Genomic DNA, 224,065 nt, shown 5'->3' with positions numbered 1-224,065 from the left:
TGGATGCCCGCAACCCGACGGCCGATCCAAGGCTGCTTGATGAGTTGGAAACCGTGGTGAGGAACGCCGACGGGCAGGTTCTGGGTGGTGAAGCCATGCTTCGGGCTGTCGATGCCCGCCGCTTGAAGCAGCGGCAGTCCGTCCTCCGTGCCCAGGGCCTGCACCATGTGGCCGACAACCTGCGCAGTGGTCAGGCCTGACAGCGTCCCTTCCGGTCCAATCGCATCCGATCAGGCCACCGGCTCCGGTTCGCGGCGATAGTGCTGTAATCGGGTGACACGGAGTCCGCTGACACCGTGACGTTCGATCAGGCGTTCCCAGGAGTGGAATTCTTCGGCGGACAGATTATAGCGGCGGCAGGCTTCATCCAGGCTGAGAAGGCCGGTCCAGACACCGGCAACGACCTCCGCCTTGCGTCGGGTGACCCAGCGGGCCGTATCGGGGGGAGGCAGATCCTGCAGGGACACCGGTGCGACCAGTTCACCGTTCTCGACAGCGGGTCTGTTCCGGTGACCCGTCTTGCTCTGGGACATGGGGTAAGGTCCTGTGCGACCAACAAAAGGATTACCCCATCGGATAAAGCGCCCGGACTTAAAAATCGGTGAACGGGTGTCAGCGGACGGCGATCACCTGATCCATCTGCGCCGGCAGGCTGCCGATCATCAGATAGGGGGTGCTGTCCGTCAGATCGACCCCGGTGACCTTTCCGGTGGACTTCATGCTCCAGCTTACGGCCTTGCCATCCTTGTCCTTGGCGATGACCTCCGCCTTGTAGGTGCCGTCGGCCAGCTGTTCCCCCTTGTCGTTCTTGCCGTCCCAGGGCACGTCCTGGATGCCGGATTTTGTCTTCAGCGGAATGGTCCGAACCACCTTGCCGGTTGCCGGATTGGTAATGGTCATCGTCGCCGACTCCGCATCCGTTGCCAGATTGACGGACATATCCGCCCGCCCCTCCTGCAGGGCGACGCCTTGTGTCACCACTTCGACGGTCCGGCCGATATAGCTGATGGCCTGACCGGGGCGGCCGTTGTTGATGGCCGAGTTGATGTCGTCCAGTTTCTTGTTACTGGAGATCTGCTGTTCAACCTGGCTGAACTGGACCAGCTGGTTGGTGAACTCCGAGGTTTCCTGGGGCTGAAGGGGATCTTGATTCTTCAACTGAGCCGTCAGCAGCGTCAAGAACATGTCGTAGTTCTTGGTCAGGTCCGCCATCGGGCTGCCGGTGGAATTGACACCGGTCTTCGTCGTGCCGGAGGTCGTACCGGTGCTGGTGCCGGCAGGAGGGGTGGTGTTCGCGGCTGTCACGGTCATGGTCGTGGCTTTCAGCTGGCGGTCAGATGCGGACGTCGACGCGGCCGGGGCCGAGTACGGGGAACGACGAAGCCGAAATGGTCATCTCATCGGGGCGGACATCGGCGGCAACCTTGAGCGCGAAATCCTTGCCACCGGACTCCTGGCGGTTCTGTTGGGCCGGTTGTCCATCATCACGCAGGGAAAAGCTGAGGCTGCTGCTGTCTGTGGTCAGGCCGACATCCTGCAATGCGCGCTCCAGCGCCTTGGCATCTTTCTGCAGCAGGTCGAGCGTATAGGGGTTGTCGGCCATGACCTGGGCCCGCAATTGGCCTTCCTTGCCGAATTCGAGGCGGACATCGACGCGACCGAGATCGGCGGGGCGGAGTTGGATCGACAGACGATCCGTCCCATCCTGCACCGCCCGCTGCACATGCACCGCCATCTGGGTCAAGGGCGGAGGTGTAGCTCCAGGCCGGGAAGCCTGGCGGGTCGCCGTGAGATGCTGCGCGAAGTCCGACGTGGTCTGCTTGGCCGGGTCATGGGCCGCAGCAGCCAGTGAAGCGGTGTTCTCGGTCGGCGCTGCCGCGGTCTGGCCATGATCCCCGGCCGTCGTATCCGCATTGCCGCCGCCAGCGCTGGCCGATGCGGCAACGGCGGACGACAGCATCGTGTTGACGCCGGCGGCGGGAGGCACGGCGACGGGGTCCTTTGCCGCTCCCGGCGCGGTTGTGAGGGTCGGACCAGACATGGTCTGTTCGGCCCCGGCGATGGGGAGGGGGCCGCGACTGTCGCTGCGCCGTCGCTGCGGCCCGGTGGGGCCGTCACGATCAGCGTCGGTGAGCGCTTGCGCAGTCGCAGCAGTCTCGGGTTCGGCGGTTTCCGCCGGCGCACCCGTGTCCGCCGTTTCCGGCGCAGGCTTCATTTTGGGATCAGCCGGCAATCCGGCCCCCTTGGTCGACGCCAACATGGCACGCAATGCGCTCCCGTCGGGAGGAACCGTCGTCGTCTGGGCGACTGGAGCGGCCATGGCGGCCTCCGCTGTCGTGCCGCCGTCAGCGGGAAGGGGGGCCTGGGACAAGACGGGATCGGCGTTGTCACCATTGTTCGCCATGACCCTGTCGCCGCCGACGGCCGGTGGTGCGGGAACAGCCCCGTCAACAGCGCCAGCGTCGCCCACGCCATCGGCGCCATCCGTCGGCGAGGACGCCGTGGTTGCCGGTATGGCGATGGTCGAGGCCGGCGGGGCCGGCGGCGGCTGGGGGATGGCACCCGGGAAGGGGAGGATGTCGGTCTCTGGGGCACGTTCCTTATCGGTCTTCGCCACCGAGGTCTCTTCCCCGGTAGGTCCGGCCTGCGGCGCCATGGTCGTCGACGGCTCCACCACCGTGACAGGGGACGGCGGCTCCGTCCCATCCTGGACGGCCGGTTGGGTACTGGCCGCGGGCGCAACCATGGGGGCCGTGGCCGGAACCGGGGACGCCGTCATCTTCGGCGGGCGCGGCACCGACCCCGGCAGTGCCGGCGGCTGGGCGACCGGAACCATCCCATCGGCCTGACCGCCGGAGATCGGAAAACCGGCAGGAGCAGACGCACGGCTCGAATCGGAAACGGCAGTGCCCTGAGGCTGGGCTGCCTGCATCTCGATCCCGGGCTTCGCCACGCCGGATGTACCGGCGTCGGCACCAGCCGGTTCAGCCCCCTGGATCTGCGTCAGCAACTTGGCCAGATCTTCGCTGGACAACCCCTCAGGCATCGACGGCAGGGAATCGCCACCCGGCATCGCCGTGGTCGCACCTGCCGTCCCCGGAGCCGCAGCCGGTGTTCCACCGGCACTGGTCAGCAGGCCGGAAAGCAGCGAGGTGAACAGGGCGTTCATGCCGTTGCCGGTCGCCGCCGTGATCTGCGGGGCGGCAGGGCCCTGTCCGGGCACGGACGGCGTGATGCCGATGCTCGCAAGCGTGTCCATGGCGATGGTCCTGCACTGGTTGAACGGCGGGCTACCGGCTGGCGGCGTTCCCATCCAAGTATAAAGCAAATGCCGTGCCAGACGCCGGATGGCTGTGCGCCGGGCCTTTCCCCGTCCAGGCGGTAAGCTCTGCCTGGTCATCCGGGAAGAAACTGCCGGGCACCGGGAATCAGAGTGTCTGGTTCAGGGTGGCGGAGGGGACGCTGGAGCGGCCATAGGACGACGGCATCACCAGGCCGCGGCGGTGGGTATAGGTGGCATCTTCCGCCTTGCTGCGGTTGATGGCGCCGACCAGGGCCTCGACCTTGGTCTGAGCCACCTGCGCCACCGCCTTGATCAGCAGGGCGTTCTCCCGGGCTGCCGTCGAGAATTCCTTCTCCTCATCCGTCAGCGCCTGCCGCACGGCGGGATCGATGGTCGGCAGATTCCGCAGGTCGACCTTCACGGCACGGGCCGCTTCGTCATAGCTCCTGACCAGGACGGCCTTGTGCTCCACCAGGGCCGGCAGGCTGGCGCGATCCTGGATGCGGAGCAACGCATTCTCCTGGCGGAACACGTCACGCAGGCGGGCCATGGCGGCGATCAGTGCTTCGACACGGGCCTGGGTCTGGCTCATCACTGCACCTCCTGCAAGGCGAGAAGCTGGCTTTTCATCTGGTCGGCGATGCCGACGCCGCCATTCCTGGCGATCATTTTTCCGTATTCCTCGACCATCATGCCCCGCCAGACCTCCTCGGCATGGCCGCCGCCGAAGGTCTCGTCGACTTCCACCCCGGACCACATCTGGCTCATCATCTGCGACAGGAAGACGGATTCGAATTCCTTGGCGCTGCGGTCGAGGGCGGCCGGATCGGTGTGGCCGGACTTGAAGGAGGGAAGCGGCTGACGGGTGGCGGCAAGGGCCTGGCTGTCGAAGCCGGGAACGGAGAGGTCGGCCATCACATCACCTCGATTTCAGCCTGGAGCGCGCCAGCGGCCTTGATCGACTGCAGGATCGAGATCATGTCGCGCGGGCCGACACCCAGGGCATTGAGGTTCCGCACCAGTTCCTGCAACGAGACACCGGACTGCATGACGGCGAGCTTGTTGCCGGCCTGCGTATCCACCTGGATGTCGGTACGCGGGACGACAGCGGTCTGGCCACCCTGGCTCAGCGCGTTGGGCTGGCTCACCTGCGGTGTCTCGGTGATACGGATGGTCAGGTTGCCCTGGGCGATGGCGACCGTGCTGATCCGCACATTCTCGCCCATGACGATGACACCCGACGCCTCGTCGATGACCACACGGGCCGGCTGGTCCGGGGTGACGCGCAGCTGCTCTACGTCCCGGATGAAGGAGATCAGTTCGGCGCGACGGGCCGGAGGCACATCGATGACGATGGAGGCCGGATCGGTCGCCTTCGAGGCGCGCGGGCCGAACACCTTGTTGATGGCTTCGGACACGCGCACGGCCGTGGTGAAATCGGGATTGCGCAGGGCCAGACGGACGGTGGGCATATCTGCCAGGCTGAAGGTCACTTCGCGTTCGATGATGGCACCACCGGCAATCCGGCCGGCGGTGGGAACGCCGCGGGTCACGCTGGCCGCTTGCCCCTGGGCCGAGAAGCCGGAAACGGCAACGGGCCCCTGGGCCACGGCATAGACTTCACCATCCGCGCCCATCAGCGGGGTCACCAGCAGGATGCCACCCTGCAGGTTCTTGGCATCGCCCAGCGTGGCGACACTGACATCGACCCGGGTGCCCTGGGTGCCGAAGGGGGGCAGGGTGGCGGTAACCATGACGGCGGCGACATTGCGGGTGCGCAGGGTCTCGCCACGGATATTGACCCCCAACCGTTCGAGCATGCCGGTCAGGCTCTGCTCGGTGAAAGGCGAGTTGTTGATCGTGTCGCCTGTTCCGTTCAGCCCCACCACCAGCCCATAGCCGATCAGCATGTTGTCACGGACGCCCTCCACATCGGCCAGATCCTTGATTCGGGACTGGGCGAGGGCGGTGCCGGGCAACAGCAATCCGACAGCCAGGATGCCGGTTGCCAGGAGATGCAGCATCCGGCAGCGGCGGGGATGGATGGCGGACGGGGACACGGGCTTGTTCATCGTCGGCTACTCTCGGTTCCGCCCGACCTGTCCTTTTGGATGGCCGGGGCAAGATCTCGTCGCCATCGTCCATGCGAGAAGCATGCCAGCCGCCGTCTGGTCGGAAATTTCCAGGATTTCCAGGGTCCTCAGCGGGATAGGGTGCGGACCGACAGGGTTTCATCCCGGGGGCAGCGGAGGCCAGCGGTAAAATTTGCCCCTAGGCTTATCGTCCAGCCGGGTGATAACAGTAGAGCAGACGCTCCCGGATGGGTCGGGAGCGGCGGACCGCCGATCCCCCGGGGCAGGACTCCAGGGGGAACATGCGGCCCGATGCACCTTCAGGGATGTTGTCGCCAAGGCCATGAAGATCGAGGGTCCCGGTTCACTCCGCCCCGGCCAGGTCCGCAAGGCCCAGCGCAGCGGCGGCGGCAGCGATTTCGCCCGTCACCTGGAAGGGGACGAGGACGGGACGGCAAAGCTTGCCGGTCCGCAGACCACGGTCGGCATCAATCCGCTGTTCGCCTTGCAGGAAGTCGACGACGCGTTGAGCGGACGCCGGAAGGCTCGGCAGCGGGCCGAGGATATTCTGGACCGGCTGGATGAACTGCGTCTTGGCCTGCTGACAGGGAGCTTCCCGCGGGAAAAGCTGCACGATCTCGTCCGCTTGGTCCAGGCACGCCGGGCCGAGGTGGATGACCCGCGCCTGCAGGAAATCCTGGATGAGATCGACCTGCGGGCCCAGGTGGAAATCGCCAAGTTGGCGCCGGGTCTCTGAAAACAGCGCCAAAACCCTTTTCCATCAGCCGGTTACAAGACGTTTCGCAGGCAACGGGTCTTTGTTGCGGGGCGGCGGTCGTCTCCATATACTCGCGCGCGTTCAGCGCTTGAGGATCGGACCGCCAGAATGTCGTCGTCATCCCTCCCGCTTCTTCCCCCGGACTATCGTCCCTCCGAGGACGAAGAGTTCATGAATCCCATCATGAAGGAGTATTTCCGCCAGAAGCTGCTGCGCTGGCGCGCGGAGCTGCTGCGTGATTCGACCGAAACCCTGCAAAGCCTGCACGATGATGGCGGGTTGCAGGAACCGGACATCTCCGATCGCGCCACGCTGGAAACGGATCGCGCCCTGGAACTCCGCACCCGCGACCGAGAGCGCAAGCTGATCGCCAAGATCGATGCGGCGCTGCAGCGGATCGAGGATGACGAGTACGGATTCTGTGAAGAAACCGGCGATCCCATCGGGGTCCGTCGGCTGGAAGCCCGGCCAATCGCCACGCTGAGCCTGGAAGCCCAGGAACGGCATGAGCGCATGGAGCGAACCCACCGTGACGAATAGGCACTGATTACCAGCGTCCTACCCGGTGGACGGCGTGGCTGGAGCGGGGTGCTCCTGTCCACGCCGTCTTCGTATCGGCCATCAGAACGGGGCGATGATATCCAGCACCTGCTGGCCCCAGCGTGGCTGCTGCACTTCGCTGATGTTGCCGCGGCCACCGTAAGAGATCCGGGCTTCGGCGATCTTCTCGTAGCTGATGGTGTTGGCGCTGGTGATGTCCTCCGGCCGGATGATGCCGGCCAGTTGCAGCTCGCGCACCTCGCCGTTGACCCGCACCTCCTGCTTGCCCTGCACCACGAGATTTCCGTTGGGCATGATCTGGGTGACGATGGCCGCCACCTGCAGATTGATCTGCTCCTGACGCTGGATGGCACCGTTGCCGTCGGTGGTGCTGGTGCCGCTGGCACTGACCAGGCTCGATGGATCGACCGAGTTCGGCAGCACCCTGTTCACGCTCGACTCCAGACCGAACAGATTGGGAATGCCCATGCTGTCGCTGCCATTGCGGCTGCGCTTGGTCTGGTTCTGCATCTGCGCCTTGTCGTTGATCTGGATGGTGACAGTCAGGATGTCGCCAACCCGACCAGCCCGCTGGTCCTTGAAGAAACTGCGCGCCCCGGCCCGCCACAGGGAGTTTCCTTGACGCTCGCCCAGGTCCACGGCCGGCATCGGCATGTTGACCGGCTGATAGCCCGGCGCCAGGGCGGGATTCTGGATCGCCGACAGTTCGGGGATCCGGCCGACATTGGCTAAGCGGTCGGCGGTCCCGCAGGCGGACAACAGGGCGGCTGCGGCGGACAGAGCCAGGACCGGAGCCAGACGGCGGGAGGTGGGACGACAGGTCATGGCGGAACTCCTCAACGCAGCGCCGTGGTGACGGCAGCCGACTTCAGCGGGGCAGCCGGAGCGGGAACGCCGGCAGTGTGGACAGCGACGAGGTTGGGGCCGGCAACGACCGCATCGATGGTACGGTTGCTGGCGGTGTTGATCACCCGGACCACCTCACCGGACGAGCCATCTGTCAGGGCTCGCCCCTGGGCAGTCAGCGTCATCGTCGAGGTCTGAAGCAAGATCGATACCAACTGCCCCTTCTGCACGACGACAGGCTCCCGGATGTCGCGCAGATGCACGGGCTGGTTGGGGGCAACACCCCGGCGCGCCGTCTTTCCGACCAGGGCTTCCGCCGTCTGGGCTACATCCGAGCCGACCCGGTCCCGGGCCAGCTTCGTCCATTGCAGATCGGAATCGGTGATCACATCGCCCGGCATCAGGCGCCGGGCCAGGACCGGGACCTCCACCATGATCGCGGCGCGGGCGCCGACCGTCTGGCGGATCAGCTCGGGACCGGATGCAGGCGCCACCAGATCGGCGTTGACACGGTTACGAACCGCGTCATAGGCAAGATTTTCCACACGCACGGAGCCATCATTGCCGGCCGGCAGAGACAGGCTCAGACTGCGATTGTCCAACGCCACGTCTATCCCGTCCGGCGCACCTGTATCCCGCAGAGCCTGCACCAGTGCTTCCTGGATCAGGTCGACCCCGATGGTGACGCTCGCCCGCTCGATCTTCACCCGGTCGCCGCCACCGGTCGGACGCCAGTCAACCCCGAAGGCTGCGGCGATGCGGGCCAGCGCCACGGCATCCAGCGTCTGGCTGCGGCCGGGTGCCGGTGCTTGGCCGACAATCCGATCCGCCTGGTCCGCCGGCAGTCCGGTGAACAGATCTCCCAGGCGCAGCTGGTCCTCATTGACGGCATTGTCGGGCTTCAGCGCCGCGGCATGGGCGGCCCCGGCAAGCAGCAGGGAAGCGAGGATCAGGGAGGCGAAGCGCTTCATGGCACAGGCTCCTTTCCGCTTAGCGGAGCTGCGTGACCGACTGCATCATCTGGTCGGTCGTGCTGATGACGCGGGAGTTCATCTCATAGGCGCGCTGGGCCGTGATCAGGTTGGTGATCTCCGAGACGATATTGACGTTCGAGGTTTCCAGCGCTTCCTGGATCACGCGGCCGAAGCCTGGCTGGCCGGGATTGCCGGTGACGGCAGCGCCGGAAGCCGGCGTTTCCAGCAGCAGGTTGTCACCAATGGCTTCCAGGCCTGCGGCGTTGGGGAAGACGGCCAGTTGCAGCTGGCCGATATTCTGTGGTTCGGTCTGACCGTCCAGCTTCACCAGCACTTCGCCATTGGGGTTGATGGTGATGTCCACGGCGTTCTGCGGGATGGTCAGGCCCGGCTGTACCTGATAGCCGTCGGCGGTGACGATGGTGCCCTCGGCATTGGGCTCGAAGGACCCGGCGCGGGTATAGGCTGTTTCGCCGTTGGGCAGCAGGACCTGGAAGAAGCCCTCGCCATTGATGGCCACATCGAGCGAATTGCCCGTGGGGTTGATGTTGCCCTGCTCGTTGATGCGATAGACGGCGGCCGTCTTGACACCGGCGCCGATCTGCACGCCCGAGGGAACCACGGTGCCGGCATCGGAGGAGGTGGAGCCGACCCGGCGCTGGTTCTGGTACAGCAGGTCCTGGAACTCCGCCCGCTGCCGCTTGAAGCCGGTCGTGGTCATGTTGGCGATGTTGTTCGAGATGGTCTCGACGTTCAGCTGCTGGGCCAGCATGCCCGTGGCGCCGATGGAGAGGCTACGCATGTTCAGATCCTTCCTTGTTGGGCCTTGCTGGACTTACTGGGCGCGAGCCAACTTGCTGATCGCCGTCCGGATACGTTCATGCTCGGAGTCCATCATCTTCTGGACACTCTGGTAGGCGCGGGCGACGTCGATCATCTGGGTCATCTCCACCACCGACTGCACGTTGGAGCCTTCCAAGGCGCCCTGCGTGATCTGGGGCTGCTCCACGGCGACTTCCTCCTGGGTGGTGCTGTAAAGCCCGCCGCCAAGCTCGGTCATGCGCTGCTCGTCGGCGAAGGTCACGACCTTCAGCTTTCCGGCCTGTCCCTGATCGGTCTCGACAGTGCCGTCGCCCTTGATATCGATGCGGACGGCCTGGGCCGGAATGACGATGCGCTGATTGCCATCGCCAAGGACAGGCAGACCGTTGCGGTCCACCAATTCCCGGTCCGGATTCAGCTGGAAGCTGCCGCCGCGGGTATAGCGGGGTCCCGACAGCGTCTCGACGGCGAAGTAGCCATCGCCTTTCAGGGCGACATCCAGCTGGTTATTGGTCACCTGGATGGGGCCGACCTGGGTGTTGCGCATCAACCCGTAATCCTGGACGAAGCTCATGCGGTCGCCCTGGCTGTCCGGCCGCTCCAGAAACTCCTGGAACAGCATGCGCTGCCCCTTGAAGCCGGTCGTGTTCATGTTGGCGATGTTGTTCGCCACAACCTCCATCTGCCGGCGCAGGGCTTCCTGGCGGGAGAGGGTGATGTAGAGGGAATTTTCCATCGCTTGCCTCGAACGCTGTCGGCGGAACGGCCGTTTGCTCGCCGACAAGGAAAGCAATGGCTGTGCCAATACAGGAAAACCAAGGCTTTCAGCGTCCCCCGACCACCGGAGCACGGCAAGATGGGACCAGAAAAGGCGATGGCGGCCGGATCGTTCGGCCAGACCCGGCAAAAGCTGCCCGGACAAAGAAAAACCGCCGCACTCCGAGGGAATGCGGCGGCGGAACGGAACCGGCAGGTCCGTGGCGGTCAGGCCGCCTGGGCGTCGGCAGCAACCCGCAGCGTCACGATCTTGTCGGGATCACGGACCTCGCCATTGCGACCCTGGCCGCGTTTGATGGCATCCACATGCTCCATGCCGTCCACGACCTTGCCCCAGACCGTATACTGGCGGTCGAGGAAGCGGGCGTCGGCGAAGCAGATGAAGAACTGGCTGTCGGCGCTGTTGGGGTCCATGGCCCGGGCCATGGAGCAGGTGCCGCGGACATGCGGCTCGGCGGAGAACTCGGCCGGCAGCTTCTTGCCGGAGCCGCCGGTGCCGTCGCCGCGCGGATCGCCGCCCTGGGCCATGAAGCCCTCGATCACCCGATGGAAGGCAAGCCCATCATAGAACCCCTCCCGGGCCAGTTCCTTGATCCGGGCCACGTGCTTGGGCGCCAGATCGGGACGCAGCTCGATGACGACGCGCCCGGCGGGCAGGTCAAGGTAGAGGGTATTCTCCAGGTCCATCGGTAGGCTCCTCAGCCAGTCGGGTTGGGCCGCAACGGCGGCAAAGAGGCCGACCTTAGCCCTCCTCGTTACCGTTGAACAGCCGGACATCCTGATCAGATCATCATCCCTGTCCGCCGACATCCCCGGTCAGGGCCCGGTCATAGATCCCAGCGATATCCTCACGCTCAAGCGGCCTGGGATTGGTGCCGCGGAAGGGATCGGCCAGGGCCATATCGACCATGGCCCTCAACCGGTCGCCATCGAAGCCGAGGGCACGCAGCGAATGGGGAATGCCGAGTTCCAGGCGCAAACTCAAGAGGCAGTGCAGAAAGGAATCGAAATCCGGATGGTCCAGACCGAGATAGGCGGCCAGACGGCCGATCCTGTCGGCGATGACCGGGCGGTTATGGATCAGCACATAGGGGGTCAGCACGGCTGTCGCCAAACCATGGTGGATGCGGGTCGTGGCTGCAATGGGATCGGTCAGGGCCTGAATGGCGCCGAGCCCGCGACGGAAGGCGGTTCCCCCCAGCATTGCCGCTGCCAGCATATGCGCGCGCGCCGACAGATTGTGCCCCTCCCGCACGGCCGTGGGCAGGTTGGCCCGCACCAGCCGGATTCCCTCGGCCGCGTTGCTCTCGGCCATGGGATCGAAGCCCGGCGCACAGAAGGCCTCAAGGTTATGGGCAAGGGCATTCATGCCCGTCGCGGCGGTGAGGGCCGGAGGAAGGTTGATGGTGAGCACCGGGTCGAGGATGGCCGCGCCGGGAAGCATGGCCGGATGGTCGAGGACGCGGCGGCGCCGTTCGGCCGGGTCCGTGATCATGGCGATGGAGCGGACTTCGGCACCGCTGCCCGCCGTCGTGGGTACGGCGATGATCGGCGGGGCACCGCTGGTGCTGTCGGGGGACTGCTGCTCCCGCCCGAATTCGCTGGACCAGGGATCGGCGATCCCCGTGGCCAGCAGGCCGATCACTTTGGCCGTCTCGATGGCAGTTCCGCCACCGAAGGCGATCAGCCCGTCATGACCACCGGCCATGAAGGCGGCGAAGCCGGCCTCGGCATGGGCAAGGGTGGGGTTTGACCGGGTATCGGAGAAGACGGCGACCGGAATACCCTGCCCGGCACAGCTGGCCACCGCCTCCCGCAGAATACTGAGGCCGGCCACCCCGGGATCGGTCACCAGCAGTGGGCGTCGCATCGCCTGTGCCCGGCACAGCGCCGGCAGTTCAGCGGTGCGCCCCGCGCCAAAGCGGATATGGATCGGCTGCTCCCACTCAGCCCGCAATGCATTCACGTCCTGGTCCATGCTCCACCCCCACGCCATGTGGAAGCAGAACACCCGAACCGGCCGTCGGGTTACGCCGTCCACCCTTTGTGGGCATGCCGCGGGGCATGCGGAGGATCAGGGAAAGGAGCAGGTCGTCGCCGTCACCTCGACGAAGGAGCGGGCGCCCGGAGATACCGTGAAACGGTACTCCTTGTTCCCGAGAACGATAGACCGCTGCAACGGCAGCAGGCCCGTCGCCGTGACCGGCTGCCCTTCGGCCTCGGAGAAGGTGACGGTCACTGGCTTGCCGGGATCGTACCAGGCCTCCGGCGCACCGGCGCCGTTTCGGGCCGGAACACCTTCGCCGGAGACGGTGATCCGGCCATCGGCAAAAGCCACACTGGTGTTCGAGCCACGGTAGATCGGGGTCGGCAGAACGAATCGCTTCACCTCGGCCGGGCTGCAACTGCGGACGGCACTGGTCTGCTCGATGACGAAGGCGAGACGCGCCGGGTCAACCCCTTCGGCCATGCGTTTGGCGATCAGGTCCTTCAGCCGGGCCAGTTCGCCGGTCGGCAATTCCCGTTGCAGCCGGATCTCCGCCTCGTTGGCCCGGATTTCCTGGGCCTGGGCGATCTGCTGAAGCTGCGCCACCCGGCGCTCGGCCTTTTCCTTGGCGGCAGTCAGATCGGCAAGATCCGTCTCCAGGCTGCCCTGGCGCGATTTCAGCTGTTCGACCCCGACCATGTACGAAAACCCGGCGACACCGCCGAGCAGCAGCACCCAGAGGAGCAGTTTGAACAACCGGGTCCAGACGCGCCGCCGATAGCGGCGGTTGTAATCGTAAAGGCCGTAGCTCATGGCAGATGGCAGGATCGGGCTGCGGGACGGATGGCGCGCCCGGCATCATCCGAACGGCTTAAGACCGTACCGGGCCGGCCCTGGAAACACAAGCCGCCCCGATGAAATTCAGCCTTTATCGACGGTTGGCGGCTGCCTGCCCGGCAGCTGCCGGGTCGAGACTGCGCTCGATGGCGGCGCGCAACGCCCCGTCCTCCGGTGTCACGGCACTGTCGAAGCCGGCGATCAGGTGGCCATCGCCATCCAGCAGATATTTGTGGAAATTCCAGCGCGGTGGCCCCGCTTGTCCGGATGCCCAGCGATAGAATGGATGCGCCGCCGGTCCGGTCACCGCGACCTTGGCCGTCATCGGGAAATCGATGGCGAAGTTCACGGCGCAGAACTGCTGGATCTCCTTGTCGCTGCCGGGTTCCTGACCGCCGAAATCATTGGCGGGGACGCCCAGCACGACCAGGCCGCGGTCACGGTACCGCTCAGACAGGGCCTGCAGACCGCGATATTGCGGGGTATAGCCGCACAGCGACGCGGTGTTGACGACCAGAACGGTCTTGCCCTTGAAGGCGACGAGAGGGAGGTCGCCGCCTTCGATGGCATCGAAGCGGAAATCATGGGCCGTTTCCGCCGCCCGGGCCGTCACCGGCAGAAGCAACAGAAGCAGCAGCAGCAGCGCTCGCATGGACCATCCCCGTCAGCCTGGCGTTGAACAGTCACATAGGGCACCGGCCCCGGCCGGCTAGCGCTGTTGCTGCCCGAAGACATCGCCCGAGATGGCCGGGCTGAGGAACTCGCCCAGATTCTTCAGCACCAGACGGAAGAAGACACGGTCGCCGCTGGCCAGACCGGTGCGCTCGGTATAGTCGCGCTCGCCCACCAGCTGGAAGGTCATGCACTCATCCTGATAGGTGAGCACAAGACCGGTGGCCACCGGGCCGCCGCCTTCGGCCAGATCGCGCCGATGGCTGGCCCCGACCGACCAGTACTGGGTGAAGGCCGAACTGACATTGACCGTCAGTTCTTCCCGGTTGCGGGCCGCGGTTCCGCCCTCCAGCGTCATGCGGTCAAGATAGACATAGCTGGCGCCGACGCGGAATTCCGGCGGGCCGGCGATGCCGACCACATCATGCCGGCGCTGGGCCAGCGTATCGCTGTCCAGGCGGAAGCTGTAGGACAGGTCGAACCAGGGGCTGGGCGTCAGTTCCAGCCGGCCGACCACATCGGACATCCGGCTTTCCAGGCCGGACCCGGACGGGAACTCCGTCTGCTTCTGCAGCCGGTAGCTCTGCCCCAGGAACAGCGAGCTGCCACCGCCGCCGAAGCCATAGAAGCCGGTCTTGACGCCGTAGGTGAGGCGCTGGCCGCCTTCCAGCCGGTCGACACCGGGATAGCGGGAGGCGAGGAACAGGTTGGTCTCGTCGAACTCGATATCCTGGCTGTCCTCGTTGGGGATCGAGTCATTGTCCTTGGGGTTCGGCGCCGCCGACAGCGAGATGATGGGTTCCACCAGCTGCTGCACCGTGCCCACCTGCCGCGACAGGGGCAGGCTGGTGGTCCACTGGGCATAGGGGAAGAAGCGCATCCGGGTGACATTGTCCCGGTTGTTGGTGCCGAGATTGCTGCTGAGGCCGCCATCGACCGCATAGTCGCTGACCCAGTAGGCATCGGTGCGGGCCGCCGCCGTCAGGGTGGAGACCAGCCCGATGGGGGCGATGAAGTCCCGGCGCCAGCCGACCTCGCCGGAGACACGGCGGGTATCGCGCCCCTCGTCACGGGTCAGGGCCAGCATGCTGGCATCGACCGACCAGCGGCCGCCCAGGGTCTCCCCCGGCTCGCCCAGGGCGCTGTAGGCCAGCATCGGCAGAACCAGCGGCTCGATCTCGGTGTTGCCGGGGCGCAGATCCTGGAAGGAATAGGCGTTCAGTGCCAGGTAATCGCGGGCGACAAAGCGCTCGACGAAGGCGCGGGAGGTCAGGATGTCCTTGTCGCTGTAGTCATAGCGGCGCAGATGGCTGTCGTCGCTGACGCGCTGGAGGTCGAATCCCCAGCGCCATTGCTGGTCGATGTCGAACCGCCCGGTGCCGAACAGGTGGCCGCGGAACTCCTTGTCGGTCAGGACCTGACCGCCGCTGTTCTTCGGGCGGTCGGTGTAGACGGCGCTGCCCGACAGGGTGAGATTGCCCTTGGCGAAGCGCTGCCGGTACTCGCCGCCGAGCAACAGACCGTCCTTGGTGCTGGGCGTGGCTTCCAGCGTGAAGTCCTTGGACGGGTCGATATCGAAGAAGTAATAGAGCCGGGCGAAGGTGCCGAGGTCCGAGCTGACACCGCCGCCGGGAAAGAGGAAACCGCTGCGGCGCTGCACCGACGGATCGGGGTGCGAGAAGAACGGGGTATAGGCGACGGGGATGCCGCCGATCTCCAGCACGGCGTCGCGGTAATAGACGTCGTGATCCTGGGTGTCGTGGGTCATGCGCGCCGCCCGGATCTGCCAGATCGGCGGCCGCGACGGGTCCTCCTTGCAGAGGTCGCAAGGCGAATAGACCACCTTTTCGACACGGGTGTAACGCCCGTCGATCCGCTCGCCCTCCTGGCCGGCGATGCGGGAATTGTCCGACATCAGCACCCGCACCTGATCGATGAAACCCTGGCGCAGATCGTTGGTCAGTTCGACATAGCTGGCGAAGATCACCTCGCCCGACGGCTCCATCATGGAGACGTTGCCGCTGGCCGTGACCACATTGGTCTTTTCCGAGAAGCTGACCGTGTCCGCCAGCAGCAGCCGCGGCCCCTGGGCCAGTTCCACATGGCCGGAGGCGGTGACGATGCCGAGGTCATCATCATAGCGGATGCTGTCCGCGCTCAACAGGACCGGCTCGCCATTGCCGGCGCGCTCGGCGGCCATGGTCTGCAGGGGAAGCAGCTGCACGGCGGCCAGCGCCGTGCCGAGCAGCAGGCCACGGAAGGATCGGATCATCATCATCAGGGATTTGGGCTGCGAAGCATGGGACCACCTTTCCCCCATGGCCCGGTCCAAGTCAACCGCCGCCGGTTCAGCGGACCGCGTCCGTCCATCGCGGACCGCGGCTGCATGCCCGTGCCGATGCGACAAACACGACGTTAACGTGACGCCAAGGCGACAAAGGCAACCTTAACGTGACCTTAAGGCGACATCCGGGCGCGGACTGCAGCCCCATAAAATCCCGAAATCACAGGATATTTTTCCTTAAGGTGACATAAGGTGACATGATCTCGGGATGTCTGGTCTCTGTCGCCTTTACGACCCCAGGATGCAGAAGAATCAGCCCCGGATCGGGACGACGGGGCAGGGGATTTCACAATGTCCAAGACCCGCCAGCCCCAAGGCCGGCAGGTCAGAACAGCATGAAAATAGGACTATTGTCAAACAGGAGCCGCTACAGCGCCCTCAGGCGAAGGCCTTGTAGGCGATGATGGTGAAGGTGTCCTTGACCCCGGGCAGGGTCTGCAACCGACCGGTGACGAAATGGCCGATATCGGCCCCATCGGCCAGATAGCACTTCATCATCAGGTCATACTGGCCGGAGATGGAATGCACCTCCGACACTTCCTCCACGCTCTGCACCGCCAGATCCGCCACCTCGTAGGCGCGGCCCAGTTCGCACTTCACCTGGACGAAGATGGTCTGCATCAGACCTCCGGTTCGGCGGGATCCGGCTCGGCCGGCTTCGGCGGCCGGGCGGCGCGCAGGATGAAGGCGGGGACATCGTCACCGAAGCCGATGACCGGTGTCCGGTCATCGTCCTGGTCCTCGCGGCGGCGGCGGCGATCATCGCGACGGTCATCGCGACGCTCGTCACCACGCCGGTCCTCGCGATAGTCACGCCGATCACGCGACTCCGAGCGGGGCGGACGCGCCTCGGCAGACGCGCGCGGCGCGGCGTCCATCTCCGGCGAATCGGCGACGACATCCTCGCCCTGGTCGCGGGGCCGGCGGTCCTGGTGCCTGCGCGGCTCGGGGCGATGGACCTCGGCCTTGTCCTTCTTGGGTGCAGCAGCGCCACGGCCACGGCGCCGGCGGCCTCCCTCCTCGAACTCCAGCTCCGGGCTTTCCAGCCCATCCACCAGCACGCGGGGAATCTCCTTGCCGATCAGCTTCTCGATGGCCAGGACCAGCTTGCCGTCGTCGGGGGAGGCGATTGAGAAGGCGCGGCCCGACTTGCCGGCACGGCCGGTGCGGCCGATGCGGTGGACATAATCCTCCGCATGGAAGGGGACGTCGAAATTGAAGACGTGGCTGACGCCGGAAATGTCGATGCCGCGGGCCGCCACGTCGGAGCAGACCAGCAGATCGAGTTTGCCGGTCTTGAACGCCTCCAGCGTTTCGGTGCGCTTCGACTGGACCATGTCGCCATGCAGGGCGCCGGCATTGAAGCCATGCTTCACCAGCGACTGGTGCAGGGTGGCCACGTCCTTCTTGCGGTTGCAGAAGATGAAGGCGTTCTTGACGTCGTCGGTCTTCAGGAAATGGCGCAGCGCCTGGCGCTTGTCCATCTCGTCCACCACCACCAGGGCCTGGGTGACGGTGGCCGCCGGGGAGGCGGGCGGGGCGACGGTGACTTCGCGCGGATTCAGCAGGAACTGGTCGGCCAGCCGCTTGATCTCCGGCGGCATGGTGGCGCTGAAGAACAGGGTCTGACGGATCTTCGGCAGCAATCCGACAATACGCTCGATATCGGGGATGAATCCCATGTCGAGCATGCGGTCCGCTTCGTCGATCACCAGGATCTTGATGTCGGTCAGCAGGATGTTGCCGCGGTCGAACAGGTCCATCATGCGGCCGGGCGTGGCGATCAGCACATCGACGCCGCGTTCCAGCTTCTTGATCTGGTCTCCGAAGCTCTCCCCGCCGATCAGCAGGGCCATGTTGAGCTTGTTGTATTTGCCGTAGAGCTCGAAATTCTCGGCCACCTGGGCGGCCAGCTCACGCGTCGGCTCCAGGATCAGCGAGCGCGGCATCCGCGCCTTGGCCCGACCCTGGGCCAGGATTTCGATCATCGGCAACGTGAACGAAGCCGTCTTTCCCGTGCCGGTCTGGGCACAGCCCAACACGTCCCGCCCTTGGAGCACCCAAGGGATCGCTTTTTCCTGGATCGGGGTCGGGCTGGTGTAGCCGACCTCTTCCACTGCGCGCAGGACTTCGGGCCCCAGCCCAAGTTCCGAAAAATGCATTCGGCCTTCGTCTGCTGTAGAACGTCGAGGTTCGCCGTGACGTCAGCGGCATAGATGGGTGAAACCGGCACCCGGTCAAAGGCCGGATACGCAGATAGCCGGACAGTCCCAGGGTTGGAAGCCCCAGGCTCTTGGGCTACGGTTGTGGTCTCGATACCAAGTCCAGCCCCGGAGAGCAAGGATTTCGGGTGATGAACGGCGTTTTCCAGCCGGCAGGGCTGCTGTTGCTGCCGGGGCTTCTGTGTGATGGCGACCTGTGGGCGCATCAGGTCCGGCATCTGGCCGATGTGGCAGCGGTGCAGGTGGCCGATCTGACCGGGCAGGACAGCATCGGGGCCATGGCCCAGGCCGTTCTGGCCACGGCGCCGCCGCGCTTCGCCCTGGCCGGGCTGTCCATGGGTGGCTACGTGGCCTTCGAGATCCTGCGTCAGGCCCCGGAGCGGGTGACGCGCCTGTGCCTGCTGGACACCACCGCCCGTCCCGACACGCCCGAGCAGAGCGAGCGCCGCCGCGCCCTGGTGCTGGCGGCCCGGACCGGCCGTTTCGCCACGGTGCTGCCGCACATGCTTCCCAACCTGGTGCATCCCGAGCGGTTGCGGGATGCCTCCTTGATGCAGACCATCACCGACATGGCCAAGCGCGTGGGAGCAGAGGCTTTCTGCCGGCAGCAGACCGCCATCATCGGCCGGACGGACAGCCGCCCCGGCCTTTCCGCCATCAGCGTTCCCACCCTGTGCATCGTCGGCCGCGACGATGCCCTGACCCCGCCCGACCGGGCCGAGGAAATGGCGTCGGCCATCCCCGGTGCGAAGCTGGCCCCGGTCGAGCGCTGCGGCCATTGCGCCCCACTGGAACAGCCGGAAGCGGTGACGGCGCTGATGCGCCTGTGGCTGACGCAGCTGTAAGGGACGCGCGCAGACGCCGGCGGCCGCAGGCGGCAGGGATGATCCGGGGGGAGGACCGTCCGGCCGCGGTGCGGGGATTGCGCGCGTGCGGGAAGGCGGCTAACGTCCGGACGCCATTTCCTTGACGGGTACCACCATGTCCATCACCGCCATCGCCGTGTTCATCGCCGCCAGCGTCGTCTGTGGTCTGTGTGTCGCCGCCATCCAGGCCAAGACCGACGGGGACAGCCACGGTCACCACGGCCATCACTGAGACCGGGACCCGACCGGCGCGCCGGCAACGGCGTCGCCCGGTCTTCCGGATGACGGCCGGACCTGCGGCCGTCCGGTTCTGTTCGCCCCCTATTTGATCAGGGGCAGGAGTTCACGGAACTCCGGGCGGTCATACCGCTCCAGCCATTCGAACAGCGTCATTTCCAGCGTGACGATCTCGACATCGTGCCGGCGCAGCCGCTCCAGCGCGGCCAGGCGGCTGTCGGGATGGCGCGAGCCGACGGCATCGGCCACCACGGCCACCGCCAGGCCATGGGCCCTCAGCCCCAAAGCCGTCTGCAGCACGCAGACATGCGATTCCACGCCGCAGAGCACGACGGTGCCACCGGCCCGCGCCCAGTCCAGGAAGGCGGGTTCGTTGCTGGCGTCGAAATGGGCCTTGGGAAAGCGCAGCGGCAGACGCTCGGCCAGCGGCGCCACGGTGGGGCCGATGCCGGCCGGGTTCTGTTCCGTGGCGGCCGCGGGGATGCCCAGGCGCTCGGCCGCGGTCAGCAGCTTGCGGCAGGCATCGGTGACGTGATCGCCGCGGTGGATGGCCTTGAGCAGACGCGCCTGCATGTCGATGACAGCCAGACGGCTACGGGCGGCATTCATCAGGGGCATGGGTCGGCTCCGGCTCTGGACGGGGCCAGTCTAGACCGGGATCGCCAGGGCGCCTAGGGTCCGGGGCCGGCCGCGGGGAGGGGCGCAGCGGATCAGACGTCGAGGTCCTGCGCGAACTTGGCGTTCTCGGTGATGAATCTGAAGCGCAGTTCGGGACGGCGGCCCATCAGGCTGTCGACCAGGGCACGGGTGGATTCCACATCGTCCTGCTGCTCGGGGTCCTTGCTGTCCGGCACCACCACCCGCAGCAGGGTGCGCTTGGACGGGTCCATGGTGGTTTCCTTCAGCTGGCTGGGCGGCATTTCGCCCAGGCCCTTGAAGCGGCTGATCTCCACCTTGCCGCGGACCGACTTGAACACGGTACGCATCAACTCGTCCTTGTGCGCGTCGTCGCGGGCGTAGCGCACCTGGTTGCCGCCGGACAGGCGGTAAAGCGGCGGCAGGGCCAGGTAAAGGTGCCCGGCCTGCACCAGGGCCGGCATTTCCCGGTAGAAGAAGGTCATCAGCAGCGAGGCGATGTGCGCGCCGTCCACATCGGCGTCGGTCATGATGATGACACGCTCGTAGCGCAGCTTCTCCTGGGAGAACTCCTTGCCGGTGCCGCAGCCCAGGGCCTGGACCAGGTCGCTGAGTTCCTGGTTGCCGCGCAGCTTCTCGATCGAGGCCGAGGCCACGTTGAGGATCTTGCCGCGCAGCGGCAGGATGGCCTGGGTCTCGCGGTGGCGGGCCTGCTTGGCGGAGCCGCCGGCGGAATCGCCCTCGACGATGAAGATCTCGGTGTTTTCCGCGCTCTGGCGGGCGCAGTCGGCCAGCTTGCCGGGCAGGCGCAGGCGCCGCGTCGGCGATTTGCGCGCCATCTCCTTCTGGGCGCGCTTGCGGGCCCGCTCCTCGGCCTTGTCGATCAGCCGGTCGAGCAGGGCGTTGGCGATATCGGGCGCGGCCGACAGCCAATGGTCGAAATGGTCCTTGATGGCCGTTTCGGTCAGGCGGTGGGCCTCGGGGCTGACCAGCCGCTCCTTGGTCTGGCCCTGGAACTGCGGATCGCGGATGAACACAGACAGCAGCACGGTGGCGCCGTCCATGATGTCGTCCGCCGTGATCTGGGCCGCCCGCTTGTTGCCCACCATCTCGCCATAGCCCTTCAGCGCCCGGTTCAGCGCCGCGCGCAGACCCTGCTCATGGGTGCCGCCCAAGGGGGTGGGGATGGTGTTGCAGTAGGTGTGGCCGAAGCCCTCGTCATCCTCGGGCCAGGCGATGGCCCATTCGATGCGGCCGGCATCCTGCGGGAACTCGGACTGGCCGGCGAACGGGGTGGGCGTGACCGTGCGCCTGTCCTTCAGCGCCGTGGTCAGATAGTCCAGCAGGCCGTTGGGAAAATTGAGGATCTCGGTCGCCGGGATCTCGCTGCCCTCCGGCAGCAGTGCCGGATCGCAGCTCCAGCGGATCTCCACCCCGCGGTAGAGATAGGCCTTGGAGCGGCAGAGCCGGTAGAGACGCTCGGGCTTCAGCCGGGCATCCTCGCCGAAGATCAGCGGGTCGGGATGGAAGCTGACCACGGTGCCGCGCCGGTTATGCACCGGCCCGACATTGACCAGCGGCCCCAAAGGCAGGCCGCGGCTGTAGGTCTGGGCGAAGAGCTGGCGGTCGCGCGCCACCTCCACATGCATGCGGTCCGACAGGGCGTTGACCACGGCCGAGCCGACGCCGTGCAGGCCGCCGGAGGTGGCGTAGACCTTGCCGGAGAACTTGCCACCGGAATGCAGGGTGGTGAAGATCACCTCCAGCGCCGACTTGCCTGGATATTTCGGGTGCTCGTCCACGGGAATGCCGCGGCCATTGTCGCGCACCGTCACCGTGCCATCGGCCGCCAGATCCAGGTCGATATGGCTGGCATGTCCGGCCACCGCCTCGTCCATGGCGTTGTCGAGGATCTCGGCGGCGAGGTGGTGCAGCGCACGCTCGTCGGTGCCGCCGATATACATGCCGGGGCGGCGGCGCACCGGCTCCAGCCCTTCGAGCACCTCAATGTCGGAGGCGGAATAGCTGTCCTGCTTACGGGCGGTGTTCTGGAAAAGATCGGTCATGGCGCATGATTATAGGGGTGACGGCGGCGCCTGTTCAAGGTATGTGCGCCGCCCCGCCTTCCGCCTACAAGATTTTGTAACTTCAGGAACCGACAATGGCCGAGTCCGACCACAGCCTTCCCGATTTCGACCGCGACGTGCCGGCACTGCGGACCTTCGCCATGCCCAAGGATCTCAACGGCAATGGCGATGTCTTCGGCGGCTGGGTGATGTCGCAGATGGATCTGGCCGGCGCCGCCGTGGCCGCCCGCCGCGCCCAGGGCCGCCTCGCCACCGTGGGCGTGGAGGCCATGAAGTTCCTCCGCCCCATCAGCGTCGGCGACGAGGTGAATTTCTACGCCGCCATCGAGCGCGTGGGCCGCACCTCCATCCGCGTGCGCATCGATGTCTGGGCCCGCCATTACAGCGGCAAGGCCCACAAGGTCACCGAAGGGGTCTTCACCTATGTGGCCATCGGCGAGGGCGGGCGCCCGCGCCCGGTGCCGACAGAGGCGTAAGGCGCCGGCATCGCCAAAAGGGCCGCTCCGGAGGGAGCGGCCCTTTTCACAAGACGGTCCGGCACTGGGAGCCGGAGCGGGCTTACTGGCCGGAACCGCTGCCGCCGGCCGTGCCCTGGGTTCCGGTTGCGGTCCCCTGGGGGCTGGTCGTGGTGCCATCGGACCCGGTGGTGGTGCCGGTATCGCCGGTGGCCGAGCCGGTGGTGTCACCGGTGGTGGTGCCACCGGTGGTCCCGGTGGTGGTGTCGGGAGCCGTCATGGTGCCGGTGGTGCCCGGCGTGGCCGTGGTGCTGCCGGTGGTGGTGTCAGTCCCCGTGGCGCCCGTGGTCTCCGGCGGGTTCGAGGTGGCCGGCGGCGGCGAGCCCGTGCTGGAGGTATTGTTGGCAGCTTCGTCGCCACAGGCGGCGAGGCCAAGAACCAACGCGGTCGAGAGCAGCCAAATCCTGGCGCGCATATGTCCTTCTCCTTGTCTCGATCGATCGGAGCGGCACCGGTGCAACCGGCGCCCGCCAATCCATAAACAGGACAAGAACAGGTTCTATTCCCCAGTTCCGGCAAAAACGTGGCAGCACCCCGACCGGGGAAGGGCATCACCGCGGCCCGGCTTCGCCCGGCTGATGCAGGCGGCGCATGGCCAGTTCGAGCGCGGCGCGCAGCTGCGGCGCCGAATAGGGTTTCTGCACGAAGCCCAGCGGATAGGTCTGGGCCACGCGCGACAGGGTCTGCTCGTCGGCATAGGCCGAGAGATAGATGGAGCGGATGTTGAATTCGCTGCGCAGACGCCGCGCCGTATCGATGCCGTCGATGGGGCCGCGCAGACGGATATCCATCAGCGCCAGATCGGGCCGCTGGGCATCGGCCAGCCCGACGGCCTCCGGCTCGGAGGCGGCGATTCCCACCACCTCGAACCCCAGCTCCTGCACGGTGAGCTTGATGCCGAGGGCCACGAGGGCATCGTCCTCCACGATGAGGACACGACGGCGGGTGGGGGACGATATGGACACTCCGGCTGGCCCCTGTTTTATGACACCTGACTGTGAAGGGATCGGCGGCCGACCCGGAGGATGAGGATAAAGAGGGCAGGTTAAAGCGGGCTGCCCATCGCGACACCGGCCCCCAGCGCCGCCCCGCTCAGTCCTTTCTTTTTCGTTAAGAGATCGGACGCCCGGGGGCAAGCCAGCCGCTTGGTTAGACCGGTAGACCGAATGGCCGAGCGGAGGGTCGAACTCCGTCATCGGCCCCGCTTCAGCCCGCATCCTGCAGGATGCTGCCGACGAAGGTGCGGCTGCTGCGGCCCACCTGATCGACGCGGTCGCGCACCTGCCCCACCTCGCCGGCCAGGGAGCCCGAGGTGGTGCCGGTGCGGTCCGTCTCGGCGGCGATGGCGGCGATCTCGCTGTTGAGACCGTCGATATCGCGCGACGCCTCGGCCACGGCGCGCCCGATCTCGCGCGTGGCCGCACTCTGCTGCTCCACGGCGCCGGCCACCGCGGCGGCCACGGCTTTGAGCTTGGCCACCACATCCGACACGGCGGCCATGCCGCCGGCCACGTCGCTGGTCACGGTCTGGATCTCGGCCACCTGCTGCCCGATCTCCTCGGTGGCCTTCGCCGTCTGCCCGGCCAGATGCTTGACCTCGGTGGCGACGACGGCGAAGCCCTTGCCGGCCTCGCCGGCACGCGCCGCCTCGATGGTGGCGTTCAGGGCCAGCAGATTGGTCTGGGCCGCGATCTCGCTGATCAGCCCGACCACGGCACCGATGCGGTTGGCGCTGTCCACCAGGGCGCCGACCCGTTCGGCGCTGGCGGCCACGGTGGCCGAGGCCTCGTCGGCCATGCGCAGCGACCCGCTCATCTGGCCGGTGATGGCGCCGATGGAGGCGACCAGCTGGTCGGCCGCCGCCGCCACGGTCTGCACCGCCGCCGCGACCTTGTGCGCCATCTCCACGGTCTCGCCGGTGCGGATATGGGCGGTCTCGGCGCTGTCGGCCATCTGCCGGCAGGACTGGTCCATGCGCCCGGCCGCCTGTTCCAGCTCGGCCAGGGCGGCACTGACCGTGCGGTCGAAGCTTTCGGCCACCCCCTGCAGGGCGGCCTGCCGGTCGGCCGCGGCGCGCCGATCCTTTTCCTGGGCTTCGGCCTCCAGCCGCAGCTGGGCGGCACGGCGGTCGCGGAAGGTCAGCAGGGCGCGGCCGATGGTGCCGATCTCGTCGCCGCGCACCGCCTCGGGCACGCCGGTATCCAGCCGGTCGGCGGCGATGGCCTCCAGCCCGCGGCAAAGTGTCCGGATCGGCTTCACGATGGAGCGCCCCACCAGCAGCAGCCCGACCAGCAGCGCTGCCAGCAGGCCGGCACCACCGCCCAGCACGATGGTCCGCAACTGGGCCAGCGCTCCGCTCTGGGCGGCGGTGGCGGCGGTGAAGGCCTTGCCATACCCCTCGGCCAGATCGGCCAGGGTCGCATCGATCTTGGTGCCCAGCTCGTCGATCTCATCGTCGAGGCGGGCAAAGGTGTCCTCGTCGGCGCGGCTGCGGATGGCCGCGACCAGGGATTTGCTGACGGCAGGGTCGATCTCGTCCACCAGAGCGCGCAGCCGGGCCGCGGCCTTCTGCTCCTGCGCCGTGTCGGCGATGGCGGCGAAATGCCCGGCCCCGGCGCGCAGCAGATCGGTGGTGGTCTTCATCACCTCGCGCCGGTCGGCGGCCACCCGCCCCTCGTCACGGTCGACGATGCTGTCCATGGCCACCAGCACCAGTTCGAGATTGGCCCGGCGCAGGGCCTCGACCTGCTGCAGGTCGGCCAGACGGCTGTCGGCCAGACCGACACTGCCCTGGACCCGCTGGGTGGTCATCAGGTTGACCGTCCCCTGAACCAGAACGCCGGCCGCCACGATGACCCCGATGAGCACCAGCCGTGCCGAGATCGTCCACCGCATGCCACTTCCCCCCTCGGCCATGCACCCCGTCGGCACCGGCAGCACGCCAGCACTGAAGGACACCTCTTCCTTCTGCCATGCCAGGGTGAGTGGATATAGCTATCCGATAGCGTATGGGTGGTGATGACCGCCGGGCGGTCTGCCGGCCATGTGCGGCGCGGTAACGTCGGCTCCGCTGCGACGCCTGTCAGGGCGAGGGCAGGAGGATCGCGGCAGCCGGCCTCCGGCACGGGCCGCCGCTTGACGCTGTTGTCGCTCTGCCCGACAGGTCAGTCTGACGCAACCGGCCAGACTCGCCGGAGACCTCGACGCGCAGCGCCAGCCACTCCGCGGGGCGGGACACGATCCTTGTGAGCGTGCGTCGGGGTCAATTGGATCGTTTTGCGGGCTGCGAGACGCTGCGCGCAGCCTGATCGATCACATCGGCGATTTCGTGCGGGCGCGTGACGAACGGGACATGGCTTGCCTCCACTTCAACAATCTGGGCGTGGATGCGCTCGGCCTGCTGACGCAGGAGACGCGGATCGATGGCGCGGTCTTGCGTGGCGACCACGGCCCAGCTCGGGCGCGTGCGCCAGGCCGCTTGCGTCAGCGGCGTCGCAAAGATCGACATGTTGATCGGCACCTGGCTGTCACGCAGGAAAGCCGCGTCGGTCTCGCTCACATCCCCGGCGAAGCCCGCGCGGAACTTTTCCGGATTGACGAAGCCGAACCCGTCGGGACCCGGCTCGATGACAAACTCGGGCGGCGCTGGAATCTTCGCAAACTGCTGGCCAGTGCTCTCGCCGATATCGGGCGCAAGCGCAGAGACATAGACAAGCCCCGCAACCTTGGCATCAACGCCGGCTTCTGTGATCACCGAGCCGCCATAGGAATGGCCGACGAGAATGCTCGGCCCCGGCTGCCGCGCCAGCACGCGGCGCGTCGCCTTGACGTCGTCGTCAAACGAGGTGAGCGGATTCTGCACGATGGTGACGCGATAGCCGCGGGCGGTGAGATCATCATAAACGCCGCGCCAGCCTGACCCGTCGGCAAAGGCTCCATGCACAAGCACGACGTGCCGGACCGTTTGGTCGTCCGGGATGGCAGGCCGTGAGCCGGCTGTGGCGCATGCCGAGAGGGCCGTGGCGGCCGCCAGGATAAGGGCGTGTCGAATTTTCGAGGCCATGACATTCCTCCTTGATTTCACGATACCGCTCACACGGTCGGGATCGTGCCGCCGTCGATGACGTATTCGGCGCCGGTGATGCTCGCGGCGCGCGACGAGGCGAGGAAGGCAACGAGGCCTGCCACCTCCTCCGGTTTGGCCGGCCTGCCGATCGGAATGCCGCCCAGGGCCTTCATCACGATCTGTCTGCCGCCCTCGCGATCGACGCCGGCGTCCCGCGCGACCCGATCCGTCATGTCGACGGCGGCCTCGGTCTCGATCCAGCCGGGCGCCACGCGGACAACGCGCACGCCCTTGGGCGAGACTTCCTTTGCAAGGCTCTTGCTGTAGGTGGAGAGGGCCGCCTTCGCGGCGGCATACGCGGTTGTCGCCTCCGGGAGCGGCAGAACGCTCTGGATCGATGTCACATGAATGACGACGCCGTGCCGCTGCGCGACCAGTGACGGGACCAGCGCCCGGTCAAGCCGCACCGCGGGCATCAGATTGAGGTCAAGCTCCCGGCGCCATTGTTCGTCGGTCAGGGCGGCGAACCCGCCCGCGGGCGCGGAAGACCCGCCAAGCATATGCACCACGATGTCGATTTCGCCCAGACGTTCACGCGCGATCCGCGCCAGGTCCGCGCACCCCTCCGCCGTGGTGAGGTCGGCCGGGACGAACATCGCCGCGGGGAGATCAGCCGGTTTCTGACGCGCGGTCGTGAGCACGCGGGCGCCGAGCGCACGAAAGAGTGCGACTGTCGCCGCGCCCGCGCCGCGTGTGCCCGATGTGATCAGCGCGCTCTTGTCGTGAAGGTCGATGAACGGGCTCATGCGCCGATCTCCAAGATGGAAATCGCGTCGTCCTTCAGCGTGAACGTGAAGTTCAGCATGGCCGGGCTGCCCGGAAACTGGCCGCTCACCTCGGCGAGGACGGTGAAGCGTCCGTCCGCCTCTGAGATCTCGCGCGGGTCGGTGGTGTGCTGGAATTGCGCCTTGGCCGCGCGCCACCATGCGCCGATGGCCTTAGGCCCGACATGCGTCCTGCCTTCATCTTTCACGACTGCGTCGGTCGTGAAGGCGGCAATCGGCGCGGGACCGGCAACATCCTGGTCGGCCTCGAAATAGATCTGGATTGGGGATGGAAGTTTCATCTGCCGTCTCCGGTTCTGTGAGAACGGCACTTTACGGCTGGACGTCTGTCGCGATAATTGGGACAAAACGGAACCTGAAATTTCGAAAAGCGGGATAATGTATCGACCAGGCCTTGGCGACCTCGAATCGGTGATCGCGATTGCCCGCGAGGGGTCGTTTCGCCGGGCCGCGCTCGCGCTCGGCATGTCGACGACTGCGCTCAGCAACGCCGTGGCGAAGCTTGAAACCAGTCTCGGCGCCCGGCTCTTCAATCGAACGACGCGCAGCGTCTCGCTGAGCGATGCGGGGCGAGCCTTTGTCGAGCAGGTGTCGCCCGCTCTGCGCGATATCCAGGACGCCATGGCCGGCGTGCGCTCGCAGCAGCAAACGCCGTCAGGAATGTTGCGCATCAATGCCTTCGCAGCGGGCGCACGGGAGATCATGTCTCCGCTCGTGCTTGAGTTCGTGCGCCGTTATCCGGATGTGCATGTCGATCTCGTCACCGAGGGGCGCTTGGTGGACATCGTCGCCGATGGGTTTGACTTGGGTGTGCGCCGGGCCGATCTGGTTCCTGCTGACATGATTGCGCTCCCCTTGGGACGCCCCCAGCGCCATGCCGTCGTGGCGTCGCCGGGCTATCTCAGGGCGCACGGAATGCCGCAATCGCCATCGGATCTTCACGCGCACCAATGCCTTCGCGTCCGCTTGCCGAACGGGGCGTTGTTTCGCTGGCAGTTCGAGAAATGCGGGCAGGTGGTGCAGATCGATGTGAAAGGGCCGCTGACCCTGGACGAGGCAAGCCTTGCGCGGGCCGCCGTGCTCGACGGGGTGGGGCTTGGCTTCTTCCTGGAACAGGATGTGCGCCTGGACGTCGACGCCGGGCGCCTCATGCGCCTGCTCGAGGATTGGACGCCGCTGCTTGGCGATCTGTGCCTCTATTATCCAAGCCGGCGCAATCCCCCCGCCGCTCTCAAGGCGTTTGTCGGGCTGGCGCGCCAGGTTGGCAGGGGGTCAACGTCCTGACGGTCGAGAGCCTGGTCGCGGCGGGGCCGCTGCCGCCCTTCAAGGGCGGTGCCGCATCAGTCACTGAGTTTCGGGCGGCTTGGCCAGACCTCTCTGAACTCGGGATAAGGGAGGCGATCATGCGCGCCGCTCAGAGACGGCGATTTGAACTGGCGGGCCGCGAGCATACACATTGTTAGCATGATATATATCGTATGGTGTTTGCCATGGGGCCGATGCCGACTTGACGGCATGGACATCCGCCAGCAATTCGGCTGCATTATTCGCGACATCCGCACAGGCAAGGGCCTGGCGCGGGAGGAGCTTGCCTTTCGTGCAGGAATGAGCGTGCCGTATCTGAGCAATATCGAGCGGGGGCGCTCCAGCCCATCTCTGTCGCTGATGGCGGATCTTGCTCGCGCACTCGAAGTTCCTCTGGTCGAATTGGTTAAGGACATCCTTCTCGATGACGCCGTTACCAAGGCGACGGATCGAAAACGCCCCAAGGATGAGTAATCCAGAAAGTTATAGCCTGCAGACTATCTTTGGTTGATGCCATGCCCATGCTGACGGATAATAACGGGTGGCCCAACAAACACCCGAACGGACGCATCATGGATTTTCCCGCTTGGCTACCGATCGCCGCCTTTGGCCTTCTTCTCGTTGTCTAATCGTTGTCCAAGTACTGAACATGGTCGCGGTTTACGCAGACCACCGCAGTACGACCAAAATGTTGGAGCGCGCGATGGCTGCCGCCCACGCCCGAGGTGATGACCGCGCAGTGCTGGCTTTGGCCAACGCCCTGGCGAAAAATCACGAACTGGCTGCCAAACTGATGGAGGCTGCGGCAGGGCGCAAGAAGGAAGATTGAGACTTGTCCGCGCCTACCCTACAATTGGCCAATCGATTTGGCATCCGGTTGGCGGCCGGTCGTACATGCAGAGACTGAGGGCCTACAGTGAACAGCCTTTTCGATAACGCGATACAGTCTATCCAGCTTGGCGTTGACGACTACCAATCCCACGACCCAAGGCGCCCAATTTCGGCTGTTAGAAATTTTTATGCGGGAGTTCTTCTTCTCGCTAAGGAGGTGCTCGTCCGGGCCGCGCCAAATGCAGACCCAAAGGACGTTCTTAGTGCCCGTTACAAACCTGTGCCGGACGGCGCGGGCGGGGTTGAACTGCGCCCCACGAACAACACAGTCGATTTCACGAATCTACCGGAGCGCTTTAAAGATTTTGGGCTGACGATCGCGCAGGGACCGCTGACAGAACTGAACCGCATTCGCACAGATATCGAGCACTACTATACTGACAAGTCGCGTGAGCACGTTCGGGAAGCTATTGCCAAGGCGTTTCCCGTCGTCTCTGAGCTGTTCCGCCAACTCCATGAATCGCCATCCAAACTGCTTGGAAAAACCTGGGCAACGATGCTGGATGTCCGATCCGTTTACGAGGAAGAACTTGCGGCCTGCAAAGGGACCTTCCAAAAAATAAATTGGAAATCAGAATTACTAGGAAAGGTTACTCTCCTATGCCCAGAGTGTGGCTCCCATTTAGTGGAGCAAACACATCCGGACAATACTGACCACCAGTGCATTGATGTGAAATGTAGACTCTGCGGGGCGGAAACTGACGCTGAGAGGATAGTTGAAGTCGCGCTTGAAAAATATTTTGAACACGAGACATATTTCGCCACGAGAGATGGCGACACGAGTCCGCTCCATGACTGCCCTGAGTGTAGTGTCACGGCCTATATCACCAGCAGCGAACATTCCGGATGCCTGTGGTGCGGTGAAACGCTGGGAGAATGTGCCAGATGTAGTGATGAGTTAACCCCAGACAACGTTTCTTGGGACAACTCCCAGCTTTGCTCCTATTGCGACCACATGACGTCGAAGGACGATTGACCTACGCGGCCAACCTATTCTCGCCCTTGATGCCACACAACTCCTTGAGCCTTTTCTCATCCTCTACCTTTGGCGCATGCTCAAGCTATTCTCGCCCTTGATGCCACACAACTCCTTGAGCCTGTCCGCGACTGAACCGCGCCGGGTTTGCCGGAGGCTCCAACTCTTGAGTAGGATGGAGCATCATGGCCTGCTCGAGCCAATCGGAAACATCCCACCCGCAGAAGCCGAGGCCAACTTCTACGCATCTCTGGAAACTAAAGCCGTGGCCGCGTAACTATTGAACTCATGCCTCCGGCAAACCCGGCGCGGTTCAAAAGCCATTGCGCCGCTTTTGCCAACTCCCGCAACCTTATTTGTAACAACGTAAAGCTTGGCTAACTCACGCGGGATCAGGAGAGGACGGATGGAGAGCAGGTCGGATGCATGGCGTGACAACCATTTCGGGTGCGCGGGACCTGCGCGGGATGCACCGCCCTTATCAGGCGCAAGGCCTGTTCCCGACGGCCTGATCTGGCTCGTCTCCTACCCGAAATCCGGCAACACCTGGGTCCGCCTGTTTCTCGGCAGTCTGGAGCTGGGGCGGGATGTGGACCTGCAGCGGCTGGATGAACCCTCGCGGGGTGGCGTTTCGCGCCCGCTTTTGCAGCGTATGCTTGGAATCCGGATGGCGGATCTCTCAGCGGACGAGGTGATGAACCTGCGTCCGCTGGCCTATCGCCGCCTGGCCGAGGTTTCGGGCGGACGGCCGCTTGTTCTCAAGATCCATGATCGCTGGTGCGCCACCCCATCAGGCCTGCCCCTGTTCCCGCCGGAGATCACGTCCGGTTGCGTGCATGTGGTGCGCGATCCGCGCGACGTCTGCCTTTCCCTGGCCGCGCACAATGGCACGGACATCGACGACGCCATTGCCCAGATGGCCGACACGGACTTTCATGTTGGCGTCGGCAGGCGTTCGGGAACGGACCAGGTGGGGGAGTTCCGGGGCTCGTGGTCGAGCCATTGTGAGAGCTGGCTCGGCACGCGGCTGCGCCGGCTCACCATCCGCTACGAGGACCTCGTCGCGGCGCCTCTGGAAGGGCTGGGCCGGGTTGCGGCCTTCTGCGGGCGGGCGGCGTCTCCCGAAGCGGTGGCGGCCGCTGTGGAGCGCACCCGTTTCGAGCGGCTGGCGGAACGGGAAGCCGCCTCGGGCTTTCTGGAGCGCCCGCAGGGGATGGAGCGCTTCTTTCGTGCCGGGCGCGCCGGCCAATGGCGTGAGGTCCTGAGCCCGGCCCAGATCGCCCGCATCGAGCGCGATCACGGCCCGATGATGGAGCGCCTCGGATATCTGCCGCTCAGTGGTTCCGGCCCGCGTGCCAGCGGATGAAATCGTTGACGTGCAGTGCCAGCGGGACCGCCGCGGCGGCCTCATAATAAACCTCGCGCCGGGCCGAAATATCCGGCGGCGGGCCATCAAGGAGGGCCTGCAGGCGCGGCAGATCGATGGCCGCACCTGCCATGTCCACGGGGTGCTGGTCCGCAAGGCGGCGTCCGGCCTCGCTCCACCACCGGGCCAGCCATTCCCCGGTATCGGCAAAGGGAGCGAAATAGCCTTTTTCTGCCAGGGCCTCCGCCGGCATCCGGTCCGCCAGAACGCGGCGGGCGAGGTAGCGGGGAACACCGTTGCGGCGAAACTGCTCGGGCGGCACGGACAGGATGAAATCCACCAGCCGCCGGTCCCTGAGGGGCGCGCTCCACCCGAGGCCCATGCGGTTCATCATCAGCGTCACCGTTTCCGAATGGGCGGGCTGGGCGCCGAGATAGACTGGCACGATCTCGTCCGCATGCAGCCGCGCAACCCTCTCCGGCGCGTTGGGGGCGCTCGCCCAGCGGGCCAGAAGTCCGCTGCTGCGGGCGAATTCCGGGCGCAGGAAGCTGCCATGATAGACCGGAGACGGCGCCCGCACCTTGCCCCATATCTCCAGCATGCTGCGCGGCACGATGTCATGCAGCGCATTTGACCACAGCACCCGCGCGAGGCTGCGGTTCTTGTACCGCGCGGTCCCCGCGATCTCCCGCGCCAGCGCGATCCAACGGCCGGAGCGGAACAGGGCGCGAAAGATACCGTCCCCTTCCGCCGTCAGCGTCCAGTTGCCGCCATCCCCCCGCAGGAGCGTGCCGACCCCCTCCTGCCGGGCCGCCTCGGCCAGGGCGAGGCGCCGCGTCATCAGGACGAGGGTGCACATGGGCATCCCGATATCCGCAAATACGGACCGCATATCATCGAGCGGCGTCGCCGTCTTTTCCGCCACAGGGCGGATGCGCAGGTTCGGGTGCATGCGGGCAAGCCGTTGCACATGCTCCCATTCCCGGCCCGCGCCGTCCCGCAGGGCCTGTGCGCCCGCCACGGGAACCGTGGTGAAGCCGAAAATCTCGCGCTGGGGGGCCAGCATGGCGAGCGTCGAGGCGATGGCGCCGGAATCGAGCCCGCCCGAGAGCATGACGCCGATGGGCGCCGACCGCTCGAGGTGGCCCTCCAGAACCTGTGCGAGAACCGCCCGGGTGGCCTCCACATAGGCGTCATCATCCTTCAGCCGCAGCATCGGTGCGGCACCAGGCGTCCAGTAGACGTTGGTACGGGTCTCGCCGGGCAGGAGGGTGGTGACCGCAGCGCGCCGCACCCGTCGCAGCGCGGCATAGATGGTCACCTCCGGGTCTGCCGAGCGGCCAATGAGATGTTCGCCGAGGCCTTCCCGGTCAAGATCGCGCGGCAGGCCGCCCATGGCCAGCAGGGCAGCCGGATTGGTGCCGAACCAGACACACCCCTTGCCGCGATGATAAAACAGGGGAACGGTTCCGAACGTGTCGCGCGCGAGCACGAGCCGCCGCGCGGCGCGGTCCCAGACGGCGAAGGAAAAATCGCCGCGCAGCCTGTCGGCAGCGTCCGGTCCCCACCGCTCGAACGCGGCGAGCATCAGACGGGCGTCACTCCAGTGCAGAAGGGGATCAAGGTTCAGGGCGTCCAGCAGGGCGCGGCGTTCATCGATGCGGCCGGAACCGATCAGGACCAGATGGCCATTCCGGCCGATGACCGGGCCTTCGGGTGCCTCAGCCCCGCCCTGCGCCGCCTGGGCGCGGCAGCAGGCGATCCAGTCCTCGCCGCGATGGGTCGTAACAGGGCCGAACCCGCTGCCGCCGAGGCATGCGGCCCCGGCAGGTCCGGGCGGCAGGGGGGGCGGATGGCCGTGAAATCCCACTGCTCCTGCAAAATGCAACATCCCCGCGCTCGACCCCTGCCTGAAACTGCACCTGAAACTGCATCTGTATCCGGACGCGCGGCAGAACTGACGCATCTGGATTCGCGATGCCGGCATCCGGTACGTGCGCACCTCCGGCAGGCCGCGGCATCGGCGGACCCCGTGAAGCCAAACCCGGCGGACACACCAGCCCGAAGCAGCCTCACCCGCTCAACGGCGTGGACCCGGCTTGCCTCAGCTCATATTTTTCGTGGTGCCGCCTTCGGTGACCTGGCTGCCCTTCGCGCCGGTGACGGACCAGATGTCGATCTCCACCAGTTCGGGCCTGGCCCAGGCCGGGCGCACGGCGACGCTTTCGGCCTCGCCCGCGCTGGAGAGGGTTTTGTTATCGTTCAGAACGGGCCGCATGATAGACACTCCCACCTTCATTGGACTTCAATTCCCTTTGTTCCGGTCTTAGCATGAAGCGTTCTGAAAAGTAATACGGGAATATCGGGCGGTCCGGGATGTCAGAAAATCTGACCGCCGGCCAGAACCGGCTGGTCGTTCACAGGGGGGCAGACGCGGCAGGGCCTTTGCCTCCTCACGGTTAGCCTGCCTGACATGAGTAGCCTGCCTGACATGAAGAGACGGTGACGTGGAAAAATCATCATTGCTGGCCTCACCTGAGGCGCTGATTGCGCGGGCGCCGCATCTGCTGCTGGCGGAAATCGGCGGCGAAACGGTTCTGATGAACCCGGATGGCAGCGCCTATTTCGGGCTTGCGGCCACGGCGCATGCGGTCTGGCGGCATCTGGAGACACCCCTGCGGCTGGAGAGCCTGTGCCAGAAGCTTCAGACCGAGTTTGAGGGGCCGGCCGATGAGATCCGGGCGGATACCGTTGCGTTTGTCGCCCGCCTGCTCGAAAAAGGCTTGATCGAGGTGGCCTGACGTTTCCGGGGCCACGGGCAGGTCCTCCGCCGGTGGCGCTCTATTGATGGGGTATGACGAGCGTGTTCCATTCCTACCGCGCGATGGGGCTCGGCATCACCGCGCCTTTTCCCTGCCCCGGCTTTTTTCCCGGCGCGGCGCCCGTTGCGGGGAGGGTGGTGACACTCGCGCTCGGTCCCGTGCCGACCGCGCTCCAGGCGCCGGTGGCGGTATTCCCCCTGGTGCAGTTCGACGCGGCAGGGCGCTGTCTGCATGAGGTGCCCGGCATCGGCCGCTATCTCATCCATGACCGCCATCACGTGACCATCGAGGTTCTCGCGCCGGACGGCCTTGCCCGCGCCCTGCGCTTCTTCCGGGGGATCCCGCTCGCCATCCTGTGCCTGCGCTGGGGGCTTGTGCCCCTGGAGGCCACCTGCATCGGGCTCAAGGATGGCGCGTTGCTGCTGGGGGGCGGAACATGCGGCAAGAGCAGCCTTGCCCTGGCCCTTGCGCGGCAGGGCTATCCCCTGCTCGCGGATGAAGGCTGCGCACTGGAAATGCAGGAGACGGGGGAGATGCTCGTCTGGCCCTCTTTTCCCGATGTCTCGCTCTGGCCCGATTCCCTGGAGGCCGCCGGCCTCGTGCCACCGGCGGGGGCGGCGGGGGCGGGCGGACGCTTCGTCATCGACGCCACGGGCTGGTTCTCCCCGGAGCCGCGACCGCCCGTGGCCTTGTGCCGGATGCATCGGGTGCGGGGCGGGGTGGTGGCGCCACTCATCATCCATGAGGGCATCCGTGCGTTCCAGCTGGCCATGAACATGGTCTCGGCCGGGGAGATGTGCCCCCATCCAGGCGCGGCAAGGGGGGCTTTCGGCGTCGTAACGCGCCTGGTCGCGGGCATCCCCGTCTATGAGTGCGCGTCCCCGGATGGTGCGGACGGGGTCCTGAAAACCTTGCATGCCGTGCTTGCGGACCGGATGCCGCCATCACCCTGCACTCGCGCGGATCATCCACCCGCGCCACACCGCGTGCCTGGTTCGGCAGTCGGGGCGCAATTGAGTCTCAGCCGGAGCTGACCTGTTTCGCTGATTGATCCCGGCTAGAGGTTAAGTCTCGCCTCCCTTTGACCCCGAGGGGGCACCGACGACGAGCATGGAATGCGTGCGTCACCGTCCATCGCAAGTCGGCTTCAAATGTGGGGCGGGATGTGGGACGCACGGAGCGATCGCCACGCTGAATCGGGAAGAAACAGATAGTTAGACTGTCCTGAGACAGTAATCGCCTGACAGTAGGCCTCCCTTGTGGGTGTGGCCATGCCGCGTCGAAGCGGATTTGATGGTGTCGCCAAACATCTCAAATCCGAGGACATTGCACATGGCCACGAAGGACAAGATAGCACGTCGCAAGCTGTCTCTGCTCGACCTTGCGAGCGAACTTTCCAATGTCAGCCGCGCCTGCAAGGTGATGGGCTACTTCCGCCAGCAGTTCTACGAGATCCGGCGCAACTTCCAGACCTATAGCGCCGAAGGCCTGATCGACCGGCTTCCCGGCGCCAAGGGACCGCATCCCAACCGGGTTCCCGCCAAGATCGAACAGGCCATGCTCGCCCATGCGCTCGATCATCCCTGCGTATGAACGGCCGCACACCCATCAAGGCCTTCAAGGGCGGCTTGAAACAGGACCGGTCAACCGCGCCATACAAACCGAAAGGAGAGACGCTGACAAACAAGCCAGGACAGGATTCAATGCAAACACAAACCAGCGCCGCCTGACACCGCTTCAAAATGCGGCACTGTCAGGTGAATACCGTCTCTGTACATCGTCGAATGTAAGCGTTTAGGCCAAACAATTAGTGCTTGGGCCTTCAATGAAAACTATGTGACGCAGGGCGTCGGCCGATACATTGCCTAATCCCATCTCTATGGCAAAGACGCCGCCGGGGGTGGCAAGATCGGCTATATTCAATCGATGGACATAGATGCGATCTGGGCCGAAATCGGTCATAATCTTGGCAATGCAGGAATCCCGCCACTTCCCGAGCTAATACCTATTTCAGGATCATCCGCCCTTTATGCCACATCTCACGATGTTAATTCGCTCGGATGCGTCTTCACCATTCCGCCTGCAACATATCTGGGTCGATCTCCGTGCGTCGGGCGCGCAATTGGCGTCTGATCGACGTAATGCTGAGAGAGGGGAATAGAGGCGTATGATGGAAAATTTCAATTACATCTCCTTCGGTAACTGGGAAAATGTCGAAGGGAACGCCAATGTCGTCACCATGGGGCGGGGACGTATGTTCGAATACACGCCGTCCGACACCGAAAAGAGACTCGAAAGCCTAGACGGAACCGCGATCGCCTTCCTGGAAAAACTGCCAACATTCTTGTGCAGCGAGATCAAGCAGGGTGGAGACACTGTCTCCATGCTCATCAAATACGGCCGAATTTCCGCCATCGAGCCCGGACACAAGGAGGTGTCTGCCGCCTTCGAGACCGTGACCGACTTCGGAGAGGTCGATTTCGAGGATGTCGAGGCTGCGCGTAGGGTGTTTGGCGCGGATAAGTTCCAGCTCTATCGGACACATTGGGCCGTCCGCGAAGGCAATGCTCGTGACATCCTTGACCGGCTGACTGAGGCCAAGCCAGATCTTGGCGAGGCCATCGCAGCAGAGGCCGTTCCTGCCGACGACAGCGCCGCCGTCCAACCGCCGCCGCGCGACAAAAAGATTATCGGCGACGCCGACAGCGTGGAGCGGTTTCTTGAGCTGCTTTATAGTTCGCCGGCGAAGGTGGGGACTGAGACCTTCTTTCGAGGGCACAGTGACGCGCGCTATGAGTTGACGCCGTCCCTGCTGCGCAAATGGGACAATGGCGACTGGCAGTTCATGCCCAGCGAGGACCTGCTCTGCAAGGAGTTGCTGATCGCTCATCATGACGAGTTCCAAGCCGATAACTATTGCTTCGACCGTCTCGTGCGGATGCAACATTATGGTCTGCCAACGCGGCTGCTCGACATCTCCGGTAATCCGCTGGTGGCGCTGTTCTTCGCTTGCTCGTGTAAGCCAGATCAACTCGGAGTCGACGGCGAGGTCATCGTCTTCCAAATCGCGTCGGACGGTGTGAAATACTACGATTCCGACACCGTCAGTTGCCTGTCCAACCTTTCCAACCTGACCTACGCGCAGAAGAACGATATAGACCTCAGCCTCGATCAGGGCGCTTTCAACGCGACAGATGTCGCCCGCAAACTGCTCCACCATATCAAGTCGGAGAAGGGCTTTTTCGAGGGGAGGATCGTTCCCGACGACCTCCGTTCGATTATTTGCGTGAAGGCGAAGCGCACGAACACGCGCATTAAGTCGCAATCCGGTGCCTTCTTGCTGTTCGGGCATGAGGCCGCGTTGCCTGATGCGGGACAGGACGGCATTGAGATCAGTCGGGTGACGATCAAGAATAAGGCGCACATTCTCAACCAACTCGACCGGATCAACATCAACGCCACTACCGTCTACCCGAGCATCGACCAGACCGCAGCACATTTGCGAGATCAGCATCAGTCGCCGAAGCCTCTCAGAGCCGCGCCAAGCGCTGCGCCTGACAATCTTACAGCCGTTTGAGGGGATGGTTTCGTACGGATTCAGGCATTAGCTAACGACGAAATATCGGGCTGTAGCGTGGAATCGGCGGTCCTGCATACCGCATGGTGGTATGCGGTGATCGGCGGCGATATCGGGTCATAGAGGGAAATCGGCAGGGTTGGCGGAAGAGGTGGGATTCGAACCCACGGTGGGTTGCCCCACGGCGGTTTTCAAGACCGCTGCCTTAAACCACTCGGCCACTCTTCCGCAGCGCCGGCGCGGGTGTACCAGCCGGGGAGAGTTTCCTAGCGGGTTGTGCCGGGTGGGGCAAGGGGGAAGCGGAGCTTCGTTTCGGCAGGGCGCTCCCCATGACCCGGCGGCAGCGCCGCATCCCTCGCTGGCTGCGCTCCGCCACGCTGGGTGGGGGGCCCCATGCGGAAGCCCCGGCAGAATCCGCGCTGCCGGCGCGTCTGCGCGCTGGCGCGGGGGCGGTTTCAGCGGCTATGCTTGAAAATGACCCGTTTTGCCGCACAGGCGCGGGCGCCGGACGGCCGCAGGGCCGGACCAAGCAGAAGAACAGACCAGGGATGGAACGCCATGGATTTCGCCTATTCCGACAAGGTCGTGCAGTTGCAGGACCGGCTGAGCCGGTTCATGGAAGAGCATATCTATCCCAACGAGGCCGCGCTCTATGCCCAGGTGGCGGCCGGCGACACGCGCTGGAAGCCGCTGCCGCTGCTGGAGGAGCTCAAGGCCAAGGCCCGGGCCGAGGGGCTGTGGAACCTGTTCCTGCCGGAAAGTGATCTCGGCGCCGGGCTGACCAACCTGGACTATGCGCCGCTGTGCGAGATCATGGGCCGCAGCCACTGGGCGCCGGAGGTCTTCAACTGCTCCGCGCCCGACACCGGCAACATGGAGGTGCTGGTGCGCTACGGCACCCCGGCCCAGAAGCGGCAATGGCTTGAGCCGCTGCTGGCCGGCGAGATCCGCAGCGGCTTCGCCATGACCGAACCGGAGGTGGCCAGCTCCGACGCCACCAACATCGAGACGCGGATCGAGCGCCAGGGCGACCATTATCTCATCAATGGCCGCAAATGGTGGACCAGCGGCGCCAACGACACGCGCTGCAAGATCCTGATCCTGATGGGCAAGACCGATCCGGACAATCCCGACCGCCACCGCCAGCAATCCATGGTGCTGGTGCCCACCGACACGCCCGGCGTCACCATCAAGCGGCCGGTGCCGGTGTTCGGCTATGACGACGCCCCCCACGGCCATGCCGAGGTGCTGTTCGACAATGTGCGCGTGCCGCTGGAGAACATGCTGCTGGGCGAGGGGCGGGGCTTCGAGATCGCCCAGGGCCGGCTGGGGCCGGGCCGCATCCACCATTGCATGCGCCTGATCGGCGCGGCCGAGCGGGCGCTGGAGCTGATGTGCCGCCGCCTGTCCAGCCGCATCGCCTTTGGCAAGCCGGTGGCGGCGCAGTCGGTCTGGCATGAGCGCATCGCCGAGAGCCGCTGCCTGATCGAGCAGGCCCGGCTGCTGACGCTGAAGGCCGCCTTCATGATGGACACGGTCGGCAACAAGGTGGCCAAGGCCGAGATCGCCATGATCAAGGTCGTGGCGCCGAACATGGCCTGCAAGGTCATCGACTGGGCCATCCAGGCCTTCGGCGGCGCCGGCGTCAGCGATGATTTCCCCATCGCCTGGATGTACGCCAACGCCCGCACGCTGCGCCTGGCCGACGGCCCGGACGAGGTGCATCGCGGCCAGCTGGCCAAGCTGGAACTGGCCAAGCACGATCCGCGCAGCAACAGCCGCAGCGGCGGCCACGCGGCGGTGAAGCCGCGCTGACCCGGATGCGGGCCTGAAAGCCGGCCCCGATACGGCCAGGGGGGCATTCCCCCTGGCCGGCCTGCCGTCCGTCGAAGCGGCCGGCCGTCAGGCGTCGAGCGTCAGCACGACCGGCGTATGGTCGGACGCCTTTTCCCGCCCGCGCGGGCCGCGGTCGATCTCGCAGGACACCAGACGGTCGGCCGCGCGCGGCGACAGCAGGAAATGGTCGATGCGCAGACCCATGTCACGCGGCCAGGCGCCGGCCTGATAGTCCCAGAAGCTGTAGGCATGGGCCAGGCCGGGATGCAGGGCGCGGAAGGCCTCGGTATAGCCCAGCGCCAGGATCTCCTGGAATTTCAGCCGCGTCTCGCGCCGGAACAGGGCATCCTCGCGCCAGCCGGCCGGGTCGTACACATCCCCGTCCGCGGGAATGACATTGTAGTCGCCCCCCAGCACGACCGGCCGGTCGCCGGCCAGCAGGTCCCCGGCGTGATCGCGCAGCCGGTCCATCCAGCGCAGCTTGTACGGGTATTTCTCCGTGCCCACCGGGTTGCCGTTGGGCAGGTAGAGGCTGGCGATGCGCACCCCCGCCACCGTGCCCTCGACATAGCGGGCCTGCTCATCCTCCGGCGCGCCGGGCAGGCGGGTGAGCAGATCCTCCACCGGCTGCTTCGACAGCAGCGCCACGCCGTTGTAACTCTTCTGGCCCACGGCATGGACCTGATAGCCCAGCGACTGGAACTCCAGCGCGGGGAAGGCGGCCGTCTCGCACTTGATCTCCTGCAGCAGCACCACATCGGGATCGGCGCTGCCCAGCCACTCCAGCACATTGGGCAGGCGGGCCTTGACGGAATTGACGTTCCAGGTGGCGATCTTCACGGTCGGTTCTGCTTTCCGGGACGGGCAGGCGGCTCACATGGCGCCGGTTCAGATGGCAAAGGAAGAGCCGCAGCCGCAGGAGGACGAGGCATTGGGGTTGTTGATCTTGAAATAGCTGCCCATCAGGTCCTCGACGAAATCCACCTCGGCCCCGGCCAGCAGGTCCAGCGAGGTGTCGTCCACCACCAGCCGGGCGCCGTCGCGCTCGAACACATGGTCGTCGGCCTGGCGCGCCGCATCGAAATCATAATGGTACTGGAAGCCGGAACAGCCGCCGCCGCTGACCGACAGGCGCAGCATCAGGCCGGGATTGCCCTCCTGCGCCGCCAGGGTGCGCACGCGCGCTGCGGCGCTGGCGCTGAGGCCGACAATACGGCCGCCGCCGGAAACGGCATCGGCGGACGGGGCGGGCTGGGGGGCCGGGTCGATGGCAGGAATTGCCATGGCAGATCCTCTGGCATGCGGGCTGGACAAAGTGTCACGCACTATGTAAGCGGCGACGACCCGTCCGTCAAAGCGGGGCTGTACTGCGATGGAGCCGTGCCATGATGCGCTGGAAGACCCTGTTGTCCCGGCAGAGGCTGGCCAAGCCCGGCCGTGACGAGGAATTGCCCTGGCGCAGCGCCTTCGAGATCGATATCGACCGCATCACCTTCTCCACCAGCTTCCGCCGCCTGTCGGACAAGCAGCAGGTGCATGGCATCGGCGGGTCGGACTATGTGCGCTCGCGCCTGACCCACAGCATGGAGGCGTCGCGCGTCGGCCGCTCGCTGGGCAACTGGGTGGGGCGGGAGATCGTCGCCCGCTATGGCGAGGCGGAGGTGAGCGCCACCCCCTTCGATATCGGCCATATCGTGGCCGCCGGTGCCCTGGCCCACGATGTGGGCACGCCCTGCTTCGCCCATACCGGCGAGGACATCATTAGCGACTGGTTCCGCACCAGCCCCCTGGGCCGCGAGGTGCTGTCCGGCCTGCCGCCGCAGCAGGGCTTCGAGCTGTGCCGGTTCGAGGGCAATGCCCAGGGGTTCCGCGTGCTGACGCGGCTGCAGGGCTGGCGGCCCACCGGCGGGCTGCAGCTGACGGCGGCCACGCTGGGCGCCTACAGCAAATATCCCTGGAGCGCGCCGGCCGAACCGGGCGAGGTGCGGCCGCACACGCGCAAATACGGCTTCCTGGGCAGCGAGACGGAGCTGTTCCGCTGGGTCGCCGACGAGATCGGGCTGGTGCCCACCGGCCGCGACAGCTGGTGCCGGCATCCGCTGGCCTATCTGGTCGAGGCGGCGGACGACGCCTGCTACAGCATCGTCGACATCGAGGATGCCGTGAAGATGCGCATGCTGAACTTCGACGATGCCGAGGACCTGCTGAAGCCGGTCATCGACGAGTTCGACCGTCACGAATACCTGTCCATCGGGGACGAGGACCGGCGGCTGATCTGGCTGCGCGCCCGCGCCATCGACCGGCTGGTGACCGATGCCGCCGCCATGTTCCTGGAGCGGCTGCCGGAGCTGATGGAGGGCAAGGCCTGCCCGCCGCTGCTGGAGATGACCGACCGCGTGGATGCGCTGCGCGAGATCGAGGAGGTCAGCTACACCCGCATCTATCGCGGCCAGCAGCGCTGCGAGACCGACATCGTCGCCGCCCGCACCGTCACCACCCTGCTGGATGCCTATTGCGAGGCCTTCCTGGCGCGGGAGCAGGCGGGACCGGACGGTGAGCTGCCGCGCCGCTTCGCCAGCCTGCTGGAGACCGTGGCCGGCATCCACGGCATGCCCTATGACCGGCCGGGCTGGGTGCGGGCCTTGCTGGACTATGTCGCGGGGATGACGGACCGCTTCGCCATCCGCCAGGCCCAGCTGATTGCGGGGTAACGACGCGGTTAACGCCTCATTCTCGCCACTGTGCGGCGCAACAGGAATGCGCTACGGTGCCGGCTTCAATGAGAAAGCCGGCGCGCCGGCGCTCCGGTTTTGGGACCATCAAGAAAACATGAACGTCTTCAAGGATTTCGAAGCAAAGATCGCCGCGGCGCTGACCGAGATGACCGCCGCCGGTGACCTGCCGGCCGGTCTGGACCTGTCGCGCGTGACCGTGGAGCCGCCGCGCGACGCCAGCCATGGCGACGTCTCCACCAATGCCGCCATGGTGCTGGCCAAGCCGGCGGGCAAGCCGCCGCGCGTCCTGGCCGAGGCGCTGGTGGCCCGCCTGCGCACGCTGCCGGAGGTGACCGCGGCCGATATCGCCGGGCCGGGCTTCGTCAATCTCAAGGTGGCCGCCGACTGGTGGCTGAAGCGCCTGTCCGACGTGCTGGTGGCCGGCACCACCTATGGCGCCAGCCAGATCGGCGCCGGCCGCAAGGTCAATGTGGAATATGTCTCGGCCAATCCCACCGGCCCCATGCATATCGGCCACACCCGCGGCGCCGTGGTCGGCGACGCGCTGGCGGCCCTGCTGGAAAAGGCGGGCTATGCCGTCACCCGCGAATATTACATCAACGATGCCGGCGCCCAGGTGGACGTGCTGGCCCGCAGCGCCTTCCTGCGCTACCGCGAGGCGCTGGGCGAGGAGATCGGCGCCATCCCCGAGGGGCTGTATCCCGGCGACTATCTCAAGGCCGTGGGCCAGGCCCTGGCCGAGCGGGACGGTGCCGCCTGGCGCGACAAGCCGGAGGCCGCGTGGCTGCCGGTGATCCGCGACTTCACCGTGGCCCGCATGATCGAGGGCATCAAGTCCGATCTGGCCCTGCTGGGCGTGCGCCACGACCTGTTCAGCAGCGAGCGCGCCCTGGTGCAGGCCGGCGCGGTGGAGACGGCGCTGAAGGCGCTGGAGGACCAGGGCCTGATCTATGTCGGCGTGCTGGAGCCGCCCAAGGGCAAGAAGCCCGACGATTGGGAGCCGCGGCCGCAGACCCTGTTCCGCGCCAGCCAGTTCGGCGACGATGTGGACCGGCCGCTGAAGAAGTCCGACGGCAGCTGGACCTATTTCGCCAACGACATCGCCTATCACTATGACAAGTTCCGCCGCGGCTCGCCCACGCTGATCGACGTGCTGGGCGCCGACCATGGCGGCTATGTCAAGCGCATGCAGGCGGCGGTGAAGGCCATCACCGGCGGCCAGGGCGCGCTGGATGTGAAGATCTGCCAGTTGGTCAACCTGCTGGACAACGGTCAGCCCGTGAAGATGTCCAAGCGCGCCGGCCGCTTCGTCACCCTGCGCGACATCGTGGAGGAGGTGGGCGCCGGCGTGGTCCGCTTCATCATGCTGACCCGGCGCAACGACCAGAGCCTGGATTTCGACGTCACCAAGGTGACGGAGCAGTCCAAGGAAAACCCGGTGTTCTATGTGCAGTACGCCCATGCGCGCTGCCGGTCGGTGCTGCGCCATGCCGAGACGGCCTGCCCGGACTGGGACCTGACGGGGCCGGGGCTGGCCACGGCCGCGCTGGACCGCCTGTCCACGCCGGAGGAGGTGGATCTGGTCAAGCTGATGCTGGCCTGGCCGCGGCTGGTGGAATCCGCCGCCGACACCCACGAGCCGCACCGCATCGCCTTCTACCTGTACGACCTTGCCAGCGGCTTCCACGGGCTGTGGAACAAGGGCAAGGATGACGCCACCCTGCGCTTCCTGATCGAGGGGCAGCCGGAATTGACGCGGGCCCGTCTGGCCCTGGTCAAGGCCGTGTCCCTGGTGATCGCGGCCGGCCTGCAGATCCTGGGGGTCGAGCCGGCCGAGGAAATGCGCTGAGGCGGAGGACCGGACGGTGAGCATGGACGAGCACGACGATCTGCCGGAACAGCCGCGCACCGATCTGCGGGCCGGCGGCTTGCGGGCCGGTGACCTGCGGGGGGGCGACCTGCGGGCGGGCGATTTCCGTCCCGGCGCGGCCCGCCCGCAACCGCGGATCGAGCTGCGGAGCGAACCCCGGCTGGAGGCGAGGCCGGAGCCGCCGCCCGAGCTTCGGCCTGACAGTCGGCCCGAGCTGCGGATGTCCGCGGAACCGCCCCACGACGAGATCCAGGCCGAGCCCGCCTACAATCCGCGGGCCGGTTATGCCCAGCAGGCCCAGGGCGGTTACCATCCGCCGCAACCCGCCTATGCGGAGGAGGGCTATGACGAGGTCCCGCCGCCGCGCAAGCGCGCGGTGACCAGTCTGGCCGTGCTGGCCCTGGCGCTGGGGGCCTTCGGCGGCATCATCTACTACGCCTACACCCAGGGCATGCGCGCCGGGACCGAGAGCGTGGCCCCGGTGCTGCGCGCCGACACCAGCCCCACCCGCATGCGGCCGGAGAATCCCGGCGGCATGGATGTGCCGCACCAGGACAAGCTGGTCTATGACCGGCTGAACCCGTCCACCGCCAGTCAGCAGCCCGAGGTGGAGCGGCTGCTGCCGCCGCCGGAGGCGCCGCTGGAGCGGCCGCAGGCCGAGGAACCGTTGGCGGAGGAGGGACCGCCGGTGGTGCTGGGCCAGGAGGAAGGCCCGATGCCGGGCGCCGCCGTCCCGCCGCCGACCCGTGCGCCGGCGGGATCGGGGGCCGAGGGAGCGATGGCCACCGGGCGTCCCACGGTTCTGGCGCCCCCTGCCGCCACGGCACCGGGTCCCGCGGCACAGATGCCCCCGGCACAGCAGCCGGCGGCCGTTCCGCCTGCCGCCGTGAAGCCGGCGCCGGCCACACCCGCCCCGGCGGCCCCGGCGACCGCGCTGAAAACGCCTCCGGGGGCGCCGCCACAGACCCTGGCCCTGCCCAAGACAGAGCCGGCCAAGGTCCCGGCTGCGGGGGGCGTCCGCATCCAGGTGGGCGCTGTCGACGCGGAGTCGAAAGTGTCGCCGGAATGGAGCCGTCTGCAGAAGAAGTTCCCGGCCGATCTGGGGGGCCTGTCCATGCGGTCCGAACGCGTCGATCTCGGGGCAAAGGGCGTGCGCTACCGCATTCAGGCCGGCCCCCTGGACGAAGCCAGGGCCAGGCAGATCTGTGCCAGCCTGTCGGCGCAGAGCGTGGGGTGTCTCATTGTCCGCTGACCCGGCGTCCGCTGCCGCTGCGTCCGCTGGTGTTGCCGGGACGGGCGGCAGGCCGGCCGCCGCCGTCTATGGCTGCGGCGGTCCGGCCCTGGGCGCCGACGAACGGGCCTTCTTCCGCGAGGCCGACCCGTTCGGCTTCATCCTGTTCCGGCGCAATGTGGAGACGCCGGAGCAGGTGCGGGCGCTGGTGGCGGAGCTGCGCGCCTGCGTCGGCCGCGATGCCCCGGTGTTGATCGACCAGGAAGGGGGCCGGGTGGCCCGCCTGCGGCCACCGCATTGGCCGGCCCTGCCCTCGGCACGGACGATCGGGGCCGTGGCAGGCGGGATTGCGGCAGGCGGGGCTGCGGCGGGCGAGGCACAGGCGGTGCGGGCGGCCTGGCTGCATGGCCGGCTGCTGGCCGCCATGCTGGCCGATCTGGGCATCGATGTGGACTGCGCTCCGGTGGCCGACGTGCCGGTGCCCGGCGCCCATGATGTCATCGGCGACCGGGCCTTCGCCCTGGAGCCGGGGCGGGTGGCCGCACTGGCGCGGGCCCAGGCCGAAGGGCTGCTGGCCGGCGGGGTTCTGCCCGTGCTGAAGCATCTTCCGGGCCATGGCCGCGCCCATGCCGACAGCCATCTGGAATTGCCGGTGGTCGATGCCGGGCGGGAGGCGCTGGAGGCGCTGGACTTCGCGCCCTTCAAGGCGCTGGCCGACCTGCCGCTGGGCATGGTGGCGCATATCGTCTTCACGGCCATCGATCCGCACCGACCGTCCAGCATATCGGTTCCGGTCATCGACGGGATCATCCGCGGCCATATCGGCTTCCAGGGGCTGCTGTTCAGCGACGATATCGGCATGCAGGCCCTGGCCGGCGGTGCCGGTGACCGGGCCGCGGCCGTGCTGGCCGGGGGATGCGACGTGGCCCTGCATTGCAGCGGCGTGCTGGCCGAGATGCAGGACGTGGCCCGTGCCGTCCGGCCGCTGACGGCGGCGGCGGAGCGGCGCTGGCGGAGTGCCGCAGCCCTTAAAATTCCGGCCGCCCCTGCCGATATTCCGGGTCTGCGCGCAGAATTTGATGCGCTGCTGGCCGGAACAGGAGTGTGAGATGGACGATCTGGCGCCGATGATCCTGAAGATCTCGGTCATGGCCATCCCGGCCCTGGTCGCCATCACCTTCCACGAGGCGGCGCACGGCTATGTGGCCAAGCGGCTGGGCGATCCCACCGCCTATATGCTGGGGCGCGTGACCTTCAATCCGTTCCGGCACATCGACCCGATCGGAACCGTGGTCCTGCCGCTGATCCTGTTCCTGACCTCGGGCCTGCTGTTCGGCTGGGCCAAGCCGGTGCCGGTGGATTTGCGCAATCTCCACAATCCGCGCCGCGACATGGTGTGGGTGGCCCTGGCCGGGCCGGGCGTGAACATCGCCCTGGCGCTGGTGTCGGCCCTGCTGATGCATGTGGCGCCTTACCTGCCGGATTTCGCCGCCACCTGGTTCTTCGAGAATCTGCAGATCTCCATCTATTTCAATCTCGTCCTGGCCGTGTTCAACATGCTGCCGCTGCCGCCGCTCGATGGCGGGCGTGTGGCCGTGGGCCTGCTGCCCGACGCCCTGGCCCGACCGCTGGCCGGGCTGGAACGCTATGGCATGGTGATCCTGCTCGGCCTGATCTTCCTGATCCCGCTGGTGGCGGGACAGTTGGGCTATGCCTTCAATCCGGTGTTCATGGTCATCAGCCCCATCACCGAAGCCCTGTTCGACATCGTCGTCCGTGTCACCGGGCTGGCCTGACGGAGACTGCGGCAACCCCCGATGACCGACAGCCCTTCCACCGATCCCTTTGATCAAGGCCCCGAGCGCGCCACCGCGGGGGATGGGCTGCCGGACGCGGCGGACGGGCCGGCGCTGGTCCTGGATATCGACGGGTTCGAAGGTCCCATCGACCTGCTGCTGCTGCTGGCGCGCGACCAGAAGGTGGATCTGACCCGCATCTCCATCCTGCAACTGGCCGACCAGTATCTGGCCTTCGTCGAGACGGCGCGCCGGCTGCGGCTGGAACTGGCGGCGGATTACCTGGTGATGGCGGCCTGGCTGGCCTATCTGAAATCGCGCCTGCTGCTGCCCGATCCGCAGGAGGAGGAACCCTCCGGCGAGGAGCTGGCGGCGGCGCTGACCTTCCAGCTGCAACGGCTGGAGGCCATGCAGGGGGCTGCCGCCCGCCTGCTGAAGCGGCCGCAGCTGGGCCGCGACGTCTTCGCCCGCGGTGCGCCCGAGGACATGCCGGTACTGGAGACGCGCGTGCATGACCTGACGCTCTATGACCTGCTGAAGGCCTATGGCGACCACAAGCGCCGGCAGATGCAGTCCGGGCCGCTGCGGATCGCGGCCACCGAGCTGTACTCCATCGAGGATGCCATCCGCCGCATGGAGGATATCCTGGGGCGGTTGCCAAACTGGACCAGCCTTGCCGCCTTCCTGCCGCCGGGCTGGAAAGCCGGCGGTGTCCGCACCCGCTCCGCCCTGGCCAGCACCTTCGTCGCCACCCTGGAACTGGCCAAGTCCGGCCGGCTGGAGTTGCGGCAGGACGGCCCGTTTTCGCCCCTCTATCTGCGCACCCCGCAGCCCTGAACCCACGAGCGCGCCCATGTCCGCCGTTCCCGAAGACCATAACCAGCAGCTCCGCCTGCTCGAAGCCATCCTGTTCGCATCCGCCGATCCGGTGGGGGAGGAGATTCTTCAGGAGCGCTTCGGTGCGGCAGTGAAGGTGCGGGACCTGCTGCTGGAACTGCAGCTGCTGTACGAGAACCGCGGCGTCAATCTGGTGGCCATGGGCGGGCGCTGGGCCTTCCGCACGGCACCGGACCTGGGCGAGTACCTGCGCAGCGAAACGGAGGTGGCGGCCAAGCTGTCCCGCGCCGCGGTGGAGACCCTGGCCATCATCGCCTATCACCAGCCGGTGACGCGGGCCGAGATCGAGAGCATCCGCGGTGTCGCCACCAGCAAGGGCACGCTCGACATCCTGATGGAGACAGGTTGGATCAAGCCGGGCCGCCGGCGCGAAACACCGGGCCGGCCGCTGACCTGGGTCACCACACCCCATTTTCTCGACCATTTCGGCCTGGAGACCCTGCGTGACCTTCCGGGGGTGGAGGATCTGCGCGCCGCGGGTCTGCTGGACAGCCGGCCGGCCGTCTCCAACCTGCCGGGGTTGGCGGAAAAGGCCACGGCGGAAGCGGACGGCTGACATCGCGCCGACGGCCGGGTCGGCGGTGTGGAACGGCCGCCCCATGCCCGGTCACACGGAGGGAACGGGGTGGTGGGGTTTACAGCGTCGCCCCGGCCGGCTGCCGCTGCAACAGCTGGGCGAAATCCTCGGCCGGCACCGGGCGGGAGAACAGGAAGCCCTGGCCCTCCTCGACGCCCAGGCGGGTCAGAAGCGAGAACTGGGTGGCCGTTTCGATGCCTTCCGCCACCACCTTGAGATCCATGGCCTGGGCCATGGCCACGATGGCCTCGACGATATGGCGCGTCCGCTGGTCCGTCTCCATGCCGCTGACGAACTGGCGGTCGACCTTGAGGCAGTCCAGCGGCAGTTCCCGCAGATAGGAGAGCGAGGAGTAGCCGGTGCCGAAATCGTCCAGGGCCAGGGCCACGCCGCGGTCGGCGATCCAGCGCATCTGCCGCAGGGCGCTGTCGAGATCGTCGGGCAGGATGGTCTCGGTGATCTCCAGCTGCAGCAGATGGGGCGGAATCCCGCTTTCGGCCAGCAGAACATCGATCAGGGCCGGCAGGTGCCCCCAGCGCAGCTGGCGTTCCGAGACATTGACGGCGATCTGTGTCGGCGGCAGACCGGCATCGAGCCAGCGCCGGATCTGGGCCACGGCCTCACGCAGGACCCATTCGCCGATGGGCACGATCAGACCGGTTTCCTCGGCCGTGGGAATGAAGGTGCCGGGTGCCACCAGGCCCCGGGTCGGGTGCTGCCAGCGCAGCAGGGCCTCACCGCCGATCGGCTGGCCACCGGGAATGGCGACCTTGGGCTGATAATACAGAACGAACTGGCCGTGCCGGACGGCGGCCCGCAGCTCATCCTCCAGCGTCATCCGGTTCTTCAGCTCTTCCCGCATCTCGCGGGTATAATGCAGATAACTGGCTGTGCCGCTGCGGATGGCCCGATCCAGGGCGGTGGCGGCATTACGGATCAGCGCCGGACCATCGCTGGCGTCGTCGGGCGAGACGGCGACACCGATCTTGGCGGAGACGAACAGGGTCCGGCCCTGGACCTCGATCGGCTCCTGCATGCGGGTGGCGATGGCGGAGGCGACGAACAGTGCCTTGCCCCCATGTTCCAGCCCCGGCAGGAACACGCCGAACTGCGACTGGCCGAAGCGGCAGATGAGATCCGCCCCCGTGCAGGCCGCGGCCACCCGCTCCAGCAGGATGTCCATGGCGTAATCCAGCACCTGCTGCCCATGCAGCCGGAACAGCTGCGGCATCTGATCGACCTCGATCAGCAGCAGACCGGCGACGAGATGCCCGTCATGGGCGTCCATGATCCGGCCGACCTGTTCGGCAAACGGACGCATCTCCAGCGCGGTGCTGTCCTTCCCCGGCACAGGCGGATCAGGTTGGGCGCTTGCAAGGGGCGAGGGGATCAATGTCGTGCCTTTGCTGACCGCTGACCGTCGGGATGGGAACCCGCCGCGGGTGGTGTTTGCCGGACTTTTGCCAGACTAACGCCAGACCCGGACGGCAATCCAGCTACAAGGGTAGCTTTGGCATAGATACGTTAATATTTTTCCATTAAGAACAAGAAATAAAATTTCCATTCATTGGCGTGACCGCCGAGCCGCCGCTCCGTTCCCTGCCTGCCGGCACATGTTTCTTTCCGGCGCGGCCAGTTCGGTTGTCGTGGCGGCGGTCCGCGGCAGCGACCGCTTGACGCCGCGGCGGACTGGTGGCAAGGGCAGACGGCGATCTGGCCGGGGCAGGTGCCCCCTCTACGGGAGAAATCCGGGATGTCCTTCATCCTGTCGAAGCTGGCCTGGGGCCTGTTGCAGCCGGCCAATTTCCTCATGCTGCTGCTGATCCTGGCCGTGCTGCTGCTGCTCCTGGGACGGCGGCGGGCCGGAACCATCCTGGCGGGCGGTGTGGCGGCCATCCTGCTGGTTCTGGCGCTGACGCCGGTATCCGACCTGCTGCTGGGCGTGCTGGAGGAGCGGTTTCCGCTGCCACGGCCGATGCCCGAGCGGGTGGACGGCATCATCGTGCTGGGCGGCGCCGTTGATGCGGCTGGAACCCGCTATTATGGCATCCCCCAGCTCAATTCCTATGCCGAGCGGATGACGGTGCTGCCCGGTCTGATGGCACGCTATCCGCAGGCGCGGATCGTGTTCACCGGCGGGTCCGGCCGCCTGCTGAACCAGACCGACCGGGAGGTGGATGTGGCCCGCCAACTCTGGGGGGACATGGGTCTGGACCTGTCCCGCATCACCTTCGAAGGCAACTCGCGCAATACCTGGGAGAATGCGCTCTACAGCAAGGACCTCATGCAGCCGGCCCCCGGCGAGGTCTGGCTGCTGGTGACCTCGGCCTTCCACATGCCCCGCAGTGTCGGCATTTTCCGCAAGGCCGGCTGGCCGGTGATCGCCTATCCCGCCGACTTCATGCACGCCCCGCCCGACGACCGCTGGCGCGGCCTGAACCTGCTGGTCGGGCTGGGCAAGCTGACGCTGACCCTGCGCGAGACGGTCGGGCTGATCAGCTACCGGGCCATGGACCGAACCGACGCCTTGTTCCCGGCGCCGGATGCGGTGCCCGAGGCGGGCAGCGCCAGGTGACAAAAATCGCCGCAGCGCGTCCGGCCCCGGCCGGGCATTGCCGCCGCCGGGGCCGCGTGGCAGACAGGGAGCCGCGGCTGCATCCTGCATGGCCGACGGAGACGGGGTCTGCCGTCTTGGCGACGCGGTCACGGCTGGTGTAGGGTGCCGACCACAATAAATTGGGGTAGTTCCAGAATGGGCCGGATACATCTGGTGCGGTCGGTCATGATGGCGGCGAGTGTCGCCCTGCTGTCCGCGTGCGCGTCGAAACCGCCGGCCCCCACGGCCTCCGCGCCGAGCACCAGCCTGCCCGGCGGCGGCGTCTACAAGGTGGGCGAGCCCTATCAGATCGCCGGAGTCTGGTACTATCCCCAGGTCGACTACACTTACGACCAGACCGGCATCGCCAGCTGGTACGGCCCCGGTTTCCACACCAAGGCCACGGCCAACGGCGAGACCTACAACGAGAACGAACTGACGGCGGCGCACCAGACGCTGCCGATGCCGAGTCTGGTGCGTGTGACCAATCTGGAGAATGGCCGCTCCATCGTTGTCCGCATCAACGACCGCGGCCCCTTCGTGCCCGGCCGTATCCTGGACATGTCGCGCCGCGGCGCGCAGCTGCTGGGCTATGACCAGAAGGGCACGGCCAAGGTGCGGGTGCAGATCCTGGCCGAGGAGAGCAGGGCCATCGCCGCCGCCGCCCAGGCCGGCGGCAATGTGCAGATGGCCGGTTCGCCCGACGGCAGCCCGCCGCCCAAGGCCGCCCCGCGGCCGACGGTGGAGGTGGAAGGTGCGGCCCCGCCCAAGACGGCGCCGGCCCCGGCCCGCACCGTGCAGGCACCGACCACGGTGCCGGGCCGCACCGCCGACGACGGCCGCTTCCTGCCGGCCCCCGTGGTGGTGCAGGAGACCGTGCCCGCCGGGCCGCAGCGCATCTGGGTGCAGGCCGGTGCCTTCAGTATCTATGATAATGCCAACAAGCTGCGGGCCCGGCTGAACGCCATCTCGCCGACCAACATCTCTTCGGCCATGGTCGGGGATACCCAGTTCTTCCGCGTCCGCGTCGGCCCCTTCGACTCCGTCGACCGGGCCGATGCCGTGCTGTCCCAGGTGCTGGCCACCGGGCAGAACAGCGCCCGCATCATCGTCGATTAAGATCCGTTTGCACCGTCAGGGTGCTTGGCGCGCGGGGCTGACGGTCCTAGTCTGGAAGCGCTGGCGCGGACGAACCGCACCAGCGCCTGTTTTTCGTGGTACGGGATAACGATAGAGCCATGGATCGAGGGTTCCTGAAGGCCATCACGCGCACGCTCCGCCAGGTTGCGGTCGGCGCGCTGCTGGTTGCATCCGCGACGGCCCCGGCGGCGGCGGCCAGCATCGAGACCATCGCCCGCGAGGCGATCCTGATCGATGTGGGCACCGGCACGGTGCTGTTCGAGAAGAACGCCGACGAGCGGATGCCCACATCCTCCATGAGCAAGCTCATGACCGCCTACATGGTGTTCGAGCGGCTGAAGCAGGGGCGCATGTCGCTGGACGACACGCTGCCGGTCAGCCAGGAGGCCTGGAAGCAGCAGGGTTCCAAGATGTTCGTGGAGCTGGGCAACACCATCAAGGTGGAAGACCTGATCCGCGGCATGATCATCCAGTCCGGCAACGATGCCTGCGTGGTGCTGGCCGAAGCCATTTCGGGCACCGAGCCGGCCTTCGCCGCCGCCGCCACCAAGCGGGCGAAGGAACTGGGGATGAGCAATTCCAACTTCATGAACGCCTCGGGCTGGCCGGTTCCCGACCATTATTCCACCGCCCGCGACCTTTCCACGCTGTCCATCCGGCTGATGCAGGATTTCCCGGAATACTTCCACTATTACAGTGAGAAGGAATTCACCTATCACGGGATCAAGCAGGGCAACCGCAACCCGCTGCTCTATCGCAACATGGGTGTCGACGGGCTGAAGACCGGCCATACCGACATTGCCGGCTACGGCCTGATCGCCACCGGCGAGCGCAGTGGCCGGCGGCTGGTGCTGGTGGTCAACGGGCTGCCCAACATGCAGGCCCGCGCCGACGAGTCCGCCCGCCTGCTGGAATGGGGCTGGCGCGAGTTCGACAACTACACCCTGTTCAAGGGGGGAGAGACGGTCGACCAGCTGCCGGTCTGGCTGGGTCAGGCGGAGCAGGTGCCGCTGCAGGCGGAAAAGGCGGTGAAGCTCACCATGACGCATGAGCAGCGCGCCAAGATGAAGGTCAGCGTGGTGGCCAACGCCCCGGTGGCGGCCCCCATCGCCAAGGGCGCGCGGCTGGCCACGCTGACGGTCGAGGCACCGGACTTCCCGACGCAGGAGATCCCGCTGCTTGCCGCGGCCGATGTGCAGAAGCTGGGGTTCTTCGGCCGCATCGCCGCCGCCGCCGGCCATATGCTGTTCGGCCCTTCGACACCGGCCGTGGTGCCGGCGGCCCCGGCGGCCCCGGCGGCGAAGTAACCCGGCGATGACGGGCCGGTTCATCACGCTGGAAGGCGGGGAAGGGGCGGGGAAATCCACCCAGATCCGCCTGCTGGCCGACTGGCTGCGGGCGCAGGGCATCGCCGTGGAGACCACGCGTGAGCCCGGCGGCTCCCCCGGCGCGGAGGAGATCCGCGCCCTGCTGGTCACCGGCACGCCGGGACGCTGGCAGCCGATGACCGAGGCCCTGCTGCTGAATGCCGCCCGGCACCAGCATCTGGCGGAGACGGTGCGTCCGGCCCTGGCCGCCGGGCGCTGGGTGCTGTGCGACCGCTACGCCGACAGCACCTTTGCCTATCAGGGGGCGGGGCACGGGCTTGACCCGGACCTGCTGCGCGATCTGCACCGGGCCGCCACCGGCGGTCTGGTGCCCGACCTGACCCTGCTGCTGGACATCGATCCCGAGATCGGGCTGGCAAGGGCCGGCGCGCGGGCCGGCAATGAGACCCGTTACGAGCAGATGGCCCTGGCCTTCCACCGGCGTCTGCGCGACGGCTACCGCCGCATCGCCGAGGCCGAGCCGCAGCGCGTGGCCGTGATCGATGCCGCCCGCGGCGTCGATGCCATCCAGGCCGATCTCCGCGCGGTCCTCAGCGACCGGTTGAGGCCGGGCCGATGAGCACGCCGCTGGACAGCGACGATCCGTTCCTGCCGCGGCGCAATCCGCATCTGGAGGGGCATGCCGCCGCCGAGGCGCGGCTGCTGGACAGCTGGAATTCCGGGCGCATGCACCATGCCTGGCTGATCGGCGGCCCGCCGGGCATCGGCAAGGCCACGCTGGCCTTCCGCATGGCCCGGTTCGTCCTGGCCAAGGGCGGCGAGGCGGGGGGCGATGCGCTGTTCGCCCCGCCGCCCAGCCCCACCAGCCTGGTCGTCGACCCCGCCAACCCGGTGTTCAAGCGGGTGGCCGCCGCCGGCCATGCCGACCTGCTGACCATCCAGCGCACCTGGGACGAGAAGAGAAAGCGCTTCAAGCGCGACCTGCCGGTGGAGGAGGTGCGCCGCATCGCCCCGTTCCTGCGCCTGACCTCGGCCGAGGGCGGCTGGCGGGTGGTGGTGGTGGACGGCGCCGACCAGCTGAATGTCAGCGGCCAGAACGCCATCCTGAAGATCCTGGAGGAGCCGCCGCCGCGCACCCTGATCCTGCTGGTGGCCGACAATGTCGGGGCGCTGCTGCCCACCATCCGCAGCCGCTCGCGCCGGCTGATGCTGGAGCCGCTGCCGGAGGCCACAGTGCGGACGCTGCTGTTCCGCTACCGGCCGGACCTGGAAGAGGCGGAGCGCACGGCCCTGGCGCGCCTGGCCGAAGGGTCGGTCGGGCGGGCGCTGGAGTTGCAGTCGGCGGGCGGGCTCGATCTCTACAAGGCCATGCTGGGCCTGTTCGAGACGCTGCCGCGGCTGGACCTGCTGACGGCCTACCAGTTCGTGGACGGGGTGCTGCGCGGCCAGGACGACGCCGCCTGGACGGCCGTGACCGAGCTGGTGGGCTGGTGGCTGGGCCGCATGGCCCGCGCCCGTGCCCGCGGCGCGCTGCCGCCGGAGGTGGTCCCGGGCGAGGCCGCCCTGATGCAGCGTCTGTTGCAGGGGAGCCAACGGGCCGGTGGCCTTGATCGCTGGGTGGAGGTGTGGGAGAACACCAACCATCTGTTCACCAAGGCGGATTCAGCCAATCTCGACCGCCGGCAGATCCTGATGAACGCGCTGCTCCGGATCGAGGACGCCGCGGCCTGAGCCGGGTTCCCGCCGTTCCGCGGCAGCGCCAAGAACCGACCCGTCATCCGCGGAGAAGACCCATGGCCGGGCGCACGCCCTTCTACGTCACCACGCCGATCTATTACGTGAACGATGCGCCCCATGTGGGCCACGCCTACACGACGATCGCCTGCGATGTGATGGCCCGCTTCAAGCGCCTGGACGGGTATGACGTCAAGTTCCTGACCGGCACCGACGAGCACGGGCAGAAGGTGCAGAAGTCGGCGGAGGCCGCCGGCATCGCCCCCATCGCCCTGGCCGACAGGAATTCCCAGAATTTCCGCGATCTGGCCGCCCTGCTGAACGTCTCCAACGACGATTTCATCCGCACCACCGAGCCGCGCCACATCACGGCCGTGCAGGCGCTGTGGCAGAAGCTGGTGGAGAGCGGCGACGTCTATCTCGGCAGCTACAGCGGCTGGTACTCGGTCCGCGACGAGGCTTATTACGGCGCCGACGAGCTGGTGGAGCGCGACGGCAAGCGCTTCGCCCCCACCGGCGCCCCGGTCGAGTGGGTGGAGGAGCCCAGCTATTTCTTCAAGCTGTCCGCCTGGCAGGACCGGCTGCTGGAATTCTATGAGCAGCGGCCGGACTTCATCGCCCCCGCCGGCAAGCGCAGCGAGGTGGTCAGCTTCGTCAAGGGCGGGCTGAAGGACCTGTCCATCAGCCGCACGACCTTCGACTGGGGCATCAAGGTCCCGGGCGACGACACGCATGTGATGTATGTCTGGCTGGACGCGCTGACCAACTACATCACCGCCATCGGCTATCCCGACACCAGCGGCGACTATGCCCGCTACTGGCCGGCCGACCTGCATATGGTCGGCAAGGACATCCTGCGCTTCCACACCGTCTACTGGCCGGCCTTCCTGATGGCCGCCGGGCTGGAGCCGCCCAAGCGCGTCTTCGCCCATGGCTGGTGGACCGTGGAAGGCGAGAAGATGTCGAAATCCCTGGGCAATGTGGTGAAGCCGGCCGAGCTGGTGGAGACCTACGGCCTGGACCAGACCCGCTATTTCCTGCTGCGCGAGATCCCGTTCGGCAATGATGGCGACTTCTCCAAGCGCGCCATGATGCAGCGGATCAATGGCGAGCTGGCCAACGATTACGGCAATCTGTGCCAGCGCGTGCTGTCGATGATCCAGAAATATTGCGGCGGCGCCCTGCCGCAGCCGGGGGAGCGCACCGAGGCCGACACCAAGCTGCTGGACGCCGCCGCCGCCCTGCTGCCGGCCGTGCGCGCCGAGATCGATGTCCAGGCCTTCCACAAGGCCCTGGACGTCCTCTGGTCCGTGATCGGTGCCGCCAACCGCTATGTGGACGAGATGGCGCCCTGGTCGCTGCGCAAGACCGACACGGTGCGGCTGGGCACGGTGCTGTACACCCTGGCCGAAATCATCCGCCGCGTCGCCATCCTGACCCAGCCCTTCATGCCCCAGGCCTCCGCCCGCATCCTGGATCAGCTGGTGGTGCCGGAGGAGGCGCGCCGCTTCAGCGATCTGGACGCGGGCGTGCTGGCGGGCGGCGTGGCCCTGCCGCCGCCGCAGGGCGTGTTCCCCCGCTATGTCGAGGCGGAGCCGGGCAAGGACGAGGCCCCGGGTGCCAAGGGGAACTGAGGACCGGCCCATGCTTGTCGACAGCCATTGCCATCTGGACTTCCCCGACTTCGCGCCGGAGCGCGATGCCGTGGTCGAGCGGGCGCGGGCGGCCGGGTTGGGGCTGATGCTGACCATCTGCACCCATGTCAGCAAGTTCCAGCAGGTCCATGACGTGGCCCTGGCCTATCCGGACGTCTATTGCACCGTGGGCATCCATCCCCACCATGCCCTGGACGAATGGGACCACAGCGACCCGGCCACCCTGGCCGCCCTGGCGCAGTGGCCCAAGGTGGTGGGCATCGGCGAGACCGGCCTGGACTATTTCTACGACCAGAGCCCGCGCGCGGTGCAGCAGGACAGCTTCCGCCGCCATCTGCAGGTCTGCCGCGAGACGGGGCTGCCCGTCATCGTCCACACCCGCGACGCGGAGGAGGACACCATCCGCATCCTGCGCGAGGAGGGGGCGGGGCAGCCGGGCGGGGTGAGGGGGCTGCTGCACTGCTTCAGCAGCAGCCGCCAGCTGGCCGAACAGGCGCTGGAGGTGGGTTTCTACATCAGCTTCAGCGGCATCCTGACCTTCAAGAAGTCGGATGCCGTGCGCGAGGCCGCCTCCATCGTGCCGCTGGACCGGCTGCTGGTCGAGACGGATGCGCCCTATCTGGCGCCGGTGCCGCTGCGCGGCAAGCGCAACGAGCCGGCCTTCACCGTGCATACCGCGGAACTCCTGGCCGATCTCAAGGGCGTGTCCTATGCCGACCTGGAGGCGGCGACCACGGCCAATTTCCTGCGTCTGTTCGACCGGGTTCCCGCCGCGGCCCTGAACCGGGCGGCATGAGGGTCTGATGAAGATCACCATCCTCGGGTCCGGCGGCTCCAGCGGGGTGCCGCTGATCGGCAATGTCTGGGGTGCCTGTGACCCCGCCAACCCCAGGAACCGGCGCACCCGGCCGTCGATCCTGGTGGAGACGGCGGGCACGCGCATCCTGATCGACAGCGGGCCGGACCTGCGCGAGCAGTTGCTGCGGGAAGGGGTGCAGCATCTCGATGCCGTACTCTATACCCACGCCCATGCCGACCACACCCATGGCATCGACGATCTGCGGGCCGTGAACTGGCTGATGCGGCAGCCACTGCCCGTCCATGCCGATGCCGCCACGCTGGACAGCCTGCAGGCCCGCTTCGCCTATTGCTTCCAGGGCGAGCCGGAGGGCGGCTATTTCGCCCGGCCGTCGCTGGTGCCCCACGTCATCGACATGGACCAGCCGCTGCGCATCGGCGGTCTGGAGATCCGGCCCTTCGTCCAGGACCATGGCTACAGCACCAGCCTGGGCTTCCGTATCGGCCGCTTCGCCTATTCCACCGATGTGGTCCGGCTGGACGAGGCGGCCTTCGCCACGCTGGAGGGCATCGACACCTGGATCGTGGATTGCGTGCGCCCCGAGCCGCCGCATCCCGTGCATGCGCACTGGCCCATCACCCGGGGCTGGATCGAACGGGTCCGGCCGCGCCGCGCCATCCTGACCCACATGAACCACATGATGGACTATGACAGCCTGTGCCGCATGCTGCCGGCGGGCGTCGAACCCGGCTATGACGGCATGGTGGTCGAGGTCGGCTGAGCGGACGCTCACCCGCGTTGCGCTGTTTCGCCTCCGGTCAGGCCGACCGGGCACGCCAGGGCCAGTTCACCGGCAAGGACGTCCGTTGGTCCGCTCATCCCTCGGGCTGAAGCAGATGGCCGGTCCAGGCCGCGCGCAGGGTGGCGGCGGCGACCAGGACCAGGATGGACGTGGCGCCGGCCAGCAGCAGCCACAGCAGCGGTGCCAGCAGGGAGCTGGCCCCCTTGGCCTGCGCCGCCGCCTGGACCAGGGTCACGAAGGCGGCCGTGGGAAAGGTCCAGCCCCACCAGGACATGGCGAAGGGAGCGCGGGTGAACTCGGCGATCATGGTGGCCAGGACCAGGGCCAGGAACAGCGCCAGGCCGAGGGCGACCAGCGGGGCGGGACCATAGCCGCCGGTCAACGACGCCAGCGACAGGGCGGCCACCGATGGCGGCGCCAGCAGGATCACCAAGCTGGGCCGCAGCCGCGGCGGCAAGGCCGGGCCGGTGATCAGCCGGCCGAGAAGCAGCGGCTGCAGAATGACCCAGAGCAGGGCGCCCAGCCCGAACATCATCCAGGACAGCGTTTCGAACCCCAGCTTGGCGCCGAAGATCGGCGCCAGCACATTGCCGACCAGGGGGATCAGCAGCGGCGGCGTCAGCGCCGCCATCTCCCGCGGGGCCTGCAGCAGGCTGCGCACGGTCCAGGCGGCGATGGTGACATGGGCTGCCGCGGCGGCCAGCCACAGCAGGGCGGCCACTGCCGGGGCATGGGGGATCAGCCCACCGGCCAGGATCAGCAGCCCGATGGTGATGGCACCGGCGAAGGCAGAGCGCACGGGATGCTTCAGATCATCGGCCAGCGCCGCCGGATGCGCCAGGAAGCGAACGACATGCAGGGCGGCGATCAGCAGCCACAGCAGCCCGGCCAGCAGCAACAGCATCTCTCCGATGGCGGCCGGCGCCCCCAGCCCGCGCGCCGCTTCGCGCCACGCCAGTCCCAGCCCGCCGACCCCCATGGGCGCGGCGAACAGAGGCAGGGGCAGATGCTCCAGACGGGCATGGGGCGGTTGAGAGGAAACGGACAGAGTCATGGTGGACACGCCTCAAGCGGGGATGCCATGGCCGCCCGTCCGGAGACATCGCCAACCGGGCTGGGGCCGTGCCTGGCACATATCTAAGACTTTCCTTACGTAAGAACTATCGCATTTATAAAATCGACCGTGCGCATCTGCCGTGCGCATTCGCATAGGGTTGGCGCAGGCCTTGACCGGCAGCGACGGAAAGCTGGACGATGCACTGGTTCTGAACGGGCAGACTCCGTGAGCGGCCTTGGCCGGCTTTCTCGTCTGAACAACGGCCGAGGCACAGGCCTTTGCATCAGGATGCGTTCAGTCTTTTCCCATAATCTAGCTTATCGCGTTTATGCCTGTAGGCACAATATAGAGATGTCACCCCCAGCCCACGGTCAGGTTGGCCGGCTGGAGTGCAGCCGGTCCCTGGCCGGTCCCTACCGTTCGGCCCGTAACGGATCAGGGCCTGGCCGGCACGCGGGCGATCACCTTGATCTCGAAGTCGAAGCCCGCAAGCCAGGTGACACCGACAGCCGTCCAGTTCGGATACGGGGCCTGGGTGAACACGTCGTTCTTCACGGCCATGATGGTGCCGAATTGCGTCTCCGGATCGGTATGGAAGGTCGTCACGTCGACAATGTCGTCGAAACTGCATCCCCCGGCCGCAAGCGTTGCCTTGAGATTGGCGAAGGCCTGCCGGACCTGTGCCTCGAAATCCGGCTCGGGCGACCCGTCGGGGCGGCTCCCGACCTGCCCTGAAACGAACAGCAGATCGCCGGAGCGGATCGCGGCCGAATATCCATGCTGCTCATACAGGGCGTGGCGGTTCTCAGGGAAGATGGCATCACGGTGCGGCACGGTGCGGTCCTTTCGCTTGTCCCCGCGCGGAGGCTGCCGGAGCGGAATCCGTCACGATCCGGCGCGTGGATATTGATATACGGTCCGTATCTGAATATAAGATATACGGTGCGTATGTCAACTCACATGCGCTCCGTATCTGAAAGCGAGGCGGATTGGTGATGGCGAAGCGGCGGATCGAAACGATGGAGGAGAACCGGGCCAGGCTGATCGCGGCCGCGCGCAGGGCCTTCGCCGAAAAGGGCTTCTCCGCCGCCTCGATGGACGAGCTGACGGCGGATGCCGGCCTGACCCGCGGTGCCCTTTATCACAATTTCGGTGACAAGAAGGGTCTGCTGGCCGCTGTCGTGGCCCAGATCGATGGCGAGATGGCGGCCCGCGCGAAGGACGCCGGCGCGGCGGCGGGGAATGATTGGGAAGCGCTGCTGGCGGAGGGCGAAGCCTATATCGAGATGGCGCTCGATCCGGAGGTGCAGCGCATCGTGTTGCTCGATGGCCCGGCCTTTCTCGGCGACCCCTCGCAATGGCCCAGCCAAAACGCCTGCCTTCAGGTCACGAAGCAGATGATCGCCGGTCTCGTCTCCCGACGCATCCTGAAGCCCGTGGATGTCGAAGCGGCGGCGCGCCTGCTCAGCGGAGCCGCCTTGAATGCCGCCTTGTGGGTGGCCGCCAGCGACGATCCCAGATCGGCTTTGCCGAAGGCCATTGATGCGTTCCGGCTCATGGCCGCGGGGTTTCTGGCGGAACAACACCGCGTGACCCCGGATCGACGCTGACCAGCACGCGGCCCTCCTGTAGCCGCTTCCGCTCCGTACACAGAAGAAGCAGCGCTGAAAATCGCTGAGGACGATCCTGGGGACTGCCGGTTTCGGGGTGAAGACAACAGCGCCACCCCCGCCCTGCCCCCCGTTGCAATTCGACCAGAGACGTCAGGCGCGACACACGGGAGCGGCACGCCCGTACCGTCGCAGGACCGTCCGCCTGACAGATCTGCGTCAGCCGCCGATTGCATGATCGGACCCGCCGAGACCGGCCACGGCTTGCCCAAACCAGAGGGGGCAGCCGTGGCCCGCAACGGGCGGCCTGGCGGCTGGCGGGATGAGAAAATGGACAGAAACAGGATCGGCCCCCGGCCTGTCATGACCGGGGCTAATCGTCTGGATATATCCCCCCACATTGATCCGGCCCCGCCAATTGTGGGCATATCGCGGAGTAGTACAGGCTTCCACCTGGAGTGGTGAACCTGGATCCTGAAAATTGCGTCACGGGGGGAGATTGCATGTTCCGGACGTCGATTTCCAATCTGCTGATCACCATTCAGGCAGCAATGCTCTGCTGCCTGCTGGTGGCCGCAGCAACCCTGTCGGTCAAGGCGTTGCACGGTTTCAACGGAGCCGGTGCCACGAAACAGGAAACCCTGTCCAACCGGGCCCTGTTCGCGGCCATGGTCAAGGTGCGAGGCCAGATCTCAACGGTGCAGACGGCGTTGATCGCCGAGGATGACCCGACAGCACCGATCAAAAAGGTCCGTGCCGACGCGGCCGACAGCTTCACCAAGGCCGTCGCCCTGCTCGGCGAAACCGCATTGCCCCAGCGCAAGACGCTGATCGCCGACCTCACCAGCGCCTGGCAGCAGGTCGAGACCGGTTATGCTGCCGTCGATGCCCAGGCCGCCAAGGCCAGGGGCAGCCGTGTCGTCGCAGAAACCGAGACGTGGCGGAAGAGCATCGCCGCTGTCGTCGACAAGATCGAGGACGCGGCCAGCGCCGTCGCCGCCGAAATGCGCAGCCGCGACCCGGTGGTGGCGGAAATGATGCTGGTGCGCGAGGCCGCATGGCGTCTGCGCGACAATATGGGGTCGCAATGCTCCCTGCTTCGCCCCTTCGTGGCCGAGAGCAAGCCCCTGACAGCGGATGTGGCCCAGCGCTGGTATCAGCGCCGGGGGGCCTATGGCAACGACATCGACGTGCTGGACGAGATCGTGAAGCGCCCGGCGACACCGCCGGTCATCCGCGAGCGCGTGGCCACGGCGAAAGCCGAGGTCGACACGGCCCAGAAGGGGATCGACAGCCTGGTCCAGCGGTTCGACGGGTCGGGCAAGCCGGCCATCGCCGCCACCGACTACACCGCTCTCTGCAACAAGCCCTTCGACAGCATCCTGGCCATCGCCTACACGGCCCTGGATCAGGCGGTCGAGCATGCCGAGCAGCAGCAGGCCTCCACCCTGATGACGCTGGTTTCCACCATCGGCGGTCTGGCCCTCGCCGTCGCCCTGTCGGGCTGGGGCATCCTGGCCATCCGCCGGCGGGTCAGCGCCCCGACCCAGATCCTGACCCAGGCCATCAGCCATCTGTCCCGCCACGACTATGGCATTCCCGTGCCCCCTGCCCGTTATCCCGACGAGCTGGGCGGCATCACCACGGCATTGGAGTCCCTGCGGCTCAGCGCCCTGGAAGCCCAGCGGCTGGAACGCGAGGCGGCCGAGCGCCAGGAAGCCGAATTGCAGCGTGCCAGCAGCATCCAGAGCATGAGCCGTGACTTCAATCATGCCTCCCAACAGGCCCTGTCGGCCATCGGCGCCGCGTCGCAGACCCTGGAACAGACCTCCGAGATGATGCGGCGTGTGGCCGCCGACACCAGCAACCAAGCCAGCATGGTGGCCGGTGCGGCGGAAGAAACCTCGGCCAGCGTGCAGACCGTGGCGGCCGCCACCGAGGAACTGTCGGCCTCCATCGCTGAAATCTCGCAGCAGGTCACGGCCAGCGCCGATATGGCCCGCTCCGCCGCCGACCAGGCGACGCTGACCAACGCCACGGTGGAGGCGCTGACCGCCGCCGCCGAGCGCATCGGTGCCGTGGTCGGGCTGATCAGCGAGATCGCGGCCCAGACCAACCTGCTGGCCCTGAACGCCACCATCGAGGCGGCGCGTGCCGGCGAGGCCGGCAAGGGCTTCGCCGTCGTCGCCGGCGAGGTGAAGAGTCTGGCGACACAGACGGCCAGGGCCACCGGCGACATCACCGAGCAGGTCGGCCAGATCCAGCAGACCACGGCGGAGGCGGTGAAGGCCATCCACGCCATCACCGCCACCATCCGGCGCATCAGCGAAGGCACGTCCGCCATCGCCGCCGCGGTGGAGGAACAGGGTGCGGCCACGCGCGAGATCTCCAGCAGCGTGCAGCAGGTGGCGCAGGGCACGGCCGAGGTCACCAGCACCATCGCCGCCCTGGCCCAGTCGAGCCAGCAGACCGGCGAGGCGGCCCATGGCGTCAGCAATGCCGTCACCGAACTGTCGAAGGAACAGGCCGACCTGCGTCAGGCGGTGGAGCGCTTCCTGAAGGGGGTGCAGAGCGCCTGATCCCTGCCCTCTGTGCCATGACCGGCGCGCCCGGACCGGCAACGGTCCGGGCGTCATTTTTCAAGGACGGGGGCAGAGGCGGCGCCGCGGATTGAGCGGCGGCCATGGCACCCTTCCCCGTCCAGGGGGTGGCCCGACCCGGCCGGCTCGGCTAAGGTCGCGGCTCCCATCCCCAGTGCGGTGCCCGTGCCCATGTCCCGGAACCTCCAGCGCCTGCTCGACATCATGGCCACCCTGCGCGACCCGCAGCGCGGCTGTCCCTGGGACCAGGAGCAGACCTTCCGAACCATCGTCCCCCACACCATCGAAGAAGCCTATGAGGTCGCCGACGCCATCGAATCCGGCGACATGCAGGCGGTGAAGGACGAGCTGGGGGACCTGCTGTTCCAGGTGGTCTTCTATGCCCAGATGGCCCGGGAACAGGGCGCGTTCGACTTCGACGCCATCGCCGCCCAGATCAGCGACAAGATGATCCGCCGCCATCCCCATGTGTTCGGCGATCAGGCGGTGGCAACGGTCAGCGACCAGAGCCGGCGCTGGGAGGAGCACAAGGCCGGCGAGCGGGCCGCCAAGGCCGCGGCCGAGGGCAAGGCTCCCTCGGCCCTGGACGGTGTCATCACCGGCCTGCCGGCTTTGACCCGGGCGCTGAAGCTGCAGAAGCGGGCCGCCCGCGTCGGCTTCGACTGGACCGAGGCCGAACAGATCCTCGACAAGGTCGAGGAGGAGATCGGCGAGGTGCGGGCCGAGATCCAGGCCCTGAAGCGTGATCCGGCCCGGGTGCAGGACGAGATGGGCGATCTTCTGTTCGTGCTGGTCAACCTGGCGCGCCGGCTGGAGGTCGAGCCGGAAACGGCGCTGCGCGGCGCCAACGCCAAGTTCGAGCGGCGCTTCCGCCGGATCGAAGCGGCACTGGCCGCCCAGGGCCGCCGGCCCGAACAGGCGACGCTGGACGAGATGGAAGCCCTCTGGCAGCAGGCCAAGGCACAGGAACGGGCCGCTGCCGGCGAATGATCTTGCTCTGCCGATGGAGATGCAGAAGATGAGCAATCCAGGCTATACCCCTGAAACCGTTCTGATTACCGGTGCCACGGGAGGTTTCGGCCGGGCCTTCGCCCGCCGCTTCGCCGCTCTGGGCAGCCGCCTGATCCTGGCCGGGCGCGATCTCAATAAACTCAAGGCCTTGGCCGAAGAGTTCAAGGTCCCGACTCACCTTCTGGCCTTCGATGTGCGCGATCGGGCCGCGGTGGAGAGCGCCCTGCGCGACCTGCCGCCGGATTTCGCCGCCATCGACCTGCTGGTCAACAATGCCGGGCTGGCCCTGGGCGCCGATCCCGCCTATCGCGCCAGCATTGATGATTGGGAGGTCATGGTCGACACCAACGACAAGGCGCTGGTGGTGATGACCGGACTGGTGCTGCCGGGCATGGTCGAGCGCGGCCGCGGCCATATCATCAACATCAGCTCCATCGCCGGCAGCTATCCCTATCCCGGCGGTCATGTCTATTGCGCATCAAAGGCTTTCGTGACCCAGTTCAGCCTGTCTCTCAGGGCGGACCTGACCGGGACCGGCGTGCGTGTCACCTCGATCGAACCGGGCATGGTCGAGACCGATTTCAGCCTGGTCCGCTTCAAGGGCGATGCGGCCAAGGCAGCCAAGGTCTATGCCGACACTACGCCGTTGACCGCGGAAGATGTCGCGGAAAGCGTGGTTTGGGCGGCAACGTTGCCGCCCCATTTCAACATCAACCGCATCGAGCTGATGCCGACGGTCCAGGGGCCGGGCGGCCTGACCGTTCACCGCACTCCGAAGGCGGGTGCCTGACCGGCCAGCGGCACCGGGCCGCCCGTGCCGGCCCGGTGCCGCCGTTTCTTCGTCGCCAGGCCGTCGTTCAGGCCGCGTCCCCCAGCAGCAGGGGCCGCAGCCGCTGCCAGCCTGTGGGGTTGGGCGCCAGCAACAGGCCACCGTCGCGGTCGGTGGGATGATAAGGGCTGCCGTCGAACCTGGCGGCGAAACCGCCGGCTTCGGCATGGGCCAGGACGCCGGCCGCATGGTCCCAGGGCATCAGCCGGTGATAGAGGGAGAAATGCCCCTCACCGGTCAGCAGCCGCAGATATTCATGGGCGGCACAGTTGAGGTTGTAGCTGCCGGCGAACAATAGCGGCTGGCGTCCGTCCGGACCGGGCGGCGGCGGTGTGAAACGGCCGGCGCAGGCGCCGGTCATGACCGCCGGATGGGACTGCTGCTGCACTTGCAGGCGCTGCCCCGCCAGCCAGCTGCCGCCACCGGCTTCGCAGGCCACGGTACGGTCGGCCAGGGGATCATGGATCCAGCCGGCCAGGGTGCGGCCGCCGCGGACCAGCGCCACCAGCACGCCGAAGATGGGCCGGCCGGCGGCGAAGTTCGAAGTGCCGTCCAGCGGATCGATGATCCAGACCGGTGCCTCACCGGTCAGCAGCGACAGCACGCCGGGATCGGCGGCATAGCCCTCCTCCCCCAGAACGACGCTGCCCGGCAGCAGGCCGCGCAGCTGACGCCCGAGGCTGCGCTCGGACGCCTCGTCCGCCACGGTGACCAGATCGCCCGGCCCCTTCTCCCGGATGTCGTCCTGACCCAGCCGGCGGAACCGCGGCATGATCTCCTCGGCGGCGACGGTCCGGATGATGGCGGTAACGGCGGCGCTATCGGGCAATTTCATGCTATGTTCCTGGCCTGTTCGGTAACGAAAGTCCGGCGCCCGGATGGCTGGGCCGGTCCGCCGCCCCACTGTGGCCGCCGGCGCCGCGAATGCCAATGCCCCGTGATCGAGGAACGTTATGGTGCAACGCTTTGTCCTGACCCTGTCCTGCCCGGATACGATCGGCATCGTCGCCGGGATCTCCGGCGCCCTGGCCCGGTACGGGGCCAATATCCTGGACAGTGCCCAGTTCGGCGATACCGCCAGCGGCCGGTTCTTCCTGCGCCTGTCCTTCGCCGTCGCCCGGGCGGACAGCGATGCCCTGCAGCAGGCACTGGCCGAGGTCGGACACCGCTTCGCCATGGATCTGCGCCTGACCGATCTGGAGCGCCGCCCGCGCGTGCTGATCCTGGTCTCGAAATTCGGCCATTGCCTCAACGATCTGCTCTATCGCTACCGCATCGGCGATCTGGCCATGGACATCCCGGCCATCGTCTCCAACCATCCGGATTTCGCCGGGCTGGCCGACTGGCACGGCATCTCCTTCCACCACATTCCCGTCACCGCTGCGGCCAAGCAGATGGCCGAGGAGCAGCTGCTGGATCTGGTGGAGCGGCACGGGGTCGATCTGGTGGTTCTGGCGCGCTACATGCAGGTGTTGTCGCCGGATCTGTGCCGGCAGTTGGCTGGACGCTGCATCAACATCCACCATTCCTTCCTGCCCAGCTTCAAGGGCGCCAAGCCCTACCATCAGGCCTATGCCCGCGGCGTGAAGCTGATCGGCGCCACCGCGCACTATGTCACCACCGACCTGGACGAGGGACCCATCATCGAGCAGGAGGTGGAGCGCGTCGACCACACCCAGGACCCGGAGGCGCTGGTGGCCGCGGGCCGCGACATCGAATGCCGCGTGCTGGCACGGGCGGTGAAATACCATCTGGAGCAGCGCGTGCTGCTGAACGGCCACCGGACGGTCATCTTCCGCTGATGGGGGAAGAGGCCCATCCCTCCGCCGCCGGACGAACCCGCCGGACGAACCGGAGCGCCGTCAGGCGCTCCGGGCCATCAGCGCCGGTTCCGGCTGCAGCGGATAGGGGAAACGGGCGCAGAACCGGGCCAGATCGGCCGGGTCCAGGGCCACGCGCAGATGCGCCCCCTGCTCGTCATCCTGGCGCGCCAGCACCTCACCGCGGCTGTAGAGCCAAGCCAAGGCGGCCCCGTCGGCCAGATCGACCGTGAGCTCCACCACCTCGCGCCCCGCAACCATGCGGGCGGCGATGAAGTCGAACAGCGTATCGATACCCTCGCCGGTCAGGGCGGAGACAGCGATCAGCCCGCCCCCGCGCCGGGCCTGGCGCAGCAGCGAGTCCCGCTCCTCTCCGTCCAGCCGGTCGATCTTGTTCAGCACCTCGACCACACGCCGGTCGGTATCGGCCTCGATGCCGAGATCCTTCAGCACCGTCTCCACATCGGCCCGCTGCGCCTCGGTGTCGGGATGCGACACGTCCCGCACATGCAGGATGATATCGGCGGCCTGCACCTCTTCCAGCGTGGCGCGGAACGCTTCCACCAGACCATGCGGCAGGTCGCTGATGAATCCCACCGTGTCCGACAGGATGATCTTGCGGTTGCTGGGCAGGGTGATGGCCCGCATGGTCGGGTCCAGCGTGGCGAACAGCAGGTCCTTGGCGAAGACGTCGGCACCGGCCATGCGGTTGAACAGGGTCGACTTGCCGGCGTTGGTGTAACCGACCAGCGCCACCACGGGATAGGGCACCTTCTCCCGCGCCTTGCGGTGCAGGCCACGGGTGCGCCGCACTTCCTCCAGTTCCCGCTTCAGCTTCTCGATACGGTCGCCGATGAGGCGGCGGTCCAGCTCCAGCTGGCTTTCGCCGGGACCACCCAGGAAGCCGAAACCGCCGCGCTGCCGCTCCAGGTGGGTCCAGGACCGGACCAGACGCGAGCGCTGGTAGGTCAGGGCCGCCAGCTCAACCTGCAACTTGCCTTCGCGCGTGCGGGCGCGGGCGCCGAAGATCTCCAGGATCAGGGCGGTGCGGTCGATGACCTTGACAGTCCAGTCCCGTTCCAGATTGCGCTGCTGGATCGGTGTCAGGGCCTGATCGATGACGACGAGACCGATGGACTCGGCCTCGACAAGCTCGGCCACCTCTTCCACCACACCGGCCCCCAGCAGCGTGGCGGGACGCGGGCGCATGACCCTGTAGACACGCGCGGCGGCCACATCGAGATCGATGGCCGCCGCCAGCCCGACCGCCTCTTCCAAGCGCGAGGCGGGTGCGCGCGCATTCCCCCGGTCCTCGGGGAGAACGGGATGGATCACGAGGGCGCGGGTTGCTGGCCCGCGCACATCGTCAGAGCGTTGCTCAGTCGTGGTCGCTCTCCTTGCCGGTGGGCTCGAACAGCTGGATCGGATGCGCCGGCATGACGGTGGAAATGGCGTGCTTGTAGACGAGCTGCGAGTGCGCGTCGCGGCGCAGCAGAACGGAGAAATTGTCGAACCAGGTGATGATGCCCTGGAGTTTGACACCGTTGACCAGGAAGACGGTCACGGGCGTTTTGTTCTTGCGAACGTGGTTCAGAAACACGTCCTGAACATTCTGCGCTTTTTCGGACATGGAGCAGCCTCGCTTCGCTCATTCTTGGGGCACGTCCGCGGACGCACCCAGGTTAGGGGCCGGCGCCCGGACGGAGCCTGGCTCCGCCCGTCCCGTCCGTGCATCATATGGGACGATGCAGGCCCTTCACCAAGGCTGAAATCGCAGCACAGCCTTCCAGCCGCAGGCGCGGCGGGAATTGGGCCAGACCGGCGGCATGCGGCGGGGTATTGCCGACGAGAATGGGCACGCAGCCGGCGCGGTGGGCGCATTCCATGTCCACATCGGCATCGCCGATGAACCAGACATCGCCGCCGGCCGCCACACCGCCGGGGGCCAACGCCTGATGCACCGGCGCCACCGCCGGCTTGTCCACGGGCGCATCGGTCGCACCCACCAGCGCTCCGAAGAAGCAGTCCCAGCCCAGATGCGCGGCTTCGGCCCGCAGGAAGGGGCCGTTCTTGTTGCTGACGACAGCAAGATAGATCCCCTGCTCCCGCAATCCGGCCAGCATCTCCGCGGCACCGGGCAGCGGCTCCAGATACTCCAGATGATGGGCGCGGAAATGGGCATAGAAAATGTCACGCGCCCGGTGCCAGTCCTCACCGAACAGGATGGGGAAGCTGTCGCGCAGGCTGTGGCGCGCCCGCGCATAGCTTTCCTCCAGCGTCCAGGTCGGCAGGCCGAACGCCTCCAGCGCGGCATTGATGGAGGCGCAGACGCAACGCCAGTTGGTGACCAGCGTATTGTCCCAGTCGAACAGGATGGCAGCCGGGGGCGACAGGGAAAGACCGCTCATCGCCCGGCCTCCACCGGATCGGGGGCGCCGACATGGTCGAAATAGGCCTGACGCAGCCGGCGGGCCAGCGGGCCGGGGCGGCCATCGCCGATGGGGCGGCCATCCAGCCGGGTCACCGGCAGCACGAAACTGCCGGCCGACGAGATGAAGGCCTCGCGGGCGGCGAAGGCCTCCTCCAGGGTGAAGGGCCGCTCCTCGACGCCCAGGCCCATCGCCGCCGCCAGACGCAGCAGCGACTGCCGGGTGATGCCGTTGAGGATGAGCGGGCTGGCCGGCCGGGTCACCAGCACGCCTGCGGCGGTGACGATCCAGACATTGCTGGAACAGCCCTCGGTCACGGTGCCGTCAGGGGCGATCTGCCAGGCTTCCGCGGCCCCCGCCTCGGCGGCCGCCTGTTTGCCCAGGGACTGGGCCAGCAGGCCCACGGTCTTGATGTCGCGCCGCAGCCAGCGGATATCGGGCACGGTGATGCAGGCGATGCCGTCTTGCAGCTGCTCCGGCGTCTGGAAGCGGGCCGCGCGGCAGGTCAGCACCAGCGTCGGGCTGGGATCGCGGGGAAAGCGGAAGTCCCGCGGCGCGGCACCGCGGCTGATCTGGATATAGAGGCTGGCGTTGCGCACGCGGTTGCGCGCCACCACCTGCCGCATGATCTGGCGCAGCACCGCCGGGGCCACCGGCCAGGGCATGCGCAGCTCCGACAGCGACCGGCCCATACGGGCCAGATGCCCCTCCTCGTCGGCCAGACATCCGCCGACGACGCTGACCACCTCATAGACGGCGTCGGCGAACTGGAAGCCGCGATCCTCGATATGGACCCCAGCCGCCTGGATCGGCAGATAGCGGCCGTTGACATAGGCGATGCGGGACATGCTCAGGCGCCCTGATCCGTGTTCAACCGATTTCTGAGAAGAGGCTAAACCACTTTGTGAAAAGACGGCGAATTCTCAAAAGAATTCAAGGCGAACCGCGAACATCTTCTCAACCTTCCTGACCTGACCGACCTCGGCCAGAATGATGACGCGGTCATTGGGTTTGATGACGGTGGAGGGGCGCGGGATGATGACCTGTCCGGCCCGGACGATGGCGCCGATGATGACGCCGCCGGGCAGGCGGATATCCTTCAGCGGCGTGTTGATGAGGCTGGACGTCTCCAGCGCCTCCGCCTCGATGACCTCGGCGAAGCCCTCGCGCAGGGAATGCACGGCCTTGATGCGGCCGCGGCGCACATGCTGCAGGATCGAGGAGACGGTGATGGAGCGCGGGCTGACCACGGCATCGATGCTCAGCGGCTGCACCAGCGGCTGATAGGTGGTCTTGTTGATCAGGGTGATGGCGCGCTGGCAGCCATACCGCTTGGCCAGCAGCGAGGCCAGGATGTTGCCCTCGTCGCTGTTGGTGACGGCCACCACCGCCTCGCTGGCGCGGACATTGGCCTCCTCCAGGATCTCCGGGTCCAGCCCGTCGCCATGCAGCACCATGGTCCGGGACAGGCGCTGGGCCACCATCTGCGCCCGCCGGCGGTCCACCTCGACGATGCGGGCGGAGACATGGGGATGCTTGGCCTCGATCTCCTCGGCCAGACAGAGACCGATATTGCCGCCGCCGATGATGATGACGCGCCGCGCCTCCGGCTCCTCATGGCCGAAGGCGGCCATGGCGCGGGCCACATGCTTCGTATCGGCAACGAAATAAACCTCGTCGCCGGCCAGCATCTGGTCCTCGCCGGTGGGGATGATCGGCCGGTCGTTGCGGACGATGGCCACCACCTCGATGTTGAGATCCGGGAACAGGCCGGTCAGCTGGCGCAGCGGCGTGTTGATGATGGGACAGGACTGGCCGCAGACGACACCGATGACTTTCACCGCCCCGTCGGCCAGCGGGATCATGTCGAAGGCGCCGGGCACCAGCATCCGCCGCGAGATGGCCCGCGCCACCTCGATCTCCGGCGAGATGATGACGTCGATCGGCATATGCTCGCGCGAGAACAGGTCGGCCCAGATGGGCTGCAGATAGCTCTGGTGCCGCACACGGGCGATCTTGGTGGGCACGTTGAACAGGCTGTGCGCCACCTGACAGGCCACCATGTTGACCTCGTCCGCCAGGGTGACGGCGATGATCATGTCGGCATCGGCGGCACCGGCCGCCTCCAGCACATTGGGGTGGGAGGCGAAGCCGACCATGGCCTGCACATCCAGCGTGTCACTGATCTTCTGGATCAGCTCGGCCGACTGGTCGATGACGGTGACATGGTTTCCCTCGGAGGCGAGGTAGCGGGCGATGTTCGACCCGACCTGCCCGGCACCGCAGACGATGACTTTCATGGTCCCCTGTTCCCCCGTGCCTTCCGCCTGTCCCGATCCCGCCCCGGGCGGCCCCGCGCCGCGCCCGTCACTCCACGGTCAACCGCGTCCCGTTGCGGTCGGTGCCGTGGACCCCCAGCGACTTCAGCTTGCGGTGCAGCGCCGAGCGCTCCATGCCGACAAAGGCCGCGGTGCGCGAGATGTTGCCGCCGAAGCGGGTGACCTGGGCCAGCAGATATTCGCGCTCGAACACCTCGCGCGCCTCGCGCAGGGGCAGCCCCATGATCTCGCCCCCCTTCTCCCACTTCAGCACCGTCGGCGTGATGGCGCCGATCTCCGGCGGCAGCATGTCGGCCCGGATCGGCTCGTTGGGATCGCCCGCCACCATGATCAGCAGCCATTCCACGGTGTTGCGCAGCTGGCGCACATTGCCGGGCCAGTCATAGGCCTGGAGCGCCGCCATGGCGTCCTCGCCGAAGACGCGGATGGGCAGGCCGGCGCTTTCCGCCGTGCGCTGCATGAAATGGCGGGCCAGCAGCGGGATGTCCTCGCGGCGTTCGCGCAGCGGCGGCACCTTCAGCGGCACCACGGCCAGACGGTAGAACAGGTCCTGGCGGAAATGTCCCTCCTCGATCTCGGCGGTGAGATCGCGGTTGCTGCTGGCGATGACGCGCACATCGACCTCGACCCGGGCGGTGCCGCCGACGCGCTCGAAGGTCTGTTCCTGCAGCACGCGCACGATCTTGCCCTGGGTCTCCAGCGGCATGTCGGCCACCTCGTCCAGGAACAGGGTGCCGCCATGGGCCTGCTCGAAGGTGCCGACCTTGCGGCCGCCGCCATCGACGCCGTGCTCGGTGCCGAACAGCTCCACCTCCAGCCGGTCCGGCCGCATGGTGGCGCAGTTCAGGGCGACGAAGGGGCCGTCGGCCCGGCGGGACCGGGCATGGATCATGCGCGCCACCACCTCCTTGCCGCTGCCGGGCGGACCGCTGATGAGGATGCGCGAGCCGGTGGGCGCCACCTTCTCCACGGCATGGCGCAGCTGGTTGACGGCCAGCGAGCGGCCGATCAGGTCGGTTTCGGCACCGGCCCGGACCCGCAGCTCCCGGTTCTCCCGTCGAAGACGCGCCGCTTCGATGGCGCGCTCCACCAGCAGCAGCAGGCGGTCGGCCTTGAACGGCTTCTCGATGAAGTCGTAGGCGCCGGCCTTGATGGCGGCCACGGCCGTCTCGATGTTGCCATGGCCGCTGATCATGACCACCGGCACGTCGGGATGGTCGCGCTTCAGCTCGGCCAGGATCTGGAGGCCGTCCAGGCGGCTGCCCTGGAGCCAGATGTCCAGGATCACCAGGCTGGGCCGCCGGGCCGCGACAGCCGCCAGCGCCTGATCGGCGTCCGCGGCCTCGCGGGTCTTCATCCCCTCATCGTCCAGGATGCCGGCGATCAGCATCCGGATGTCGGCCTCGTCGTCGACGATCAGAATGTCATGCGCCATCTCTTCACCCCTTGTGTCCGGCGGCAACCGTCTGGCGTTCAACCGCGGCCGGGGCTTCGCCGGTGGCGGGAATGTCGCGCGGCAGCACCAGGCTGACGCGGGCCCCACCGCCCGGACGGTCCTCCAGCAGCAGCGCGCCGCCGTGGTCTTCCATGATCTTCTTGACGATCGCGAGGCCAAGGCCGGTGCCCTTGGCCCGCGTGGTGACATAGGGCTCGGTCAACCGGTCCCGTTCCTCCGTGGGCAGACCGCGGCCATTGTCCTCCACCGACAACAGCACGCGGTCCTCCTCCGCCAGCAGACGCACGGCGATCTCGCCGGGGGCGGGATTCCCCGCCCCGGCAGCCTCGATGCGGCCTTCGATGGCCTCCACCGCGTTCTTCAGCAGGTTGGTCAGGGCCTGACCGATCTGCCGGCTGTCGCACACCAGCACCGGCGGCGCTGGCGGCAGGTCGGCAGAGAAATGGACCGCCGGATTGCCCGTGGATTGCAGCAGAACGGCCTGCCGCACCAGTTCGCCCAGCGCCACCGGCTTCATCACCGGCGACGGCATGCGGGCGAAGGCCGAGAACTCGTCCACCATGCGCCCGATATCGTCCACATGGCGGACGATGGTATCGGTCATGGCGCGGAAGGTCTCGGGGTCGCTGTTGATTTCCTTGAGATATTTGCGCCGCAGCCGCTCGGCCGAAAGCTGGATCGGCGTCAGCGGGTTCTTGATCTCGTGGGCGATGCGCCGGGCCACATCGGCCCAGGCGGCCTTGCGCTGGGCCGACAGCAGTTCCGACACGTCGTCGAAGGTGACGACATAGCCGCGCACATCGGAGCCCACGGTTTCCGCCGCCACGCGCACCAGCAGCGTGCGCACCTGTCCGCCCCGGCGGATCTGGATCTGCCCTTCCACCAGCTTGCCCGGCCGGCGGCGGATGCCGGCCATCAGCTCGGCCAGTTCCGGCACCACCTCCAGCAGGTCGCGGTCGATCAGCGAGGACGGGTCGCCCACCTCCAGCAATTCCGCCGCGGACAAGTTCGGCAGGTTGATGCGGCCCTCCTGGTCCAGCCCGAGCACGCCGGCGGAAACGCCGGCCAGCACGGCCTCGGTGAAGCGGCGGCGCAGATCCAGCAGCCGGTTGGCCTCCACCAGCTCGCTGCGCTGGCTTTCCAGCTGGCTGGTCATGCGGTTGAAGGCGCGGGAGAGCGAGGCCAGCTCGTCCTCCGGTTCCATGGCGCTGTCGGGCACCCGCGCCGACAGGTCGCCGGCCCGGATGCGTTCGGCCGCGGCGATGAGGGCGCTGATGGGCTGCACCAGATATGTCGCCACGTTCAGACCGGTCCAGATGGCCGCCAACAGCAGCAGGACGGCGACGCCGATGAAGATCAGGGTCAGCCGCGTCTGCAGGCCGAAGCGCTGTCCCTCCAGCCGCCGGTATTCGGTGACGGCGCTCTGGGTGGCGTCCATATGTTCCAGCACCCGGCTTTCCACCGGGCGGCCGATCAGCAGGAAGGTGTCGAACTGGGGATCGACCTGGATGATGGCGTTCACCCGGTTGCCGGCCTCACTGACGATCAGCACGATCTCGCCCTTGCGGGCCTGCTCCAGATGGGCTTCGTCCACGCTGGTCATGTCGAAGGCGAAGCCCAGGCCCCAGACGGCATTGACCCGGCCGGTGCCGTCGAAGATCACGGCTTCGGTCAGCGAGCGCTGGAACGCCTCGTTGATGAAGAAGCGGCGGAACTCCACGGGATTGTAGGTGACGGAGATGGGCAGGCCGCCGATGGCGTTGCGCATCAGCTCGGCATCGCGGGTGATGGCCTGCTGATGATCCTTGAGATAGGCCTCGGCAACGGCCAGCGATTCGTTGACCGCCGTGCGCACGCGGTCGCTGAACCAGGACTGCACACCCACATAGAAGAACAGCGACGAGAAGATGGCCATGATGATGGCCGGCAGGATGGCCAGCAGCGAGAACACCGCCACCAGCCGCATGTGCAGCCGCGATCCGGCCAGCCCCCGGCGCCGCTCGACCCAGAGGGCGACGATGCGCCTGGCCACGAAGGCCCCCAGCAGCAGCAGCAGCACGGCATCGGTGGTCAGCAGCAGCGTGACCGTGTCGGGATCCTTGCCGAAGGGCGGCGTCTGCGTCAGCGCGCCATAGGTGGCGGCGCCGCAGATGATGGCGGCCAGGGTCAGCAATACCGCCATGGCATTGCCGAGCCGGTAGCGGTTGGCCCATTGGGCGATGCGCCGCCACAGGGGCGGCGAGAGGGGGCGGTTGGCGGAAACGCTCATGGCAGACGGCCTGCGGCTCCCCGGCCGACCCGCCCGCGGGCTTTCTTGCCCCTGTTGCTGCTGCTGTGGCGCAATCCGCGTCCCTGGGTCCAGATGATCCGTTACCGGCGAGAGGGCGGCACCCGACGCCGGCTGACAGCACTGTTACCAGAAAGCTACACCCGACGCCAGCACCCCACAGGGGGCAGCACCGGACGATGGGGCAGCGCGGACGGGGACGGAAGCGGTCCCCGCCGCATCGCCGTCATTTCAGCCCGCGCACCACCTGGATGTCGAGATCGCGGATCTTCTTGCGCAGGGTGTTGCGGTTCAGCCCCAACAGATGCGCCGCCTTGATCTGATTGCCACGGGTGGCCGTCAGCGACAGGGTCAGCAATGGCCGTTCGACCTCGCGCAGGATGCGGTCATAAAGGCCGGCGGCGGGGATTCCGTCCTTGTGTGCGGCGAAATATTCGCGGAGATGCCGCTCCACCGCGGCCCCCAGCCCCTCATTGACCGGTTCCTGCACCGGCTGGGCCGCGGGGCTGGCCTCGGCCAGTTCCAGGTCGATGACATCGACGCCGATGACCTCCTGGGCATAGAGCGCGGCCAGGCGCCGCACCAGATTCTCCAGCTCGCGCACATTGCCGGGCCAGCGGTAGCGCTTCAGCCGCTCCATGGCGGCATTGTCCAGGCTTTTCAGCGGCAGCCCCTGCTGGGCGGCCAGCTGGAAGAAGTGGCGGGCCAGGGCCGGCACGTCCTCGGTGCGTTCACGCAACGGCGGCAGCCGGATCGGCACCACATTGAGCCGGTAGAACAGATCCTCGCGGAACAGGCCCTGGCGGATCAGGGTGCGCAGGTCGCGGTGGGTGGCGGCGATGATGCGCACATCGGTCTTGATCGGCGTGCGCCCGCCGACAGTGGTGTATTCCCCCTCCTGCAGCACGCGCAGCAGGCGCGTCTGCGCCTCCAGCGGCATGTCCCCGATCTCGTCCAGGAACAGGGTGCCGCCCTGGGCCTGCTCGAACCGGCCGGTGGAGCGCATGGTGGCGCCGGTGAAGGCGCCCTTCTCATGGCCGAACAGCTCGGACTCGATCAGCTCGCGCGGGATGGCCGCCATATTGATGGCGACGAAGGGACCGGTGCGGCGCTTGCCGTAATCGTGCAGGGCCCGGGCCACCAGCTCCTTGCCGGTGCCGGACTCGCCGGTGATCATCACCGTCAGGTCGGTGCCCATCAGCCGGGCCAGCACCCGGTAGATCTCCTGCATGGCCGGGGAGCGGCCGATCAGCGGCAGCGCCTCCTCCTCCACCTCGGCCTGGACCACCGGGGCCGGCAGAGTCGGCGCCTGGGGTGCCGACAGGGCCTTCTGCACCATCGCCACCAGATCCTTCAGGTCGAAGGGCTTGGGCAGATAGTCGAAGGCGCCGCGCTCGGCGGCCTTGACCGCGGTCAGCAGCGTGTTCTGTGCGCTCATCACGATGATGCGCAGGTCCGGCCGCACCTTCTTGATGCGGGGGATCAGATCCAGCCCGTTCTCATCCGGCATCACCACATCGGTGATGACCAGATCCCCTTCTCCATCCGAAGCCCAGCGCCACAGGGTGGCGGCATTGCCCGTCGTGCGGACCTCATGCCCCAGCCGGGCCAAAGCCTGGGTCAGGACCGTGCGGATCGCACGGTCGTCATCGGCAACAAGAATAGTTGCGCCCATTTTTTAGGCACCCTCTCCCTGGCTTTCCCCATCCGTCGCCACCGGCAGCGAGAGCTTGAAAACCGTCCGTTTCGGGACGCTTTCGAAGTCGATGACCCCGCCATGATCGCCGATGATCTTGGCAACCAATGCAAGACCCAGGCCGGTCCCGTTGAGCTTGGTCGTGACGAAGGGATCGAAGAGGTGGGCGCGGATATCCTCGGGGATGCCGGGGCCGTTGTCCTGCACCGTGACCAGCAGCGGCAGATGCACCCGGCTTTCCGATCCGGTCACGGCCAGACGCACCCCGTGCTGATAGCCGGTGGACAGCACGATCTCGCCCCCCTGCTCCGGACAGGCCTCGGCCGCGTTCTTCACCAGATTGAGAAAGACCTGGATCAGCTGATCGCGGTTGCCATAGACCGGCGGCAGCGAGGGGTCGTACTTCTCGACGAAGCGGATATGGCGGGCGAAGCCGCTCTGCGCCACACGGCGCACATGCTCCAGCACGGCATGGATGTTGACGGCGGAGCGCTCCAGCGGCCGCCCGTCGGTGAACACCTCCATGCGGTCGACCAGGGCGACGATGCGGTCGGCCTCGTCGCAGATCAGGCGGGTGAGGATGCGGTCCTCCTCGCTGACACTGTCCTCCAGCAGCTGGGCCGCACCGCGGATGCCCGACAGCGGGTTCTTGACCTCGTGCGCCAGCATGGCGGCCATGGCGACCACGGAGCGGGCGGCGCCGCGATGGTTGAGCTGGCTGTCGATACGCCGGGCGATGGACCGCTCATGCAGCGTCAGCACCACCAGATCGGCCGGATCGCCCATGGGGGCGGCCTGGGCCGTGACGAAATGGTTGCCGTAGCGCGGATTCTCCAGCGTCACACCGAACTCGACCACGGTGCCGTGGGTCTGGCGTGCCTGCTCCAGCAGGGCGAAGACCGGGCTGTCGGCCGGGACCAGATCGGACAGCGGCGCGCCCACCACCCGTGCCGCGCCGGCATCGAAGAATTCCTGGGCCTCCAGATTCAGGAAGCGGACCAGCCCCTCCCCGTCGATGACCAGGACCGGGTCCGGCAGGGCCGCCAGGATGCCCGACGGGTCCACCTCGTCCTTGTGCGAGGTGCGCCGGCGCAACATGGTGGCGGCCCGTCCGATCATGCAGCAACCCTCTCCGTTATCCCGCGATCCATGACGCTGCTGTAGAAGGCGATGATGGCCTGCTTCACGGCGTCGGCATTGTCCGTGGTCATGATGCCCTGCCGGTAATCCGCCGAGCCCGGCAGGCCCTTGGAGTACCAGGCCACATGCTTGCGGGCGATCTTCAGCCCGGCCTCGACCCCGTAATGGGCGAGGATGGCCTCGTAATGCTCCAGCACGATCTGCATCTGCTCCGGCAGCGTCGGCTCCGGCTTCTTCTCGCCCGTGCGCAGGAAATGCATGAGCTGGGCGATCAGCCAGGGACGGCCATAGGTGCCGCGGCCGACCATGATGCCGTCGGCCCCGCTCTCCTCCAGGCAGCGCACAGCATCGTCGAAGCTGTTGATGTCGCCGTTGGCGATGACCGGGATCGACACGGCCTCCTTCACCTGGCGGATGAAGCGCCAGTCGGCGGTGCCGTTGTACATCTGGCAGCGCGTGCGGCCATGCACGGTCAGCATCTTGATGCCGCAGTCCTCGGCGATCCGTGCCAGCCGGGGGGCGTTGAGGGTCTGCTCGTCCCAGCCCTTGCGCATCTTCATGGTCACCGGCACGGAGACGGCCTTCACCGTCGCCTCCATGATCCGGCCGGCCAGCGGCTCGTCCTTCATCAGGGCCGAGCCGGCGAAGCCGTTGACCACCTTCTTCACCGGGCAGCCGAAATTGATGTCGATGATATGGGCGCCGCGATCCTGGTTCAGCTTGGCCGCCTCGGCCATGACCTCCGGCTCGCAGCCCGCCAGCTGCATGGAGATCGGCGCCTCGTCCAGATGCCACTCGGTCTTCAGCATGCTTTCGCGGCTGGCGCGGATCATGGCCTGGCTGGCGATCATCTCGGACACCACCAGCCCCGCCCCGGTCCGCTTGACCAGACGGCGGAACGGCATGTCGCTGACACCCGACATCGGGGCCAGGATGACAGGCTCCTCGATCCGCACCGGACCGATCTCAATCGGCTGCAACGAATTGCCCATTGGCTAGGCACTTTCCACGACTGCACAAAAATCAGGCGGAGCGTACCACGGCGTCCCGCTTTTGCAAGAGCGGGCCCCGCATCACGGCGGCTCGGCCGGCGGAATAGGGGGATGTGTGGCATTTGCCGGACAGGATCAACAGGGCAGATGTATCGGAGGGAGAATGGCTGTCCTGCATGGATGCCGGACCGTTCAGGACACTGTCATGTGGAGAGTTGGCGGCACCGGCCTTCCGCGCTAGGGTCCTGCCTTCCGTCGACAAGGCCGAGTTGCCCCATGCCCAGCTGCATTGCCCTGATCGTCGCCGCCGGACGCGGCGAACGGTTCGGGGCGGACGTGCCCAAGCAGTACCTGTCCCTGGCCGGCCGCACCGTGCTGCGCCGGTCGGTGGAGGCGTTCCTGCACCATCCGCAGGTCGATGCCGTGCGCGTGGTCATCAACCCGGCCCACCGGGACCTGTATAAGGACGCCCTGGCCGGTCTGGATCTGCCGGAGCCCGTCGCCGGCGGTGCCAGCCGGCAGGAGAGCGTGTGCAACGGGCTGGAGGCGCTGGCCGGGGCACAGGCCCCCGATCTGGTGCTGATCCATGATGCCGCCCGCCCGCTGGTGGACGCCGCCACCATCGCCCGCGTGATCGCGGCACTGGCGGAGGCGCCGGCAGCCATCGCCGCCACGCCGCTGGCCGACACGCTGAAGCGCGAGCGCGGGGGCACCGTGGTGGCCACGGTGGACCGTTCCGGCCTGTGGCGGGCGCGCACCCCCCAGGGCTTCCGCTTCCGCGAGATCCTGGCCGCCCACCGCGCCGCCCGCGGCATGGAATTGACCGACGATTCCGCCGTGGCCGAGGAGGTCGGGCTGCCCGTGACCCTGGTTCCCAGCAATCCGGACAATCTCAAAGTGACCCATGGCTATGATCTGGCCCGGGCCGAGCGTCTGATCATGGCCGAGCTTGGCGATGTGCGCACCGGCACCGGCTTCGATGTCCACAAGTTCGCCGATGGCGACCATGTCTGGCTGTGCGGCGTGAAGGTGCCGCACAGCCATGCGCTGGACGGCCATTCCGACGCCGATGTGGGGCTGCACGCCCTGACCGACGCCATTCTGGGCGCCATCGGCAGCGGCGATATCGGGACCCACTTCCCGCCCAGCGACCCGCAATGGAAGGGGGCGGACAGCGCCCGTTTCCTGCGCCATGCCGCCGATCTGGTGGCGGCGCGCGGCGGCGTCATCGCCCATGTGGACGTGACCTTGATCTGCGAGCGGCCCAAGGTCGGGCCGCACCGTGACGCCATGGTAGCCCGCATGGCCGGGATCCTGGGCCTCTGTCCATCGCGGGTCAGCATCAAGGCCACCACGACCGAGGGTCTGGGCTTCACCGGCCGGCGCGAGGGCATCGCCGCCCAGGCCGCCGCCACCGTGCGCCTGCCCTGGACCGCAGGCTCCGCCGATCCAGCCGCACCGGGAGGGATGTGATGATCCCCGACGCGCTCCTGGACAAGGCCGGGCATATCCGTGACCTCTATGCCCGAACCGGCCTGTGGCTGGTCACAGCGGAAAGCTGCACCGGCGGCCTGATCGCCGGCACGCTGACGGCCGTGGCCGGTTCCTCCGCCGTGGTCGACCGCGGCTTCGTCACCTACACCAACGCCGCCAAGAGCGAAATGCTGGGCGTGCCGGCGGCACTGATCGAGGCCCATGGCGCCGTCAGCGAGCCGGTGGCGCAGGCCATGGCCGAGGGCGCCCTGGCCCATAGCCGCGCCGATGTGGCTCTGGCCGTCACCGGCATCGCCGGCCCCGGCGGCGGCACCGCGACCAAGCCGGTGGGGCTGGTTTTCATCGCCCGCGCCCGCCGCGGCGGTGAGGTGCTGGTGGAGCGGCACGTGTTTGCCGGCGACCGCGACGCTGTGCGGCTGGCCACCGTGGCCCGCGCCCTGGATCTGGCGCTGGAAGCCGTGGGAGGCCAGTCGTGAGTCCGCAGATCCCCACGGTGGACATCGCCGACGCGGTGCTGCGCGAATGGACGGAGCATCCCGAGGTCATCGCCGCCTTCCTGGCGGGGTCGGTGGCCAAAGGCACGGCAACCGCCGGCTCCGACATCGATGCCGTCATCGTCTACAGCCACCTGGACGGGGCCGTGCGTGAAACGCACGAGCGCGGCGGCTTCATGCTGGAGCTGTTCCTGCACGACCCCGACACGCTGGCCTGGTTCTGGGACAATGACCGGCAGGCCGGCAAACCGTCCCTGGCCCGCATGGTCGCCAACGGCCTGCCCCTGGCCGGGCAGCCGGAGGTGATCGAGGAACTGAAGCGGCAGGCCCAGGCCGTGCTGGACGGCGGACCGCCGCCCCTGTCGGACGGGGAAATGCGCCGGCGGCGCTATGCCATCTCCGACCTCGCCGCCGATCTGGCCCAGGACCGCACCCGGGCGGAGCAGCTGGCCATCGGCACCCGGCTCTATATCGAGCTGGCCGACTTCACCCTGCGCGCGGCCCTGGCCTGGAGCGGCAGCGGCAAGGGGCTGGCCAAGGCGCTGCGCCGGCTCGACCCCGGCCTGGCCGCGGCCTTCGAACACGCCTTCGCCGAACTGTTCGCCCTGGCCGAGCCCACCGAGGCGCTGGCCCTGGTCGATCTCTGCCTGGAGCCCTATGGCGGGCGCCTGACCGTGGGCGACCGCCGGGCCGCCCCGGCCGACTGGCGGATGGGGGATTAGGGGCACGCGCAAAGCCACGCGCCCGACGGGTCCGCGCAAGGAAACCGCCCGGCGCGTGGCCTCACAGCGCCGGCTTGGCCACGCCCCCCAGACGGGGGGTGCCATAGAGCTTGTGGGCCCGGGTTTCAAAGGCGGCGACCATGCGCTTCACCGCCTCATTGAACAGGGCGCCGATGATGGTCTGCAGCACCTTGTTGCGGAATTCGAAATCCACATGGAAATCGACGACGCAGCCATCGGGATGCGGCAGGAAGATCCAGTGGTTGTTGAGATAGTGGAACGGTCCTTCCACATACTCCACATGGATGCGCAGGCCCGGCTCGTCCAGCGTCACCTTGCTGGTGAAGCGCTCCCGGATCATCTTGAAGCCGATGACGAGATCGGCCCAGAGGATGTTCCCCTCCCGCCGCCGGATGCGGCAGGCCACGGCCCAGGGCAGGAATTCCGGATATCGCTCCACATCGGCCACAAGCCGGAACAGCTGTTCCGGCGTGTAGGGGAGCACTCGCTTTTCGGCGTGGGTCGGCATGACTCTCCTGCGGCCGGCGGTTATTCAGCCGGAACGGCCTCGACGACGGGGAGCGGCCGCCCCGCCAGCTTGGCCTCGCGCGCTTCGCGCAATTTCCGGAAGTCGCTGCCGGCGTGATAGGAGCTGCGGGTCAGCGGCGAGCTGGACACCATCAGGAAGCCCTTGCCGCGCGCCAGCGTGGCGTAGCTGGCGAATTCCTCCGGCGTCACGAACCGGTCCACCGGCGCATGCTTCGGCGTCGGTGCCAGATACTGGCCGATGGTGAGGAAATCCACGTCGGCCGAGCGCAGATCGTCCATGACCTGCCCCACCTCCTCGCGCGTCTCGCCCAGACCGACCATGATGCCGGACTTGGTGAAGATCGACGGATCGACCTCCTTCACCCGGGACAACAGCTGCAGCGAGGTGAAGTAACGGGCGCCGGGCCGGATCGACGGGTACAGCCGCGGCACCGTCTCGAGATTGTGGTTGAACACGTCCGGACGCGCCTTGGCCACATGCTCGATGGCGCCGGGCTTGCGCATGAAGTCCGGGGTCAGGATCTCGATGGTGGTGTTCGGTGCCGTCTTGCGGATGGCGGTGATGGTGCGGGCGAAATGGTCGGCGCCGCCGTCCGGCAGATCGTCGCGGTCCACCGAGGTGATGACCACATGCTCGAGATTGAGGCCGCCCACGGCCTCGGCCACTTTCTCCGGCTCGTGCGGGTCCAGCGCCAGCGGCTTGCCGGTGGCGACATTGCAGAAGGCGCAGGCGCGGGTGCAGATGGCCCCCAGGATCATGAAGGTGGCGTGCTTCTTCTTCCAGCACTCCCCGATATTGGGGCAGGCCGCCTCCTCGCAGACCGTGTGCAGCTTCAGGCCACGCATGAGGTCGCGGGTCTCGCCATATTCCCGGCTGGTGGGAGCCGGGACGCGCAGCCATTGCGGCTTGCGCTGGATCGGGTTGTCCGGCCGGTTTGCCTTTTCGGGATGGCGGACGCGATCTTTCTCAGTGGACATGGCGCAGCACCTTGATTGGACGTGCGAAACATAGGCCGTGCCGACGGCGGAACCAAGGGAGGCATTCCGCCACCCTCCCCCGCTTTCAGCGCAACGCCGATGGACCGGACCGGTGGCGCGGCGCCGTGCAGACACGCTTGTCGAAGCGACTGGAGCGAACAGGACGTTGTCATCCCTCAGGGGTCGGGCAACCGGATGGAGGCCGCAACGGGCCGATGATCCGATCCCACATTCCCCAGCGCCCGTGCCTCGGCCGAAACACCGGTCGATCCGAACACATGGTCGATGGGAATGCCGAACGGTCCCAGCCAGACCGGCCAGGTCGTCTGGGTCGGCGCCAGCCGGTGCAGACCGCTGGCGGCGGCGAAATCCGCCATCAGGCCCGACCAGGGCGCGGCATTGAAATCCCCGGTCAGCACCACAGGCCCCGGCAAGGCCTGCAACCGCGCAGCGACCCAACGGGCAGCCTCGGCCTGGCTCTCCGCCCGGAACGGCTGGGGCAGATGCACCCCGGCCAGGGTGAAGGCGCCGGCCGGCCGGTCGATGCGGGCCGCGACATAGCCCAGATGCCCGGCGACACTCCCGCCGGTCTCCAGCCGCTCCAGCGGCCAGCGCGACAGGATCAGCACGCCGCAGCCGGCATCGCCACAGGTGGCGCGGAAGGGAAACAGGGTTTCCAGCGGCTTCAGCCAGGCATCCCTGCCGGGATCGTTGACCTCCAGCAGCACAGCGACGTCGGGCTGCTCCTGCTGGAGCATGGTGGCGATCCGGGCCGGGTCCGCATTCCGGTTCCAGATGTTGCTGTGGACCAGCCTGATGTCGGCCGCGGCCGGCGCCGGGCCGCCCAGGGACAGATGGGGCGCCACCACGGCCAGGTTGATCGCCGCCGCCAGCGATGCCAGCAGCACCCCCGGCCAGCTGCGCAGCAGGGCCGACAGCAGCAGCAGCAGCAGCGCGCCCGCGGTGAAGGGAACCCGCAGATGATCGATCACGCTGAACGGAGCCGGCGCCCAGCCAAGCCCCGTCAGCAGCAGCAGACCAGCAGCCAGCAGGGCGAGCCGCCCGGCGATCCGGCCTCCCCGGACGTCCCTCCCCCGCATGGCCCTGTCCCCTTAGTAGTGGATGGCGCGACCGAAGGCGGCCAGCACCGATTCATGCATCATTTCCGACAGGGTCGGATGCGGGAAGATGGTGTGCATCAGTTCCGCTTCCGTGGTCTCCATGGTCTTGGCGACCGTATAGCCCTGGATCAGCTCCGTCACCTCGGCGCCGATCATGTGGGCCCCCAGCAGCTCGCCGGTCTTGGCGTCGAACACGGTCTTGACCAGACCTTCCGGCTCACCGAGCGCAATGGCCTTGCCGTTGCCGATGAAGGGGAAGCGGCCGACGCGGACCTCGTGGCCGGCGGCCTTGGCCTTGGCTTCGGTCAGGCCGACACTGGCCACCTGCGGCATGGAATAGGTGCAGCCCGGGATGTTGCGGACATCCATGGGGTGGACGCCCGGCACGCCGGCGATCTTCTCCACGCACAGCACGCCTTCGTGGCTGGCCTTGTGCGCCAGCCAGGGGGCGCCGCAGACGTCGCCGATGGCATAGACGCCCGGCTCGTCGGTGCGCAGATACTTGTCGGTGACGATGTGGCCGCGCTCCACCTTCACCTTGGTGTTCTCCAGGCCGATATTCTCCACATTGCCGGTGATGCCGACGGCGGAGATGACCCGGTCCACGGTGACCTGCTCGACCTTGCCGCCCACCTCGATATGGGCGGTGACGCTGTCGGCGTGACGGTCCAGCTTCACGACCTTGGCGCTGGTCTTGATCTTGATGCCCTGCTTGGTGAAGGCCTTGGCGGCCAGGGCGCTGATCTCCTCATCCTCCACCGGCAGGATGCGGTCCAGCACCTCGACCAGCGTCACCTCCGCCCCCATGGTGCGGTAGAAGCTGGCGAACTCCACGCCGATGGCGCCGGTGCCGATGACCAGCAGGCTCTTCGGCATCGTCTCCGGGACCATGGCCTCCCTGTAGGTCCAGACCAGCTTGCCGTCCGGCTCCAGGCCGGGCAGCACGCGGGCGCGGGCGCCGGTGGCGATGATGATGTGCTTGGCCCCGTAATTGGTGGTCTGGCCGTCCTTGGCCTTGACGTCCAGCCGGCCCTTGCCCTTCAGCGTGGCGGTGCCGTCGATGACGGTGACCTTGTTCTTCTTCAGCAGGCCCTTGACGCCGGCCGACAGCTGGCCGGCCACGCCGCGCGAGCGCTTGACGATGGCGGCGGTGTCCAGGGTCACCGTGCCGTTGACGGTGATGCCGTAATCCTTGGCATGCTGGATGTAATGCGCGATCTCGGCCGAGCGCAGCAGCGCCTTGGTCGGGATGCAGCCCCAGTTCAGGCAGATGCCGCCGAGATGCTCGCGCTCCACCACGGCCGCCTTCATGCCGAGTTGGGCGGCGCGGATGGCGGCGACATAGCCGCCGGGGCCGGCGCCGATGACGATAAGGTCGAACTCAGTATCGGCCATGATTGTCGCTTTCCTTGGCAGTGTCGGGGCGCCGGGGGCGGGAGCGGGAGGCAAGGCCTCAACCGTGTCCGGTCCTTTCCGTCATCCCGGCGAAAGCCGGGGCACGGGGCCGCGCGCCCGACGTTTCAGCAACTGTGAAATTCGAAGAGAGGCCGCATCGAGGGCGGTTGCGCCCCCGACCTGTGCAGGCCGGGAGGCGCGTCCCGTGAACCCCGACGGGCTCTTACAGCATCAGCGTGATCGGGTCTTCCAGCAGACCCTTCAGCAGCTTGAGGTACTGGGCGCCGACGGCGCCATCGACCGCACGATGGTCGACGGTCAGCGTCAGGGTCATCACCGTGGCGATGGCCAGGGCGTCGCCCTTCACCACCGGCCGCTTCTCACCGGCGCCGACCGACAGGATGCAGGCCTGCGGCGGGTTGATGATGGAGGTGAAGCCCTTGATGCCGAACATGCCCAGGTTCGACACCGAGAAGGTGCCGCCCTGGAACTCTTCCGGCTTCAGCTTGCCGTCCTTGGCCTTCCTGGCCAGTTCCTTCACCTCGGCCGAGAGGGTGGACAGGCCCTTCTGGTCCGCCCGCTTCACGATCGGGGTGATCAGGCCGCCATCGGTGGCCACGGCCACGGAGACATCCACATCCTCGTACTGGAGGATGCCGTCCTCGTGCCAGGACACGTTGGCCGCCGGGAACCTGCGCAGAGCCACGGCCACCGCCTTCACCACGAAGTCGTTGACCGAGATCTTCTCGCCGGACCGCTCGTTCAGCTCCGACCGCAGCGCCAGCAGACGATCGATCTCCACATCCACGGTCAGGCCGAAATGCGGGATGGTCTGCCAGGCCTCGGTCAGGCGCTTGGCGATGGTCTTGCGCATGCCGGTGTTGGGCAGGACCTGGTACTTCATGCCCAGCTTGTCGGCCAGCACCTTGGCGTCGATGCCCTTCGGTGCTGCGGCGGGGGCCGCTGCCGGTGCCGCGGCGGGCGCCGCGGCCTTGGGCGCCGGCTTCGCCGCACCGCCCTTCAGGGCCGCCTCGATGTCGGCCTTGACGACGCGGCCGTTGGGACCGCTGCCGGCGATGCCGGACAGGTCCAGACCGCTCTGCTCCGCCATGCGGCGGGCCAGCGGGCTGGCGAAGACGCGGTCACCCGACGTCTGGGCCGCGGGCCGGGCCGCCGGCTCGGCTGCCTGCGGCAGGCTCGGGCTGGCGCCGCCGACCGGACCGGTCGCGGTCTCACCCGGCTTCGGCGCCACCGCCGCATCGGCCGGACCGGACGCCCCTTCACGGGGCGTCGGAGCCGCCTTGGGCGTACCGATGGCGGAGGCGTCCTCGCCCTCCTCCAGGATGACGGCGATGGGGGTGTTCACCGCCACGCCCTCGCTCCCTTCGGCCACCAGGATCTTGCCCAGCGTGCCCTCGTCCACGGCCTCCACTTCCATGGTGGCCTTGTCGGTTTCGATCTCGGCGATGACATCGCCGGACTTCACCGCGTCGCCTTCCTTCTTCACCCACTTCGAGAGCTTGCCCTCGGTCATGGTGGGCGACAGGGCGGGCATCAGGATTTCGATCGGCATATCAGAAGCCCCTTTGCCTTATTTGCGGTAGGTGACGGACTTGACCGCCTCGACGATGTCATGCGGCTGCGGCAGCGCCAGCTTTTCCAGGTTGGCCGCATAGGGCAGCGGCACATCCTTGGCGGTGACGCGGACCACCGGGGCATCGAGATAGTCGAAGGCCCGTTCCATGGCCAGCGCCGCCAGCTCGGAGCCGATGCCGGCGAAGGCCCAGCCCTCTTCCACCGCGACCAGACGGTTGGTCTTCTTCACGCTGGCCATGACCGTGTCCACATCCAGCGGGCGGATGGTGCGCAGGTCGATGACCTCGGCGCTGATCCCCTGTTCCGCCAGCTGCTCGGCCGCGGCCAGGGCATGGGCCACGCAGATCGAGTAGGTGACGATGGTGACGTCGGTACCGGCGCGCACCACCTTGGCCTTGCCGATCGGAACAATGAAGTCCGGATCGGTCGGCACCGGGAAGCTGTGGCCGTAGACGATCTCGTTCTCCAGGAACACCACCGGGTTCGGGTCCCGGATCGCCGCCTTCAGCAGGCCCTTGGCGTCGGCGGCGCTGTAGGGCGCCACCACCTTCAGGCCCGGCACATGGCCGTACCAGGAGGCGTAATCCTGGCTGTGCTGCGCACCCACGCGGGCCGCGGCGCCGTTGGGGCCGCGGAACACGATGGGACAGCCCATCTGGCCGCCCGACATGTACAGCGTCTTGGCGGCGGAGTTGATGATGTGGTCGATGGCCTGCATCGAGAAGTTCATGGTCATGAACTCGACGATGGGGCGCAGACCGCCGAAGGCGGCGCCGACGGCCAGGCCGGCGAAACCATGCTCGGTGATCGGCGTGTCGATGACGCGCTCGGCCCCGAACTCCTGCAGCAGACCCTGGGAGATCTTGTAGGCGCCCTGGTACTCCGCGACCTCCTCACCCATGAGGAAGACGGTGGGATCGCGGCGCATCTCCTCGGCCATGGCGTCGCGCAGGGCTTCGCGCACGGTCTGGGTCTTCACGTCCTTGAAGTACTTGTCCTCGTCCGTTTCCGGGGCCTTGGCCTGGGCCGGCACCGGGGCGGGGGTGGACGGGGTGGAGACCGTCACGTCGTGCTTCAGCTCGACCGACTTGGCGGCGGCGGGGGCCGGAGCCGTCTCGGCGCTCTCTCCCTCTTCGCCGATGCTGGCGATGGGGGTGTTGACGGCAACGTTCTCGGTGCCCTCGGGCACCAGGATCTTCAGAAGCGTGCCTTCATCGACCGCCTCGACCTCCATGGTCGCCTTGTCGGTTTCGATCTCGGCCAGCACGTCGCCGCTCTTCACGGCGTCGCCTTCCTTCTTCAGCCACTTGGCCAGCTTGCCTTCCGTCATGGTCGGCGACAGGGCCGGCATCAGGACCTGTACGGGCATATCATTCCCTCCGGATCGACGGCAGGCGTCAGGATTCGACCAGCACGTCCGTCCACAGCTCGGACGGATCGGGCTCGGGGCTCTGGGTGGCGAATTCGGCCGCCTCGGTGACGATGTCCTTGACCTCGCGGTCAACGACCTTCAACGCCTCCTCGTCGGCGATGCCCTGCTCCAGCAGCAGCTTCTTGAGGTTGTCGATGGGGTCGCTCTCCGACCGCATCTTGTTGACCTCTTCCTTGGTCCGGTACTTGGCCGGGTCCGACATGGAGTGGCCGCGGTAGCGGTAGGTCTTCATCTCCAGGATGACCGGACCGTTGCCGTCGCGGATATGCTCCACCGCCTCCAGTGCCGCGGCGCGCACGTCAAGGACGTCCATGCCGTTGACCTGGCGGCCGGGGATGCCGTAGGCGCTGCCGCGCTGGTACAGTTCACCGGCCGAGGACCGCGCCTGGGCCGTGCCCATGGCGTACTTGTTGTTCTCGATGATGAACAGCACCGGCAGCTTCCAGAGCGCGGCCATGTTGAAGGTCTCGTAGACCTGGCCCTGGTTCACGGCGCCGTCGCCGAAATAGCAGGCATTGAAGCCGCCATCCTTGCTGTACTTGTGGGCGAAGCCCAGGCCGGCGCCGATCGGCACCTGGGCGCCGACGATACCATGGCCGCCATAGAACTTCTTCTCGCGGCTGAACATGTGCATCGAGCCGCCCTTGCCCTTGGAGTAGCCCCCACGGCGGCCGGTCAGCTCGGCCATGACGCCCTTGGCGTCCATGCCACAGGCCAGCATGTGGCCGTGGTCGCGATAGCTGGTGATAACGCTGTCACGGCTGTCCATGGCGGACTGCACGCCGACGACCACGGCTTCCTGGCCGATATAGAGATGGCAGAAGCCACCGATCAGACCCATGCCGTACATCTGTCCCGCCTTCTCCTCGAAGCGGCGGATCAGCAGCATCTCACGGTAGTAACGAATGAGCTCGTCGGAGCTCGGCAGAGTCGGGGCTTCAGGGGCCGCGGACTTGGCGCGGCGCTTCGGAATGGCCACAGGCTCCTCCCAAGGTGAGGCATGCCAGGATCGGCATGAACACGCTGCATGCGCGATAATGCGCTGCGATGTCGTGCGCTAGACCTACAGCCGCCCCAGGGGCTTTGCAAGGAGTGTGCAGTGCAACATACTGTTTTTGCAGCGAAATTTCAGATTAACCTATTTCCGGTTAACTATTGCGTTTTCAGCGACTTATCGACGCCTCACCGGCCGCTGGCCGGGGCGCCCTGCGTTCCAAGCGGGGCCGCCCTGCCCGGAAGGAAGACCACCAGCTCGTCCGGGTGCGATTTGTTCAGCACCACGCGGGCCCGTTCTTCCAGCATGTCGAGATCAAGATTGTCCGGCCGCAGCAGACGGGTGCGATGCTCCATCTCTTCGCGCTCGGCCCGGATCTTGGCCAGCACCTGCTCCGCATCGGCAACTTCACCCTGCAGGTGCGTGAGCGCCATCAGCCCGCGATCCCCCTGCACCGTGTGATAGGCGAAGTAGGCGACCACGGACATGCCCAGCACCGGCCCCACGATCTGGCGGAGCAGCCGGCCGGTGAAGGTGCGTATGGTGAAGGCGCTGAACATGGGGGGCATGGAATCACGCGTCTCAGAGTCGGGTCAAAGGAAAAGTGTTCCCCCCGACAAAGATCACGCGCACGATACTTGCGGCGTTAAGAAAAGAGGGCGGCCCGCCGGGACCGCCCTCAACATCTTGGGGTAAACCCCCACTAATGCCCCCAATGGGGCACAAAACCATCAGGCGTGCTTGATCGCCCGGCGGCCGGGGAACAGGCGGGCGGCCCCCAGCTGCTCCTCGATGCGAATCAACTGGTTGTACTTGGCGATCCGGTCGGAGCGCGACAGCGAGCCGGTCTTGATCTGACCGCAGTTGGTGGCCACCGCCAGATCGGCGATGGTGCTGTCCTCGGTCTCGCCCGAGCGGTGCGACAGAACGGCGGTGTAGCCGGCGTTCTGGGCGATGCGGACGGCTTCCAGCGTCTCGGTCAGGGTACCGATCTGGTTGACCTTGACCAGGATGGAGTTGGCCACGCCCTTGGCGATGCCGTCGGACAGACGGACCGGGTTGGTGACGAACAGATCATCGCCGACCAACTGGCACTTGCTGCCGATGGCGTCGGTCAGAGTCTTCCAGCCCTGCCAGTCATCCTCGGCCATGCCGTCCTCGACGGAGACGATGGGATAGCGGCCGATCAGGTCGGCCCAGTACTGGACCATGGCGTCGGAGTCCAGCACCTTGCCTTCACCGGCCAGATTGTACTTGCCGTCCTTGAAGAACTCGGTGGAGGCGGCATCCAGGGCCAGCAGCACGTCCTCGCCCGGGGTGTAGCCGGCGCCCTCGACGGCCTTCATGATGAAGTCCAGGGCTTCGGTGGTGGACTTCAGGTTCGGGGCGAAGCCGCCCTCGTCGCCGACGGCGGTGTTGTGGCCGGCATCGTGCAGCTTCTTCTTCAGGGTGTGGAAGATCTCCGCACCCATGCGGATGGCGTCGGCGCAGGTCTCGGCGCCCACCGGCATCACCATGAATTCCTGGATGTCGATGGGATTGTCGGCATGGGCGCCGCCGTTGATGATGTTCATCATCGGCACCGGCAGGATGCGGGCATTGGCACCGCCGACATAGCGGTACAGCGGCAGATCCAGCTCGTCGGCGCTGGCCTTGGCCACAGCCAGGGAGACGCCGAGGATGGCATTGGCGCCCAGGCGGCCCTTGTTCGGGGTGCCGTCCAGCTCGATCATGGCGGCGTCCAGGGCCACCTGCTCGGTGGACTCCAGACCGGTCAGGGCATCGGCGATTTCGCCGTTGACGGCCTCGACGGCCTTCAGCACGCCCTTGCCACCGAAGCGGCTCTTGTCGCCGTCGCGCAGCTCGACGGCCTCATGGGCGCCGGTGGACGCGCCCGACGGAACGGCCGCGCGGCCGAAGGCGCCGCTTTCGAGCCGAACCTCGACCTCGACGGTGGGATTGCCGCGGCTGTCCAGGATTTCCCGGGCATGGATGTCGATAATGGCGGACATTGGCGCTCTTCCTCTTTGGCAGGCCTCTGGGTGGGAAGCTGTAAGCTACCGGATAGCCTTGTCGCATGTCAGCGGCAAGTATCGAAGCAGATACATCGCCGCGGACGGCGTTCCCTGCAGCGCTATCATTAACCCAAAAGAGGTTAATCCGTCAGCGCGTCATTCAGCCGCCCGGGGGAGTTCCTTCACCGTAATCGGGCGGTCGATGGTGCGCCGGGCGCCCCGGGTGCCCAGATAGAAGCGGTTCAGCCGCTCGAGGTCGGCGGCGAGGTCCGGCGTGGGCACGAAACTCTCACCGAACCGGATTCGGCGGGTGCCATAGTCCAGGGCGCAGGGCAGCACCGGAACCTGGGCCTGAAGGCCGATATGCCAGAAGCCGCTCTTCCAGTGGGCGCCGGGCGTGCGGCTGCCTTCGGCGGCGATGGCCATGGTCAGCTGCGGCATCGTCCTGAAGGCCTGGATGCACTCGCCCACGATCCCGTGGGCGGCGCGGCGGTCGACCGGAATGACGCCGCACCAGCGCATGAACGGCCCCAAGGGCCCCTTCAGCAGCGTGTGCTTGCCCATGATCGACATGCGGATGCCAAGCGCCAGGATGCCGCCCATGACCACTAGGAAATCCCAGTTGGAACTGTGCGGCGCACCGATGCAGATGAATCGGGGCACGTCCGGCACCTCCCCCTCGAAGCGCCAGCCGCCGAGGCGCAGGATGGTCCGCCCGATCCAGCGGGACAGGGCATTTCCCCGCCGCGGAACGGCGGAACCGATCTTGGGGACATTCACCGGAGAGTTCCCATCTCAAAAGCTGCCATGGCAAAACGCGTCCCGCATGAACGGGACGCGCCTGTCGGTATCACGCCTCAGCTTGGCAAGACGCCGCACAAAGGGCGACCTGACCGGAGGGTCAGGTCATAAATGACGGACCATCAGAGCGCCAGCGGGGACGCCTTGGCAATACGGTCCAGGGCCACAAGGGTGGACAGAACCGACTCCATCGCGCGCAGCGGCACCATGTTGGGGCCGTCGCTGGGGGCCTTGTCCGGGTCCTGGTGCGTCTCCATGAACACCGCCGCCACGCCGATGGCCACGGCGGCGCGGGCCAGAACCGGCACGAATTCGCGCTGGCCGCCGCTGCTGCTGCCCTGCCCGCCCGGCTGCTGCACGCTGTGGGTGGCGTCGAACACCACTGGATAGCCGGTCTGGGCCATGATCGGCAGCGAGCGCATGTCGCTGACCAGCGTGTTGTAGCCGAAGCTGGCCCCACGCTCGCACAGCAGGATGTTCTCGTTCCCGGTGCTGGCGATCTTGGCCGCCACGTTCTTCATGTCCCAGGGGGCCAGGAACTGGCCCTTCTTGACATTGACCGGCCGCCCGGTCTCACCGGCGGCCAGCAGCAGATCGGTCTGCCGGCAGAGGAAGGCCGGGATCTGCAGCACATCCACGGCCGCGGCCACAGGCGCGCACTGCTCGGCCGTATGCACATCGGTCAGCACGGGGCAGCCGAAGGTCTCGCGGATCTCGGCCAGGATCGGCAGCGACTTGTCCATGCCCAGGCCCCGCTGCGCCGAAACCGACGTGCGGTTGGCCTTGTCGAAGCTGGTCTTGTAGATCAGCCCGATGCCCAGCCGGCGCGTCAGCTCGACCAGGGCCGACGACATCTCCAGCGCATGCTGGCGTGATTCCAGCTGGCACGGCCCGGCGATCAGCACGAAGGGCTTGTCATTGGCGATGGACAGCGGTCCGACGGTGACGGTGCGGGGCATGGATGGCTTTCCTCAGACCCTGTGGCGGCATGATCCGGACGACAGCGTCGGCCGTGACGCAAAACAGACCGGGGGAGCCTGTGCTCCCCCGGCGGATGACCTGTCTCAGACCAGCCGGCTCTGCTCGATGGCGGCGCGGATGAAGCTGGTGAACAGCGGGTGCGGCTCGAACGGCTTGGACTTCAGCTCGGGATGGAACTGCACGCCGATGAACCAGGGATGCCCGGGCACCTCGACGATCTCCGGCAGCACGCCATCGGGCGACAGGCCGGAGAATTTCAGCCCCACCGTCTCCAGCTTCTGGCGGAAGTTGATGTTGACCTCGTAGCGGTGGCGGTGCCGCTCCTGGATCTCGTCACTGCCATAGATCTCCCGCACCTTGGTGCCGGGCAGCAGATGGCAGCTGTAGGCCCCCAGGCGCATGGTGCCGCCCAGATCGCCGCCGGCTTCGCGCTTCTCCATCTGGTTGCCGCGCACCCATTCGGTCATCAGGCCGACCACGGCCGGATCGGGATTGCCGAACTCGCTGGAACCGGCGTGATCCAGCCCGGCCAGATGGCGCGAGGCTTCGATCACCGCCATCTGCATGCCGAAGCAGATGCCGAAATAGGGGATGTTGTGGGTGCGGGCGAACTCGGCCGCCTTGATCTTGCCCTCGGTCCCGCGCTCACCGAATCCGCCCGGCACCAGGATGCCATGCACCCCCTCCAGCCGGTGGACGGCGCCATCGGTCTCGAAGATCTCGGCGTCGAGCCAGTCCAGCTTGACCTTGACGTTGTTGGCGATGCCGCCATGGGTCAGCGCCTCGCCCAGCGACTTGTAGGCGTCCAGCAGGCTGGTGTACTTGCCGACCACGGCGATGGTGACCTCGCCTTCCGGGTTGCGCACCCGGCGGACGATCTCCTCCCAGCGGCCCAGATCCGGCTCGCCGGTGACCGGCAGGCCGAAATACTTCAGCACTTCGCTGTCGAAGCCCTGCTCGTGATAGCTGATCGGCACCTGATAGATGGTGTCCACGTCCAGGGCGGAAATGACCCGCTCCTTGGCCACGTTGCAGAACAGGGCGATCTTGCGCTTCTCGTTCTCGGGAATCGGGCGGTCGGCGCGGCACAGCAGCATCTGCGGCTGGATGCCCACCGACAGCAGTTCCTTCACGGAATGCTGGGTCGGCTTGGTCTTCAGCTCACCGGCGGCCGGAATGTAGGGCAGCAGGGTGACGTGGCAGAACAGCGCCCGCTCCGGCCCGACATCGTTGCCGAACTGGCGGATGGCCTCCAGGAACGGCAGCGATTCGATATCGCCGACGGTGCCGCCCACCTCGCACAGGCAGAAATCCTCGTCCGTCAGGTCGGCGGCGATGAATTCCTTGATGGCGTCGGTGATGTGCGGGATCACCTGGACCGTGGCGCCGAGATAGTCGCCGCGGCGTTCCTTGGCGATGACGTTGGAATAGATGCGGCCGGTGGTGATGTTGTCCGACTTGCGCGTCGGCACGCCGGTGAAGCGCTCGTAATGGCCCAGATCCAGGTCGGTCTCGGCCCCGTCGTCGGTGACATAGACCTCGCCGTGCTGATACGGGCTCATGGTGCCCGGATCGACGTTGAGATAGGGGTCCAGCTTGCGCAGGCGGACCTTGAAGCCGCGGGCCTGCAGCAGGGCACCGAGCGCTGCCGAAGCCAGTCCCTTGCCCAGGGACGAAACCACGCCGCCGGTGATGAAGATGAAGCGCGTCATGGAACCCTACCCTACGTCATGCCCTATGGATTGGGCCAGTCGGCCCATTGCAGAGAACCTATGCTCTAAACCGGTTGCTCAAGCCCTAACGGAAAGAGGCGGCTGAAAACGCCGCCTCTCCCCCGAAGACGATGGGACCTGGGCGGTTTACTGACCGACGGGAACCGACGGCTGGGCCGGCGTGGCCGGCGGCGCATCGGTGGTCGGGGCGGCCGCACCCGGAGCGGCCGGCGCCGTGGCCGGAACGGTCTGGTCGAACACCGATGAGGCGGTGCGGCCATGGCTGGCCATGATCGCCAGGATCAGACTGGTGCAGAAGAACAGGCCGGCCAGGATCGCCGTGGTGCGGGTCAGAAGGTTGGCGCTGCCGCGGGCGGTCATCAGACCGCCCATGGTGCCGCCGCCCAGACCCAGGCCACCCCCTTCGGATTTCTGGATCAGCACGACGCCAACCAGGGCGGCGGCGATCAGCAGGTGGATGACCAGAAGCACTGTCTCCATGGCACTCGTTCCTATGCCTGTCCGTCAAAGCGAAAATCGGTCAAACCAAAAAACATCGCGCCGGCCACCTTTCCAGGCAACCGGCGGGACGTTGTCACGTCGTTCGCGCGGCCGGTTGTTTAACCCGTCGGCCGTCGGTGCGCTAGCGGCAACTTGCGGCGATGGCCCAAAAGTCGTCCGCCTTGAGGCTGGCGCCACCGACCAGCGCCCCGTCGACATCGGCCAGGGCCATGATCTCGACGGCGTTGGAGGGCTTCACCGAACCGCCATACAAAATGCGCACCGCGTCGGAATTTGCAACGAGCCCACGCAGGTGGGACCGGATCTTGGCGTGCATGGCCGCTATGTCGGCCGTGGTCGGGGTCCGGCCGGTGCCGATGGCCCAGACCGGCTCATAGGCGATGACGGTGTTCTCCGCCGTCGCGTCGGCCGGGATCGAGCCGGTCAGCTGCTCGGCGACCACATCCTCGGCGCGGCCGCCATCGCGCTCGGCTTCCGTCTCACCGACGCAGATGACGGCGGTCAGGCCGGCACGCAGGGCGGCGGCGGCCTTGGCCTTGACCACGGAATCGGTCTCGTCATGGTCCTGCCGGCGCTCGGAATGGCCGACGATGACGGCGGTGCAGCCCAGATCGGCCAGCATCTCCGGGGCGATGTCGCCGGTGTGGGCCCCCTTGACGGCGGTGTGGCAGTCCTGGCCGCCGACGGCCAGCGGCGACCCCTTCACCACGTCGGCCACCGGCGCGATCAGGGTGGCCGGCGGGCAGACCAGCATGTCGAACGGCACCGTTCCGGCCGCGGCCAGCCGCTGGGCCAGATCCGCCGCCAGGGCGACGCCATCGCTGCGGTGCCCATTCATTTTCCAGTTGCCTGCGATCAGGTAACGACGGCCGGCCATGGTTGATCTCTCCTCTCAGATGGATGGTCAAAGGATCCGTTGCGGATCCGGGTATTGAGAACCGGGATCAGAACCGCGGGCGGCGCTGCCGCCCCCATGCCCCCTGTAGCAGCCCACCACCGCAATTTCCATGGGGCACCCAGGCTTGCTCCCTGGGGATGCGGTCACTATGATGCCGCGCTTTCCGGAAACCGCCGGAAAGGCCCGCGCGCTCCTGCGCCTTTTCTGAAAAGTGCGTTGCCGATTCCATGCTCCAGTCCCTCCGCAGCACCGCCGGCTCCTGGGTCGTCAAGATCCTGTTCCTCGTCCTGATCGTCAGCTTCGCGATCTGGGGCATCGGTGACATTACCCGCGGCGTCCAAGGGGGCGTAGCGGAAGTCGGCAGCGTCAAACTGACGCCCCAGGATCTCGACCGCGAGTTCCGGTCCGAAATGAACCGGCTGCGCCGCATGCTCGGGCCGGACTTCACCGAGGCCCAGGCCCGGCAGCTCGGTCTGGTCGACCGTGCGCTGGAGCAGATGATCCAGCGTACGCTGATCTCGCTGGCCGCCAAGGATCTGGGCGTGCGCATCCCCGATGCGCAGGTCGTGGCCGAGGCCCGGACCTTCCCGGCGTTCCAGAACGGGCTCGGCCAGTTCGACGTCAATGTCATGCGCGCGGTTCTGGCCCAGAACGGGCTGACCGAGCAGACCTTCGTCGAGCAGATGCGCGAGGACCTGTCCCGCAATCTCATTGCCGGCGCCGTCACCAACGGCACGGCGACGCCGCTGCCGCTGGCCCAGGCCCTGTACCGCTACCGCAACGAAAAGCGGGTGTTCGACATCGTCGCGGTTCCGGCCGCGTCCATGCCGGCGCCGGCCGCCCCGGATGAGGCGGCGCTGATCCAGTTCCATCAGGACAAGGCCGTGCGCTACACCCTGCCGGAATACCGCACCGTGCAGGTGGCCACACTGACGGCGGACGATCTGCTGCCGGGTGTGTCGGTGACGGACGAGGAACTGCACCAGGCCTATGACGCCCGCAGCAGCGAGTTCGTGACCAAGGAACACCGCACCCTGGTCCAGGCCGTATTCCCGGACGAGGCCGCCGCCACCAAGGCCGCCGATGCGGTCAAGGGCGGCAAGACCATCGATGCCGCGGCCAAGGCCGCCAAGATCGACGCCGCCCCGCTGGAGGGCGTGACCCGTGAGGATCTGCCCGCGGAGTTGCAGGAGCCGGTGTTCGCCGCGGCCCAGGGCGGGCTGGTCGGCCCGGTCAAGACTGATTTCGGCTGGCATGTGGTGACCGTGACCGGCATCAGCCCCGGCGGGGAGCAGAGCTTCGAGCAGGTCAAGGACATGCTGGCCCAGCAGCTGCGCCGCGAGAAGGCCACCGACCAGCTGTTCGATGTGGCCAACAAGATGGACGAGGCCATTGCCGCCGGCACCCCGCTGGCCGATGTGTCCAAGGAGTTCGGCGCCAAGTCGCTGCGGCTGGAGAAGGTGGATGCCCAGGGCCGCACTGCCGCTGGAACCCCGGTCCAGGGCGTGGACCAGCCGGTGATCGAGACGGCCTTCTCGCTCCAGGAAGGCCAGACCAGCCCCATGACCGAATCGGCCAGTGGCCAGGGCTATTACGTCGTGCATGTGGACGAGGTGCAGCCGGCGGCGCTGAGCCCGCTGGACAGCGTGCGCGCCAAGGTGCTGGCCGACTGGACCGCCGAACAGCGCCAGCAGGCGGCCAAGGCCAAGGCGGAGGAGATCGCCGCCGCCATCCGTGGCGGCACGACCCCCGCGGACGCGGCCAAGGCCGTGCCCGGCGCCACCCTGTCGCGGACCGAACCGCTGCTGCGCAGCGCCGGCCGCAACAATGCCGTGCTGCCGCCCGCCACGCTGGAGGAACTGTTCGCCGCCGCCCCCGGCGCCGTGGCCGTGGGTGACATGCCCACAGGTCAGATCGTCGCCCGTCTGATCGAGGTCGTGGCCGCCGATCCCGCCGCCGATGCCGCCGGCGTCGAGCAGATCCGCACTACCACCAGCGAGACCATCGCCGGCGACCTGCTGGCCGAATATGTGGACGGGCTGCGGGCGCGCTATGGCGTGAAGATCAACCGCACCCTGATCGACAGCATGTATCGCACGCAGGAGTAAGTTCCGTGCGCAGCTTCCCGGACGACGCCGCCTTCACCGCACGCTATCAGGCGGGGCAGCCGCAGGTGGTGTGGACGCGGCTGGTCAGCGACCTGGACACCCCCGTTTCGGCCATGCTGAAGCTGGGGAGCGGACGGCCGAACAGCTTTCTTCTGGAGTCGGTGACCGGCGGATCGGTACGTGGTCGCTATTCGCTGATCGGGCTGAAGCCGGATCTAATCTGGCGCTGCCGCGGGTCCCAGGCCGAGATCAACCGCAGCGCCGCCACGGACCCGGACAGCTTCCAGCAGCAGCCGGGCCATCCGCTCCAGGTGCTCGGGGCGTTGCTGGACGAATCGCGGATCGATCTGCCCGACGGGCTGCCGCCCATGTCGGCAGGCCTGTTCGGCTATCTCGGCTATGACATGGTCCGGCTGATGGAAGCACTGCCGGACAGCAATCCAGACCAGCTCAATCTGGACGACGCCATCCTGATCCGGCCGACGATCATGGCGATCTTCGACGGGATCGAGAATGTGGTGACCATCGTCACCCCGGTGCGCCCGTCGCCGGACCTGTCCGCCGAAACGGCTCTGGCCGCCGCCAGACAGCGCCTGGCCGAGACCCTGGCCGATCTGGAGGCGCCGGTGCCGGCCGCCATGCAGACGACCCTGGATGTGGCGCCACTGCCGCCACCGGAATCGAACACCAGCCGCGCCGAGTATCACCGCCTGGTGGAGCGGGCCAAGGAGTACATCCGTGCCGGCGACATCTTCCAGGTGGTGCCGAGCCAGCGTTTCTCCGTGCCCTTCACGCTGCCGCCCTTCGCGCTGTACCGGGCGCTGCGGCGGCTGAATCCTTCGCCTTTCCTGTTCTTCCTGGATTTCGGACATCTGGCCGTGGTCGGCTCCAGCCCCGAGATCCTGGTGCGTCTGCGCGACAACACGGTCACCATCCGGCCCATCGCCGGCACCCGCAAGCGCGGCAAGGATGCGGCCGAGGACAAGGAACTGGCCACAGACCTGCTGTCTGATCCCAAGGAACTGGCCGAGCATCTCATGCTGCTGGACCTGGGCCGCAACGATGTGGGGCGCGTGGCCCAGACCGGCACCGTCACGGTGACGGAGAAATTCACCATCGAGTATTACAGCCACGTCATGCACATCGTCTCCAACGTGGAGGGGCGGGTCGATCCGAGCTTCACCGCCATCGACGCGCTGGTGGCGGGTTTCCCGGCCGGGACCGTCTCGGGTGCGCCGAAGATCCGCGCCTTGGAGATCATCGACGAGCTGGAAAAGACCCGGCGCGGCATCTATGGCGGCTGTATCGGCTATTTCGCCGCAAACGGCACCATGGATACCTGTATCGCCCTGCGCACCGCCGTGGTGAAGGACGGCACCATGCATGTCCAGGCCGGTGGCGGCGTGGTCGCCGACAGCGACCCGGAGGCCGAGTATCAGGAGACGGTGAACAAGGCCAAGGCCCTGTTCAAAGCCGCCGAAGAGGCCGTGCGCTTCGCCCAGGAGCGGAGCAGTCCCTAACGGAGCGCTCCCCGCGGGGAGCGCAGCCGGTCCTGACAACGGCGCTGTCGCTGCACCGGACATGGCACGGCAGGGTTGAAGCGCCCTGCCCCGGCCAATCCAGATCAAAGCGCGTGCATCCGTTCCCGTCCAAACTGTTATCCGGTGTCCCGACATCCGAAACGGTGGTGGCGCTGTTTCGTTGTCTGGCGTCGCCGCGGTGCGGAGGCTGCCCGCGGCCAACGAAAAGACTGGAGGAACAGCTATGACCATGTCCGGCGCCTATCGCATCGCCGCCCCGCAGGAGCGTGTCTGGGCAGCGCTGCACGACCCCGAGATCCTGCGCCACGCCATTCCCGGCTGCCTCTCCGTTCGCCGCCTGTCATCGGTCGAACTGGCCCTGACCGTGCTGCCGCCTGACCAGGGGGAGCACCCGTTCCGCGGACGGCTGGTGCTGTCCGACCCGGTGCCGCTCAGCCGCTGCACGATCACGCTGTTGAATGATACCGATGGGGCCGCGGCCATGCTGGCCCGCATCGCCATCCAGTTGGCGGCCGATGGCGCGGACTCCACCCGTCTGTCCTACCAGGCCGATCCGGCCGCCATCCTGGACGATGTCCCCGGCCTCTGCCATGGGCTGGCGGATACCGTCGGCGCCAATCTCGGCGCCCTTCTGGCGCCGGGCGCGGGGGCCGGGGCAGCCGACGACGATGTGGACGGGGCGGCAACCGAACTGCTGGTGAAGACGGCGGAGGAGATGGAGGCGCGGCCGGAGGTTCCCTCCTCCGCCATGCCGGATTTCGCCTCGGTGCCGCTGGCCGGACGCCCCGATCTGGCCGGGACCAGGGCTGCGGACATGGCTCGGCTGGCCGAACCGCATCACCGGCTGGAGGAGGACGAAGCACCGGTGGCTGCGCCCGAAGGCGGCGGCCTGGGTCCGCTCGGCTGGGTCAGCCTGATCGTCGTGGTGCTGCTGGTCATGGTGCTGCTGACCACGCTGGGCTGATGCTCCCTTGTGGCGGCGGGCGGATCGCCTACATCTTCGCAGGTTCGATCCGGGCGACGGCAGCCTGCGACCGCCCCACGGTCCGCCCCGCACCATGATTCTCCCGCCTCCTGGAGACGGCATGAGCCTTTTATCGGCCGACAGCGCCACAGTTCTTGAGCAAGCCGCAATCTGGCTGGCCGAAGGCCGGCCGGTGGCCCTGGCCAGCGTCATCGCCACCTGGGGCTCGTCGCCCCGCCCTGTCGGCAGCCTGATGGCCATCGCCGCCGACGGGGCCATGGCGGGGTCCGTGTCGGGCGGCTGCATCGAGGGCGCCGTCGTGTACGAGGCGCAGGCGGTGCTGGCGGATGGCGAGCCGCGCCTGCTGCGCTTCGGCATCAGCAACGACCGGGCGTGGGAGGTGGGGCTGGCCTGCGGCGGACAGGTGGAGATCTATGTGGAGCCGGTGCGATGAAACGGCGCCTGTTCGAGGCCGTGCGCCGGGCACAGGCGGACAAGCGCCCGGTGGCCCTGGTCACCGATCTGGGGACCGGCCTGCAGACCCTGGTCCATGCCGATGCCCAGGAGGGCGACGTCGCCCTGGAGGAGGAATTCCTGCCGCAGGTGCGCGAGGCCATGCGGCTGGACCGCAGCGGCATCGTCGAATTCTATGACGGGCGTTTCTTCATCACCGTGCTGAACCCGCCGCTGCGGCTGATCCTGGTGGGCGCTGTCCACATCGCCCAATCGCTGGCGCCCATGGCGGTGCTGGCCGGCTATGATGTCACCGTGGTCGATCCGCGCCGGGCCTTTGCCAGCGATGCGCGCTTTCCCGACATCGCCCTGAACCATGACTGGCCGGACGAAGCGCTGGCGGCCCTGAAGCCCGACGCGCGCACGGCCGTGGTGGCCCTGACCCATGATCCCAAGCTGGACGATCCGGCCCTGGTCGCCGCCCTGGCCGGCCCGTCCTTCTATGTTGGGGCCCTGGGCAGCCGCAGGACCCATGCCCAGCGGCGGGAGCGATTGGCCGCCGCCGGTATCGACGACAGCGCCTTCGCCCGCATCCATGGGCCGGTCGGGCTGGATCTGGGGGCCGTCACCCCGGCCGAGATCGCCCTGTCGATCCTGGCGCAGATGGTTCAGGTGCTGCGCGGCGGCCCCAAGGTGGGGACCTGAGATGCGATTCGGCCCCGTGCCCGTGGCGGAAGCAATGGGCGCCATCCTTGTGCATTCGCTGGACCGGCCCGCCTTGCGCAAGGGCCGGGTGCTGTCGCCGGCCGATGTGGCGGCGCTGCGGGCCGCCGGCGTCACCACAGTCACCGTGGCGCGGCTGGAACCGGGGGATGTGGGCGAGGACGAGGCCGCCCGCCGCATCGCCGCCCTGCTGGCCGGTCCCGGCCTGACTGCGGCGGCCGCCTTCACCGGGCGCGTCAATTTCTACGCGGCGCGGGACGGCCTGCTGGATCTGGACCGGGAGCGGATCGATGCCCTGAACCGGCTGGACGAGTCCGTCACCGTCGCCACCCTGCCCCCCTTTGCCCCGGTCAAGGCGGGCCAGATGGCGGCCACGGTCAAGATCATCCCCTTCTCAGTTCCTGTCGAGATCATTTCGGCGGCGGAACTAATGATCGGGGCGCCACCGCTGCGCGTGGCCGGCTGGCGTGGCTGCCGCGCCGGGCTGGTGCAGACGCTGTTGCCCGGCCTGAAGAGCAGCGTGCAGGAGAAGGCGGTCAGCGTCACGGCGCGGCGCCTCGCCGCCGTCGGCGCCAGCCTAGTGGCGGAGCGGCGGGTGCCCCACAGCGCCGACGCCGTCGCAGCGGCACTGGCGGCGTTGCGCGACGCGGGATGCGATCTGCTGCTGGTCATCGGCGCCTCGGCCATCACCGACCGGCGCGACGTGCTGCCGGCGGGGCTGGCCGCGGCCGGCGGCGACATCCTGCACTTCGGCATGCCGGTGGACCCCGGCAATCTGCTGCTGCTGGGCCGATTAGGTGAACTGCCGGTACTGGGCCTGCCCGGCTGCGCCCGCTCGCCGACGCTCAACGGGGTGGACTGGGTCCTGCAAAGGCTGGCCGCCGGCCTGCCGGTCGGCCGGGCCGAACTGACGGCCATGGGCGTCGGCGGGCTTCTGGCCGAAATCCCGGACCGGCCGCAGCCGCGGGCGGAGGTCGCAGCCCGCTTCCCCCGGATCGCCGCGCTGGTCCTGGCCGCCGGCCACTCCCGCCGGCTGGGCCGCAACAAGCTGCTGGAACCGCTGGACGGACGGCCCTTGCTGACCCATGCCGTCGATGCGGCCCTGACGTCGCAGGCGGCCGCGGTCCTGGTGGTCACCGGCCATGAGGCCGCCGATGTGCGCGCCGCCCTGGGATCGCGGCCGGTGCGGCTGGTGCAGGCCGAGGATCATGCCGCCGGGATGAGCGCCTCGCTGAAAGCCGGTCTGGCCGCACTGCCGCCGGACATGGACGGCGTCCTGGTGCTTCTGGGCGACATGCCCCTGGTCGGGGCGCCGGTGCTGGACCGGCTGATCGCCGCCTGGTCGCCGGCCGAAGGGCGCTCCATCTGCGTGCCCACCCATGACGGGCACCGCGGCAATCCGGTGCTGTGGGACCGCCGCTATGTCGCGGAGATGCTGGCGCTGGAGGGCGATGCCGGCGCGCGCGCCCTGCTGCACGCCCATGCGGACGCCGTCTGCGAGGTTGCGATGGCAGAGGATGGCATCCTGTTGGACGCCGATACGCCGGCGGCGCTGGCCCTGCTGGCCCACCGCGTCAGCGCGGCACCAGCGCCCGCCCCCGGCCGGTCCGCGGCTGCTCCAGCGTCGGCGGCGGCACCGGCACCGGCTTGCCCAGCCGGTTGAGGAAGCCCAGGACCGCCTCCAGCGCGCCATGGGCCACCATGTCGGTGTGGCCGGCCTGGGCCAGCCAGACGGCCTGCTTGGGCTGGCTGGCGGCGGCGAAGACGGCGCGTCCCAACCGCACCGGCACCATCCGGTCCCTCTCCCCATGCAGCAGCAGCAGCGGAACCTGGATGCCGCCCACGGCGGACAACAGGTCGAAGCGGTCGCGCAGCAACAGGGCCACGGGGAACAGGGGCAGCAGGCGGCGCACCACCTCGGCCAACCGGGTGAAGGGTGTTTCCAGGATCACGGCGCCCACACGCCGTTCCGATGCCATCTGCACAGCCACGGCACAGCCCAGACTTTCCCCGTACAGCACCAGCCGGCGCCCCGACACACCCTGCCCCACCAGGAAGTCCAGGGCCGCCCGCGCGTCGGCATAAAGCCCCTTTTCGCTGGGCCAGCCGGGATTGCCGGCATAGCCGCGATATCCCGCCAGCAGCACACCGAATCCGGCCTGCTGCAGCACCCGCGCCCTGCCCTCACGCAGGCCCAGATGCCCGCCACTGCCATGGAACAGCACCACGGTCGGCCGGTCGGCGGCTGCCGGTGCGTACCAGCCATCGATGCCCAACCCGTCCGCCGTGGTGACGGTCACCACCCGGAACTGCGGCAGCCGCCAGTCGCCGGGAACCTGGATGGTGCGGTCGGGCTGGAACACCATGTGGCGCTGGAACACGAACAGACCGAAGCCCGCCACAAGGTAGGCCACCACCGCGAACAGCAGGACTCCCAGCATCGGCCCCTCCTCCGGTTCCAGCGTACCGCCACTGCGCCGCTGCCCATCGACTGGACCCGGTGCGGACTACGGGGCGACGGCCTCCAGCCCCGCCTGCAAGGCATAAAAGCGGGCATAGGCCCCACCCCTGGCCAGCAGATCGGCATGGCTGCCGCTTTCCACCACCCGGCCCTGCTCCAGCACATGGATGCAGTCGGCATCGATGATGGTAGACAAACGGTGGGCGATGACCAAGGTGGTTCGTCCCTTCTGCAACCGCCGCAGCGCCTCCTGGATGGCCCGCTCGCTCTCGCTGTCCAGAGCCGAGGTCGCCTCGTCCAGCAGCAGGATGGGGGCGTTCTTCAGCATGGCCCGGGCGATGGCGACGCGCTGGCGCTGGCCACCCGACAGGCGCAGCCCGTTCTCGCCCACCTTGGTGTCATAGCCGTCGGGCAGGCCGATGATGAAGTCGTGCGCCGCGGCATCACGGGCGGCCTGGATGATCTCCGCCTCACTGGCGCCCGGCCGGCCATAGGCGATGTTGGCGCGGATGCTCTCGTCGAACAGGGCCGTCTCCTGGCTGACCAGGGCCATGTTGTCGCGCAGCGACGCCAGGGTGATGTCGCGCACGTCGATGCCGTCGATCAGCACGCGGCCGCCGGTGACATCGTAGAAGCGTGGAATCAGGTTCAGGACCGTGGACTTGCCGGCGCCGGACGACCCGACCAGTGCCACCGTGCGGCCCGGCGCGATTTCCAGATCGATGCCGTTGAGGGCGCCCTTGCCGCCGTCATAGCTGAAGCGGACCTGCTCGAAACGCACGCCATGATGGCGGCGCGGCAGCACCGTGGCGCCGGGCGCATCGACGATGGTCGGCTTGGTATCCAGCACCTCCAGCACGCGCTCGGCGGCAGCCAGCCCCGTCTGCAACTGGGCATTGAGCTTGCTCAACGCATTGACCGGCTGGTAGGCTAGCATGAAGGCGCCGATGAAGCTGACCAGCTCGCCGGCCGTGCTTTCCCCGGCGGAGATACGGTAGGCGCCATAGACGATGACACCGACCACGGCCATGCCGCTGAACAGCTCGTTCATCGGCAGCAGCGAGGCGGAGATACGGAAGCTCTTCACCGTCAGCTCGCGCAGGCGGGTGATGGTGCCGTTGACCCGCTGCTCCTCATGCGCCTCCATGCCATAGGCCTTGACGTGGCGGGCCCCCTGGAAGGTCTGGGTCAGCAGGGCCGACAGCAGCCCCATTTCCGCCTGGGTGCGCTTGGCCACACGGCGCAGGCGCCCACCCAACGAGCTCAGAACCCAGCCAGCGATGGGGAAGACGACGAAGGCGACGCAGGCCAGGACCCAATCCTGGATGAACATCACCGTCACCAGTGCCACCAGCGTCAGGGCATAGCGGATGAAGCCGGTCATGCAGTCGGACACGGCGATCCGCATCTGGTTCACGTCGTTGATGAGACGCGAGATCAGCGTGCCGGAGGCATGGCTCTGCAGATAGGCCATGTCGGAGCGCAGGATATGGCTGAACACCTGCTTCTGGATGCCGGCCACCACCTTCTGGCCCACGGTGTTGACGATGATCTGATGCAGATAGGCGCTGGCGCCGCGCAGGAGAAAAGCCAGGAAGACGAAGGTGGCGAAGGGGGCCAGCTGCGACAGGTTGCCGGGCTGGAAGATATCGTCCAGCAACCGCTCGAAGGCTTTGGCGATGCTGCCATTGGCAGCGGCCTCCGTCGCCATCAGCAACAGGGCCAGGCCGAGACGCCAGCGGTACGGTCCCAGATAGGCCGTCACCAGCCGGCGCAGCAACGTCCAGCTGCCCATCTCCTGCGGGGAATGGACGCCGGCGGTGTCGGTGCCGCGGCGCAGGGACGGCGGGAGGGACGGCGAAACGGACATGGCGGCGACAGGCTCGTGGCAGGACGGTCTGGAGAACACGGGGGAAGCAGGCAGGCTGCTTACCACAGATGGCCGCCCGACAGCAGGGAAGAAACCACGACCACAGGAACCTTGCCCTCCGGGACCGGTTGCCGGTGGACGGGAAGCAGGACAGGAGCGCGGAGCATGAACCGGGGCCGGATCATGGATCATCGTCGTGGCGGCATGGCCGCGGCCATCGCGGCCACACTGGTTCTCGGCGCCTGTGCGCAGGGCCAGGGGCCGTCGAACGAGACCATCGGCACCCTGGGTGGGGCCGCCGGCGGTGCGCTGCTGGGATCACAGTTCGGCGGCGGCTCGGGCAAGTTCGCCACCACCGCCCTGGGTGCCGTGCTGGGCGGTCTGGCCGGCCGGGCCGTGGCCAGCAGCATGAGCGATGCCGACCAGGAGCGGGCCAGCCGGGCCGAGGAAGCGGCCGTCAGCCGCAACGAGACCATCCGCTGGAACAATCCCGACAGCGGCAACAGCGGCAATGTCGAGCCGGTGCGGACCTATACCGACGCCGACGGCAATCTGTGCCGCGCCTATACCCATACCGTCTATATCGAGGGCAAGCCCGAGCAGGCCAGCGGCACCGCCTGCCGCCAGTCCGACGGGCGCTGGCATCTGATCGGCTGACTCAGGGGCGGTGGATGCAGATGATTGTCAGATCGTCGCTCAGCGGGCGCCGGGCCACGCCGTCAAAGGCCGCCAGGAGCCGCGGCAACGGCTCCGCCCCGCCCGTGAAGGCGTGGATGGCCAGGGGCATCAGCCCCTCTTCCCCGATCATGCCGCCGCTGCGCTGATCGATGGCTTCGGTCAGGGCATCGCTGTACAGCAGCAGGGATGCGCCCGGCCCGAAGGGCAGTTGGTCCACCGTCAGCAGCGGTGCCGAGGAGATGCCCAGCATCAGGCCGCTGGCGTCCAGCGGCGTGACCCGGCCATCGCTGTCGAGCAGCAGCGGACTCGGCGCACCGGCGGCCGCATAGCTCAGCGTGTTGGCGGCGGTGTCGATGACGCCATAGAAGCAGGTGGCGAACTGCCCGATCGGCAACAGATCCTTCAGGGGCTGGTTGAGCTGGGCCAGCCACACCCCCGGCTCATGGCCCTGCGGCGGCATCCGCTCGATCAGCGTATGGAAGCGGAAGGTGTTGATGGCGGCGGACACACCGTGGCCGGAGAAATCGGCGATCAGCACGCCCAGCTGGTGCGGCGACAGATCGAACAGCGTCCAGAAATCGCCCCCCAGTTCCTCGGAGGATTCGAAATGCCCGCTGAGGGCCAGTCCGTGCCGGGCCGCCAGGGCCTGCTGTGCCGCTGCGTCCGGGATCAGCGACATCTGCATGCCGCGGGCCAGGCGCAGATCGCTGGCCAGGCGCCGGTGAAACTGGCTCAAGCGGCGGACATAGAACTGCTTTTCCAAATGCAGACGGATACGCGCCATGCATTCGCCGGCATTCAACGGCTTGGAGATGATGTCGTTGGCCCCGGCCTCGAACGAGCGCATGCCGGCCGGATCGCTGGCCGCCGAGATCTGCATCAGCACCGGCAGGCCCGACCAGGCCGGCACCTCACGGATGCGCCGGCAGAATTCCAGCCCGTCCATCCGCGGCATGTCCACATCGGCGATGACGAGATCGGCATTGGTTTCACCCAGCAGGGCCAACCCCTGCTCGCCGTCCCCGGCCTCCAGCACCGTGCGGATGCCGACCCATTCCAGCAGCCGGCGCAGCATGGCCCGGCTGAACCGGCTGTCATCCACCACCAGCACCCGGCAATCCGCCAGCGGCACGTTCTCGACCGTCTCCGGTCGGGCGTCCGGCGGCAGGCCGGCGCTCATGGCCGGAACTCCAGACAGAGGCGGCGACCGCCATCCCGGTGGCTGACCCGCTCCGCCAGTTCGCGCATGATGGTCATGCCCCGGCCGGAATAGGTGGTGCCGCCGGTCGGTGCGGTTGGATCGAAGCCTTTGCCCTGGTCCTGGATGTCGATGGTCAGGCCGCCATCCGCCCGCCGCCCGACATCGATGACGACGCGGCGCGCCGCGAAGGGCATCAGGGTCAACTGGTAATAGACGGAGTCCAGCCGGTCGGCGAAGCCGCTGTCACCATCGGCGCAGCGTTGCAGCTCCAGATTGCCATGGGTGACGGCATTGACCACGGCCTCATGCAGGCAGAGTTCCACATCGACCTGACGGCCGGGGTGCAGCCAGCCACGCTCCACCAGGCCGGAACAGAGCGACATGGCCACGTTGATGCGAAAGGCCGATCCGCTGGCCAGCGACAGGCGCAGGCTCCCCGGCTCCGGCTCCGCACCGCCGAGCAGCGCCTGCACCTCCTCCAGGACCGGCACATCCATCAGCAGCCGCGCTCCGGCGGCGACGGCGCGGCTGACCCCCGTATCCGAAGCCGGATGCAGCAGGACGATCGCAGCCCCCTCGTCACTACCGATCGCGCAGCCCAGCCGGTCAGCCAAGGTCCGCACCACGGCAGGGTCGAGATCTGGCGCCCCGATCCGGGGCCTGTTGTCACCTGGGGCCGGCACGATGGTCAGGGGGCGATCTTGAACAGGGTGTGGAACTTGGCGATCTGCAGAATGCGGCGAACGGCGTCCTGGGCACCAAGCAACTGGATATCGACGCCTTTGGGCTGGGCCACATCGCGGGCGATCAGGAACATGCCCAGTCCGGAACTGTCGATGAACTCCAGCCCGCGCAGGTCGAAGATGCAGATGCCGCCATTCAGCCGCTCGATACTGTCCACCACCGCCCGGAACTTGTCGTGATCGATCAGGGTCATGCGTCCGGTCAGGGATATGTTGAGCCCCTGATCGGTGGACTGGACCGCGTAGTCCATCATGGTCTCCGTGACTGTCAGTCGAACAGGTTGTCGATGGCGGACTGGTCCAGCGGGGTGCGCGGTTGTTGCGCCGTCTCCTGCACCGGTATCTCCGCCTCGGCGCGGGCCGGGGCCGTGCCCGACAGCAGCGCGTCGACATCATCCTGGTTCACGCCGTCATTGCGCGGCCCGCTCAGCAGATGGGCATCGGGCCGCTGGTCGGCCTCCTCCCCATCGTCGGCCGCCCGCACGCCCTCCATGCTCCAGATGGTCAGCATGGCATTGACCCGCTGCTCCACATAGCGCAGGGCATTGATGACCTTGCTGGTGCGCTGTCCCGTCAGATCCTGGAAGGAACAGGCGGTGAAGATGTTGGTGACCTCATTGTCGATGACATCGCAGAGCGTGGCATCCGCCCCCTGGCGCCGCAGCTTCCCGGCCACGTCCAACAGTCTTTCCGCGGCCTGGAGGATATCGAAGGAGGCCCGCTCGGTGGTGCTGACAATGGCGTCCAATTCGCTGGAAGCGATCAGCAGACGGTTCGATCCGGCTTCCTTGGGCTGAAGCGCCGCGATCTCGCGCCGGGCCTGCTCGATGGAGGCTGCCATTTCCAGCAGTTCACGGCGCAGGGCTTCGACCCGGCCGGCGGCCTGGATCGTTTCGGTGTGCTGACGCAGCAGCTTGCGCAGATCCGCGGTGATGGTCCGCATCTGCGACTGTCCGACCTGGGCCGCGCGCCGGGCATGCTCCCGCAGGAACGCCAAGCCTTCGGGCGACAGGGCGATCTTGTCGTAGATCCTGCTGTAATCGGCTTCAGTGAGGCCGCTGGTCTTACCCATTTCGTGCACGGACTGGAACCCCATCGCATCACCGGACGGCTCACCGGCCCCTGCGGCCGCCTGTGCCCGGTCATTTCTCCATACCTACCACCAATGGCTTAGGCCTGCCAAACACTGTCCGCTCTACGCTTACGCAGTATCCGGCCGCGAAAACCAGCGATCACGAGTTAAACCATATCTGTCTTACCCGTGTTTTTAAGGATGCGTAAAAAACGCGCATTCGCTGACACCGCACAACAGTTCCGGTTCGCCTGGTTCTAGCCCTTACCGATGCTTCAGCGGGTCAGCAGCGCGCACAATGCAATTGGAAGCACCCCAGACAACCTGACTCCGTATCGAACCAGCCCGGTCTTCACTGTATCGGCCACTGTATCGGCATTACCGGCCATCCGCATCGCCCGGCTTTACCCTGCCGGGCGATGCCCACCCCGACACGTGCGGCCAGCAGGCCCGTCAGTGGCCAAGCAACTTCAACCGGATATCCAGCGACACGTTGTTCAGGTCGCGCAGGAAGGATTCCAACTGGATCTGCTCTTCCGGCGAGGCCTGGTTATAGACATGGGTCTGCCGGAACCCGGTGAGAAGGCCGCCGGGCTGTGCCTCCTCCCGCGCTGGCGCCTGGCTTCGTCTATTCGTCATGTCCACCGCCCCTGAATACCTGCCGGCAGTCTATAATTTGGGGTATAGCCCCTTGAACTACGCAAAAGGGTTAAGTGTCCCGGAGAGGAGAAGACAAGAGGGCGGCAGAGACGGACGCCATGAAGTCATCCAAACGGAATCCCCCTCCAAACTATTGATCCTGAAATTGATTTTTTGTTAACAGGACAATATGGAGCGCGGGGGCGCCAGTCCGTGCCCCGCGCTGGACTATCCGTAAGGTCAGCCCCGTCACGCCGGGCAGACCGTTTGCCGCCGTCAGGCGGCACGGATGGCAAGCAAGAAACGCTCGACATCACGTTTTAAAACTTCGGACTGCTGAGACAGTTCATTGGCGGCCGACAGCACCTGCCCGGCAGCGACACCGGCGTGGGCCGTGGCGTCCTTCACCTGGTCCACATTGCCCGACATTTCCCCGATGCCCGTGGCCACCTGGGCGATGTTGCGGCTGATCTCGCCGGTCGCTGCGCCCTGCTGCTCGATGGAGGCAGCGATACTGGCGGAGATCTGGTCGACCTCGGCAATGGTGCCGATGACGATGCCGATGGACTCGGATGTGTCGGCCGAGACCTTCTGCACCGTGGCCACATGGGTGCCGATCTCGTCCGTGGCCCTGGCCGTCTGCGTGGCCAATGTCTTGACCTCCGAGGCCACAACGGCGAACCCCTTTCCGGCCTCGCCCGCCCGCGCCGCCTCGATGGTGGCGTTCAGGGCCAGCAGATTGGTCTGGCTGGCGATGGCCTGGATCAGATCCATGATCTCGCCGATGCGGCCCACGGCTTCGGTCAGCCCTCCCACGATGATGTTGGTCTGGCGCCCATTGTCGGAGGCGCGCCGAGCCGTATCCTTGGCACGGGCAACCTCGCGGCTGATTTCGCCGACGCTGACGGCCAGTTCTTCGGTGGCGCCGGCAATGGTCTGCACATTGGCCGTGGTCTGTTCGGCCGCGCCGGACGCCGCGGTGGCCTGACGGCTGGTTTCCTCGGCAATGGCGCTCAGGCTCCGGGCCGTGGCATCCAGCTCTGCCGCGGCATTGGCGAAACTGTGCAGGGTTCCGCTCACCGCCCCGTCGAAGACCGCGATCAGCTGGTCGATCCGCGCGGCCCGTTCGGCCTTGGCCTGTTCCGCTGCCGCCTGGATGGCGCTCAAGCGCTCGACCTCGATCAAACCGAGTTTGAACTGCTCGACGGCGCGTGCCATGGCACCGATCTCGTCGCGGCGCGCCGTCCCCTCGACCACGGTCGTCAGTTCCCGACGCGACAGGCGCCGCATGATCTCGGTCAGGTGCCGGGTCGGCACGGCGATGGTGATGACCAGGATGGCGCCAGCTCCGATCGACAGGCCCGCGGCAATCACCAGCGCCAGTAGCGTGCCGATGCGCGCATGGTGGGTCGTCTCCTCGATGACCACACCGGCCGCCTGCCCGCTTTCGTCACTGGCATGGACCACCTGCTTCAGTGCGCCCACAGCGGCGTCGGTGGCACTGCGGCTGGCACCGTTGTAAAGGGCCATGGCGCCCGCCTGATCGCCGGCGCCCAGCCGGTCGTCGATCACCGTCGCCGTGGCCAGAACCTGAGCCCAGGCCTGGTCGAACTGCTCGATCAGGGGCCGTTCCGTGGTGATCAGCGCCTCGTAGGCGCGGCGCTGCTCGGCGATATGGGGCACCAGCGCCGCCATGGCGGCATGGCGTTCCGCTCTGGTCGCCGGATCGGTGGCCAGCAGCGTCGCCGCCTGATTCCGGCGGAAATCCAGCACATCCTCCAGCATCAGATTGCTGGTGATGACCGAGGGCAGACTCCGCAGCACGACCCTGTCGGCGGCATCGTTGATGGTACGCAGTTGCCACAGCGCGAACGCCCCCAGCCCCAGGGTCACCAGCATGACCAGGCCGAAAGCCAGAAAGATGCGGATACGAATCGGGAGATCGGAAAGGTGCGCCATCGCAAGGCCCCCACGGTTTCCCGCACAATAGTACGGTCAACCACAGGTTCATTTATCCAATGGGTGATCTAACCCTTTGGCTAGGCTCTTCCATAGGTGTCGGGTCCATAGGCGGCGGTGCGAACGAAGCCGGCCTGTCTCTCCCCTGTCTTCGGCTGTCTTCGGCTGTCTGCCCGCACCCGGCTTGGACGGGCTGCGGTGCCCATGGCCGTGTCAGCGGCCCGGCTCCGCCATGATAGAGGGTTCATGCCCCCCGCCGACCGCGGCAGCGACCATGGCGACGACGGCGACCCCGCCGGCACCAATGGCGGTCACCAGAATCGCCCAGCGCAGCAGACCGGCCAATTTGCGCACGGCCTGCTCGACACCGAACCAGGTCAGCATGCCCAGCACGAAGGCCGCCCGTCCGTCCATGGCGGCGGCCCGGTCGCTCATGGCGCCGATGACATCGACGGCACCGCTGACGAATCCGTGGAAATCCATGCTGCCTTATCCCGCCTGGTCCGGCCGCGCCGGCTGCCGCCGCATCTTGGCCGAGGCGCCGACGCAAGAAAAGCAACAACATGGGCGCCAACACACGGCCTGTGTCCCAGGAGCAAACACACCACCGGCCTCATGCATATTTGGCATGCATCCTGTTACCCCGGATGTTACCCCGCGGGTGCGCGGCTGTCGCCAGATGTTTGCTAACCCCTTGAGAAATTTGGTGATCCCGGTGGGATTCGAACCCACGGCCCCATGATTAAAAGTCACGTGCTCTACCGACTGAGCTACGGGATCACAGGCGCTGCCGCGCCGGGGTGGCGCGCACCATAGGGAGGTGCGGCGCCAAGGTCAACGCGGATGTGCGCCCCCGGCCTGCATCGGCGTCGGGCGGCCTATGCGGCGGCGAAGCGCGTCGCCAGTTCGCCGGCGACGCGGCGGCTGACGAACTGGCTGATGTCCCCGCCCAGACGGCCGATCTCCTTGACGAAGCGCGAGGAGATGAACTGGTGACGGTCGGACGCCATCAGGAAGATGGTGTCGATCTGCGGGTTCAGGCGGGCGTTCATGCCCGCCATCTGGAACTCGTACTCGAAATCCGACACGGCGCGCAGGCCCCGGACGATGACCTGGGCCCCGCATTCCTCGGCGAATTTCATCAGCAGATTGTCGAAAGGGCGCACCTCGACGCTGATACCCTGCTTGGTCAGGGCCGCCAGCTCTCCGGCCACCAGCTCGACCCGCTCCGCCGTGGTGAAAAGGGGTCCTTTGCCATCATTGCGGGCGACACCGATGATGAGGTGGTCGACCAGCCGTGCGGCCCGCTGGATGATGTCGAAATGGCCGTTGGTGATGGGATCGAAGGTCCCGGGATAGACACCAACCCGCCGAGGCGCACCCATACCACATTCCCTTTCCCAGTGCGGGACCCGGCCTCAGGTCTCGTCCGAGGCCGTTCCGTCTTCCTTGTTGTCGGCACCGTTCTCCGCGGCACCGTTTTCGCCGGTGCCGTTTTCACCGTTGCCGTCATCGGCAAGGCGCGCAACGGACACCACCCGCTCGCCGTCCGCCATGCGGAACAACGTCACACCCAGGCTTTTCCTGGCCGTCAGGCGGATGTCGTGTACCGGCATGCGGATGACTTGTCCACCGTCGCTGACCATCATCAGATGGTCGGACTCGGCGATGGGGAAGACGGCGGCGATGGCCTTGTTCCGCTTCGACATGTCCATGTTCCAGAAGCCCTGGCCGCCGCGGCCGGTCACCCGGTACTCGTAGGACGAGGTACGCTTGCCGAAACCCTGCTCGGACACGGTCAGGATCATTTCCTCCCGCGCCTGCATCTCGGTGAACTGCTCCGGCGGCAGCACCAGACTGGTTTCCACCGGCTCGGCCTCGACATCGGGCTGCTCGTCGGTGTCCACCGCCTCACCCAGGGCCCGGCGCAGTTCGCGCGCCTGCTTCAGGTAGGCGGCGCGCTGCTCCACCGTATAGTCGGTGTGGTGCAGGATCGACATGCCGATGACGGCGTCGCCCTCCTCCACCAGCTTGATGCCGCGCACGCCGGTGGAAGTGCGGCCGCTGAACACGCGCACCTCCTCCACGGCGAAGCGGATGCAGCGGCCCAGATGCGTGGCCAGCAGCACGTCATCCTGCTCGGAGCAGGTGCGCACGGCGATCAGCGTCTCGCCTTCTTCCTCCAGCTTCATGGCGATCAGGCCGTTGGCCCGGATGTTCTGGAAGTCGGACAGGCGGTTGCGGCGGATATTGCCGCGGCTGGTGGCGAACATCACATGCAGGTCGCCCCAGGTCGATTCGTCCTCGGGCATGGGCATGACCGTGGAGATGGTCTCCCCCTCCTCCAGCGGCAGCAGATTGACCAGCGCCTTGCCGCGGGTCTGCGGCGTGCCCAACGGCAGGCGCCAGACCTTCAGCTTGTAGACGATGCCGCGGCTGGTGAAGAACAGGACCGGCGTGTGGGTATTGGCCACGAACAGGTCGCTGACCTGGTCCTCGGCCTTCAGCGACATGCCGCTGCGTCCCTTGCCGCCGCGGGCCTGGGCCCGGTACTGCGCCACCGGCACGCGCTTGATGTAGCCGCCCTGGGTGGTGATGACCACCATGTCCTCGCGCTGGATCAGGTCCTCGATGTCGGACTCGAATTCCAGCTCCTCGATGGTCGTGCGCCGCGGCGTGCCGAAGCGCTCCTTCATCTCGACCAGCTCGTTGCGCAGGATGTCCAGCAGCAGGGCGCGGTCGGACAGGATGGCCAGGAAATGACGGATCTGGCTGACGACGCTGTTCAGCTCTTCGCCGATCTTGTCGCGCTCCAGCCCGGTCAGGCGGTGCAGGCGCAGTTCCAGGATGGCGCGGGCCTGGGCCTCCGACAGGCGGTAGGTGTTCTCCGCCGACAGGCCGCGGCCCGGCTCGTCGATCAGGGCGATCAGCGGCGCCACGTCGGCGGCCGGCCAGTCGCGCTCCATCATGCGCTCGCGCGCCACCGCCGGGTCGGGCGCGTTGCGGATCAGGGCGATCATCTCGTCCAGGTTGGCCACGGCCACGGCCAGACCCACCAGGGTGTGGGCACGCTCGCGGGCCTTGCCCAGCTCGAACTCGGTGCGGCGGGTGATGACCTGCTCGCGGAAGCGGACGAAGGCGCTGATGATGGCCCGCAGGTCCATCAGCTCCGGCCGGCCGCCGTTCAGCGCCAGCATATTGACGCCGAAGCTGGTCTGCAGCGGGGTGTGGCGGAACAACTGGTTCAGCACCACATCGGCCACGGCATCGCGCTTCAGCTCGATGACCACGCGCACGCCATCGCGGTCGGATTCGTCGCGCACATCGCTGATGCCTTCCACCAGCTTCTCATGCACGACCTCGGCGATGCGCTCCTGCAGCTTGGCCTTGTTGACCTGGTACGGGATCTCGGTGACGACGATGGCCCAGCGGTCCTTGCGGATCTCCTCGACGTCGGTCTTGGCCCGCATGATGATGCTGCCGCGGCCGGTCATGAAGGCCGAGCGGATGCCGGACTTGCCGAGAATCAGGCCGCCGGTCGGGAAATCCGGGCCGGGGATGATATCGATCAGTTCCTCGACCGTGATGTCCGGATTGGCGATGTAGGCGCAGCAGGCGTCGATCACCTCGCCCAGATTATGGGTCGGGATGTTGGTGGCCATGCCGACGGCGATGCCGCCGGCGCCATTGACCAGCAGATTGGGGAACTTGGCCGGCAGGACCGTCGGCTCTTCCGACGATTCGTCGTAGGTCGGCTGGAAATCGACCGTGTCCTTGTCGATGTCGTCCAGCAGGAACTCGGCCGCCTTGGCCAGCCGCGCCTCGGTATAGCGCATGGCCGCCGCAGGGTCGCCGTCCATGGAGCCGTAATTGCCCTGGCCGTCCACCAGGGGCAGGCGCATGGAGAAATCCTGCGCCATGCGCACCATGGCGTCGTAGATCGCGCTGTCGCCATGGGGATGGTACTTACCCATGACGTCGCCGACGATGCGCGCCGACTTCTTATAAGGCTTGGTGCTGTCGTAGCCGCCATCCTTCATGGCGTAGAGGATGCGGCGATGCACCGGTTTCAGACCGTCGCGCACGTCCGGCAGGGCCCGGCTGACGATCACGCTCATGGCGTAATCGAGATAGGAGCGCCGCATCTCCTCTTCGATGGTGATCGGCGAGATGTCGGACGGAAGCGGAGTCGAAGGAGTCACCGAGACGTACTCATTGCCTGAGGGGGTGCCAGGCCGGCCGGGAACGGAGCCCCGCCGGCGGCGGAAAACGGTCGCGCCCTTGTAACATCAATCACCGGGGCGAACAATGAAACGGGCCGTCGCCTGTCGGGAAACCGGCCCGGCCGTCACCGTCCCGCCTCGCCGCGCGACAGCCACCAGAAGCGGACGGACAGGATGGAAACGGAGACGATGCTGGCAATGAAGATGCCCTCGAACAGGCCCATCACCCCGCGTTGCAGCGGAAAGGCCAGGACCCAGCCCAGCGGCATCATGATGGCGTAATAGCTGATGAAATGCAGGGCCGTCGGCATCCAGGCGTCGTTGCGGCCGCGCAGGGCCTGGGCCATCACCACCTGCCCGCCATCGGCCACCAGGATCAGGGCGCTGAAGGCCACCACCGGGACCGCCACCGCCACCAGCGCCGGGTCGCTGGCGAACAGGCGGGCGATTCCGTCCGGCAGAAACCAGAACAGCAGCGCCACGCCGCTCAGCAGCAGGCTGGTCAGGCCCAGCCCGCTCCAGCCGGCCAGCACCGTGTCGGCCCGGTTGCCGGCGCCATGGGCCGTACCCACCCGCACCGCCGTGGCCGAGGCCAGCCCCAGCGCCGCCATGAACGGCAGGGCGATGAGGTTCAGCCCGACGGTGAAGGCGCCCACGCCCAGTGCCCCCAGCCAGCCGGCGAACAGCGCCAGGGCCGAGAAGGCGGACGCCTCCAGCCCGCTGCTGAGGCCGGCGGCATACCCCAGCCGCCGCTGTTCGCCCCCCGCCGCCCAGCCCCCGGCCGGACGGCGGATGCCGAAGCGCTCATGGTCGCGCAGGCGCCAGACATAGGCCATCAGCCCCAGCGCCATGGCCCAGCGCACCAGCGTCGTGGCCAGGGCCGATCCCTCCGCCCCCAGTTCGGGCAGGCCGAAGCGGCCGAACACCAGCCCCCAGTTCAGGCCCAGATTGGCCAGATTGGCCAGCAGGATGGCCACCATGCCCGGCAGGGGACGCTTGATGCCCTCCAGGAAGAAGGTGGAGGTGAACAGCAGGGCCGCTCCGGCCATGCCGAATCCATAGATGGTCATGACCCGGCCACCGCCCACGGCCAATGGCTCGGACTGGCCGGTCAGGCGGAAGAACGGCTCCCCCGCCAGGCAGAACAGCCCGGCCAGCAGCCCGATCAGCAGGGCATAGGGAATGGAGCGGCGCCAGACGGCGCCCGCTTCCTGCGCCTGCCCCGCCCCCATGGCCTGGGCCGTCTTGACCACCGTGCCCAGCAGCAGCCCGGCCATGATGGCCAGCAGCGTGCCCTGGATGGCACCGGCCAGGCCCAGATGCGCCAGATCCTCGGCCCCGTAGCGGCCGACAACGATGGTGTCGGCGGTGACCATGGTCATCTGCCCGGCGCGCGCCACCATGACCGGCAGGGCCAGCCGCACCAGCTCGCGCAGGTGCCGGCGCAGCCGCGGGGCGAAGGGCTCGACGGTAAGGTCCAGGGAGGTCATGGGAGATAGCCGGACAGAGGGGAGAGGATCGGGGCACCAGCCCGAAGGACCGGCGAGTTGAAAGCATCGGCTGCGCCGGCGCAGTGACGGCGGACACCGGAACCTTTGCAGAGGCGGCAGGGTTGCTCAGGGACGTAAAGGACCATGACGCTGAAGGAGGCTGTCGCATGGGCATCGCACCGACACCGCCGGGCATGCCGTCCCCCGGCAATACCGAAATCCCGCCACCGGCCGAACAGCCGGTCCCGCCACCGTCCAACCCCGGCGAGTTGCCCCCCGACACCGGGCCGGAACGGCAGCAGCCCACCTATCCGGACCAGCCCGGCCGCGGATAGGAACAGACTGTGCCGGTGGCAACGGACGGACCGTCGCCAGACCATCCGGCTGTTCCGAAGACAGGAAAAAAGACCCGAACAGCGATACGCCCCGGCGCAGGCCGGGGCGTGCCGTTGACGAGCCGGCCCCTGCAGGGCCGATCTCAGAACGGGATTTCGTCATCCAGATCCGCCGCAGGCGCCGGGCGACCGGCGCCACCACCGGCACCCCCGCCGGCCCCGCCGCGCTGCGGACCGCCACGGGCGGCGGAGCGGTCCTCGTAACCGCCACCGCTATAGCCGCCGCCGCCATAGCCGCCGCCGCTGCCCCCGCCGTAATCGCCACCGCGATCATCGTAGCCACCGCCGGCACCGCCCTCACGCCCGTCCAGCAGCGTCAGCTCGCCGCGGTACTGGCGCAGCACGACCTCGGTCGTATAGCGCTCCTGACCCTGCTGGTCTGTCCATTTGCGGGTTTCCAGCTGGCCCTCGATATAGACCTTGCTGCCCTTCTTCAGGAAGCGCTCGGCCACGCCCACCAGATTCTCGTTGAAGATGACCACGCTGTGCCACTGGGTGCGCTCCTGGCGCTCCCCGGTGTTGCGGTCCTTCCAGTTCTCCGAGGTGGCGATGCGCAGGGTGCAGACCTTGCCACCGTTCTGCAGGGACCGGACCTCCGGGTCCTTGCCCAGATTGCCGATGAGGATGACCTTGTTGACGCTGCCAGCCATGCTTCGCTCTTTCGCTCGGTTCGGAATTCTTTCGCCAAAAGTCCGGTGCCCAATCCGGTGCAGGTCCGGCCGTCCAGCGTTGCTGCCCGCCCCGTCCGGCGCACAACCGGTCCGGCCAGCGGACCGCTGCGGCGCCAGCCTAACGTTCTCGACCGGTTCCGCCAAGTGAACAGCAGCAGGAACGTTGAAGGAATTTAAAGCGAACAAATCCGTTCTGACGGTCGGTCGAGTCGATCTGACCGATATATAGAACATTTTAGGAACAATGCAAGCGCTCCGATAGAGCCATCCCCTGCCCGGAACGGCCTGACCGCGCAGCCACCACGTCACAGCCGGCGTTCTCCCGCGTCTTAGGAGGGAAAATGATGCCTCTCAGATCGCGCGAAGGGAGAACGACATGGCAGTCCAGAGTGTCAAGGTCGGTGATTTCATCCTGCCCGGCATGTTCACGGTCGGCGGCCAGCCCATTCCTGGCGGCAGCCCCACACCGCCCAGCTACGCCTTTGGCCATACCTTTCCCGTGCAGATCCAGGTTACGAAGATCAAGGACTGCCGCCTCTACTGGCTGGAGCGGACCAATCTGCCCATCATCGACGAGCAGAGTCCCGACTATTTCGTGGACATGTTCACCCTGCGCCCCACGGCCAACACGTTCCGCCCCTGGGTGGTGGCGCAGCAGGAGTCCGGCCCCGGTCCGGTCACGGTGACGGTCAAGGACATCCCGGCCCTGGTCATCACGCCCCAAAATGCCGGCGAGGAGATCTATCGCTGGCTGGAGATCATCGCCCTGGTGCAAAGCGTGCCGGAGAACCAGTCCCGCTTCGTCTTCTTCCGTCAGGACCTGCTCTACAACAGCAGCCTCAATGAGATCCAGGCGCGGGGCCGCATGGCCGAACTGGGGGTCAGCAACCTGGACAATTTCCTGTTCAGCGACGGTCGGGCCTACAGCTTCCATGTCGCCGCCGACAATCTGCCCCTCGGCATCAGCCGCGAGCTGCTGGGAATGATCCTGGCCCTGACGGGGGCGCCCCCCAACAGCTTCACCTTCGGCGCCTGATCACCGCGACCACCCACCGCCGCCCGGGCGCCGGGCGGCGGCGCGGCTGTCCATGCCGCACGCGAATGGCACGCCGGCTTTGACCGCAGCGCCTTTCGCGCCATATTCGCAAGCCTGTCGCCCTCAAATGGCTGCTTCCCCCGCGCCAGGACTTGCGATACAGAACACAGCATGAACAAGCAGATCAGCGTCCGCGGCGCCCGCGCGCACAACCTGAAGAATGTCGATGTGGACCTGCCGCGCGACAGTCTGGTGGTCATCACCGGCCTGTCCGGTTCGGGCAAGTCCTCGCTGGCCTTCGACACCATCTATGCCGAGGGGCAGCGCCGCTATGTGGAAAGCCTGTCGGCCTACGCCCGCCAGTTCCTGGAGCTGATGCAGAAGCCGGATGTGGACAGCATCGACGGCCTGTCCCCCGCCATCTCCATCGAGCAGAAGACCACCAGCCGCAATCCCCGCTCCACCGTCGGCACGGTGACGGAGATCTACGACTATATGCGGCTGCTCTATGCCCGCATCGGCATCCCCTATTCGCCGGTCACCGGCCTGCCGATCGAAAGCCAGACGGTCAGCCAGATGGTCGACCGCATCCTGGCCCGGCCGGAGGGGACCCGCCTCTACCTGCTGGCCCCCATCGCCCGTGGCAAGAAGGGCGAGTTCAAGAAGGAGCTGGCGGAACTGCGCAAGCGCGGCTTCCAGCGCGTCAAGGTCGATGGCGAGATGCTGGAGATCGAGGAGGTGCCAGCCCTCGACAAGAAGCTGAAACACGATATCGAGGTGGTGGTGGACCGCGTCGTGGTCCACGCCGATCTGGCCGGGCGCCTGGCCGACAGCATCGAGACGGCGCTGGAGCTGTCGGACGGGCTGCTGTTCGCCGAGGAGGCCGGCAGCGGCGAGCGCACCACCTTCTCGGCCAAGTTCGCCTGCCCGGAGAGCGGCTTCACCATCGAGGAGATCGAGCCGCGGCTGTTCTCCTTCAACAATCCCTACGGCGCCTGCCCGGCCTGCGACGGGCTGGGGGATAAGCTCTATTTCGATCCCGAGCTGGTGGTGCCGGACGAACGCCTCAGCCTGCGTGACGGCGCCATCGCCCCCTGGGCCAACAGCACCAGCCAGTATTACGGCCAGACGCTGGAAAGCATCTGCCGCCACTTCAAGGCCGGCATGGACAGGCCGTGGAAGGACCTGCCGCAGCCGGTGCGGGACACCATCCTGTTCGGCTCCGGCGGCAAGCCCATCACCATGACCTATGATGACGGGCTGCGCAGCTATGAGACCAACAAGCCCTTCGAGGGCGTGGTGCGCAATCTGGAACGGCGCTGGAAGGAGACGGAAAGCGCCTGGATCAAGGAGGAGCTGGGCAAATACCAGTCCTCCATGCCCTGCGAGGCCTGTGGCGGCGCCCGCCTGAAGCCGGAAGCGCTGGCGGTGAAGATCCGCGGCCGCACCATCGCCGAGGTCAGCCGCCTGTCCATCCGCGAGGCCGGCAGCTGGTTCGCCGAGCTGGACGCGCACCTGACGCAGAAGCAGCGCGACATCGCCGTGCGGATTCTCAAGGAAATCAACGAACGCCTTGGTTTCCTTAACAATGTCGGCCTGGAGTATCTGGCGCTGGACCGCGCCTCCGGCACCCTGTCGGGCGGCGAGAGCCAGCGCATCCGTCTGGCCTCGCAGATCGGCTCCGGCCTGACCGGCGTGCTCTATGTGCTGGACGAACCCTCCATCGGCCTGCACCAGCGCGACAATGACCGGCTGCTGGCGACACTGAAGCGGCTGCGCGACCTGGGCAACACCGTGGTCGTGGTCGAGCATGACGAGGACGCCATCCGCACGGCCGATTATCTCGTGGATATGGGGCCGGGCGCCGGCGTGCATGGCGGCACCGTGGTCGCCGCCGGCACCCCGGCCGAGGTCATGGACAATCCCGACAGCATCACCGCCGCCTATCTGTCGGGGCGCAGGCGCATCGAGGTGCCGGCCCTGCGCCGGCCCGGCCATCCCGGCCAGTTCCTGGAGATCGGCGGCTGCCGCGGCAACAATCTGCGCGATGTGTCGGTGAAGATCCCCCTGGGCACCTTCGCCTGCGTCACCGGCGTGTCCGGCGGCGGCAAGTCGACCCTGGTGATCGAGACCCTGTACAAGGCTTTGGCCAAGCGGCTGATGGGCGCGCGGGAGCATCCGGCCGCCTTCGACACGCTGCACGGTCTGGAGAATCTCGACAAGGTCATCGACATCGACCAATCGCCCATCGGCCGGACTCCGCGTTCCAATCCAGCGACTTACACCGGTTGCTTCACCCCGATCCGCGACTGGTTCGCCGGACTGCCCGAAGCCAAGGCCCGCGGTTACGGCCCCGGCCGCTTCAGCTTCAATGTCAAGGGCGGCCGCTGCGAGGCCTGCCAGGGCGACGGCGTCATCAAGATCGAGATGCATTTCCTGCCCGACGTCTATGTCACCTGCGACGTCTGCCACGGCAAGCGCTACAACCGTGAAACGCTGGAAATTCTGTATAAGAACAAAAGCATCGCCGACGTTCTTGATATGACGGTGGAGGAAGGGGCCGACTTCTTCCGCGCCGTGCCCTCCATCCGCGACAAGCTGGACACGCTGACCCGCGTCGGGCTGGGCTACATCAAGATCGGGCAGCCCGCCACCACCCTGTCCGGCGGCGAGGCGCAGCGCGTCAAGCTGGCCAAGGAACTGGCCCGCCGGTCCACCGGCCGCACCATCTATATCCTGGACGAGCCCACCACCGGCCTGCATTTCGAGGATGTGCGCAAGCTGCTGGAGGTGCTGCATGCGCTGGTGGAGCAGGGCAACACCGTGCTGGTGATCGAGCATAATCTGGAGGTCATCAAGACCGCCGACTGGCTGATCGACATGGGGCCGGAAGGCGGCTCCGGCGGTGGTGAGGTGGTGGCCGCCGGCACGCCGGAGGATGTGGCCGCCAACCCGCGCAGCCACACCGGCACCTATCTGCGCCCCTATCTGGAGGCGGTCAGGCCGGCCAAGCGGAAGCAGCGGGCGTGACTGGCGCCCGCTTCCCCTGGTCCGCCTGGGCTGTGCATCTGCTGACGGCCAGCGGCGCCGTCTGGGCCTTCCTGGCGCTGCTGGCGGTCCTGGCCGGTGATGCCCGCGCCTGCCTGCTCTGGCTCGGCCTGGCCCTGCTGGTGGACGGCATCGACGGCCCCCTGGCCCGCCGGATGCGGGTGCGGGACCGGGTGCCGCTGTTCGATGGCGCGGCGCTTGACCTGATTGTCGACTACCTCACCTATGTCTTTGTCCCCGTTGTATTCCTCTGGAAGTTCGCCTTATTGCCGGCGCCGCTGCTGCTGCCGGGCTGCGCCTTCATCCTGCTGACCTCGCTGCACCTGTTCGCCAAGCTGGACATGAAGAGCGCCGACAATCATTTCGTCGGCTTTCCCGGCATCTGGAACGTGGTGGTGCTCTATGTGGTCATCCTGGACACCGGCCCCTGGCTCAATGCCGGCCTGGTGCTGGCCCTGGGGCTGCTGACCTTCGCCCCGGCCAAGTTCCTGCACCCGTTCCGCGTGGAGCGTCTGCGCCGGGTCACGGTGCTGATGGCCGTGCTCTGGCTGCTGGCGACGCTGGCCCTGGTGGTGGCCCTGCCGGCGCGCCCGCTCTGGGCCCTGCTGCCCTGGGGGCTGGCCTCCCTCTGGTTCACCGGCCTCAGCCTCTGGCGCACGCTGGAGCGGGCATAGCCACACATTCGTCTGCCCCGGCAACAGAATGGCGCAAGGCCGCCCCGCCGCGCAAGGAAGCCGCCCGAGCCCCTGCCGGCCGGCAACATCAGGGTTGTTTTACCCCTCCCGCTCCCGTGTTAGCCTCCGCTCCAACGCGCAACAAGCGAACAGGGAGTGCGCACGACAATGAGCTTCAAGAAGCCTCTTTTCACCGCCCTGACAGCGGCCAGCCTGCTGCTTCCCGCGCTGGCCGCCGGCCCGGCCCTGGCAGAGACGGTGGTCGGCATGGCCGGCCCCATCACCGGGTCCAGCGCCTCCTTCGGTGAGCAGATGCGGCGCGGAGCCGAAATGGCCGTGGCCGACATCAACGCCAAGGGCGGTCTGCTGGGCGAGACGCTGCGGCTGATCAATGTGGACGATGCCTCCAACCCCAGCCAGGGCGTGGCCGTCGCCAACAAGCTGGCGACCGAGGGGGCCGTGGCCGTGTTCGGCCATTTCAATTCGGCCGTCTCCATTCCGGCCTCGAAGGTCTATGCCGACGAGGGCATCCTGCAGATCAGCCCGGCCTCCACCAACCCGCAGCTGACCGAACAGGGCTTCGACACCGTGTTCCGCACCTGCGGCCGCGACGACCAGCAGGGCGACGTGGCCGCGGCCTGGATCGTGAAGAACCACAAGGCCGACCGCATCGCCATCATCCATGACCAGACCACCTATGGCAAAGGCCTGGCCGATGCCACCAAGGCTGCCCTGAACAAGGCCGGGGTCAAGGAGGCCATGTATGACGCCGTCACCGTGGGCGACCGCGACATGGCGGCCCTGGTCACCAAGATGAAGAATGCCGGAATCCAGGTCGTCTATTTCGGCGGCCTCTACACCGAGGCCGGGCTGCTGACCCGGCAGATCGCCGATGGCGGCCTGACCGTGCAGTTCATGTCCGGCGACGGCGTGGTGGACAGCGAATACTGGAACATCGCCAAGGACACGGCCGAAGGCGCGCTGGTGACCTTCGGCGCCGAAAGCCGCACCCGGCCGGAGGCGGCGGACGTGGTCAAGCGCTTCCGCGGCCAGGGATTCGAGCCGGAAGCCTATACCCTCTACACCTATGCCGCGGTCCAGGCCTGGGCCCAGGCCGCGGCCAAGGCCAAGAGCACCGATACCGCCAAGGTGGCCAAGGCCATGCGCGATGGCAGCTACAAGACCGTGATCGGCGACCTGTCCTTTGACGAGAAGGGCGACCGCAAGGTCACGGACTATGTGGTCTACCGCTGGTCCAAGGGCAGCTATACCCAGCTTGCCGGCCAGTAGGCCAGCCGGTCAGGGATGCGGGCGGGTCCGCCGGCCCGCCCCGTCCCGGCATGCGGGCGGTCGGGTCACCACGGCCGGCGTTCTCCCCCGCAGTCGTTCCGGCCTGTCATGCTCCCGGAGGGGGGCCGAGCCGGCCCGCATCCCCCGTCACTCCTTGTATCCTACCGATCCACTGAACGACCCGGAGTCGTCCCGCCCATGCGTATCCTGACCGCCGTCCTGGCGTTGTTCCCCCTTCTGTCCACGCCGGCCCTGGCCGAGATCAGGATCGGGCTGGCCGTGCCCTTGAGCGGCCAGTTCGCCGCCGTCGGCGACCAGCTGCGCCGCGGCACCGAACAGGCTGTGGCCGACCTCAACGCCAAGGGCGGCGTCCTGGGGGAAAAGCTGGTGCTGGTGGTGGCCGATGATGGCGGCGTGCCGACCCAGGCCGTCTCGGTCGCCAACCGTCTGGCCACGGACGGCGTGGTGCTGGTGGTGGGCCATCTGCAGTCCGGCACCACCATCCCCGCCGCCAAGGTCTATGAGGAGGAGGGAATCGTCGTCATTACGCCCACGGCCACGGCGCCGGACGTGACCGAGGGCGGACAGGAGATGGTGTTCCGCACCTGCGGCCGCGACGATCAGCAGGGGGCCGTGGCCGGTCCCTGGCTGGCCGGCAACTTCAAGGGCAAGCGCGTGGCCGTCATCAACGACCAGACCACCTACGGCAAGGGCCTGGCCGACGCCACCACGGCCGCCATGAAGGCCCGTGACCTGACACCGGTCTATGAAGGCACGCTGACCGCCGGGGAAAAGGACTTCACCGCCCTGGTCACCGCCCTGAAGGCGGCCGAGGTCGAGGCCGTCTATTACGGCGGCTATTACCCGGAAGCGGCATTGCTGGTGCGTCAGGCCCGGGACCAGGGGCTGAAGGCGCAGTTCGTCTCCGGCGACACCCTGGCCAGCGGCGAATTCTGGTCCATCGCCGGCGACAAGGGCGAAGGCATGGCCATGACCTTCAGCGCCGACGCCCGCACCCTGCCCGCGGCCCAGGCCGCGCTGGCCAGCCTGCGCGCCAACGGACCGGAGCCGGGGGCCTACACGCTCTACGCCTATGCCGCGGTCCAGGTCTGGGCCGGTGCGGCGGAAAAGGCCGGCAGCAGCGACGGGCTGAAGGTGGCCAAGGCCCTGCGCCAGGGCCAGGTGCCGACGGCCATCGGCCCGCTAGGCTTCGATGCCAAGGGCGACCGCACCAGCACGGATTATGTCATGTACCGCTGGAGCAAGGGCAGCTACGCCCCGATCCGCTGAACCCGTCCCAAGGGGGCGGCCCACTGTCCCGCATGGGGTGGGCTGCCCCGTCTTTGCAGCAGCCCGGCCGGGCACCGGCCTGTACCTGTCTGTTTCCACCCCAGGGAGACAGGCATGGCCACGGACCGGATGAACCCGCGCGGATCGGAGAGCAGGACGGAGGGGCCGTGGTCCGAGGGACCACGGACGGAAGGCCGCCTGGCCCAGGCTCCGCCGCGGGACGCCCTGGCGTCCGGTTCCGCCCGTTCTCCCGACGCCGCCCTGGCAGAGGTGCTGACCCGGACCATCCGCGAGCTGTCCGAGGCCCGCAGCCAGATCGACGATCTGCGCCGGCAACTGGACGCGGTGCAGACCCAGCGGATCGAGGATGCGCGGGCCGTGGCGGAGAGCCAGCGGCGCAGTGCCGGCCTGCAATTCCGCGTGGACTATCTGGAAGAGAAGCTGGATCTGGCCAAGCGGGAACTGTCCTGGCGCCGCCGACCCTGGTGGCGGCGCCAGAAGGGGCAGACCACTCTCCCTTGATCGTGACCGATCAAGGGAGAGTGCAGGTCCCCTCCGTCGCCGGGCGCTGCCTCCGGCAGCCTGGCTTACGCGCACATGGGGGCGCGGGCCGGCGGTCGCCGGCCTCCACCCCGACTAAAGGTCAAGCTTTAGGCGGGCAAGCTTTAGGCGGGGTTGTATCAGACCGCGGATCTTTGACCCCGGTTCCTGTTCAGACCGGCTTGCCCGCCGCGTCGGCCAGCTTGCCCAGCCAGCCCTGGACCCGCTTGCCATTGACGCCGAAATCGCGGATGCCGAAGACGGCGCGGCTGTAGATCAGCAGCGTGCTGCCCCCCGGTGCCGGGCGCACCTCGACGGCGGCGAAATCGGGATAGGCCATCAAGGCCGTGGTCTGCACCAGGGTGAAGCGCAACCCGTCGCCGCTGCGCTCCAGGATACGGCTGCGCGGCTCCGCCTCGATGATGCGGACCAGCGCATCGCGCAGCCGTTCCGGTGGCACCGCGTAGCGGGGGGCCTCGGCCTGGGGCTGCGCCGTGGTGGTGCCCGGCGGTGCCAGCAGATACTGGTTGGGCTTCCAGCTCGGCACCAGGGTGGCGAAATCGACCAGCTGGCCGTGCCGCCGGCACAGGCCGGGCATCCGTCCCAGCAGGACCAGACGCCACAGCAGATAGAGCAGCGCCAGCGCGCCAAGACCCCAAAACATCCAGCCCATCGGCTCCCCCGATCCCCGAAGTTGCGGTGCAGTCTAGGAACATCGCCGCGCCGGGGCCAGAGGCGGCCCCATCACAGCTGCGCGAGCAGCCCAGCCCCTTGACGGGGACCCGCGGACGCGCCACTCCTCTGCCCATGACCCAGCAAGCCCCCATCCATGTCATCGGCGGCGGCCTCGCCGGCAGCGAAGCCGCCTGGCAGATCGTCCAATCCGGTATCCCCGTCGTGCTGCATGAGATGCGGCCGGTGCGGAGTACCGAGGCCCATCAGACCGACAAGTTCGCCGAACTGGTCTGTTCGAACTCCTTCCGCTCCGACGATGCGGAATACAATGCCGTCGGCCTGCTGCATGAGGAGATGCGCCGCTGCGGCTCGCTGATCCTGGCGGCCGGCGACCGGCACAAGGTGCCGGCGGGCGGGGCCCTGGCCGTGGACCGCGACGGCTTCTCCGCCGCCGTGACGGAGGCCTTACGCGCGCATCCGCTGGTGACGGTGGAGGTGGGCGAGGTCGCCGGCCTGCCGCCGGCGGACTGGGATAGCGTCGTGATCGCCACCGGCCCGCTGACCTCCCCCGCCCTGGCCGAAGCCGTGCTGATGCTGACCGGCGAGGCGCAGCTCAGCTTCTTCGACGCCATCGCCCCCATCGTGCATCTGGACAGCATCGACCTGTCCAAGGCCTGGTTCCAGTCGCGCTATGACAAGGTCGGCCCCGGCGGCACGGGCAAGGACTACATCAACTGCGCCATGGACAAGGAGCAGTACCAGGCCTTCATCCAGGCGCTGCTGGACGGGGAGAAGGGCGAGTTCAAGGAATGGGAGAAGAACACCCCCTATTTCGAGGGCTGCCTGCCGATCGAGGTCATGGCCGAGCGCGGCCTTGATACCCTGCGCTACGGGCCGATGAAGCCGGTGGGGCTGACCGACCCGCATACGGGCCGCCGCCCCTATGCCGTGGTCCAGCTGCGTCAGGACAATGCCCTGGGCACGCTCTACAATCTCGTCGGCTTCCAGACCAAGCTGAAATATGCCGAACAGGTGCGGGTGTTCCGCATGATCCCGGGTCTGGAGACGGCCGAGTTCGCCCGGCTGGGCGGCATGCACCGCAACACCTTCCTCAACAGCCCGCGCCTGCTGGATGCCAGCCTGCGCCTCAAGGCCATGCCGCGCCTGCGCTTCGCCGGCCAGATCACGGGCTGCGAAGGCTATGTGGAAAGCGCCGCCGTCGGCCTGCTGGCCGGCCGTTTCGCTGCCGCCGAGCGGCTGGGGAGCCAGCCGTCGATGCCGCCGCGCACCACGGCCATGGGGGCCCTGCTGGCGCATATCACCGGCGGCGCCAGCGCCGAGACCTTCCAGCCCATGAACGTCAATTTCGGCCTGTTCCCGCCGGTGGAGGCCCGCGGCCCCAACGGCAAGGAGTTGCACGGCAAGGACCGCAAGGCCGTCTACAGCCGCCGCGCCCTGGCCGACCTGGACGCCTGGCTGGGCCGGCCGGCGGCGGCCGAATAGTCCGCCCCGGGAAGCGGACGGCGAACGGCAGCCCCGGACCGGGCTGCCGTTCCCTTGATCCGGATCAGTTCCCCGCGCGGCGCTGGGCCACCCGGGCCAGGGCGGCCCAGTCCTTGGCCCCGTCGCCATGGGCGATGGCGTCCAGGAAGCCATCCCGCAGCAGGCTGGCCAGCGGCAGCGGCACGGCCCGCCCCTCGCCCGCCTCCAGCGCCAGCCGCACATCCTTCAGCCCCAGCGTCAGTTTGAAGCCGGCCGGCTCGTAGCGGGACTCGGCAATCTGGCCGCCATACCCCTTGTAGACCGGGGCGGCGAACAGCGTGTTGGTCAGGATCTCCAGCAGGTCCCCGGCCGCCACACCATAGGACGCGGTCAGGGCCGCCGCCTCGCCCATGCTCTCGATGGCCGAGGCGATCATGAAGTTGCCGGCGATCTTCACCACATTGGCCCGCACGGGATCATCGCCCAGCGGCCAGGTCTTCTGCCCCAGCACCTCGAACAGCGGCTGGACACGGCCGCGGGCGGCGGGGGCGCCGGCCGCAAGGATGTTCAGCCTGGCCGCGGCGGCGGCATCGGGCCGGCCGAACACCGGCGCCGCCACATAGCCCAGGCCCAGGGCGGCGTGGCGCTCGGCCAGCTCCTGCGCCAGGGCCACGGAGATGGTGGCCATGTTGGCATGCACCAGCCCCACCGGCGCCCCGTCCAACACGCCATTGTCCAGCAGCACCGCGCGCACGGCCCGGTCATCGGCCAGCATAGAGAGCACGGCATCGCCGGCGAAGGCGTCCTGCACCCGCCCGACCACGGTGGCCCCCTGCTCCGCCAGGGTCTGGGCGGCCCCCGGCGACCGGTTCCAGACGCGCACGCGGTGGCCCGCCTTCAGCAGATTGGCCACCATGGCACTGCCCATGGCCCCCAGACCGATGAAGCCGATATCCATGTCCCGTCTCCTTTCTGAACGAAATGCCGCCCTGGCACAGGCTGCTGAAACAGCACAGGCCGGGCGCCTGCTGCCGCGTCCCGCGGCAGCGCAGCCCTGCCGGAATCCGGGCGCATGGTTAACGCAGAAGCACGGGCGGGACTGTGACGGCGGTCGCAGCCTGCGTCTGCTCGAACGTTACCAGCGCCCGCTGAGGGCGGCCCAGCCCAGGCGCAGCTGGCGGGCCGGATGCGGCATCCGCACCCGGGGCGCCCAGGGGTCATGGTCGGCGCGGGCCAGGGTGCGCAGATAGAGATCGGCCAGCGTGGCCGGCAGCAGTGCCGGCAGGGCCGCCCGCGGCACCTGCCGGCGCAGGGTCCGCGCCTGATCCAGATGCTGTCCCGCCACCGCCGCCACCGCCGCCACCACCGGCCGGACGGCGGGTCCCGGCGCTCCGGTGAACAGGGCCGCCTCATCCAGCCCGTGCTGCTGCATCAGGGCCGCCGGCAGCCGCGACCGCCGCGCCGCGGCCAGGAAGGGCACGGCGCGCAGCTGGCCGGCCAGGGCCCAGGCGATGCCCACATGCCGGGCGGCCTCCAGGGCCGCGCCGGTCCGCACGCCCAGCACCTGCAAGGCCAGCTGCATCAGCGGAACCGAGGTGATCTCGGCATAGTTGACCAGACATTCCAGGCTGCTGGGCGCCTCGTCCTCCAGGTCGGCCTCGCGCCCGTCGATCAGCCGGTCGAACAGGGCGCGGTCCAGCCCGTGCCGCCGGACGGCCGCCGCCAGGGGCTGCAGCACCTCGTGCCGGCGGCTCTGGCCGGCATAGAGGGCCTCGATGCTGTCCCGCCACCATTGCAGGCGGATCTGGCCCAGCATCGGCTCGGTCACCACCTCGCGGGTCTTGGCGATTTCCAGATTGAAGGCATAGAGCGCGAACAGGTCCTCGCGCCGGTCGGCCGGGGCGAACAGGGCCGTGAGGAAACGGTCATTGTCGAAACGGCGCAGCTGCTCTGCGCTGGCGGAGAGGGAGGGGTCTGGCATGGTCATGGCGCCGGGGAGCGGAGGCGGGCGTTATAGGATGCGATGGCGGGCAAATGATAGCGTTGCATGCATGATTGCCCCTGCCGCACGGGTTGACCCCCGGCGGGTGGCGCCGTATCTCTGCACCAGCACCAGGCCGCCCCGCCCATCGACGGGACGTGCAACCACAGGAAAACAAGGAGCCTATTCATGGCCTTCACCCTGCCCGAGCTGACCTATGACACGGCGGCGCTGGAGCCGCACATCGATGCGCAGACCATGGGCCTGCACCATGGCAAGCACCACCAGACTTACATCACCAACCTGAACAACGCCCTGTCCGAGCACACCCAGCTGCATGGCCTGTCGCTCCAGGAGCTGATGAAGAAGGTCGGTGAGCTGCCGGAGAACATCCGCACCGCGGTCCGCAACAATGGCGGCGGCCACGTCAACCATTCCATGTTCTGGACCATCATGGGTCCGAACGGCGGCGGCGACGCCACCGGCGAGGTCGGCGCGGCCATCGCCCGCGATTTCGGCACTTTCGAGGACTTCAAGAAGAAGTTCAACGAAGCCGGCACCAAGCAGTTCGGCTCCGGCTGGGTGTTCGTCACCGCCGATCAGGCCGGCAAGCTGGAGATCGTGGCCCGTCCGAATCAGGACACGCCGCTGATGGAAGGCAAGTCGGTGCTGATGGGCAATGACGTGTGGGAGCACGCCTATTACCTGAAGTACCAGAACCGCCGCGCCGACTATCTGAACGCCTGGTGGAACGTGGTGAACTGGGACGCCGTCAACGCCCGCTTCGCCGCCATCAAGACCGGCGAGTTCATCTGATCCCCATCCGCCGTGATCCTGACCGGTCACGGCGGATCCGCTGTTGCCATGCCCCGATGGAGCCCCTCCATCGGGGCATGTGCATTTCCGCCGGTTCTATGGCCGTGCCGTGCATGGCTCGTCCATGCGTTCTAGGCCCACGCGCACCTTCACCAAGGTGGGGCTGTTCTGGCACAGTGGCGGGCCACGCCTGGAAACCGGGGACCACGATGGCCGATTTCCGCACCCTGCCCAATGCGGCCGACAGGGGCGAGCCTGCGGCACGCAAGACCGCTGCCGAGGAGAATTTCCCGGTGGCGTCGCGGCTGGTGCCCGCCCGGCTGCGCCCGCATGTCATGGCCTTCTATGCCTTCGTCCGTCTGGCCGACGACATTGCCGACGCGCCGCTGCTGGAGGCCGAGGTGAAGATCGCCCAGCTGGATGCGCTGGAGCGGGCCCTGGTCAGCGGCGTCGGCAGCCAACCCTGGCTGGCACCGGCATTGCAGCTGAAGGCCAGCCTGACGGCCACGGGTGTGTCCGGTCTGCATGCGCGGCAGATGCTCCAGGCCTTCCGCCGCGACGCCCAGGGCGGCCACTGCCGGCAGTGGGGCGACCTGATGCTCTATTGCCGTTATTCCGCCAATCCCGTCGGCCGCTTCCTGCTGGAGCTGCACGGGGAGGGCATGGCGCCGGCCCCGGCCGCCGATGCCCTGTGCACGGCCCTGCAGATCCTCAACCATCTCCAGGATTGCCGGGGCGACTGGGTCGAGCTGGGGCGCTGCTACCTGCCGCTGGTCTGGTTCGACGAGGCCGGGGGCCATCCCGAACAGCTGGTCGAATATGCCGCGACACCGGCCGTGCGGGCCGTGCTCGACCGCACCCTGGACCAGGTCGATCTGCTGCTGGAGCGGGCCAGCCCTCTGCCCCGCCTGATCCGCCATCCCGGACTGCGCCTGGAGGCAGCGGTGATCCTGCATCTGGCCCGTGCGCTGGGCCGTCGCCTGCGCCGCCAGGACCCGTTGGCCGGCCGGGTGGAGCTGGGCCTTGCGGGCCGCGTCGGGGCCACCCTGCGCGGCCTGCTGGATGGCCTGCGCCGCCGCCCGCCGGGACGCCCGTCGGCACGACAGACCGCCGCCGTGGGCGGTGAACGCGCCAGCACCTTCTACTGGCCCCTGCGCTTCCTGCCGGCCGAGCGCCGCCGGGCCATGTTCGCCGTCTATGCCTTCTGCCGCGCTGTCGATGATGTGGCCGACGGACCCGCCCCGCCCGAGGCCAAACGTTCGGCCCTGGGCGAGTGGCGCCGCCGCATCGACACGCTGTACACGGCACCGGAGCGGCTGCCCGGCGGCACCCTGGCCGCGCTGGGCGCCGCCATCCATCACTACCGCCTGCCCAAGGCCGAGTTCGAGGCCATCCTAGACGGCATGCTGATGGATGTGGAGGGGCCGGTCCGCGCCCCCGATCAGGCGACGCTGACGCTCTATTGCCGCCGGGTGGCCGGCGCCGTCGGTGTCCTGGCCGTCCGGGTGTTCGGCCGTGACGATGACGAGGCCGACCGTTTCGCCCTCGCCCTGGGCGAGGCGCTGCAACTCACCAACATCCTGCGCGATCTGGCCGAGGATGCCCGGCTGGGCCGGCTCTATCTTCCCGCCGAACTGCTGCAGGCGGCGGACATCGACCCGGCGCTGGGGCAGCGCGACCCGGATCTGGTGCTGGCCCATCCCCGTCTGCCCCAGGTCTGCGAAGCCATGGCGGCCCTGGCGGAGGAGCGGTTCACCCAGGCCCGCCTGCTGCTGTCGGGGGATACACGCTGCCTGTGGCCGGCCGTGGCCATGATGCAGATGTATCAGCGGCTGCTGCGCCGGTTGCAGATCCGGGGCTGGCAGGCGCTGGGCACCCGCCCCCAGCTCAGCCGGCTGGAGAAGCTGGGCATCGCGCTGCGCAGCGCCGCCGGACGACTGCCCGGCCCCTGATGCGCGCTGTCCCGGAGTTTGACCGGTCGATCTCCGGATCGGTGCATGTCATCGGGGCCGGCCTGGCCGGGCTGGCCTGCGCCACCCGGCTGGCGGAAGCCGGGCAGCCCGTCATCCTGCACGAGGCGGGAGAACAGCCGGGCGGCCGCTGCCGCTCCTATCACGACCGCACCCTGGACCGCACCCTGGACAACGGCAACCACCTGATCCTGGGCGCCAATCCGCATATTTTCCGCTATCTCGACCGCATCGGCGGCCGCTGCGGCCTGACCGCCGTGGCTCCTGCGGCCCTGCCCTTCCTCGATCTGGCCGACGGCACCGGCTGGACCCTGCGCCCCGGGCGGACGCCGCTGCCGCTCTGGCTGCTGGACCCGGCCCGCCGGGTGGCCGGAGTCGGGGCCGCGGCCCATCTCGATCTGCTGCGTCTGGCCCTGGCACCGCCCGCCGCCAGCGTGGCCGACAGGCTGGAGCGGGCGCCCCCTTCGTCCCGGCTGCTCTGGCGCCGGCTGTGGCGGCCGCTGGCGGTTTCCGTCCTCAATACCCCGGCGGAGACAGGCTCGGCCCGGCTGCTCTGGACCGTGGTCCACCGCACGCTCTTGCGCGGAGAGGCCGCCTGCCGCCCGCATCTGGCCCGCCACGGCCTGTCGGCGGCGCTGGTCGAGCCGGCCCTGGCCCTGCTGGCGGCCCGCGGCATGCCGCTGCATCGTCACAGCCGCATCCGCGCCCTGGAGATCAATGACGGCCGCGTCACCACCCTGCACCGGGCGGGGGATGCCATCGCCCTGTCCCCGCGCGATCGGGTGGTGCTGGCGGTGCCGCCGGAGGCCGCCGCCGCGCTGGTGCCCGGGCTGACCGTGCCCGACCGGCACCATGCCATCCTCAACGCCCATTTCCGCCTGCCGGCGCCGGTGCCGCTGCCCGGCGGCAGCCCGCTGCTGGGGCTGGTGGGCGGCACGGCCGAATGGCTGTTCCTGCGCGGCGACGTGGCCTCCGTCACGGTCAGCGCGGCGGACGCGCTGCTCGACCGGCCGGCGGAGGTGCTGACCCAATGTCTCTGGGCCGACCTGGGCCGTGCCCTGGGTCTGTCCGGCCCCTGCCCGCCCGTGCGCCTGATCAAGGAGAAGCGGGCCACCTTCGCCGCCACACCGGCGCAACTGGCCCGGCGGCCCGGCGCGCGCACCGCCCTGGCCAATCTGCTGCTGGCCGGAGACTGGACCGATACCGGCCTGCCCGCCACCATCGAGGGGGCGGTGCAGTCCGGCCATCATGCCGCCGACCTGCTGCTTACCGCCGGCGCGCCGGGCTGATCCACCGGACGGCGGCCGCGGTCAGATCGGCAGCAGGGCCGCCGCCACCCGCCGCCCCTCGGCCAGCAGCACATTGTAGGTGCGGCAGGCGGCACGGCTGTCCATGACATCCACCACCACGCCCTTTTCCTTCAGGGCACGGCGGATGGCGCCGGGCAGCAGTTCCATGCTGGCTCCGGTCCCGAACAGCAGCACCTCCACCTTCGGCTCGGCCGCGGCGACGGCGGCGAAACTGTCCGCCGTGACCTGGGCGAAGCCGTCCACCGCCCAGGCTTCTGTATGGTCGGGGAAGACGATGATCGGCCCCTGGTACAGCGTGTTGCTGACCCGGAAATGGCCGGGTGCATAGGTGTCGATGACCTGACGGTCGGCCGGGATGATGGGGGTGACGTCGATCATGGCGGAAGGCTCCCTTCGGCGGGTGATCCGGTCAGGTGGTCGCCAGCGGATGTCAGGTCCAGCCGGCATGGGACGGCCAGGGCACAAACAGAAAGGGCGGCCCCGGGGCCGCCCTTCGCGCGCCGGCAGGGCCGGTGCTTACTTCTTCTCGGCCGGCTCGGAAGCCTTGGCCGGCTCCGTCCTGGCCAGAACGCTCTGGATGGTGCTGCGCACGACGCGCACGCGCACATTCTCGGCGATTTCCACGGTGACGTCGTCCTCGGTACCGACCTTGATCACGGTGCCGACGATGCCGCCGCCGGTGACGACGCGGTCACCACGGCGCAGGGCCTCGAGCATCGTCTTGTGCTCCTTCAGCTTCTTCTGCTGCGGACGGATCAGCAGGAAGTAGAAGACGACGAAGATCAGCACCAGCGGCAGGAACTGGATCAGCCCGGCAGCGGCATCGGGCGGGGCACCGGCAGCCGTCTGGGCATAGGCCGTGGAGATGAACATGGGCACTCCTTGAAGAAAAGTCGGTCTTTCGCGGTCGCCGGGACTATACCTGCCGCACGACGGCTTGCAACGGTTTAGCCGTTTCCGCGACCCTTGGCCCCCACCCGCGACCCGGAGGGCGCCAGAAGCGCATCAACGCCGCCGCTGACATGGCCCCGTCGGTTTCCGCGCGCAAGGGGTGTTTGATCGTCCCCTGGCGGTCTCTCAAACCTGTCCCTCCCGGGCCGCAGGGGTTCTGTTGTTTATCGAAGCCGGTGGATGCAGGCAGACTATGGCAGTTCATGGCCTTTCCCGGGACATATCATGTCGTCATCCGAGCTGCTGCCGCTGCTGACCCGTATCGCCGATGCCCTGGACCGGCTGGCCCCGCCGACGCCGAAAGCCGTGGACCTCACGGCCGCCGACGCCTTCGTCTGGCGCGCCACCGACCTGCACCTGATCCCGGTCCGGCGGGTCAATGCCGTGGATCTGGCCCTGCTGCGGGGCATCGACCGCCAGCGCGACACGCTTCTGGCCAACACCGAGCGCTTCGCCCGCGGCCTGCCGGCCAACAACGCCCTGCTCTGGGGTGCCCGCGGCATGGGCAAAAGCTCGCTGGTCAAGGCCGTGCATGCCGCCGTCAACAGGGCCCGTCCCGGTGCCCTGGCCCTGGTGGAGATCCACCGGGAGGATATCCCCACCCTGCCCCGCCTGCTGGACCTGTTGCAGGGGGCGGGCCGCCGCTGCGTCCTGTTCTGCGACGATCTCTCCTTCGGCAGCGATGATGGGCACTACAAGTCGCTGAAGGCGGTGCTGGAGGGGGGAGTCGAGGGTCGGCCCGACAACGTGGTCTTCTACGCCACCTCCAACCGCCGGCACCTGATGCCGCGGGACATGATCGACAATGAGCGCTCCACCGCCATCAACCCGTCGGAGGCGGTGGAGGAGAAGGTCAGCCTGTCCGACCGTTTCGGCCTCTGGCTCGGCTTCCACAGCTGCGACCAGGACACCTATTTCGCCATGCTCGAGGGCTATGCCGCGGCCTATGGCCTGGACATCCCTCCCGACCAGCTGCGGGCCGAGGCGGTGGAATGGTCGGTCACCCGCGGCAACCGTTCCGGCCGCGTGGCCTGGCAACTGGTGCAGGACCTGGCCGGGCGGCTGGGCAAGCCGATCGCCTGACCGCGCCGCGATCGGATCGCGACTCAGCGCCGGGCGGCTGCCGGCCCGGCCGCCGCCAGGGCCGGATCCGCCGCACAGTCATCTGTAAAGGGTGCTTGACATCCCCTTGCGGGATCCTACAGTCCCCCTGCCAGGCCACGACCCGGCAAGGAGATCCCGATGTTCAAGCCCTCGCGTCATGTCCTGGAACTGGGCGCGGCGCTCCTGCTCTATGCCGGTCTGCTGCTGGCCTCCAATCTGGCCGACCGCGTTTTCCTGCCCACCGGGGCGGCCAAGCTCATTCTGGCCGTGACGCCGATGGTCGGCGCCGTGGCCGCGGCCTGGACGATCCTGCGCGGGGTTCGGCGCATGGACGAGTTGCAGCGCCGGGTGCAGTTCGAGGCCATTGCCCTGGCTTTCGCCGGCACCGCCCTGATCACCTTCGGCTGGGGCTTTGCCGAGAGCGCCGGGGCGCCGACACTGCGGGCCTTCGCCGTCTGGCCCATCATGGCCAGCCTGTGGGCGGCCGGCCTGTTCATCGCCAACAGACGCTATCAATGAAGAACAGTCTCCGCGACCTGCGCCAGGAACAGGGCTGGAGCCAGGGCGATCTGGCCGAAAGGCTGCAGGTCTCCCGTCAGACCGTCAACTCGATCGAAACCGGGCGATACGATCCCAGCCTGCCGCTGGCCTTCGCCATCGCCCGCCTGTTCGGACGCAGGATCGAGGAGATCTTCGAGCCCTGATCCCGGCCCTCAGCTCCCCAGCTTCTGCTTGGGATCGACCGGCTGTTCGCCCTTGCGGATGCTGAAATGCAGCTGCGGGGCGACGACATTGCCGGTCTGGCCGACGGTGCCGATGGTCTGGCCGCGCGTCACCTTCTGCCCCTCGGTCACACTCATCTGATCGAGATAGCCATAGACGGTGACCCAGCCATCGGCATGGCGGATCAGGATCAGATTGCCGAAGGACTTCACCTGGTTGCCGGCAAAGACGACGGTGCCGCTCTCCGCCGCCATGACCGGCGTGCCCAGGGCGGCACCGATATTGATGCCGTCATTGCGCAACCCGCCCGGCTTCGGCCCGTAATCCGACAGGATCGGACCCTGCACCGGCCAGATGAACCCCTTGCCCGGCGGCGGTTTCGGGGCGGCCTGGACCGGAGCGGCGGGCGGTGTCGTGGAGGGAGCCGCCGCCACCTGCGGCGGCGGCTCGGCTTGCGGCGAATCGGCCGGGGCCGGCCGGCTGGGCGGCGTCACCACCGTACCACTGCTGGCCGTACCACTGCTGGCCGTGCCACTGCCGGCCGTGCCGGTGCCGCCCGTTGCCGTGCTGGCGGATGCGGCCGGCGCTGTCCCCGGCGGCGGCAGCGCCTCCGTCTCCACCCCCTTCTTGCCGACCACGGCCGATCCCGCCGCCGGGGCTGTCGTCACGGTCGTCGTCGCGGCCGGCGGCGACTGCCGGCTGGAGGTCGGCGGGGTGGCCGGCGAGGCCGCTGCGGGCGCGGATGGGCTGGATGGCGGCGGCAGTTCCGCCGTCTCCACGCTCGGCCGGGTCGCCCGGCTGGGCGGGGTGGTGGTGGCGTCCGGGCGGCGGGTGCCGCCGGCCTGGGCCACGGCGGACGCTGCCGGGCTGCGGCCCGGCAGCCGCAGGACCTGGCCCGGAGAAAGGGCGTAGGGGGGCTGGAGATTGTTGAAGCGCACCAGCGTGCTCATGTCCACCTGGTGGGCACGGGCGACGGCATAAAGCGTATCGCCCGCCTGCACCGTATAGTCCTGCACCGTCGGCAGGACCAGGCGCTGACCGGGGCTCAGAGCATAGGGCGGCTGCAGCCCGTTGGCCTCGATCAGGTCACGCAGCGGAATGCGATAGACGCGGGAGATGCCATAGACCGTGTCGCCGCGGGAGACGAAGATGGCATTGACCGGCGCCTGCGGGCGCGGCGGCGGGTCGCTGGCGCAACCGGCCAGCAACAGGGCAGCGAACATCCAGGGCAGCGCAGCTTTCACCGGTCTCATTCCTCAGGCACGGTCGTCCGGGCCGGTTCTCCAGCAATATCCGGCAACAAGGGGACGAAGCGCACGGGCCACAGCGCCTCGCGCTCCAGCCCGTCCTCGGTCTTGCGGAAGCGCACCACCTTCTGCTCCCGCCGGTCCGGCCCCAAAGGTATGACCATGATCCCGCCCAGGGCAAGCTGCCCGACCAGATCGGGCGGCGGTTCGCTCCCGCCGCCGGCGGTGACCAGGATCCGCTCGAACGGGGCCGCTTCCGGCCAGCCCTTCATGCCGTCGGCCAGCCGGGCGGTGATGTTGTGCAGGCGCAGGGTGCGGAACCGGTGCTCCGCCTCGGCCAGCAGCGGACGGTGCCGCTCCACCGTATAGACACGGCGGACGATCTTCGACAGCACGGCGGCCTGATAGCCGGAGCCGGTGCCGACCTCCAGCACCTTCAGCCGGTCGTTCAGCTCCAGCGCCTGGGACATCAGCCCCACCACCAGCGGCTGGCTGATGGTCTGGCCATGGCCGATGGGCAGGGCCGTGTCCTCATAGGCCTGATCGTGGAAGGTGGCGGGGACGAATATCTCGCGCGGGACCAGCTCCATGGCGCGCAGGACCCCGACATCGGTCACGCCGTTGCGCCGCAACAGCATGAGCAGCCGGATCTTGCGCGCCGCCGTGCTCACGAGAACGCCTCCCGCAATCGGTCCAGACAGGCATAATGCGTCAGGTCGAGATAGATGGGCGTGATCGAAATGCCGCCATGGGACACCACATGGATGTCGCTGTCCTCGGGCACTTCCGCCTCGCCGCGCACCGGACCGATCCAGAAATAGCGGCGGCCGCGCGGGTCGACACGCTCGTCCAGTTCATCGCCGATCTTGCGGTTGCCGTGCGGCACCACCTGGATGCCGCGCACCTGCTCCGGCGGGCAGTGCGGGAAGTTGACATTCATCAGCACATGCCGCGGCCAGTCGATGGCCATGGCCTTGCGCACCACCTCCGGCCCGAAGCGTTCCGCCGTATCCCAGTGAGGGGCGGCGTCACCCTGGATGCGCTGGCTCATGGCGATGGCGCGCACGCCCAGCAGCGTCGCCTCCATGGCACAGGCGATGGTGCCGCTGTAGGTGATGTCCTCGCCGATATTGCTGCCGTGATTGACGCCGGACAGCACCAGGGCCGGCCTGCGGTCGGCCAGAAGATGGTTCAGGGCCAGCAACACGCAATCGGTGGGCGTGCCGTCCACGGTATAGCGCTGCTCTCCCACCTGCTTCAGCCGCAGCGGCCGGTGCATGGTCAGGCTGTGGCTGGCGCCGGACTGTTCCTGTTCCGGCGCCACCACCCAGACATCGTCGGTCAGCGACCGGGCGATACGCTCCAGCACCTTCAATCCCGTGGCATGGATGCCGTCATCATTGCTGACGAGAATGCGGGTGCCGGTGAAATCAAACTCAGCCATGGGCCGCGATCCGCTCCAGACCGTTCATGTACGGCTTGAGAACGTCCGGAATCAGGATCGAGCCATCGGCCTGCTGGTAATTTTCCAGGACGGCGATCAGGCAGCGGCCGACGGCCACGCCCGACCCGTTCAGCGTATGGACGAACTGGGTGGTCTTGTCGCCCTTGGCGCGGAAGCGGGCCTTCATGCGGCGGGCCTGGAAATCGCCGCAGTTGGAGCAGCTGGAGATCTCGCGGTAGGTGTCCTGTCCCGGCAGCCAGACCTCGATGTCATAGGTCTTGCGGGCGCTGAAGCCCATGTCGCCGCTGCACAGGGTCACGGTGCGGAACGGCAGGCCCAGCCGCTTCAGGATGGTCTCCGCCGCCTCGGTCATGCGCTCATGTTCGGCCAGCGACTGGTCGGGCGTGGTGATGCTGACCAGTTCCACCTTGTAGAACTGGTGCTGACGGATCATGCCGCGGGTGTCGCGGCCGGCGGACCCGGCCTCCGAGCGGAAGCAGGGCGTGCGCGCGGTCAGGCGCAGCGGCAGTTCCTCGGCGTCGAGGATCGAATCGGCCACCAGATTGGTCAGCGGCACCTCGGCGGTGGGGATCAGCCAATAGCCGTTGGTGGTCTGGAACAGGTCCTCGGCGAATTTCGGCAGCTGGGCCGTACCGAAAGCGGCCTCGTCCTTCACCAGCAGCGGTGGCGACACCTCCTCATAGCCGAACTCGCGGGTATGCGTGTCCAGCATGAAGTCGCCGATGGCACGCTCCAGCCGGGCCAGCTGGCCGCGCAGCACGGTGAAGCGGGCACCCGACAGCTTGGCGCCCAGATCGGCGCGCATCAGGCCCAGCGCCTCACCCAGCTCGAAATGCTGCTTCGGCGCGGCGATGACCGGCGGCGTGCCGACGCGGCGGATCTCCACATTGTCGCGCTCATCCTTGCCGGCGGGCACATCGGCGGCCGGGATGTTCGGCAGGGCTGCCAGGAGGGCGTCGAGTTCGGCGCCGAGGCGCTTCTCCTCCTCCTCGGTGGCGGGGATGCGCTCCTTCAGCGACGCCACCTCGTCCAGGATGGCCTGCGCGTCCTTGCCCTCGCGCTTGTACTGGCCGATCAGCTTGGACGCCTCGTTGCGGCGGGCCTGCATCTCCTGGAAGGCGGTCTGGGCGGCGCGTCGGCGCAGGTCCAGATCCAGGAGGACGGCGGACCGGGGGTCCAGGCCCCGCAGGGCCAGGCCACGGTCGAACAGATCGGGGTTTTCGCGGATAGCGCGGAGGTCGTGCATGATCCCGGGTCGAACAAAAGGGAACGGGACCCGAGTTATAGAGCCAGCCGGCGGCAGGGTCCAGCGGCGGCAACCCCTGTCGCCACGCGCAGGCCCCGCCGGAACCGTGCGGTCAGAGTTCCGCCTCTTCCGCCGCCTCGGCCGCGGCCCGCTGCTTCTCGATGCGCCGGGCCATGAACACCGACACCTCGTAGAGCAGCAGCAACGGTGTCGCCAGGCCCACCTGGCTGATGACATCGGGCGGGGTCAGGATGGCGGCCACGATGAAAATACCGACGATGGCATAGCGCCGCTTCTCGGCCAGACCGGCGGCCGTCACCAACCCGGCGCGGGCCAGCAACGTCAGCAGCACCGGCAGCTGGAAGGCGATGCCAAAGGCGAAGATCAGCGTCATCACCAGCGACAGGTATTCGCCCACCCGTGTCTCGGCCACGATGGCCAGACTGCCATCCCCCCCGGCGGACTCGAAGCCGAGGAAGAACTTCAATGCCATCGGCATGATGAAGAAATAGACCAGGGCACCGCCCAACGCGAACAGCACCGGCGTCGCCACCAGGAAGGGCAGGAACGCCCTCTTCTCGTGCTTGTAGAGACCCGGAGCCACAAACTTCCAGATCTGGTTGGCAATGACCGGAAAGGCGATCAGCGCCCCAGCCCAGAAGGCCACCTTCACATAGGTGAGGAAGGCTTCCTGCGGCGCCGTATAGATCATGCGCCGGTTGGCCGCATCCGCCCCGTAGGCCACATAAAGCGGATACATCAGAAGTTTATAGATCTGCTCGGCGAAGAAGAAGCAGAGCAGGAACGCTGCGAACAGGGCGATGACGCTGTAGACCAGCCGGTTGCGCAGCTCGACCAGATGCTCCAGCAGCGGCATCTTGCTGCTGTCCAGCTCGTCGGGCTCGTCATGGAAGTCGGGTGCGGACATGGGCTCAGCCCCTCGTCTCGGGCTGGGAAAGATCGACCGGCGCCGGGGTTCCCGGTGCCGAGGGTGTGCCCGGCGGCATCGGCTCCGTCGTCAGGGCCGGGACAGCCGGCGTTTCCGGCACGGCGGCGGGCGCAGCCGGCGTGCCGGTGGACGCTTCCGGCCCGGCGGGCTTCGGCGTGTCCGCCAGCGGATTCGGCACGGTCAGGGACTCGCGCACGGCACCGTCGGGGTCGACGGCCTTCTCGATCTGGGCGGTGAGATTGCCGCTGCGGGCCTGTTCCAGCTGATTGCGCAGATCCTCCAGCTCGGCCTGACGCACCATGTCATCGACGCTGTTCTGGAATTCGCGGGCCAGCAGCCGCGCCTTGCGCACCCACTTGGCCGCGGTGTGCAAGGCCCGCGGCAGATCCTTGGGGCCGATGACCACCAGGGCCACCACCACGATGACGGCAAGTTCGGACCAGCCGATATCCAGCATTTATCAGGCGCCCAGGCAGTAGAAAGACGGGACCGGAACCGCGAGCCGCATCAGCCCTTGGCCGCCTCGTCCTTGGAGGATGGTGCCGACACCGGCGGCGTGACCGGTCCGGCGGGCGGCGGCACCGAAGCATCGGACCGAAGCACCTTCGGCTCCGCCTCCTCGTCGTCGTCCTTCAGCCCCTGCTTGAAGTTCTTCACGCCCTTGGCCACATCGCCCATGACCTTGGGCAGCTTGCCGGCGCCAAACAGGATCAGCACGATAAGCAGAATGATGAGAATCTGCCAAATACCGATGGACATTGAGCTTTCTCCGCTGTCCCGCTGAAAGCCGGACCGAGGCCGCGGATAATGGCAGAAAGGCCATGCCCCCGCAACGCAGCCGGCACTGGTTCCGATATGGGGCGCGCCCAGGCCAAGGCGAAGGGGCCGGCCTGCGGATTGAGGGCGCCCGGTCGGTGGGCGCCCTCAATCCGTCTTACCCCAGCGAGGCCAGGGCATCGGCCAGCTTGCCGCGCACCGTGTCGGCCTCGGCCCGGCGCTCGCGCTGCTCCTCGATGACCTCTTCCGGCGCCCGCTCGACGAACTGGCGGTTGGCCAGCTTGGCGTCGATCTTGCCGATCTCCTGCTCCAGCTTGCCGATCTCCTTGGCCAGACGCGCCTTCTCCTTCTCCACATCGATGAAGTCGGCCAGCGGCAGCACCAGCGTCGCCTCCTCCACCACGGCCTGGGCCGAACCCTTCGGCGCCTCGTCCGTGGTCAGGGTCACGCCGGACAGGCGGGCCAGCCGCAGGATCAGGTCGCGGTGGGTTTCCAGCCGGGCCTGGGTCACAGCGCCGGCACCGCGCAGCAGCAGCGGGATCTGGGCCGAGGGCGGCACATTCATCTCGGCCCGGATGGCGCGGATGGTGGAGATCAGCTTGATCACCCATTCCATCTCGCCGCTGGCGGCGGCATCGACCAGACCGGGCTGCGGCTCCGGCCAGGCGGCGGTGATCAGCATCCTGTCCGAGGCCCCACCCAGCTTCTCATTCAGTTCCTCGGTCAGGAACGGCATCAGCGGATGCAGCAGATGCAGGATGCGGTCCAGCACCCAGGCCGTGGTGGCGCGGGTTTCCGCCTTGGCCGCCTCATCCTCGCCATTCAGGATCGGCTTGGTGAACTCCAGATACCAGTCGCAGAAGCTGTTCCAGGCGAACTGGTAGATGGCGCCTGCGGCCTCGTTGAACTTGTAGCCCTCCATGGCCTCGGTGATGCGGGCGGCCGCCTGCTGCACGGCGCCGACGATCCATTTGTTGACCGTCAGCCTGACTCCGGCCGGATCGAAGCCCGGCAGCGGCGCCACCTGGTTCATCTCGGCATAGCGGGCGGCGTTCCACAGCTTGGTGGCGAAGTTGCGGTAGCCCTCGACACGGCTGACCGCCAGCTTGATGTCGCGGCCCTGGGCGGCCATGGCCGCCAGGGTGAAGCGCAGCGCGTCACAGCCATACTGGTCGATCACGGCCAGCGGATCGATGACGTTGCCCTTGGACTTCGACATCTTCTGGCCCTTCTCGTCGCGGACCAGCGCATGGATGTAGACCGTGCGGAACGGCACATCGCCCATGAAGTGGATGCCCATCATCATCATGCGGGCAACCCAGAAGAAGATGATGTCGAAGCCGGTGACCAGCACATTGCCGGGATAGTAGCGGGCCAGGTCCGGTGTCTTCTCCGGCCACCCCAGGGTGCTGAACGGCCACAGGGCCGAGCTGAACCAGGTGTCCAGCACGTCGGCATCGCGGGTCAGGGCGACACCGGCACCGAAGCGGGCCTCGGCCTCGGCGCGGACGGCCTCCTCCGTCTCGGCGACGAAGACGCTGCCGTCCGGCCCGTACCAGGCCGGGATCTGATGGCCCCACCAGAGCTGGCGCGAGATGCACCAGGGCTGGATGTTGCGCATCCACTCAAAATAGGTGTTCTCCCACTGGCGCGGCACGAACACGGTGCGGCCCTGCTCCACCGCCTCGATGGCCGGCTTGGCCAGGGTCTTGGCATCGCAGTACCACTGGTCGGTCAGCCAGGGCTCGATGATGACACCGGAGCGGTCGCCATGGGGGACGGTGTGCTTGTGCGGCTCGATCTTCTCCAGCAGCTCCAGCGCCTCCATCTCCTCGACCACGCGCTTGCGGGCCTCGAAACGGTCCAGGCCGCGGAACTCCTCCGGCACCGGCTCGCTGAACGGCTCCAGCCGGCCACCGACCTTGGCGGCATAGCCCTCGAAGCTGTCGAGGATGCGGCCGTCGCGGTCCAGCAGGTTGATCATCGGCAGATTGTGCCGGCGCCCGACCTCGAAATCGTTGAAATCATGGGCGGGCGTGATCTTGACCGCGCCCGAGCCCGTCTCCGGGTCGGCATATTCGTCGCCGACGATGGGGATCAGGCGGCCGACCAGCGGCAGCCGCACGAACTTGCCGATCAGGTCCTGGTAGCGCGGGTCCTCGGGATGCACGGCCACGGCCGTGTCGCCCAGCATGGTCTCGGGACGGGTGGTGGCGACGATGATGTGGCGCCCTTCCTCCCCCTCGATGGGATAGCGGAAGTGCCACAGATTGCCGTTCAGCTCCTTCTGCTCCACCTCCAGATCGGAAATGGCGGTGTGCAGCTTGGTGTCCCAGTTGACCAGCCGCTTGTCGCGGTAGATCAGGCCCTGGCGGTACAGCTCGACGAAGACCTTGCGGACGGCCTTGTTCAGGCCCTCATCCATGGTGAAGCGCTCGCGCGGCCAGTCGGGGCTGGCCCCCAGGCGGCGCAGCTGGCGGGTGATGGTGCCGCCGGATTCGGCCTTCCACGCCCACACCGTCTCCAGGAACTTTTCACGGCCCAACTGCTGCCGGGTCAGGCCTTCCTTGGCCAGATTGCGCTCCACCACCATCTGCGTGGCGATGCCGGCATGGTCGGTGCCCGGCTGCCACAGCGCATCCTGACCGCGCATGCGCTGGAACCGGATCAGCGCGTCCTGCAGCGTGAAGGTCAGCGCGTGGCCCATATGCAGGCTGCCCGTCACGTTGGGCGGCGGCATCATGATGGTGTAGGGCCGCTTGTTCGACTCGACATGCGCGGCAAAGGCGCCGGCATCCTCCCAGCGCTGGTAATGCTTGGCTTCCACATCGGCGGGATTGAAGGTCTTGTCGAGCATGTCCGGGCCTAACGGTCGAGGGTCGGAAGAAAGGGCTTCTGATAGAGCAACGGGGCGGCGCCATCAAGGCGCCGCCCCGCGGGAACCATACATCACCGGGGTGGCGCGTCAGTCCAGACCGCGCCGTACCACCTTCTCGATCTCGCGCTTCACCATGCGCTCGACCATCTGCGGCAGATTCTCGTCCAGCCACTCCCGGATCATCGGCCGGACCAGATCATAGACGATCTGCTCCAGCGTGGTGTCGGAGCGGCCGATCGGCCCCTCGCCCACCAGGCTGGGACCGGAGCGGCGATAACTGGCCAGGCCGGAAAAGGCGCGGCTGGCCGCGGCGGCGCTGGCTTCCGACAGCAGCGTGTCCTCGTCCGGCATCGGCATGGGCCGCGGGGCCGGTGCCGGCGGAGGGGGCGGTGGCGGCGGGGCCGGCTCCGGTTCGTCCAGTTCGAACACCGGCTCCGGCTCATCCGGCACCATCTGGGTCAGCTCAAGCACATCATCCTCCATCACCGGCTGCGGGGCCGGCTGCTCGACCACCGGCGGCGGTGGCGGCGGCGGGGGCGGAGGAGGAGGTGGTGGTGGTGCAGGAGGTGGAGGCGGCTCCGGCTCGGATGCGGCCGGCACGTCATTGTCCTCGGAAATGATCCTGCGGATGGAAGCGAGGATTTCTTCCATCGATGGTTCTTGTTGGGTCTTGTCGGCCATCTCGCGCGCTACCTGACCTGCCGTGCTTGCGCGGGGCAGCCTAGGGCAGAACCTGCAAAAATACCACTTGCTTGATACAGCTCGGGGGGCCGAAGCCCCCCGATCCGTTCTCTGGCGAACAAAAGGATCAGTCGGCGGAAACGCCCCAGATCTTTCCGCGCACCTTGTTGTAGTGGTCTTCGTAATTATAGGTCGTCACGCCCAGATCCAGACGGCCGGCCGTCAGCTGGCCGGTGGCCGACAGCAGCTGGAACACGGCCACGACCTCGTCGCGCTGGGCGGTGACGAGGTTGACGCGGGCGTCCAGAAGCTCCTGCTCGGCGTTCAGCACGTCCAGCACGGTGCGCGACCCCACGGTCGCCTCCTGCCGCACGCCTTCCAGGGCGATCTCGGACGAGCGGACCTGGGCCTGATTCGACTCGATGGTGGCGCGGGCGGTGACCAGCGCCTCCCAGGCGCTGACGGCCGTGGAGCGGGCCTGACGCACGGCCTCGTCCACCTGGTTGCGGCGCTGGCCGACGGTCTGCTTGGCTTCGCGGACGCGGGAGGTGGTGGCGCCGGCCTCGTAGATCGGCACCGTCAGCCGCGCCGTCAGCGAGCCGCTGTCGATGGCGCCATTGGCCGTCGGCCGGTCCCAGATGCGCTGATAGGAGCCGACGATATTCACCGAGGGCAGCAGCTCGCCGGTGACCTGATCCACGGCGGCCGAAGCGGCGCGCTCATTGAAGCGGGCGGCGATGACAGACGGATTGTTCTGCTCGGCCAGCGACACGGCCTCGTCCTGCGACGCCGGCAGCACGAAGTTGGTCTTGGGCTGCACCAGCTGGCCCGGCACGGTGCCGATCAGCCGGGTGAAGGTGGCCCGGCTGGCACTCAGCTGGCCCTCGGCCTGGATGCGGGAGGAAATGGCCCCGGACAGGCGGGCTTCCGACTGGCTGACGTCGGTGCGGGTGATCTCGCCGACGCGGAAGCGGTCGTTCGACGCCTCCAGCTGGCGGCGCAGCACCTGCTCGTTGTTGATGTTCAGCTGCCGCACCGCCTGATCGCGCACGACGTCGAGATAGGCCGTGGCGGCCGACAGCAGCACATCCTGTTCGGTCGACGCCAGCGAGGCGCGCTGGGCCTGCACCAGGGCCTCGGCGCGGTCCACGGCGGCCACGGTCTGGCCGCCACGGTAGACCGGCTGGGTCAGGGTCACGCCGACCGACTTCTCGGTCCAGGCGGAAATGGCCTCGTCCTGCTCCTGGCGATTGCGACCGATATCACCCTCGGCGCTCAGGGTCGGCAGAAAGCCGGACCGGGCCTGCGGCACCAGCTCGTCGGTGGCGCGCAGGGCGGCACGCTGGCTCTCCAGTGTCGGATTGCTCTGATAGGCCTGGGACAGGGCTTCCTGCAACGACTGGGCATGGGCGGGCGACAGGCCCAACCCGGTCGCCAGGGCGAGGACCGGCAGCGAGGACCGCACCAAACGGCGCAGGAACGTCTTTTTGCACATGGCGTTCATGTCTCAATACACCTTCATGGTGGGGTCGATCCGCCGGGCCCAAGCGTCGATCCCGCCCGCAAGATTGATGGCCTTGTCGAAGCCCCGGGCCCGGAGCCAGGCGGTTGCATGTCCACTGCGCAGGCCGTGGTGACAGACCAGCACGACGGGCTGATCGGTCGGAATCTCGGCGATCCGTTCCGGAAGCTCGCCCATCGGAATGTGCAGGCTTCCGTCGATGCTGCAAAGCTCCACTTCCCACGGCTCACGCACGTCCAGCACAACCGGGGCAGACCCCGATGCACGGAGTGCGGCAAGGGTGTCCACTTCCATGTCGGAGTCAGTGACGGGCCGCACAGCCGGGACCTCAGGCCGTCAGAACTGGAAGGCCGGCGCCCGCTCGAAGCCCGGCAGGGCACGAACGGTGGCGTCGAACAGGGTGCGGCCGGATACCACACCGTCCAGCTTCTGGAACAGACGGGCCGTCCCGACCTGGGCATCGCCCCCCAGCACGCAGACCAGTCGGCCACCCTCGGCCAGCTGGTCCAGCAGCACCTGCGGCACCTCGGTCACGGCGCCTTCCAGCACGATGACGTTGTAGGGCGCCTGCTTGGCCCAGCCGGCGGCGAGCGGTCCCTGCATGATCAGGGCGTTGTCCACACCATTGGCCTGGAAGGCGGCGGTGGCCTGCGCGGCCAGATCCGGCTCGCTTTCCAGGGCGACGACGGTGGCGGCCAGACGGCCGATGACCGCGGCCGAATAGCCCATGCCGCTGCCCACATCCAGGACCACATCGTCGGCGGTCACCTGCGCTTCCTGCAGCAGGCGGGCCAGCACCCGCGGCTCCAGCAGATAGCGGCCGTGACCGATGTGGATGTCCTCATCCACATAGGCGACGCCGCGCAGCGCCTTGGGGACGAACTGCTCGCGCGGCACCGACTGGAAGGCGTCGATCAGTCGCGCATCGGTCACGCGGTTCGGGCGGATCTGCCCCTCGACCATGTTGGTGCGGGCGGCGGTGAAATCCGTGGGGGCCATCATGGGAATCTGCGGTCCGGGAAGGAAAAGGGATGGGTCGGGAGACCCGGCGGGCGAGCCTCCCCCTGCGGCTCTATATATCCGTCCCGCCGCACGAACACAATCAACCACCCGGGCAACCACCCGGGCAACCACCCGGGCGACCACCCAGGCAACCACCCGCCCCTGGGACCGGCGCATGGCGTTCCGGTGTCGGGCCGGGCGCGCGCCGCGGCGCTGCGCCCCTGTCGCCCCCTGAATTCATTCCTTGTGCGGAACACTTGACCGGCCGCCCGTCGTCCGCCTATAAACCGCCGGCCTGACGGGACAGCATGCCCCGGCGCACCGGGAGCCCGGTGCAATCTGGCGCGGTGGCAGAGTGGTGATGCAACGGACTGCAAATCCGTGAACCCGGGTTCGATTCCCGGCCGTGCCTCCAGAATTCTAAAATCCGATCAATGACTTAGGGCCGCCTTGTGCGGCCCTTTGTGTTGCAGGGCCGCCGCATCGCGCAGGTCCGAATCCGGCCCCTTTCCCTGCCACAGGCAGCCCCCAGCCTTCTAAGGCCGGCCTAAGATGGGCCTGCCCGGGACCATTGCATACGTGTCCCCAAAGATGGCCCTTCGGTCACGCCGGAGAATCACGGTCCGGTTGCCGGAGGCGTTCGCCCCCGGATCGGATGTCGGGGGCGCCGCCGAAGAGATAGGGTTTCCTGACGGCGGAACAGCCCCGAGCAAACCGACCACGATTCGGCGAATGGAAGAGCTGCAACGCCTCGTGCTACGCCACCGCGGGCGTCCCCTCAGCTAACGTCCGGAACGATTGCAGCATCCCCGGACCATAGTCTCGCCAAGGCCATAGTCAAGGCGCGCATGCTGTCACCGCCCCTGAATGGCGCGGTCCGGCTAGGCGGCGGTCGCCATGACCCAGTCGTACTGGTCCAGCCAGCCTGTCAGAAGCCCGCCGATCAGCGGACTTTTGTTTTCCAGTCGGTCACTCGCCGGTCCGCGCCAGCCCCCGGCGCACACACTCCAGCACCCCGGCCGGCAGATGCCCGGCATCGGCCAGCAGTTTCAGCTTCATCAGGCCGGTGACCGACAGGGAATCGGTGATGCGGCCGTCCATGACCTCGGCCAGGGCCTGTCCCAGCGGCACGCGGCGCACGGCTAACTGCTCCGTCTCCTCCGGCGCCGACGGCCCGGGTGTCAATGAAGTGGCCAGGAACACCACCCCGGTTTCATCGGTGACACTGTTCGACAGGTCCAGGCGCACCAGGTCCATCAGGGTGCCGGCGACCAGCCCCGTCTCCTCCCGCAGTTCGCGCAGGGCGGACTCGGCCGGGCTGGCCCCGTCGGGCGCTCCGCCTTCGGGGATCTCCCAGCTGTAGCGGCCCAGGGGGAAGCGGTACTGGCCCACCAGCCAGGTGCAGCCGTCCTGATCCACGGGAATCACGCCGACAGCACGGTTGCGGAATTCGACGACACCATAGATGCCGGGCCGGCCCCGCGGGTTCAGCACCTCGTGATGCACGACACGGATCCAGGGATTCTCATAGCGGATTTCCCGGGACAGCGTGGTCCAGGGATTGTCGTCTTGGCTCATCACGGCGTCCTTTATCGGCCGGAAATCCGATGCGGCCGGCCGCGTCGAAGGCTAGACGCATTCCCGGCTGCGCACCATGGCCCCGGTACTGCCCCTCCCCCGTCTTTCCGGTGTCCGCTCCCCGTAAACCCGGCCTTCAAAGATGGCGTCAAAAGGCATTTGCAATCGCCACCCCCATTGGCTATATAGCCGCCCACCGCACGGCGGCGGCCCTGAACGGGCGCTGCTGCTGACGCTGATCCCAGGTAGCTCAGCCGGTAGAGCAGGTGGCTGTTAACCACCGGGTCGGGGGTTCGAGTCCCTCCCTGGGAGCCAATTCGAAAGGGCCGGGCGCACGTCCGGCCCTTTTCTTTTGCCTTCGCGTTCCGGGGCGCGGCAATGCCAGCGCCATGCGTCGTTCCAGGCCCGGCGCCGCACGGCCTGACATACTCCAGGCTCTAGCATACTATGGAATGCAGACACGACCGGATGGGCGACTCCATGCATCCCAAGCTCGACAGCCTGCTGCGGTTCTGGACCGGCCTGTGTGCCGCGCGCGCCTGGCCGGCCCGACGCGACTTCCAGCCGGAAGACCTGCGTCCCTGGCTGGGCCATATCGCCCTGCTGGATGTGCAGCCCGGCCCACGTTTCCACGTCCGCCTGACCGGCGTCGTCATCGCCGAGTTCGACGGCGGCGACTACACCGGCCGCTATCTCGAGGATGCCGTCCCGCCCGAGATCAGGGCGATGGTGATGGCCCCCTATCTGGCGGTCCTGGCCGAGGGGCGGCCCGTCCACTGCCACACGCCGGCCGGCTATGCCGATGGCAGTTTCCGCTCGTTGCAGCGTCTGCTGCTGCCCCTGTCCGGCGACGGCCAGCGGATCGACATGATCATGCTGGGCCTCTATCCGCTGCTGACGGACGAGCCGGGACCGGACAGCCCCACATTCCGCGCCCTGTGAGGCCGCTCCCGGTCAAGCGATCCCGGTAAGGGCCCGCTCACCGCTGCGGCTTGGCCGGCCGCAGATCCTCGGCATGGGTCTGGTAATAGGCCTTGATCTCGGCATCCAGTTCCTGGCGCCGTCGGCCCTCACCGGAATCGTCCGGCGCGTGGCGCAATGACTGGAATTCCTGTACCGCCCGCTCAAGCTCCTGGTCCGATCCGATGGGCATGGCCCTCTCCCCTGCTGGTGACAGGCGGGAAACCCCATCCGGCACCGGCAGGTTCCCGGCGCATCCGCACACCGGGGCAGGCTTCCGGTCAGCCCTCCGGCATCGGCTCCAGCCGGGTCACGATGTCCGGCCTGCTCATCAGCGTGCGATGAACCGGGCATTTCTCGGCGATCTCCAGCAGCCGCTGCCGCTGTGCCGCGTCCAGCGCCCCGGTCAGTGTCACCACGCGCTCGAACCGGTCCAGCCTGTTGCCGGCATTGTGGGTGGTGACGCCGTCGGGCGCCGGCACCTTCTCATGGCGCAGACGCACGGAAACGCGCTCCAGCGGCCAGCCCTTGTGCTTGGCATAGAGACGCAGGGTCATCGAGGTGCAGGCGCCCAGCGCCGCCAGCAGCAGGTCATAGGGGCTAGGTCCGGTGCCGCCGCCGCCCTCCGCCACCGGCTCGTCGGCCGGAAAGGCGATGCCGGCGGCCTCGACACGGTTGGACAGGAAGCCCTCCCCCGTCTCCGCCACCCGCACATGGCCGTGCGCGGCGCCCGCATCCGCCGCAGCGGCCGTCTCCGCGGCTGTCTCCGGGCGCTCCGCATCCAACCCCAGCGCATGCAGCGCCCAGCCGGCCACCATGTCGGCGGCATAGGCGGCCTGCACCCGGTTGGCCACCAGATGCCCGGCCCCCGGCAGCGGCAGGAACGCCTTGGGCTGGCGGGCGGCGGCCAGGATACGCTCGGCCTCGGCCACCGGCACCACGGGGTCGTCGGGATCGTGCAGCACCAGCAGCGGCCGGCCCAGATCCGCCAGCACCTGCTGCATCGGGTGGCGGTCGACATCGTCCAGGAAGGTCCGGGTCAGCGGCACGGTCTGGCCGCCGAGCCGGATGGTGACGGCATCGGCCCCGTCCGCCGCCGGCGCACCGGCCCGCCCGGCGACATAGGCCGGCCCGAAGGGTGCGGCGATGGTGGCCACGGCGCCGACACTGGGCAGGCTGGCCGCCGCCCGGATCACCGCCGCCCCGCCCAGGCTGTGGCCCACCAGCAGCCGCGGCGGTTCCAGTTCCACGCCCAGGGCCGCGGCGGCGGCCAGCAGGTCGGCCACATTGGTGCTGAAGCTGGTCTCGGCGAAGTCGCCGGCACTGTCGCCCAGGCCGGTGAAATCGAAACGCAGCACGGCGATGCCGCGCTCGGCCAGCCCCCGGCTGATGCGGGCGGTGGCGTGGTAATCCTTGTTGCAGGTGAAGCAATGGGCGAACAGGGCCGTGGCCAGCGGCCGGCCCTCCGGCAGGTCCAGCCGGCCGGACAGGCGGTGCCCCTGGGCTCCCTCGAACTCGAAGTCGCGCGTCAGCCGCGTCATCCCGCCGTCCTTTCCGTTTCTGTCCCGTCGCTGCGGACGGCTACACTGCGCCGCCCGGCGCCGCCCGACCAGACGAGGAATGCCATGCCAGACCAGACCGCAGCCTTCACCCGCGACGACGCCGAGGTGCTGGAGCAGACGCCGGCCTACCGCGGTTTCTTCGGCGTGGATGTGCTCCGCCTGCGCCACCGGCTGTTCGCCGGGGGCTGGAGCCGGCCCATGTCGCGCGAGCTGTTCCGGCGCGGCGAGGCGGCGGGCGTGCTCCTTTACGACCCCGACCGGGATACGCTGGTGCTGATCGAACAGTTCCGTGTCGGCGCCCTGGCCGCCGGCGAATCGCCCTGGCTGCTGGAGGTGGTGGCCGGCATCACCGATCCCGGTGAGGCGGCCGAGGATGTGGTGCGGCGCGAGGCACAGGAGGAGGCGGGCTGCACCGTGCTGGGGGATCTGGTGCCCATCAGCCGCTTCCTGCCCAGCCCCGGCGCCTGCAGCGAGGTCATCAGCCTTTACTGCGGCCGTGTGGACAGCCGCGGCGTGGGCGGCCTGCACGGGCTGGCGGAGGAGCAGGAGGATATCCGCGTGCTGACCGTGCCGGCGGCGGAGGCCATCGCCTGGCTCGATGCCGGCCGCTTCACCAACGCCATCGCCCTGGTGGCGCTGGGCTGGTTCGCGCGCCACCGCGACTCGCTGCGCCGCCGCTGGCCGGCCCGGGCGTAAGGGCTGTTGCGCCGGGCGGACGGGCATGTCTACCCTGCCCCCTCGCCTTCATCGCGTGCCGTTTGGCCGTTCCGTCTTGCCCGTACCATTTGGCCCGTACCATTTTGCCCGTACCATTTTGAGAGAGAGGTCGCGCCGTGGACGTGCGCAACGGTTTCCTGGACAGCATCGGCCGCACGCCCCTGATCCGCCTGAAAGGCCCGTCGGAGGCGACGGGATGCGAGATCCTGGGCAAGGCCGAGTTCCTCAATCCCGGCGGATCGGTCAAGGACCGCGCGGCCCTGGCCATCGTCGAGGACGCCATGGCGCGCGGGCAGCTGAAGCCCGGCGGCACCATTGTCGAGGGCACAGCGGGCAACACCGGCATCGGGCTGGCCCTGGTGGGCAATGCCCTGGGCTTCCGCACCGTCATCGTCATGCCCGAGACCCAGAGCCAGGAGAAGAAGGACATGCTCCGGCTCTGCGGTGCCGATCTGCGCCTGGTGCCGGCCGTGCCCTACAAGGACCCCGGCAATTACGTGCATGTGTCGCGGCGCATCGCCGAGGAGCTGGCCGCGACCGAGCCCGACGGCGCCATCTGGGCCAACCAGTTCGACAATCCGGCCAACCGCGAAGGGCACCGCCGCACCACCGGCCCGGAAATCTGGGAGCAGACCGGCGGCAGGATCGACGCCTTCACCTGTGCCACCGGAACCGGCGGCACCCTGGCCGGCGTGGCCCTGGCGCTGAAGGCGCGCAATCCCCGGATCCGCACCGTGCTGGCCGACCCGATGGGCTCCGCCCTCTATGCCTGGAAGAAGACGGGCGTGCTGAAGGCGGAAGGCAATTCCATCACCGAGGGGATCGGCCAGGGCCGCGTCACCGCCAATCTGGCCGATGCGCCCATCGACGACGCCGTGCAGGTGCCGGATACCGAGGCGCTGCCGGTGATCTTCGGCCTGCTGAAACAGGAGGGGCTGGTGCTGGGCGGCTCCAGCGGCATCAATGTGGCCGCGGCCATGCAGGTGGCCCGCAGCCTGGGGCCGGGACACACCGTGGTCACCATCCTCTGCGACCATGGCACCCGCTACCAGTCCAAGCTGTTCAATCCCAGCTTCCTGCGTGAGAAGAACCTGCCGGTCCCGGACTGGCTGGCCTGACCGACCCGGAGGTTCCGCCGCCATGAGCCTGATCTTTCGCGACGACGCCTATGCCCGCAAGACCGAGGCCACCGTGGTGGCCAGCGGTCCCGATGGCATCCGCCTGGACCGGACACCGTTCTATCCCGCCGGCGGCGGCCAGCCCGGCGATGTGGGCGTGCTGCGCTGGTCCGGCGGCGCCGTCTCCATCACCGACACGCGCAAAGGCGCCGATCTGGTGCAGGAGGGGCCGGACGTGCTGCACATCCCGGCGCTGGACACGCCCCTGCCGCCGCCGGGCACCGTGGTCGAGGCGGAGATCGACTGGGACCGCCGCTACCGCCACATGCGCATGCACACCGCCCTGCATCTGCTCTGCGCCGTGGTGCCGGGGGCGGTCACCGGCGGCCAGGTCGGGGCCGAGCGCAGCCGGCTGGACTTCGATGTGCCCGGCAGCAGCCTGGACCGGGACGAGATCGAGGAGCAGCTGAACCGGCTGGTGGAGGGGGACCATCCCGTCATCCCCCGTTTCATCAGCGATGCCGACCTTGCCGCCCAGCCGGAGCTGGTCCGCACCCTGTCGGTCCAGCCGCCCACGGGCGGGGGAACGGTGCGGCTGCTCTGCATCGGTGCCAGTGACGCCCCCATCGACCTTCAGCCCTGCGGCGGCACCCATGTGGCCCGCACCGGCGAGATCGGCCGGGTGCAGGTGGCCAAGATCGAGAATAAGGGCAAACAGAACCGCCGCATCGTCGTGGCGCTGGAGGCATGAGGGAATGATGGCCGACCGTAGCGATCCCGTGGTGGATGTGACCTGGCTGGCGGAGCGGCTGGCCGATCCGTCGGTGCGCGTCGTCGATGGCTCCTGGCACATGCCGGCCGCGAACCGCGATCCCGCGGCGGAGTTCCTGAAGGCCCGCATCCCCACGGCGGTCTTCTTCGACATCGACGGCATCGCCGACCGCAGCAGCCCCCTGCCCCATATGCTGCCCAGCCCGCAGGACTTCGCCGAGGCCGTGGGCAATCTTGGCATCGGCAGTGGCGACACCGTCGTGGTCTATGACAGTACCGGCCTGTTCAGCGCCGCCCGCGTCTGGTGGACCTTCCGCGCCTTCGGCCATGATGCCGTGTATGTGCTGGACGGCGGGCTGCCGGCCTGGATCGACAGCGGCCATCCCGCGGAAACCGGACCGGCGGCGGTGCCGGAGCCGCGCGGTTTCCGCGCCAGACCGCGGCCGGACCTGGTGCGCAGCGCCGAGGACGTCCTGACCCTCAGCCAGACCGGGGCCGGGCAGCTTCTCGATGCCCGCCCCGCCGGCCGCTTCGAGGGCACGGTGCCGGAACCGAGGGCCGGTCTGCGCGGCGGCCATGTTCCCGGCGCCCGCAACCTGCCCCATGGTGCGCTGCTGGACCCGGCCGGGCGGCAATTGCTGCCGGCCGATACGCTGCGCCAGCGGTTCCAGGAAGCCGGGATCGACCCCACGCGGCCGGTGGTCGCCTCCTGCGGCAGCGGCATCTCGGCCTGTGTGCTGGCGCTGGGGCTGGCCCGCATCGGCGCGCCGCCCGCCGCCGTCTATGACGGCTCCTGGACCGAATGGGGCGGCCGCGACGACCTCCCCGTGGAAACGGGGCCGGCGCGATGACCGACGAGCGGACACACGCCACCCCGGTGCCGCCCGGCCGGATGCGCACCATGGTGACCTATCTGGAGATGACGGCGCCGCCGGCCCGGCCGCATCCGCCGACGCCGCTGGAACGGCTGGCCCTGCTGCGGGCGGAACACTGCACCCTGTCCTTCTACCGGTTCCTCTACAACACGGTGGGGGAACCCTGGCTCTGGTGGAGCCGCCGGGCCATGCCGGATGCGGCGTTGCAGGCCCTCCTTGCCGACGAGCGGGTGGAGATCTATGTGCCCTATGTGGCCGGCGTCCCCGCCGGCTTCGTCGAGTTGGACCGGCGCAGACCCGGGACCTGCGAGATCGCCTATTTCGGCCTGATGCCCGACTTCATCGGCCGCCGCCTGGGACCCTGGCTGCTGGGCTGGGCGGTGGAAGCGGGCTGGAAGGGAGCCGGCACCACACGGATGACGGTCAACACCTGCACCCTCGACCATCCCAAGGCGCTGATGCTGTACCAGCGGGCCGGCTTCCTGCCGGTGCGGCAGGTGGAGAAGGAGGAGCCCGATCCCCGCCTGACCGGCCTGCTGCCGCGCCACGCAGCACCGCATGTGCCGCTGGTGGAGGGCTGATCCATGGGTGCTGGCGATCGCCCGGGCGACGGGCGCCTGGATACCCGGCTGATCCATGACGGGCGCGACCCCGCCGGCCATGCCGGCGCCGTCAATGTGCCGCCCTACCGGGCCTCGACCATCCTGTTCCCCAGTGTCGAGGCACTGGACTCGGCTGATCCCGAGTTCCGCAGCGTGCGCTACGGCCGCACCGGCACCCCCAGCAGCCATGCCTTCGAGGAGGCCATGGCGGCGCTGGAGGGCGGGGACCGCGCCATCTCCTTCGGGTCCGGCCTGCAGGCCATCACCACCTGCCTGCTGGCCTTCCTGAAGGCCGGCGACCATCTGCTGATGGTCGACACCTGCTATGGCCCCACCCGCGCCTTCTGTCGGCGCCTGGGCCGGCTCGGTATCGAAACGACCTTCTACGATCCCCTGATCGGGGCCGGGATCGCCGATCTGATCCGGCCGCAGACCCGTGTCGTCTTCCTGGAATCGCCGGGGTCCCAGACCTTCGAGGTGCAGGACGTCCCCGCCATCGCCGCCATTGCCAAGGCCCGCGGCTGCACGGTCATGATCGACAACACCTGGGCCGCCGGTGTCTGGTTCCGGCCTTTGGCCCATGGCGTCGACATCTCGATCCAGGCCTGCACCAAATATGTGGCCGGCCATGCCGACGCCAATCTCGGTGTTGCCGTCTGCACCGCGGCCACGGCCATGGCCGTGAAGCTGACGGCGGTGGAGGTGGGCGCCACCGCCGCGGCCGACGATCTGTTCCTGGGTCTGCGCGGCCTGCGCACCCTGCCCCTGCGTCTGGCCCGGCATCAGGACACCGGCTTGGCCCTGGCCGACTGGCTGGCGGCACAGCCGGAGATCGCGCGGGTGCTGCACCCCGGCCGGCCGGACTGTCCCGGCCATGCGCTCTGGCGGCGGGACTTCACCGGCGCCTGCGGCCTGTTCGCGGTGCAGTTCCACCAGACCCTGCCGACGCCGGCCCTGTCGGCGCTGCTGGACCATCTGTCGCTGTTCGGCCTGGGCTACAGCTGGGGCGGCTATGAGAGTCTGGCCCTGCCCTGTGATCCGCGGCGCAGCCGCAGCGCCGTGCCCTGGCAGGGCGGCACGCTTCTCCGCCTCCATGCCGGGCTGGAAAGTCCGGATGATCTCATCCACGACCTGTCCGGCGGTTTCGACCGCCTGCGCAGGACCTTGTGAGCCTTGGTTCCGATCATGCCTGAAAACCCGACCGTTCCCGCCGGCCTGGAAGCCCTGCTGTCCGCCGTCCGCTTCGACGCGGACGGGCTGGTTCCCGCCATCGCCCAGCAGCACGACACCGGCGAGGTGCTGATGATGGCCTGGATGAATGCCGACTCCCTGCGGGAGACCCTGACCACCCGCCGCGTCTGCTACTGGTCGCGCTCGCGCCGCTCGCTCTGGCGCAAGGGCGACAGCTCCGGCCAGATCCAGATGCTGAAGGAGCTGCGGGTGGATTGCGACGGCGACACGCTGCTGCTGCTGGTGGACCAGCAGGGGGTTGCCTGCCACACCGGCCGGCGCAGCTGTTTCTACCGCGCCGTCCGCGACGGGTCGTTGCAGACCATCGCCGATGTCGTCATCCCGCCGGAAAGCCTTTATGGCGCGTCATTCTGACCACCTGCCCAAGACTTGATCCAAATCAAGGTCGGGCAGCGGCGGCGCGGATACGTTCCGCTTGTCTCTATACCCTCCCTATCCACTTCGCCGGGGTCCAGCAATGGTCCCCGGTTTTTTCTTGGGCGCTGAATATCATTCCGTCCTTTCGGCGGATCCGCAGGACGCGCCCCGCAGATTTCATTTCCATATCTGTGTATTCGCCTTGAACCGGACTTTGCTTGCCATGCCGCGGACTGGCAGTGATCCTGCCACCCACTGCCGGAAAGGCTTCAGCCCTGCGGCGGCTCCCTGCCCGGCGGCGGTCGGCGGCGGCGCTGCAGCAAGCGCAGAACGGCACCCAACGCCACCAGCGGCACCACCACCACGGCCCCCTTCAGGACATAGGGCACGGCCCAGCCCACCGCATCCCCCAACGCCCGTGGTGCCGCGAGAACGGCGTCCCAGGCCCCGCGCAGCAGATCGGTCGGATCGATGTCCAGCCAGGCCAGCACCAGCCCCACCAGCAGCGAGGCGGCCAGAACCCGGACGATCACCTGCACCCCGTCGCGCACATCCCGCCCCTTCCTGCCTGCGTCCCGGCCGGACGCTGCCGGGCAACGCCACCGGCCACACCCGGTTCCCGCCTGTCCCCCGCGCCTTTCCCCGGCGTAAAGATTTTCATCAGATTGGCTTGCAGTCGGCCGCCGCCTGTGGCACATACCCGCCCGCTTCGACGTTCGTCGTCGACCGGTGCTGCCGTAGCTCAGTCGGTAGAGCGCGTCCTTGGTAAGGACGAGGTCGTTGGTTCGATTCCAATCGGCAGCACCATTTCCCCCCATCCCCCAAATTCACGCTTGGCCCCAGCCCGGGATGCCTTCAGGCAGAGCGGTCCGCCGCCCGTCTGCCCGTAACTGCGTCGAGGTATAGGCCTTGTCACCGCCCCAGATTGTGGTTTTGCGGAAGAACGGTTAGCGTCTGGAGCATACATTCATATCCAGGGGACGACCGGTGCACTCTCTCCTCCGCCTTATCCTTCCCGTGCTGGCCCTGACCGCCGTGTCCGCGGCAGCGGCGGCGGCACCGTTGGTGCTGCCGTTCGATTTCTCCCGCTCGGCCCTGGCCCTGTCGGTGACGGTGCGGGGAACGCCCCTGCATGTCCTGCTCGATACCGGGGTCAATCCGTCGGTGATCGATCTACGGCAGGCCGATGCCCTGGGGATCAGCGTGGACCGCGGCGATGGCGGAGAGGCCACCGGATTCGGCGACGGCCGGGGCGCCGCCATCTTCCCCAGCCACATCGACCGGCTGCGCATCGCCGGGCGGGACTTCGCGCCGGTGGAGGCGCTGGCCACCGACATGACCGGCATCTCCGCCGGTTATGGCCGGCGGCTGGATGCGATCCTGGGCTACAGCTTCCTGTCGGACAAGACGGTGCTGGTCGACTATCCCCGGCGCCTGCTGGCCTTCCTCGACGATGGGGCGGAGGCCGCGCCCTTGACCAGCGGCTGCCGCACCCGCTGGAGCACGCCGCTGACCCTGGTGGACAGCTTTCCCGTCATCCCCGATTTCCGCTTCGGTGATGCCACCGCCCCCGTCAGCCTCGACACCGGGTCCAATGGCGGCATCGCCCTGTTCCGGAGCGCGCTGGCCCTGCCGGGGCTGCAATCCGCCCTGTCCGAACAGGGCAGCGTCACCCATGCCGGGGCACGGGGTGCGGCCAAGGCCAAGACCTATGCGCTGGCCGCGCCGGTGGGGTTCGGCCCCTTCACCCTGCCCGCCGGACAGGCGGTGATGCTGCACAAGATGGAAGGGTCAGCCGACACGCGCGTGGCCAATGTCGGCAACACGCTCCTGGAGGCCCTGCATCTCACGGTGCTGTTCGACTACCGCGCCGGACGCATGACCTTTTACGGGGATTGTCCCGGACGGTCCTGACGGACCGCGGCCGGAAGTCGTTGGCGACCCCTGCAGGATTTGAACCTGCGACCGCTCGCTTAGAAGGCGAGTGCTCTATCCAGCTGAGCTAAGGGGCCGGCCGCGGCCGGAAAGCCCGCAATGCGGGCTCCGGCCGGATCAGAAGCGACCGACGCGCGGGCGGTCGGTGCGGAAATTGTCGGCGTAGTTCTTCGGCACGACCCGGCGCACATGCGGCTCGATCACGTCGGCCTGCCAGCCCTTCTTCTCGGCGAAGGCCAGGGCCTCGTCCTTGCTGTCGAAACGCAGCTTGACCTGGTTCAGCGTGTCGCCCGAGGCGATCCACCCCATCAGCGGCTCCGCCCGGCGCGGGGTGGCGATCTCATATTCCAGCACCCAACCGCCGGTGTTGGCCCGTCCGGACTGCATCGTGGTCTTGCTCGGCTGGAAGATACGCACCTTCATGGCGACGTCCGTCTGCTGAAACCCAGGGAACAGGCCGGAACCCGAAGAACCGGAACCCGCGGAAAATGGTCGGAGCGAGAGGATTCGAACCTCCGGCCTGCTGGACCCAAACCAGCCGCGCTACCAGGCTGCGCTACGCTCCGCCGCCGGTGGAGATACACCACCCGCCCGCCCTGGGCAAGGGAGGCTGTTCCGTCTGCGAACCGCCAGCGCCGCCGGCGGCGCTGTGCGGTCAGACCGTGATTTCCACCAGTGTCCCGTCGGGGTCGCGCACGACGGCCTCATAATAGCCGTCACCGGTCCGGCGCGGCGGCGACACCAGCAGCCCCTCGGCCGCCAGCCGGTCCGCCAGCGTCCGCACCGCCGCCTCCGACCCCAGCGACACGGCGATATGCGCCCACCCCGTCCGGTCCGCCCCCGGGCCGTCATCGCCGGGAGCGATCCAGGGGCCGGTCATCAGCTCCAGCCGGGCGCCGTCACCCAGGGTGAGGAAGCGCGAGCAGAACCCGACCCGGCGGGTGCTGCGGTAGGGCGGGCCGGCCTCGGCCCCGAAATGCCGGGTCCAGAAGGCGACGGCCCGGTCCAGATCCGGGGTCCACAGGGCCACATGGGCGATGAACATGCTCGATCCGCTTTCCATTGCATCCGCCGAGCCAGTCCGCCAGACCGGTCCGGCGGCTCAGTCCGCTTCCGCCCGCTCGGCGCGATGGATGCGCACGCCGATGGCCGCCAGCCCCTGCAGGGCATGGTCCGGCGCATCGGCCTCGACCACCAGATCGGACAGGATATCGGTCGGCCCGACGATATAGGGGGCGCCGGTGCCCAGCTTGTCGGTGGTCACGGCGGCGATGACCGCGCCGGCCCCGTTGATGAGCTGACGCTTCATCTCGGCATCGTCCAGGCCGAAGGTGCCCAGCCCGTTGGCGGCATCGAGGGCACAGGCCCCCAGCAGCAGCAGGTCGGGCCGCATCTCCAGCGCAGCCCGCAGTGCCGTCAGGCCCAACGCGGCACCGGACTGTGGATCGACACGGCCGCCCAGCAGAATCAGATCGATGCCGGTGCGCCCCACCAGTTCCGCCGCGATCAGCGGGTCATGGGTGGCGACGGTCACCCCGTCGGGCAGTCGACGGGCGGCGGCCAGATTGGTCGTCCCGGCGTCGATGAACACGAACTGGCCCGGCTGCACCAGCCCGGCCAGCGTCGCCCCCAGCGCCTGCTTGCGCCCCGTCGCCGCCCCGCGCCGGACCACGGCCGGGGTGGCGGCGGCCGGCGAGATCGGCAGTGCCCCGCCATAGACGCGCTGGCACAGGCCGCGGGCCGCCAGCTCGCGCAGGTCGCGGCGGATGGTGTCCTCCGAGGTCTGGAACATCTGCGCCAGTTCGGCCGCAATGACACGGCCATCCTTGGTCAACCGGTCCAGGATCGCCTGCTGCCGCTGCTGCGGCAGCACCGAGGGCAGATCGACGATTGTTCCCATGACAGCCCGCCACACCCCAATCCTGCAAAATCAGGCAGGAATGTGCATCTGCGTGAAGGGCGCCGTCAAGCCCGCGGACCGTCGCGGACGTTCTGCCGCACCGATGCCCCGCTCCGGCCCGCAGCATCGGCGCGCTCCCCGGTTCACGGCAGCGGTCAGGCACCGCGGACGGGCGGGCGGGCGGTTTGTTACACGACCATTTCCGCGGCGGTGCCGGTAACCAACTGTTGCACAATCGGCGCCCGGCGGACATGGGCCGGTTACGCCGGGGTGGTTCCCTTCCAGTCACAGCCGCCCCGTCAGGCACGGAGGTGGCGCCCAGCGACGGAGCCCCCCATGCGCAGACTGATCCTCGCCGCCATCACCGCCACGCTGCTGGTCCCCGCCGCCTTTGCCGCGGACCAGCCGGCAGCCGGACAGACAGCGGGCCAGACCGCCACCGAAATGGCGATCAAGACCGAGGGCGACGCCCGTGCCGCCGCGCGCACCTTCCTGATGCAGGAAGGCATCCGCGGCGCCAGCATCACCAAGGTGCGCAAGCAGGATAACGCCTACCAGGTCGAGGTGAGGACGATGGAAGGCATGCCGCTGACGCCGCTCATCGTCGAGGCCGACGGCAGCGTCCGCCGTAAGGCCAAGGGCTGACAGGCCTATGGCCGCCGGGGCACCCCACCCCGCGGCCCCGGGGCGGCCTTCCCGGTCGTCGGCCGTCCCGGCCCGGCAGGCCGTTCCGTTCAGGGGCGGCCTGCCGGGGTCCCCATCCGGCACGCCCCGTCAGGACCACCGCCCCATGAAGATCAGCCAGGGTCCCCTTCTCAGCCTGTTCGACGCCGACGGCAGCCAGCCGCTGCAGCAACAGCTGTTCGACCGGCTGCGCGGCGCCATCGTCGCCGGGGCGCTGCGGCCGGGAGACCGGCTGCCCTCGACCCGCACCCTGTCGCGGGACCTGGGCGTGTCGCGCAACACGGTGGTGGCGGCCACCGACCGGCTGGCGGCGGAAGGGTATCTGGAGGCGCGCATCGGCTCGGGCACCTATGTGGCCCGCAGCCTGCCCGACGATGCCATGGCCCCGCCGCTGCGGCTGGCCAGGCCCACCCCCTCGCCGCGCCCGTTGCCGCCGCCGACAGCGGCGGCCGAACTGCTGCCCTTCCGTCCGGCCGTCCCCGCCTACGACCAGTTCGAGATCGAGACCTGGCGCCGGCTGCTGGCCAAGCGCTGGCGCGATGCCGGCGGATTGCTGCTGGGGCACGACACCGGCGGCGGCTGGCTGCCCCTGCGCCGGGTGCTGGCGTCCCATCTGCAGACCAGCCGCGGCCTCTCCTGCGATGCCGAGCAGATCCTGGTCCTGCCGGGCCGCACCGCGTCCCTCGATTTCGCCCTGGGTCTGCTGGCCGTGGCCGGCGACCGGATCTGGCTGGAGGACCCGTGCTGCCCGGTGCAGCGCAGTCTGGCCGCCGGACGGGGGCTGTTGAGCGTCCCCGTGCCGGTGGATGCCGAGGGGATGGATGCCGAAGCCGGGCGCCGTCTGGCACCCGATGCCCGGCTGGCCCTGGTCATGCCGGGCTGGCAGTTCCCCGCGGGCGGAACCATGTCGTTGCGCCGCCGACAGGCCCTGCTGGGCTGGGTCCGCCGCAGCGGCGCCTGGATCGTGGAGGATGACGGCGATGGCGGCCTGCGCTACGCCGGCCGGCCGCTGCCGTCGCTGCAGGGTCTCGACGACTCCGGCCGCGTGCTGCATCTGGGCGGCCTCGACCGCACCATCCTGCCGGCCCTGCGCCTGTCCTGGCTGGTGCTGCCGCCCGATCTGGTGACGTCGGCCCGGGCGCTGCGCAGCCGGCTGGAGCTGACGGTCCCCCTGCCCGAGCAGATGGCCGTGCATGATCTGTTGGCGGAAGGGCATCTGGCCTCGCATCTGCGACGGGTCCGGCGCAGCTATGGCGAGCGGCAGCAGGCGCTGCTGGACGCCGCCGCCCGGCGCTGGGCCGGCGCCCTGAGCGTGCAGGCGGCGGACGCGGGACTGCACGTCACGGCCCGCATCGACCCGCAGATCGATCTCGGCGCCGCTGCACTGGAACAGGCCGCCGCGGCCCAGGGGCTGGAACTGCCGGCCCTGTCCGGCTATGGCGGTGGCGATCGCCGCACCCTGGTCCTTGGCTATGCCGCCTTCACGCCGGAACGCATCGCCCGCGCCGCCGACCGGCTGGCCACCGTTCTGGACCGGATGGCGCGCCCGGACCACCGGCGCCTGCCGCGCGACGGCCGGCGGGCATAGGGGAGCGGGCGTAGGGGAACGGGCATGGGGGGGCAGGCATAGGGGGGCGGCCGGCCCGTTGGCCGCAAGCATCCCCTTGCCCCGGCCACGGCAGCGGGGGCATCCTCGCTGCCCAAGAACGAACCGCTCCGGGACGGAACACCATGGATCACCGCGGCAACTCGGCGGCCAGCCGGGACATCGCCTATCAGCTGCACCCCTATACCAACCTCAAGACGCATGAGAGCGTCGGGCCGCTGGTCATCACCGGCGGGCGCGGCGTCACCGTCACCGACGAGACGGGCAAGACCTATATCGAGGGGGTGGCCGGTCTCTGGTGTACGTCGCTGGGCTTCGACGAACCCCGTCTGGTGGAGGCGGCGACGCGGCAGATGCAGGCGCTGCCCTTCTACCATGCCTTCGCCCACAAGGCGCACACCCCGGCCATCGATCTGGCCGAACAGCTGGTGCAGCTGGCCCCGGTGCCGATGAGCAAGGCCTTCTTCGCCTGCTCCGGGTCGGAGGCCAACGACACCGCCATCAAGCTGGTCTGGTACTACAACAACGCCCTGGGACGCCCGGCCAAGAAGAAGATCATCGCCCGGCAGAAGGCCTATCACGGCGTCACCGTGGCCGCCGCCAGCCTGACCGGCCTGCCCAACTGCCACCGCGATTTCGACCTGCCCATCGCCGGCATCCTGCACACGGACTGCCCGCACTGGTACCGCTATGCCGAGCCGGGCGAGAGCGAGGATGCCTTCGCCACCCGGCTGGCCGACAGCCTGGAAGCCCTGATCCTGCGCGAAGGGCCGGACACCGTGGCCGCCTTCTTCGCCGAGCCGGTCATGGGGGCCGGCGGCGTCATCGTCCCGCCCGCCACCTATTTCGAGAAGATCCAGGCAGTCCTGCGGAAGTATGATGTCCTGCTGGTGGCCGACGAGGTCATCTGCGGTTTCGGCCGCACCGGCAACATGTGGGGCAGCCAGACCTTCGGACTGAAGCCCGACATCCTGACCAGTGCCAAGGCCCTGACCTCGGCCTACCTGCCCCTGTCGGCCGTTCTGGTCAGCGAACCGATCTACCGGGCCTGCGTGACGGAGTCGGAGAAGATCGGGGTCTTCGGGCACGGCTACACCTACAGCGGCCATCCCGTCTCCTGCGCCGTGGCGCTGGAAACTCTGGCCATCTACCGGGAACGGGACATTCTGGGCCATGTCCGTGCCCTGGCGCCGGCGATGCAGGGCGGCCTGCGCCGCTTCGCCGACCACCCGCTGGTGGGCGAGGTCCGCGGCGTCGGGCTGATCGGCGGCGTGGAGCTGGTGGCCGACAAGGCCAGCCGCACCCCCTTCGACCCCAAGCTGGGCGTGGCCGCCAGACTGTCGGCCTTCGCGCACCAGCATGGCGCCATCCTGCGGCCCATCGGGGACACCATCGGTGTCAGCCCGCCCCTGGTCATCCGGGAGGCGGAACTGGAGGAGTTGCTGCACCGCTTCGGCAAGGCCCTGGACGACACCGCCGACTGGCTGGTGCGCGAGGGGCACCGGCTGGCCTGATCCTGCCGTCCCGGCGCCCGCGGATTGCGTGAGTCGGCGAATGGACAGCCCGGCGGAACCGCTCGCCGCCGGGCAACCGGGCGGCAAGTGAACGGTGAATTGAGCGAAATCAATGCCACCTCCCCCTTGTTCGGGTTTGCATGGCCCCCATCCTCGGGGGTACGACGCGACAAGAAGACGCGCCGGGCTTCGGATCGGCTCTACCAAGGGCTAGATTGAGGTGGACATTCGACTCGGCCAGAGTGACACTTGCTCGGCCTAGGACGGGACGTACGGCCCATGGATTACGAAGATTTTTTCAAGACCCAGATTGCCGGCCTGAAGCGTGAAGGCCGCTACCGAGTGTTCGCCGACCTGGAACGCCGGGTCGGGGAGTTCCCGGTAGCTGCCTACTACCCGGACCCGGCCCAGCCGCCGAAGGATGTCACCGTTTGGTGCTCCAACGATTATCTGGGCATGGGTCAACATCCCGTCGTCATCGGCTCCATGGTCGAGTCCCTGCACAAGTGCGGTGCGGGCGCCGGCGGCACCCGCAACATCTCCGGCACCAACCACTATCATGTGCTGCTGGAGAAGGAGCTGGCCGACCTGCACGGCAAGGAAGACGCCCTGCTCTTCACCTCCGGCTATATCTCCAATGAGGCGACGCTGAGCACCCTGCCGCGTCTGCTGCCGGACTGCGTGGTCTTCTCCGACGCGCTGAACCACAATTCCATGATCGAGGGCATCCGCCATTCCGGCGCGCCCAAGCACATTTTCCGCCATAACGATGTCGAGCATCTGGACCAGCTGCTCAGCCGTTATCCGAAGAGCCAACCCAAGCTGGTGGCCTTCGAAAGCGTCTACAGCATGGATGGCGACATCTCGCCCATCGCCGAGATCTGCGATGTGGCGGAGAAGCATGGCGCCATGACCTATCTGGACGAGGTCCATGCCGTCGGCATGTATGGCATCCGCGGGGCCGGCGTCGCCGAGCGCGACAATGTCATGCACCGGCTGACGGTGATCGAGGGGACGCTGGGCAAGGCCTTCGGCGTCATGGGCGGCTATATCACCGGCTCCACCGCCCTGGTGGATTGCGTGCGCAGCTTCGCCCCCAGCTTCATCTTCACCACCTCCCTGGCCCCGGTGCTGGCCGCCGGTGCCCTGGCCAGCGTCAGCTTCCTGAAGCAGCACAACGAGATCCGTGAGAAGCACCAGGAGCGGGCCGACACGCTGAAGCGCAGGCTGCGCGCGGCGGGCCTGCCGGTCATGCCCTCGGTCAGCCATATCGTGCCGCTGCTGGTGGGTGACCCGGTGCTGTGCAAGCAGGCCAGCGACGATCTGCTGCGCAACCACAACATCTATGTTCAGCCCATCAATTACCCGACGGTGCCGCGCGGGACCGAGCGTCTGCGTCTGACGCCGACGCCCTATCACGACGATCGCAAGATGGATCATCTGGTCGATGCGCTGCTGTCGGTCTGGGCGAACCTGGAACTGAAGCGCGCCGCCTGAGCATCCGTGTTCTTTCTGGTCCTGCCTGGCCGCCTGCCACACCTCTGCCGTGTGGCGGGCGGTCGCGTTTCCGGCCCGGTCCGGCCACCACACCCGCGCATGGGGCGTAGCTTTCCACCATCCGAAAGGTCATACATCCGCCATTCGACTTGCCTCGGCAGGGGCACGCCCCCTTAATGGGGCGGCAACCCACGGGGGAACCGATGACCGAGCGCCAGGACCAGGATGATCTCGCAGAGCAGCTGATTGTGGAGTTCCGCGATGACGTCCAGGACCGCCTGGGCGGCATCTACGCGGCCCTCGGCTCGGTGGCGGAGGGGCAGATCAGCGCCACCGACGCCCTGCGCGACCTGCGGCGCGAGATCCACAGCCTCAAAGGTGCCGGCACCTCCTACGGCTATCCCATCATCAGCCTGATCGCCCAGCGCATGGACACCTTCGTCCAAGGCCTGAAGGACCTAGATTCCAAGCAGATCGGTCAGCTCCATGTCTTCGCCGACCGCATCGCCGAGATGGCGGAGCGGCTGGCCCTGCCGGACGTGACGGAAACCAACCAGATCATCCGCGCCCTGCCCGTCCGCTATGAATTCGACATCACCGATGTGGAAGTGCGTGATGTCGAGGTGCTGCTGGTCACCCCCAACAAGCTGGTGGCCCGGCGGGTGACCACCGAACTGGGCGCCTGCGGCTTCAAGGTCAACACCGTGTCCGACCCGATCGAGGCTATCGGCATCGCCGTGCGCATGCCGCCGGACATGGTCATCGCCTCGGCCGTCATGGACGGTCTGGGCGGTGTCGATCTCATCCGCGGCCTGCACGCCATTTCGGTGACGGAAACCGTGCCGATGGCGCTGCTGACCAGCCTGGATGCCGACAGCCTGAAGGGAATGCCGCCGGGAACAGCCGTCGTGCGTCTGGGGCCGAGCTTCCAGGACGACATCGCCGCCGCCATCACCCAGGCCAATCTGGGCTGACGCCGGGCGGGCCGCCGCCCCCATACGCAGGATGTCCACCGCAATTCCGCGCGCAGGCTGCAGGCGTGGCATTCTGTTGCCGTGCCCAAGCGGATCTTGACCTGCCTTGACCGCCCCCCTCTTCTGTCGCCGACCAACGGGGACCTGCCCATCCATCATGATGTCCGACCAGCCGCGCACCTGCGATATCCTGATTGCGACCCTTGAGAAGAGCGACGAGCCGCGTCTCAGCATCGGCGCCCTGATCGACGGTCTGGGCGAGCGGGCCTTCGGCATTCTGATGCTGCTCTGCGCCCTGCCCAACTGTGTGCCGGCGCCGCCGGGCACCTCCACCATCACCGGCCTGCCCATCGTCGTCTTCTCGGCCCAGCTGCTGTTCGGCAGCGACCGGCCCTGGTTGCCGAATTTCCTGCGCGACCGCTCGGTGCCGCGGGCCGACCTGCTGTCCATCGTGCGCAAGGCCGAACCCTATATCCGCAAGCTGGAGCGGCTGTCGCGCCCCCGCCTGGCCAGTCTGGTCACCGGCACACCGGAGCGGCTGGCGGGGCTGGTGGTGCTGTTGCTGTCGATCATCCTGGTGCTGCCGGTGCCGCTGGGAAATCTGTTCCCGGCCATTGCCATCGCCATCATCTCGGTGGCGCTGATGGAACAGGACGGGATCGCCCTCCTGGTCGGCTATGTCGCCGCCGTCGCGTCCTCTGCCGTCGCCTTCGCCGTCATCGCGGTGATGGTGGAGTTCACGCTGCACCTGATCCAGCGTCTGTTCGGCCTTTGACGCAGGTTCCGGGACGGTTCCGGCGCGGTCCGGGCGCTGCGGGGCAGCCATCCCGTCCCTGCCGCCGCCCTTGCCTTGCAATCCGCGTGTCCGGGCATTAGCTTGCCGGCCCATCGGGGGCGCTGTCCCGGTGGCGGCGCCCCGCCCCCCTTTGCGAACGGGTCCGCGGGATGAAGTCCGCCGTCATCGTCTTTCCCGGCTCCAACTGCGACCGCGACATGGCGGTGGCGCTGGAGCGCGTGTCGGGCAAGAAGCCCCACATGGCCTTCCACAAGGATACGGACCTGCCGGAGGTGGACGTCATCGCCGTCCCCGGCGGCTTCTCCTATGGCGACTATCTGCGCTGCGGCGCCATGGCCGCCCACAGCCCGATCATGCGGGTGGTGAAAGAGCGTGCGGCCCGGGGTGTCCGGGTCATGGGTATCTGCAACGGCTTCCAGATCCTGACGGAGGCGGGCCTGCTGCCGGGCGCGCTGATCCGCAACAAGACCCTGAAATACATCTGCAAGACCGTTGATCTGCGGGTGGAATCGACCAACAGCGCCTTCACCGGCAAGTATGGGGCGGGCCAGATCATCCGCATCCCCGTCGGCCATGGCGAGGGCAACTTCGTTGCCGATGCCGCCACGCTGGACCGGCTGGAGGGCGAGGGCCGCGTGGCCTTCCGCTATGTCACCGCCGCTGGCGCCGTCGATGCCGAGGGCAACCCCAACGGGGCCAGCCGCAACATCGCCGGCATCTTCAACGAGACCCGCACCGTGCTGGGCATGATGCCCCACCCGGAACGCGCCTTCGACCCGCTGCACGGCAACACCGATGGCCGCGCCTTCTTCGATAGCCTGCTGGAGACCCTGTCGTGACGAGCAAGCGCTGGAACGAGCCCGCGGTCACGGAAGCGCTGGCCGCCGAACACGGCATCAAGGCCGACGAGTACAAGCGCCTGCTGGAGATCGTCGGACGCACCCCGACCTTCACCGAGCTGGGCATCTACTCCGTGATGTGGTCGGAGCACTGCTCCTACAAATCCTCCAAGATCTGGCTGCGCAAGTTCCCGACCGAGGCCCCCTGGGTCATCTGCGGGCCGGGTGAGAATGCCGGCGTCATTGACATCGGTGACGGCCAGGCCGCCATCTTCAAGATGGAGAGCCACAACCACCCCTCCTACATCGAGCCGTTCCAGGGGGCTGCAACCGGCGTCGGCGGCATCCTGCGCGATGTTTTCACCATGGGCGCACGTCCCGTGGCCAACCTCAACGCCCTGCGCTTCGGCGAGCCGTCCCATCCCAAGACGCGGTCGCTGGTGGCCGGCGTCGTCGCCGGCATCGGCCATTACGGCAATTGCGTCGGCGTGCCCACGGTCGGCGGCGAGACCAATTTCCACAAGGCCTACAACGGCAACTGCCTGGTCAATGCCATGACCGTGGGCGTGGCCCAGCAGGACAAGATCTTCTATTCGAAGGCCGCCGGCGTCGGTAATCCGGTGGTCTATGTCGGGTCGAAAACCGGCCGTGACGGCATCCACGGCGCCACCATGTCCTCGGCCGAGTTCACCGAGGACAGCGAGGCCAAGCGCCCCACGGTGCAGGTGGGCGACCCCTTCACCGAAAAGCTGCTGATCGAGGCCTGCCTGGAACTGATGGCGACCGACGCCATCCAGTCCATCCAGGACATGGGCGCCGCCGGCCTCACCTCCTCCTCGGTGGAAATGGCCGGCAAGGGCGGCCTGGGCATCGAGCTGCACCTGGAGAAGGTGCCGCAGCGCGAGCTGAACATGACCCCCTATGAGATCATGCTCTCCGAGTCCCAGGAGCGCATGCTCATCATCCTGAAGCCCGGCAGCGAGGATCTGGCCCGCTCCATCATGGAAAAGTGGGAGCTGGATTTCGCCGTCATCGGCCATCTGACCGATACCGGCCGCTTCGTGCTGAAGATGGACGGCGAGACCTATTGCGATCTCGCCCTGGCCCCGCTGTTCGACGCCGCCCCGCTCTACACCCGCCCGACCGAGCCGACCCCGGCCCCGGCTGCGCTGGAGCCGGAGCTACGCGCGCTGAAGCAGAGCGCCGGCGCCGTGCTGACCAGGCTGATCGCCTGCCCCGACTTGGCCAGCAAGCGCTGGATCTGGGAGCAGTATGACAGCCAGGTGGGAGCGGACACCCGCTTCCTCTCCGGTCAGGCCGATGCGGCCGTGGTCCGCGTGCATGGCACGCAGAAGGGTCTGGCCCTCAGCTCCGACGTGACTCCGCGCTACTGCCATGCCGATCCCTACCGCGGCGGCATGCAGGCGGTGGCCGAAAGCTACCGCAACATCAGCGCCGTCGGCGCCACGCCGCTGGCCATCACCGACAACATGAACTTCGGCAATCCCGAAAAGCCGCGGATCATGGGCCAGTTCGCCGCCTGCGTCGAAGGCATGGCCGAGGCCTGCCGCGTCCTGGACTATCCCGTCGTCTCGGGCAATGTCTCGCTCTACAACGAGACCAACGGCGAGGGCATCCTGCCGACCCCGACCGTGGGCGGCGTCGGCCTGCTGGCGGACGGCATGAAAGCCGTCGGCCTGGCCCTGCGCAATGCCGGGGATGTCCTGCTGCTGCTGGGCGAGACCGCGGGCCATCTGGGCCAGAGCCTGTATCTGCGCGAGATCCTGGGCCGCGAGGACGGCCCGACGCCGCCGGTGGATCTGGCCCTGGAGCGGCGCACGGCCGAGCTGGTGCGCGCCCTGATCGCCGATGGGCTGGTAAGCGCCAGCCATGACGTGTCGGACGGCGGTCTGGCCGTGGCCCTGGCCGAGATGGCCATGGCCGGCGGCATCGGCGCCGATCTGCCGGTGCTGGCCGATGCCGATGCCGGGACCCTGTTCGGCGAGGATCAGGCCCGCTATGTCCTGGCGGTCCCGGCGGACAAGGCGGCCGAGGTCGGCGCCCGCGCCGCGGCGGCCGGCGTGCCGGTGTCGAAGCTGGGCACGGTCGGCGGCGATGCGTTGACGGGCCTGCCCGGTGGCGCCATACCTGTGGCAGCGCTGCGCGGGGCCAACGAAGGCTGGCTGCCGTCCTATATGGCCGGCACCGCCCACTGAGGTACGCCATGCCAGCCGGGAGGCACTGCCGACCGGGACGCGCAGCCATAAAGGGATAATGGAGACGACCATGGCCATGGATGCGGGTGAGATCGAACGGCTGATCCGGGATGGCATTCCCGATGCCATCGTGCGCATCGACGATCTGCGCGGCGACGGCGATCATTACGCGGCTTACGTGGAATCGCCCTCCTTCAAGGGCAAGACCCGGGTGGCGCAGCATCAGATGGTCTATGCCGCCCTCAAGGGCCGCATGGGCAACGAGCTGCACGCCCTGGCCCTGACCACGGCGGCCCCGAAGGACTGAGGGCGCCGCCGCCGCGGCCCGGGCAGGTGGTTCGCCTCCTTTTCCCGGCCCGGTCGGCGCACCATCTGTTGCACGGAGCCGCCGCGCAGCGGCCATGCCGAGGCGGCAATCGCCACATCCGGCCGCTGCGCCTAACCTTCAGACATGAACCGGCAGCCGGTCCCAAGACCGGGCCCAGAGGGTAGATGAGATGAGCAATCCGGTTTTCGATCGCATCCAGCAGGACATCGGCGACAATGACGTCGTGCTGTACATGAAGGGCACGCCGGTGTTCCCGCAGTGCGGCTTCTCCGCCGCCGTGGTTCAGGTCCTGAGCCACATGGGCGTCAAGTTCAAGGGGATCGACATCCTGGTCGATCCGGCCCTGCGCCAGGGCATCAAGGAATTCGCCAACTGGCCCACCATTCCGCAGCTCTATGTCAAGGGCGAGTTCGTCGGTGGTTGCGACATCGTGCGCGACATGTACGAGTCCGGCGAACTGCAGTCGCTGCTGAAGGACAAGGGCATCGCCTTCAACGAGGCTGCGTAACCCCCTCTCCGTACCTTCCCCATGCCCCACGGGGCGGAGACCGGGACGCACTCCCGCTTGAAACAGCAGGCCGCGCCGAAGAGGCGCGGCCTGTTGCGTTTGGGCCTGGTCGACCAGTCATGTCCGGCGAGGCCGGGCTCAGGCCAGGGCCGGCCGCTGCCGCTTCAGCGTGTCCAGGGCCACAGCGCCGGGACCGAAGGCCGCCACCTGCAGGAAGCCACCGGCCATGGCCAGGTTCTTCCAGAACATGATGGACTGCACCGTGGCCATCTGCGCGTCGGCAACGGCCCAGTAATTGTGGAACAGCACGGCGGTCACGACGGAGAAGCCGGCCAGGACCAGGGCCGCGGCCCGTGTCTGGAAGCCGGCCACCAGGGCCAGACCGCCCCCCAGTTCGGTCACGATAGCAGCGGCCAGCAGCAGCGCCGGCGGCAGCGGCAGGCCGGCCGCGGCGACATAGGCCAGGCTGCCGTCCCAGCCCGTCAGCTTCGACAGGCCGGAAGAAAGAAAGATGGCGGCTAGCAGCACGCGGCCGGCAAAGGGCAGGTATTTGGCGTTGGCGGCAATCAGGCTGTTCATGGCAGAGGGTCCTTTCGGGGTCCGGGAGCGGCGCCGCGCATCTGCGGTCGCCCTGTCTCGTGGGACAAATCTAGGGCCACCCATAAATCGGCACAATCACCACAAAATACCAATACCTGTTGCATAAATCAGAACAATCAGCAGCCTGCCGAACGGGACATCCCCTTGCTTCATTCGCCGGCCAGAAAGCTCTTCAGTTCAGACCGGAAGGCATCCGGTGCATCGAACATGATGAAGTGCAGGCTGTTCGGGATGTGCCTGATGCGGGCCTGGGGGGCGCCGGCATAGGCCTGGGCATAGATCAGCGCCAGTTGTTCCTGTGTCAGTGGCACGGTCGGCGGCCGGACCCAGAGCACGGTCAGCGGCACCGTCATTTTCTTCAGGGCCGGTCGCAGGTCGGTGGTGATCAGCTCGTACAGGGCCTGTCCCGACAGGGCCGGGTCGGTGGCCAGGGTGTGGGCGATGGGTGCGGCACGCTGTTCCGGCGCGGTCACCATGGTGGCCATGGTGGCCTCCACGATCTGGCGCCGCGCCTCGCCGCTGCTGGCGGCGGTCCTGGCCCGCAGCTGGGCCGCCACAGGCTCCACGCTCTCGGCCGTAGTGCCGGGCGGGCCGAACATCTGCCCCAGGAACGGCAGCATGTCCACGACCATCACCTTGCCGGCGGCCTCTGGATGGCGGCTGGCCACCAGCAGCGCCAGGGTCCCGCCCAGGGAATGCCCCACCAGGGCCGGCTGCTTCAGACCGGCGTCCCCGATATAGCGTGCAATTTCGTCCGCCACCGGCTGCAGCAGGGGGCCGCTGGCGCTGTTGGCCCCGGCCGGCTTGCCGGCGAAGCCGGCCACATGCACCAGGTGATAGCGATAGCTCGGCAGGGCTGCCACCGTACTCTCCCACACCTCCGGCGAGGAGGCGGTGCCGGGGATCAGCACCACATCCGGCCCGGTGCCGCGCACGGCGACACTGATCCGGTCACTTTCGAACGCCGCTGCGGCCGGCCCGCCGAACACAAGCGACAGCAGGACCGCCATCAGGCGGGGCAGAAAACGCGGCAGCATGGTCCCTCCCGGAACTTGAATTAATATTCAGGTTCCATGCCGAAGGCCATGAGGTCAAGGGCGGAGGTCGAGGGGCTGGCGCATGGGCCGGATCACAACCGCGCACCTCCTCGTCCGCATAGACAAAAAAGGGCCGCCCCGAAGGGCGGCCCTGATTTGTCGTCCCTGCCACCGCGCGGGCCGATGCCCGCAGCGACGGAGGACCGTGCCTCAGCGCGAGTAGAACTCGACGACCAGGTTCGGTTCCATCTGGGTCGGATACGGCACGTCGGCCAGAGCCGGGGTGCGCAGGAACGTGCCCTTGAAGGCGCCGGTGTCGACGGTCAGGTAGTCCGGCACGTCGCGCTCACCGGAGACGATGGACTCCATGATGAGGGCGAAGTTCTTGGCCTTGGAGCGGACCTCGATCACGTCATTGTCCTTCACCTGATAGGACGCGACGTTGAGGCGCTTGCCGTTGACCAGGATGTGGCCGTGATTGATGATCTGACGCGCGGAGAACGGGGTCGGCGCGAACTTCATGCGGTAGACCACGGCGTCCAGGCGGCGCTCCAGCAGCTGGATCAGGTTCTCGCCGGAGTCGCCCTTGCGGCGCACGGCCTCCTGGTACAGCTTGCGGAACTGCTTCTCGCCGATATTGCCGTAGTAGCCCTTCAGCTTCTGCTTGGCCATCAGCTGCAGGCCGTAGTCGGACGGCTTCTTGCGGCGCTGGCCGTGCTGGCCGGGGCCGTACTCGCGCTTGTTGACCGGGGACTTGGCACGGCCCCACAGGTTCACGCCGAGACGGCGGTCAATTTTGTACTTGGCTTCCTGACGCTTGCTCATAACAGCTCCACTGGACCGCGCCCGATGGCGCGGCTGTTGTTGTCCCGGTAGTTCCCGCGGCACTTCCGCCGCCTGACCGGCCGGAAACCGGCCAGAAAACGGCAAAAGCCGGGGACGGGGCGCCGGACCATCCGCCACCCGCCTTCCCAGGAGTGCGGGGGATATACTGGATCACCGCCGCGATGTCAAACCGCGCGCGGCACCGGCCCGGGGCAGCCGGCGGCCGTGCCCGGGGATGGCCGTTGACCGGTCGGGGTCAACGGCCGGCGCGATCAGGCCCGGTTCAGCTGCCCCAGGAAACTGTCGACCTCGTGCCGCAGCTTTCCGGCTTCGTCGGCCAGGATGTTCGAGGCATCCAGCACCACTCCGGCCGCAGTGCCGGTCTGGTCGGCGGCCTGCGCCACCCCGGCGATGTTGCGGGAGATATCCTGTGTCCGCTGCGCCGCCTGCTGGACATTGTTGGAGATCTCGTGGGTGGCGGCGATCTGCTGCTGCACGGCGGCGGCAACCATGGTCGCGACCGAGCTGATGTCATCGATCGAGGTGCCGATGGCGCGGATGGCCGTCACCGTCGATCCGGTGGCCGACTGGATGCCCGCAATCTGGCCCGAGATCTCCTCGGTGGCCTTGGCCGTCTGATTGGCCAGGGACTTCACCTCCGAGGCGACGACGGCGAAGCCCTTGCCGGCCTCGCCGGCGCGGGCCGCCTCGATGGTCGCGTTCAGCGCCAGCAGGTTGGTCTGGCTGGCGATCTGCTGGATCAGGGCCACCACATCGCCGATGCGCTGTGCCGCCTGGGCCAGCCCGTCAACGGCCGTGCCGGTCCGGTTGGCCTCCTCCACGGCGGCGGCGGCCATGGACGAGACCTTGTTGACCTGCTCGCCGATCTCGGAGCTGGAGACCGACATCTCCTCCGTGGCGCCGGCAACGGCCTCCACATTCGACGTCGCCTCCTCGGCCGCCGAGGCGACAACGGTGCTCTGCTGGCGCGTCTGCTGCGACGAGGCCGACATCGATGCCGCGTTGGTCTGCAGGTTCGCGGCCGCCGACGACAGCCCGCCGACAACCGTCTTGATCACGCCCTCGAAGTCGCGGACCAGACCCGCCACCTTTTCGCCGCGCGCGGCCCGTGTCTCGGCCTCCGACCGTTGTTCGGCCTCCAGGGCACGCGCCCGCTTCAGCCCTTCCCGCAGATCGTCAAAGGCGCGGGCCATGCTGCCGATCTCATCCTTGCGGGTGCCCAGGCCAAGGGTGGCCGACAGGTTGCCGGCGGCCAGCTCCCGCATGCCGCTGTCGATGATCTGGACCGGCTTGGAGATGCTGCGGCCGATGAAGGTGGCGATGGCCGCGGCGGCGATCAGCAGCAGTATGGAAGCGATGGCGATGGTACGCTCAACGCTGGCGATCATGGCATTGACATCGTCGAGGAACACGCCGCTGCCCACCAGCCAGTGCCAGGACGAGATGCCCTTGATATAGGACATCTTGGCTAGGACCTCGCCTTGGGCATTCGGCCAATAATACTGATAGATCTTGCCGTTCGTGTTCTTGGCTATATCGATGAAATCGACATAAATCTTGACGCCCTTGGCGTCGGTTTCGTTGATCAGGGTTTTCCCGACCAGATCCTGCTTGGCCCCGTGGGCCAGCATTTTTCCGTCCCAATCATTGACCCAGAAATACTGCACCTTGTCATACCGCAGGGCCGTGATGGTCTGGAGGGCCATCTTCTGCGCCTCCTCGACCGACATCTGCCCCGTATTGGCCTTCTGCTCATAGCTGGCGATCACGGAATGCGCCGTCTCGACCAGACGCCGCGTCTGTTCTTCCCGCTCGTTCAGCAGGGATTCTTTAATCTGGCTTGAACAGATCAGTGCCACACTGCCAATGCCGAGCGCCGCGATTGCGATCAGGATGTAGATCCGGACGACGATCCTCAGATTTGCGATCATGGAATTTTCTCAATTCTCTCGTGTGCGTCCGCATGAGCCAAGATCGGCATGTACGCTCATCGACAGCGGCACACATCCCCCAACGGGCACGCCGTCTCCACCGCCACCATGCCCTGTCTCGGGAGGCGTCATACGCAGGTCATTCCCCTATTCGGTCGCGTTTCCGCTGATGGCACCATCTCCGCCCACAGCAGAGAAAGTTGCGTTCTCAACAGACGACCGGATTTAACCTCCGTGAGAGCGGGCACGAAGGTCAATGCTACGCGTATGTATGCGGCGAAGAGTATCAGTCAGGCCATAGCGCCACTATATACTTAGGTATATTTTATTATTTTCCTCAAATGCAGAGTATATCCGCGCTGATTTACGCGGGTGCGCCCAAACGCGCGCCACCCCTTTGAAAGCTGGCGCCCCCCCTTGCCGCCCGCCCGTCAGTCCGCGGCATCCGGCGATGCGCGACAGGGGCCGCTCCGCGCGACGCCCCCGCTCTGGTGACTGGGTGCGTCGGCACGGGAGCCGTTGGCCGCCCCGCCCGCACCGTTTTCGTGGACGAAATACCTAGTTCATGCTTCACTGACCCCGGCGTTCCTGGCGGACGCGCCGGATCTTTGACAGGTGAACATCAAGCAGATCAGAGACTAAAGCGACAAAGGCGACATGCATCGAAAACCGGTTGCGTTTGTCACTTTAAGGTTTTTATTCCTTTAAATTCAAGCCTCTGACAGGCGACATCGGCCGCGTCTTTGTCACCTTAACGTCGCGTTGGTGTCACCTGATGTCACCTTGGCGTCGCCTTAAGGTGACGGTCGTCGCCTCTCAAAGGACGATATCGCGGTCGGGCAGACGGATGCCGACATGGTCCAGGGCTTTGGCGGCGCGGGCGGCGTGCTGGCGCACCACCAGGGCCAGTTGCGGAAGCTCCGCCCCCACGGGGTCGGCCAGGGCGTGATCGCGTCGTTCGGCGGCATCCACCGCCTGCTGCAGACCGCGGATCTGCCCCAGGGCCCCGCGCAGCAGGCCCTTCAGTGTCTTGCCCTGCACGGCATCCTCCGCCGTGGCGGCGATGATGGCCGCGTCGGCCGCACCGCGCCCGCCGGGGGCGGTGGCGGCAATCCCCAGATGCCAGGACAGATCGGCGATGTCCTTGGCGTAGCGGGCGGCGGTCCTGGCCATCTGAAGTGGCGGGCCAGCCAGTTGCAGGGCCTGGACCGTGTCCAGGGTCCGGCGCAGCTCGGCCGCCAGGATATCGCGGTGGCTGGTGCGCGCCTTGTCCGCGGCCTGGCGCAACCGCTCCAGCACCAGATTGGCGGTCGCCGTGTCCATATCCACCGGCCTGTCGGCGGTGAAGGCCGCGTCGGACGCGGTCGCCTGCTCCCGCGCCGGCATCGGCGTGTCGGCATTGCCCGCTGTCAGGCCCGTGGCTGCGGCCAGGACCGTCGCCGGATCGATGCGCATTGTTCCGTGTCTCCCCTGCGGCTGGGAAAACTATGCGTCCATCCCGGTAAAAACCGGATTTACCCTTGTCCGGCCGGGGCCTGGCGGCCAAACCAGCGCGGCGGCGCCATGATCAGCAGATTGCCGCCCACGGCCAGCAGCAGCCCCAGGGCGGAGACGAGCGTCCAGACATAGCCCTCGAACAGGGTGGAGATGATCAGGGCCACGATGGGCGTCATGACCGCCACATAGCCGGCCCGGTCGGCACCGATGCGGCCCAGCAGGGTGAAATAGCTGAGGAAGGCGGCCACGGACCCGAACAGGGCCAGATAGAGCAGCGACAGCAGATAGCCGGCCGTCGGCTCGAAGCCGAAACTGGCGCCACGGACCGCGGCGATCAGCGCGGTCAGGGCGGCACCGCCCAGCATGCCCCAGGCCGTGGCCACGAACAGCGGCACCTCGGCCTTGCGGGCGCGGGCCACGGCCATGTTGCCCAGGGACGAGGCATAGTTTCCCAGCATCATCAGCCCGAACCCCAGCAGGGCGCCGCCGCCGATGCCATGGGCGTCGATCTCCGGGCTGAACAGCAGCAGCACCCCCAGCACGCCGATGCAGCCGCCGATCAGCACCGCCGGCCGGATCGGCTGGCCCAGGAACAGCCGGGCATTCAGCACATTCATCAGGCTCAGCACCGACCCGGCCACGGCGACCAGGCCGGAGGGCAGCAGGCCCGTGGCCTTGTAGACCAGCAGATAGTTCAGACAGAAGGTGAACAGGCCGGTGACGGCGATCATCGGCCAGGCGTGGCGCGGCGGCAGCAGCCTTTCCCGCCGCAGCGCCAGCCACCCCATCAGCAGCCCGCCGGCCAGGGCGAAGCGATAGGCGATCGACACCGCCGGATCGACCACCCCCAGCTGGAAGGTGATGGCGAACCAGGTGGAACCCCAGATCAGGACGGCGGCGGCATAGAGAAGCAGGTTTGTCGACATGGACGGGGGTCCGGCAACGGGATCGGTGGCGGGCACCGGCGGAGCCGGACGGTACAGGCCCGCTCGCGTCCGGCGGAATGCGTTTGTTGTGCCGGTGACATTATGATCCGCAATGACCGGCCCCATGCCCTGGCAGCGGCCCGGCTTCAGACCTCGATCTCCAGCGCGTGCGTGTCGGGATGCGTGGCCTGGAGCATGTGGATATAGCTGGCGATCTTCTGGGCCGTCAGCGTGTGCAGGGCCAGCACCCGCCGCAGATCGGCCGCCAGCAGCCGGTTCTGCGCCCGTTCTTCGTCGCTCAGGGCCGGATGCTCCGGCGCGGCCACGGCCACGGGGTCGCTGATGGGGACGGCGGCACCCGTCCCGTCCTGCGTCCCGTCCTGTATCCCGTCCCGCGCATCGTCACCCGGCCCGGGATGCTGGCGGGCGAATGCCTCGAGATTGCGGCGGATGCGGTCGCGGCTCTCCAGCGGCAGTTCCGACAGGGTCCCGACCTCGTCCATCAACAGATCGAGCAGACGACGGCGCAGCGGGCGCCGGCGGCCCGGATCGTCCGGCTGGCGGTCGCCGACCGGCTTCACCCCGGCCACGGTCGGCCGGTTCGCCGGTGGGGAGACGGGCGCCGGACGCGGCGGCAGAGGCGCGGTGGGCAGAACCATGCTGCCCAGTCTAGCAGGACGCGGCCTTTCTGTCCCGGCGCGCGCTCAGATGCAGCGCCGCGGCCACGCCCTCACGGCTTGTCGCGTTTCAGCCCGAAGGCCGGATGACGGACCACATCCCCCGGGCGGATGCCCAACCGGGCGGCCAGACCGCCATTGAGTTCGAGCACGGCCAGGGCGTCCCCCTCGGAGGTGAGCTGGGTCAGGTCGTGGGGCTTGCCGTGCCGGATGTTGAGGATATGCCCGTCGCCAGCGATATAGATGATGTCCAGCGGAATCAGGGTGTTCTTCATCCAGAAGCTGAGCGGCTGCGGCACATCGTAGAGGAACAGCATGCCGCGGTCGTCCTCCAGCTTTTCCCGGAACATCAGGCCGCGCGCCTGCTGGTCCAGCGTCAGGGCCAGCTCGACGGTGAAGCGGTGCTTGGCCCCGCTGGCGGTTTCCACGGTCAGGGTGTCCGTCTGCAGCCCGGCGGCGGTCACCGGACCGGCGGCCAGCAGCAGGCAGAACAGGGCGAAGACGGGGGCGATCAGCCGGTGCAGCGTGCGCATGGGAATAGCGGTAGCCCAAATGGCAGGGGGAGTAAACGGCCTCACCGGGCCAGGGCGGCCAGCCGGCGCACCTCGTCCCGCACAGGCCCGGTATTGGGCGCGTCGGCCAGGGTGGTGAACCAGTGTTCGGGGGGATTGCGGCCCTCGCGGTGGTCCCAGCGCAAGGCCCGCAGCACCGACTCCGCCGCACCGGTCGGCGCCACGGCGGGGTCCCGCCCGGTCAGCACGGCCCAGATCCCGGCCCAGCAGCGGGCCACCGACCAGGGATTGTAGCCGCCCCCGCCCACGATCAGGGTGCGCGGGGCCAGCCCGGCCAGCACCCCGACCGCATGCCACAGGGCGCGGTTGGAGAGGCTGAGACGGCTCAACGGATCATCGGCCAGGGCATCGGCCCCGCTCTGGACCATCACCGCCTGCGGCCGGAATCCGTCCGCCAGCGGCAGCACCACCGTCTCCAGCAGGAAGGCCAGCTCACTGTCGTTGAATCCCGCCGGCACCGGCAGGTTGCGGGCCATGCCACCGGCGCGGTCCTCGACCCGCCCGGTGAAGGGCCAGCGCCCGGCCTCATGGATGGAGATGGTCAGCACCCGCGCGTCATGCTGGAAGGCATCCTGCACCCCGTCGCCGTGATGGGCGTCGAGATCGACATAGAGGATGCGCTCCAGCCCCTGATCCAGCAGGGCCAGGATGCCCAGCACCGGCGCATTGAAGAAGCAGAAGCCGCTGGCCCGACCGGGCCGGGCATGATGGGTGCCGCTGGCCGGGCTGTAGACGATCCCGCCATCGCGGACCAGATCGGCCGCCAGAACTGCGGCCCCGGCCGCCGTCGCCGGCCGCCGGTACATTTCCGGGAAGACCGGATTTTCCAGCTTGCCGATGTTGAAGCGCAGCACGGTTTCCGGATCGACCCGCTGCGCCGCCTCGGCCCCGGCAACCGCCGCGATATAATCAGGATCGTGGAACCGGGCCAGCTGTTCCACCGTGGCCAGGGGGCTGTCGCGATACGCGGCATCAGTCAGCCACCCCATGGCACGGGCCAGATCGGTGGCGGCGCTGACCCGCGGGATCGACAGCGGGTGTTTGCGCCCATAGCTGGAATGCCGGTAGATCTCGCCGCCCAGGAACAGGGGCGCCCGCGCCGCCGTGGAGCACGGCACAGCCGCCGCCGCGGAACGCGGCACCGCCGGGGACGGGGCGAGGATGGCGTCGCTGGGTTTCATAACCCACTGGTAATCCCGACCGGAAACGGCGGTCAATGTCCCAGAAGCCGAAGGGCGTCCCGCATCCGTGCCGGCTTGCGCCGGCCCCAAGCCTTTGCGATAACGCGACCTTCTCACTGGGGGGAGCCGATGGTCGGCTGAGAGGTCCCGTGCGGGACGACCCCTGGAACCTGATCCGGTTGATACCGGCGTAGGGACAGTGATCCATGTCTCAGGGGACCGCCCCACCCTCCGTCCATCTGCGTTCCGCCCGGCTGACCTATGGCGGCGTGCGGCTGTTCGACGGGCTGGATCTCGATCTGCCCTCAGGACAATGGATCTCCCTGCTCGGCCCCAGCGGCGTCGGCAAGACCACCGTGCTGCGGATGGTGGCCGGGCTTGTCCAACCGGAACCGCCGACGACCATGGCGGCCGGCGACAGCACACCCCTGGCCGGCCGCATCGCCTGGATGGGGCAGCAGGACCTGCTGCTGCCCTGGCTCAGCGTGCGCGACAACGTCACCCTGGGCGACAGGTTGCGGGGCACACGCACCGACGCCGCCGGCATGGCACGGGCCAGCCGGCTGTTGCAGCGCGTCGGCCTGGCCGATGAGGCGACGGCCCGCCCTGCCGCCCTGTCGGGCGGGATGCGCCAGCGGGTCGCCCTGGCCCGGACCCTGTACGAGGACCGGCCGCTGGTGCTGATGGATGAACCCTTCTCCGCCGTGGATGCCATCACCCGGCTGCGTCTGCAGGATCTGGCGGCCGAACTGCTGGCCGGACGGACCGTGCTGCTGGTGACGCACGACCCGCTGGAGGCGCTGCGTCTCAGCGACCGGGTGCTGGTGCTGTCGGGGCGGCCGGTGCGGCTGTCCCCGCCGTTGCTGCCGCCCGGCCCGGCACCGCGGGCCGTGGACGATCCCGGGCTGCTGGCCCTGCAGGGGCAATTGCTGGCCCGGCTGGCGGCAGCGGAGGTGGGATCATGACGGCCCTGCGCGCCCTGATCACCCTGGCAGGGCTGGTCCTGGTCTGGCAGGGGCTGGTCTGGCTGACCGGGCTGCCGCCCTTCCTGTTGCCACCGCCGGAGCGGGTGGCGCTGCGGCTGTGGTCCGATGCGCCGCTGCTGTGGGAGCATGGGCGCTGGACGTTGCTGGAAATCCTGCTGGGGCTGGTGCTGGGCACGCTGATGGGCAGCCTGGCCGCCCTGGTGCTGGCGGCCTCGGCCCTGGCCCGGCGCTGGCTGCTGCCGCTGCTGGTGGTGAGCCAGGCCATCCCCGTTTTCGCCATCGCCCCGATCCTGGTGCTGTGGCTGGGCTACGGGCTGGCATCGAAGATCGCCATGTCGACCCTGGTGATCTTCTTCCCGGTCACAGCCGCCTTCTATGACGGGCTGCGGCGCACCGAACCCGGCTGGCTCGATCTTGCCCGCACCATGGGCGCCAGCCCGCTGCGGCTGTTGCTGCGGATCCGTCTGCCCGCCGCCCTGCCCGCCTTCGCCTCGGGCGTCCGCGTGGCCGCCGCCGTCGCTCCCATCGGCGCCGTGATCGGCGAATGGGTGGGCGCCTCCGCCGGCCTCGGCTATCTGATGCTGCACGCCAACGCCCGCATGCAGACCGATCTGACCTTCGCCGCCCTGGCCGTGCTGGCCCTGATGGCCATGGGGCTGTGGACCCTGGTCGACCAGATCCTGCGCCACGCCCTTCCCTGGCAGCCCGACAGCCTTTCCGCCGGAGAGAGACGCCACCGATGACGCCCCAGATGACACCGAAACACCCGCTGACCCGATTGCTGCGCGGCGCAACCGTGGCCGCGGCGCTGATGCTGACCGCCCTGCCGGCGGCAGCCCAGGACAAGCTGACCGTGCTGCTGGACTGGTTCGTCAATCCAGACCACGGTCCGCTCTATGTGGCGCTGGAGAAGGGCTTTTTCCGCGAGGCCGGGCTTGAGGTGGAGTTGATCGCCCCGGCCGATCCCAACGATCCCCCGCGGCTGGTGGCGGCCGGCAAGGGTGACATCGCCGTCAGCTACCAGCCGCAGCTACCGCTGCAGGTGGAGGCAGGCCTGCCGCTGGTGCGCTTCGGCACCCTGATCGACACGCCGCTGACCAGCCTGATCGTCGCCGCCGACAGCCCGGTCAAGAGCATCGCCGATCTGAAAGGCAAGAAGGTCGGCTTCTCCGTCGGTGGCTTCGAGGATGTCATCCTCGGCACCATGCTGAGCCGGCACGGGCTGAAGCTGACCGATGTCGAACTGGTCAACGTCAATTTCTCGCTGTCGCCGGCCCTGCTGTCCGGCCAGGTGGACGCCACCATCGGCGGCTACCGCAATTTCGAGATGAACCAGATGGCGCAGGAAAAACGCCCCGGCCGCGCCTTCTTCCCCGAGGAGGAAGGGGTTCCGCCCTATGACGAGCTGATCTTCGTCGCCAGCAGGGATCGTCTCGGCGATCCGAAGCTGGGCCGTTTCCTGGATGCGGTCGAGCGCGGCACACTCTATCTGGTGAACCACCCGGACGAGGCATGGCAACTGTTCATCAAGGGACGCAAAGACCTGGATACGCCCCTGAACAAGGCGGCCTGGTATGATACGCTGCCGCGCTTCGCCCACGCCCCGGCGGCACTCGATAGCCGGCGCTATGACCGCTTCGCCGCCTTCCTGAAGCAGCACGGCCTGATCAAGTCCGTGCTGACCCTGGACCGCTATGCCGTGGAGCTGAAGTGACGGTCAGGCCACGCCCCTGAAATCGTAGCCCGCCTCTTCCACCGCGGTGCGGATATCCTCGCTGCCGGCCTGCCCCTGCACGGACACGGTGCCGGCAGCGAGATCGACCAGGGCCCGGACCCCGGGGAAACGGGTCTCGATGGCGCGGGATACGGCGTTGGCACACCCCTGGCAGCTCATGCCGTCCACACGGTAGGTCACAGTCATTGGAACAAACTCCGCTCTATCTCGGTCAGGCCAGCCTACCACGCGGCTGGCGCGATGGTGCCCGCCCGGGGCTGATCGTGCGGCATCCGGTATCAGGACGCCGGCCTCACGATGCCGGGCCGTGGGACTGAACCACGGCGCTGAGCGGCACCAGTTGGAACCCCTTGGCCGCCAGCTCCGGCAGCCACGCGGACAGGGCCGCCAGCGTCGCATCATGGGGATGGCCGATGGCGATGGCCAGCCCCTTGTGCCGGGCAATGGATTCGACCTTGGCCAGAGCGGCCTGCACGGCCGCCGGCGACATGTCGTGATCGAGGAACACATCGCGCTGGGCCAGCGGCACCCTGTAATGGGCCGCCAGTTCCGGCCCCCGGGTGTCCGCCGTCGTCCGGCTGTCGAGGAAGAGCAGTCCCCGTCCCGCCAGTTCCGACAACACGATGGCCATGCCGGCCCGGTCGGCCGTGAAACGGCTGCCCATATGGTTGTTGATGCCGACGAAGCCGTCGAAGGCGGAGAGATTCTTCGCCAGCCGTGCCCGCAGAGCCTCCGCGGGCAGACGCGTCAGCATCGCATCGGGGCCAGGGTCGGCTTTGCCGGCGGGCTCCATCGGAACATGGACGATCAACTCATGTCCGCGCTGCCGTGCAGCGGTGGCCTGGGCCTTCAGATCGTGGGCATAGGGCAACCAGGAAAGGGTCAGCGGTCCGGTCAGGGCCACGGCACGGTCGCTGCGCTTCCGGTCCACCCCCATATCGTCGATGACGATGACGATGCGCGGCCGGCCGTCGGCCGCCGGTGCGGGGACAGCATTCCGCCGCCACGCCGCCATGCCGGAAGGAGCGGGCGGCGATGGCGGCAGTGGCGGGTGCAGTGGCGGGGGCGGCAGCAAGGCCGACTGGGTTGCCCGCGCCCCCGGTGCGGGCGGGGCGGCGGCTTCCGTACCGTCCGGCCGCCGCACCGGCTCGGCACCCGAAGGCAACGATGGGCGGGCGGGTGGCGGTGCCAATCCGGCCGCATCCTCTTCCGGCAGGTCGGTCCCCGAGCCGTCATCCGCCGCCGTTGCCGCCTCATCGGCGGTCATCTCATCCGGCGCCGAATCGTCTGCAGCCTCGACCGCCGTGTAGGAGGCCGGCCCGTCATCATCCCCGTTGGCGAACATTGCCGCCAGACCGGCCACAACGACGAAGGCCAGAAGGCCAAGAACGGGCAGCAGAGAGCGTCCCGGGGCCCGCGCCCGCTGACGCGTTTTTGCGGCGCGGGCAGGCGCGCGCCGTTTCGATCGGCCAGGGGCGGAACGTTCAGCCATGACGTGCTCAATGGTTGCAGGGATGTGGCGCGGACAGGGTATCGAGAATAGGACAATCCGGATGGGCGCCGCCGTGACACTGGTCGATCAAGCGGGTCAGTGTGGAACGCAACTGCTGCAACTCCGCCAGACGCTGGTCGATCTCCACCAGATGCCGCTGGGCCAGGGCACGCACATCGGCTGCGGCCCGGTCGCGGTCATGCCACAGGGCGATGAGATCCGCCACTTCCTTGACGGAGAAGCCGAGACCACGGGCCCGGCTGATGAAGCGGAGCGTCTCGACCTCCCGCGGGCCGTAGTCGCGGTAACCGTTGCCCCGCCGGTCCGCCGCCGGCAGCAGGCCGATATCCTCGTAATAGCGGATGGTCTTGGCCGGCACGCCGGACCGCTTCGCCGCCTCGCCGATCTTCATGGTGCTCGCCGTTCCCGTTCTTTGGCCGCATCGCCCAATGGCACCGGCGGATCGGCCATATCCGCGTCACCCCAGTCGCCCGCGGCCCATCCCTGGACAGGCTGGAATTCGCCACCACCTGCCTGTACGGTACCCGCTCGCTGATTCCGGATCATGTCCCATGCTGCTGCTGATCGACAATTACGATAGTTTCACCTGGAACCTGGTGCATTACCTGGGCGAACTGGGGGCGAAGGTCGAGGTCCGCCGCAACGATGCGCTGACGGTTGACGAGGCCCTGGCCCTGAAGCCGGAAGGCATCGTGCTCTCCCCCGGCCCCTGCGATCCGGACAAGGCCGGCATCTGTCTGTCCACCATCGAGGCGGCGGCGCGGGAGCGCATTCCGCTGCTGGGCGTCTGCCTGGGCCATCAGGCCATCGGTCAGGCTTTCGGCGGCAAGGTCGTCCGGGCGCCGGAACCCATGCATGGCAAGGTCAGCCCTGTCATCCACCAGGGCAAGGGGCTGATGCGCGGCCTGCCCAGCCCCTTCCGCGCCACGCGGTATCACAGCCTGATCGTGGAGCGGGAAAGCCTGCCCGCCTGCCTGGAGGTGACGGCTGCGCTGGAGGACGGCATGATCATGGCCCTGTCCCATCGCGATCTGCCGATCCATGGCGTGCAGTTCCATCCCGAGAGCATCGCCTCCGAGCATGGCCACACCATCCTCGGCAATTTCCTGGGTTCGCTCGGCCGCGGCGCACCCGCGGCCGCCGCCTGAAGGCACCTCCATGTCCAGCACGGCAGATATGGGGACCTTCAAGGGCCTGCTGTCCAAGGTGGCCGGCGGTGCCAGCCTCAGCGAGGACGAGGCGCGGACGGCCTTCGACATCATCATGTCCGGCAACGCCACCCCGGCGCAGATGGGCGGCTTCCTGATGGCGCTGCGGGTGCGCGGAGAGACGGTGGACGAAATCACCGGGGCCGCCCGCACCATGCGGGCCAAGGCCATCCGCATCCAGGCGCCGGCGGGCACCATCGACACCTGCGGCACCGGCGGTGATTCCGCCGGCACCTACAACATCTCGACCGCCGTCGCCTTCGTCGTCGCCGGTTGCGGCGTGCCGGTGGCCAAGCATGGCAACCGGGCCGTCAGCTCCAAGTCCGGCGCCGCCGACGTGCTGGGTGCGCTGGGTCTGAACCTGGATGCGGACTTTCCCCGGATCGAACAGGCGCTGCGGGAGGCCAACATCGCCTTCCTGATGGCGCCACGCCATCACATGGCCATGCGCAATGTGGGGCCGACGCGGGTGGAACTGGGAACGCGCACCATCTTCAACCTGATGGGGCCACTGCTCAATCCGGCCGGGGCCAAGCGGCAACTGATGGGGGTGTTCGACCGCCGGTGGACCGGGCCGATCGCCCAGGTGCTCGGCCGTCTGGGGTCGGAACGCGCCTGGGTCGTCCATGGATCCGACGGGCTGGATGAGATCACCACGACCGGGCCGACCTTCGTCTCCGAACTGCGCGACGGTGCGGTCCGCGATTTCGAGATCACCCCCGAGGCCGTGGGGTTGACGCGGGTCGGGCTGGATGATCTGCGCGGTGGCGATCCCCAGGCCAATGCCGAGGCTTTGCGTGCCGTCCTGGGCGGGGCCCGCGGCCCCTACCGCGATATCGTCCTGCTCAACGCCGCGGCGGCGCTGGTCGTTGCCGGCGCTGTGGACGATCTTCCGGCCGGGCTGGCCCGCGCCGCCCTGTCCATTGATCAAGGCGCGGCCGCCCGCGCCCTGGACCGTCTGGTCCAGCTCACCTCTGCCACGGAAGCAGCATGACCGACGTCCTGGCCCGCATCTGCGCCGACAAGCGGGAGCATGTGGCGCGACGCAAGACGATCCACCCCCTGGCTGCGCTGGATCAGGCGGCGAAGGCGGCGGAACCGCCGCGGGGCTTCGCCGCCGCCCTGGACCGGGCAGTGTCGGCCGGACGATGGGGCCTGATCGCCGAGATCAAGAAGGCCAGCCCGTCCAAGGGCCTGATCCGGGCGGATTTCGATCCGCCGGCCCTGGCCCGTGCCTATCGGGCCGGTGGGGCCAGCTGCCTGTCGGTCCTGACCGACATCCCCTATTTCCAGGGTGATGATGCCTTCCTGCAGGCGGCCCGCGGGGCGGTGGATCTGCCGGCCCTGCGCAAGGATTTCATGCTCGATCCCTATCAGATCGTCGAAAGCCGCGCGCTCGGCGCCGACTGCATCCTGCTGATCATGGCCTGTCTGGAGGACGGACAGGCGCGGGAGCTCTACGACACCGCCACCGGCCTGGGCATGGACGTTCTGGTCGAGGTCCATGATGCGGCGGAGATGGAGCGTGCCCTGAGGCTGCCGGGCGGCCTGCTGGGGGTGAACAACCGCAATCTCAAGACCCTGTCCATCGATCTGGCCACCACGGAACAGCTGGCGGCCATGGTGCCGCCGGACCGGGTGCTGGTGGCCGAGAGCGGCATCCATACGCCCGCCGATCTCGCCCGGTTGGCCGCAGCCGGCGCCCGCCGGTTCCTGATCGGGGAATCGCTGATGGCGAAGCCGGATGTCACCGCTGCCACCCGCAGCCTGCTGTCGACTCCGTCCAACGCCGCGGCCTGATCCATGACCGATACCGAGACTGGCCCCCTCACCCATTTCGATGCCCAGGGCAACGCCACCATGGTCGATGTCTCCCCGAAGGCGGAGACGGAACGGGTGGCAACCGCGCGCGGCCGCGTGACCATGCAGCCGGACACCCTGGCCCTGATCCGCGACGGCCGCATGGCCAAGGGCGATGTCCTGTCCGTGGCCCGGTTGGCCGGCATCATGGCGGCCAAGAAGACCTGGGACCTCATCCCGCTCTGCCATCCCCTGCTGCTGTCCAAGGTCGCCGTGGACTTCACCCTGGTGCCCGAGGCCAATGCCGTGGATATCGAAGCCACGGTCAAGCTGAAGGGGCGTACCGGCGTGGAGATGGAGGCGCTGACTGCGGTCAGCGTAGCCGCGCTCACCATCTACGACATGTGCAAGGCCGTGGATAAGGGGATGGGCATCGGCGGCATCCATCTGGCCTACAAGGCTGGCGGCAAGAGCGGCACCTATGAGGCGCCGGACGCCGATGCTGCCAGTCGCTGAGGCCCGCGCCCGCATCCTTGCCGGCGTCCAGCCGGTGACCGCCGAGCAGGTGGCGCTGCCGGCTGCTCTTGACCGCATTCTGGCGGAAGACGTGCTTGCCCGCCTGACCCACCCGCCGATGGCCGTTTCGGCCATGGACGGCTGGGCCGTGCGCACGGCGGATCTGACGGTGCTGCCGGCAACGTTGCGGCGCGTCGGCACAGCGCCTGCCGGGCATCCCTTTGCCGGCACGGTCGGCCCCGGCGAGGCCGTGCGCATCTTCACCGGCGCCGCGCTCCCGGCCGGCGCCGATACCGTCGTGATCCAGGAGAACTGCACCGATCAGGGGGATCGCGTTCTCGTCCGGGAGGGAAGCGGACCGGGACGCTGGGTGCGGCCTGCCGGGCAGGATTTCACGGCCGGCCATGTGGGACTGACTGCCGGAACCCGGATCGGCGTCCGCGACATCGCCCTGGCCGCAGCCATGAATGTGCCGTGGCTGATGGTCCGCCGGCGCCCGCGCATCGCCGTCCTGGCGACCGGTGACGAACTCGTCATGCCGGGCACGGCGCCGGCCCCCGGCCAGATCATCAGTTCCAACAGTCTGGCCCTGGCGGCGCTGATCCACCGCCTTGGTGGAGAACCGGTCGATCTGGGTATCGCTCCGGACGATGCGGCGGCGCTGGCCACCCACCTTGACGCGGCCCGTGGCTGTGACCTGCTGGTGACCAGCGGCGGCGCCTCCGTCGGCGACCATGATCTGGTCCGCACCGCGCTGCAGGCGCGCGGGCTGCACCTCGCCTTCTGGAAGATCGCCATGCGGCCGGGAAAGCCCTTGATGTTCGGGCATCTGGGCGACATGCCCGTGCTCGGCCTCCCCGGCAATCCCGTCTCATCCCTGGTCTGCGCGCTGCTGTTCCTGCGTCCGTTGATCCAGACCCTGCTCGGCCTGCCCGTGACGGACAGACGGATCGCCGCCGCCGCCGCCGTGGATCTGCCCGCCAACGACGCGCGCGAGGATTATCTGCGCGCCACCCTGGCCCCCGGCGCCGACGGGCATTTGCAGGCCCGCCCCATTGCGCGGCAGGACAGCGGCATGCTGACCGGTCTGGTCCGGGCGGACGGGCTGATCATCCGCCCGCCGCTGGCTCCTGCACTGCCGGCCGGCGGGCCGGTGGACGTGATGCCGCTGGACGGGATCTGACAGATCCACACCGCCTGATCGTTGATGCTGCGGCTGAAAGGCGGCATTGACACGTTTCATGAACCAAACTAGAACATGAGCTTGACGTTCCGGTATTGTTCCATATCTTGCGGTCTGGAACAGTCAGGGCGCGATATCCGGGGGCATCATGCTGACTCGCAAACAACAGGAACTGCTGCTGTTCATCGACCGCCGCCTGAAGGAAGGGGGGGTGTCGCCGTCGTTCGACGAGATGAAGGATGCGCTGGGCCTGAAGTCGAAGTCCGGCATCCACCGGCTGATCACGGGGTTGGAGGAGCGGGGGTTCATCCGCCGCCTACCCCACCGCGCCCGCGCCCTTGAGGTCACCCGTCTGCCGGAACAGACGACGCCCGTCCCCAAGGCCGGGGATACCAGCCCCGCAAAGTTCCGCCCCAATGTCATCCGGGGTGATTTCCGCGCATCGCTGGCCGGACGGGAAGCCAAGCCCGAGGCGGAGTCGGTCGCCCTGCCCCTGTACGGCCGGATTGCCGCGGGCCTGCCGATCGAAGCCATGCGGGACCAGTCCACCACCATCGATATTCCGGCAACCATGCTTGGGAATGGCGAGCATTACGCCCTGGAAGTGGCCGGCGACAGCATGGTGGAGGCCGGCATCCTGGATGGAGACACGGTCATCATCCAGCGGTGCGAGACAGCGGAAAGCGGCACCATCGTCGTCGCCCTGGTCGATGAGGGGGAAGTGACCCTGAAGCGGCTGCGCCGTAAGGGCAATTCCATCGCCCTGGAGCCCGCCAACGCCAGCTATGAGACACGGGTGTTCGGGTCCGACCGGGTCAAGGTCCAGGGCAAACTGGTCGGGCTGATGCGGCGCTACCACTGAGTCCGGGCTGCTGCCCCGTAAACTGTCCTGACTAGCTCCACGGCCGTGCCCCCGGGTGCGGCCGTGTCGTTTTCACGACCAGATCCTGTCCGCGCAGGAACAGCGAATGCGCGCCGCGCGCGGCGAGGTCGTCCGCTGTTATCACGGTGCTGGCCGGACACGGCATGGCCCCACGCAGAGCGATGACCAGATCGACAGCGGGACAGCGTTCCGGACGGCCCGGCTTCGACTGAAGAAGCACTGTCAAAGGGGTGTCCGGCGGCCGATACAGGCATGCCCCCTCACCGCATCGGACAACACCATCCCGGGACCCCGTCTTGGACCAGACCAGCGGCTTTCCGGCCAGCCCGTCCCGTTGCTGCCATTCATCGCTGTCGAAACGACCGGCCCGCCGCGTCGAGACCAGCAAACGCCCATCCGCGGCGCGGACGGCGATGACACGCCCCTCGGCATCCACCCGGATATGGGGCAGGTCCGGCCAGAACAAGGCCCCGGTGAAGAGGATGACACCCGATAGACCCAGCCAGCGGATCGGCCCCGACCACAGCAGCAGCCAGAGTCCACCGAGACTGACGGCCGCCAGGGTCCACGCCGGTGCCGCCGGCACCTGGAGCGACGCCCCTGCCAGACCGGCAACGAACCTGGCGGTGGTCAGAATGACATCCGCCCCCATGCCCATGGCGGACACGGCCCAGCCCTCCAGTCCGAACGGCATCAGCCCATAGACCAGAAGCCCCCAGGGCATGATCCAGAATGACGTCACCGGAACGGCGACGAGATTGGCCAGCACGCCGTAATTGGCCACCTGCTGGAAATGATAGAGTGCGAACGGCATGGTCGCCGTTCCCGCCACCAGGGACGTCAGCACCAGCCCGAGCACATAAAGGGTACCACGCCGGACCGGACCGGCCTCCGCCTTCCAGGCGGACAGGCGGGGTGCCAGCGCATCATAGGTGCCGATCAGGGCGGTGACGGCGCCAAAGGACATCTGGAAGCTGGGGCCGAGCAGGGCCTCCGGCTGAAGCAGCAACACCACGGCCGCCGCCAGCATGATGATGCGCAAGGAGAACGGGCTGCGGTCAACCAGAATGGCCGTGAGCATCAGCCCGGTCATGATAACCGAACGCTGCGTCGGCACCGGCGCACCGACAAGGGCCATGTAGGAGAGAATGGCCGCCATCGCGGCAAGGGCTGCCCATTTCTTGATGGGGAAATGCAGGGCGATGGGCGGGACCAGGGCCAGCAGTGCCCGCAGCGTGAAGAAGACAAGCCCCGCGACCAGCCCCACATGCAGGCCGGAGATGGAGAGAAGATGCTGAAGGCCGGACAGGCGCATGGCCTCCAGATCCGCTTCCGGGATGGCCGTCACCTCCCCCGTCAGCAGGGCCGTCGCCACGCCCGCCGACGCGCCGTCCAGCCTGAGTTGCACCCGGTCGGCGATGAACTGCCGAGCCCCCTCGAACCCCGTGTTGACACGCTCCCAGAGGTTCGGGGTGAGCGCCGGCATCAACTCCCAGCGGCGATAGGCAAAGCCGACCGCACCGATGGACTGGAAGAAGGCATGCCGGCGGAAATCGAAGGCGCCGGGCTCCACTGGCCCCGACGGAGCCTGTAGCGAGGCCAGGACCCGGATGCGCATACCCGGCTGTGGAATACGGTCCAGACTGCGGAACCGCAGCCTGATCCGCGCCGGCGTCCCCTCGGTCTCGAGTCCACTGACCATGGTCGCGGACAGGATGACACGCATCCCTCCATCCAACTGCTCCACCGACGTGACGGTGCCGGTCACATGAACCCGGTCGAGGTCGGCCTGCAGAACCGGTGTCGCCACCATTGCCGTTCTGGCCTGTGCCGCCAGAAAGCCAATCGCCAGGGACAGACAGGCCACCGGCAGAACCCGGAATTCCGCCCCGCACACAACTGTAGCCAGCAGAAGCGCCAGAACCGCCATTGCCCCCGACCAGAATGGCGGCTCCTCGGGCAGCATGAAGTAGAGACAGATGCCCGCGGCGAAGCCGACCGGCAGCCAAAGCGGCCAGCGGCCCCGTTCAGCCGCCAGTCCTGCGAACATCTGGGTTGCCAACTGGGCAATGCCGCGGATGGGCACAGTCCAGGATGGTTGTCGGCGAGAGTTGTGTGCGTGACGATGCATGGGGGTGACCGGCCTCACGGCCCGGCCCCGGTGGGGTGCATCCCCCATGAGCCTGTGCTAAACCACCGCTCAACCCACAAGAACCACCGAGAAAAGATCGTCCGTCCCATGACCGTCGTCACCCGCTTCGCCCCGTCTCCCACCGGATTCCTCCATATTGGTGGTGGACGAACCGCCCTTTTCAACTGGTTGTTTGCAAAACACCACGGCGGTAAGTTCCTGCTGCGGATCGAAGACACGGATCGGGCCCGCTCCACCCAGGCTGCCGTCGACGCCATTCTCGACGGACTGAAATGGCTGGAACTCGAATGGGACGGCGAAGCGGTCAGCCAGTTCGCCCGCAAGGACCGGCACGCCGAGGTGGTGCGGCAGATGCTGGAACGGGGGCAGGCCTACCGCTGCTACGCCACGCCGGAGGAGCTGGAGGCCATGCGCGAGGAGCAGAAGGCGAAGAAGCTGCCCCTGCGCTATGACGGGCGCTGGCGCGACCGTGATCCGTCCGAAGCACCGGCCGGCGTCAATCCCGTCATCCGCCTGAAGGCCCCGCAGACCGGCGAAACGGTGATCCGGGACCATGTGCAGGGCGAGGTCCGGGTGCAGAACGCCGAGCTGGACGACATGATCCTGCTGCGTTCCGACGGCACGCCGACCTATCTGCTGGCCGTGGTGGTGGATGACTACGACATGGGCGTCACCCATGTGGTCCGGGGCGACGACCACCTGACCAACACCTTCCGCCAGCTGCAGATCTATCACGCCATGGGCTGGACCCCGCCCGAATACGCCCATGTGCCGCTGATCCACGGTCCCGACGGGGCCAAACTGTCCAAGCGCCACGGCGCCCTTGGCATCGACGCCTACCGCGACATGGGCTTCCTGCCCGAGACCATGCGCAACTATCTGCTGCGCCTGGGTTGGGGTCATGGCGACGCGGAGATCATCTCCACCGAGCAGGCCATCGCCTGGTTCAGCCTGGATGCCATCGGTCGTTCGCCCTCGCGGCTGGACTTCCCCAAGATGGAAAACCTCAACGCCCATTACATCCGCGAGTGTGAGGACACTCGGCTGACAACCCTGGTTCTGCCGTTCATCGAGAAGAAGCTCGGCCGTGCGCTGGACGGCGGCGAGCGCGACTTGCTGCACCGCGCCATTCCCGGGTTCAAACCGCGCGTAAAGACCCTGGTCGAACTGGCCGACGGTGCTATGTTCCTCTTTGCCAAGCGCCCGTTGACCCTGGATGACAAGGCCGCCGGGCAATTGACACCGGAAGCCCGCGCCCAGTTGACGGTCCTGGCCGCCCGTTTCGGTGCGCTGTCCGAATGGACGGCCGCCGCTCTTGAAGGGGTGGTCCGTGATTACGCCGAACAGGCCGGGTTGAAGCTGGGCAAGGTCGCCCAGCCCTTGCGTGCCGCCCTGACCGGATCGACCGTTTCGCCCCCCATCTTCGAGGTGGCGGAAATTCTTGGGAAGTCCGAGACCCTGGCACGGATAGGAGATGTCGGCAGCGCGAACTGACCCCTGAGGGTCCCCTGCGTTGCCTTCTATGCTGCGGAGCACTAAACTCCGCTGCGATTGCAAAGACACCTGGGGCCAAGCCCCGGAAAAACCTGAGGGACGTGCAGAGATGAGCGAATCGAACAAGCCGGCGGCGGAGTCCGCCGATACGGTGACGCTAACCGATAACCGTAGCGGCAAGACCTTCACGCTGCCGATCCTGCACGGCACGACGGGGCCGGATGTCATCGACATCCGCAAGCTCTACGCGGAAACCGGTTGTTTCACCTACGATCCCGGCTTCACTTCGACCGCCAGCTGCGAATCGCAGATCACCTATATCGACGGCGATAACGGCGTTCTGCTGCATCGCGGCTATCCCATCGAGCAGCTGGCCGAGCACAGCGACTTCCTGGAAGTCTGTTATCTGCTGCTCAATGGCGAGCTGCCGACCGCGGCCGAGAAGACCAAGTTCGAGCAGACGATCACGCGCCACACCATGGTGCATGAGCAGCTGGCGAACTTCTTCCGCGGCTTCCGTCGTGACGCGCACCCCATGGCCATCATGTGCGGTGTCGTCGGCGCCCTGTCGGCCTTCTATCACGACAGCACCGACATTGATGATCCGCACCAGCGTCTGGTGGCCTCGCACCGCCTGATCGCCAAGGTGCCAACCATCGCCGCCATGGCCTACAAGTACTCGGTCGGCCAGCCCTTCGTGTATCCGCGCAACGACCTGGGCTACGCCGAGAACTTCCTGCACATGACCTTCGCGGTCCCGTGCGAGCCGTACAAGGTGAACCCGGTCATCGCCAAGGCCATGGACCGGATCTTCATCCTGCATGCCGATCACGAGCAGAACGCCTCCACCTCCACCGTCCGCCTGGCCGGCTCGTCGGGTGCCAACCCGTTCGCCTGCATTGCCGCCGGTATCGCTTCGCTGTGGGGTCCGGCCCATGGCGGCGCCAACGAGGCCGTGCTGAAGATGCTGGAGCAGATCGGTCACAAGGACCGCATCCCCGAGTTCATCCGACGGGCCAAGGACAAGAACGACAGCTTCCGCCTCATGGGCTTCGGCCACCGGGTCTACAAGAACTACGACCCGCGCGCCAAGGTTATGCAGCGCACCTGCAACGAGGTCCTGTCCGAACTGGGGATCAAGGACGATCCGCTGCTGGACATCGCCGTTGAGCTGGAGCGCATCGCCCTGCAGGACGAGTACTTCGTCGAGAAGAAGCTCTACCCGAACGTGGACTTCTATTCGGGCATCATCCTGAAGGCCATTGGCTTCCCGACCAGCATGTTCACCGTGCTGTTCGCCCTGGCTCGCACCGTGGGCTGGATCAGCCAGTGGAAGGAAATGATCGAGGACCCGGTGCAGAAGATCGGCCGTCCGCGCCAGCTCTACACTGGCGCCACGACCCGCGACTTCGTCCCGCTGGGCAAGCGTGGCTGAGCGTCATTTCCAGAACCGTCAAGGCGTGGACGGCCCCTCCGGGGCCGTCCCGTCCTTTTCGCCTGGCCTGAACCGGATTCCTGCCGGATTGTGGCGCCGACCCGTTGCGGCCAACGACAATCCCCTGCCGGCGCATGTCCGTGTCTACCGCACCCTTCGTGGCGCGGTCTTTGTGGCAATTGCCGCACTTCTCGCCTACGCGCTGGGCCTGTTCTAACCCGCTCGCGGCGACCAGCCACGCCCGTCGTCAGCGGTGGTCCTTGACACGCGCATCCGGCCCCAGCAGCTCGGCCGGTAGATGGGTGTAGGTGATCGGAGCATCAGTCTTGTCGATGAGAACGATGGCGTAAGGCGACGTCAGCATCTGTCCGGTGATCATGGTATCGGCCGGTTCCGTCTCCCGGTATTCGATAACCAGCCGGTCGCGCTGCCCCTCCCGATGTTCCGGCCGTATCCTGACGATATCCACCTGATAGCCGGTGCGCGTCCGGGTCCCGATGAAAACACCAACCGCCATCAGCCGGTCCGGCAGAATGCCCGGGGGTTCACGCCCGACCCGGGCCCACATCGCCTCCCATTCCTCCGTCGTCCTGGCGACGAGATAGGTCGCGCTCTGGACACGACTGATCTCCCCCCGCCAACTGGCACGGCCGACCAGGCTGAAATGGTCCGATTGCGGCAGATCACTCGATCCGGGGGCGGGTTCGCCGGCCAGCCAGTGGGTTGCCCCCGTGCAGCCGACCAGAGCCGGAAGCAGACAAACGGCCAAAAGGCCGCGCGACACGGCCCGCATATCAATTCCCCCGCGCAAGTACCGTTTCCACCAGCGTCGCCCAGTAGCTGGCGCCCGTGGTCAGGATCGCGTCGTTGAAATCATACCGTGGATTATGCAGCAGGCAGCCACGCTCGCTGCCTCCCTGCCCGATCCAGGCATAACAGCCTGGCCGTTCCCGCAGCATGAAGGCGAAATCTTCGGCACCCATACTTGGAGGAAGGGCGGTATGAACCCGGTCGGCCCCGACCAGGCGCTCTGCCACCGCCGCGGCCAGGTCGGTCGGCTCCCCGTGGTGGTTGACCGTCGGCGGATAGCCCCGGCGATAGGTCAATGTGGCGGCAGCCCCGAATGCCGATGGGATTGTTTCGACAAGGCGCCGCAATCCGGCTTCCAACTGATCACGGACCCCCTCCGTCAGAGCACGGACGGTTCCACTGAGCTTCACCTGGTCGGGGATGATGTTATAGGCGCTGCCGGCATTGACCTGGGTGATGCTGACCACGCCGCCCTCAACGGGGCTGATGCTGCGGCTGACCAGCGTCTGGACGGCAAGGATGATCTGTGCCGCCACGACGATGGGATCGACCGTATGATGTGGCAGTGCCGCATGGCCCCCGCGCCCATGGACCTGGATGTCGAACTGGTCGGCACCGGCCATCACGGGGCCAGCAACCACCGCCATCTCACCCTGCGGCAGATCGGGCCAGTTATGCAGACCGAAGACCATGTCGCAGGGAAAGCGCTGGAACAGCCCTTCTTCGACCATGCGCCGACCACCGCCCTTTCCCTCTTCCGCCGGCTGGAAAATGAAATGGACCGTGCCGGAGAAGTTGCGGGTCTCCGCCAGATAGCGGGCAGCCCCCAGCAACATGGTGGTGTGACCATCATGGCCACAGGCATGCATCTTTCCGGCACTTCGGGAAGCATGGGCGAAGTCGTTGGCCTCCTGCATGGGAAGCGCATCCATATCGGCCCGCAAGCCGATGGAACGGCTGCCTTGCCCGTTTCCTCCATGAAGAACACCGACGACACCCGTTCCCGCCAAGCCGCGGTGAACCTCGATCCCCCATGCCGCCAGTTTGCCGGCGACGAGATCGGACGTTTCGCTCTCCTCGAACCCGAGTTCCGGATTCTGATGGATCTGCTGGCGCCATGCGGTCATGTCGGCATGGAACTCAGCGATCCGGTTGACGATCGGCATGTCTCTCCGCTCCACAGTCCCGCTTCTCCAACCCTGCGGGATCAACAGCCTAACAGAGGATGTTGCCATGGACTATCGGCTATGCCGCGACCTCTGATCCATTTATCGCTGTGATCGAGCGCACAGCCACCACAAGAGATAGATCTTAGATCAATTGCACCGAATAGAACGCGCCCGGGTATTCCGGCATTGCCACGGTGGTTGCCCTCGGCCGCGGAGCATATCCTGGAATTGCGAGGAGTGGGGTAGCGATGAGGATTGATTATCCACAGTCTGTTGGCAGTGCCGCCGTTGGACTTCTGCTTCTCAGCCTCCCCCTTCCCGCGCTGGCGCAAAGCCGCCCCGTCCCGCCGGATGGGCTGGCGGGACAGATCGGGATCATGGGCATGGTAGCGCCGGATTATGAGGGGTCCGACCATCACGACATCAAACCGCGTCCCTATGTCGACATCACCTATGGCAAATATCTGTTCTTCAACTACCGCGGACTCGGCGCCAATCTGCTGACCGAGGGACCGCTGACCGCCGGTGTCGCTGTCAATTATCATGGTGGCCGCGACCAGGACGACAACCGCGCGCTCCGCGGGCTGGGGGATATCGATCCAACCGCGGTCGGCACCATCTTCACGGCCTACCAGATCGGCGCGGTGACGCTTTCCGCCGACATCCAGGGCGATCTTCTGGGCGAGGGCTATGACGGTGTGACGGCCAGCCTGTCCGCCCAATACCGTTTTTCGCCCGCCAAGGACATGATGCTGATCGCCGGCCCCTCCATGACCTGGGCCAGCGACAACTACATGCAATCCTATTTCGGTATCGATGCCAAGCAGTCCACCCGCTCCGGCCGGCCCGTGTACAAGGCCGATGCCGGAGTGAAGGATGTCGGGGTCTCGCTGATCGGCCTGTACCAGATCACCGGCCATTGGGGACTGACGTGCATGCTCGGCTACAAACGTCTGCTGGGCGATGCCGCGGACAGCCCGCTGGTGGACCAGGACGGTACCGCCGACCAGATCTACGGCGCACTGGGCCTCAGCTATCGATTCTAACGGTCCACCGCATGGGTGGCCTGTGCGGTCGAGTGGCATGCAGGAGGTGAGCGGCGACGCGCCCACACCTCCTGCACTCATGCCTGCATGAAATGGGGCAGCACGACCGTCACACGCAATCCGCCTTCCGGGCGATTGGCCAAGCGGATCTCGCCGCCATGAGCGCGGATGATGTCATTGGCCACCGACAGGCCCAGACCGGTGCCGCCCGTGTCACGGGACCGTGACGCCTCGAGACGGAAAAAGGGGCGGAAGACATTGTCGAATTCCGCATCCGGAATTCCCGGCCCGTGATCGTCGATGGTCACCATCACGGTATCGCCAGCCTCGGTGATGCCGACCTCTGCCCTGGTTCCATATTTCACGGCATTATCAATGAGGTTGCCGAAGGCACGCCGCAGGGCCATGCGCCGTCCCATGATCTGCAACGGTGCCGACGCGGGGGACAATCCAACGGAATTGCCGGAATCGCGCATATCGTCCACCAACTTGGCGACAGCGGCGTTGATGTCCAGCGGCTGGATCGGCTCCTGACCCGCTTCATCCCGGGCAAAAGCCAGGGTCGAGCCGATCATGGCTTCCATTTCCGCCAGATCCTCCAACATCTTGTCCCGTACAGCCTCATCGTCGATGAACTCGGCCCGCAAGCGCAGCCGGGTCAGCGGCGTGCGCAGATCGTGACTGACGGCCGCCAACATCCTTGTCCGGTCTTCGACAAAGGCGCGCAGGCGGCGCTGCATCTTGTTGAAGGCGGCCGCCGCAAGGCGGACCTCCCGCGGCCCTGCCTCGTCCAGCGAGGGCGCATTCATGTCGATGCCCAGCCGGTTTGCCGCGGCTGCGAACCGGCGCAGCGGACGGGTGGTGAAGCCCAGCACCCAGGCCGACAACAGGATGGCGACGGCGGCGCTGCCGGCGAGAGAAGCCAGGAAACCCGGTTCGCGCAGAGCATCCGTCGCCGTGACCGGTGCATGGAATTTCATCCAGGTTCCGTCCTTGAGTTGGCGCGAAACCTCGATGACATTCGGTGCCGGCGGCGGCGGCATCGGCACACCGAAGGGCGGCACCGAAACGGCCGGGCTCATTTCCGGCTGACCCGGCTGCTTCTTCTGCTTTTCGTAGACGTCGAGTACGACCCGGTGGCCCGCCGGGGTCATGACCGCCAATTCCTGTTCCTTCAGGCTGCGCAGCAACCCATAGCGCACATCGGGAGGCTGTCCTTCGATCGCCTGGGCGAAGGTATCCAGGCAGGTCGCCAGTTGGCCCCCTTCGGCATCGGCCACCGCTTCCGCCCGGTCGGTCCGGTACAGCCCCAGGGCGATGGCCTGTGACAGCAGGATCCCTCCCACCAGTACGGCGAAGATCGAATAGGACATGCGGTCGGTGAGCGCCTTCATGCCGGCTGGGCCTCGGGTGAGAAGATATAGCCGCCGGAGCGGACGGTCTTGATGATGCTGGGGTCGGCTGGATCGGGTTCGATCTTGCGCCGCAGCCGGCTGATCTGGACGTCGATGGAGCGGTCGAACGGACCGGCGGAGCGCCCGCGCGTGATCTCCAGCAGATCGTCACGGGAAAGCACCCGCCGCGGGCGGGTGGCGAGCGCAACCAGCAGCTCATATTCGCCGGCCGTCAGCGACACGTCCTGCCCGGCCCGGTCCGTCAGGCGGCGCTGCGCCTGATCCAGGGTGAAGCCGCAGAAGGAAATGGAGCCGCCAGCGGTCGCCGTGCCCTGGACCGCCGGGGTGGAACGGCGCAGGACCGCCTTGATCCGGGCAACCAGTTCACGCGGGTTGAAGGGCTTGGGCAGATAGTCATCCGCCCCGATTTCCAGCCCCAGAATACGGTCAGCATCCTCTCCCATGGCCGAGAGCATAACCACCGGCGGGCCGCCTTCGGCCCGGATGCTGCGGCATAGGGAGAGACCGTCTTCCCCCGGCAGCATCAGGTCAAGCACCACCAGGTCGATGTTCCGGTCGGCCAGATAGCGCTTCATCTCCTGCCCGTCCTTGGCCGCTGTCACACGGTAACCGTGCCGCGTGAGGTAGCGGGTCAGCAGGTCGCGGATTTCACGATCGTCATCGACGATCAGAAGATGGGTGTTCTCGGTCATGGCGCGAGTTTACTGCCACTGTGGAGGATCGCCGACGGGCGAGTTGTTACCGCAGTGTAACGTGCAGGCGCATGGCCGACGAGAGTGGCTTGCGAGGTCGTCAACGCGACACTGCAGCCAGCATCTGTGCCAGTCCAAGCAGCAGCAGACTGATATCAAACATCATGCGGAAGCGATCACCTGCCAGCCGCTGGCGCCACCGGATACCCAGTCCCATGCCGACCAGGGTAGGAATCAATGCCAATAACGATCCCCAAGCCAGATCCTGTTTGAAAACACCTTGCGCCAGCAGAGCAAGAGCCAAGGACAAACTCGATACAGTGAATGAAAGCCCCAGCGCCTGAATGGTCTGATCGCGTGACAGATCCAGGGCCCGGATATAGGGCACCGCGGGAATGACGAACACGCCGGTCGCAACGGTCACAAGTCCGGTGGCGGTTCCGCAGACAAGACCGGACCAGGGCGACCATCCCTCCGGATTCGGTAGTCTGACCCGAAGCAAATTGAGAACGGCCCCTATCACCAGGGCTGCTCCCAGCAGTATCACCGCCCCCGGTCCCAGAGCCGTCGGCAGGACCAGGACTCCCGCCGTCGTTCCGGCAACGATTCCAGCGAGCAGGGCACGCAGGCGGCGCGTTACCGGCAGAAGCGGACCGCCACCCGCCATTTGCGCAACATTGGTCAGGAGGGACGGTACGACCAGCAGAGCAGCCGCCTGCGCAGGTGGCAGAACCAGCGCCAGCAACCCCATGGCAATCGTCGGAAGTCCCAATCCGACCGCACCTTTGACAAAGCCGGCCAGGATAAAGACCCCTGCGATGAAAAGATGGTCATTTTCCATGGACCGAAGGTTGGCTTGCACCATCACCACGGACAATGCGGATGATCTGATGTTATCCTTCGGAATTTCCGAAGCCTGTTCGCGGAGGATCTACTCCGATGCGCTTTGATCTGGTCGATCTCGCCCTTTTCCATCATGTGATCGAGACAGGAAGCATCACCGCGGGGGCGGCACGCGCCAACATGTCCCTCGCCTCGGCCAGTGGCCGCATCCGGGGCATGGAAGAACTTCTCGGAACCGCGCTGCTGCACCGTGGTCGCCGCGGTGTCTGCCCAACGGAAGCTGGCTGGGTGGTCGCGGACCATGCACGGATGATCTTGCGGCAGGTCGACTGCATGCGCGGCGATCTGGCTGACCATGCCAAGGGCCTGCGGTGCCAGATCCGGATGTTCGTGAACACCGTTGCCGCCAGTGAATTCCTTCCGGACCCGATGGCCATATTCCTGCGGGAAAATCCGCTTGTGGATCTGGACGTGTCAGTCCTCCCCAGCGCGCGCAGCGTTGCGGCGGTCGCTGCCGGCGATGCGGATCTGGGTATCATTGCAGATCATGTGCCGACGGCTGATCTGGCGTTGTATCCTTTCCGCCGTGATCGGCTGGTGGCCGTGTTTCCGCCTGATCACCCGATGATGAGGACGGAGAAAGTGGCGTTGCGGGATCTGTTGGACGAGCGCTTCGTCGCCTTGCCGCCCGGCAGTGCTCTGCAACGGCTTCTGGATGAGCACGCCACCACACTGGGACGTCGGCTGCAGGTCCGAGTCCGGGGCAGTGACTTCTCTTCCATCTGCCGCATGGTGTCGCATCGTGTAGGCATTGCCATCATTCCAGAAATGGCGGCAGCGCGACAGCCGCAAGAACTCGTCCGCACTATTCCGCTTTCTGACGCTTGGGCCGTTCGCACTCTATTGATTTGTATGCACGCCGACCGTCCAGTGTCGCCAAGGGTGCGAAGCCTCCTTGATCATCTCGGACGCGGTGCTCCGATATCTGTCAAGACGGATGGTTCCGCTTAAGCATCCGAACTCAGTCGTCCTGACTGGACACACGCTGCTTCTTACGCCCGGTCAGGGCGGCGATGATGCCGTGGAAGGTCCGGACCTCCTGTTCGGTCATGTGCGCCCGCTGCAGCGTATTGCGCACATTGCGGACCATGGAGGGCTTCTTGTCGGGATGGGTGTAGAAGCCTGTCTGGTCCAATTCCCCTTCCAGATGCTCGAACAGATTCTGCAACTCGCCCTTGGTGCAGGGGCGGCTCTGACCGGTGTGGAGATAGCGCTCCTCCACCTCCACACCCTCCATCCACCATTCGTAGGCAACCAGCAGAACGGCCTGCGCCAGGTTCAGGGAAGAAAAACCGGGGTTCAGCGGGACCGAGATCATGGTGTCCGACAGGACGATGTCGTCATTGGTCAGGCCGGTCCGCTCCGGCCCGAAGATGACCCCGATGCGGCGGCCGGCCTGCCAATGGGCCCGCATTTCTCCAGCTGCTTCCCGCGGCGTGACGATGGGTTTTACCATGCCGCGCACGCGCGCCGCCGTGGAATAGACCTTCTGCAGGTCGGCGATGGCCTCTTCCGTGCTGGTGAAGACCCGCACGCGGTCCAGGACCTGGGTGGCGCCAGCCGAGGCGGAAACGGCCTTCTCGTTGGGCCAGCCGTCGCGCGGATTGACCAGCCGCAGGTCGGTCAGGCCGCAATTCAGCATGGCCCTGGCGCAGGTGCCGATATTCTCTCCCATCTGGGGTTCGATGAGAATGACAGCCGGGCCGGCACCGTCCGCATCCGCCTTCGCCAGTTCCACCCGGTTGGTTCCGCTCGACATCTCAACTCCGCCCACGGCTCAATCACCCGGCGGTGCCCGTCAGGCCACTGCCGTGGCGGTGTCGATACGCGCCCCCGCCCGGTAGAGGCAATAGGTAATGCTGTCCGACAGGGCATTGAAACTGGCATCGATGATGTTGGCGGACACGCCGACGGTGGACCAGCGATTGCCGGCACGGTCACCGCTTTCGATCATGACGCGGGTGACAGCCTTGGTCCCGTCCTGGGGCGTCAGGATGCGAACCTTGTAATCCACCAGCCGCAGCCCCTCCAAGGCGGGATAGACCGGGATCAAGGCCTTGCGCAGGGCCTGATCCAGGGCGTTGACCGGCCCATTCCCCTCGGCAACGGTCATCAGGGGCTGCCCGGGCGCACCACCGGGAACATCGACCTTGGTGGTGGCTTCCGACAGGGTCACCAGTTCGCCGCGCAGGTTCCAGCGCCGTTCGTCCAGCACACGGAAACTGACCAGCCTGAAATAGTCCGGCACATCGCCCAGGGCACGCCGGGCCAGGAGTTCAAAACTGGCCTCGGCCCCATCATAGGCAAAGCCTTCGAACTCCCGCTGCTTGACCAGATCCACCAGCCTGCCGATGCGCGGGTCATCGCCGGACAACACGATTCCCACCTCGCGCAGGCGGGACAGGATATTGGAACGACCGGCCTGATCGGACACCAGCACGTGCCGGCGGTTTCCCACCTGCGCCGGATCGATGTGTTCGTAGCTGCTGGGGTCCTTCTCCACCGCTGAAACATGCAGGCCGCCCTTATGGGCGAAGGCCGCCTCCCCCACATAGGGCGCGTGACGGTTGGGTGCGCGGTTCAGGCGCTCGTCCAGCAGTCGGCTGATATGGACCAGCCGCGTCAGATTCCCATGGCTGACGCCGGTCTCGAACCCCATTTTCAGCATGAGGGTGGGTAATAGCGAAACCAGATTGGCGTTGCCGCAACGCTCCCCCAACCCGTTCAGGGTGCCCTGGATCATCCGGGCTCCGGCACGCACTGCTGCCAGACTGTTGGCGACGGCATTCTCCGTATCATTGTGGCAATGGATGCCGAGCCGCTCACCGGGGATGCTGCGGGCCACCTCGGTGACGATCCGCTCGATCTCGTGGGGCAGGGTTCCGCCATTGGTATCGCACAGCACGATCCAGCGCGCCCCGGCCTCATAGGCGGAACGGACGCAGGCCAGGGCATAGTCTGGATTGGCCTTGTAGCCGTCGAAAAAATGCTCCGCATCGAACAGCGGCTCCCGCCCGCGGGCGGCGATGGCCGCGATGCTGTCGGCGATGAGGGCGAGATTCTCGTCGCGGGGGATGGCCAGGGCCACGTCCACATGGAAATCCCAGCTTTTCCCGACGATGCAGACAGCAGGGGCCTCACTGCCCAGCAGGGCATTGAGGCCGGGGTCATTGGCGGCGCTGCGCCCCGGGCGTCGGGTCATACCGAACGCCGTGAATCTCGCCCGGGCCAAGGAGGGAAGATCCGAAAAAAACGCGTCGTCTGTCGGGTTGGCACCCGGCCATCCCCCCTCGACATAGTCGATACCCAGCGCATCAAGCTCACGGGCAAGGGCGCACTTGTCCGCCACGGTGAAATCCACGCCGGATGTCTGCGCTCCGTCGCGCAGGGTCGTGTCATAGAGGTAGACACGGTTCATTTCGTTCATTTCTGCTGCGTCATTCGTAATCCTATTGCGAGAATAGGCCCATGCCATGCCTGTAATCAACCCGCACGCACCCGGCGGTGGAGGATGGCGGCGTTGCACGGGAAGCGCCATGCCCCGGCCCGAACATCGCCCGCGCAATTTGCATTGTGCAATGCATATTATAAAAGGCCGAGGTGAATTTTGCATTTTTCAATGCATTTTATAAAACCGTAGTGGCTTTCCGCTTCGATGATGGGGAAATCAGCACGCCAGATCGGCCAGATCGCACCAAATCATACTTGGCACGGTTCGTGCTTTCCTTTGCTGGCATGAAGGCGTTGAACGCCCCACCGATCTGAAGGATGCCGACCGTGACCAAGACCCTGCTTGCCGCTCTGATCGCCACTGCCGCCCTGGCCACCCCGGCCTTTGCTCAGAGCGCGTCCGGCACCATCCGGCTCAATGGCACGGTGGCTCTGACCTGCACGGTCGCCGTGGCCGATGCGAACCAGAGCCTGAACCTGCTGAGTGGCGAGAACGAAAAGGTCGTCGGCACCGTTACCGAGAATTGCAACGGCGCCCAGGGCTACCGGATCAGCCTCAGCTCCAGCAACAATGGCCGTCTGAAGAGCGGCAACAATGCCATCGATTACCAGGTGAAGTACGAGAACCAGGGCGGCTCCCTGGGCGGCACCATGGTCGTCGACCGCGGCAATGCCCAGTTCGACAAGCGGGTGGACCTGAAGGTCACCGTTCCGGCCAATGCCCAGGCCATCGCCGGCGCCTATACCGACACCGTGACGATCCAGATCGCCGCCAAGTAACGTCCGCCTCGCACACCTTCATCCATCGGATCAAGCCCCGCTGCAGTGTCTGCAGCGGGGCTTTCCGTTTCGACCGCTCTACGCTTTCGCCCGCTCCCGGTAAACCGGGTCCTTGGACGCGGCTCACCTCCCTTGCGGCAGGAAGAGCGCCCCTCGCCAGGTTTTTGCAGGCAAGGAGCGTTCAGTTCCGACCGGAGAAGCTGGTGTCCGGCCTATCCCCTGAACCGGTTGTTCTTGGGGAAGCCATTGGGCGGCAGCTTGCCCTGGGTTCCACGATAGGCCACCCATCCGTTCAATTCGGGCGGCGCAACTGTGCGCGTGCGTTCCCCCGTGCCGCCCATCGGCCAGGACAGCCCCTCGTCCAGCTTGAACACGGTCAGATCGGACAGGCTGGCATCCTTGTACTTCTGCAGGGCCACGCCCTTGCCGCGCGCCAGCACCGGGATCTCTTCCAGTTTGAAGACCAGGAGCTTGCGGTTGTTGCCGATGACGGCCACCGTATCGGCCTCCTCCTGCACCGGAATGGCCAAGGCGGCGACACTGCCATCGCCGACATTCAGGATCTGTTTTCCGGCCCGGGTCTGGGCCACCACCTCGTCCGCCGCGACCTGGAAGCCACGACCGTCGCTGGCAGCCACAACGAGCTTCTGCCCCGGCACATGCGGCAGCAGTGTGACGATCTCGGCATCCCCCAGATCGGCCATCAGCCGGACCGGTTCACCGAAGCCGCGACCACGGGGCAGCTTGTCCGCCGCCAGCGTATAGAACTTGCCGTTGCTGGCGAAGACCAGGAGCTTGTCCGTGGTCTGCACCCGCAGCACGAAGGCCTCCTTGTCGCCTTCCTTGTATTTCGCCTCTGCGGCCTCGGCCGGCGACAGGTGCTTGGAAACCGCCCTGATCCAGCCCTTCTCGGACAGGAACACGGTGATCGGCTCGCGCTCGATCAGCGCGTCCACCGGCACCTCGATCTCCGCCGGGGCATCGCCCACCTCGGTCCGGCGTTCTCCCAGCGCGGTGGAGCGGCCGAACTTCTTGTCCATGTCCGCCACCTCCCTGGAGATGGCCTTCCAGCGCTTATGCCCATCCTCCAGCAGGCCGGCGAGCACCGCCCGCTCCTTGGTCAGCGCTTCGTTCTCCTTGCGGATCTCGAATTCCTCGAGCTTGCGCAGGGAGCGCAGGCGCATGTTGAGAATGGCTTCCGCCTGGACATCCGTCAGACCGAACCGCGCCATCAGCGCTTGTTTCGGTTCATCCTCCTCGCGGATGATGCGGATGACCTCGTCGATGTTGAGATAGGCGATGAGGTAGCCGCCCAACACTTCCAGCCGGTGATCGATCTGTCCCAGCCGATGACGGCTGCGCCGGATCAGCACGTCCTGACGGTGGTCCAGGAACGCCCGCAGCACCTCATGCAGGGTCATGACGCGTGGAACCAGCCCACCGTCGCGGGCATCCAGCACATTCATGTTCATGCTGAAGCGGGTTTCCAGGTCCGTGTTGCGGAACAGCTGCTCCATCATCACGGCCGGGTCCACATTGCGGCTCTTCGGTACCAGCACCAGCCGGATATCCTCGGCCGACTCGTCGCGGACATCGTCCAGCAGGGGCAGCTTCCGCTCGCCCAGAAGCTCGGCAATCTTCTCCACCAGCCGCGACTTCTGAACCTGATAGGGGATCTCGGTGACCACCACCTGCCACGTTCCCTGGGCCAGCGGCTCCTTGTGCCAGCGGGCGCGGGTGCGGAAGGCGCCGCGGCCGGTGCGGTAGGCCTCGATGATGTTCTCGCGGCTTTCCACCAGCACGCCGCCGGTGGGAAAGTCCGGACCGGGCATCCAGCTGACCAGTTCCTCGACGGTCACTGGCCGGCGCTTTTCCGGAACCGGCAGAAGTTCCCGCTCGATGATCAGGTTCAGGGCACCGCAGATCTCCCCCACATTATGGGGCGGGATGTTGGTGGCCATGCCCACGGCAATACCCGCCGACCCGTTGGCCAGCAGGTTGGGGAAAGCGGCGGGCAGCACCGCCGGTTCCTCTCCCTCCCCGTCATAGGTGGGGCGGAAGTCGGTGGCATCCTCGTCGATGCCGGCCAGCATGGCCTTGGCCACCTCGGTCAGCCGCGCTTCGGTGTAGCGCATGGCCGCGGCGTTATCGCCATCGATGTTGCCGAAATTGCCCTGACCCTCCACCAGCGGATAGCGGGCGGCGAATTCCTGGGCCAGACGCACCAGCGCGTCATAAACGGACTGGTCCCCATGGGGATGGAACTTACCGATCACGTCGCCGACCACGCGGGCAGACTTTTTCGGCGGGGTGCTGGGGTCCAGCTTCAGCTGGCTCATGGCGAACAGCAGCCGCCGGTGAACCGGCTTCAGGCCGTCGCGCACATCCGGCAGCGAACGGGAAACGATGGTGGACAGGGCGTAGGACAGGTAGCGCTCGCCCAGGGCCTCGGCGAGCCGCTTGTCCAGGATCTCAAGAGCGGCGTCAGTCATGCCGGTGTTGTACCAGATCTGGTGTGAATACGGGTATAGCGTTCCACGAATCGCGTCCGCGCCGGCGGCATCTCCGCATGACGCTGGGCAAACAGGTGCCGCTCCAGGAAATGGCCGGTCAGGGTAAGGCCGGCCAGGACCTCCTCCGGACCGCCCGCGGATTGGCCCAGCAGGAAAGACGGCAGACGCAGCAGCTTGTCCCGGAACGGTTCCCCGGCTGTCAGGCTCACGGCACGCCCGGTCCGGGGGCTGACATAGGCCAGGTAATCGTTGGCCCCCTGTGCTCCCTGTGCCTCCAGCCCGGTCGCGGCGCAGCGTGTCAGATCCAGTCCGAAACCGCCGACCTCCAGCAATCCCACCTCCCAGCGCACATAGACCTCTGCCCAGAACGGGCTCTCAAACGAGTCCAGCAGCGCCACCATTCCGTCATAAAGGCTGGCATGCGGTTCCCGCTCGGGAAGAACGGCATCGACAAGGGCACAGGCAGCGACCAGGGCCCCCAGACGCAGCGGATCATCCAGCAACAGAGCAGCGCCGGATCGGACCGGCTCGAGGCTGTAATGGCCGAGTTGGTCGGCCAGACGGGCCTTCCAGGTGGCGCGCACCACGGTCCCCGGCTCGACAACCGGACGAATGCGGCTGGACCGCCCCCCATGGACAAGGCCGGCATGGCGTCCGTGTTCACGGGTCAGGAGCGATGCCAGGGCGGCGCTATCGGCATAGGGACGGGACGACAGCACAATGGCGTCATCTGTCCATTCCATGGCTGGCGCTCCCCCGTATCGTGGCAGAACCGATATCTGCAACGGGCAGGCGACCGTTACCAGTGCAGAAAGCTGTTTCCGCACGGGACCGCGTGTACAATGCGGCAAAGTGGTATATAAACCCATTAAGCAACAAATTTGGTCTGATCGCGTCCGTGCCCATTTCCCCCTCCCCCATCGCCTTTGGTGAGGCCGCGGTCGCAACGACCATCCGCCTGGGTCGGCCTGATGGTGATGCCGCTCAGATCCGGCTGGACTGGGAGCGTCACGCCCTGGCGGCGGCAGCCGGTAATGACGGGATCTACGATTGGGACCTGCGGTCGGATCGAATCTACTATTCCCCGATCCTGCTGTCCCTGTTCGGCCTGACCGAGACCGACATGGGCGATCGGCCGGAAAGCTGGCTACGGCGCGTCCATCCGGATGATCTGATCTGGCTTCAGGCCACACTGGACGCCCAGGCCAATTGCGGCGGGAAGCCGTTCCAGATCGAATTCCGCTTCCGCCACGGCAATGGGGACTGGCACTGGATGCTGTGCCGTGGCCTCAGTGTTCTTGACGCGGCTGGTGAGCCTGTGCGGATTGTCGGGGCCCAGACCGATATCACCGAGCACAAGCTCGCCAAGGAACAGCTGCGCCAGTCGGAGGAGCGTTACGCCCTGGCTGCTCTCGGCGCCAATGACGGGCTGTGGGACTGGCGCATTCCCGAAGGTGACGTGTTCTATTCGGCACGCTGGATGGAGATGCTCGGGCTTCCGGGGGGAGAACGCACCGGCCGCATCGAAGACTGGATCGACCTGGTCCATCCGGAAGACCGAAGTGACCTTGAATCCGCTGTGCGCCTGCATCTGGCCGGCGGCAGCGATCATCTCGAACGCGAGGTCAGGGTCCGCCACACCAGCGGCGCTGAACGCTGGGTTCTGATCCGGGGGGTCGCCATCCGCGAGGCCAATGGCGCGGCGGTGCGGATGGCCGGCAGCATGACCGATATCACCGCCCGCAAGCGAGCAGAACAGCAACTGCTTTTCGATGCCTTCCATGACGGGTTGACCGGCCTTCCCAACCGGTCACTGCTGCTCGACCGCATCAGCCAGGCGCTTGACCGGCGTCTCCGCCCCGGCGATCCGCATCATGCGCTGATCCTCCTCGACCTGGACCATTTCAATACGATCAATGACAGCCTCGGCCCGCTGGCGGGGGATCAGGTGCTGCGGGTAACGGCGCAGCGCCTGCAACAGACCCGGCAGCCCGGCGATACGGTGGCCCGGATCGCCAGCGATGAATTCGCCGTGCTGGTCAGTGACGCCTCCGACACGAAGGCGGCCCTGGCCGTGGCCCAACGCGTGGCCGCCGCCCTGGCGGCCCCCATCACCCTGTCCCGCGGCGAGACCATTGTCCTGACGATCTCCTGCGGTATTTCCCTGTCCGACAGCGGCTATACCAACGCCGGCGACATGCTGCGCGATGCAAGCCTTGCCATGGTCCGCGCCAAGGCCGCCGGGCGGAATCGGATCGAAATGTTCGACCGGGCGCTGCACGATCAGGCCATCGCCCGGCTGCGGATGGAAACCGATCTGCGCCAGGCCCTGGACAATCAGGAACTGAGACTCGTCTATCAGCCCATTGTCCGCTTCTCCGACCGGCGTATCGCCGGCTTTGAAGCGCTGATCCGATGGCAGCATCCCCAGCGCGGGCTGATCGGCCCGGCGGAGTTCGTGCCCTTGGCCGAGGAAACCGGGCTCATCCTGGGTATCGGCCGCTGGGCCATGATGGAAGCGGCACGGCGGTTGGCGCTCTGGCAACAGAGCTTCGACCCGACCCTGTTCGTCAGCGTCAACGTGTCAGCCCGGCAGATGCTGGATGACGATGTTGTCAGTCTCGTCCGTGATGTTCTGCTCAACAGCGGGGTTCCGCCATCGGCACTGCGGCTGGAGATCACGGAAAGTCTGCTGATGGACGATCCCAACCGCTGCGCCGGCATCATGCAGCAGATCCGGGATCTCGGCGTTTCCCTATCGCTGGATGATTTCGGAACCGGCTTCTCCAGCCTGTCCTACCTGCATCGCTACCCCGTCTCCACGCTGAAGATCGACCGGAGTTTTGTACGGGCCACCGGTGCCGGTGACCGCCGGGCGGCCATTGCCCGCCTCATTACCCTGCTGGCCGAGGCCATGGATCTGGACGTGGTGGCCGAAGGCATCGAAAGCGAGGCCGAGGCCGACTATCTCGGCAGCCTGACCTGCCAGTACGGCCAGGGCTATTTCTTCTCGCCCCCCGTTCCCGACACCGAAGCGGAGGCCATGCTGGCACGGCAAGCCATGCCAGCGACGGGTCAGGCGTTGAAATCCAGCCCCCAGGCCTCGTAACGCTCGGGGTCGTCGGTCCAGTTCTCCCGCACCTTGACGAACAGGAACAGGTGGACACGCCGCTCCAGCATGGTCGCCAGCTCCTGGCGCGCGGCGGTGCTGATCTGCTTCACCCGGCTGCCGCCCTTGCCCAGAATGATGGCCTTCTGGCTGTCGCGCTGGACATAGATGACCTGGGAGATCTTGACGCTGCCATCCTCGAACTCCTCCCAGCTCTCGGTCTCGACCGTCGCGGCATAGGGGAGTTCCTGGTGCAGCTGCAGGAACAGCTTCTCGCGCGTGACCTCGGCCGCCAGCAGACGCTCGGGCATGTCGGACAGCTGGTCCGGCGGATAGAGCCAGGGTCCCTCGGGCACCGCCTTGGCGAAATGGTCCAGCAGATCGGTCAGGCCGTCGCCGGTCAGGGCCGACACCATGAAGACGTCGGTGAAGATGCCGGTCTCCTGGAAACTGGCAGCGAAGCCCAGCAGCTTGTCGCGTTTGATCAGGTCGATCTTGTTCAGGACCAGGATGGCGCTGCGGCCTGCGTCCTTGAGATTGTCGAGGATCGCCTGGGTGTCGTCATCGATGCGGGATTGCGAGGCATCGAACAGGACCGCCACCAGATCGGCATCGGTGGCTCCCTGCCATGCCGCCGCGACCATGGCCCGTTCCAACCGCTTCTTGGGACGGAAGATGCCAGGCGTATCGACGAACAGGAGTTGGGCATCACCATGCACGCCAATCCCCAGGACCCGGGAGCGCGTCGTCTGCACCTTGGGGCTGACGATCGAGACCTTCGAGCCGACCAGGGCGTTGAGCAAGGTGGATTTTCCGGCATTGGGCGCACCGACCAGCGCCACGAAACCGCAGCGAGGGTGCTCGGGCAGCGCTGCGGCCTCATCGCCCGGATGGGCGTTCAGAAACTCGCCGATGATGTCGCGTTCGTCGTTCATGCTGTCCCGGTCTTGATGATGCGGAGCAGGATCGCCGCCGCCGCCTTTTCTGCCGCCCGCTTGGATGAGCCGCTCGCCGTCACCGGTGCATGCCCGTCCACCGTCACCCGCACCTCGAAGACCGGCGCGTGATCCGGGCCGGTACGGCCCAATGTTTCATAGAGGGGCAGTTTCCTGCCACGGGCGAGAGCCCATTCCTGTAGAGCCGTCTTCACATCCTGCGGCGGACCGCTGGCCGCTTCAAGCCGCGGCGTCCAATGGACGTGGATGAAGGCGCGTGCCACCGGCAGGCCCCCGTCCAGATACAGCGCGCCGATCACCGCTTCGCAGGCATCGGCCATGATGGCGGGCTTCACCGCCCCGGTCGGATCATGTTCGCCGGGCGCCAGCCGGATAAAGGCCCCTAGCCCGATGGCCTCCGCCACCTCCAGCAGCGCCTCGGCCCGGACCAGTGCGGTCAGGCGCCGGGCCAAGGCGCCCTCCGGCTCGGCCGGGAAGCGTTCCATCAGCCATTCCGCGATGACCAGCCCCAGCACCCGGTCCCCCAGGAACTCCAGCCGTTCATAACCGCGCCCGACCATGGTCCGGTCCACACCGGCCATGCTGGTGTGGGTCAGGGCCAGGATCAGGCGGCCGGGATCGGAAAACCGATGCCCCAGCCGATCCTCCAAGGAACGTAGCAGAACCGGATCAACCGGCAGAGGCGACGATGACATGCTCATGGCCTCAATGAATGCCCTGGCCCATGCGCGACAGGCGCAGAGCCCGCGGCCACTTCCAGAATTCCCAGAAGCGGACACCCTCATCCAGGGAGAAGAAGAGCACCTGGGCGGGTCCGACCAGATTCTCCACCGGAATGAAGCCGACCTCAGTGGTGCGGCTGTCCAGCGAATTGTCGCGATTGTCGCCCATGCCGAAGACATAACCCGGCGGCACCACGAAGACCGGCGTGTTGTCCAGTGGACCGTTGTCGCCCAGCGTTTCGATGATGGAGTGGGTGAGGCCGTTGGGCAGCGTCTCCAGATACCGGGGAACAGTCACCGGTGCCGTGACACCCTGGCCGATGACATAGCCGTCCGACGGCTGCAGCGCCACCTCGGCACCATTGACGTGCAGAATTCCGCCGATGACCTGGATACGGTCGCAGGGCAAACCGACAATGCGCTTGATATAGTCCTGCTTGGGGTCGCGCGGCAGCTTGAACACGGCGACGTCGCCACGCTCCGGCAGACGCCCGAACAGGCGGCCCGGCGCATCCTTGCAATCCTCGGCCCGGGGTGGCGTCTGGTCGCCCCAGACCAGGAAGCTGGGCAGCGAATAGCGGCTGTAGCCGTAGCTGAATTTTGACACGAACAGATAGTCGCCGACCAACAGTGTCGGGATCATCGAACCCGAGGGGATGTTGAAGGGTTCAAAGGCGATGGTGCGGATGCCGAAGGCGATCAGGATGGCATACACCACCGTTTTGATCGTTTCGCCCCAGCCCGCGTCCGTGGCGGTCTTGGTGGTCTTCATGCGCGGAGCCTACGGGCTGTCGATGTGGAGATCATGGAAGCGGAACGGCTGAGATGACGATGAAGGCCTGGGCCAGGGGCGGCTCATCCGTCAGGGAGAGGTGAATCTGCGCCACCATGCCCGGCGGCGTGATGGCCTGCAACCGGACAAGTGCACCGCCCGTCAGTGCCAGGGCCGGGCGGTCATTGGCGCCATTGACCACGCCGATATCCTTGAAATGGACACCATGGTCATACCCGGTCCCCAGCGCCTTGCTGGCCGCTTCCTTGGCGGCATAGCGCTTGGCATAGGAGGCCGCGCGCTGGGCGGGCTGGGTGAACGCATCGGCCCTGGCCCGCTCGGCGGGCGTGAAAACACGGGTGATGAAGCGCTCGCCGAACCGGTCCAGCGACCGCTGCACCCGCCGGATATCCACCAGATCGCTGCCGATCCCCAGGATCATGCGGCGGCCCCGCCGGTGCGGGCGGCGTCCATGCGCCGCCGCATGTCCTGCACTGTCGCCTCAAGCCCCAGGAACAGGGCCTCGCCCATCAGGAAATGGCCGATGTTCAGCTCGACGATGGTCGCAATGGCGGCAACCGGAGCGACATTGTCGAAACTCAATCCATGACCGGCATGGCACTCCAGCCCCAGGGTCTCGGCCTGGGCGGCCGCATCGATGAGGCGCCGCAGTTCCATCGCGCGCGCCGCATCCGTGCCGGCATCGGCATAAGCCCCGGTGTGCAACTCGATGACCGGAGCGCCGACCGCCTGCGCCGCCCGGAGCTGGTCCGGCTCCGGCGCAATGAACAGCGACACGCGGATGCCGGCGGCAGACAAGGCCCGGACCATAGGCTCCAGATGCGCGGCCTGTCCGGCCACGTCGAGCCCCCCTTCGGTCGTCCGCTCTTCCCGGCGCTCGGGCACGAGGCAGACGGCGTGGGGCCGGTGACGCAGGGCGATGCCCAGCATCTCTGCGGTGGCCGCCATTTCCAGATTGAGCGGGCGGTCGATCTCCGCCATCAGCCGGTCGATATCGGCGTCGCGGATATGGCGGCGATCCTCGCGCAGATGGGCGGTGATCCCGTCCGCGCCGGCGGCGATGGCCGCATGCGCCGCACGGACCGGATCGGGGTGAGGGCCGCCGCGGGCATTGCGCAAGGTGGCGACGTGGTCGATGTTGACGCCGAGGCGCAGAGGACGAGTCACGATCCCTTCTCCGTCGGTCCCGATCCGGCCGGCGCCGCGCCGACCGAGGCGGCCTGCCGTTTCAGGCGCCGCTGGACCCGTTGCTGCTGATAGAGGCGGATCAGCGGCTTTGCAATGGCATAGACCAGGGGCCAGACCACCAGTCCCAGAAGCACCCCCCCGGTGATCATCGGCGCGAAGACCTGCCAGGGATGCTCCATCAGGAAACTCAGGGTCAGCTGCTCGGGCGTCCCGTGTCCGGGGACACGGCCCAGCACACGGCATCCCAGCAGATAGCTGGCATACCAGATGGCCGGGAAAGTCCAGGGGTTCCCGACCACGGTGCCGATGGCGGCGGCGATGTAGCTGCCGCGCACGGGCCAGGCGACGACGAAGGACAGCAGAAAATGCAGCCCGATGAAGGGGGTCATCGACGCCGCCGCACCGCTGGCGAGGCCAGCGGCGATGGCATGGGGGGACCCTGGCAACCGGCCCATGCGGTAGGCCAGATAGCGGCCGGTACGGCCCCAGCCCATGCGCGGCCACAGGATTTCGCGCACACGCTGGCTGGTGCTGTAGCGGTTCCGTCGCTGGAACATGGTCCCTTCCCGTCCGCAGATCAGCGGCCGCGCGCGCGCTCTACCGAATTGACCACCGGTGTTGCCCGCAGCGCCGCCATGATGTTGGTGAGATGCTTGACGTCCTTGACGTCGATGTCGATCAGCATCTCGAAATAGTCCGGCGTCCGGCTGGTGATCTTGAGATTGGTGATGTTGCCGCCGTTCTTCCCGATGACGGTGGAGATGGTGCCGAGCGCACCCGGCTCGTTTGACACCATGACCGACAGGCGGCCGACCATATCCTCCGGCAGATCGGCATCCGGGTCCCAGGACACGTCGATCCAGCGCTCGGGGCTTTCGTTGAAGCTCTCCAGCGTCTCGCAATCGATGGTGTGGATGGTCACACCCTTGCCGGTGGTGACGATGCCGACGATGCGGTCGCCGGGGATGGGATGGCAGCAGCGGGCATAATGCACGGCCATGCCAGGGATCAGCCCACGGATGGCCAGCGGCGTGCCCGAACCCTTGCGCGCCTTGGTCTTGGCCAGGCTGATGACCTTGTCGTCGGCCACCTGCGGCGCCGGCGTGCGGTGGCCGGGGAAGATGGCGTTGAACAGGTCGCGGGCACCCACCTGCCCGTTGCCCACGGCGGCCAGAAGATCCTCGACGCTGGGCTGCTGGAAGATCTTCAGAACGGCGTCCAGCGCCTTGTCCGAATAATCGTAGCCTTCCTGCTTGAAGATGCGCTCCATCAGCCCGCGGCCGAGCTTGATGTGCTCCCCGCGCTGCTGGGTGCGGACGAAGCGGCGGATGCGGGCCCGGGCCTTGCCGGTGACGACGAAGCTCTCCCAGTCCACCGAGGGGGTGGAGTTCTTGGAGGTCAGCACCTCCACCTGGTCGCCGTTCTGCAACTGCGCCCGCAGCGGCACCATACGGCCATTGACCTTGGCGCCGACGCAGGTGTCACCCACCTGGCTGTGGACGGCATAGGCGAAATCGACGGGGGTCGCCGCCCGCGGCAGGGCGATGAGATCGCCCTTGGGCGTGAAGCAGAACACCTGGTCCTGGAACAGCTCCAGCTTGGTGTGCTCCAGGAACTCCTCGGGCCGGCTGGCATGTTCCAGGATGTCCAGCAGCTCGCGCAGCCAGCGGTACTGTCGCCCCTCGGTATGGATGCCAGGCGGGGGCTGGCCCTGTTTGTAGGACCAGTGGGCGGCGACGCCCAGCTCGGCCACCTCGTGCATCTCCTTGGTGCGGATCTGCACCTCGATGCGCTGCTTCTCCGGGCCGATGACCGTGGTGTGGATCGACTGGTAGCCGTTGGGCTTCGGCGTCGAGATGTAATCCTTGAACCGGCCGGGGACCACGGGGTAGCGGGCATGGATGATGCCCAGCGCCTGGTAGCATTCGGCCACCGACCGCACCACGATGCGGAAGGCCATGACGTCCGAGAGCTGCTCGAAGGCCACATCCTTCTTCTGCATCTTGCGCCAGATCGAATAGGGCGACTTGCGGCGCCCATAGATCTCCGCCACCTCCAGCGGATGATCGTTGTTCTGGCAGACGGTCTTGCGCAACTCGTCGATGATCCGGTCGACACGGCCGGCGCCCTGTGCCTCCAGATCGTCGAGGCGCTTGCGGATCGACTCATAGGCGTCGGGGTTCAGCTCACGGAAGGACAGCTCCTCCAGCTCGTCCTTCCAGCGCTGGATACCGATGCGCTCTGCCAGCGGCGCATAGATCTCGATGGTTTCGCGCGCGATGCGGCGGCGCTTGTCGGGCCGTAGATATTGCAGCGTCTCCATATTGTGGAGACGGTCGGCCAGCTTGACCAGAAGGACGCGGATATCCTCCGACATGGCCAGCACCAGCTTGCGGAAATTCTCCGCCTGCTTGGCCTGGTCCGACTGTTCGCCGATATTCTGCAGCTCGATCCGGCTGAGCTTGGTCACGCCATCGACCAGCCGGGCCACCTCCGGCCCGAACAGACGCTGGATCTCCTCCAGCGTGGTCAGCGTGTCCTCCACCGTGTCGTGGAGCAGGCCGGTGATGATGCTGTTGGCATCCAGCTTCAGGCTGGTCAGCAGCCAGGACACCCAGATCGGGTGCATGTAATAGGGATCGCCGCTGGCGCGCGTCTGCGACCCGTGCGCCTTCATGGTGAAGACGTAAGCCCGGTTGAGCGCATCCTCGTCCGCGTTGGGATCGTAGGATTTGACGCGCTCAACCAGTTCATACTGGCGGATGATCTTGGCCTGGCGGTTCATCGGCGGGTACCCGCGGCTCGGCGGTCACGCGGGCCCATTTCCTCCATGATCCAGGCCCGTCGCTCAGATACCGTCCTCGTCGGCCAGATCGGCCATCGGCACATCAGTGTCGGTGAAATCGCCCTCGGCACCTTCGGCGGCGGCCTCACCCTCTTCGTCACCAAGATCGCCGGCATCGTCCCCACGGGCGGTGTCCTGCATGGCCCAAGCGGTTTCGCCGGCCATGAGTTCGACGATCTCCTCCTCCGGCTCGTCCTGTTCGGGGACGCGCTGATGGCTCTTGATCAGGCTGTTGCTGAGGGAATCCAGCGACACCGTCTCGTCCGCGATCTCACGCAGGGCGACGACGGGGTTCTTGTCGTTGTCACGGTCCACGCTCAGGGGCGAACCGGCGGTGATGTCGCGGGCGCGCTGGGCAGCCATCATCACCAACTCGAAACGGTTCGGAACCTTGAGGACGCAATCTTCAACGGTAACGCGGGCCATACCGGTACGACTCCAACTACGGTCAAGCCCTTATCTATAGGCGCCGGATTGGTGCATTGCAAGACACCGAACGCCGCTTTCGCCCCGACTTTTTGCGCCCCGGACCCGCACCCGGCTCCGGACGGACAAGGAGACATAAGGAGACCATAAGGCGACCAAACGCACCCAAAGGTGACGCTAAGGTGGACTGCACCCCATCATTGAGACATGTCGCAAAAGCTACAGCATGGTTTCCGCCACCAGTGCCGCCCGGCCGGGCGGCACTGGTGGTTCGTCCTGTGCCTCGAACTCCACCGGGCTCAGGTAGTCG

General features: G+C 67.5%; 217 protein-coding genes, 7 tRNA genes, 1 pseudogene and 1 riboswitch (1 of these 226 cut by a window edge). Of the genes and pseudogenes, 97 read left to right on the top strand and 128 right to left on the bottom strand.

Annotated features, from left to right (window positions below):
• Positions 1-200, top strand: partial view of a hypothetical protein gene (locus DK368_RS01115; protein ID WP_114391706.1) — the final stretch only. Its footprint begins 1,021 nt before the window's first position; the window shows 200 of its 1,221 coding nt (coding positions 1,022-1,221); the start codon falls outside the window, past its left edge; the stop codon is at positions 198-200.
• 30 nt (positions 201-230) lie between these two features.
• On the opposite strand, the gene sciP is transcribed toward DK368_RS01115, so the two are convergent.
• The 6 genes from sciP to DK368_RS01085 form a co-directional block, all read right to left on the bottom strand.
• Entirely contained in the window at positions 231-533 is a 303-nt protein-coding gene (gene sciP, locus DK368_RS01110) for a CtrA inhibitor SciP (protein ID WP_114391705.1), read from the bottom strand.
• Positions 534-612: 79 nt separating this feature from the next.
• A complete protein-coding gene (locus tag DK368_RS01105) occupies positions 613-1,311 on the bottom strand; it encodes a flagellar hook assembly protein FlgD (RefSeq protein WP_114391704.1) in 699 nt (232 codons plus the stop codon).
• 22 nt (positions 1,312-1,333) lie between these two features.
• Positions 1,334-3,259 carry a flagellar hook-length control protein FliK gene (locus tag DK368_RS01100; RefSeq protein ID WP_162305812.1) on the bottom strand — a complete coding sequence of 642 codons (1,926 nt, stop codon included), beginning with the start codon at positions 3,257-3,259 and terminating at the stop codon, positions 1,334-1,336.
• A gap of 169 nt (positions 3,260-3,428) precedes the next feature.
• A complete protein-coding gene (locus tag DK368_RS01095) occupies positions 3,429-3,875 on the bottom strand; it encodes a hypothetical protein (RefSeq protein ID WP_114391702.1) in 447 nt (148 codons plus the stop codon).
• Positions 3,875-4,198: a rod-binding protein gene (locus DK368_RS01090; RefSeq protein WP_114391701.1), complete on the bottom strand. Its 324-nt coding sequence runs from the start codon at positions 4,196-4,198 to the stop codon at positions 3,875-3,877. The genes DK368_RS01095 and DK368_RS01090 overlap by 1 nt, the downstream gene beginning before the upstream one ends.
• A complete protein-coding gene (locus DK368_RS01085; protein WP_193552235.1) occupies positions 4,198-5,355 on the bottom strand; it encodes a flagellar basal body P-ring protein FlgI in 1,158 nt (385 codons plus the stop codon). Before DK368_RS01085 ends, DK368_RS01090 begins: the two co-directional genes overlap by 1 nt.
• A gap of 343 nt (positions 5,356-5,698) precedes the next feature.
• Between DK368_RS01085 and DK368_RS01080 the strand changes: the two genes are divergently transcribed.
• Together DK368_RS01080 and dksA are read left to right on the top strand one after the other, a co-directional pair.
• Positions 5,699-6,112, top strand: coding sequence for a flagellar assembly protein FliX (locus tag DK368_RS01080; RefSeq protein ID WP_114391700.1), 414 nt, complete (start codon positions 5,699-5,701; stop codon positions 6,110-6,112).
• Between the two features lie 192 nt (positions 6,113-6,304).
• On the top strand, positions 6,305-6,673 hold the full coding sequence (gene dksA, locus DK368_RS01075; protein ID WP_420818880.1) for an RNA polymerase-binding protein DksA: 369 nt from the start codon (positions 6,305-6,307) through the stop codon (positions 6,671-6,673).
• Between the two features lie 81 nt (positions 6,674-6,754).
• On the opposite strand, the gene flgH is transcribed toward dksA, so the two are convergent.
• The 11 genes from flgH to DK368_RS01020 all read right to left on the bottom strand — a co-directional run bounded on the left by flgH (position 6,755) and on the right by DK368_RS01020 (position 18,115).
• On the bottom strand, positions 6,755-7,519 hold the full coding sequence (flgH, locus tag DK368_RS01070; protein ID WP_114391698.1) for a flagellar basal body L-ring protein FlgH: 765 nt from the start codon (positions 7,517-7,519) through the stop codon (positions 6,755-6,757).
• Between the two features lie 11 nt (positions 7,520-7,530).
• A complete protein-coding gene (gene flgA, locus DK368_RS01065; RefSeq protein ID WP_114391697.1) occupies positions 7,531-8,511 on the bottom strand; it encodes a flagellar basal body P-ring formation chaperone FlgA in 981 nt (326 codons plus the stop codon).
• Positions 8,512-8,530: 19 nt separating this feature from the next.
• On the bottom strand, positions 8,531-9,316 hold the full coding sequence (gene flgG, locus DK368_RS01060; RefSeq protein WP_114391696.1) for a flagellar basal-body rod protein FlgG: 786 nt from the start codon (positions 9,314-9,316) through the stop codon (positions 8,531-8,533).
• 33 nt (positions 9,317-9,349) lie between these two features.
• Positions 9,350-10,072, bottom strand: coding sequence for a flagellar basal-body rod protein FlgF (flgF, locus tag DK368_RS01055; RefSeq protein WP_114391695.1), 723 nt, complete (start codon positions 10,070-10,072; stop codon positions 9,350-9,352).
• A 248-nt stretch (positions 10,073-10,320) separates the two neighbouring features.
• Complete coding sequence (locus DK368_RS01050; RefSeq protein ID WP_114391694.1) at positions 10,321-10,800, bottom strand: peptidylprolyl isomerase; 480 nt, start codon at positions 10,798-10,800, stop codon at positions 10,321-10,323.
• Positions 10,801-10,903: 103 nt separating this feature from the next.
• Entirely contained in the window at positions 10,904-12,091 is a 1,188-nt protein-coding gene (locus DK368_RS01045; RefSeq protein ID WP_162305811.1) for an iron-containing alcohol dehydrogenase, read from the bottom strand.
• Positions 12,092-12,187: 96 nt separating this feature from the next.
• Positions 12,188-12,913 (bottom strand): hypothetical protein, encoded by a 726-nt coding sequence (locus tag DK368_RS01040; protein ID WP_114391692.1) that lies wholly within the window; start codon positions 12,911-12,913, stop codon positions 12,188-12,190.
• Positions 12,914-13,028: 115 nt separating this feature from the next.
• Complete coding sequence (locus DK368_RS01035) at positions 13,029-13,589, bottom strand: glutathione peroxidase (protein ID WP_114391691.1); 561 nt, start codon at positions 13,587-13,589, stop codon at positions 13,029-13,031.
• Positions 13,590-13,646: 57 nt separating this feature from the next.
• Positions 13,647-15,887 carry an LPS-assembly protein LptD gene (locus tag DK368_RS01030; protein WP_114391690.1) on the bottom strand — a complete coding sequence of 747 codons (2,241 nt, stop codon included), beginning with the start codon at positions 15,885-15,887 and terminating at the stop codon, positions 13,647-13,649.
• Positions 15,888-16,331: 444 nt separating this feature from the next.
• Positions 16,332-16,574 carry an Lrp/AsnC ligand binding domain-containing protein gene (locus DK368_RS01025; RefSeq protein ID WP_114391689.1) on the bottom strand — a complete coding sequence of 81 codons (243 nt, stop codon included), beginning with the start codon at positions 16,572-16,574 and terminating at the stop codon, positions 16,332-16,334.
• A complete protein-coding gene (locus tag DK368_RS01020; protein WP_114391688.1) occupies positions 16,574-18,115 on the bottom strand; it encodes a DEAD/DEAH box helicase in 1,542 nt (513 codons plus the stop codon). Before DK368_RS01020 ends, DK368_RS01025 begins: the two co-directional genes overlap by 1 nt.
• 191 nt (positions 18,116-18,306) lie before the next feature.
• On the opposite strand from DK368_RS01020, the gene DK368_RS01015 reads away from it, so the two are divergent.
• On the top strand, positions 18,307-19,020 hold the full coding sequence (locus DK368_RS01015; RefSeq protein ID WP_114391687.1) for an alpha/beta fold hydrolase: 714 nt from the start codon (positions 18,307-18,309) through the stop codon (positions 19,018-19,020).
• Between the two features lie 121 nt (positions 19,021-19,141).
• Positions 19,142-19,273, top strand: a complete 132-nt coding sequence (locus tag DK368_RS22200) for a hypothetical protein (protein ID WP_275668451.1) — start codon at positions 19,142-19,144, stop codon at positions 19,271-19,273.
• An 89-nt stretch (positions 19,274-19,362) separates the two neighbouring features.
• Here the strand turns inward: DK368_RS22200 and DK368_RS01010 are convergent, their stop codons facing one another.
• Both DK368_RS01010 and parE read right to left on the bottom strand, forming a co-directional pair.
• Positions 19,363-19,896 (bottom strand): isochorismatase family protein, encoded by a 534-nt coding sequence (locus DK368_RS01010; protein ID WP_114391686.1) that lies wholly within the window; start codon positions 19,894-19,896, stop codon positions 19,363-19,365.
• A 92-nt stretch (positions 19,897-19,988) separates the two neighbouring features.
• Entirely contained in the window at positions 19,989-21,980 is a 1,992-nt protein-coding gene (gene parE / locus DK368_RS01005; protein ID WP_114391685.1) for a DNA topoisomerase IV subunit B, read from the bottom strand.
• Between the two features lie 95 nt (positions 21,981-22,075).
• Here parE and DK368_RS01000 point away from each other — a divergent pair, with 95 nt between their 5' ends.
• Positions 22,076-22,477, top strand: coding sequence for an acyl-CoA thioesterase (locus DK368_RS01000; protein WP_114391684.1), 402 nt, complete (start codon positions 22,076-22,078; stop codon positions 22,475-22,477).
• Between the two features lie 82 nt (positions 22,478-22,559).
• Here DK368_RS01000 and DK368_RS00995 read toward each other — a convergent pair whose 3' ends face one another.
• From DK368_RS00995 to DK368_RS00970, 6 genes are all read right to left on the bottom strand, one after another.
• Complete coding sequence (locus DK368_RS00995) at positions 22,560-22,931, bottom strand: hypothetical protein (protein WP_114391683.1); 372 nt, start codon at positions 22,929-22,931, stop codon at positions 22,560-22,562.
• Positions 22,932-23,067: 136 nt separating this feature from the next.
• A complete protein-coding gene (locus DK368_RS00990) occupies positions 23,068-23,481 on the bottom strand; it encodes a response regulator (protein ID WP_114391682.1) in 414 nt (137 codons plus the stop codon).
• A 241-nt stretch (positions 23,482-23,722) separates the two neighbouring features.
• On the bottom strand, positions 23,723-25,411 hold the full coding sequence (locus DK368_RS00985; protein ID WP_162305810.1) for a methyl-accepting chemotaxis protein: 1,689 nt from the start codon (positions 25,409-25,411) through the stop codon (positions 23,723-23,725).
• Between the two features lie 367 nt (positions 25,412-25,778).
• Complete coding sequence (locus tag DK368_RS00980) at positions 25,779-26,579, bottom strand: alpha/beta fold hydrolase (protein ID WP_114391680.1); 801 nt, start codon at positions 26,577-26,579, stop codon at positions 25,779-25,781.
• A gap of 29 nt (positions 26,580-26,608) precedes the next feature.
• Entirely contained in the window at positions 26,609-27,388 is a 780-nt protein-coding gene (locus DK368_RS00975) for an SDR family oxidoreductase (protein ID WP_114391679.1), read from the bottom strand.
• A complete protein-coding gene (locus DK368_RS00970) occupies positions 27,385-27,708 on the bottom strand; it encodes a nuclear transport factor 2 family protein (protein ID WP_114391678.1) in 324 nt (107 codons plus the stop codon). The genes DK368_RS00975 and DK368_RS00970 overlap by 4 nt, the downstream gene beginning before the upstream one ends.
• A gap of 97 nt (positions 27,709-27,805) precedes the next feature.
• Between DK368_RS00970 and DK368_RS00965 the strand changes: the two genes are divergently transcribed.
• The 5 genes from DK368_RS00965 (at position 27,806) to DK368_RS00940 (ending at position 31,965) form a co-directional block, all read left to right on the top strand.
• Positions 27,806-28,711 (top strand): LysR family transcriptional regulator, encoded by a 906-nt coding sequence (locus DK368_RS00965; RefSeq protein ID WP_114391677.1) that lies wholly within the window; start codon positions 27,806-27,808, stop codon positions 28,709-28,711.
• A 231-nt stretch (positions 28,712-28,942) separates the two neighbouring features.
• Positions 28,943-29,206: a helix-turn-helix domain-containing protein gene (locus tag DK368_RS00960; RefSeq protein WP_162305809.1), complete on the top strand. Its 264-nt coding sequence runs from the start codon at positions 28,943-28,945 to the stop codon at positions 29,204-29,206.
• 229 nt (positions 29,207-29,435) lie between these two features.
• Entirely contained in the window at positions 29,436-29,561 is a 126-nt protein-coding gene (locus tag DK368_RS22195; RefSeq protein WP_275668449.1) for a hypothetical protein, read from the top strand.
• A gap of 87 nt (positions 29,562-29,648) precedes the next feature.
• Positions 29,649-30,599, top strand: coding sequence for a hypothetical protein (locus DK368_RS00950; RefSeq protein WP_114391674.1), 951 nt, complete (start codon positions 29,649-29,651; stop codon positions 30,597-30,599).
• 406 nt (positions 30,600-31,005) lie between these two features.
• Positions 31,006-31,965, top strand: coding sequence for a sulfotransferase domain-containing protein (locus tag DK368_RS00940; protein ID WP_114391672.1), 960 nt, complete (start codon positions 31,006-31,008; stop codon positions 31,963-31,965).
• Here the strand turns inward: DK368_RS00940 and DK368_RS00935 are convergent.
• Both DK368_RS00935 and DK368_RS00930 read right to left on the bottom strand, forming a co-directional pair.
• On the bottom strand, positions 31,934-33,856 hold the full coding sequence (locus DK368_RS00935; RefSeq protein WP_162305808.1) for an asparagine synthase-related protein: 1,923 nt from the start codon (positions 33,854-33,856) through the stop codon (positions 31,934-31,936). The genes DK368_RS00940 and DK368_RS00935 overlap by 32 nt on opposite strands.
• Before the next feature lie 213 nt (positions 33,857-34,069).
• The gene (locus DK368_RS00930) at positions 34,070-34,243 is read right to left on the bottom strand and encodes a hypothetical protein (protein ID WP_155524433.1); all 174 of its coding nucleotides are present in this window, start codon (positions 34,241-34,243) and stop codon (positions 34,070-34,072) included.
• 244 nt (positions 34,244-34,487) lie between these two features.
• Here DK368_RS00930 and DK368_RS00925 point away from each other — a divergent pair, with 244 nt between their 5' ends.
• The 4 genes and pseudogenes from DK368_RS00925 to DK368_RS00910 all read left to right on the top strand — a co-directional run bounded on the left by DK368_RS00925 (position 34,488) and on the right by DK368_RS00910 (position 38,364).
• Complete coding sequence (locus DK368_RS00925) at positions 34,488-34,766, top strand: PqqD family protein (RefSeq protein WP_114391669.1); 279 nt, start codon at positions 34,488-34,490, stop codon at positions 34,764-34,766.
• Positions 34,767-34,819: 53 nt separating this feature from the next.
• Positions 34,820-35,821, top strand: a complete 1,002-nt coding sequence (locus tag DK368_RS00920; protein WP_114391668.1) for a hypothetical protein — start codon at positions 34,820-34,822, stop codon at positions 35,819-35,821.
• A 298-nt stretch (positions 35,822-36,119) separates the two neighbouring features.
• A pseudogene (locus DK368_RS00915) lies at positions 36,120-36,371 on the top strand (helix-turn-helix domain-containing protein); the annotation flags it as partial.
• Positions 36,372-36,954: 583 nt separating this feature from the next.
• Positions 36,955-38,364 carry an FRG domain-containing protein gene (locus DK368_RS00910; RefSeq protein ID WP_205027988.1) on the top strand — a complete coding sequence of 470 codons (1,410 nt, stop codon included), beginning with the start codon at positions 36,955-36,957 and terminating at the stop codon, positions 38,362-38,364.
• A 140-nt stretch (positions 38,365-38,504) separates the two neighbouring features.
• Here DK368_RS00910 and DK368_RS00905 read toward each other — a convergent pair.
• Positions 38,505-38,592 (bottom strand) — tRNA-Ser (locus tag DK368_RS00905).
• 330 nt (positions 38,593-38,922) lie between these two features.
• Between DK368_RS00905 and DK368_RS00900 the strand changes: the two genes are divergently transcribed.
• Entirely contained in the window at positions 38,923-40,179 is a 1,257-nt protein-coding gene (locus DK368_RS00900; RefSeq protein WP_114391667.1) for an acyl-CoA dehydrogenase, read from the top strand.
• An 87-nt stretch (positions 40,180-40,266) separates the two neighbouring features.
• Here DK368_RS00900 and DK368_RS00895 read toward each other — a convergent pair whose 3' ends face one another.
• Both DK368_RS00895 and erpA read right to left on the bottom strand, forming a co-directional pair.
• The gene (locus tag DK368_RS00895) at positions 40,267-41,040 is read right to left on the bottom strand and encodes an exodeoxyribonuclease III (RefSeq protein WP_114391666.1); all 774 of its coding nucleotides are present in this window, start codon (positions 41,038-41,040) and stop codon (positions 40,267-40,269) included.
• A gap of 48 nt (positions 41,041-41,088) precedes the next feature.
• Positions 41,089-41,484 (bottom strand): iron-sulfur cluster insertion protein ErpA, encoded by a 396-nt coding sequence (gene erpA, locus DK368_RS00890; protein ID WP_114391665.1) that lies wholly within the window; start codon positions 41,482-41,484, stop codon positions 41,089-41,091.
• Between the two features lie 101 nt (positions 41,485-41,585).
• Here erpA and dgt point away from each other — a divergent pair, with 101 nt between their 5' ends.
• The 7 genes from dgt to scpB all read left to right on the top strand — a co-directional run bounded on the left by dgt (position 41,586) and on the right by scpB (position 49,285).
• On the top strand, positions 41,586-42,911 hold the full coding sequence (gene dgt, locus DK368_RS00885; protein WP_114391664.1) for a dGTP triphosphohydrolase: 1,326 nt from the start codon (positions 41,586-41,588) through the stop codon (positions 42,909-42,911).
• Positions 42,912-43,029: 118 nt separating this feature from the next.
• Positions 43,030-44,784, top strand: a complete 1,755-nt coding sequence (argS, locus tag DK368_RS00880) for an arginine--tRNA ligase (RefSeq protein ID WP_114392065.1) — start codon at positions 43,030-43,032, stop codon at positions 44,782-44,784.
• A 22-nt stretch (positions 44,785-44,806) separates the two neighbouring features.
• Complete coding sequence (locus tag DK368_RS00875) at positions 44,807-46,057, top strand: SPOR domain-containing protein (RefSeq protein WP_114391663.1); 1,251 nt, start codon at positions 44,807-44,809, stop codon at positions 46,055-46,057.
• Positions 46,047-47,144, top strand: coding sequence for a beta-N-acetylhexosaminidase (gene nagZ, locus DK368_RS00870; RefSeq protein ID WP_114391662.1), 1,098 nt, complete (start codon positions 46,047-46,049; stop codon positions 47,142-47,144). Before DK368_RS00875 ends, nagZ begins: the two co-directional genes overlap by 11 nt.
• Position 47,145: 1 nt before the next feature.
• Complete coding sequence (locus DK368_RS00865; protein ID WP_193552234.1) at positions 47,146-47,832, top strand: site-2 protease family protein; 687 nt, start codon at positions 47,146-47,148, stop codon at positions 47,830-47,832.
• A gap of 21 nt (positions 47,833-47,853) precedes the next feature.
• On the top strand, positions 47,854-48,669 hold the full coding sequence (locus tag DK368_RS00860; RefSeq protein ID WP_114391661.1) for a segregation and condensation protein A: 816 nt from the start codon (positions 47,854-47,856) through the stop codon (positions 48,667-48,669).
• A 16-nt stretch (positions 48,670-48,685) separates the two neighbouring features.
• Entirely contained in the window at positions 48,686-49,285 is a 600-nt protein-coding gene (scpB, locus tag DK368_RS00855; RefSeq protein WP_114391660.1) for an SMC-Scp complex subunit ScpB, read from the top strand.
• A 79-nt stretch (positions 49,286-49,364) separates the two neighbouring features.
• On the opposite strand, the gene DK368_RS00850 is transcribed toward scpB, so the two are convergent.
• Positions 49,365-50,627 (bottom strand): putative bifunctional diguanylate cyclase/phosphodiesterase, encoded by a 1,263-nt coding sequence (locus tag DK368_RS00850; RefSeq protein ID WP_155524432.1) that lies wholly within the window; start codon positions 50,625-50,627, stop codon positions 49,365-49,367.
• 432 nt (positions 50,628-51,059) lie between these two features.
• Between DK368_RS00850 and DK368_RS00845 the strand changes: the two genes are divergently transcribed.
• From DK368_RS00845 to DK368_RS00810, 8 genes are all read left to right on the top strand, one after another.
• Positions 51,060-51,881: a YdcF family protein gene (locus DK368_RS00845; RefSeq protein ID WP_114391658.1), complete on the top strand. Its 822-nt coding sequence runs from the start codon at positions 51,060-51,062 to the stop codon at positions 51,879-51,881.
• Positions 51,882-52,076: 195 nt separating this feature from the next.
• Entirely contained in the window at positions 52,077-53,021 is a 945-nt protein-coding gene (locus DK368_RS00840; protein WP_240002275.1) for a septal ring lytic transglycosylase RlpA family protein, read from the top strand.
• A gap of 119 nt (positions 53,022-53,140) precedes the next feature.
• On the top strand, positions 53,141-54,349 hold the full coding sequence (locus DK368_RS00835; protein WP_114391656.1) for a D-alanyl-D-alanine carboxypeptidase family protein: 1,209 nt from the start codon (positions 53,141-53,143) through the stop codon (positions 54,347-54,349).
• Between the two features lie 7 nt (positions 54,350-54,356).
• Entirely contained in the window at positions 54,357-54,989 is a 633-nt protein-coding gene (gene tmk, locus DK368_RS00830; RefSeq protein WP_114391655.1) for a dTMP kinase, read from the top strand.
• A complete protein-coding gene (locus DK368_RS00825) occupies positions 54,986-56,101 on the top strand; it encodes a DNA polymerase III subunit delta' (protein WP_114391654.1) in 1,116 nt (371 codons plus the stop codon). The genes tmk and DK368_RS00825 overlap by 4 nt, the downstream gene beginning before the upstream one ends.
• A 62-nt stretch (positions 56,102-56,163) precedes the next feature.
• Positions 56,164-57,738: a methionine--tRNA ligase gene (gene metG, locus DK368_RS00820; protein ID WP_114391653.1), complete on the top strand. Its 1,575-nt coding sequence runs from the start codon at positions 56,164-56,166 to the stop codon at positions 57,736-57,738.
• Positions 57,739-57,748: 10 nt separating this feature from the next.
• The gene (locus tag DK368_RS00815; RefSeq protein WP_114391652.1) at positions 57,749-58,555 is read left to right on the top strand and encodes a TatD family hydrolase; all 807 of its coding nucleotides are present in this window, start codon (positions 57,749-57,751) and stop codon (positions 58,553-58,555) included.
• A gap of 7 nt (positions 58,556-58,562) precedes the next feature.
• A complete protein-coding gene (locus tag DK368_RS00810) occupies positions 58,563-59,339 on the top strand; it encodes an MBL fold metallo-hydrolase (RefSeq protein WP_114391651.1) in 777 nt (258 codons plus the stop codon).
• Positions 59,340-59,433: 94 nt separating this feature from the next.
• Here the strand turns inward: DK368_RS00810 and DK368_RS00805 are convergent, their stop codons facing one another.
• Both DK368_RS00805 and DK368_RS00800 read right to left on the bottom strand, forming a co-directional pair.
• Entirely contained in the window at positions 59,434-60,414 is a 981-nt protein-coding gene (locus DK368_RS00805; RefSeq protein WP_114391650.1) for an SLAC1 family transporter, read from the bottom strand.
• A 438-nt stretch (positions 60,415-60,852) separates the two neighbouring features.
• Complete coding sequence (locus tag DK368_RS00800; protein ID WP_114391649.1) at positions 60,853-61,251, bottom strand: RidA family protein; 399 nt, start codon at positions 61,249-61,251, stop codon at positions 60,853-60,855.
• 161 nt (positions 61,252-61,412) lie between these two features.
• Here DK368_RS00800 and DK368_RS00795 point away from each other — a divergent pair, with 161 nt between their 5' ends.
• From DK368_RS00795 to DK368_RS00780, 4 genes are all read left to right on the top strand, one after another.
• Complete coding sequence (locus DK368_RS00795; protein WP_114391648.1) at positions 61,413-62,027, top strand: TetR/AcrR family transcriptional regulator; 615 nt, start codon at positions 61,413-61,415, stop codon at positions 62,025-62,027.
• 503 nt (positions 62,028-62,530) lie between these two features.
• Positions 62,531-64,606: a methyl-accepting chemotaxis protein gene (locus DK368_RS00790; RefSeq protein WP_114391647.1), complete on the top strand. Its 2,076-nt coding sequence runs from the start codon at positions 62,531-62,533 to the stop codon at positions 64,604-64,606.
• Positions 64,607-64,798: 192 nt separating this feature from the next.
• Entirely contained in the window at positions 64,799-65,617 is an 819-nt protein-coding gene (gene mazG / locus DK368_RS00785) for a nucleoside triphosphate pyrophosphohydrolase (RefSeq protein ID WP_114391646.1), read from the top strand.
• 28 nt (positions 65,618-65,645) lie between these two features.
• Complete coding sequence (locus DK368_RS00780; RefSeq protein WP_114392063.1) at positions 65,646-66,428, top strand: SDR family oxidoreductase; 783 nt, start codon at positions 65,646-65,648, stop codon at positions 66,426-66,428.
• 67 nt (positions 66,429-66,495) lie between these two features.
• On the opposite strand, the gene DK368_RS00775 is transcribed toward DK368_RS00780, so the two are convergent.
• Positions 66,496-67,302 (bottom strand): inositol monophosphatase family protein, encoded by an 807-nt coding sequence (locus tag DK368_RS00775; RefSeq protein ID WP_114391645.1) that lies wholly within the window; start codon positions 67,300-67,302, stop codon positions 66,496-66,498.
• A 118-nt stretch (positions 67,303-67,420) separates the two neighbouring features.
• Here DK368_RS00775 and purU point away from each other — a divergent pair, with 118 nt between their 5' ends.
• Entirely contained in the window at positions 67,421-68,269 is an 849-nt protein-coding gene (gene purU / locus DK368_RS00770) for a formyltetrahydrofolate deformylase (protein WP_114391644.1), read from the top strand.
• 60 nt (positions 68,270-68,329) lie between these two features.
• Here purU and hflX read toward each other — a convergent pair whose 3' ends face one another.
• The 10 genes from hflX to dusB form a co-directional block, all read right to left on the bottom strand.
• On the bottom strand, positions 68,330-69,622 hold the full coding sequence (gene hflX / locus DK368_RS00765; RefSeq protein WP_193552233.1) for a GTPase HflX: 1,293 nt from the start codon (positions 69,620-69,622) through the stop codon (positions 68,330-68,332).
• A gap of 43 nt (positions 69,623-69,665) precedes the next feature.
• Positions 69,666-69,917 carry an RNA chaperone Hfq gene (gene hfq, locus DK368_RS00760; RefSeq protein WP_114391642.1) on the bottom strand — a complete coding sequence of 84 codons (252 nt, stop codon included), beginning with the start codon at positions 69,915-69,917 and terminating at the stop codon, positions 69,666-69,668.
• A gap of 103 nt (positions 69,918-70,020) precedes the next feature.
• On the bottom strand, positions 70,021-70,695 hold the full coding sequence (locus DK368_RS00755; RefSeq protein WP_114391641.1) for an HAD family hydrolase: 675 nt from the start codon (positions 70,693-70,695) through the stop codon (positions 70,021-70,023).
• Positions 70,692-71,564 carry a D-amino-acid transaminase gene (locus DK368_RS00750; RefSeq protein ID WP_114391640.1) on the bottom strand — a complete coding sequence of 291 codons (873 nt, stop codon included), beginning with the start codon at positions 71,562-71,564 and terminating at the stop codon, positions 70,692-70,694. Before DK368_RS00750 ends, DK368_RS00755 begins: the two co-directional genes overlap by 4 nt.
• Positions 71,565-71,639: 75 nt before the next feature.
• The gene (trkA, locus tag DK368_RS00745) at positions 71,640-73,016 is read right to left on the bottom strand and encodes a Trk system potassium transporter TrkA (protein ID WP_114391639.1); all 1,377 of its coding nucleotides are present in this window, start codon (positions 73,014-73,016) and stop codon (positions 71,640-71,642) included.
• Between the two features lie 67 nt (positions 73,017-73,083).
• Positions 73,084-74,490 carry a nitrogen assimilation response regulator NtrX gene (gene ntrX, locus DK368_RS00740; protein WP_114391638.1) on the bottom strand — a complete coding sequence of 469 codons (1,407 nt, stop codon included), beginning with the start codon at positions 74,488-74,490 and terminating at the stop codon, positions 73,084-73,086.
• Between the two features lie 4 nt (positions 74,491-74,494).
• Positions 74,495-76,780, bottom strand: coding sequence for a sensor histidine kinase NtrY-like (locus DK368_RS00735; RefSeq protein ID WP_114391637.1), 2,286 nt, complete (start codon positions 76,778-76,780; stop codon positions 74,495-74,497).
• A gap of 244 nt (positions 76,781-77,024) precedes the next feature.
• Positions 77,025-78,473, bottom strand: a complete 1,449-nt coding sequence (ntrC, locus tag DK368_RS00730) for a nitrogen regulation protein NR(I) (RefSeq protein ID WP_114391636.1) — start codon at positions 78,471-78,473, stop codon at positions 77,025-77,027.
• A 3-nt stretch (positions 78,474-78,476) separates the two neighbouring features.
• The gene (locus tag DK368_RS00725) at positions 78,477-79,613 is read right to left on the bottom strand and encodes a two-component system sensor histidine kinase NtrB (protein WP_114391635.1); all 1,137 of its coding nucleotides are present in this window, start codon (positions 79,611-79,613) and stop codon (positions 78,477-78,479) included.
• Positions 79,610-80,626 carry a tRNA dihydrouridine synthase DusB gene (gene dusB / locus DK368_RS00720; RefSeq protein WP_114391634.1) on the bottom strand — a complete coding sequence of 339 codons (1,017 nt, stop codon included), beginning with the start codon at positions 80,624-80,626 and terminating at the stop codon, positions 79,610-79,612. Before dusB ends, DK368_RS00725 begins: the two co-directional genes overlap by 4 nt.
• A 276-nt stretch (positions 80,627-80,902) precedes the next feature.
• On the opposite strand from dusB, the gene DK368_RS00715 reads away from it, so the two are divergent.
• Genes DK368_RS00715 through DK368_RS00705 form a run of 3 tightly spaced genes read left to right on the top strand, consistent with a single transcriptional unit; the run spans position 80,903 to position 83,336 of the window.
• Entirely contained in the window at positions 80,903-82,099 is a 1,197-nt protein-coding gene (locus DK368_RS00715; RefSeq protein WP_114391633.1) for a bifunctional 2-C-methyl-D-erythritol 4-phosphate cytidylyltransferase/2-C-methyl-D-erythritol 2,4-cyclodiphosphate synthase, read from the top strand.
• Entirely contained in the window at positions 82,099-82,596 is a 498-nt protein-coding gene (locus DK368_RS00710) for a CinA family protein (protein ID WP_114391632.1), read from the top strand. The genes DK368_RS00715 and DK368_RS00710 overlap by 1 nt, the downstream gene beginning before the upstream one ends.
• Positions 82,593-83,336 carry a nucleotidyltransferase domain-containing protein gene (locus tag DK368_RS00705; RefSeq protein WP_114391631.1) on the top strand — a complete coding sequence of 248 codons (744 nt, stop codon included), beginning with the start codon at positions 82,593-82,595 and terminating at the stop codon, positions 83,334-83,336. Before DK368_RS00710 ends, DK368_RS00705 begins: the two co-directional genes overlap by 4 nt.
• Before the next feature lie 61 nt (positions 83,337-83,397).
• Here the strand turns inward: DK368_RS00705 and DK368_RS00700 are convergent, their stop codons facing one another.
• The 14 genes from DK368_RS00700 to tpiA all read right to left on the bottom strand — a co-directional run bounded on the left by DK368_RS00700 (position 83,398) and on the right by tpiA (position 98,309).
• Positions 83,398-83,865, bottom strand: coding sequence for a type II toxin-antitoxin system RatA family toxin (locus DK368_RS00700; RefSeq protein WP_114391630.1), 468 nt, complete (start codon positions 83,863-83,865; stop codon positions 83,398-83,400).
• 20 nt (positions 83,866-83,885) lie between these two features.
• Positions 83,886-84,863: a lipoyl synthase gene (gene lipA / locus DK368_RS00695; RefSeq protein ID WP_114391629.1), complete on the bottom strand. Its 978-nt coding sequence runs from the start codon at positions 84,861-84,863 to the stop codon at positions 83,886-83,888.
• A gap of 176 nt (positions 84,864-85,039) precedes the next feature.
• A complete protein-coding gene (locus DK368_RS00690; protein WP_114391628.1) occupies positions 85,040-85,963 on the bottom strand; it encodes an endonuclease/exonuclease/phosphatase family protein in 924 nt (307 codons plus the stop codon).
• A gap of 12 nt (positions 85,964-85,975) precedes the next feature.
• Complete coding sequence (gene lpdA, locus DK368_RS00685) at positions 85,976-87,379, bottom strand: dihydrolipoyl dehydrogenase (protein ID WP_114391627.1); 1,404 nt, start codon at positions 87,377-87,379, stop codon at positions 85,976-85,978.
• Between the two features lie 223 nt (positions 87,380-87,602).
• Entirely contained in the window at positions 87,603-88,952 is a 1,350-nt protein-coding gene (locus DK368_RS00680) for a pyruvate dehydrogenase complex dihydrolipoamide acetyltransferase (RefSeq protein WP_114391626.1), read from the bottom strand.
• 18 nt (positions 88,953-88,970) lie between these two features.
• A complete protein-coding gene (locus tag DK368_RS00675) occupies positions 88,971-90,344 on the bottom strand; it encodes a pyruvate dehydrogenase complex E1 component subunit beta (RefSeq protein WP_114391625.1) in 1,374 nt (457 codons plus the stop codon).
• 28 nt (positions 90,345-90,372) lie between these two features.
• Positions 90,373-91,386, bottom strand: coding sequence for a pyruvate dehydrogenase (acetyl-transferring) E1 component subunit alpha (gene pdhA, locus DK368_RS00670; protein WP_114391624.1), 1,014 nt, complete (start codon positions 91,384-91,386; stop codon positions 90,373-90,375).
• A 203-nt stretch (positions 91,387-91,589) separates the two neighbouring features.
• Positions 91,590-91,970: an FtsB family cell division protein gene (locus DK368_RS00665; protein ID WP_338045683.1), complete on the bottom strand. Its 381-nt coding sequence runs from the start codon at positions 91,968-91,970 to the stop codon at positions 91,590-91,592.
• 162 nt (positions 91,971-92,132) lie between these two features.
• Positions 92,133-93,413 carry a phosphopyruvate hydratase gene (eno, locus tag DK368_RS00660; RefSeq protein ID WP_114391623.1) on the bottom strand — a complete coding sequence of 427 codons (1,281 nt, stop codon included), beginning with the start codon at positions 93,411-93,413 and terminating at the stop codon, positions 92,133-92,135.
• Between the two features lie 159 nt (positions 93,414-93,572).
• Positions 93,573-94,196: a lysophospholipid acyltransferase family protein gene (locus DK368_RS00655; protein ID WP_114391622.1), complete on the bottom strand. Its 624-nt coding sequence runs from the start codon at positions 94,194-94,196 to the stop codon at positions 93,573-93,575.
• A 143-nt stretch (positions 94,197-94,339) separates the two neighbouring features.
• Entirely contained in the window at positions 94,340-95,176 is an 837-nt protein-coding gene (gene kdsA / locus DK368_RS00650; RefSeq protein WP_114391621.1) for a 3-deoxy-8-phosphooctulonate synthase, read from the bottom strand.
• Positions 95,177-95,281: 105 nt separating this feature from the next.
• Positions 95,282-96,910 (bottom strand): CTP synthase, encoded by a 1,629-nt coding sequence (locus DK368_RS00645; RefSeq protein WP_114391620.1) that lies wholly within the window; start codon positions 96,908-96,910, stop codon positions 95,282-95,284.
• 147 nt (positions 96,911-97,057) lie between these two features.
• On the bottom strand, positions 97,058-97,411 hold the full coding sequence (secG, locus tag DK368_RS00640; RefSeq protein ID WP_114391619.1) for a preprotein translocase subunit SecG: 354 nt from the start codon (positions 97,409-97,411) through the stop codon (positions 97,058-97,060).
• 142 nt (positions 97,412-97,553) lie between these two features.
• Complete coding sequence (gene tpiA / locus DK368_RS00635; protein WP_114391618.1) at positions 97,554-98,309, bottom strand: triose-phosphate isomerase; 756 nt, start codon at positions 98,307-98,309, stop codon at positions 97,554-97,556.
• A 248-nt stretch (positions 98,310-98,557) separates the two neighbouring features.
• Between tpiA and DK368_RS00630 the strand changes: the two genes are divergently transcribed.
• From DK368_RS00630 to DK368_RS00605, 6 genes are all read left to right on the top strand, one after another.
• Positions 98,558-100,438 carry a peptidylprolyl isomerase gene (locus DK368_RS00630; RefSeq protein ID WP_114391617.1) on the top strand — a complete coding sequence of 627 codons (1,881 nt, stop codon included), beginning with the start codon at positions 98,558-98,560 and terminating at the stop codon, positions 100,436-100,438.
• Between the two features lie 5 nt (positions 100,439-100,443).
• Positions 100,444-101,958: an anthranilate synthase component I gene (gene trpE / locus DK368_RS00625; RefSeq protein ID WP_114391616.1), complete on the top strand. Its 1,515-nt coding sequence runs from the start codon at positions 100,444-100,446 to the stop codon at positions 101,956-101,958.
• 244 nt (positions 101,959-102,202) lie between these two features.
• Entirely contained in the window at positions 102,203-102,943 is a 741-nt protein-coding gene (locus DK368_RS00620) for an SRPBCC domain-containing protein (protein ID WP_114391615.1), read from the top strand.
• A gap of 121 nt (positions 102,944-103,064) precedes the next feature.
• Positions 103,065-103,397 (top strand): XdhC family protein, encoded by a 333-nt coding sequence (locus DK368_RS00615; RefSeq protein ID WP_114391614.1) that lies wholly within the window; start codon positions 103,065-103,067, stop codon positions 103,395-103,397.
• Complete coding sequence (locus DK368_RS00610) at positions 103,394-104,101, top strand: XdhC family protein (protein ID WP_114391613.1); 708 nt, start codon at positions 103,394-103,396, stop codon at positions 104,099-104,101. Before DK368_RS00615 ends, DK368_RS00610 begins: the two co-directional genes overlap by 4 nt.
• 1 nt (position 104,102) lies before the next feature.
• Positions 104,103-105,782 (top strand): NTP transferase domain-containing protein, encoded by a 1,680-nt coding sequence (locus tag DK368_RS00605; RefSeq protein ID WP_114391612.1) that lies wholly within the window; start codon positions 104,103-104,105, stop codon positions 105,780-105,782.
• Here the strand turns inward: DK368_RS00605 and DK368_RS00600 are convergent.
• Positions 105,694-106,560 (bottom strand): alpha/beta hydrolase, encoded by an 867-nt coding sequence (locus tag DK368_RS00600; RefSeq protein ID WP_114391611.1) that lies wholly within the window; start codon positions 106,558-106,560, stop codon positions 105,694-105,696. The genes DK368_RS00605 and DK368_RS00600 overlap by 89 nt on opposite strands.
• 66 nt (positions 106,561-106,626) lie before the next feature.
• On the bottom strand, positions 106,627-108,450 hold the full coding sequence (locus tag DK368_RS00595) for an ABC transporter ATP-binding protein (protein ID WP_114391610.1): 1,824 nt from the start codon (positions 108,448-108,450) through the stop codon (positions 106,627-106,629).
• A gap of 165 nt (positions 108,451-108,615) precedes the next feature.
• On the opposite strand from DK368_RS00595, the gene DK368_RS00590 reads away from it, so the two are divergent.
• On the top strand, positions 108,616-109,107 hold the full coding sequence (locus DK368_RS00590; protein ID WP_240002274.1) for an RT0821/Lpp0805 family surface protein: 492 nt from the start codon (positions 108,616-108,618) through the stop codon (positions 109,105-109,107).
• Between the two features lies 1 nt (position 109,108).
• Here DK368_RS00590 and DK368_RS00585 read toward each other — a convergent pair whose 3' ends face one another.
• The 11 genes from DK368_RS00585 to DK368_RS00535 form a co-directional block, all read right to left on the bottom strand.
• Complete coding sequence (locus DK368_RS00585) at positions 109,109-110,308, bottom strand: PP2C family protein-serine/threonine phosphatase (RefSeq protein ID WP_114391609.1); 1,200 nt, start codon at positions 110,306-110,308, stop codon at positions 109,109-109,111.
• A complete protein-coding gene (locus DK368_RS00580) occupies positions 110,305-110,952 on the bottom strand; it encodes an ATP-binding protein (protein ID WP_155524431.1) in 648 nt (215 codons plus the stop codon). The genes DK368_RS00585 and DK368_RS00580 overlap by 4 nt, the downstream gene beginning before the upstream one ends.
• 65 nt (positions 110,953-111,017) lie before the next feature.
• Positions 111,018-111,326 (bottom strand): STAS domain-containing protein, encoded by a 309-nt coding sequence (locus tag DK368_RS00575; RefSeq protein ID WP_240002273.1) that lies wholly within the window; start codon positions 111,324-111,326, stop codon positions 111,018-111,020.
• 14 nt (positions 111,327-111,340) lie between these two features.
• A complete protein-coding gene (locus DK368_RS00570) occupies positions 111,341-112,144 on the bottom strand; it encodes a protein phosphatase CheZ (RefSeq protein WP_240002272.1) in 804 nt (267 codons plus the stop codon).
• Positions 112,145-112,597: 453 nt separating this feature from the next.
• On the bottom strand, positions 112,598-112,783 hold the full coding sequence (locus DK368_RS00565; protein ID WP_155524430.1) for a hypothetical protein: 186 nt from the start codon (positions 112,781-112,783) through the stop codon (positions 112,598-112,600).
• A 276-nt stretch (positions 112,784-113,059) separates the two neighbouring features.
• A complete protein-coding gene (locus DK368_RS00560) occupies positions 113,060-114,742 on the bottom strand; it encodes a methyl-accepting chemotaxis protein (RefSeq protein WP_114391605.1) in 1,683 nt (560 codons plus the stop codon).
• Between the two features lie 213 nt (positions 114,743-114,955).
• Positions 114,956-115,225, bottom strand: a complete 270-nt coding sequence (locus DK368_RS00555) for a hypothetical protein (protein WP_114391604.1) — start codon at positions 115,223-115,225, stop codon at positions 114,956-114,958.
• 221 nt (positions 115,226-115,446) lie between these two features.
• A tRNA-Lys gene (locus tag DK368_RS00550) sits at positions 115,447-115,522 on the bottom strand.
• Between the two features lie 98 nt (positions 115,523-115,620).
• Positions 115,621-116,127: a pantetheine-phosphate adenylyltransferase gene (gene coaD, locus DK368_RS00545; protein WP_114391603.1), complete on the bottom strand. Its 507-nt coding sequence runs from the start codon at positions 116,125-116,127 to the stop codon at positions 115,621-115,623.
• 33 nt (positions 116,128-116,160) lie between these two features.
• Positions 116,161-118,887 (bottom strand): DNA gyrase subunit A, encoded by a 2,727-nt coding sequence (gyrA, locus tag DK368_RS00540; RefSeq protein ID WP_162305834.1) that lies wholly within the window; start codon positions 118,885-118,887, stop codon positions 116,161-116,163.
• Between the two features lie 203 nt (positions 118,888-119,090).
• Complete coding sequence (locus tag DK368_RS00535) at positions 119,091-120,455, bottom strand: MATE family efflux transporter (RefSeq protein WP_114391601.1); 1,365 nt, start codon at positions 120,453-120,455, stop codon at positions 119,091-119,093.
• 167 nt (positions 120,456-120,622) lie between these two features.
• Between DK368_RS00535 and DK368_RS21195 the strand changes: the two genes are divergently transcribed.
• Complete coding sequence (locus DK368_RS21195) at positions 120,623-120,790, top strand: hypothetical protein (protein ID WP_155524429.1); 168 nt, start codon at positions 120,623-120,625, stop codon at positions 120,788-120,790.
• Positions 120,791-120,933: 143 nt separating this feature from the next.
• Here the strand turns inward: DK368_RS21195 and ssb are convergent, their stop codons facing one another.
• Positions 120,934-121,500 carry a single-stranded DNA-binding protein gene (gene ssb / locus DK368_RS00530; protein WP_114391600.1) on the bottom strand — a complete coding sequence of 189 codons (567 nt, stop codon included), beginning with the start codon at positions 121,498-121,500 and terminating at the stop codon, positions 120,934-120,936.
• 397 nt (positions 121,501-121,897) lie between these two features.
• Here ssb and DK368_RS00525 point away from each other — a divergent pair, with 397 nt between their 5' ends.
• The 6 genes from DK368_RS00525 to DK368_RS00500 all read left to right on the top strand — a co-directional run bounded on the left by DK368_RS00525 (position 121,898) and on the right by DK368_RS00500 (position 129,381).
• Positions 121,898-122,557 carry a hypothetical protein gene (locus DK368_RS00525; protein ID WP_114391599.1) on the top strand — a complete coding sequence of 220 codons (660 nt, stop codon included), beginning with the start codon at positions 121,898-121,900 and terminating at the stop codon, positions 122,555-122,557.
• 171 nt (positions 122,558-122,728) lie between these two features.
• The gene (gene uvrA / locus DK368_RS00520) at positions 122,729-125,587 is read left to right on the top strand and encodes an excinuclease ABC subunit UvrA (RefSeq protein ID WP_114391598.1); all 2,859 of its coding nucleotides are present in this window, start codon (positions 122,729-122,731) and stop codon (positions 125,585-125,587) included.
• Positions 125,584-126,279: a CDP-alcohol phosphatidyltransferase family protein gene (locus DK368_RS00515; RefSeq protein ID WP_114391597.1), complete on the top strand. Its 696-nt coding sequence runs from the start codon at positions 125,584-125,586 to the stop codon at positions 126,277-126,279. The genes uvrA and DK368_RS00515 overlap by 4 nt, the downstream gene beginning before the upstream one ends.
• Before the next feature lie 168 nt (positions 126,280-126,447).
• Positions 126,448-127,569, top strand: a complete 1,122-nt coding sequence (locus DK368_RS00510) for a branched-chain amino acid ABC transporter substrate-binding protein (protein ID WP_114391596.1) — start codon at positions 126,448-126,450, stop codon at positions 127,567-127,569.
• A 198-nt stretch (positions 127,570-127,767) separates the two neighbouring features.
• The gene (locus DK368_RS00505; protein ID WP_114391595.1) at positions 127,768-128,859 is read left to right on the top strand and encodes a branched-chain amino acid ABC transporter substrate-binding protein; all 1,092 of its coding nucleotides are present in this window, start codon (positions 127,768-127,770) and stop codon (positions 128,857-128,859) included.
• A 114-nt stretch (positions 128,860-128,973) separates the two neighbouring features.
• Positions 128,974-129,381: a hypothetical protein gene (locus DK368_RS00500; protein ID WP_114391594.1), complete on the top strand. Its 408-nt coding sequence runs from the start codon at positions 128,974-128,976 to the stop codon at positions 129,379-129,381.
• Positions 129,382-129,571: 190 nt separating this feature from the next.
• On the opposite strand, the gene DK368_RS00495 is transcribed toward DK368_RS00500, so the two are convergent.
• Positions 129,572-130,072 (bottom strand): DUF1499 domain-containing protein, encoded by a 501-nt coding sequence (locus tag DK368_RS00495; protein WP_114391593.1) that lies wholly within the window; start codon positions 130,070-130,072, stop codon positions 129,572-129,574.
• A 134-nt stretch (positions 130,073-130,206) separates the two neighbouring features.
• On the opposite strand from DK368_RS00495, the gene trmFO reads away from it, so the two are divergent.
• Positions 130,207-131,577: a methylenetetrahydrofolate--tRNA-(uracil(54)-C(5))-methyltransferase (FADH(2)-oxidizing) TrmFO gene (trmFO, locus tag DK368_RS00490; protein ID WP_114391592.1), complete on the top strand. Its 1,371-nt coding sequence runs from the start codon at positions 130,207-130,209 to the stop codon at positions 131,575-131,577.
• Between the two features lie 64 nt (positions 131,578-131,641).
• Here trmFO and DK368_RS00485 read toward each other — a convergent pair whose 3' ends face one another.
• Together DK368_RS00485 and DK368_RS00480 are read right to left on the bottom strand one after the other, a co-directional pair.
• Positions 131,642-132,514: an NAD(P)-dependent oxidoreductase gene (locus DK368_RS00485; RefSeq protein ID WP_114391591.1), complete on the bottom strand. Its 873-nt coding sequence runs from the start codon at positions 132,512-132,514 to the stop codon at positions 131,642-131,644.
• A 177-nt stretch (positions 132,515-132,691) separates the two neighbouring features.
• Entirely contained in the window at positions 132,692-133,537 is an 846-nt protein-coding gene (locus DK368_RS00480) for a phytoene/squalene synthase family protein (RefSeq protein ID WP_193552232.1), read from the bottom strand.
• A gap of 189 nt (positions 133,538-133,726) precedes the next feature.
• Between DK368_RS00480 and DK368_RS00475 the strand changes: the two genes are divergently transcribed.
• The 3 genes from DK368_RS00475 (at position 133,727) to hpnE (ending at position 137,612) form a co-directional block, all read left to right on the top strand.
• On the top strand, positions 133,727-134,353 hold the full coding sequence (locus tag DK368_RS00475; protein ID WP_114391589.1) for a superoxide dismutase: 627 nt from the start codon (positions 133,727-133,729) through the stop codon (positions 134,351-134,353).
• Positions 134,354-134,562: 209 nt separating this feature from the next.
• Positions 134,563-136,305 (top strand): presqualene diphosphate synthase HpnD, encoded by a 1,743-nt coding sequence (gene hpnD, locus DK368_RS21880; RefSeq protein ID WP_240002271.1) that lies wholly within the window; start codon positions 134,563-134,565, stop codon positions 136,303-136,305.
• Complete coding sequence (hpnE, locus tag DK368_RS00465; RefSeq protein WP_162305807.1) at positions 136,305-137,612, top strand: hydroxysqualene dehydroxylase HpnE; 1,308 nt, start codon at positions 136,305-136,307, stop codon at positions 137,610-137,612. The genes hpnD and hpnE overlap by 1 nt, the downstream gene beginning before the upstream one ends.
• Positions 137,613-137,633: 21 nt before the next feature.
• Here the strand turns inward: hpnE and DK368_RS00460 are convergent, their stop codons facing one another.
• Entirely contained in the window at positions 137,634-138,011 is a 378-nt protein-coding gene (locus DK368_RS00460; RefSeq protein WP_114391588.1) for an Mth938-like domain-containing protein, read from the bottom strand.
• Between the two features lie 138 nt (positions 138,012-138,149).
• Positions 138,150-138,506: a preprotein translocase subunit YajC gene (gene yajC, locus DK368_RS00455; RefSeq protein WP_114391587.1), complete on the bottom strand. Its 357-nt coding sequence runs from the start codon at positions 138,504-138,506 to the stop codon at positions 138,150-138,152.
• Positions 138,507-138,809: 303 nt separating this feature from the next.
• On the opposite strand from yajC, the gene DK368_RS00450 reads away from it, so the two are divergent.
• The 3 genes from DK368_RS00450 (at position 138,810) to DK368_RS00440 (ending at position 140,392) form a co-directional block, all read left to right on the top strand.
• Complete coding sequence (locus DK368_RS00450; protein ID WP_114391586.1) at positions 138,810-139,667, top strand: ATP-binding protein; 858 nt, start codon at positions 138,810-138,812, stop codon at positions 139,665-139,667.
• A gap of 159 nt (positions 139,668-139,826) precedes the next feature.
• Positions 139,827-140,207, top strand: a complete 381-nt coding sequence (locus DK368_RS00445; RefSeq protein WP_114391585.1) for a hypothetical protein — start codon at positions 139,827-139,829, stop codon at positions 140,205-140,207.
• Positions 140,204-140,392 carry a helix-turn-helix transcriptional regulator gene (locus DK368_RS00440; RefSeq protein WP_114391584.1) on the top strand — a complete coding sequence of 63 codons (189 nt, stop codon included), beginning with the start codon at positions 140,204-140,206 and terminating at the stop codon, positions 140,390-140,392. The genes DK368_RS00445 and DK368_RS00440 overlap by 4 nt, the downstream gene beginning before the upstream one ends.
• Positions 140,393-140,401: 9 nt before the next feature.
• On the opposite strand, the gene DK368_RS00435 is transcribed toward DK368_RS00440, so the two are convergent.
• The 12 genes from DK368_RS00435 to DK368_RS00380 all read right to left on the bottom strand — a co-directional run bounded on the left by DK368_RS00435 (position 140,402) and on the right by DK368_RS00380 (position 152,178).
• Positions 140,402-141,655 (bottom strand): peptidoglycan DD-metalloendopeptidase family protein, encoded by a 1,254-nt coding sequence (locus tag DK368_RS00435; protein WP_162305806.1) that lies wholly within the window; start codon positions 141,653-141,655, stop codon positions 140,402-140,404.
• A 5-nt stretch (positions 141,656-141,660) separates the two neighbouring features.
• The gene (locus DK368_RS00430) at positions 141,661-142,329 is read right to left on the bottom strand and encodes a protein-L-isoaspartate(D-aspartate) O-methyltransferase (RefSeq protein WP_114391582.1); all 669 of its coding nucleotides are present in this window, start codon (positions 142,327-142,329) and stop codon (positions 141,661-141,663) included.
• The gene (gene surE, locus DK368_RS00425; RefSeq protein WP_114391581.1) at positions 142,326-143,102 is read right to left on the bottom strand and encodes a 5'/3'-nucleotidase SurE; all 777 of its coding nucleotides are present in this window, start codon (positions 143,100-143,102) and stop codon (positions 142,326-142,328) included. Before surE ends, DK368_RS00430 begins: the two co-directional genes overlap by 4 nt.
• Entirely contained in the window at positions 143,095-144,369 is a 1,275-nt protein-coding gene (serS, locus tag DK368_RS00420) for a serine--tRNA ligase (RefSeq protein ID WP_114391580.1), read from the bottom strand. The genes surE and serS overlap by 8 nt, the downstream gene beginning before the upstream one ends.
• A gap of 112 nt (positions 144,370-144,481) precedes the next feature.
• The gene (gene tatC / locus DK368_RS00415) at positions 144,482-145,297 is read right to left on the bottom strand and encodes a twin-arginine translocase subunit TatC (RefSeq protein WP_114391579.1); all 816 of its coding nucleotides are present in this window, start codon (positions 145,295-145,297) and stop codon (positions 144,482-144,484) included.
• Positions 145,298-145,301: 4 nt separating this feature from the next.
• Complete coding sequence (gene tatB / locus DK368_RS00410) at positions 145,302-145,775, bottom strand: Sec-independent protein translocase protein TatB (RefSeq protein WP_114391578.1); 474 nt, start codon at positions 145,773-145,775, stop codon at positions 145,302-145,304.
• 50 nt (positions 145,776-145,825) lie between these two features.
• On the bottom strand, positions 145,826-146,077 hold the full coding sequence (tatA, locus tag DK368_RS00405; RefSeq protein ID WP_114391577.1) for a twin-arginine translocase TatA/TatE family subunit: 252 nt from the start codon (positions 146,075-146,077) through the stop codon (positions 145,826-145,828).
• 175 nt (positions 146,078-146,252) lie between these two features.
• The gene (locus DK368_RS00400) at positions 146,253-148,952 is read right to left on the bottom strand and encodes a valine--tRNA ligase (protein ID WP_114391576.1); all 2,700 of its coding nucleotides are present in this window, start codon (positions 148,950-148,952) and stop codon (positions 146,253-146,255) included.
• 108 nt (positions 148,953-149,060) lie between these two features.
• Positions 149,061-149,654: a DUF2497 domain-containing protein gene (locus DK368_RS00395; protein WP_114391575.1), complete on the bottom strand. Its 594-nt coding sequence runs from the start codon at positions 149,652-149,654 to the stop codon at positions 149,061-149,063.
• 127 nt (positions 149,655-149,781) lie between these two features.
• A complete protein-coding gene (locus DK368_RS00390) occupies positions 149,782-151,149 on the bottom strand; it encodes a TolC family outer membrane protein (protein WP_193552231.1) in 1,368 nt (455 codons plus the stop codon).
• A 12-nt stretch (positions 151,150-151,161) separates the two neighbouring features.
• Positions 151,162-151,470, bottom strand: coding sequence for a rhodanese-like domain-containing protein (locus tag DK368_RS00385; RefSeq protein ID WP_114391573.1), 309 nt, complete (start codon positions 151,468-151,470; stop codon positions 151,162-151,164).
• A gap of 42 nt (positions 151,471-151,512) precedes the next feature.
• Entirely contained in the window at positions 151,513-152,178 is a 666-nt protein-coding gene (locus DK368_RS00380) for a protein-L-isoaspartate O-methyltransferase family protein (protein ID WP_114391572.1), read from the bottom strand.
• 341 nt (positions 152,179-152,519) lie between these two features.
• Between DK368_RS00380 and DK368_RS00375 the strand changes: the two genes are divergently transcribed.
• Positions 152,520-152,593 (top strand) — tRNA-Cys (locus DK368_RS00375).
• A 554-nt stretch (positions 152,594-153,147) separates the two neighbouring features.
• On the opposite strand, the gene DK368_RS00370 is transcribed toward DK368_RS00375, so the two are convergent.
• Positions 153,148-153,756, bottom strand: a complete 609-nt coding sequence (locus tag DK368_RS00370; RefSeq protein WP_114391571.1) for an NUDIX domain-containing protein — start codon at positions 153,754-153,756, stop codon at positions 153,148-153,150.
• Positions 153,757-153,995: 239 nt separating this feature from the next.
• Here DK368_RS00370 and DK368_RS00365 point away from each other — a divergent pair.
• Positions 153,996-154,071: transfer RNA gene (locus tag DK368_RS00365), tRNA-Asn, on the top strand.
• Positions 154,072-154,224: 153 nt separating this feature from the next.
• Positions 154,225-154,698 (top strand): PAS domain-containing protein, encoded by a 474-nt coding sequence (locus DK368_RS00360; protein WP_162305805.1) that lies wholly within the window; start codon positions 154,225-154,227, stop codon positions 154,696-154,698.
• Positions 154,699-154,735: 37 nt separating this feature from the next.
• Here the strand turns inward: DK368_RS00360 and DK368_RS21710 are convergent, their stop codons facing one another.
• Both DK368_RS21710 and DK368_RS00355 read right to left on the bottom strand, forming a co-directional pair.
• Complete coding sequence (locus DK368_RS21710) at positions 154,736-154,909, bottom strand: hypothetical protein (protein ID WP_193552230.1); 174 nt, start codon at positions 154,907-154,909, stop codon at positions 154,736-154,738.
• Positions 154,910-154,997: 88 nt separating this feature from the next.
• A complete protein-coding gene (locus DK368_RS00355) occupies positions 154,998-156,257 on the bottom strand; it encodes a bifunctional alpha/beta hydrolase/OsmC family protein (protein WP_114391569.1) in 1,260 nt (419 codons plus the stop codon).
• Positions 156,258-156,341: 84 nt separating this feature from the next.
• Between DK368_RS00355 and DK368_RS00350 the strand changes: the two genes are divergently transcribed.
• The 7 genes from DK368_RS00350 (at position 156,342) to hisI (ending at position 161,966) form a co-directional block, all read left to right on the top strand.
• A complete protein-coding gene (locus DK368_RS00350; RefSeq protein WP_114391568.1) occupies positions 156,342-156,974 on the top strand; it encodes an NUDIX domain-containing protein in 633 nt (210 codons plus the stop codon).
• Positions 156,975-157,111: 137 nt separating this feature from the next.
• The gene (locus DK368_RS00345; RefSeq protein ID WP_114391567.1) at positions 157,112-158,113 is read left to right on the top strand and encodes a cysteine synthase A; all 1,002 of its coding nucleotides are present in this window, start codon (positions 157,112-157,114) and stop codon (positions 158,111-158,113) included.
• Between the two features lie 22 nt (positions 158,114-158,135).
• Positions 158,136-158,864, top strand: a complete 729-nt coding sequence (locus DK368_RS00340) for an alanyl-tRNA editing protein (RefSeq protein ID WP_114391566.1) — start codon at positions 158,136-158,138, stop codon at positions 158,862-158,864.
• Positions 158,865-158,868: 4 nt separating this feature from the next.
• Positions 158,869-159,735, top strand: a complete 867-nt coding sequence (sseA, locus tag DK368_RS00335; protein ID WP_338045682.1) for a 3-mercaptopyruvate sulfurtransferase — start codon at positions 158,869-158,871, stop codon at positions 159,733-159,735.
• Positions 159,732-160,340 carry a GNAT family N-acetyltransferase gene (locus DK368_RS00330; RefSeq protein ID WP_114391565.1) on the top strand — a complete coding sequence of 203 codons (609 nt, stop codon included), beginning with the start codon at positions 159,732-159,734 and terminating at the stop codon, positions 160,338-160,340. Before sseA ends, DK368_RS00330 begins: the two co-directional genes overlap by 4 nt.
• A gap of 3 nt (positions 160,341-160,343) precedes the next feature.
• Entirely contained in the window at positions 160,344-161,531 is a 1,188-nt protein-coding gene (gene metC / locus DK368_RS00325; RefSeq protein ID WP_114391564.1) for a cystathionine beta-lyase, read from the top strand.
• 15 nt (positions 161,532-161,546) lie between these two features.
• On the top strand, positions 161,547-161,966 hold the full coding sequence (hisI, locus tag DK368_RS00320) for a phosphoribosyl-AMP cyclohydrolase (RefSeq protein ID WP_114391563.1): 420 nt from the start codon (positions 161,547-161,549) through the stop codon (positions 161,964-161,966).
• Positions 161,967-162,238: 272 nt separating this feature from the next.
• On the opposite strand, the gene DK368_RS00315 is transcribed toward hisI, so the two are convergent.
• Positions 162,239-162,520, bottom strand: coding sequence for a hypothetical protein (locus DK368_RS00315; RefSeq protein ID WP_114391562.1), 282 nt, complete (start codon positions 162,518-162,520; stop codon positions 162,239-162,241).
• A gap of 180 nt (positions 162,521-162,700) precedes the next feature.
• On the opposite strand from DK368_RS00315, the gene DK368_RS00310 reads away from it, so the two are divergent.
• Together DK368_RS00310 and DK368_RS00305 are read left to right on the top strand one after the other, a co-directional pair.
• Positions 162,701-162,776, top strand: a tRNA-Thr gene (locus DK368_RS00310).
• Between the two features lie 180 nt (positions 162,777-162,956).
• Complete coding sequence (locus DK368_RS00305; protein ID WP_162305804.1) at positions 162,957-163,883, top strand: retropepsin-like aspartic protease; 927 nt, start codon at positions 162,957-162,959, stop codon at positions 163,881-163,883.
• Positions 163,884-163,904: 21 nt separating this feature from the next.
• Here DK368_RS00305 and DK368_RS00300 read toward each other — a convergent pair.
• From DK368_RS00300 to DK368_RS00280, 5 genes are all read right to left on the bottom strand, one after another.
• Positions 163,905-163,981 (bottom strand) — tRNA-Arg (locus DK368_RS00300).
• 40 nt (positions 163,982-164,021) lie between these two features.
• Positions 164,022-164,327 carry an ETC complex I subunit gene (locus tag DK368_RS00295; protein ID WP_114391560.1) on the bottom strand — a complete coding sequence of 102 codons (306 nt, stop codon included), beginning with the start codon at positions 164,325-164,327 and terminating at the stop codon, positions 164,022-164,024.
• Between the two features lie 66 nt (positions 164,328-164,393).
• Positions 164,394-164,470 (bottom strand) — tRNA-Pro (locus DK368_RS00290).
• An 89-nt stretch (positions 164,471-164,559) separates the two neighbouring features.
• Positions 164,560-164,949, bottom strand: coding sequence for a VOC family protein (locus tag DK368_RS00285; RefSeq protein ID WP_114392056.1), 390 nt, complete (start codon positions 164,947-164,949; stop codon positions 164,560-164,562).
• 57 nt (positions 164,950-165,006) lie between these two features.
• A complete protein-coding gene (locus DK368_RS00280; RefSeq protein ID WP_114391559.1) occupies positions 165,007-165,804 on the bottom strand; it encodes a DeoR/GlpR family DNA-binding transcription regulator in 798 nt (265 codons plus the stop codon).
• Between the two features lie 336 nt (positions 165,805-166,140).
• Between DK368_RS00280 and DK368_RS00275 the strand changes: the two genes are divergently transcribed.
• From DK368_RS00275 to grxD, 10 genes are all read left to right on the top strand, one after another.
• Positions 166,141-166,449, top strand: coding sequence for a hypothetical protein (locus DK368_RS00275; protein ID WP_114391558.1), 309 nt, complete (start codon positions 166,141-166,143; stop codon positions 166,447-166,449).
• 145 nt (positions 166,450-166,594) lie between these two features.
• Positions 166,595-168,076 (top strand): MocR-like pyridoxine biosynthesis transcription factor PdxR, encoded by a 1,482-nt coding sequence (gene pdxR, locus DK368_RS00270; protein ID WP_162305803.1) that lies wholly within the window; start codon positions 166,595-166,597, stop codon positions 168,074-168,076.
• A gap of 143 nt (positions 168,077-168,219) precedes the next feature.
• Positions 168,220-169,608: an aspartate aminotransferase family protein gene (locus DK368_RS00265; RefSeq protein WP_114391556.1), complete on the top strand. Its 1,389-nt coding sequence runs from the start codon at positions 168,220-168,222 to the stop codon at positions 169,606-169,608.
• A 279-nt stretch (positions 169,609-169,887) separates the two neighbouring features.
• A complete protein-coding gene (gene hemA / locus DK368_RS00260; RefSeq protein ID WP_114391555.1) occupies positions 169,888-171,105 on the top strand; it encodes a 5-aminolevulinate synthase in 1,218 nt (405 codons plus the stop codon).
• A gap of 203 nt (positions 171,106-171,308) precedes the next feature.
• Positions 171,309-172,079, top strand: a complete 771-nt coding sequence (locus DK368_RS00255; protein ID WP_114391554.1) for an Hpt domain-containing protein — start codon at positions 171,309-171,311, stop codon at positions 172,077-172,079.
• Between the two features lie 157 nt (positions 172,080-172,236).
• Entirely contained in the window at positions 172,237-172,854 is a 618-nt protein-coding gene (locus DK368_RS00250; protein WP_114391553.1) for an exopolysaccharide biosynthesis protein, read from the top strand.
• Positions 172,855-173,024: 170 nt separating this feature from the next.
• A complete protein-coding gene (gene purQ / locus DK368_RS00245; protein ID WP_114391552.1) occupies positions 173,025-173,714 on the top strand; it encodes a phosphoribosylformylglycinamidine synthase subunit PurQ in 690 nt (229 codons plus the stop codon).
• Complete coding sequence (purL, locus tag DK368_RS00240; RefSeq protein ID WP_114391551.1) at positions 173,711-175,930, top strand: phosphoribosylformylglycinamidine synthase subunit PurL; 2,220 nt, start codon at positions 173,711-173,713, stop codon at positions 175,928-175,930. Before purQ ends, purL begins: the two co-directional genes overlap by 4 nt.
• A 70-nt stretch (positions 175,931-176,000) precedes the next feature.
• Entirely contained in the window at positions 176,001-176,237 is a 237-nt protein-coding gene (locus DK368_RS00235; protein ID WP_114392055.1) for a BolA family protein, read from the top strand.
• A 190-nt stretch (positions 176,238-176,427) separates the two neighbouring features.
• The gene (gene grxD / locus DK368_RS00230) at positions 176,428-176,766 is read left to right on the top strand and encodes a Grx4 family monothiol glutaredoxin (protein WP_114391550.1); all 339 of its coding nucleotides are present in this window, start codon (positions 176,428-176,430) and stop codon (positions 176,764-176,766) included.
• Positions 176,767-176,904: 138 nt separating this feature from the next.
• On the opposite strand, the gene DK368_RS00225 is transcribed toward grxD, so the two are convergent.
• The 9 genes from DK368_RS00225 to DK368_RS00185 all read right to left on the bottom strand — a co-directional run bounded on the left by DK368_RS00225 (position 176,905) and on the right by DK368_RS00185 (position 186,033).
• Positions 176,905-177,345 carry a DoxX family protein gene (locus DK368_RS00225; RefSeq protein WP_114391549.1) on the bottom strand — a complete coding sequence of 147 codons (441 nt, stop codon included), beginning with the start codon at positions 177,343-177,345 and terminating at the stop codon, positions 176,905-176,907.
• Positions 177,346-177,515: 170 nt separating this feature from the next.
• Positions 177,516-178,403 carry an alpha/beta fold hydrolase gene (locus DK368_RS00220; protein ID WP_114391548.1) on the bottom strand — a complete coding sequence of 296 codons (888 nt, stop codon included), beginning with the start codon at positions 178,401-178,403 and terminating at the stop codon, positions 177,516-177,518.
• 210 nt (positions 178,404-178,613) lie between these two features.
• Complete coding sequence (gene rpsD / locus DK368_RS00215) at positions 178,614-179,228, bottom strand: 30S ribosomal protein S4 (protein ID WP_114391547.1); 615 nt, start codon at positions 179,226-179,228, stop codon at positions 178,614-178,616.
• Between the two features lie 272 nt (positions 179,229-179,500).
• Positions 179,501-181,180 (bottom strand): methyl-accepting chemotaxis protein, encoded by a 1,680-nt coding sequence (locus DK368_RS00210; RefSeq protein ID WP_114391546.1) that lies wholly within the window; start codon positions 181,178-181,180, stop codon positions 179,501-179,503.
• An 816-nt stretch (positions 181,181-181,996) separates the two neighbouring features.
• A complete protein-coding gene (locus DK368_RS00205; RefSeq protein WP_114391545.1) occupies positions 181,997-182,635 on the bottom strand; it encodes a hypothetical protein in 639 nt (212 codons plus the stop codon).
• 59 nt (positions 182,636-182,694) lie between these two features.
• Positions 182,695-183,603: a DMT family transporter gene (locus DK368_RS00200; RefSeq protein ID WP_193552229.1), complete on the bottom strand. Its 909-nt coding sequence runs from the start codon at positions 183,601-183,603 to the stop codon at positions 182,695-182,697.
• Positions 183,604-183,749: 146 nt separating this feature from the next.
• Positions 183,750-184,262: a hypothetical protein gene (locus tag DK368_RS00195; RefSeq protein WP_114391543.1), complete on the bottom strand. Its 513-nt coding sequence runs from the start codon at positions 184,260-184,262 to the stop codon at positions 183,750-183,752.
• Between the two features lie 71 nt (positions 184,263-184,333).
• Positions 184,334-184,813 carry a DUF192 domain-containing protein gene (locus tag DK368_RS00190; RefSeq protein WP_114391542.1) on the bottom strand — a complete coding sequence of 160 codons (480 nt, stop codon included), beginning with the start codon at positions 184,811-184,813 and terminating at the stop codon, positions 184,334-184,336.
• A gap of 41 nt (positions 184,814-184,854) precedes the next feature.
• Positions 184,855-186,033 (bottom strand): acetoin utilization protein AcuC, encoded by a 1,179-nt coding sequence (locus tag DK368_RS00185; RefSeq protein WP_114391541.1) that lies wholly within the window; start codon positions 186,031-186,033, stop codon positions 184,855-184,857.
• Positions 186,034-186,142: 109 nt separating this feature from the next.
• Positions 186,143-186,247: riboswitch (TPP riboswitch) on the top strand.
• Here DK368_RS00185 and DK368_RS00180 point away from each other — a divergent pair.
• The 3 genes from DK368_RS00180 to DK368_RS00170 all read left to right on the top strand — a co-directional run bounded on the left by DK368_RS00180 (position 186,240) and on the right by DK368_RS00170 (position 188,733).
• Entirely contained in the window at positions 186,240-186,998 is a 759-nt protein-coding gene (locus DK368_RS00180) for an ABC transporter ATP-binding protein (protein WP_114391540.1), read from the top strand. Its footprint overlaps the riboswitch before it by 8 nt.
• On the top strand, positions 186,995-187,762 hold the full coding sequence (locus DK368_RS00175) for an ABC transporter permease (protein ID WP_114391539.1): 768 nt from the start codon (positions 186,995-186,997) through the stop codon (positions 187,760-187,762). The genes DK368_RS00180 and DK368_RS00175 overlap by 4 nt, the downstream gene beginning before the upstream one ends.
• A gap of 8 nt (positions 187,763-187,770) precedes the next feature.
• On the top strand, positions 187,771-188,733 hold the full coding sequence (locus tag DK368_RS00170; RefSeq protein WP_240002270.1) for an ABC transporter substrate-binding protein: 963 nt from the start codon (positions 187,771-187,773) through the stop codon (positions 188,731-188,733).
• Between the two features lie 3 nt (positions 188,734-188,736).
• On the opposite strand, the gene DK368_RS00165 is transcribed toward DK368_RS00170, so the two are convergent.
• The 3 genes from DK368_RS00165 to cueR form a co-directional block, all read right to left on the bottom strand.
• Positions 188,737-188,940 carry a heavy-metal-associated domain-containing protein gene (locus DK368_RS00165; RefSeq protein ID WP_114391537.1) on the bottom strand — a complete coding sequence of 68 codons (204 nt, stop codon included), beginning with the start codon at positions 188,938-188,940 and terminating at the stop codon, positions 188,737-188,739.
• 106 nt (positions 188,941-189,046) lie between these two features.
• Positions 189,047-190,021, bottom strand: coding sequence for a divergent polysaccharide deacetylase family protein (locus tag DK368_RS00160; RefSeq protein ID WP_240002269.1), 975 nt, complete (start codon positions 190,019-190,021; stop codon positions 189,047-189,049).
• A gap of 232 nt (positions 190,022-190,253) precedes the next feature.
• The gene (gene cueR, locus DK368_RS00155; RefSeq protein WP_114391535.1) at positions 190,254-190,658 is read right to left on the bottom strand and encodes a Cu(I)-responsive transcriptional regulator; all 405 of its coding nucleotides are present in this window, start codon (positions 190,656-190,658) and stop codon (positions 190,254-190,256) included.
• A 160-nt stretch (positions 190,659-190,818) separates the two neighbouring features.
• Between cueR and DK368_RS00150 the strand changes: the two genes are divergently transcribed.
• From DK368_RS00150 to lexA, 6 genes are all read left to right on the top strand, one after another.
• On the top strand, positions 190,819-191,415 hold the full coding sequence (locus DK368_RS00150; RefSeq protein ID WP_114391534.1) for an anthranilate synthase component II: 597 nt from the start codon (positions 190,819-190,821) through the stop codon (positions 191,413-191,415).
• 10 nt (positions 191,416-191,425) lie between these two features.
• Entirely contained in the window at positions 191,426-192,469 is a 1,044-nt protein-coding gene (trpD, locus tag DK368_RS00145) for an anthranilate phosphoribosyltransferase (protein ID WP_240002268.1), read from the top strand.
• Positions 192,466-193,275, top strand: coding sequence for an indole-3-glycerol phosphate synthase TrpC (gene trpC, locus DK368_RS00140; protein ID WP_114391533.1), 810 nt, complete (start codon positions 192,466-192,468; stop codon positions 193,273-193,275). Before trpD ends, trpC begins: the two co-directional genes overlap by 4 nt.
• A gap of 3 nt (positions 193,276-193,278) precedes the next feature.
• Entirely contained in the window at positions 193,279-193,791 is a 513-nt protein-coding gene (gene moaC, locus DK368_RS00135) for a cyclic pyranopterin monophosphate synthase MoaC (protein WP_114391532.1), read from the top strand.
• The gene (locus DK368_RS00130) at positions 193,775-194,974 is read left to right on the top strand and encodes a molybdopterin molybdotransferase MoeA (protein ID WP_114391531.1); all 1,200 of its coding nucleotides are present in this window, start codon (positions 193,775-193,777) and stop codon (positions 194,972-194,974) included. Before moaC ends, DK368_RS00130 begins: the two co-directional genes overlap by 17 nt.
• A gap of 148 nt (positions 194,975-195,122) precedes the next feature.
• Entirely contained in the window at positions 195,123-195,836 is a 714-nt protein-coding gene (gene lexA, locus DK368_RS00125) for a transcriptional repressor LexA (RefSeq protein WP_114391530.1), read from the top strand.
• A gap of 31 nt (positions 195,837-195,867) precedes the next feature.
• On the opposite strand, the gene DK368_RS00120 is transcribed toward lexA, so the two are convergent.
• Positions 195,868-197,907, bottom strand: coding sequence for a ComEC/Rec2 family competence protein (locus tag DK368_RS00120; protein WP_162305802.1), 2,040 nt, complete (start codon positions 197,905-197,907; stop codon positions 195,868-195,870).
• A 189-nt stretch (positions 197,908-198,096) separates the two neighbouring features.
• Here DK368_RS00120 and gltX point away from each other — a divergent pair, with 189 nt between their 5' ends.
• Positions 198,097-199,503: a glutamate--tRNA ligase gene (gene gltX / locus DK368_RS00115; protein WP_114391528.1), complete on the top strand. Its 1,407-nt coding sequence runs from the start codon at positions 198,097-198,099 to the stop codon at positions 199,501-199,503.
• A gap of 109 nt (positions 199,504-199,612) precedes the next feature.
• Positions 199,613-200,938: a citrate synthase gene (gene gltA / locus DK368_RS00110; RefSeq protein ID WP_114391527.1), complete on the top strand. Its 1,326-nt coding sequence runs from the start codon at positions 199,613-199,615 to the stop codon at positions 200,936-200,938.
• A 247-nt stretch (positions 200,939-201,185) separates the two neighbouring features.
• Here the strand turns inward: gltA and DK368_RS00105 are convergent, their stop codons facing one another.
• The gene (locus DK368_RS00105; RefSeq protein ID WP_162305801.1) at positions 201,186-201,722 is read right to left on the bottom strand and encodes a protease complex subunit PrcB family protein; all 537 of its coding nucleotides are present in this window, start codon (positions 201,720-201,722) and stop codon (positions 201,186-201,188) included.
• 10 nt (positions 201,723-201,732) lie between these two features.
• Complete coding sequence (locus DK368_RS00100; RefSeq protein WP_114391525.1) at positions 201,733-202,914, bottom strand: M20 aminoacylase family protein; 1,182 nt, start codon at positions 202,912-202,914, stop codon at positions 201,733-201,735.
• A 251-nt stretch (positions 202,915-203,165) separates the two neighbouring features.
• Between DK368_RS00100 and DK368_RS00095 the strand changes: the two genes are divergently transcribed.
• Complete coding sequence (locus DK368_RS00095) at positions 203,166-203,963, top strand: MipA/OmpV family protein (protein ID WP_114391524.1); 798 nt, start codon at positions 203,166-203,168, stop codon at positions 203,961-203,963.
• Between the two features lie 77 nt (positions 203,964-204,040).
• Here the strand turns inward: DK368_RS00095 and DK368_RS00090 are convergent, their stop codons facing one another.
• The 3 genes from DK368_RS00090 to DK368_RS00080 all read right to left on the bottom strand — a co-directional run bounded on the left by DK368_RS00090 (position 204,041) and on the right by DK368_RS00080 (position 206,935).
• Complete coding sequence (locus DK368_RS00090; RefSeq protein WP_240002267.1) at positions 204,041-205,357, bottom strand: sensor histidine kinase; 1,317 nt, start codon at positions 205,355-205,357, stop codon at positions 204,041-204,043.
• A complete protein-coding gene (locus DK368_RS00085; RefSeq protein WP_114391523.1) occupies positions 205,354-206,070 on the bottom strand; it encodes a response regulator in 717 nt (238 codons plus the stop codon). The genes DK368_RS00090 and DK368_RS00085 overlap by 4 nt, the downstream gene beginning before the upstream one ends.
• Positions 206,071-206,170: 100 nt before the next feature.
• On the bottom strand, positions 206,171-206,935 hold the full coding sequence (locus tag DK368_RS00080) for a sulfite exporter TauE/SafE family protein (protein ID WP_114391522.1): 765 nt from the start codon (positions 206,933-206,935) through the stop codon (positions 206,171-206,173).
• 74 nt (positions 206,936-207,009) lie between these two features.
• Between DK368_RS00080 and DK368_RS00075 the strand changes: the two genes are divergently transcribed.
• Positions 207,010-207,924: a LysR family transcriptional regulator gene (locus DK368_RS00075; RefSeq protein ID WP_114391521.1), complete on the top strand. Its 915-nt coding sequence runs from the start codon at positions 207,010-207,012 to the stop codon at positions 207,922-207,924.
• Positions 207,925-207,934: 10 nt separating this feature from the next.
• Here DK368_RS00075 and DK368_RS00070 read toward each other — a convergent pair whose 3' ends face one another.
• Both DK368_RS00070 and cimA read right to left on the bottom strand, forming a co-directional pair.
• On the bottom strand, positions 207,935-208,732 hold the full coding sequence (locus DK368_RS00070; protein ID WP_114391520.1) for an RNA methyltransferase: 798 nt from the start codon (positions 208,730-208,732) through the stop codon (positions 207,935-207,937).
• Between the two features lie 39 nt (positions 208,733-208,771).
• Positions 208,772-210,400: a citramalate synthase gene (cimA, locus tag DK368_RS00065; protein WP_114391519.1), complete on the bottom strand. Its 1,629-nt coding sequence runs from the start codon at positions 210,398-210,400 to the stop codon at positions 208,772-208,774.
• Positions 210,401-210,741: 341 nt separating this feature from the next.
• Here cimA and DK368_RS00060 point away from each other — a divergent pair, with 341 nt between their 5' ends.
• Entirely contained in the window at positions 210,742-211,203 is a 462-nt protein-coding gene (locus DK368_RS00060; protein ID WP_114391518.1) for a spore coat protein U domain-containing protein, read from the top strand.
• A gap of 212 nt (positions 211,204-211,415) precedes the next feature.
• Here the strand turns inward: DK368_RS00060 and parC are convergent, their stop codons facing one another.
• Both parC and recO read right to left on the bottom strand, forming a co-directional pair.
• Positions 211,416-213,695: a DNA topoisomerase IV subunit A gene (parC, locus tag DK368_RS00055; protein ID WP_114391517.1), complete on the bottom strand. Its 2,280-nt coding sequence runs from the start codon at positions 213,693-213,695 to the stop codon at positions 211,416-211,418.
• Positions 213,692-214,459 (bottom strand): DNA repair protein RecO, encoded by a 768-nt coding sequence (gene recO / locus DK368_RS00050; protein WP_114392052.1) that lies wholly within the window; start codon positions 214,457-214,459, stop codon positions 213,692-213,694. The genes parC and recO overlap by 4 nt, the downstream gene beginning before the upstream one ends.
• A 155-nt stretch (positions 214,460-214,614) precedes the next feature.
• Here recO and DK368_RS00045 point away from each other — a divergent pair, with 155 nt between their 5' ends.
• Positions 214,615-216,825, top strand: coding sequence for a putative bifunctional diguanylate cyclase/phosphodiesterase (locus tag DK368_RS00045; protein ID WP_240002266.1), 2,211 nt, complete (start codon positions 214,615-214,617; stop codon positions 216,823-216,825).
• Here the strand turns inward: DK368_RS00045 and era are convergent.
• The 8 genes from era to rpoZ all read right to left on the bottom strand — a co-directional run bounded on the left by era (position 216,792) and on the right by rpoZ (position 223,755).
• Positions 216,792-217,760 carry a GTPase Era gene (era, locus tag DK368_RS00040; protein WP_114391515.1) on the bottom strand — a complete coding sequence of 323 codons (969 nt, stop codon included), beginning with the start codon at positions 217,758-217,760 and terminating at the stop codon, positions 216,792-216,794. The two genes, DK368_RS00045 and era, sit on opposite strands and share 34 nt — an antisense overlap.
• Positions 217,757-218,476 carry a ribonuclease III gene (gene rnc / locus DK368_RS00035; RefSeq protein ID WP_114392051.1) on the bottom strand — a complete coding sequence of 240 codons (720 nt, stop codon included), beginning with the start codon at positions 218,474-218,476 and terminating at the stop codon, positions 217,757-217,759. The genes era and rnc overlap by 4 nt, the downstream gene beginning before the upstream one ends.
• A 10-nt stretch (positions 218,477-218,486) precedes the next feature.
• On the bottom strand, positions 218,487-219,275 hold the full coding sequence (gene lepB, locus DK368_RS00030; protein ID WP_114391514.1) for a signal peptidase I: 789 nt from the start codon (positions 219,273-219,275) through the stop codon (positions 218,487-218,489).
• Positions 219,276-219,306: 31 nt separating this feature from the next.
• Positions 219,307-219,717 (bottom strand): holo-ACP synthase, encoded by a 411-nt coding sequence (gene acpS, locus DK368_RS00025; RefSeq protein WP_114391513.1) that lies wholly within the window; start codon positions 219,715-219,717, stop codon positions 219,307-219,309.
• Positions 219,714-220,463: a pyridoxine 5'-phosphate synthase gene (locus DK368_RS00020; RefSeq protein ID WP_114391512.1), complete on the bottom strand. Its 750-nt coding sequence runs from the start codon at positions 220,461-220,463 to the stop codon at positions 219,714-219,716. The genes acpS and DK368_RS00020 overlap by 4 nt, the downstream gene beginning before the upstream one ends.
• A complete protein-coding gene (locus DK368_RS00015) occupies positions 220,460-221,041 on the bottom strand; it encodes a DUF2062 domain-containing protein (protein WP_205027983.1) in 582 nt (193 codons plus the stop codon). The genes DK368_RS00020 and DK368_RS00015 overlap by 4 nt, the downstream gene beginning before the upstream one ends.
• A gap of 20 nt (positions 221,042-221,061) precedes the next feature.
• On the bottom strand, positions 221,062-223,269 hold the full coding sequence (locus DK368_RS00010; protein WP_240002265.1) for a RelA/SpoT family protein: 2,208 nt from the start codon (positions 223,267-223,269) through the stop codon (positions 221,062-221,064).
• 63 nt (positions 223,270-223,332) lie between these two features.
• Positions 223,333-223,755, bottom strand: a complete 423-nt coding sequence (gene rpoZ / locus DK368_RS00005) for a DNA-directed RNA polymerase subunit omega (RefSeq protein WP_114391511.1) — start codon at positions 223,753-223,755, stop codon at positions 223,333-223,335.
• Positions 223,756-224,065: the final 310 nt, after the last annotated feature.

The organism is Oleisolibacter albus (assembly GCF_003336875.1).
GTDB lineage: Bacteria > Pseudomonadota > Alphaproteobacteria > Azospirillales > Azospirillaceae > Niveispirillum > Niveispirillum album.
The sequence above is the reverse complement of the archived record's forward strand: the minus strand, read 5'-3'. Positions and strand labels throughout refer to the sequence as shown.

Excerpts from the sequence above, each read along its gene's own strand:
- sciP (WP_114391705.1), bottom strand. The coding sequence starts at position 533 with ATGTCCCAGAGCAAGACGGGTCACCGGAACAGACCCGCTGTCGAGAAC.
- DK368_RS01105 (WP_114391704.1), bottom strand. The coding sequence starts at position 1,311 with ATGACCGTGACAGCCGCGAACACCACCCCTCCTGCCGGCACCAGCACC.
- DK368_RS01100 (WP_162305812.1), bottom strand. The coding sequence starts at position 3,259 with ATGGACACGCTTGCGAGCATCGGCATCACGCCGTCCGTGCCCGGACAG.
- DK368_RS01095 (WP_114391702.1), bottom strand. The coding sequence starts at position 3,875 with ATGAGCCAGACCCAGGCCCGTGTCGAAGCACTGATCGCCGCCATGGCC.
- DK368_RS01090 (WP_114391701.1), bottom strand. The coding sequence starts at position 4,198 with ATGGCCGACCTCTCCGTTCCCGGCTTCGACAGCCAGGCCCTTGCCGCC.
- DK368_RS01085 (WP_193552235.1), bottom strand. The coding sequence starts at position 5,355 with ATGAACAAGCCCGTGTCCCCGTCCGCCATCCATCCCCGCCGCTGCCGG.
- DK368_RS01080 (WP_114391700.1), top strand. The coding sequence starts at position 5,699 with ATGAAGATCGAGGGTCCCGGTTCACTCCGCCCCGGCCAGGTCCGCAAG.
- dksA (WP_420818880.1), top strand. The coding sequence starts at position 6,305 with ATGAATCCCATCATGAAGGAGTATTTCCGCCAGAAGCTGCTGCGCTGG.
- flgH (WP_114391698.1), bottom strand. The coding sequence starts at position 7,519 with ATGACCTGTCGTCCCACCTCCCGCCGTCTGGCTCCGGTCCTGGCTCTG.
- flgA (WP_114391697.1), bottom strand. The coding sequence starts at position 8,511 with ATGAAGCGCTTCGCCTCCCTGATCCTCGCTTCCCTGCTGCTTGCCGGG.
- flgG (WP_114391696.1), bottom strand. The coding sequence starts at position 9,316 with ATGCGTAGCCTCTCCATCGGCGCCACGGGCATGCTGGCCCAGCAGCTG.
- flgF (WP_114391695.1), bottom strand. The coding sequence starts at position 10,072 with ATGGAAAATTCCCTCTACATCACCCTCTCCCGCCAGGAAGCCCTGCGC.
- DK368_RS01050 (WP_114391694.1), bottom strand. The coding sequence starts at position 10,800 with ATGGACCTGGAGAATACCCTCTACCTTGACCTGCCCGCCGGGCGCGTC.
- DK368_RS01045 (WP_162305811.1), bottom strand. The coding sequence starts at position 12,091 with ATGGACCAGGACGTGAATGCATTGCGGGCTGAGTGGGAGCAGCCGATC.
- DK368_RS01040 (WP_114391692.1), bottom strand. The coding sequence starts at position 12,913 with ATGAGCTACGGCCTTTACGATTACAACCGCCGCTATCGGCGGCGCGTC.
- DK368_RS01035 (WP_114391691.1), bottom strand. The coding sequence starts at position 13,589 with ATGCGAGCGCTGCTGCTGCTGCTTCTGTTGCTTCTGCCGGTGACGGCC.
- DK368_RS01030 (WP_114391690.1), bottom strand. The coding sequence starts at position 15,887 with ATGATGATGATCCGATCCTTCCGTGGCCTGCTGCTCGGCACGGCGCTG.
- DK368_RS01025 (WP_114391689.1), bottom strand. The coding sequence starts at position 16,574 with ATGCAGACCATCTTCGTCCAGGTGAAGTGCGAACTGGGCCGCGCCTAC.
- DK368_RS01020 (WP_114391688.1), bottom strand. The coding sequence starts at position 18,115 with ATGCATTTTTCGGAACTTGGGCTGGGGCCCGAAGTCCTGCGCGCAGTG.
- DK368_RS01015 (WP_114391687.1), top strand. The coding sequence starts at position 18,307 with ATGAACGGCGTTTTCCAGCCGGCAGGGCTGCTGTTGCTGCCGGGGCTT.
- DK368_RS01010 (WP_114391686.1), bottom strand. The coding sequence starts at position 19,896 with ATGCCCCTGATGAATGCCGCCCGTAGCCGTCTGGCTGTCATCGACATG.
- parE (WP_114391685.1), bottom strand. The coding sequence starts at position 21,980 with ATGACCGATCTTTTCCAGAACACCGCCCGTAAGCAGGACAGCTATTCC.
- DK368_RS01000 (WP_114391684.1), top strand. The coding sequence starts at position 22,076 with ATGGCCGAGTCCGACCACAGCCTTCCCGATTTCGACCGCGACGTGCCG.
- DK368_RS00995 (WP_114391683.1), bottom strand. The coding sequence starts at position 22,931 with ATGCGCGCCAGGATTTGGCTGCTCTCGACCGCGTTGGTTCTTGGCCTC.
- DK368_RS00985 (WP_162305810.1), bottom strand. The coding sequence starts at position 25,411 with ATGCGGTGGACGATCTCGGCACGGCTGGTGCTCATCGGGGTCATCGTG.
- DK368_RS00980 (WP_114391680.1), bottom strand. The coding sequence starts at position 26,579 with ATGGCCTCGAAAATTCGACACGCCCTTATCCTGGCGGCCGCCACGGCC.
- DK368_RS00975 (WP_114391679.1), bottom strand. The coding sequence starts at position 27,388 with ATGAGCCCGTTCATCGACCTTCACGACAAGAGCGCGCTGATCACATCG.
- DK368_RS00970 (WP_114391678.1), bottom strand. The coding sequence starts at position 27,708 with ATGAAACTTCCATCCCCAATCCAGATCTATTTCGAGGCCGACCAGGAT.
- DK368_RS00965 (WP_114391677.1), top strand. The coding sequence starts at position 27,806 with ATGTATCGACCAGGCCTTGGCGACCTCGAATCGGTGATCGCGATTGCC.
- DK368_RS00960 (WP_162305809.1), top strand. The coding sequence starts at position 28,943 with ATGGACATCCGCCAGCAATTCGGCTGCATTATTCGCGACATCCGCACA.
- DK368_RS22195 (WP_275668449.1), top strand. The coding sequence starts at position 29,436 with ATGGCTGCCGCCCACGCCCGAGGTGATGACCGCGCAGTGCTGGCTTTG.
- DK368_RS00940 (WP_114391672.1), top strand. The coding sequence starts at position 31,006 with ATGGAGAGCAGGTCGGATGCATGGCGTGACAACCATTTCGGGTGCGCG.
- DK368_RS00935 (WP_162305808.1), bottom strand. The coding sequence starts at position 33,856 with ATGTTGCATTTTGCAGGAGCAGTGGGATTTCACGGCCATCCGCCCCCC.
- DK368_RS00930 (WP_155524433.1), bottom strand. The coding sequence starts at position 34,243 with ATGCGGCCCGTTCTGAACGATAACAAAACCCTCTCCAGCGCGGGCGAG.
- DK368_RS00920 (WP_114391668.1), top strand. The coding sequence starts at position 34,820 with ATGACGAGCGTGTTCCATTCCTACCGCGCGATGGGGCTCGGCATCACC.
- DK368_RS00910 (WP_205027988.1), top strand. The coding sequence starts at position 36,955 with ATGATGGAAAATTTCAATTACATCTCCTTCGGTAACTGGGAAAATGTC.
- DK368_RS00900 (WP_114391667.1), top strand. The coding sequence starts at position 38,923 with ATGGATTTCGCCTATTCCGACAAGGTCGTGCAGTTGCAGGACCGGCTG.
- erpA (WP_114391665.1), bottom strand. The coding sequence starts at position 41,484 with ATGGCAATTCCTGCCATCGACCCGGCCCCCCAGCCCGCCCCGTCCGCC.
- dgt (WP_114391664.1), top strand. The coding sequence starts at position 41,586 with ATGATGCGCTGGAAGACCCTGTTGTCCCGGCAGAGGCTGGCCAAGCCC.
- argS (WP_114392065.1), top strand. The coding sequence starts at position 43,030 with ATGAACGTCTTCAAGGATTTCGAAGCAAAGATCGCCGCGGCGCTGACC.
- DK368_RS00875 (WP_114391663.1), top strand. The coding sequence starts at position 44,807 with ATGGACGAGCACGACGATCTGCCGGAACAGCCGCGCACCGATCTGCGG.
- DK368_RS00865 (WP_193552234.1), top strand. The coding sequence starts at position 47,146 with ATGGACGATCTGGCGCCGATGATCCTGAAGATCTCGGTCATGGCCATC.
- DK368_RS00860 (WP_114391661.1), top strand. The coding sequence starts at position 47,854 with ATGACCGACAGCCCTTCCACCGATCCCTTTGATCAAGGCCCCGAGCGC.
- scpB (WP_114391660.1), top strand. The coding sequence starts at position 48,686 with ATGTCCGCCGTTCCCGAAGACCATAACCAGCAGCTCCGCCTGCTCGAA.
- DK368_RS00850 (WP_155524432.1), bottom strand. The coding sequence starts at position 50,627 with ATGCGTCCGTTTGCCGAACAGGTCGGCCGGATCATGGACGCCCATGAC.
- DK368_RS00845 (WP_114391658.1), top strand. The coding sequence starts at position 51,060 with ATGTCCTTCATCCTGTCGAAGCTGGCCTGGGGCCTGTTGCAGCCGGCC.
- DK368_RS00835 (WP_114391656.1), top strand. The coding sequence starts at position 53,141 with ATGGATCGAGGGTTCCTGAAGGCCATCACGCGCACGCTCCGCCAGGTT.
- tmk (WP_114391655.1), top strand. The coding sequence starts at position 54,357 with ATGACGGGCCGGTTCATCACGCTGGAAGGCGGGGAAGGGGCGGGGAAA.
- DK368_RS00825 (WP_114391654.1), top strand. The coding sequence starts at position 54,986 with ATGAGCACGCCGCTGGACAGCGACGATCCGTTCCTGCCGCGGCGCAAT.
- metG (WP_114391653.1), top strand. The coding sequence starts at position 56,164 with ATGGCCGGGCGCACGCCCTTCTACGTCACCACGCCGATCTATTACGTG.
- DK368_RS00815 (WP_114391652.1), top strand. The coding sequence starts at position 57,749 with ATGCTTGTCGACAGCCATTGCCATCTGGACTTCCCCGACTTCGCGCCG.
- DK368_RS00810 (WP_114391651.1), top strand. The coding sequence starts at position 58,563 with ATGAAGATCACCATCCTCGGGTCCGGCGGCTCCAGCGGGGTGCCGCTG.
- DK368_RS00805 (WP_114391650.1), bottom strand. The coding sequence starts at position 60,414 with ATGACTCTGTCCGTTTCCTCTCAACCGCCCCATGCCCGTCTGGAGCAT.
- DK368_RS00795 (WP_114391648.1), top strand. The coding sequence starts at position 61,413 with ATGGCGAAGCGGCGGATCGAAACGATGGAGGAGAACCGGGCCAGGCTG.
- DK368_RS00790 (WP_114391647.1), top strand. The coding sequence starts at position 62,531 with ATGTTCCGGACGTCGATTTCCAATCTGCTGATCACCATTCAGGCAGCA.
- mazG (WP_114391646.1), top strand. The coding sequence starts at position 64,799 with ATGTCCCGGAACCTCCAGCGCCTGCTCGACATCATGGCCACCCTGCGC.
- DK368_RS00780 (WP_114392063.1), top strand. The coding sequence starts at position 65,646 with ATGAGCAATCCAGGCTATACCCCTGAAACCGTTCTGATTACCGGTGCC.
- DK368_RS00775 (WP_114391645.1), bottom strand. The coding sequence starts at position 67,302 with ATGAAATTGCCCGATAGCGCCGCCGTTACCGCCATCATCCGGACCGTC.
- purU (WP_114391644.1), top strand. The coding sequence starts at position 67,421 with ATGGTGCAACGCTTTGTCCTGACCCTGTCCTGCCCGGATACGATCGGC.
- hfq (WP_114391642.1), bottom strand. The coding sequence starts at position 69,917 with ATGTCCGAAAAAGCGCAGAATGTTCAGGACGTGTTTCTGAACCACGTT.
- DK368_RS00755 (WP_114391641.1), bottom strand. The coding sequence starts at position 70,695 with ATGAGCGGTCTTTCCCTGTCGCCCCCGGCTGCCATCCTGTTCGACTGG.
- DK368_RS00750 (WP_114391640.1), bottom strand. The coding sequence starts at position 71,564 with ATGTCCCGCATCGCCTATGTCAACGGCCGCTATCTGCCGATCCAGGCG.
- trkA (WP_114391639.1), bottom strand. The coding sequence starts at position 73,016 with ATGAAAGTCATCGTCTGCGGTGCCGGGCAGGTCGGGTCGAACATCGCC.
- ntrX (WP_114391638.1), bottom strand. The coding sequence starts at position 74,490 with ATGGCGCATGACATTCTGATCGTCGACGACGAGGCCGACATCCGGATG.
- DK368_RS00735 (WP_114391637.1), bottom strand. The coding sequence starts at position 76,780 with ATGAGCGTTTCCGCCAACCGCCCCCTCTCGCCGCCCCTGTGGCGGCGC.
- ntrC (WP_114391636.1), bottom strand. The coding sequence starts at position 78,473 with ATGGGCGCAACTATTCTTGTTGCCGATGACGACCGTGCGATCCGCACG.
- DK368_RS00725 (WP_114391635.1), bottom strand. The coding sequence starts at position 79,613 with ATGATCGGACGGGCCGCCACCATGTTGCGCCGGCGCACCTCGCACAAG.
- dusB (WP_114391634.1), bottom strand. The coding sequence starts at position 80,626 with ATGGGCAATTCGTTGCAGCCGATTGAGATCGGTCCGGTGCGGATCGAG.
- DK368_RS00715 (WP_114391633.1), top strand. The coding sequence starts at position 80,903 with ATGCCCAGCTGCATTGCCCTGATCGTCGCCGCCGGACGCGGCGAACGG.
- DK368_RS00710 (WP_114391632.1), top strand. The coding sequence starts at position 82,099 with ATGATCCCCGACGCGCTCCTGGACAAGGCCGGGCATATCCGTGACCTC.
- DK368_RS00700 (WP_114391630.1), bottom strand. The coding sequence starts at position 83,865 with ATGCCGACCCACGCCGAAAAGCGAGTGCTCCCCTACACGCCGGAACAG.
- lipA (WP_114391629.1), bottom strand. The coding sequence starts at position 84,863 with ATGTCCACTGAGAAAGATCGCGTCCGCCATCCCGAAAAGGCAAACCGG.
- DK368_RS00690 (WP_114391628.1), bottom strand. The coding sequence starts at position 85,963 with ATGCGGGGGAGGGACGTCCGGGGAGGCCGGATCGCCGGGCGGCTCGCC.
- lpdA (WP_114391627.1), bottom strand. The coding sequence starts at position 87,379 with ATGGCCGATACTGAGTTCGACCTTATCGTCATCGGCGCCGGCCCCGGC.
- DK368_RS00680 (WP_114391626.1), bottom strand. The coding sequence starts at position 88,952 with ATGCCGATCGAAATCCTGATGCCCGCCCTGTCGCCCACCATGACCGAG.
- DK368_RS00675 (WP_114391625.1), bottom strand. The coding sequence starts at position 90,344 with ATGCCCGTACAGGTCCTGATGCCGGCCCTGTCGCCGACCATGACGGAA.
- DK368_RS00665 (WP_338045683.1), bottom strand. The coding sequence starts at position 91,970 with ATGCCCCCCATGTTCAGCGCCTTCACCATACGCACCTTCACCGGCCGG.
- eno (WP_114391623.1), bottom strand. The coding sequence starts at position 93,413 with ATGTCCGCCATTATCGACATCCATGCCCGGGAAATCCTGGACAGCCGC.
- kdsA (WP_114391621.1), bottom strand. The coding sequence starts at position 95,176 with ATGCCCCGCACCGTCACCGTCGGACCGCTGTCCATCGCCAATGACAAG.
- DK368_RS00645 (WP_114391620.1), bottom strand. The coding sequence starts at position 96,910 with ATGACGCGCTTCATCTTCATCACCGGCGGCGTGGTTTCGTCCCTGGGC.
- secG (WP_114391619.1), bottom strand. The coding sequence starts at position 97,411 with ATGGAGACAGTGCTTCTGGTCATCCACCTGCTGATCGCCGCCGCCCTG.
- tpiA (WP_114391618.1), bottom strand. The coding sequence starts at position 98,309 with ATGGCCGGCCGTCGTTACCTGATCGCAGGCAACTGGAAAATGAATGGG.
- DK368_RS00630 (WP_114391617.1), top strand. The coding sequence starts at position 98,558 with ATGCTCCAGTCCCTCCGCAGCACCGCCGGCTCCTGGGTCGTCAAGATC.
- DK368_RS00620 (WP_114391615.1), top strand. The coding sequence starts at position 102,203 with ATGACCATGTCCGGCGCCTATCGCATCGCCGCCCCGCAGGAGCGTGTC.
- DK368_RS00615 (WP_114391614.1), top strand. The coding sequence starts at position 103,065 with ATGAGCCTTTTATCGGCCGACAGCGCCACAGTTCTTGAGCAAGCCGCA.
- DK368_RS00610 (WP_114391613.1), top strand. The coding sequence starts at position 103,394 with ATGAAACGGCGCCTGTTCGAGGCCGTGCGCCGGGCACAGGCGGACAAG.
- DK368_RS00605 (WP_114391612.1), top strand. The coding sequence starts at position 104,103 with ATGCGATTCGGCCCCGTGCCCGTGGCGGAAGCAATGGGCGCCATCCTT.
- DK368_RS00600 (WP_114391611.1), bottom strand. The coding sequence starts at position 106,560 with ATGCTGGGAGTCCTGCTGTTCGCGGTGGTGGCCTACCTTGTGGCGGGC.
- DK368_RS00595 (WP_114391610.1), bottom strand. The coding sequence starts at position 108,450 with ATGTCCGTTTCGCCGTCCCTCCCGCCGTCCCTGCGCCGCGGCACCGAC.
- DK368_RS00590 (WP_240002274.1), top strand. The coding sequence starts at position 108,616 with ATGAACCGGGGCCGGATCATGGATCATCGTCGTGGCGGCATGGCCGCG.
- DK368_RS00585 (WP_114391609.1), bottom strand. The coding sequence starts at position 110,308 with ATGAGCGCCGGCCTGCCGCCGGACGCCCGACCGGAGACGGTCGAGAAC.
- DK368_RS00575 (WP_240002273.1), bottom strand. The coding sequence starts at position 111,326 with ATGATGGACTACGCGGTCCAGTCCACCGATCAGGGGCTCAACATATCC.
- DK368_RS00570 (WP_240002272.1), bottom strand. The coding sequence starts at position 112,144 with ATGGGTAAGACCAGCGGCCTCACTGAAGCCGATTACAGCAGGATCTAC.
- DK368_RS00565 (WP_155524430.1), bottom strand. The coding sequence starts at position 112,783 with ATGACGAATAGACGAAGCCAGGCGCCAGCGCGGGAGGAGGCACAGCCC.
- DK368_RS00560 (WP_114391605.1), bottom strand. The coding sequence starts at position 114,742 with ATGGCGCACCTTTCCGATCTCCCGATTCGTATCCGCATCTTTCTGGCT.
- DK368_RS00555 (WP_114391604.1), bottom strand. The coding sequence starts at position 115,225 with ATGGATTTCCACGGATTCGTCAGCGGTGCCGTCGATGTCATCGGCGCC.
- coaD (WP_114391603.1), bottom strand. The coding sequence starts at position 116,127 with ATGGGTGCGCCTCGGCGGGTTGGTGTCTATCCCGGGACCTTCGATCCC.
- gyrA (WP_162305834.1), bottom strand. The coding sequence starts at position 118,887 with ATGCGGCGCTCCTATCTCGATTACGCCATGAGCGTGATCGTCAGCCGG.
- DK368_RS00535 (WP_114391601.1), bottom strand. The coding sequence starts at position 120,455 with ATGACCTCCCTGGACCTTACCGTCGAGCCCTTCGCCCCGCGGCTGCGC.
- DK368_RS21195 (WP_155524429.1), top strand. The coding sequence starts at position 120,623 with ATGGGCATCGCACCGACACCGCCGGGCATGCCGTCCCCCGGCAATACC.
- ssb (WP_114391600.1), bottom strand. The coding sequence starts at position 121,500 with ATGGCTGGCAGCGTCAACAAGGTCATCCTCATCGGCAATCTGGGCAAG.
- DK368_RS00525 (WP_114391599.1), top strand. The coding sequence starts at position 121,898 with ATGGCAGTCCAGAGTGTCAAGGTCGGTGATTTCATCCTGCCCGGCATG.
- uvrA (WP_114391598.1), top strand. The coding sequence starts at position 122,729 with ATGAACAAGCAGATCAGCGTCCGCGGCGCCCGCGCGCACAACCTGAAG.
- DK368_RS00510 (WP_114391596.1), top strand. The coding sequence starts at position 126,448 with ATGAGCTTCAAGAAGCCTCTTTTCACCGCCCTGACAGCGGCCAGCCTG.
- DK368_RS00505 (WP_114391595.1), top strand. The coding sequence starts at position 127,768 with ATGCGTATCCTGACCGCCGTCCTGGCGTTGTTCCCCCTTCTGTCCACG.
- DK368_RS00500 (WP_114391594.1), top strand. The coding sequence starts at position 128,974 with ATGGCCACGGACCGGATGAACCCGCGCGGATCGGAGAGCAGGACGGAG.
- DK368_RS00495 (WP_114391593.1), bottom strand. The coding sequence starts at position 130,072 with ATGGGCTGGATGTTTTGGGGTCTTGGCGCGCTGGCGCTGCTCTATCTG.
- trmFO (WP_114391592.1), top strand. The coding sequence starts at position 130,207 with ATGACCCAGCAAGCCCCCATCCATGTCATCGGCGGCGGCCTCGCCGGC.
- DK368_RS00485 (WP_114391591.1), bottom strand. The coding sequence starts at position 132,514 with ATGGATATCGGCTTCATCGGTCTGGGGGCCATGGGCAGTGCCATGGTG.
- DK368_RS00480 (WP_193552232.1), bottom strand. The coding sequence starts at position 133,537 with ATGCCAGACCCCTCCCTCTCCGCCAGCGCAGAGCAGCTGCGCCGTTTC.
- DK368_RS00475 (WP_114391589.1), top strand. The coding sequence starts at position 133,727 with ATGGCCTTCACCCTGCCCGAGCTGACCTATGACACGGCGGCGCTGGAG.
- hpnD (WP_240002271.1), top strand. The coding sequence starts at position 134,563 with ATGGCCGATTTCCGCACCCTGCCCAATGCGGCCGACAGGGGCGAGCCT.
- hpnE (WP_162305807.1), top strand. The coding sequence starts at position 136,305 with ATGCGCGCTGTCCCGGAGTTTGACCGGTCGATCTCCGGATCGGTGCAT.
- DK368_RS00460 (WP_114391588.1), bottom strand. The coding sequence starts at position 138,011 with ATGATCGACGTCACCCCCATCATCCCGGCCGACCGTCAGGTCATCGAC.
- yajC (WP_114391587.1), bottom strand. The coding sequence starts at position 138,506 with ATGTTCATCTCCACGGCCTATGCCCAGACGGCTGCCGGTGCCCCGCCC.
- DK368_RS00450 (WP_114391586.1), top strand. The coding sequence starts at position 138,810 with ATGTCGTCATCCGAGCTGCTGCCGCTGCTGACCCGTATCGCCGATGCC.
- DK368_RS00445 (WP_114391585.1), top strand. The coding sequence starts at position 139,827 with ATGTTCAAGCCCTCGCGTCATGTCCTGGAACTGGGCGCGGCGCTCCTG.
- DK368_RS00440 (WP_114391584.1), top strand. The coding sequence starts at position 140,204 with ATGAAGAACAGTCTCCGCGACCTGCGCCAGGAACAGGGCTGGAGCCAG.
- surE (WP_114391581.1), bottom strand. The coding sequence starts at position 143,102 with ATGGCTGAGTTTGATTTCACCGGCACCCGCATTCTCGTCAGCAATGAT.
- serS (WP_114391580.1), bottom strand. The coding sequence starts at position 144,369 with ATGCACGACCTCCGCGCTATCCGCGAAAACCCCGATCTGTTCGACCGT.
- tatC (WP_114391579.1), bottom strand. The coding sequence starts at position 145,297 with ATGTCCGCACCCGACTTCCATGACGAGCCCGACGAGCTGGACAGCAGC.
- tatB (WP_114391578.1), bottom strand. The coding sequence starts at position 145,775 with ATGCTGGATATCGGCTGGTCCGAACTTGCCGTCATCGTGGTGGTGGCC.
- tatA (WP_114391577.1), bottom strand. The coding sequence starts at position 146,077 with ATGTCCATCGGTATTTGGCAGATTCTCATCATTCTGCTTATCGTGCTG.
- DK368_RS00400 (WP_114391576.1), bottom strand. The coding sequence starts at position 148,952 with ATGCTCGACAAGACCTTCAATCCCGCCGATGTGGAAGCCAAGCATTAC.
- DK368_RS00395 (WP_114391575.1), bottom strand. The coding sequence starts at position 149,654 with ATGGCCGACAAGACCCAACAAGAACCATCGATGGAAGAAATCCTCGCT.
- DK368_RS00390 (WP_193552231.1), bottom strand. The coding sequence starts at position 151,149 with ATGTGCAAAAAGACGTTCCTGCGCCGTTTGGTGCGGTCCTCGCTGCCG.
- DK368_RS00385 (WP_114391573.1), bottom strand. The coding sequence starts at position 151,470 with ATGGAAGTGGACACCCTTGCCGCACTCCGTGCATCGGGGTCTGCCCCG.
- DK368_RS00380 (WP_114391572.1), bottom strand. The coding sequence starts at position 152,178 with ATGATGGCCCCCACGGATTTCACCGCCGCCCGCACCAACATGGTCGAG.
- DK368_RS00370 (WP_114391571.1), bottom strand. The coding sequence starts at position 153,756 with ATGAGCCAAGACGACAATCCCTGGACCACGCTGTCCCGGGAAATCCGC.
- DK368_RS00360 (WP_162305805.1), top strand. The coding sequence starts at position 154,225 with ATGGGCGACTCCATGCATCCCAAGCTCGACAGCCTGCTGCGGTTCTGG.
- DK368_RS21710 (WP_193552230.1), bottom strand. The coding sequence starts at position 154,909 with ATGCCCATCGGATCGGACCAGGAGCTTGAGCGGGCGGTACAGGAATTC.
- DK368_RS00355 (WP_114391569.1), bottom strand. The coding sequence starts at position 156,257 with ATGACGCGGCTGACGCGCGACTTCGAGTTCGAGGGAGCCCAGGGGCAC.
- DK368_RS00350 (WP_114391568.1), top strand. The coding sequence starts at position 156,342 with ATGCCAGACCAGACCGCAGCCTTCACCCGCGACGACGCCGAGGTGCTG.
- DK368_RS00340 (WP_114391566.1), top strand. The coding sequence starts at position 158,136 with ATGAGCCTGATCTTTCGCGACGACGCCTATGCCCGCAAGACCGAGGCC.
- sseA (WP_338045682.1), top strand. The coding sequence starts at position 158,869 with ATGATGGCCGACCGTAGCGATCCCGTGGTGGATGTGACCTGGCTGGCG.
- DK368_RS00330 (WP_114391565.1), top strand. The coding sequence starts at position 159,732 with ATGACCGACGAGCGGACACACGCCACCCCGGTGCCGCCCGGCCGGATG.
- metC (WP_114391564.1), top strand. The coding sequence starts at position 160,344 with ATGGGTGCTGGCGATCGCCCGGGCGACGGGCGCCTGGATACCCGGCTG.
- hisI (WP_114391563.1), top strand. The coding sequence starts at position 161,547 with ATGCCTGAAAACCCGACCGTTCCCGCCGGCCTGGAAGCCCTGCTGTCC.
- DK368_RS00295 (WP_114391560.1), bottom strand. The coding sequence starts at position 164,327 with ATGAAGGTGCGTATCTTCCAGCCGAGCAAGACCACGATGCAGTCCGGA.
- DK368_RS00285 (WP_114392056.1), bottom strand. The coding sequence starts at position 164,949 with ATGTTCATCGCCCATGTGGCCCTGTGGACCCCGGATCTGGACCGGGCC.
- DK368_RS00280 (WP_114391559.1), bottom strand. The coding sequence starts at position 165,804 with ATGGGAACAATCGTCGATCTGCCCTCGGTGCTGCCGCAGCAGCGGCAG.
- DK368_RS00275 (WP_114391558.1), top strand. The coding sequence starts at position 166,141 with ATGCGCAGACTGATCCTCGCCGCCATCACCGCCACGCTGCTGGTCCCC.
- pdxR (WP_162305803.1), top strand. The coding sequence starts at position 166,595 with ATGAAGATCAGCCAGGGTCCCCTTCTCAGCCTGTTCGACGCCGACGGC.
- DK368_RS00265 (WP_114391556.1), top strand. The coding sequence starts at position 168,220 with ATGGATCACCGCGGCAACTCGGCGGCCAGCCGGGACATCGCCTATCAG.
- hemA (WP_114391555.1), top strand. The coding sequence starts at position 169,888 with ATGGATTACGAAGATTTTTTCAAGACCCAGATTGCCGGCCTGAAGCGT.
- DK368_RS00255 (WP_114391554.1), top strand. The coding sequence starts at position 171,309 with ATGACCGAGCGCCAGGACCAGGATGATCTCGCAGAGCAGCTGATTGTG.
- DK368_RS00250 (WP_114391553.1), top strand. The coding sequence starts at position 172,237 with ATGATGTCCGACCAGCCGCGCACCTGCGATATCCTGATTGCGACCCTT.
- purQ (WP_114391552.1), top strand. The coding sequence starts at position 173,025 with ATGAAGTCCGCCGTCATCGTCTTTCCCGGCTCCAACTGCGACCGCGAC.
- DK368_RS00235 (WP_114392055.1), top strand. The coding sequence starts at position 176,001 with ATGGCCATGGATGCGGGTGAGATCGAACGGCTGATCCGGGATGGCATT.
- grxD (WP_114391550.1), top strand. The coding sequence starts at position 176,428 with ATGAGCAATCCGGTTTTCGATCGCATCCAGCAGGACATCGGCGACAAT.
- DK368_RS00225 (WP_114391549.1), bottom strand. The coding sequence starts at position 177,345 with ATGAACAGCCTGATTGCCGCCAACGCCAAATACCTGCCCTTTGCCGGC.
- DK368_RS00220 (WP_114391548.1), bottom strand. The coding sequence starts at position 178,403 with ATGCTGCCGCGTTTTCTGCCCCGCCTGATGGCGGTCCTGCTGTCGCTT.
- rpsD (WP_114391547.1), bottom strand. The coding sequence starts at position 179,228 with ATGAGCAAGCGTCAGGAAGCCAAGTACAAAATTGACCGCCGTCTCGGC.
- DK368_RS00210 (WP_114391546.1), bottom strand. The coding sequence starts at position 181,180 with ATGATCGCAAATCTGAGGATCGTCGTCCGGATCTACATCCTGATCGCA.
- DK368_RS00205 (WP_114391545.1), bottom strand. The coding sequence starts at position 182,635 with ATGCGCATCGATCCGGCGACGGTCCTGGCCGCAGCCACGGGCCTGACA.
- DK368_RS00200 (WP_193552229.1), bottom strand. The coding sequence starts at position 183,603 with ATGTCGACAAACCTGCTTCTCTATGCCGCCGCCGTCCTGATCTGGGGT.
- DK368_RS00195 (WP_114391543.1), bottom strand. The coding sequence starts at position 184,262 with ATGGTTCTGCCCACCGCGCCTCTGCCGCCGCGTCCGGCGCCCGTCTCC.
- DK368_RS00190 (WP_114391542.1), bottom strand. The coding sequence starts at position 184,813 with ATGCGCACGCTGCACCGGCTGATCGCCCCCGTCTTCGCCCTGTTCTGC.
- DK368_RS00185 (WP_114391541.1), bottom strand. The coding sequence starts at position 186,033 with ATGAAACCCAGCGACGCCATCCTCGCCCCGTCCCCGGCGGTGCCGCGT.
- DK368_RS00180 (WP_114391540.1), top strand. The coding sequence starts at position 186,240 with ATGTCTCAGGGGACCGCCCCACCCTCCGTCCATCTGCGTTCCGCCCGG.
- DK368_RS00175 (WP_114391539.1), top strand. The coding sequence starts at position 186,995 with ATGACGGCCCTGCGCGCCCTGATCACCCTGGCAGGGCTGGTCCTGGTC.
- DK368_RS00170 (WP_240002270.1), top strand. The coding sequence starts at position 187,771 with ATGACACCGAAACACCCGCTGACCCGATTGCTGCGCGGCGCAACCGTG.
- DK368_RS00165 (WP_114391537.1), bottom strand. The coding sequence starts at position 188,940 with ATGACTGTGACCTACCGTGTGGACGGCATGAGCTGCCAGGGGTGTGCC.
- DK368_RS00160 (WP_240002269.1), bottom strand. The coding sequence starts at position 190,021 with ATGACCGCCGATGAGGCGGCAACGGCGGCGGATGACGGCTCGGGGACC.
- cueR (WP_114391535.1), bottom strand. The coding sequence starts at position 190,658 with ATGAAGATCGGCGAGGCGGCGAAGCGGTCCGGCGTGCCGGCCAAGACC.
- DK368_RS00150 (WP_114391534.1), top strand. The coding sequence starts at position 190,819 with ATGCTGCTGCTGATCGACAATTACGATAGTTTCACCTGGAACCTGGTG.
- trpD (WP_240002268.1), top strand. The coding sequence starts at position 191,426 with ATGTCCAGCACGGCAGATATGGGGACCTTCAAGGGCCTGCTGTCCAAG.
- trpC (WP_114391533.1), top strand. The coding sequence starts at position 192,466 with ATGACCGACGTCCTGGCCCGCATCTGCGCCGACAAGCGGGAGCATGTG.
- moaC (WP_114391532.1), top strand. The coding sequence starts at position 193,279 with ATGACCGATACCGAGACTGGCCCCCTCACCCATTTCGATGCCCAGGGC.
- DK368_RS00130 (WP_114391531.1), top strand. The coding sequence starts at position 193,775 with ATGCTGCCAGTCGCTGAGGCCCGCGCCCGCATCCTTGCCGGCGTCCAG.
- lexA (WP_114391530.1), top strand. The coding sequence starts at position 195,123 with ATGCTGACTCGCAAACAACAGGAACTGCTGCTGTTCATCGACCGCCGC.
- DK368_RS00120 (WP_162305802.1), bottom strand. The coding sequence starts at position 197,907 with ATGTTCGCAGGACTGGCGGCTGAACGGGGCCGCTGGCCGCTTTGGCTG.
- gltX (WP_114391528.1), top strand. The coding sequence starts at position 198,097 with ATGACCGTCGTCACCCGCTTCGCCCCGTCTCCCACCGGATTCCTCCAT.
- gltA (WP_114391527.1), top strand. The coding sequence starts at position 199,613 with ATGAGCGAATCGAACAAGCCGGCGGCGGAGTCCGCCGATACGGTGACG.
- DK368_RS00100 (WP_114391525.1), bottom strand. The coding sequence starts at position 202,914 with ATGCCGATCGTCAACCGGATCGCTGAGTTCCATGCCGACATGACCGCA.
- DK368_RS00095 (WP_114391524.1), top strand. The coding sequence starts at position 203,166 with ATGAGGATTGATTATCCACAGTCTGTTGGCAGTGCCGCCGTTGGACTT.
- DK368_RS00090 (WP_240002267.1), bottom strand. The coding sequence starts at position 205,357 with ATGAAGGCGCTCACCGACCGCATGTCCTATTCGATCTTCGCCGTACTG.
- DK368_RS00085 (WP_114391523.1), bottom strand. The coding sequence starts at position 206,070 with ATGACCGAGAACACCCATCTTCTGATCGTCGATGACGATCGTGAAATC.
- DK368_RS00080 (WP_114391522.1), bottom strand. The coding sequence starts at position 206,935 with ATGGTGCAAGCCAACCTTCGGTCCATGGAAAATGACCATCTTTTCATC.
- DK368_RS00075 (WP_114391521.1), top strand. The coding sequence starts at position 207,010 with ATGCGCTTTGATCTGGTCGATCTCGCCCTTTTCCATCATGTGATCGAG.
- DK368_RS00070 (WP_114391520.1), bottom strand. The coding sequence starts at position 208,732 with ATGTCGAGCGGAACCAACCGGGTGGAACTGGCGAAGGCGGATGCGGAC.
- cimA (WP_114391519.1), bottom strand. The coding sequence starts at position 210,400 with ATGAACGAAATGAACCGTGTCTACCTCTATGACACGACCCTGCGCGAC.
- DK368_RS00060 (WP_114391518.1), top strand. The coding sequence starts at position 210,742 with ATGCCGACCGTGACCAAGACCCTGCTTGCCGCTCTGATCGCCACTGCC.
- parC (WP_114391517.1), bottom strand. The coding sequence starts at position 213,695 with ATGACTGACGCCGCTCTTGAGATCCTGGACAAGCGGCTCGCCGAGGCC.
- recO (WP_114392052.1), bottom strand. The coding sequence starts at position 214,459 with ATGGAATGGACAGATGACGCCATTGTGCTGTCGTCCCGTCCCTATGCC.
- era (WP_114391515.1), bottom strand. The coding sequence starts at position 217,760 with ATGAACGACGAACGCGACATCATCGGCGAGTTTCTGAACGCCCATCCG.
- rnc (WP_114392051.1), bottom strand. The coding sequence starts at position 218,476 with ATGTCATCGTCGCCTCTGCCGGTTGATCCGGTTCTGCTACGTTCCTTG.
- lepB (WP_114391514.1), bottom strand. The coding sequence starts at position 219,275 with ATGAAGACCACCAAGACCGCCACGGACGCGGGCTGGGGCGAAACGATC.
- acpS (WP_114391513.1), bottom strand. The coding sequence starts at position 219,717 with ATGATCCTGGGGATCGGCAGCGATCTGGTGGATATCCGGCGGGTGCAG.
- DK368_RS00015 (WP_205027983.1), bottom strand. The coding sequence starts at position 221,041 with ATGTTCCAGCGACGGAACCGCTACAGCACCAGCCAGCGTGTGCGCGAA.
- DK368_RS00010 (WP_240002265.1), bottom strand. The coding sequence starts at position 223,269 with ATGAACCGCCAGGCCAAGATCATCCGCCAGTATGAACTGGTTGAGCGC.
- rpoZ (WP_114391511.1), bottom strand. The coding sequence starts at position 223,755 with ATGGCCCGCGTTACCGTTGAAGATTGCGTCCTCAAGGTTCCGAACCGT.